This window comes from Arthrobacter sp. S41, from assembly GCF_004320535.1.
GTDB lineage: Bacteria > Actinomycetota > Actinomycetes > Actinomycetales > Micrococcaceae > Glutamicibacter.
The window spans coordinates 2,011,363-2,242,048 of the sequence record NZ_SIHY01000001.1 but is presented as its reverse complement, the minus strand read 5'-3'; the positions used below and the strand labels follow the sequence as shown (position 1 = coordinate 2,242,048).

Genomic DNA, 230,686 nt, shown 5'->3' with positions numbered 1-230,686 from the left:
CAAGGAGAGCAATTCCTGGATCTGCTCTGGAGCCGGAATATGTTCAAAGCTGAGCAGAGTAGTGGAAGGCTTTTTCCCGGCGCGCTCAAGGTCATCATTCAAGCTCGAAAGTTCAAGGTGCCTACGGATCTGACTGGAGACAACCTGTGTTCCCACACCGCGCTTGCGGACCAAGAGTCCGGACTGGACGAGGTCATCCATGGCCTTGCGAATGGTGGGGCGAGATAATCGCAGTCGCTGGGCCAGCTCAATTTCGTTTTCTAGTCGAGTGCCCGAGGCGAGAGAACCATCGCGGATGGCACCTTCGATGCCCTGCGCTACCTGGTGGTAGAGGGGGATTGGTGAAGATCGATCGATCTTGATGCTCAGTGGTGTGCTCACAATTGCTCCTTGTCGGCGACCTTGTGGTTATATGTCGCCTTGACAGGACAAACTATATAGGAAAGTTGAGCCTTTGGGCATCCCTTGAGTGAAAATCCGCGTGATCTAAAGCTTGGGGCCTCTTTCCGCGCCATGCCTGCTTCCTGATCAACTGTAGATCCTGAGATTAAAAGTGGTCTATGACTAGGGAATTTGGACAGAATCGTTTGCTTGTCCAATTGTCCTGACAAGAAATCTTCCAAAAATCGTTGCCTGTGAATCGAAAGGGAGCATATGGTTTTTGGAACGGTCCAAAAAAGGATGCCCGTCGAGGCACCACGAACATTTCGGCGCACGTCGCCAGGATAAGAGGAGAAGTTCATGAACAAACAGCGCACCATTGGAGTTGGGCTGATCTCGGTGGGATGGATGGGGAAGCTGCATGCTCGCGCGTACAGTTCAGTTCCCTATGTATATCCGGAATTGGGTATCAAACCACGGCTGATTGTTGCTGCGGATACCGAACAATCGCGGGTGGACTACGCGGTGGACACCCTTGGCTTTGAACGTGGAACTTTGGATTACCACGAGGTACTGGCCGATCCCGAGGTAGACGTTGTATCCATCTGTGCACCCAACTTCCTGCACGCGCAGATGGCCATTGCCGCGGCTGAGGCGGGCAAGCATTTCTGGATCGAAAAACCAGCGGGCAGGAGCCTGGCTGAGACGCAGTCCATTCAAGAAGCGGTAGCCCGCAACGGCGTTGAAACCTCCGTTGGGTTCAATTACCGTCATGCCCCTGCTATCGAACGGGCCCGAGAATTGGTGCGTGATGGTCGGCTGGGTGAAATCACCAACGTTCGCGCCAGCTTCCTTGCTGGCTATGCGGCTGATCCGCGGGCGGCATTATCTTGGCGCTTCAACCGAGAGCTTGCCGGTAGCGGCGTACTTGCTGACCTATTTAGTCATGCGGCTGACCTGTGCAGCCATGTTGTAGGTTCCATCCAGAGCATTTCAGCCTCAACCAATGTCATGATTCCCTCCAGGCCAAAACTGTCGATGGGTCAAGGCACGCACTTTGATCTGATTGAAGGCGGTGAGATGGGTGAGGTGGAAAACGAAGATTATGCTGCAGCACTTGTTCGGTTCAACCCAGCAGGCCTCGCGCAGCGCGCCATTGGAACCATTGAAGCTTCCCGTGTGGCTGTTGGCCCACAGTGCGGTTATCGTTTGGAAATCTATGGCACTGAAGGCTCGGTTAAGTGGGACTTTGAGCGCATGAATGAACTTGAAGTGGTCCTTGGGCGAAGCAATGAAGAGCAGGGATTCACCACGGTGATTGGTTCGCCAAAGCATGGAGAGTATTCACGGTTCCAGCCTGGTCCGGGCAATGCCATGGGCTTTGATGACCTGAAAATTATCGAAGCCAAGAAGTTCCTTGTCGCAGTGTGTGGAGGGGAGAAAACGAACTCCACCATTGCTGATGCCGTAGCCGCGGCTGCCCTCGTTGACGCTGCTGAAATTTCCGCGTCCACCGGCCAGTGGCAACAAATGAGCTAATCAGCGCAGGACTGGAAGGAGCACGACTAACTGCCATGTCGCAGACGCCAAGTTCTCGCCCAACCATCCGTGATGTCGCCAAGCATGCGGGGGTTTCTAAGTCCCTCGTATCCTTGGTGCTCTCGGATCCGAGCAAGGTCAGTTCGCTACGGCGCTCAAGAGTTGAAGATTCAATTCGTGAGCTCGGCTATCAACCCAATTTGGCTGCCCGCTCTCTAGTCTCCGAAAACCGTCATGCCATTGGCGTGGTCTTGGGCGAACTGCATAATCCGTGGGTACTGGAAGTTGCTGAGGTGGTGCGTGAGCAGTTGCAGGCCGCAGGGTTTGACGTGTTGTTCAGTGCCGCCGCCATTCATGATGGGCAAGGCATTGGACCGGCGGAACTCCAAGCGCTACGCGATTTGAGAGTCAGTGGAATCCTCGTTGTGGGTTCCGCTGACGATGCGGTGAGCTTCGAATCTGTACTGGGTGAAACACCTGCGGTATTTGTTGGTAGTGGGCGCGAGTCGCAAGCGAATACCGCGGTGGTCTCCGTTGATGATGCGCAGGGATTTGGCTTGGTGATAGATCACTTGGTGGGTCGTGGTCATGTGCAAATTACCCATATTTCCGGTGGCGCTGGTCCAGTGGCTGCACTGCGCGAGTCTGCCTATCATCGGGCCATGCAACGGCATTCGCTGAGTCAGCATGTGCAAGTAGTTGAAGCTGGCCCGAGCCTTCAAGCCGGATACGAATCCGTGCGGCAGATATTGGCTTCTGGTGCGCGGCCTGATGCGCTGGCTTGCTTCAATGATTTGTGTGCCTTTGGTGTGATTCAGGCCCTGGATGAGGCCGGCGTAGATACTGCGGTGACCGGCTATGACAATATTTCTTTGTCATCATTGAAAAGAATTTCACTGACTAGCGTCGACTCGGATTTTCAAGATATGGGTCGCAGCAGTGCCCGGCTCTTGCTTCAGTTAATGCGCAATCCACACGGAAAATTCTCACGTCAGTTGATGATTTCTCCGCGACTTATCGTGCGATCTTCCTCCCAGTAGCAGCACCTAAATCGCGTTCTTTCCGGTGTCAAGTCAGGGTGTCTGATGGTGCCCAATCTCGTAATCACATCCTTATGTCTTTACAAAGTCTTGACGGATTCGATTCCGTCGCGCAGACTTTAGACATCTTGTGACTCGGATCACGAAATTCTTGAACAAACGGCTCGCCCACGGGGATGTATGGGGTGCGCCGGTGGATTCCTGAAGGGGAAAAATGAATATGGGAAAGCCTATGTGGCGCAAACTCGCAGTGTCGCTAGTTATCGTTCCGGTTCTTGGACTTGCAGCCTGCTCTTCCTCGGGTGGACGAGCTCCAGAGCCTGAAAGCAATTCAGCCGCTGGGACCGTCGCAGCAACCGATCGCATCAAAATCGCAGTGATCACCCACGCACCTCCAGGAGATACCTTCTGGGACATCATCCGCAAGGGCGCCGAAGAGGCTGCCGCCAAAGACAATGTTGAATTGCAGTACCTGGGTGATCCTGACGGTGGACGTCAATCCCAGCTGATTGAGCAGGCAATCGATCAGGGCGTGGACGGCATCGCCGTCACCCTAGCCAAACCAGATGCCATGGCCGGTGCGCTGAAGAGGGCCTCCGATGCAGGAATCTCCATCGTCAGCCTCAACGCTGGTGAAGACCGATTTAAGGAGTTGGGAGCATTTGCCCACTTCGGTTCGGATGAGAAGCTTGCCGGCGAAGCTGCCGGAGAAAAGCTCAAAGCGGAGGGCATCAAAAAGCCAATTTGTGTCATTCAGGACCAAGGGCACGTTGGTCTTGAAGCACGTTGTGCCGGTGTGAAAAAAGTCGTTCCAGGCACCGAAGTGCTCTACGTACAGGGCACCGATATGACTCAGGTTGAGTCCACAACCACAGCCAAGCTGCAGGCTGACAAGCAAGCTGATGCAATCATCGGATTGGGCGCCCCAATCACGATGACTCTGCTCAAGGCCAAGGCGACGGCAAATTCTGAGGTCGCGGTAGCTTCCTTCGACATGAATTCGCAGTTGGTAGGTGAAATCACCAAGGGCAACGTGCTGTTCACGGTAGACCAGCAGCCATGGTTGCAGGGCTACATGGCAGTTGACTCCCTCTGGCAAAACAAGCGTGGCGGTTTCACCATCGGAGGTGGCAAAGCAACTTTGACCGGTCCGGCCATCATCGATAAGGCCGTGGCAGAAAACATCACCAGTTTCGCCGAAGAAGGCGTCCGCTAGCCACGTCCCGCCGTTACGCGTCGCGCTGCAACTTTTAGCAGCGCGACGCGTAGCTAGGACACGGAGGAAAAACTCATGTCATCAATAACAGCTTCACCTTCGCATAAGAAAAAATCTGCCACGACAGATGAGCGAGTCGGCAAGAAGAGCACCCTGTCGATTCTTCTGGGCCGACCAGAAATCGGTGCCCTCGTGGGAGCCGTCGCACTGTTTATCTTCTTCGCTATCGTCGCGCCGGTGTTCCTATCGCCGGCATCCCTAGCTACGGTCCTTTACGGTGCATCAACCATCGGCATTATGGCCGTTGGTGTGTCACTGCTGATGATCGGTGGCGAATTTGACCTGTCTACCGGTGTCGCCGTGATTTCATCGGCACTGAGTGCCTCGTTGGTCTCCTGGTATTTCGGGCTCAACGTCTGGGTTGGCATCGTGGTTGCGCTGCTGGTTTCAATGCTCATCGGATTCATCAACGGAATTATCTTGATCAAGACAAAGTTGCCTTCGTTCATTGTGACGCTGGCGAGTTTCTTGATGCTCACAGGACTGAACCTCGGGCTTACCCGCGCCATCGGAGGATCCGTTTCCTCACCTTCCATTGCGAATATGGAAGGCTTCCAAAGCGCTAAAGCGGTGTTTGCTTCATCCGTGAATATCGGGGGCATCGAGGTCAAGGTCACCGTATTCATCTGGTTGGCCATGGTTCTTATCGCTTCCTGGATCTTGCTGCGCACCAAAGTTGGAAACTGGATCTTCGCCATTGGTGGCGACGAAAAAGCGGCCCGTGCTGTCGGTGTTCCGGTAGTTCGCACCAAGATTGGCCTGTTCATGGCCGTCGGATTCTGCGGTTGGGTGCTGGGCATGCACAATCTGTTTGCCTTTGACTCGGTGCAGTCCGGTGAAGGCATTGGTAACGAATTCCTTTACATCATTGCCGCAGTAATCGGCGGCTGCCTGCTGACCGGTGGTTACGGTTCTGCCATCGGCGGCGCCATTGGTGCCTTCATCTTTGGCATGGCCAACAAGGGCATTGTCTACGCCGAATGGAACCCAGACTGGTTCAAGTTCTTCCTGGGTCTAATGCTGCTACTGGCCACGGTTGTAAACATCGTGGTGAAAAAACGCGCGGAATCCAGCAAGTAGGAAGCCAAGGACAAAATGATGAAGACTCGAAAGAACAAAAAGACCGAAGAGCTCCTCGAAAAGCTCGAACCCAAAACAAGTGACAACCTGCTGACCTTCAAAGGCGTTGGTAAGCACTATGGCAGCATCATCGCCCTGCGTGATGTGGACATGGTGGTGGATCCAGGCAAGGTCACCTGCGTGCTCGGCGACAACGGAGCCGGCAAGTCCACGTTGATCAAGATCATCGCCGGGCTTCACCAACACGACGAAGGTGAATTTATGCTGCACGGTTCGGCCATCAAGCTCAAGAGTCCACGCGTTGCGTTGGATGCCGGTATCGCCGCCGTGTACCAAGATTTGGCCGTGGTTCCACTCATGCCGATCTGGCGTAACTTCTTCCTCGGATCGGAACTGACCACCGGTGTCGGCCCTTTCAAGAAGCTTGATGTGCAGAAGATGAAGGACATCACCAAGCAAGAACTCTCCGACATGGGGATCGATCTGCGAGATGTGGAGCAGCCTATCGGCCAGCTCTCCGGTGGTGAACGACAGTGTGTAGCCATCGCCCGTGCAGTGTACTTCGGTGCCAAGGTCTTGATCCTTGATGAGCCAACCGCAGCCCTTGGAGTTAAGCAGTCCGGCGTGGTGCTGCGTTACATCCTGCAGGCCCGCGATCGTGGATTGGGCGTCATCTTCATTACGCACAACCCGCACCACGCTTATCCGGTGGGCGACTCGTTCTTGCTGCTCAAGCGTGGTCGCTCTATTGGTTACTACTCCAAGTCGGAAATCACCGTCGGAGAGCTGACCGCTCAGATGGCCGGTGGTGCCGAACTAGCCGAGCTGGCTCATGAGCTTGAACAGCTGGGTGGGCACGATGAAGAGCTATCTGAGGCAGAGGCGGGCGCCACATCTCAGACAACAGCTTAAGAGAATCAACAGGTAAGGCCTGGGCTTCACTCTCGTGAAGCCCAGGCCTTACCTGTTGTCGAGATTAGAGCGAGTAGTCAATCACTTCGCTACGCCCACTGGCCACAGAACGTACTGCAGCCTGAGCGATGGCTTGAGATTTGAGCCCCTCACGCAACGTGATCGGAACTTCTAGGTCTTCTTCTAGTGCCTGAACGAAGGCACCCAAGCTCGCTGCATAGGTTGGCTGAACCCTATCGAACCAGTTGTTGTGCAAGCCATGGCTTTGCCTTTTCTCGCCGTGAAACAGCGTGACATTGCCGGAAGGATGCCGTTCAGATTCGACCATTCCCTCTGAACCTAGTGCTTCGATTCGTTCGTCGTAACCGTAGTTGGTATGTCGCACACAATCGATTTGCGCCAGTGCCCCGTCACCGAAGAGCAATGAACTAATGGAAGTATCAACATCACCGAATTCGGCAATTTCAGGGGCCGTTAGCGCGGAGCCAAAAGCGTGCATCTGGACGGGGTCCTGTCCGGTGATCCACCGAGCCAAATCGTAAAAATGCACCGCTTGATCACGGAACTGACCACCGGAGGTTCTCAGGTAGTCCACCGGTGGCAATGCCGGTCCACGGGAGGTCAGCTGAAGAAGCGAGATATCGCCAATCTTTCCCGTGCGCACACAGTCTTTGAGTTCTGCGTGGGCTCGGTCAAAGCGTCGATTGAAATTCACCATGGCTTTAATGCCGGAACGTTCAACGTAAGCAACCGTGGATTTGGCAGTCTCCAAGTCCAGATCGATGGGCTTTTCTACTAGCGCCGCCAAACCGGCATCGGCGGCAAGCTTAAGATTCTGCGCATGAGAATCCGTTGACGACGCAATGAATACTGCATCAAGCTCGCTATCGCTAAAAATCTGATCAAGACTCTGGGCGACCCCGGCCCCATGCTGATTGGCCAACATTGCAGCACGTTGGGTATCAAGGTCGTAGACCCATCTGAAGTCAACATTTGGGTTTGAAGCCAGATTTTGCGCGTGGACCGAACCGATAAAGCCAGCGCCGATAAGGGCAAATCGTTGCATTGCAGGTTCCTTACTGAGGTATTCGTGCTTAGGAAATCATGATGTCGAGCAGGTTGCGCATGGTGCTGGCGACCTTGTGGAAGTCGTGTTCATTGGCGCGATCCGAGAACATTTCCGAGACCCACCAGCCGTCGTAGCCGGTGGACTTCACCGCATCCACCCACTGTTGCAATGGGATGGCGCCGCCGCCGATCACCACATTGCGGTGCACATCTTGGGTGGGGACATCGCGTTCACGATCTAGGTCTAACCCGTCGGAGATATGGACGGCTTTGATGATTTCCTTGGGGAGGGCGGCGACCTCTTGCAAGGTGTCACCAACGCTCCAGAAGTGCCACGTATCTAGGGCGATACCGACGTTATCCTGACCGGACCGTTCAATAATTTCTAGGGCTTGGCGGCATCGGTTGATGTTGGACCATGCCAATGGTTCTAGGTAGATCTCTAGTCCGTGCTCGGCGGCGATTAGTGCTGCCGCCGAGACGTTGTCGGCTGCGATACTAAGTGCTTGCGATTCTGATAATCCAAGGGTTCCGCGGTAGCGCCCATCGGAGGCCGCAAGACTTCCGGACTTGAAATCCTTAACCACGTTCCAGTCCACTGGTCCGGTACACATTTGAAGGATTGGTGCTTCGACCACGGTTGCGATTTCGGCCATGCGCCTAACTTCCAGAAGCATTTCTTCCCGTGCCTTGCCCTGACGTTCGAGGTCCAGGACTGCACCAATTCCGGTAACTTCAAGGCCGGTAAGCATGTCTGGGAGCGTGTGTACCGAGTAGCCAGCATCGAGGTAGCGGTAGAGCTTTGGGCTCTGTAGTTCGATACCGCCGAATCCTGCTGACTTAGCTGTGGCGATATCGGTGGCCACGTTTCCATAAAAACTTGTGGTGACGTTCATGGACAGTTTTGCCATGGGTCCTCCTTGACTTTGGCAGCGATTACTTGAGGATCATATGTACAGTTGTCAGTACAAAGATTATTATGAATCTTATGCCCAGATGCCACCGGAAAGATAGACACTGATGAGCAATCTTTTGCTGGAACTGAGTGAATACACGCGGTGACAGATAATTCATGCGATCGGGTATCTGAAGGACGAGTTTGCACCCGAGGAGCGCAGCAGTTAGATCTTTGTTCCGGTTTCGCCGAAGTGAAATCTAGTCATCTCGATCTCCGCGTGATCAAGGCAGGGCAGTGAGTTTGGACGGGCCTGCGTTCGATGAAACTATTAGGGTTGGGCGAGACTGGGAAAACCAATCGTCGGTGAAGATCAGGGTCATGCTGAATGTTGCATAACAGGGTATTCAGACGAAAAGGTCAATCCTTCCCGCCCTTGTTGCACCGAGAGAAAACGACTGGATCGCAGAGGATCCAGTGAACGACACAGGCCGACCACGCTTTTCTCCGGGCCGTCCGAAGGAGTTTTATGTCCAGTGCGCAGAATCTTGCTGCCGAATCGAGTCTGCCGCGGCTGACTAAGGGCCCGCATTCCAAGCGTTTGGGACTCATCTCGATTGTTGCTTGCTTTGGTGGACTGCTCTTTGGCTATGACACGGGTGTTGCCAACGGTGCTGAAGGTCCCATGGCCGCGGAGCTTGGCCTAAACCTCTTGCAAGTTGGCGTTGTGATTAGCTCTTTGGTCTTCGCCGCCGCACTCGGAGCGCTCATCTCGGGTCAGATCGCTGATTCGTGGGGCCGGCGCAAAACCATCGTCGCACTGGCCATCTTGTTCTTCATTGGAACTCTTTTTGTGGTCTTCTCTCCGGCGGGCCCAGAATCAGGAACCTTCTCTCTAGCGGGGTTCAGCGTTCTGGTCGCCGGACGCATCATGCTTGGCCTGGCCGTGGGTGGCGCATCCACCGTGGTGCCTGTTTACCTGGCAGAACTGGCTCCCTACGAGATTCGTGGTTCCATTACCGGTCGTAACGAGCTAGCTATCGTTGCTGGTCAGCTTGCTGCCTTCGTGATGAACGCTATTTTGGGCACCTGGCTTGGCGGAAGTATGGACGGTGTCTGGCGCATCATGTTCTCTATCTGTGCGTTGCCAGCCCTGGTTCTGTTCTTCGGAATGTTGCGCATGCCAGAATCTCCTCGATGGCTAGTCGAGAAGGGGCACTACGACAAGGCACTCGGTGTGCTTAATACTGTCCGTTCACCTGATCGAGCGCTCGCCGAGGTGCAAGAAATTCAGATCGTAGCCGAAAGGGAACATCTGAAAAATAAGCCCGTAGGTATCAAGGCGGTGTTGACCAACAAATGGCTGATGCGCATTGTTTGTGTTGGTATCGGCGTTGCAACGATGCAGCAGCTCACCGGCATTAACTCGATCATGTACTACGGAACACGAGTGCTGGAAGAAGCGGGCATGACCGCGCAACAGGCGGTCTTGGCCAATATCGCTTTTGGCGTCGTTGCTGTGATTGGTGGCGTGATTGCCCTGCGCAATATGGACCGTCTTGATCGCCGCAAGACCTTCATTATTGGTCTGTCCTTGACCACCACGTGCCACTTGTTAGTAGCCTTCGCCAGCATGGTGCTGCCCGTGGGAAACGCGCTACGCCCAATTGTCATTTTGATTCTGGTCGTAGCTTTTGTGGCCTCAATGCAAACTTTTCTGAGCGTTGCCGTGTGGGTTTGGCTAGCTGAAATCTTCCCGCTGCACATGCGTGGTTTAGGCATCGGTATCTCGGTGTTCTTTGGGTGGGGCACCAATGGTGTGTTGACGCTCTTTTTCCCATCGTTGGTATCCGGTGTTGGGATCACTGGCTCCTTCTTTATCTTTGCAGGTGTTGGCGCACTGGCGCTGTGGTTCGTGGCTACCCAGGTTCCAGAGACACGTGGACGCACCCTCGAAGCACTCGAAGAAGATGTCTCCAACGGAGCGATTTACCAGGTTCGGTAAGTTCTCAACACGGCCGAATGTGCAGATCCGGACTTATTAATGCGTCCCGAGAATCAAGACTTCTATCCAGACGCAGAGTTCAGGCAAATCAGGGAAAATAACCGCGATCTAGAGGATATTGGCATGTAAATATACATATGCCTGACGAGGTATATAGTTCTATGCCGGGTTATAGAGGTCAGGGTTGCCCTGCTCGACAGTAGTCAAAGCGCTGGTCTTTGCAATAATGACCGTTGTGAACATTGCTCAGCCCGGTGAAGGCCACCCAAGTAACAGGCCCCCGTCAATGGCGGATGTGGCGGCCCTGGCAGGGGTGTCGCACCAGACTGTCTCACGCGTGCTCAACGACCACCCAAACGTCAGAGCCGGAACGCGTGATCAGGTGATGGAAGCAATCCGTCAACTTGGATATCGTCGCAATCGAGCTGCCCGCGCACTTGCCACATCGCACTCCAGCACCATTGGTATTTTGACCATCGGTAGTGAGTTTTTCGGACCGCAATCCACCGTCCTAGCCATCGAAGCTGCTGCCCGCGCGCAAGGCTACTTCGTGACCGTGACCGCCCTGGATCGCTACGACGCCCACAGCTCAACCGAAGCTTTGAATCACTTGGTTGACCAAGGTGTGGATGGCGTGGTGATGGTTGCGCCGTTCGAAAAGGTGATTGACGCCTTGGACGATGCGGCGCTCAAAATTCCGGTGGTGGTTGTCGCAGCTCGCACCACGGTGCCCGAATCAGATCCGGCCCATTACGTCTATGTTGACCAGCGTGAAGGCGCGCGCATAGCTACTGGCCATCTCTTGGCTTTAGGTCACCGCAAAATCGCCCATGTTTCTGGACCAACCGGCTGGTTTGACGCCACTGAACGCCAAATCGGCTGGCAAGAAAAAATGCTGGAAGCTCAAGCTCCGGTCATCGAAGTGCCTGCCGAATCTTGGTTGGCACCGAGCGGTTATGAGGCGGGCAAGAGGCTGGTCGATTCGGTGCGCGCTGGGGAAGTGACCGCCGTGTTTGCCGCCAATGATTATCTGGCCACTGGCATCTTGCGCGCCTTCTGGGAAGCCGGAGTGGAGGTGCCAACGGACGTTTCGGTGATTGGTTTTGACGATCTGCAGATTTCTAATTTCCTTATCCCATCGCTGACCACTGTTCGTCAGCCTTTTAGGGATGTCGGCCATGCAGCACTCACGGAATTGCTCGAAGGTGTCACCGCCGATAAAACCCCAAAGGTGATCGCTCCAACGCTGGTCATTCGCGCAAGCACGGCACCTCCAAAGTCTCAGTAATCGTCTTCTAGTTGCCAGTATTTTGAAATCGGTGTTGCGCATCACAAATTGTTAGCGCTAACATTGCATCGAGGTTCTGTTCTGCTCGACGCTGTTTTTTCACGCATCGAGCAGCGGACGATGGCAATGGCGCTGCTCAACGAGCTGTGCGAACGGAGAATTCATGGCAACACAGCTCAACGGGTCAACGGCCCGAGAGATCATCACCAACGGTCAGGCCGTGCTGGGCATCGAGTTCGGTTCAACGAATATCAAAGCCAGCCTGATTGGTCCTGATCACCAGCAGCTAGCCAGCGGCAGCCACGCGTGGGAAAACCAGTACCAAAACAAAAACTGGACCTACTCCCGCGAAGCGATCATTGCCGGACTTCAAGATTGCATGGCACGGGTGCTTACCGATGCCCAAGCGCGTCACGGGGTACGCCCAACGCAGCTTGGATCCATCGGAATATCTGCCATGATGCATGGCTACCTAGCCTTTGATTCCGAAGGTGAATTGCTTGTCGACTTCCGCACCTGGCGCAACACCTCGACCGCCGAGGCTGCCGCCAAGCTCAGCGAAGAACTGAACTTCAACATCCCGCAGCGCTGGTCCGTAGCCCACTACTTCCAAGCACTGCTTGACCACGAAGAACATGTCCCACAGGTAGCTCACCTGAACACTCTGGCCGGGTTCGTTCACGAGCAATTGACCGGAAAATTTGTGCTTGGCGTGGGCGATGCAGCAGGAATGTTCCCCATCGACTCAGCTACCGGTAGCTACGACGCCAGCATGCTGGCCAGCTTCGACGCCCTAGCGCAACAGCAAGGTGCTACCGGTTCACTTCTTGGTCTATTGCCTCAGGTCTTGCCTGCTGGCGGCGATGCTGGATCACTCACCGAGGCCGGGGCATTACTGCTTGATCCCACCGGACAGCTCAAGCCAGGAACCGCATTGTGCCCTCCGGAAGGGGATGCCGGAACAGGCATGGTCGCCACCAATTCCGTGGCAGTGCGCACCGGCAACATCTCGGCCGGCACCTCCATTTTTGCCATGGTGGTTCTTGATGCTCCATTGACCGAAGTGCACCACGAAATCGATGTAGTCGCCACCCCGGACGGAAGCTCAGTGGCCATGGTCCACTGCAACAACGGGGCCAGCGAATTTGCTGCCTGGGCCCAAGTTTTCGGACAGTTCGCCCAAGCCTTAGGACACAAGGCCGATGAGAACACGGTCTTCGAAACCCTCTTGGGTTCAGCCCTCGACGGAGCCGCAGATGGCGGCGGACTTTTGGCCTACAACAACCTATCCGGCGAACCGGTGGCGAACTTGGCAGAAGGTCGCCCAGCGATTCTGCGAACACCGGATTCAACGCTGAATCTGGCCAACCTCATGCGCGTTCAGGTCTACTCCATGTTTGCCACCCTCAGCCTTGGCATGCGTGTCTTGGCCGCCGAAGGGGTTGAGGTCAAACAGATGTTTGCCCACGGCGGCATCTTCCGCACCCAAGGTGTGGCCCAACGACTATTGGCAGCCGCGATCAACACCCCGGTACTGGTCGGCGAGAGTGCAGGCCACGGGGGAGCGTGGGGCATTGCGGTGCTCGCGGCTTACCGCCGCCGAGTGCTGGACGGCGTGGATTCAACTCTGCCGGAATTCTTAGATTCCGAGGTCTTTGCTGATGCGCGTTTGTCCCTGGCCGAACCGCAAGAAGCGGATCAAGCTGGCTTCGCTAGCTATCTGAATACCTATGAAGCCGGCCTAGAAATTCAACGAACCGCCATCACCGTCATCTAACTTTTGCCTCAGTTTTTGAACGAAATGAGTAATCAATGAATCAACAACTTTCCCTGGAACGCTACCCGCAATCCATGCGCGATGAAGTGCAACGGGTACGTCAGGTTGTTGCAGATCTGCACGCCGAACTCCCGCGTTATGAGCTGGTGGTGTGGACCGCGGGCAACGTCTCCCAACGAGTACGCCATCCAGAAGTGAGCGACGGCAGCCAGGACCTATTTGTCATCAAGCCGTCCGGTGTTGCCTACGATGACCTGACCGCTGAATCTATGGTGGTCTGCACCCTGGACGGTCAGCTTCTTGAGGGTAAACACGCGCCGTCCTCGGACACCGCAGCGCACGCCTACACCTACGAACACATGCCTGAAGTCGGCGGTGTGGTGCACACCCACTCCACCTATGCCACCGCGTGGGCGGCCCGTGGAGAAGAGATTCCCTGCGTGCTAACCATGATGGCTGACGAGTTTGGTGGGCCCATTCCCGTCGGACCGTTTGCGATCATCGGGGATGACTCCATCGGCCGAGGCATTGTCTCCACGCTGCGCGAATCACGGAGCCCCGCGGTACTGATGGCCAGCCATGGACCCTTCACCATCGGCAAAGATGCCCGAGCTGCCGTCAAGGCGGCAGTGATGTGTGAAGAAGTGGCTCGCACCGTGCATATCGCGCAACAACTTGGGGATCCGCAGCCCATCGATCCCGCACAAATTGACTCGCTCTATGAGCGCTACCAGAACGTTTACGGACAGTAAGGACATCATGACTAAGGCATATAACAACAAAGAAATCTGGTTCTTCACTGGAAGTCAGGACCTCTACGGCGAGGAAACCCTACGCCAGGTGGCCGAGCAGTCCACCGAGGTGGCCCGCGTGTTGGATGCTTCCAGCGAGGTTCCAGCAAAGATCATCTGGAAGCCGGTTCTTAAAGATTCCGAATCGATCCGTCGTGCCATGTTGGAGGCCAATTCGGATGACCAGGTGCTTGGTGTCATCACCTGGATGCACACCTTCAGCCCGGCCAAGATGTGGATCAATGGGCTTAAGGCTTTGCAGAAGCCATTGTTGCACCTGCACACCCAGGCCAATGTTGAACTGCCTTGGGATTCCATTGATTTTGACTTCATGAACCTGAACCAGGCAGCGCACGGCGACCGTGAATACGCCTACTTGGCTACCCGGTTGGGTGCAGCACGAACCACTGTGGTGGGTCACGTATCCAACCCTGCAGTTGCCCGCCGCGTGGGCACCTGGGTTCGCGGTGCAGCAGGCTTTAATGCCATGCAGAACCTGAATCTGGTCCGCTTTGGCGATAACATGCGCAACGTTGCGGTCACCGAGGGGGATAAGACTGAGGCTGAAATTCGCTTTGGTGTTTCGGTGAACACCTGGGCTGTCAACGACCTGGTTCAGGCCGTTGAGGCTGTGGCTGATTCCGAGATTGATGCACTGGTGGCCGAGTACGAACGCGAGTATGACGTCGTTGAAGAACTTCGTGCCGGCGGGGATCGTCACGAGTCGCTGCGCTACGCAGCGCGTCAGGAAATCGCATTGGAAAAATTCCTCGGCGAAGCCAATGCCATGGCGTTCACTACCAACTTTGAGGATCTCGGTGGACTGAAGCAGCTACCCGGTCTGGCAGTACAGCGACTGATGGGCAAGGGTTACGGCTTTGGCGCCGAGGGCGACTGGAAGACCGCGGTTCTGGTCCGTGCCGCCAAGGTGATGGGCGAAGGCCTGCCCGGTGGTGCCTCGCTCATGGAGGACTACACCTACGATCTAACCGAGGGTAAGGAATTGATCCTCGGTGCTCACATGCTCGAGGTTTGCCCCTCGCTGACTACCAGCAAGCCACGTGTGGAAATCCACCCGCTGGGCATTGGTGGCCGCGAAGATCCGGTCCGCATGGTGTTCAATGCAGATGCCACTCAGGGGGCCGTGGTGGTGTCGATGGCAGATATGCGAGAGCGTTTCCGCCTCACCGCCAACGTGGTGGATGTAGTGACCCCACCGGCTGATCTACCGCACCTGCCGGTAGCCCGTGCGGTATGGAGCCCACGACCAAACTTCAACGTGTCGGCAGAGTCGTGGTTGGCTGCCGGTGGAGCGCACCATACGGTGATGTCCACCGCTGCCGGCATCGAAGCTTTTGAAATTTTTGCGGAAATCGCAGGAACTGAACTGCTGGTCATTGACGAAGAAACGACACGACGAAACTTCGCTGCGCAGATTCGAGTGAACCAGAGCTACTACCGTCTGGCCCAGGGTTTCTAGTTCTTAGCTGATTTTTCAGGGTTTTTTGTGCCTTTCAGGCGCATTCTGTGGGCCTGAAAAACGCAATGAGTAAGGATTCTTAATTTATCTTCAATTAGGGCTGGCCTAACCCGCTATGTTAGCGCTAACATGGTGTGAGCCCCGTCTCACTCGCAGAGTGTGGCACATTTTCAAGGAGGAAAAGATGGCATGGAATAACTGGACCCGCAAAGCTGCGGCGACCATTGGTTCCCTCGCACTGATCGGTTCGCTGGCAGCTTGCGGCGGTAGCGGTGCAGGTGGAGGCGCAGGAGCAGGTGGCGGCGAAGAAACCAAAGCACCTGAGGACATGAAGGTCGGCGTAGCAATGCCAACCGAAACTTCCGAGCGCTGGATCGCTGACGGCAAGGCCGTCAAGTCACAGCTGGAAGCAGCGGGCTACGAAGTAGACCTGCAGTTCGCAAACGATGACATCCCTACCCAGCAGCAGCAGATCGACCAGATGATCACCAAGGGTGATGACATTCTGGTGGTGGCCTCGATTGATGGCACCGCACTTTCCACCCAGCTGCAGGCAGCAGCGGATGCGAATATCCCGATCATCTCCTACGACCGTTTGATCAACGGCACCGAAAACGTTGACTTCTACGTCACCTTCGATAACTACAAGGTGGGTGTACAGCAGGCAACCTCGCTGCTCACCGGCCTAGGCCTGTTGGACAAGGACGGCAAGAAGACCGACAAGAAGGGCCCGATGAACATCGAGCTCTTCGCCGGTTCCATTGATGACAACAACGCACACTTCTTCTGGAAGGGTGCAATGGATACGCTCAAGCCATACCTGGATGACAAGACCCTAGTGGTTAAGTCCGGTCAGACCGACATCCAGCAGGCAGCCACCTTGCGTTGGAGCCAGGAAGAGGCTCAGTCGCGCATGGAGGACTTGATCACCGCTCACTACGCCGGTGGCAAGACCAAGATCGACGGTGTGCTCTCACCATTTGATGGCATCTCGCGCGGTATCATCACCGCACTGTCCAACGCTGGTTACGGCAAGTCCATCAAGGGCGGCCTGCCAATCATCAGTGGCCAGGACGCAGAAATCGCTTCGGTAAAGCTCATTGAAGACGGCGTTCAGTACGCCACCATCTTCAAGGACACCCGCAAGCTGGCTACCCAGGCAGTAGAGGCCGTCAAGGCTTACGGTTCGGGCAACGAACCACAGGCCAACGACACCAAGAGCTACGACAACGGCAAGAAGGTCGTTCCATCCTTCCTGCTGGATTCGGACATCGTGGTTAAGGACAACATCAAGTCCTTGCTCGTTGACTCCAAGTACTACACGGCAGAAGAAGTTAAGGCCGGCCGCAGCAAGTAGTCTCCCACGCCCCGCGCTGGCCGCAACACCCTAGGTGTTGCGGCCAGCAACGGGCAGGGTGCTCACAGCACACACCAAGGACGTCTGCACTATGGACACCACCATCCTGCAAATGCAGGAGATCACCAAGACTTTCCCCGGGGTCAAGGCGCTAGACGGCGTCAACCTCTCGGTCCGCACCGGCGAGATTCACGCCATCTGCGGCGAAAACGGCGCCGGCAAATCCACCCTCATGAAGGTACTGTCCGGGGTTTACCCGCACGGTAGCTACGAGGGCCAGATCATTTTTGAAGGCGAAGAGCTCAAAGCCGCGAGCATCAAGGATTCCGAAGCCAAGGGCATCGTGATTATCCACCAGGAACTGGCGCTCGTGCCTTACCTGTCGGTGGCAGAGAATATTTTCCTCGGCAATGAAACCTCCCGCGGTGGCTTCATCGACTGGAACGAAACCAATCACCGAGCCGCCGATCTACTCAAGCGGGTTGGCCTGAATGAACTGCCCATCACCCAGGTAGGTCAGCTGGGCGTTGGCAAGCAGCAGCTGGTAGAAATCGCCAAGGCGCTAAGCAAAAACGTGAAGCTGCTGATCTTGGATGAGCCAACGGCGGCACTGAACGACGATGATTCCGAGCACCTGTTGAACCTTTTGCGCGGACTGCGCGATCAGGGCATCACCTCGATCATCATTTCGCACAAGCTGGGCGAAATCGAAGACATTGCCAATACCACCACGATCATCCGTGATGGCCAGTCCATTGAAGCCTTGGACATGGCCGACCCGGCATCTAACCAGAACCGCATTATCCGCGGCATGGTGGGACGCGAACTGTCCTCACGCTACCCAGAGCGCGAACCGAATATCGGCGAAGTGGTCTTTGAAGTCCGTGACTGGTCGGTACAGCACCCAGTGCAGCAAGAGCGCACCGTGGTAGACCACGCCTCACTGAACGTGCGTGCCGGCGAAATCGTGGGCATCGCAGGACTGATGGGTGCCGGACGAACCGAGCTGGCGATGAGCGTTTTTGGCCACAGCTACGGCCGCAATATCAGCGGCAGTGTGCTGATGGACGGCAAGCCGGTCGACACCTCTACGGTAGGCAAGGCCATCAAGGCGGGCATCGCCTACGTCTCTGAGGACCGCAAGAAGTTCGGGCTGAACCTGATCGAAGATATCCGCGTTAACACCACCGCCGCCGGTCTAGGAAAGATCTCCTCCAACGGCTTTGTGAACGGCAACAAGGAAATTCAGATCGCTGAGCATTACCGCCAGTCCATGCGGATCAAAACCCCCAACGTAATGGCCAAGGTCGGAAACCTTTCGGGCGGTAACCAGCAGAAAGTGGTGCTGGGCAAGTGGTTGCACACCGCACCAGAGCTACTGATCCTCGACGAACCCACCCGCGGTATCGACGTTGGCGCCAAATACGAGATTTACACCATCATCAACGAGCTGGCTGCCGCCGGTAAGGCAGTTCTGGTGATCTCCTCCGAATTGCCCGAACTGCTGGGCATCTGCGACCGTATCTACACTCTGGCCTACGGACGAATGACCGGGCAGCTACCGGCAGCCGAAGCCACTCAGGAACGCCTCATGGAACTCATGACCATCGAGAAGGAAAGCACCCGATGACACTCACAACCGAGTTGAAGGATATCTTCACCAAGAACCTGCGCACCTCGGGCATTTACATTGCCTTCGTGCTCATCGTGGTGCTCTTCAGCATTCTGACCAACGGGCTGCTACTGAGCCCAACCAACATCACCAACATTGTCCTGCAGTACTCCTACGTGCTGATCCTGGCCTTGGGCATGATCATCGTGATTGTCGCCGGGCACATCGACCTCTCGGTGGGCTCACTGGTGGCACTGACCGGCGCGGTCTCTGCGGTACTGATCATCAAGCACGACATGCCTTGGTGGGTTGGCATGCTTGCCGGCATCGCCGTGGGCGCCATCTGTGGTCTGTGGCAAGGATTCTGGGTGGCCTATGTGGGCATCCCGGCCTTCATCGTGACACTGGCAGGCATGTTGCTCTTCCGCGGCTTGACCTACGAAGTGCTCAACAACGTTTCGCTCTCGCCATTCCCAGGCGAGTACGGACAGATCGCCGGTGGCTTCCTGAACGGACTGCTCGGCGGCTACGGTTTTGATACCTTCACCTTGGTGATCGGCGTAATTGCCGTGGCCGGTCTGGTCTACTCGCAGTGGCGCAACCGTCAGGGCCGGATGAAGTACGGCCAGAGTGTTGAGTCCATGGCCATGTTCTTGGGCAAAAACGCGATCACCGCCATCATCATCCTCTGGTTCTTCTGGCAGATCGCTACCAGCCGTGGCATGCCGATTGTGCTGATCATCTTGGCCATTCTGATCCTGGGCTACAACGTACTGACCACACGAACCGTCTTTGGTCGTCACGTTTACGCCATTGGTGGCAACCTTTCGGCAGCTAAGCTTTCGGGTGTGAACGTCAAGAAGATCAACCTATGGATCTTCATCAACATGGGTCTGCTCGCCGGTGTGGCTGGCGTGGTCTTCTCCTCGCGTTCCAACGGTGCACAGCCTGGTGCTGGCAACATGTTTGAGCTGGACGCCATCGCCGCCTGCTTCATCGGTGGAGCATCAACCACCGGTGGTGTAGGCCGAGTTACCGGCGCCATCGTCGGTGGCCTGGTCATGGCGGTACTGTCCAACGGTATGCAGCTGATGGGTGTTGGTGCTTCCAGCCAGCAGATCGTCAAGGGTATCGTGCTGCTGCTGGCAGTAGCCTTCGATATCTACAACAAGCGTCGCGCTGGCGCAGGTAGCTAAGCCACGCAGACCAAGTAAGTGCTCGTTGGGCCCTTCCGCATCGGTGTGGAGGGGCCCAGCGTGTGTCACGACGTTGTCCCGGACTAGTAGAGAAACCTGACCAGCAGAGAAAGAGGAATCATGCACCGCACGAACGAACCTCAAGTGACCGACTTTAATGGTCAGGTGGTGAACCTGGTGGCTCACGGCTTTAGTGCCCAACTGGCCGCCGTTGGCGCCACCTTGGTTAGCCTCGAATATCAAGGCCAGCCGCTGGTCCGGGCCTTTGACCCACAGTTACCTCGCCCTGCATTTTCCGGCGCCATCCTCGCCCCGTGGCCCAACCGGGTGACCGACGGAAGCTACCGCTGGGACGGGACCGAATACCAGCTACCGATCACCGAACCCGAGCGCGGGCATGCCCTGCACGGGCTGGTGGCCGACACCAACTTCAGCCTCACCGACCACAGTGAGCAGAGCGCACAGCTGCGCACAATCATCACCCCGAGCGAAGGCTACCCCTTCCACATAGAGCTGGTCATCAGCTACCAACTGGAAGCCGAAGGCCTGCGCACCACGGCTACCGCCACCAACCTCGGCGACGCCGCAGCCCCCTTCGGTTGGGGTTCGCACGCTTACCTGGTGGCCCCCGGCGAACGGGTGAACCAGTGGACGCTGAGCCTGCCGGCCCAACAGGTGCAGCTGACCCAAGGCCAGCGCCTGCTGCCCACAGAGGTCGTCAACGTGGCCGACACCGAACTAGATTTCCGTGCACCTAAGACACTGGGCACCACCTTCATCGACCATGCCTATACGTCGCTGGAATTTGATGGCCAGAAGCAGACCCGGGCAATTCTCACCGACGCCCATGGTGTGGGTTCGCAAATTATCTGGGATGAAACCTGCCCCTGGGTTCAGGTGCACACCGCGGATCGTGATGATCCCCAGCTGGATCGCACCGGGCTTGCCATTGAACCCATGACTTGCCCACCGGGTGCCTTTAATTCCGGTGAAAACGTCGTCCGGCTTCAACCAGCGGCCACACACCAAGCTAGTTGGCTGATCGGTCCAGTACAGGCCGGCTAAGCGCCGCCCGATAACCAACAGCACCACATTCAAGAATTATCTGGAGAAATTTCCATGCCGCAGGGCAACGCAGCACATGTAGCAACCCACCGAGTTCATCACCTAGCTGACGGACGTCAAGCGATCTTCTTTGCCGACGCCTCGGGCATCGTGCCCGAATGGGTGCATGACGCCCGCGCCTTAGATCCGCGTGGTGAACCCGGGGAACTGCGCTATGACCGGTTGACCGGCGACTGGGTCGCGGTGGCGGCTCACCGCCAGACACGCACCTACCTGCCACCCAAAGACCAGTGCCCATTGTGCCCGAGCGTTGATGGACGCCAGAGCGAAATCCCGGCCGAAGATTTTGACGTAGTGGTCTTTGAAAACCGCTTCCCCTCCTTGGGCCCTGCGCTTGGCCAAATTCCAGAAGTGCCGACCGAACAAGTGCCGCAACCGGCCTACGGACGCTGTGAAGTTGTGGTTTTCACTCCTGATCACGCAGGATCTTTCGCATCGTTAAATGACGAGCGTGCACGCACGGTGGTTCAAGCTTGGGCGCAACGCACCAAAGAGCTTTCGGCGATGGAAGGCATTGCCCAGGTGTTCCCCTTTGAGAACCGCGGGCAAGATATCGGCGTGACCCTGCACCACCCGCACGGTCAGATCTATGCCTACCCGTACCTAACTCCCACGGCCCGCAAGATGGCAGATCAAGCCGTCAAGCACCTAGAAACCACCGGCCGAACGCTAATGGGTAACATCCTGGAATTTGAGCAGGCCGAAGGCACGCGCATGGTGGTGCAAGGTAAACATTTCTCTGTGTTTGTTCCTTATGCTGCACGCTGGCCGGTGGAAGCGCACTTAGTTCCACACCGTCACGTACCGGATTTTGCGGCACTAAACGAGGAAGAAAAAGACGAATTAGCGATCATGTATCGCGATCTTTTACGTCGTTTTGATGCCCTGTATGACACCCCAACTCCGTATATCGCCGCTTGGCATCAGGCTCCGCTAGCTCCCAAGGAACGCGCAGCCTCCCGGTTGCACTTGCAGCTGACCAGCCCACGCAGGGACGTGGACAAATTGAAGTTCCTGGCCGGTTCAGAAGCGGCCATGGGCGCATTTATCAATGACATTCCAGCCGAAACGACGGCCGCAAGATTGCGTGAGGTCACCCTGTGAGCATTAGCGGAAGCAAAGATCACGCTGCACGCGTAGCCGCCCTGCGTGAGAAGTTCACCAAGACTTTTGGGCATCACCCCGAAGGTATCTGGCGTGCACCAGGACGGGTGAACCTGATCGGTGAGCACACCGACTACAACATGGGTTATGTTCTGCCCTTCGCCATCGACAAAAACGCTCTGGTGGCGATCCGCCGAAAGTCCCAACTGGAACCGGAAAGTCAGAGTTTGGACTTCGCATCCACGTACGGGGGCGGTGAAACACTTCCCGTCACCTCAATCACCGTCGACGAGCTGGTGCCTCGGGCTGTGCCCGGCTGGGCGGCCTATCCGGCGGCCGTGGTGTGGGCGCTGAACCAGATCCAGGGCGTTGAGCTGTCCGGGTTTGAACTGTTGGTGGACTCGGATGTGCCTGTGGGTTCTGGCCTGTCCTCTTCTCATGCGATGGAAGTCGGAACTATCGTTGCCCTCAACGATCTCTATGCCTTGGGGCTTTCACATACCCAGATGGCCCTGCTGACCCAGCGGGCAGAAAATGAGTTTGTTGGTGCACCGACAGGCATCATGGATCAAAGTGCCTCGTTGATGTCACAGGCGCAGCACGCGTTGTTCTTGGATTGCCGTTCCATGGATGCCCAAAATGTACCGTTGCCATTGGCGCAGGAAGACGCGGTCATCTTGGTCATGGATACGCGCGTGGAGCATTCGCATGTTGACGGTGGTTATGCGGCACGTCGGCGCGGCTGCGAACAGGCCTGTGAAGTTTTGGGCGTTGACGCGCTTCGCGATGTGGCTAGGGTGGATGACCTTGTTGCCATTGACGATCCAGTCATCAGGCGCCGGGCAAAGCATATTGTCACCGAAAACCAGCGGGTGCTCGATACGGTGAAGGTCTTAAACGAGGCAGATCTGGCTGCTGTAGGGCAGCTGCTGTATCAGTCCCACATATCCATGCGAGATGACTATGAAATCTCCAGCGAAGAGCTTGATACTGCAGTAGAAGCAGCCATGGGTGCCGGCGCCATTGGTGCACGGATGACCGGTGGAGGTTTTGGTGGCAGCGCTATTGCCTTGGTCAAGCGGGACCAGGTTCAGTCGGTCAGCCAAGCGGTGTTGACCGCCTTTGAGCAGGCTGGTTATGTGCAACCGAATATCTTCACCGTGGTTGCTGACGAGGGCGCGGGACGAGCCTAAGCTGGCCGCGCCCTCGGGCGCAGCTTAGAGTTCCAGTTTTAGACCCACATGGCTCTTTTCGTAGCCCAAGCGTGCATAAAACTGGTGCGCCTTGAGCCTTGAGGAATCGGTGGTCAGCTGAGCAAGTCGGGCGCCTCGGGCCCGGCCGTGCGCGTGCGCCCATTCGAGCATTGACCGGCCCACACCTTGGGACCTTTCACTGGCGGCCACACGCACACCTTCGATCTGTAAACGTGTGGTGCCCTTGCGAGAGAGGCCGGGAATGATCGATAGCTGCATCGTGCCGATCACAGCGTCCTGCTCGTCACGCACCACCGCAAGATAGTGGGTGGAGTCGCGGCTGATCTTGTCAAAAGCCCGCTCGTAAGTTATTAGGTCATTGCCTTCGCGCGAAGCACCCAACTCATCATCCGAAAGCAATGCAACAATGGCTGGTACATCGGAGCGTTCGGCACGTTGCACACGGTAACGGCGCTCGCCGAGGCGAAGCAAGCCACCCACTGAAGCGCGCGCCTGCGCACGAAGCTTAAGGATCAGCGCATCCAGCCAGCCACCTACGTGCTCACGGCCCTCAGGGGTATCTGGGTAACGGCACCGTAAGTGCAGTCCGGCATCATCCAAAATGAACCACAGCATGACCCCGTCGGTGCGGATGGTCGCACCAATGTACTGGGCTTCAAGGCCGATGGAGTCCACTCGTACCGGCAGTCGGCGCAGATCCAACCAGGAGATGGCGAACATGCCCGGTTCTTCGGGCATCCCGCCCCAGGGTTCGAGGATGTCTTCCAATGGCCACGAGCCGAGCCGGACCGCCTCTTTAACCGCGGCAGCGCACGCCAGCGGTGCTGGATCTGCGGATTCAATGACCGAGTTGGTGATAAACCAGCCAACAGAATCATCCCATTGGTGATCGTAGCGACTGTGCACGGGGAAGACCGCGCGCAGCGGAGCATCGGCGAAGTCCAACGTCACCGAGGTCATCGCAGAGATCACCGCGGTCAAAGTGGAAACAGAATCTTCCTTGGCTTGGGCTGCAAAGGCAGCACTGTCATCCACATTGAGCACATCACGGACCTCTACCCGCTCCGCATGCGGTACTGGTTCACCCAACGGCAGCGGGAAGCGAGGCATGACCGATCCGCTAGCTTCCAGCACCTGCGCCCAGCGTTGGTGAACCTCTTGTGGGGCTCGTGGCCTTTCGACCATGGCACGGGTGTGCTCGGTGAAGCTGGCTGCGGGTAGTAGCTGAGGATCAACTTCGTCATCGGACAGGCCTAGCGCCCGTAGCAAGTCACGCACGATGACCAGCATTGACCACATGTCTACGTGTGAGTGATCCGAAGCAATGACGATTGTTGACTCTAAGGCGGTCTCTAGTAGGCACAGGCGATGTGATGGTGCGTTAAAAGGGGAACAGGCTTGATCAAACACATCGCGCAGCGCGTCGTTCATCGACTGACCGCTGGCTACCGGGTGCTGCACCCAGGCTCCGGGTGTCACATTGATTTCCTGCAACAGCAGCTCACCGTTCGCATCACGGCTGAATGCAGAGCGCAGTGTTCCGTGGCGGTTAATGACCTCTAACCAAGCTGTAGCTAGCTCATCAAGTTCAACTTTGGTGGGCAGCCTGAAACTGATGGCCATCCACGATCCCGGACGTTCTCCGGCCGACACGTGCCGGCGCTGGTCAAAAGAAATTGGGAGTGCGGCTCCGGTGCGCTGGATCGAAACGTCGTATCCATGCAACTTTCCAAAGGGCAGCCGTAACTGTGCAACGTTCGTCAGTCTCATGGCGTTATCCTATTACCCAAGACTGACTATGACGGAAGCGAACTCGGAATATGGCGAAATTTAGTGTTACCGGGGCTGACCTTGACGTAGAACTGAGCGATGAGGGTGGTCATCCGGTAGTTCAGCTGCATGGATTGACCTCCAGTCGGGCACGCGACCGGGTGCTAAATATGGATCTGGGTCGTGGCCTGAGTGGGACGAGACTGCTTCGTTACGATGCCCGCGGGCACGGTCAGTCCAGTGGCCGCAAGGTGGTTGAGGACTACGAGTGGAAGAACCTCGCCGATGACTTGCTGGCCTTGTTGCACGGGTATTTTCCGAATGAAAAAGTGTACGGTGTTGGGCCATCAATGGGTTGCGCCACCTTGCTGTACGCCGCAATTAAGGAACCTGAACGCTTTTGCGGGCTGACTCTATTGCTTCCGCCTACTGCCTGGGAATCGCGCAAAGCAAAGTCCCTTGCCTATATACACAACGCTGAGCTGCTAGAAGCTGAAGGTTGGGATGCTTTTATCCAGGCCGACATTGATATGCCAGTCCCACCGGCCACTATCGGTAATCCGGTGACTGTGCCGGATAATTCACTGGAATTGTTGCCCACGATTTTTAGAGGTGCTGCTGCCAGCGATCTGCCTCAGCTCGCAGATCTGGCGCGCGTCACCGTTCCCACACATATTCTTGCGTGGACTGAGGATCCGTCCCATCCGGTGGCTACCGCGCAGGCATTGTTGTATGCATTGCCCCAAGCTACGTTGCAAGTGGCGAGCACCCGCGACGAAGTCAACGCCTGGCCACAGATCCTCATGGACAACGTGGCTAAGCATGGTGCCCCGCACTCGGCGGAGCCAGTTCACTAATCCTTCGGAGCTTTCTTATACAGGTGATTAATCAGCGGAGCTAGAAGCAAGTACCCCAACACCGCAGTCAAAGCTGCAATGACGGCAGCCTCATACGTGGTCATGACCAAGCGGTAGCAGGCGAGCATCACGATAAAGGTCATGAGTGCCTGCAGGATGTGCACGGGGAGTTTGTGCGCTGTGTTGAAGACTCTCAGCACGATTCGATCGCTGATTTCACCGAGGGCCAGCACGAGCAAAACAAAAATAATGGTCAACAGTGGTGACCACGGAAGGACTCCGGGTCTAGGGGTGCCGTAGTGCGCGATCCAGAGCGGAGTGAAAAAACCTAGGAGTATTGGCAAGCCTGATGCTAAGGTCACGAGGGCCAGATAGAGCCCCAGTAAGGACCTCTGGTGAGTACTCAGTCTTTTCATTGGTGCCCAACTTAGCAGTTACGGATCCGCGTTGACTGCATCTTCCGGTGTATTAGTTCCTCTTGCGAAGTTCTCCAGCGATTTGGTCCATGGTCTGTGCAATGGCCAAGGACTCATCGAGTGGCATCACGGGAGATTCAAGTAGGCCTTCGCCGATGCACCGGGCAACGTGGGCAGCTTCCCAACCCAGACCTGTCGCAGCAGAATGCTCACTAAATTTTTGGCTGTCCGCAATGCTGCCATCGTGATGGCGCAGCACGAGTCGCGATCCAGCAAAAATAGGGCGCTCTACCTCTAAGGTCGCTTCTGTACCTGCAATCCAGGCAGCCTGCGGTGAATCCGTTTCAATGCTGCTGAACACGCTTGTGGTGGATCCATCCTGATTGGCAAGTACCGCAGTAAATGTCGCATCCACCCCGGTCTCGGCCATTCGACCGGAAGCATGCAGTAATTCTTTGGCAGAGGAAACCATGGCACTGAATGCGATGGGGTAGATGCCGACGTCTAGCAGGGCGCCGCCACCCAGCGCAGGATCATAGATCCGTGACCTGGGATCTACGGCAAACTTTGCGCCGAAGTCCGCGTTCACCGCCAGAACGTCGCCGAGAAGACGGGACTGAAGTACCTGCGCAATCACGTTGCCAATGGGCAAAAGACGCGACCACATAGCTTCCATAACAAACACCCCGGTCGATCTGGCAGCGGTGATTACTTGCCGGGTTTGCTCAGCGTTCAGAGTCATCGGCTTTTCCACGAGAACATGTTTTCCGGCGGCAATTGCTTTCAGCGCGAGTTCTGCGTGGCCACTATGGGGGACCGCTATGTAGAGCACATCCACGGTTGGGTCGCTAAGTACCTGATCATAGGAATCGTAGGCGCGAGTATCATCGTCCCCGTGGGTCCGGGCGAATTTAGCGGAGCGTTCTAGACTGCGTGAACCAACAGCGGCGATCCGGCTCTTGGTCAAAGTATTCAGCGAGATGGCGAATTGTTCAGCAATCCACCCGGGGCCCAAAATTCCCCAATTCAACGCTGGCGCCGTTGAGGGATTCAGTAGAGTTGACTTGGGCAGTACTAGGGACACGAAAGCTCCATCGGCAAGTGGTTGGGTGGCTGATAATCACCCTAGTGGCCTGTAGCTGTTAGCGGAAGAGCGGAGTGGTGTTGATAGCTGTTTAGGAAAACTAACTCACAACTATCCGGGCAAAACGCGTCACTTGCCGGCTCTCGTTGATGTACGAGAAATCTTGGGACGTGGCAAACGCGTAATGCTCACCAGCACTGCGCAGGACGGTTTCTTCTGTGGTTTTGATCAGCAGTTCTCCTTCGAGAACTAAAATCATTTCCGACCAACCTGCGGGGTCCGGCTCACCGACATAACGCTCTGTAGGTTCCAGGCACCAGCTCAGAAGCTGTGCTTCCTTATTGGCTGGAACGGAGGCCATCAGTGTCGCCACGCTTCCAGGATGCTGTCCTCTCCACACAACTTCGTTGATTGAGGAGCGCGGAGCCGAGGGCTCCGCGACCAAGTCGACAAATGTCACGCCCAAGGATTCTGCCAGGCGGTCGAGTCCGGTGAGGCTAATGTTCGCTTCGCCCGCTTCAAGCTTGATCACGGTGCGTCGGCTTACTCCCGACGCATCTGCGAGTGCTGCCTGACTGAGTCCGGCATCCAGTCGAAGGCGGCGGACATTTCTACTCACGTGTGCGAGTACCTCGGAACTCTCATCAGTTTGCATGTGCACTATTATTCACCATATAGTTGTGCATTATGTTGCACACTAGGTCGCGGCGGCGTTTACTCTCCCGTCAAGAAGCGGTACTCATGCTCGCTACGTGCGTATGGGGCGCTACTTTTCTGATCATCCACGTAGCGGTTCAATACACCGGTCCGTGGTTCTTCGTTGGAATGCGATTTATTACTGCGGGTCTTTTCAGTGCCTTGCTATTTGCCCGCGTCCTTAAGGGGCTAACGCTAAAGGAAATCGGGGCAGGCGTAGCTATCGGAGTGATGATCTTCTTCGGCTACGGTCTGCAAACTGCCGGTCTACAGACGCTTAATAGCAGCACGTCAGCTTTTATCTCCGCGCTCTACGTTCCGTTGGTGCCGTTGCTACAGTGGGTCGTTTTCCGCAAGAGGCCAGGGTTGCTCACCTGGATTGGTGTGGCGCTCGCCTTCTTCGGACTGATTCTTCTGGCAGATCCCGGAAGTGTCGGCTTCACCTTCGGCTCAGGGGAAATCGTAACCATTATCAGTACCTTGCCAATAGCAGGCGAGATCATCCTCATCGGCTGGTTCGCCGGGAAGGTGCATCTGGGACGGGTTACCGTGGTGCAACTGCTGGTGGCAGGTCTGCTTGGATTCCTCACCGTGCCTATCGTTGGCGAGCAGATCCCTGAATTCTCGTGGGTGTGGGTCATAGCTTCCGTTGCCTTGGGCTTGGCTAGCTGCATGATTCAACTCGCAATGAATTGGGCTCAGAAATCCGTTTCTCCAACAAGAGCCACCATCATCTACGCTGGTGAACCCGTATGGGCTGCGATTATTGGACGCATTGCCGGAGACAGGCTGCCTCCCATTGCCATTCTTGGCGCGCTATTCATTGTCATTGGCTCACTGATCAGCGAACTGCGGCCCCCAAAATCGAGCGACGCTTCAGCTCAAGAGAAAGCCACGAGTTAACAAGATAAGGTAATGCTGCTAAGTCGACGAGCAGCTACAGCGCTACGGTGTTGGCCAACACCGGCAATTGTTCACGCGCCTGTCTAACCAACGACAGCTCTAGATCCACCACGAGCAATTCGGGCTGGGCCCCGGCCTGCGCGATGACACGGCCAAGCGGATCGACAACCACTGAATGCCCCACGCCAAGCGGTGCGGTACCCGAGAGTCTCTCGCCGACGCTTACCGGATCAGCCTGGTCAACGGCCACAACAAAGGTGGTCGAGTCCAAAGCGCGGGCCTTGGCTAGAGTGGTCCACTGCTCAACCTTGCCTTCACCTTGTCCCCATGAAGCACAGACGATGTTCACTATGGCCCCTGCATTGGCATGATGGATGAACAACTGGGGGAACCGAAGGTCGTAGCAGGTAGCAATACCGATGCTCTGACCCTCATGGGTGAACTGCACGGGGGTAGTTCCTGGGGTGACCGAGTCAGACTCGGCATAGCCAAAAGCGTCGTAGAGGTGGATCTTGTCGTAGTGCGTATCTACCTCGTCGCCGGCAACCAAGAGGGTATTGCGAACCCTGCCGGATTCTCCGGGTGTGAACATTCCGGCGATGATGGTGATCCCGATTTCGCGTGCTTGCTGGCGAACCAAAGCAGGCCATGGGCCATCGATGGCTTCAGCAGTCGCGGCCAGATCATTACCAAAAGCCACTTGCATGGCTTCGGGGAAAATCACCAATGAAGCCCCGGCAGCTTTGGCCTTTTTTGCCTGGTCTCGAATGATCACCAGATTGCGTTGTGGATTTGCGGTGCTCAGTACTTGAGCGAGGGCAATCTTCATTAGTCGTTGCCTCCATTGATCAGCTGTGCCTCTTCGCGACCCTTGGATACCGACATGATGTCCGACTGGCGCTCGCCGTCGACCCGAGCTGCCAAGGTATCCAGTGCTGCCATCGATTCCGCTGAAAGTTTCACATTCATCGATTCCAGATTGTCGTCAAAGTGGTGTGCGTAGCGAGTGCCTGGGATAGGGGAGAGGGCAACGTTTTGGCTGCGCGCCTGTTCGTACACCCAAGCCAGGCTGACTTGTGCGGTGGTGACCCCTTCACGCTGGGCAACCTGTTCAATAATGGTGCGCAAAGGAAGATTGTGTTCCATCCGCGCATCTTCAAAGCGTGGGAAATTCCGGCGCACGTCATTGGCCTCCAGCCCAGCTAATGAGTCCACCTCCCCGGTGAAGTAACCTCGGCCCAAGGAGGCGTAGCTGACCAACCCAACACCGAGTTCGCTGGCCGCGGGCAGGAGCCAACGCTCAATATCGCGACTGAAAATCGAGTACTCCATCTGGATTGCGGTAATCGGATGCACCGCGTGAGCACGACGTAGTTCGTTAGCCGTTACTTCAGAGAGGCCAATGTGGCTGATTTTTCCTGCCTCAACTAATTCTTTGTAGGCGCCCATCGTTTCCTCGATGGGGATCAGCGGGTCAACCCGGTGGTAGTAATACAGGTCGATATGATCCACGCCCAAACGTTGCAGGCTCTCATCAAAGCACTTCGTGATGAATGCTGGATCGCCACTAACCCGTGGGTCACCCGGGTTCTTCGGGCGTACGATTCCAGCCTTGCTTGCCAGGGTGACCTCGTCGCGACGGGCCTTGAGAACCTGAGACAGCAGGGTCTCATTGTGTCCTGCGCCGTAGATGTTCGCGGTGTCCAAGAAGGTCACGCCAGAGTCGATGACGTGGTTGAGCGTGCGCAGTGATTCGGTGTCATCTGCCGAGCCGTAAGCGCTGCTCAGGGACATGCAACCAAAGCCCTGCCCAGTGACTTCTAGTCCCTGGCCCAGTTCGATGGTGCCAATGTTGTTGGTTTGTCCCATGCCAGTCCTTCGTCGAGAATTGATGTCTGTTCTTGAGCCTATCGAAGCTTCGTGCCCGAGGCATCAACATTAGGGATTTGTTGAGTATCATGAACTCTCGATCACGCGACACACCTGTCATAATCGCTATCTGATCAGTAAAAAGAGACAGAGTCTCAAGCGCGAGTGGTTAGCTCAGAGTAAAATTATTGTTATGGGTAGCGTGGTGCGTGATCGGGTGCGCGAGAAGATGAAAACCGAGCTTGCGCAGCAGGTGTATACCGTCTTTGCCGAACGCGGATTAGAAAACGTCACAGCGCAGCAGGCCGCCCAGGCTGTCGGAATTTCGCGGGCAACGTTCTTTAGATATTTCTCTTCTAAAGAGGACGCTGTGGTGACCGCATTGCTGTCCATGAATATGCATTTTTCGCAGATGCTTGAATCCATGTCCTCGAATCCAAGCGAGAGTTTGCTGGAACTGTTGCGTCGAAGCTTCGAGCCAACGGTGGTTGCAGCGGAGCAGGACCCGACGGTTATGCGTTCTCACATTGAGCTCGTTTGGAGTACCCCAGCACTTCGCGCTAGTTGGCAAGAATCTCGCAGGGAACAGCAGGTTGCTCTGGCCCAAGCGCTTTCAGTTTTCTGCGCTAACCCGCGGCTAGCCGAAACCTCTGCCTTACTCGCGCTGACCCTTTATGATCACGCGTTGGTTAGGTGGATCGAGTCGCCTAAGCAGTCGTTGCGCGAAATTCTGGATGAAGCTTTTGACTTCGCGTCCATGATTGACAACAAGTGGACTTCTGAGGCCCGAAACTCGCGCTAAACGCCTCAGGCACGTTAAAGGCCGAGCGGCCAGAACACACTGGATAACTCCACTTTGTTCTGGCCGAACACCGGGTTGATCTGAATTATTGTTGCGCTTTGGTTATTGTCTTAGTGCTGTGGGATTGAATGGTGGGATCCAAGGAGTGCTCCCACCGCATGTGTGCTTTCCGCTCCGCACTGTGAGCATTTGGGAGTATTGGTGACAGGCTCGTTCTCACCCACTGGCAGTTCAGCTTCATTTTTTTCAGTGACTTCTCCAGCAAAAGCCCGTTTCATGGCTTCGCGATCAAACTGTCCGTCCCATTTGGCAACCACGGAGGTTGCCACGCAGTTGCCCAGTAGGTTGACTACTACGCGCATGGAATCCATGATGCGATCTGCACCTAACAGCAATGCCACTCCGGCAACCGGGAAGATTCCCAGCGCGGCTGCGGTCGCGGATAATGCCAAGAACTATGAACCTGGAACGCCTGCCATGCCCTTGGAGGTAAGGAGCAGGACCCCCCAACGCCGCTAGCTGTTGGCCGAAGCTCAACGCATGTCCAAATGCTTGGGCGAGGAAGAGCAAGGCGATCGACAAGTAGATGGCTGCCCCGTCGAGGTTGAACGAGTAACCGGTGGGAACTACTAGGCCGGTGGTAGCCCTTGAGCAACCTGCATTGGTCAGCTTGGTCATGATTCGTGGCATGACCGATTCGGTTGAGGCAGTACCCAAGGCCAGTAAGAACTCTTCTCGGGTGTATTTGATGAACTGCCCCGAATGGAACGCGAGCAAACGCCCAGGCGACGATGAATAGAACGCCAATGAACAGCAAGGCCGCGGCATAACAGGCCAAGATCAGCTTTGCGTAGGTGCCGAGTGTTTCAATTCCGTACTGGCCAATGATGAAGCCCATTGCGCCAAACGCGCCTAATGGAGCGACGCGCATAACCCAGCCCATGATCTTAAAAATCAGTTCGAGAACATTATCGAAAATGCCTAGTAGTGGAGCACAGCGTTCCTTGCCCACTACGACAATGGCTGCTCCAAAGAAGACTGAGAAGAACAGAACCTGAAGCAGGTTGTTATCCGAGAAAGCGCCAAAGACGCTGACCGGGATGATTCCTAAAATGAATTCTGAGGCGCTTTTTGCTTCGCCGGTCTTCGCTTCGACAGCACCCGCGTCCAACGTGGATGGGTCGATGTTCATCCCGGCACCGGACTGGATGAGGTTTCCGACCAGTAGCCCAAAGACTAGAGCGAATAGTGTTGCGCAGGTGAAGTAGAGCAATGCTTTGACGCCTAGACGCCCGACTGCTTCGACGTCTCCTACTGTCGAAATTCCTGTCACGATGACGAGGAATATCAGTGGAGCGATGATCATCTTGATCAATGAGATGAACCCGTCGCCCAACGGGCGTAGCTGAGATCCGATGCTTGGCAGGGAATGCCCGATCAATACTCCGGCGACAATGGCGACTCCAAGCTGGAAGAACAAGGAGGTGTAGAAGGGTCTTTTGCGCGGTAATTCGGCGCCCTTAAAAGCGTCTGCGGACTTGATTTTCATGGCTGCTCCCGAGGAATTTTCGCTCCGAGATATGTGCCTGTGGCTTGGGTGTTGTCAACTGTAAGCCAGCCCACTTACTTCCGCAATAAAAAAACAGAACTTTCGCAATGCGGAATAAATTGATTCTGGATCGTGGAAAATATCGCGGTCTCACAAGTGCTTTTATGTCTTTAGTAGTGGAAGCGCGACCTTGCGTTTTTCGTATCCGGTCCTGCTGTCTGAAAGGGAGAAAAATAGCAGTGATAAGAGAAAATACGAGAACCAGCATGTGTAAGTGGGGTGATTAATCCAAAGGTGCGTCATTCAAAGTTTCAATTTCCGGCGGTCAGTGGCCGGTTTGTCATCTCTTCCGTTGGTGCCGTCATTTTTTAATCGCCTCACTGAGCCGGTTGGCTAGATAAGCTGAGCCTAGCTAGAAGTTGCAGGTGCCTTGCTGGGAAACTAAGTAAGGCGGAAATCGCTGACACCTTGAGCAGAATTGCGAGCAAATATTCATGAGCATGGAAACTGCCGCTTGGCATTCGCTGTGGAAACTTTCCGGCGACAAAGGCAAGGCCTACGCCTCCACAACGCCAAAGCGAGTGCTGAAATTTGCTGCCTCGTACAAGACCCGTCTGCTGATTTTTGTGTTCTTCTCCGTCATCGCCGCAGTTCTGGCAGTGGTGACGCCAGTATTGGCTGGCCGAGTAGTCGATGCGATTGTCGCGCAGTCGCCAGTGCGAAACATTGCCAATCTGGCCATCATCATGGCGGTAATCGCGGTTCTAGACGCGATTACCTCAGTCATTGTTCGTTGGTTCTCCTCACGCCTAGGCGAAGGCATCATCTACGACTTGCGGACCGCGGTCTTTGATCACGTACAAAAAATGCCAGTGGCGTTTTTTGCTCGCACCCGTACCGGCGCATTGGTTAGCCGTTTGAACAACGACGTGATTGGTGCACAATCCGCTTTTGCCGGAACGCTCTCAGGCTTGGTCTCAAACACCGTTGCACTGATCCTGACCGCAGCCGTCATGTTTACCACCTCGTGGCAGGTCACGCTCATTGCGCTGATTCTCTTGCCAGTGTTCCTGCTGCCTGCTCGTCGCTTTGGTAAGTCAGTGGCATTGCTGCGCCGCGAATCCGCAGAGCTCAACGCGAGCATGGGCAACCAGATGACCGAACGCTTCTCCGCTCCGGGCGCCACACTGATCAAGCTTTTTGGCAGTCCCAAAGATGAGTCGAAGGTGTTCGCGCAGCATGCCGGGCGCGTCCGCGACATTGGCGTAAAGATGACCATGCGTCAGTTCTACTTTGTCACCGCGCTGACCCTGGTTGCCGCACTTGCATTGGCCCTGGTGTACGGCTTGGGCGGTATGTATGCGGTTCGCGGTGACTTGGCCGCAGGTGATGTGGTGACCCTCGGTATGTTGCTGACCAGGCTGTACACCCCGCTTACAGCCTTGGCTAACGCACGGGTGGAAATTACCAGTGCACTGGTGAGCTTTGACCGCGTCTTTGAGGTGTTAGACCTTGAACCACTGATTACCGATACTCCAGATGCTCATCGTCTAGAAATAGGCGCCCCGGTTCCAGTGAAGTTTGATCACGTGAGATTCTCTTACCCGAGCGCGGACAAAGTCTCGTTGGCCTCGCTTGAAGAGGTTGCAGTGCTTGATACGCGCGGCGGCGAGGAAGTTTTGCACGACATCAACTTTGAGATCCCTGCCGGTCAGACCTTTGCGCTGGTCGGCTCATCCGGTGCCGGTAAATCCACCGTCGCCTCGCTGTTAGCCCGCCTCTACGACGTGGATTCGGGCAGCGTTCAACTTGCTGGGCAGGATATTCGCCAACTTAAGCTGGACTCACTACGCAAGTCAGTATCGATGGTGACTCAGGACGGGCACCTGTTCCACGAAACAATTCGTGCCAACCTGACGCTGGCGCGCCCGGAAACCACCGACGCAGAAATCTGGGAAGCCTTGGAGCGCGCCCGACTTCTGCCGGTGATCCAGTCCCTGCCTGATGGATTAGAAACTGTGGTGGGTGAGCGCGGTTACCGACTTTCTGGTGGCGAACGACAGCGCATGACCATTGCCCGATTGCTTCTGGCTGCCCCGCAGGTAGTAATTCTGGACGAGGCAACTGCCGCACTGGATTCCTCCAATGAAGCTGCGGTGCAAGCTGCTTTGGCTGAAGCCTTGGAAAACCGTACCGCCCTGATCATTGCCCACCGTCTGTCAACGATTCGCTCAGCTGATCAGATTCTCGTGGTGGAAGGTGGCCAAATTATCGAACGTGGAACCCACGCTGAATTGCTGGCCTTGGGTGGGCGTTACACGCAGCTTTACGAAACTCAGTTCGCGCAATAGCTAGGTATGCGAGACAAAGACTATGAATGAGCTGACGCGTAGCAAGGTCCAGCAAAGAACGCTGTGGGTCCTTGCTGTCTCTCAAGTCTTTGGAACCATTGGTGTGGGTGTGGCCCCGTCCATCGGTATTTTGCTGGCCGAGGAAGTTACTTCCAGTCAGGCCTGGGCAGGTCTTGCCCGCACCGCAAGCACCTTGGGCGCCGCCTTGCTCGGTCTTCCGCTAGGCAATCTAGCCGCGCGCTACGGACGTCGAATCGCCTTGAGCTCGGGTTGGTGGCTGGCAGCTGTCGGTGCCCTACTTTTGGTGCCCGCAGCTCAATTTCACTTGGTGATCCCGCTTTTTGTCGGACTGCTGTTGATCGGCGCTGGCTCTGCCATTAGCCTGCAGGCACGATTTGCTGCCACCGACTTAGCCACCGATGAGCGAAAGGGTCGCAGTCTCTCACTGATCGTTTGGGTGGGAACTATCGGGACCGTACTTGGCCCAAACCTTGGCATTCCGGCCCAACAAATCGGTGCCGCGACGGGCTTACATGTGTACGCTGGAGCATTCCTTATCGCCGGGATCGCGATGGTATTAGCCGGGGTGCTGGTGTTCAGCTTGATGCGCCCCGACCCATTACTTCTGGCCCAGCAACTCGAACGTGACGTCGAGGCGGCGGTACCTGTACGGCAGCGCGGTGGCATTCAACGATTTGTTGCGGAGCTGCGCACCAATAAGCGAGCCCGTTATGCGGTGGTGGCGATCCTCAGCGCGCAGGTGGTGATGGTGGCCATCATGACGATGACACCTATTCACCTGACTCATCACGGCGGATCGGTGTCTCTGGTCGGGGTGACCATCTCGCTGCATATTTTGGGCATGTATGTGCTGGCACCCGTGGTGGGGTACGTGGCTGACCGGTGGGGATATCGCTTCTCTATCGCAATCGGCTTGGTGATCTTTGCGGGCTCGTTCTTAGCTGGCGGAGCTCATCCACAGAACATGGGGTGGATTATGATCAGCCTGATTTTGCTTGGCGTGGGCTGGTCTTTCATCAACGTTTCCGGCTCAGCGTTATTTGCCAGGGTCATCACTAAACAAGATCGCGCATCGGTCCAGGGCGGCGTTGATGCGCTGTCGAACCTCTCTGGTGCCACAGCTGCTTTTGCCGCTGGGCCCTTGATGGCGGTCAGTTCCTTCTCGGTCCTGACCATCATCGCTGGCATCGTGCTGATCCCTCTGGCGTGGATGACCGTTCTGCCGCCAAAGGCTGAAGAGCTGAAAGGCTAGTCGGCGGCAGCAACCAGCTGCACACCAAGTTCCTTGGCAGCGGCCTGCAGTACGGGTATTGCGGTCTGCATAAAGGCTTCGTCGACGCGAGTAACCGGTCCGGAGACCGAAATGGCCATGGGAGTTGGGGCTCCAGGCACCGGAACGGCAATACAACGCACACCGAGCTCTTGCTCTTCTTCGTCAATCGCGTAGCCGCGTTCGCGCGTAGCCTCCACATCGGTGAACAGCTTGCCCAAAGTGGTGATGGTATTGGCGGTCTTCGGTGGCATACCCGCCTGAGAAACGAGGCGCTGCACCCGTTCGTCATCGAGTACCGAGAGCACTGCCTTTCCCACACCGGAGTTGTGCAGCATTGCGCGGCGTCCAACTTCGGTGATCATGCGCATCGAGTGAGCCGATTGCACCTGGGCGATGTAGGTGACCATGTCGCCGTCCAGGACTGCAATATTTGCCGATTCGCCGAGCTTGGCGACCAATTCCTTAAGCATCGGGGATGCTAGCGCCCCAAGCTGTCGGTTGGCGACTTCGCCAAGACGGATCAGGCGTGGGCCTAATGAGTAGCGTCGGTTAGGTAGCTGGCGAACGTATCCAACACCGACCAAAGTGCGCAATAACCGGTGAATGGTAGGCAACGGTAGGGGAGTGTCAGCGGCGAGTTCACTTAGTGCCGCTTCTCCACCAGCGCGGGCGATGACCTCAAGAAGTTCAAATGCGCGTTCAACGGACTGCACTCCGCCGGTGGTGGACTTGCTGGAAGCCTGCGTCATTTTTACTCCTTTGGTTAAGGCACTGATTTTGGAAGATTGTGGTCCGTAAGTTCTACGATGCGAAATCCTCGTCCCAACAATAGCCTAGAAACTCGCTTTTCTTCCACGATCCGATATTTCGCCGTCAAAAATCCGTGCCGAAGACCACAAAACCCTCTTGCCTTTTCATTTTGAGGATAATAGTATCCACTATACGGAAATCTTTTGAAGAGCTGTGATCGTTGATGGAGCGCCGAACACCCACCGGCGCAACAGGTTGCAGTGGAAAATCAAGGTGCACGTCAAAGCACCCGCGCATGGAACAGAGCAGTACTACAGAGCACAAGAGGTTAAGGAACAACTCATGAGTATTTCAATCACCAGCATCCCCGACGTAGCAGATGCCGGGCAGATCCTCTCCGATGATGCCCTAGCGTTCATCCAGAAATTGCATGAGAAGTTCGCCGGAACCCGCAACGAACTACTGGCCGCCCGTTCGGTACGCCGCCAGGAATTCTCCGACGCACGAGCCATCGACTTCGATCCACAGACCGAGTCGGTGCGCACCGGCGACTGGAAGGTCGCTGAAGCCCCTGAAGCATTGCGTGACCGCCGCGTAGAAATCACCGGCCCAGCGTCCCCAGCCAAGATGGCCATCAACGCTTTGAACTCCGGCGCCAAGGTCTGGCTTGCCGACCTTGAAGACGCCTCGACCCCGAGCTGGTTCAACGTGGTTGACGCCATCTCCAACCTTTCGGCGGCCGCCCGCGGCACCCTAGCCTTCACCGATGCCAAGTCCGGTAAGTCCTATGCACTGCGCACCGACGCACCACGCGCCGTTGTAGTAGTTCGCCCACGCGGCTGGCACCTGCCAGAAAACAATGTGCTGATCAACGGCGAACCAGCCGTCGGTGCGCTGGTGGACTTCGGGCTGCATTTCTTCCACAACGCCAAGGTCCTGGCTGAATCCGGGCAGGGACCGTTCTACTACCTGCCAAAGATGGAGCACTACCTCGAGGCGCGCCTGTGGAATGAGATCTTCACCTTCGCTCAGGCGGAACTGGGTATCGCCCACGGCACCGTGCGCGCCACGATGCTCATCGAAACCATTCCAGCCGCTTTCCAGATGGAGGAATTCCTCTACGAACTGCGTGAGCACGCTTCGGGTCTGAACGCTGGTCGTTGGGATTACCTATTTTCCATCATCAAGACCTTCCGCGAGGCCGGCGAAGCGTTCATCATGCCGGACCGTTCGGCCGTTTCGATGACCGCACCCATGATGCGCGCCTACACCGAACTATTGGTCAAGACCTGCCATAAGCGTGGTGCCTTCGCCATGGGTGGCATGGCAGCATTCATCCCGAACCGTCGCGAACCAGAAGTCACCGCCGCAGCTTTCGAGAAGGTCCGCGATGACAAGTCCCGCGAAGTGAACGACGGCTTTGACGGCTCCTGGGTTGCCCACCCTGACCTGGTGGATATCTGCAAGGAAATCTTCGACGCCAAGCTAGGGGATAAGCCAAACCAGATCGACCGCCAGCGCCCAGAGGTAGAAGTTACCGCCGCTCAGCTGCTGGACATCGCTAGTGCCCCAGGTGGCGTCACTGAAGCCGGCGTGCGCGCCAACCTCTACGTGGCCGTGAACTACGTGGCCGTCTGGCTTTCGGGTAACGGTGCGGTGGCCATCCATAACCTGATGGAAGATGCCGCTACCGCTGAAATCTCGCGTTCACAGATCTGGCAGCAGATCCGCAACGAAGTGGTAGCCACTGACACCGGCAACACCATCACCGCGCAATTGGTATCAACCATTCTGAGCGAAGAAGTAGAACGCCTGCGCGGTGAAGTTAATAATGAAGAGCACTTCAAGACCTACTACGAGCCGGCCGCCGGGTTGATCGCAACGTTGACCAGCGGCAAGGATGAGGACTTCGCAGACTTCCTCACCACCGGTGCCTATGAACTGTTGGAAAAGGAGTACGTGAGCAAGTCATGATCAACCCCTTCGATGAGTCCACGCTGGCCAGCGTAGAAACGCAATTGGCCGCCACCGATCAGCTACTGGAACATGCCTACCCGGGTGATTCCGGGGCCCGCCAACCGGTCCACACTGTATATGTCCCCGGAGATATATACACTGCTGAACTGCCGGTTGCTTGGGGAGCTAACGCTCTGAAAGCTGCTGGCAGTGAAGCCGGATTGGCTGACCTAGCGGCGAAGCTGAACCTGGCTGAACCACAGCGGCTGGCTCAATTGGTGGCACAAAAGCTGGCCAGCGAACCCATCGAAGATTTGCGCATTGACTTTGAAGACGGCTACGGCAATCGCAGTGATGCTCAGGAGGACGCGGACGTACTGGCCGCAGCCGACCGACTCGCTGCGGCCGTGGCCGCCGGCAAGGCTCCATCCTTCATTGGCATCCGCTTTAAATGTTTCGAAGCGTCCACCCGAGCACGCGGCATTCGCACCCTGGGTCTATTCATTACGCAGCTGCTTTCCCACGCGGAGCTACCTGCCGGACTACGTCTGACTCTTCCCAAGGTCACTACCGTAGACCAGGTCAACGCCATGGTGTTGCTGGCACAAAAGCTAGAGCAGACCCACGGCCTTGAAACGGGCCGGATCCGCTTTGAAGTCCAGGTGGAAACCCCACAGGTGATCATCGCCGCTGACGGAACCCACCCGGTGGCTCAGCTGATCCACGCCGGTCAAGGTCGAGTCTCCTCACTGCACTACGGAACTTACGACTACTCGGCTTCCATGGGTGTGGCCGCCGGTTACCAGTCCATGGAACACCCGGTGGCTGACTTCGCCAAGGACGTGATGCAGGTGGCCGTAGCTGGCACCGGGGTAGAGCTTTCCGACGGCTCAACCAACATCATCCCGGCCGGGGACCCAGAAAATATGGCCGAAGCCTGGGCGCTACACGCGCGATTGGTTTCCCGTCACCTGGCCCGCGGTATTTATCAGGGTTGGGACCTGCACGAAAACCAATTACCTACCCGCTATCTTGCCACCTTTGCGTTCTTCCGCGAAGGGTTGCAAGCGGCCGGCACCCGGCTGCGCAACTATGTTCACCAGATCAGCTCCACCATCATGGATGAACCTGCCACCGCTCGCGCCTTGGCCCGCTACATCCACCGCGGGGTTACCTGCGGCGCGGTGAGCGCCGAGGAAGTTTCTGAGCTGGCCCAGATTTCCCTGCCCGAACTCGAAGCGATCGCGCTGAATCGCACTCACGCCTAAGGATCACATCATGACTGTTCCAGCTGTTCAGAACTCATCGTCCTATTTCGCGAACTTCGGCGGTCACCCGCCACAAAGCGATCTGCTCACCGACCGCGCCATTGTTACCGAGGCCTACACTGTTATCCCCAAGGGCGTGCTGCGCGACATCGTCACTAGCGTTTTCCCCGAGTGGACCAATACTCGCGCTTGGGTATTAAACCGTCCGGTGGCTGGCGGAGCGACGACGTTCGCTCAGTCCATTGTGGAGGTCTCTCCCGGCGGTGGTGCCAGCAAGCCAGAACCTCAGGCCGAGGTCCAGGGGTTCATCTTTGTGCTCACCGGTGCGCTGACCTTGGTTATTGAGGGCACGGAACACGTGTTGGTAGACGGCGGTTACGCCTACCTGCCAGCTGGTAGCACCTGGTCCGCACGGAACGATGGCGCAGAACTCACCAGCTTCCACTGGCTGCGCAAGCGTTATGAACCATTGGCCGGCGTGGATGCCCCAGCTGCGGTAGTTGGCAACGAACGCGACGTTGAACCCGGCGAAATGCCGGGTACCGACGGCAAATGGCGCACCACTCGCATGCTGGATCCTAACGATGTGGCCTTCGACTTTGGCGTGAACATCGTGACCTTTGAACCCGGTGCCTCTATCCCGTTCGCGGAAACTCATGTGATGGAGCACGGCCTGTACGTACTGGAGGGTAAGGGCGTTTATCGCCTGAACGGTGACTGGGTTGAGGTTGAAGCCGGAGACTATATGTCTCTACGTGCCTTCTGCCCACAGGCTTGTTATGCGGGCGGACCAGATAACTTCCGTTACCTGCTCTACAAAGATCAGAACCGTCAGATCGCGTTGTAAGCGGATCTACCGACCGAATTCACTGGCCGGCACCTATCCATATTGGGCAGGTGCCGGCCTGGATTTTAACTACCAACAATTACACGAGCCTCAACCAACAATTACAACCAACCCGCTTGGATCCCAATAAACACGCGGATTCTGAAATTGTCCGGATGGGCATTACTTACAAATCGCTTCTCAGCTACTTACAGAATCGTCATCGTCGGACTGTTCGTTATCAGTGTCTGCAATCCGTGAACTCAGTATCAAGCGACGTGCTAGGCGCGTGAGATCTTGCGGGGTTGGTTCGGACATGGCCGCCTGCAACGCAGCACGTAAAACTTCACCCACCTCTTGTTCGTCCAAGTCCACACCGACTGCCACGAGCGCATCATCGGCAGGGTCAGAGCCTGGCGTGGCCAACTGTAGATGTGGCTGCCAGCCGACCATATTGATCAGGTAGCGCTGGGTTCCAGTGTCGGTTCGGATCTTCACATGACCCTTGAGGCGATAAGCTGCCTCCGGCGGATGCTCCAATAGGTCTAGCACCGCGCCCGGATCTGTGGCTTCACCGCAAGGCACGGTGACTGCGTGGGCATGCGGAGCATGGGCGTGGTGATGTTCAGCTCGCGAGGCGGCAGCTAAGGGAAGTTCGTCCACCGGATCCTCGGAACGTGCAATGTCAAAGACTAGTTCGGGATCAATCGCCGCATGACTGGCCGGAACGATGGTTACCTGCGGGTTGGCATCCCGGACCCTATTGCTGATCCGCTTTAAGGTCTCCTCGCGAGCATCTTCAGCGATCATGTCCAGCTTGTTGACGACCACGAGGCTGGCAGCAGTGAAGCGGGCAGGAGCCATAGCTGCGGTGTCCACCGTATGTTCGTGCTGCACCGCATCAATGACATCAATAATGCCTCCGGGGCGTACCCCGGGAACATTGCCGTAACGCAATAAGCGGTCCACGTTTATAGGGTCTGCGGCGCCGCTGGCCTCTACGATGATCGCATCCAACCGAAGCTTTGGCGCAGCCAACTTTTCTAGTAACTCATCAAGGCCGCCGCTGTCGGGCAAGCAACAGACGCAGCCACCGGCGATTGATTCGGTGGCATCAATCTGTCCAGTAATGAGCCCGGTATCAACGTTGATCTTGCCGATATCGTTGATGATCACGCCAACGCGGGTACCGGGCCGGGTGAGTAATCCGTTGAGCAGACTGGTCTTTCCCGCGCCGAGGTATCCGGTGAGCACAATAACGGGGATCACTGCTGGTTCTTTCTTCCTAGATTGATGACCGAAATTTCTACCAAGTAGGCAGTTGTGGGATCGGTCCGTCGGCCTCAATATCCCGGGCGTTACCACGGGCCAACCATTGAACTAAGGCTGCACGGTCGGCACGCACGGTCAACGAGCCATCACCGATCACCCATTGATCACCTTCTTCGCTAAGCAGTGTCATACCCGGAGCATTCTTAACGCGCATGGTGCGCACGGCGGCTTCCACCGCGTTTTCTTGGGAGTCCGGATCGGCTTCCTCGATGGTCCAAGCGGTATCAAGATCATGGTGGTGGATGACGATTTCAGAAATCCGCAGGGCAACCAGCGAGGTTGCAGGGATGATCTTGCCGTGCAGGTCCACTTCTTGGGCAGCTAGCTCGCCGCTAAGGCGTTCGGACTGCTGGGCAAAATAGGTAGCGGACTCATCAAAGGCAGCCAACAGTTCTTCGCGTGGCAACGCGGACAACTGGTCAATCTCCGAATTGCGGGCTTCCTGAGAAGCGTAAAGCTGCTGCGGTTCTCCGCTGGTGACCCAATCTATGAGCTTAACCAACGTGCGACCATTGGAGGTGAGGTGCGCAATGACCTGTGCTCGACTCCACCCTTCGCAAAGGGATGCGGCGGCTAGCTCATCAGCGGACAAGGTCTGCACCGTGGCGGACATCATCGCGGTTTCGCGACCCAGGCGGGACAGATCTGAATGCAACAGTGCGGTATCAATCATGATTTCACCCTACCAACGGCCCGGCTGAGCGTGGCGGTTAAATGTCATAGATATCAAAGTCGTCTGGACTCAGACCTTTATCGTTCCTTTCTAATTTTGTGGCTTGGATATGGCACGCCTGAAGTCCCGGGCAGCTCAAATGTTGGCTATCTGCTAGGAATGGAACGTAGCCTTGAAACTAAGCAAAGCAACGATGGGATAACAGCTCAGTGGCCAAGAAAAAGAAGAAGCAGAAGCCCAAGCAAGGGCACCCGGCGCGACTGCAAGGAGATGTCGTCTCCATTGAGCGCGCAAAGGTTAAGCGCGGATTAGATGCGCTGGCCGTTCAGTTCACCCGGTGGCTTGAAGCGCGACATGGGGATAACGAACTGGCGCCTATGGTTCTGGCCGTCGTGACCGAAACTTTGAGCTCCTACGCTGAGGCGATTGAACTTCGCAGCGTCACCGACTTTGATCCGCCACAGCTATTCACCGTGTTGACTGCGACCATCGAATTTGAAGAGGCCGAAGACCCGGATGATGACTCCGGAGAATTGCGCGATCTAGTCTTCACCGCGTGGACCGTCTACTTGGACTTCTTGCTCGACAGTGACCTGTGGGCTGGAGATCCAGCCAGCCTCGAGTGGTTGCTGGCAGCCATCGATGCCGATGACCCCTTCGACGATGAAGATGCAAAAAAGCCGTTGGATGTTCCGGAAACTGCAGAGGCTGCAGTGGCTGAAATTGCCCAAATGTCGGTCTCCAAAATGGGTCGGGAGCTTCTTACTTGGGCCACCACCAGCGGTCACGAATATTGGGCTGCGGGTCCGGGCCCTGAATACGTTTCTCAAGCCGCTCATGCGGTACGCGGGCTGTTCCCGAAGGACCTAGACTCAACAAGTCGTCACTACGTTGTTGCGGTGGTGCTTTCTGCCCTCGAAATCGCCGAGGCACTGGACACCAAAACGGCTGCGCTGCCGGAACTGGGCTCAACCTCGCGCGACCTCATAGCTCCGGACGAGGCGACCGCCTTCGAAAGCAATTACACCTACCTCAAGGCCATCCTTGATTTGCTTCTGGAACAGCCGAAACAAGAAGACGAGGAATCTCTTGAATCCTGGGGCCTAGCAAACCTTTGGCTGCTCGAAGCCATTGACTCAGAAGCGCATTCGGTCGCAGTCGCCCGTGATGAGATGTTCTCGGAAGCTGCTTGGGCCGGTGCGCATCAGCGCATGGAACTGCTTCGGGCTCTTGGCTTGGTGAGCGAAGGAAGCACCTACGACATTCCGGGAATTGTTCGCCTCGCACTGACCGATCTGGATAACGAAGAGCCGGAAGAAGAACCTGCAAGCCAAGCGGTGGTTGATCCCTTTGGATTCTCGCTTGATGATGAGCAAGAGCCTAAGCGAGAAAAGCGGACTGAACCGTACACCGGGAAAGTGCTGCAGCTTAAGCTCTCTCTGCGCGATGTAAAACCACCGATCTGGCGTCGCGTGCTGGTTCCAGCTGACTTGAACCTCGGGGACCTACACGACATCATCCAGATCAGCTTCGACTGGTCCGACTCTCACCTGCACCAGTTCTACGGGCAGAACCATAAGATCAGCTATGGACCGCAGAACTCCTATATGGAAAGTGACCACGACGAGTCGACGGTACTACTCTCCAAGCTCTTCAAAAAGCCTAAAGACCGCCTAAGCTACACCTATGACTTTGGTGATGATTGGCGGATCGGCATTGAAGTGGAGGACGTGCTTAAGTCCGATGATGGTCAGTTGCCTCGGTGTATCGGCGGGCGCCGAATGGGTCCGTTGGAAGACAGCGGTGGACCAGGGAACTGGTCCGAAATGGTTCAAGGGCCAAAAAATGATGCGCCTTTGACCATGATGCAAGACGTGATTCCCGAAGATGCGGCACTGCAGCCGGGTGAAGATTTTGACCCTGCCGTATTTAGCATCGAGGAAATCAACGAGAATCTGGATCTGGAGTTCTAAGCAGAAACCATTAACCGCAAAGGCTCTGGCTAGCCTTGCGATTAGTGGTTTTCACCGGTGACTTTTCCGGTTGAGTCAAGCTTTGATAGTTCTGGCCGAGGTTTAACTGAACCCCATTAACGTCAGCAGTAGTTGGCTTGATGCTTAGGTTTAGTGCCTTGGCCAGGGCTTTTGCTGTCTGTTGGGCCTCTTCGGTATCGGCAGTCAACAGTGTGGATTTGTCGGCCACTGCACTCGCGTTGGTCACCGAAGTCACGTTAAACCCCTGCTTTGCAGCCTTGGCGGAGTACTCGGCGGCAAGACCAGGAACCTGGGCGGCGTTGAAGATCTGCACCGGTGCATCGTGTGTGGTGTCTTGAGCTTGTGTGACTACCGGGGAATCCTCATTCAAACTCGCAAAGAGGCTCTGTGCGCCGGCGGAGGGAATCACCCGATTTTTGTTCTGTGGTGCTGGCTGCCAAGGCATGGTCATGAAGGTGATTTGATCCGTTGGCACCGCTTGGGCCCGCACTGCCAATGAGGTCAGGTCAGCCAGGGAACTCAGTCCAGGGTCGACCGTCAACGAGGATGTTGCCGCATCCAAGAACGAGTACAACCGGTCCGGGTGGGCCAGTGTTTCCTTGCTGGTGGCCTGCTGAACGATTGCCGACATCACCATCTGTTGATGGCCAAGACGTGCGATATCGCTACCGTCGCCCACTGCGTGACGGGTGCGTGCCAAGGCCAGTGCATCGCTGCCATTGACCGTTTGTTCTCCGGCTGGCAGATCCAAGTTCGCTTTGGAATCTTTCATCGCTACCGGCAGGCAGACGTTGATTCCACCGAGGGCATCAACGATGGACATAAATCCCTCAAAGTTGATCTCAATAAAGTGATCCAAATGCACTGAGGTTAGAGATTCAACAGCGCTCACCGAGCAGGCGGGCCCATAGTTCAACGCAGAGTTCATCATCGCAAGTCCGCCAGCAAATTCTCCGGCACCCGTGTCTGCGCAGGCAGGCATGTCAACCAGGGTATCGCGTGGGATCTGCACTGCGTCGATGCGCTTATTGCCGGCGGCAATATGCACCAGAACCATCGAATCACTGCGTGCTCCTGAGGCCTGACCAAAACCTGAACTTTCCATCTGACGGGTATCGGATCCCAGTAGGAGAATGTTCAGATCCATACGCGAGTCTGTAGGTGCGGACTCGGAACCACGCATGGCTGCGGTGGAAATGTTGCCTTGGAGTTTGAACCAGAGTCCACCGGCTGCGACCACTAATGAAAGCACCAAGGCTGCGATGACCAGTAGCGTGATGCGCCGGTGGCGAAGTTGTATGCGAAACTTGGTCATCGGTTTCTCCTGGGCATCTTCAGCTGGATTAGATCAAATTCCAGCGGACCATAGAACTACCGGTGCGTTCCAATACCTTGTCCGAGCTCACCTATGCATTCAGGCTATAAAAGGCTGAGAATCCCTTACTTCATCGGGTGAACAGCTCGCGGAATGGAGGCTTACAGGAAACGAAGGAATTCGGTGAGCGCGGGGTTCTGGAAGGAGCCTCGACGATAGATCGCCCCGATGATGCGCCCGGCACCCTGTGGCAGAGCAAGTTGACGCCCACCGTAAACTTCGGCTGACTTAGCCATGATGCTTGGAACCATGGTGATGGCGCCGGTGGCAATGCTTAGCTGCACTAAAGCATCGCGCTGAGTGGTGGTGATGACCCTGGGCGGGGTGCATCCAAACCCGCGGTAGACCTCGTCGGTGATCTTTCGAATGGAGGTGCCCTGCGGCAGGCTGACAAGGGTGAGACTGTTCAGCAGCTGCGCATCAACCGCTACATTCTCCGGAAGGTCAGCTGAAACTATTGCGGTGAATTCTTGGTGGTGGAGCAACTGCGAGTGCATATCCGCAGGAACGCTGTGGCTGACTCCCAGAGCGAGGTCCGCGCTACCCAGTCGGACCACCTCGATGAGTTGCTCATGGTCTTCGGCGCTGAGGATCTCGATGTGGATTCCCGGATGCTGTTGATGAAATGGGCCGAGGAACTCAGGCAGGACACTGCCAATCAAGGAAGGCAGTCCGGCCACCTTGAGCGAACCGGTAGTCAACTCCCGAGTGGAAGCACCAAGTGCGTTGATGGAAGAGAGCTCATCGAGGATGCGCCGGCCGGCCGGGAGGATGCTTCGTCCAGTATCTGTCAGGTGCATGGTGCGCCCGGCTGCACGGAAAATTGGTACGCCCAAACTGTGTTCAAGCGCCTGGATTCGGCGCGAAAGTGAGGGTTGTGAAATTCCAAGAATGTCAGCCGCTGCGGTGAAGGATCCGTAGTCGACAACTGCGATAACAGCTGATATCTGAGCGAGCGAGATACTGCTGATATCCAGATTCTTGGTCATGGATTCAACGCTAACATGGGCGCTAAAGCGTGACTGGGCAGTGATTAGCCAGTGAACAAACGGCGGGATGCACTCGTTGAGTGCATCCCGCCGTTGAGAAAAGTTTCTTAGTTTTGCTTAGCTCTCGGTACCGTCGATCGCCGCACCGGACGGCGTTGCGCCACCCTCGTCGGTCCAGTCTTGACCGACCTCGTCGTTCAGCGCAGGGTCGGAAACGGTATCTGGCAGTTCGGCTTCATTCTTGTTCAAGAAGGCGTCCGGATTATTTGCAGTCATAATTCCATCCCTTTCGTAGGCTGTAGTGCCAACCTAACAAGATTTGGGTGGTGAATGCATCCCGAGACCTAGTGTTTTCAGGGATTCATAAGCAAGTGATCAGCTTGCGTTATCTGCTCCCACAGTCGACTCACGAATCACCAGTTTGGGTGTGAAAACGAACTGTTCGCGAACTGCGTCCTCGCCCGCTTCGGCTTCACGCAATAGGACATCAACTGCGGTGCGACCAATTTCTTCGGCCGGCTGCCTCACTGTGGTGATCGGGACTACCGCTGATTCAGCAAAGGCAATGTTGTCATAGCCCACCAGCGCGATATCTTCCGGGACCGAGAGTGAACCGGACATCACCAGGGCCTGCAAAATCCCTAAGGCCAACAAGTCATTGGCGGCGAAGATACCGTCCGGACGCTGTTCTGGTTCCATGGCGAGAATGCGTTCGCCTACGGCTCGGCCTTCAAGGACAGTTAGCTGCGCAGTTGGCAGGTACTGCAGTACGGCGTCGGCGGTGCCGGCAATGATTGACTGCGCGCCTTCGAGGCGATGTTGGACCTGTTCGATGCTTTGTGGTCCGCCGACAAAAGCGATGCGCTTACGGCCCAGATCCACCAGGTGCTGTGCCGCGATGCGGCCACCTTCAACGTCATTAACTGAAACCGAGGAGAAGCTGCGGTCCCCACTTCCACGGTCTACCAAAACTACTGGGGTGCCGGAGTCGCGAATTTTCCATAGGCGACTCAGATCGCTATGCATGGGGGAGATGAGTACGCCGGCCACTCGTTGCTCTTCGAAGAGATCTAGTAGCTGGCCTTCGGTGGTTAGAGAGCTGTCGCTGGATCCCATCAATACGGTGTAGCCATTGTCTAGAGCTCGGCGTTGTGCGCCCTGGGTGACGTCCATGAAAAACGGGTTGCGCGCGTCAAGGACGACAAGTCCGAAATTTCGGCTGTGTCCGGCCCGCAGCTGTCGTGCCGCGTCGTTGCGGACGAAGCCAAGCTTCTCAATTGCTGCGGCAACCTTGTCGACGGTGCGTTCGGAAACGACCTGAGGGCGGTTGAGCACATTGGATACTGTGCCCACGGAAACTCCTGCTTCGGCGGCGACTTCCTTAACGCTGACGGCCACAGAGGATTCCTGTTCTTTTTGATGATGGTCTTCTTGCGAGTATATCCCGAGTAGCCCGTTTACAGGCTTACACAACCTTATTTTGAAAGGTTTCAAAAATATTTCATTGAGTGATCGATTCCGGCTTGATCTAACTCAGTGAAGTAGCTTACACTCAATAAATCGGGTGATTGAAACGATTCATTTTCATAAAAATGAGACTCACCCGAATCCACTTACAACGACGTTGGTAACCGAAGGGAAAACGAGTGCGAGTCTGCTTCCAGCTTCAAGTCGTCCCGAAGCTCATGGACCAGTACATCGAACGCCATCAACAGGTGTGGCCAGAGATGCTGACAGCCATCAAGGACGCGGGACGTCGCAACTACTCGCTCTTCCTTCGAGAAGACGGGCTGTTGATTGGTTATTACGAAACAGACGATGACCAGGCAGCCCAAGCAGCCTTAGACGCCGATCCGCGCACCGCGAAGTGGGAAGCGCAAATGTCAGAATTTTTTGTCAGTCTCGACGGCCGCGCAGACCAAGGGGCCCAACGGCTCACCGAAGTATTCAATTTGGAAGATCAACTGGCGCAATTTCCAGCAACCACGCACTAGTACAAAGCTTTAGAAATGGAGAGGTCAATGGGCACAACGTTGAGTCCCGAAAACCTGCAAACCCTGAACCGTCTAGCCATCGAAGTCCCTTCATGGGCCTATGGAAATTCCGGCACTCGCTTTAAGGTGTACTCCACCGCTGGCACTCCACGCGATCCTTTTGAGAAGATCGCCGACGCTGCCGAAGTTCATCGGCTGACCGGCCTAGCTCCATCGGTGGCATTGCACATTCCATGGGACAAAGTTGAGGACTTCGGTGAATTGCGTACCCATGCCGAAAACCTCGGCGTCCGCCTAGGAACCATCAACTCCAATACCTTCCAAGATGATGACTACAAGTTCGGTGCACTGACCCACGAGGATCCAAAGATCCGACGCAAGGCCATTGACCATCACCTTGAATGCATCGATGTCATGGACTCCACCGGTAGCCAAGACCTAAAGATCTGGCTTGCCGAAGGCTCCAACTATCCAGGACAAGCTGACATGCGCGGGCGCCAGGATCGGTTGTCCGACTCGCTGGCTGAAATTTACGCACGGCTACACGGCGAGCAACGACTGGTCTTGGAATACAAATTCTTCGAACCAGCTTTTTACCACACCGATGTCCCTGACTGGGGTACCTCCTATGCTCAGGTGGCTGCCCTAGGCGAGCGCGCCATGGTGTGCCTAGACACCGGACACCATGCCCCGGGCACCAACATCGAGTTCATCGTGATGCAGCTACTGCGTCTGGGCAAACTCGGCTCCTTCGACTTCAACTCGCGCTTCTACGCCGATGATGACTTGATCGTTGGCGCCGCAGATCCTTATCAGCTCTTCCGCATCATGGCTGAGGTGATTCGCGGCGGCGGGTTGGAAGAAACAAGCACCATTTCCTTCATGCTGGACCAGTGCCACAATGTGGAGAACAAAATCCAAGGCCAAATTCGCAGCGTACTCAACGTTCAGGAAATGACGGCTCGTGCCCTACTGATCGACCGCGTTGCGTTGACCGAAGCCCAGATCTCCGGAGATGTGCTGGTCGCCAACGAGATCTTCATGAACGCTTTTTACACCGACGTCCGCGCGCAGCTTGAAGCCTGGCGGGCCGAGCGTGGACTACCAACCGACCCGATGCAGGCCTTCCGCGAATCGGACTACCAAACACGTATAGAAGCCGAACGCACCGGCGGAGTACAAGCAGGATGGGGAGCCTAAATGGGTACCGTAGCAACGAAGCGCGGCATCTCCGGATGGAAAGCCACCATCGCGGTGGCGATGAGCAACTACATCGAAGCCGGCGCCATCATCGCGCTCGCCACCAGCCTGAGCTTGTGGCAGAACGCCTTCGGATTTGAAGACTCACTCGTTGGCGTGATCGCGGCAGTCTCGGCCAATGCCTTCGGCGCGGCCCTTGGCGCGATGATTGGTGGACCGCTCTGTGACCGCTTGGGTCGTAAGTTCATCTACACCTATGACCTGATGGTCTTTATGCTCGGCGCATTGCTGATCACTTTCACCTTCAACACCGCCCTGCTCGTCATCGGCGTAGTCCTCATGGGCATCGCGGTGGGCGCCGGTGTTCCGGCCTCCTGGACCTATATCGCCGAGGAAGCTCCGCAAGAATCTCGCGCCGCCCACGTGGGTACCGCGCAGTTGGCTTGGTCCTTTGGTCCGGCCGTTGGCTTCGCATTGGCGATCATGGTTGAACCGCTGGGAGTGGCCGGTTCGCGCCTGATCTTCTTCCATCTGTTTATTGTGGCCGCCGTGACCTGGTGGGTGCGCCGCGGACTGCCCGAATCTACTCGGTGGAAAGAGCAACGGGCGCAGGAGCTGGCCAACGGTACCAAGGTATCCTTCTTCTCCGGCATCCGAGGCCTGCTGGCCGAACGCAAAAACTGGTCCGCCCTGTTCTTCCTGATCGGTGTGTATGGACTATGGAATACCGTGGCCGGTCAGGCCGGAATTTTCCAGCCGCGAGTCTACGCAGCTGCCGGCGTGGTATCAGCCACGCAGCAGAACCTGCTGCAGGTATTGGTTTGGGTGCTCACCGCTGCCGCCACGTACTTCGGCTTCATGAAATACGGGGATCTAGTATCTCGGCGGTGGTTGTACTTCACCGGCGCCTTGCTAGGCATTGCCGCCTGGGCAGTGCTGATCTTTGTACCGCCTGGCACCTTCTCACTGCTGTTTTACGCAGTGGCATGGGGCATCTCCGCTGGTATCGGAGCGCAGGCGTTCTACGGTTTGTGGACCGCTGAGCTCTTCGCCACCAAATACCGTGCCAGCGCCCAGGGTGTCCTTTTTATGCTGGCTCGTGTTCTGGTCGGTCTGCTGTCGCTGGTCTTCCCGGTGCTGCTGACCAACATGGGACTGGAGAAACTCGGCCTGCTGATCCTTGGACTGCTCGCTGCAGCCTTGCTAATTGGAACCATCTGGGCTCCCGAAACCCGCGGCAAGTCCCTCGAAGAAATTGAAGTATCTCGTTACGGCAAGCTAGTGGCACCCGACAAGATCGACGCCTAAGCACCAGACCGCCTGATCACCATAACGCAGATCCCTGAGACGAACTACTGAGAGAATCATGACTCAAAGCATCACATCAACGAGCACCAGCGTAGCTGGGCAGCTCATCGAACGCTCCAACCGCCTAGGGCAAGACAAGAAAAACACCAACTACGCCGGTGGCAACACCTCAGCCAAGGGCAGCGCCATCGACCCGGTCACCGGCGAGAATCTTGAACTGCTCTGGGTCAAAGGCTCCGGCGGCGACTTGGGAACGCTCACCGAACAGGGACTATCCACCCTGCGCTTGGACCGTATGCGTTCACTGGTACAGGTCTACCCCGGGGTGGAACGTGAAGATGAAATGGTGGCCGCCTTCGACTACTGCCTGCACGGCAAGGGTGGCGCAGCGCCATCCATCGACACGGCCATGCATGGTCTGGTCAACGCCAATCACGTTGACCATCTGCACCCTGACTCTGGCATCGCCATCGCCACCGCCAAAGACGGCCGCGAACTGACCGCCAAGATCTTTGGCGACAAAGTGGCCTGGGTGGATTGGCGTCGTCCGGGCTTCCAGCTCGGACTAGACATTGCCCGAATCAAGGATGAAAACCCACAAGCGGTGGGCTGCATCCTTGGCGGTCACGGAATCACTGCTTGGGGAGACACCAGTGAAGAATCGGAGGCGAACTCACTGTGGATCATCGATACTGCCGCCGCGTACATTCAGCAGCACGGAGCACCCGAACCTTTTGGTGCGATAGTTGCAGGTTTTGAAGCCTTGCCCGAATCTGAGCGTCGTACTCGTGCCGCCGCATTGGCGCCAACCATTCGCGGTTTGGTCAGCACCGACAAGCCAATGGTCGGCCACTTCAGCGATGACGAGCGGGTATTGGCGTTCCTTTCACGCCAAAAGCTGGCACAGCTAGCTGCACTCGGCACCAGCTGCCCAGATCATTTCCTGCGCACCAAGATCAAGCCGATGGTTCTAGACCTGCCGGCATCGGCAAGCATTGAGGAGCAGCTGGAGCGGCTCAAAGAATTGCACGGGCAATACCGCGAGGACTACCAGCGCTACTACGAGAGCCACAAGGATGGAAACTCCCCGGCCATGCGCGGAGCGGACCCCTTGATTGTCCTGGTTCCCGGCGTGGGCATGTTCTCCTATGGAGCCAACAAGCAGACTGCACGAGTGGCCGGTGAGTTCTACCTGAACGCCATCAACGTGATGCGTGGCGCCGAAGCACTCTCTACCTACACCCCAATTTCTGACGCGGAGAAGTTCCGCATCGAATACTGGGCGTTGGAAGAAGCCAAACTGCAGCGTATGCCCAAGCCCAAGTCCCACGCTGGCCGTATTGCCTTGGTGACAGGTGCAGCTTCGGGCATTGGTAAAGCTGTGGCCAAGCGGCTGGCTGCTGAAGGTGCATGCGTGGTGATTGCCGATCTGGATCTGGCCAAGGCGCAGGACGCAGCCGCCGAACTGGGCAACAGCGATGTTGCCGTGGGTGTAGCCGCCAACGTTGCGGATGCCGACGCCGTACAGGCCGCCATCAACGACGCAGTGCTGGCCTTTGGTGGGCTGGACTTGGTGGTCAACAACGCTGGGCTCTCGCTATCGAAGCCCCTGCTTGAAACCACGGAAGCAGACTGGGATCTTCAGCACGATGTGATGGCTAAAGGTTCGTTCTTGGTGTCCAAGGCTGCGGCTAAGGTGCTGATTGAGCAAAAGCTTGGCGGTGACATCATCTACATTTCCTCCAAGAATTCCGTATTTGCTGGCCCCAACAATATTGCTTATTCAGCCACCAAAGCTGACCAAGCTCACCAGGTTCGTTTGCTTGCTGTTGAGCTGGGCGAGCATGGAGTCAGGGTTAACGGCATCAACCCTGATGGTGTGGTGCGAGGTTCAGGAATCTTCTCCTCGGGTTGGGGCGCTCAGCGTGCTGCGACCTATGGTGTGGCCGAAGAAGACTTGGGCCAGTACTATGCAAACCGCACAATTTTGAAGCGAGAAGTTATCCCTGAAAACATTGCTGACGCAGTATATGTACTGACCGGACCAGAATTAACCCGAACTACTGGGTTGCACATTCCAGTGGATTCTGGGGTTGCAGCAGCCTTCCTGCGATGAGTGAAGAGATTAAGCTCAGGCCGGTTGCGGCCATTGATTTAGGTGCAACTAGCGGTCGGGTCATGATTGGTGAACTGGTGGACGGGAAAGTTCAGCTGACCCTTTGCCACCGTTTTGCCAACGGGCCGGCGCCGTTAGACCAGCTTGAAGACGGCGCATCAGCCCAGGCTTTGGCCTGGGACATTGACGGGGTGTGGGCGCAGATTCGTATTGGCCTGAAAAAGGCCTTTGCGCTGCGTCCGGACATCGCCAGTATTGGCGTGGACTCTTGGGCCGTGGACTATGCACTGCTCAAAGAAGGTCAGCGTCTAGGCCAGGTGCGCCACTATCGGGACCCACGCAATGAGCAGGCGGTTCCTGATCTTGAATCTAAGTTCAGTCGCGCGGAACTATTTGAGCGCAACGGACTGCAGTACCTTCCGTTTAATACTGTGTATCAACTGCAGGCGGAACACAGCGATTCCCGGTTGGCTCAGGCGGATCAACTGCTGTTGGTACCCGACTACGTCAACTGGCTACTGACCGGCCATGCACGCTGCGAATGGACCAATGCCTCCACCACCGGGCTGCTTAACCAGCGAACGGAAAGCTGGGATGAGGATTTGGTGCAGCACCTCGGGGTTGGCGACTTGCTGGCTCCAATTATTCATCCGGGTCAGGAAGTGGGTTCCTTGCTGCCCGAGTTGGCCCGCGAATTTGGGGTCTCAAACCCGGTATCGGTGGTGGCGGTTGCGTCGCATGACACCGCAAGTGCGGTGGCAGCGACCCCGCTGACCAGCGAAAAATCAGCCTACATCTCGTGTGGCACATGGGGTCTGGTCGGTGTAGAACTGGGCGAACCGGTGCTGAGCCAAGAGGCTCAAGAGGCGGGGTTCACCAATGAACTCGGTTTGGACGGGTCGGTACGGTTCCTCAAAAACGTTACCGGCACATTCTTGCTTAGTGAGTCGGTGAGCTATTGGAATCAGCAAGACAAGTTGGCCGCAGGGCCTGAAGTTCAGTTGAGTGGCCTCCTTACAGAGGCCGAAATCCTGCCCGCTGCTGGGGTGCTGATTGATCCGCAACATAAGATGTTTCTCGCTCCCGGGCAGATGCCGGTACGCATCAACGAGGCGATTGTGGCTGCCGGTGGTAGGGCGCCGGAATCTCGTGCGGAGTTGATCCGCGTGGTCATCGAGTCCCTCGCTGCCAGTTTTGCCCGCCAAGCGCGAGAAGCCGCACGCTTAGGTGGATTCGAGTTAGCAGACATCCACATTGTTGGCGGCGGATCTCAAGGCGAATTGTTGTGCCAGCGCACCGCTGATCACGCTCAGGTACCGGTGATCGCCGGGCCGGTTGAATGCACTGCCCTGGGCAATGTGATGGTGCAGCTGAACGTGATAACGCAAGGTACCAACAAGGCCGAAGACCTGCGTACGGTCGTTCGCCGTTCCGTAGATTTGCGTCACTATCAACCAGATAGTGCGCTCAAGCTGGTTTAGATCCGTGTGGGAATCTAAACCATCACTGATCCTCCAGCCCCGCGGGCTGGAGGATCACTTCATGCTTATTTGTTTCGCTGAACAAACACCACGGAATCTTCCATAACCGCCGGTTCCCCGTTGGGTGCGGTGATGGTGCGTTCGCGAAGCTCAGCGGTGTGAATGCTCCACTGCACCGGGTCCAGGTCCAACGCCTCAAGTTCCTGCTCGGGGCTGGGGAAGATGGGCAGCTCATGCTCCGGAATCTGCGCGAAGGATGGCAAGGACGCATGCGATAAGGCCAGCAGGTGACCGCCGGGTGCAACAAAGCTTGCAGCCTTGCGCAAGAATTCAGCGCGAGGGAACTGGAATGGCGCCTGGAAGAAACTCAGGGTCACCAGATCAAAGCTCTGCTTTGTATCCCACGCATCCAGATCCGAAGCCACAAACTGTGCTGCGCTGGGATCAATTCCATGCTTTTTCGCTTCCTCAACAGCGCGAGAGATCGCGGTCGGGGAGATGTCCAGCCCGGTGGCCTGCCAGCCATTGGACGCCAGCCACAAAACATCGCCGCCTTCTCCGCAGCCAATATCCAAGGAGGTCCCTGGGGTTAATGGAGCCACCAGATCTTCAATGACCTTATTAACCTTGCCCGACCATACTCGTTCCGATTGCCCGTAGTGCTTTTCCCAGAAGGCAACGCCTTCAAGTTCTTCGGTATTGTGCTGGTGGCTCATTAGTGCCGTCCTGTTCTGATTCGTCAGTCTCTATTAACCGACCGTACCGGCAGGGGAGTGAAGCACGCGAGGTAATTTGCGTCAGCGGCAAGAATTGGCAAAGTTAGCGAGAACTGACCTTTCCGAAGAACCGTGCGATGGAGGCAAGGACCATCGGCCTGCAGGCAATCCATGCGCCGATGATGGCCAGCAAAGACAGTGCAAAGTAGAGCAATCCTGCCCAGTTGTCCGCGTACGCAGTGGGATCGGTCGAACCTTGCGCAGCGTACATATGGTTCAGATTGCGCAAAGCGCCGGTGGAGAACACCAAGATCACATGGACAAGTATGAACAAGACAAAATAGAGCATGGTGGGGAAGTGCAGTGCACGTGCCCACTCGATAGGGTACCGCTTGCTCAGTGCTGGGTTTTTAGGCCAGAACGCACTCAACCGGAATCCGGTGATTGCAGCCAACGGTGCAGCGATGAATACGGTGATGAAGTAGGCCAGCTGCTGCAACGAGTTGTAATTGACCCAACCATTTTCAGTTGGCCAATCCAAGCTCAGATACTGCAGAGCCGCCGAGAGTGCGTTCGGGAAAACTTCCCAAGACGTAGGGATGATTCTCATCCAATGTCCTGTTGCGAACAGCACGATGACAAAGACCAAACCGTTGATAATCCAGAGCAAATCCAGGCTTTGATGCAACCACAAGTTGATGCTGACCTTAGGGCTGCGCTTAGATGACCAATAGGCTGGCGGCTTTTTCTGGTGTCGGACCAGCATTCCTGAACGGATGATCAGCACCATCAGGAAGAAGTTGAAGAAGTGGTTCCATGCAAGCCATGCGGGAACGCCAACAGGAGCCGACTCAGGCAGGTGGTATTCGCCCGGGTAGCGATCGATGAACGCGGCAACTGCATCGATGCTGGCAATGCCGCGAGCCACCAGGACCACCGCGGTGGCCATGCCCAAGGCACAGAACGCACCGAGCACCGAAGCCAAAACCCATTGTTTGGTGGTCCATGGACCATGGCGTTTTGGCTCTGTTTTCGTTGGCGCTGGCGTTGCAGTTGGCTTTGAAGGCGCGGCAGCCGGTGCTTGTGCAGCTGGCTTTGCCGGCGCCTTGACTGGTTGTTCTGTTGGGCTTGGTGCTGGTGCGGTAGTTGCCGCAATAACTTCCGGCTGCGCTTGGGGTTCCAGAACCGGGGCCGCGGAGGTATCCACAACCTGTGCCGGTGGCGTAGCAATAGTCTTCGTCTCTTCAACCGGAGGCTGGATTGGAGCGGGCGACGCAGGAGACGACGGAGCAGAAGCGATGAAACTACTTGGTGGCCAAGCTTCACCGTCGGCTACCCGAGGCAGCCCTCGTCTGATTGTTGCGCTTTCCCCACCTGTTGCAATTGGGCTGGCAAGGGCAGTGGTACTCGCGGGTGCAACTTCTGCAGCAGCGGCGTCAGGCTCGACTTCAGCTTCAGCAGGTGCAGCAGAATCGGCTACCGGTGCCGCAACAACTGGCTCCGACCGAGCAGGCGCCGCGGCAGAGGTAGTAACCAGTGTTTGTGCCGGAGGCCAGGGTTGCCCATCAACGATCCGGGGTAATCCTTGGCGTAGCGACTTGGCAGGTGTTGCCGACGCAGGAGCAACATCAGAAATAACCGCAGGAGCAAGGTCAGCAACAACCTCGGAAGTGACTTCTGGGGCCTGTGGCGCGACATCGCTTTCAACCGCTACCGGCGGCGCAACGGGTTCGACTTGAGGCACTACCTCGGTAACCGGCGGCCACGGATCTCCACCGGCTACACGGGGCAAACCCTGGCGAAAGGTACTAGATGTTGGGCTCATGATTACTGCGCCTTGCGTGCTTCCAGCGCGGAGATCAACTGCGGAACAACTTTGAACACATCGCCAACAATGCCAAAGTCAGCAATTTCAAAGATTGGTGCATCGCTGTCTTTGTTGATCGCCACAATGGTTTTTGCCGTCTGCATCCCAGCCTTATGCTGGATGGCTCCGGAGATGCCGAGGGCAACGTAGAGCTGCGGCGCCACGGCCACACCGGTCTGACCCACCTGGGCTGCGTGCTCAATGTAGCCAGCATCAACGGCTGCGCGTGAGGCACCTACACCGGCGCCCAGCGCATCGGCCAGCTGGTAAACCAATTCAAACTGCTCGGCACTACCCAGACCTCGACCGCCGGAGACAACACGGGTGGCGGTACGCAGCTCGGGACGAGCGGAGTCGCTCGTAGCTTGTTGGATCTCGTGCACTTCGATTTCTGGGCTATCACCAGCGGTCAGTTCAAGGGCGGTAATGTTCGCTTCTTGGCTTGATGCACGAAGCTCGCTACTGCCCACCCGGAGGGTGATCACCGGGGCACCAAAGGTGGGCGCACTGAAAGTTGAATAGGCGCCACCATAAATTGAGTGGCTGGCCATGATGCCTTGCTCATCGCGTTGTACACCCAGCGCGTCCACGCTTACCGCTAGCTTGTTGCGTACCGCAAAACGGGCTGCGACCTCACGCGAGGTGAGTGTGTGGCCCAACAATACCGCTTGGGGCTGGACTAGGTCATAACCATTCTGCAAGGCGTCGGTCAATGGAGCGCTGAGGATGGTGGAGCCGGTACTGGCGGTCAGTACCGATGCGGCACCACCTTGAGCTGCCTGAGTGGCGAAGGACTGAAGTTTTTCCTCAGTTCCGGCCACCAGCGCAACCGGTGTGCCAATGCTGCTGGCAGCACCAAGTAGTTCGGCGTAGTTGCTGGCCAGCTCACCGTTGGACGTGGTTTCGAGGAACACCAGAATGGAATCCGGGGCAAAAGTTGTCATGATTTTTTCTCCGCTCACACCAGGTTGTTCTTGGCCAGGTACTCAACCAGCGCAGCCGCTGCCGCTCCGTCGTCATTCATGATCGTGCCAGCCTCACGCGGTGGTCGTTGCTCAACGGCAAGCATGATGGACCGAGCCGTATCCGTAGGCAGTGCTTCAACGCCAAGATCCGCAAGCGTTAGCACCTCGATCGGCTTTTTCTTGGCGGCCATAATGCCTTTAAAGTTGGGGAATCTTGCATCGGGCAAGGCCTCGGTGATCGAAGCGATGGCCGGAAGCTTGGCGCTAATCTGCGCGGTAGCCCCCTGAAGCTCGCGGGTTCCGGTGATCTGGCCCTCGGCGATTGATATCGCGGACAGTGAGGTAGCCGCAGGCAGGTTGAGCAGTTCAGCGAGCATCACCGGCAGCATCCCGGCCGAACCATCGGTGGACATGTTCCCGGTGAGGATCAGATCGTAGTCTTCCCGGCGTAGCGCGGCAGCCAAGACCTGCGCGGTCAGAACCAGGTCCGCGCCAAGAAGTTGTTCGTCGCTGATCTGCACGGCGGCGGCCGCACCCATGGCCAGAGATTTGCGCACCGTGGCTTGAATGGACTCTGGACCCATGCTCAGCACGGTGATCTGAGTTGCCGGATCTGCATCCAACACCTTGAGCGCCACTTCCAAGGTGCGCTCGCCGATTTCATCAAGCACCGACTCGGAGGCGGAACGTTGCGCCAGCCCGGTGTACATGTTCAGTTCCCGGTCCGCTCCGGTGTCCGGAACTTCCTTGATTAGAACGGCGATCTTCATTCGGATTCTCCCTCGTACCGCAAATGCTAGGACTTCCAAGTTTCTCTGTTGATCATCATGTCCGATTACCGCAGGCAGGTCAATGGTGGCGCGTGGGTTACCGCAAATCGTGGGTGCACCGTAGTCTTGAGACCGAGACCAGTATCGCTAACTCGAAGGATCACTCATGGGCAGCAAAAAGCGTCAAGGTAAGAAGAACTCCGGCGCAGGAAACCCTGCAAAATCCGCACCACGAGGACGTAGCGTTTACCGCATTCAGGTAGAGCAGTATCTGGAATCCTTGCGTGCGCCATACACCGCTTGGGTCACCACCGCGGTCCCGGCCTTCTCCCCAGAAGATGCCGCCACCGCCGCGTCCATCCAGCTCAACGTTGTTGGAGCAGTAGGCGGCGAATACGCGCAGCGCGCCAACAGTTCCAACCTGCACAACATCGACGTTGACCTCTTTGGCGAGACCCTGGCCGAGTACCTGGTATCCCTGGACGACGCAGTGGCGCCGGAGCCGATCTTCAGCGCCTGGCTGGATTACCTCAGCTTTGTTGAAGAGAACAAGCTCTGGGAGGGCGAATCCGAGGACTTCCAGGCTCTGCGCGAAATGCTCGAGGACACCCTTGATGGCTTTGCCGAAAGCGACGCGGAAATCTGCGAACTGCTGCGTGCCACCGAACTGTTTAAGCAGGTTAAAGCCTTCGCGCTGGCCCTGGGTGACGGGGTGGACATGAGTGATAGCAGCGAAGAGTCCACCGCGGCACGCACCCGCGTACTGCGCGCAGTTGGCGTGGACCCGGAATCCTTTGACAATGATGAGCCAGCACCGCTGGCCTTCACCTACGTTTGGGGCGCAGCTCGTCTGTCCGTCGTCACCTACGACGGCCCGGTCATGACCTTGGATGAAGAGTCCTACGACCTGGTGGTGGACGGTGCTGAAGCCGGCAGCGCTCAGCTGCTCTTCGAGATGGCCGTCGGCGCAGTCCAGGCCCACCTGAACCCCGCCTTCGACGTCACCCTGCGCGATGAGGCCCACTACCTGGTGCTGCGCAACCTGCTGGTTACCGCCTCTACCGGACGCGATGGCGACCTTGAAGGCCTGCGCCGCAATGTGGGACCGAAGATTTACGACGCGGTTCTGCCCGAAGCCCAGGCTGCCATGGAATCACTGGCTAACTATGGACTACTGACCAAGGATGGTGATAACTACAGCATCGACGAACGCCTGGTGCCAGTAATCTCCGCCGGTATTACCGAGGTGGAAACCTTCTTCGAAGAAGCCGAATAACACCGGTCGCCGTCCCCGCTTTAGCCCGCAGTTTGATCCGGGCGTGAAGCGGCGATGGCGATCAGTTTTTTAAGCACCTCAAGGTCGATATCCTCTAGTTTGCGCACGTACACACACCCCATACCTTCGGTGTATTTACCCAGTTGTTCCAGGAGCGCGGCCCCTTCGGGCATATCTTTTAGCCCATAAATGGACAGCTGTGCCTTGCGTGGAGAGAACCCGGTTTTAGGCCAGAGGCCAGTATTTTTTGGGTTGGACGGCGAAACGTAGGTATAGGTTCCGTAACCAACAATGCTCGGCCCCCACATCACCGGAGTCTCGCCGGTGACCTCACTGAAAATTCGCTCCAGCTCTTCACCATCTACCCGACGCTTTGCTGGGGTGGCTGCCGCGATGAAATCGTGGACATCAACGTCGGTGGGAAGGGTCTTCTGGGTTGTTGCCAAGTTCTTGCTCCTGAAGTGTTGTGGGCTCCTCTGCTTGGAAAATTGTGGAGAGCTTGCGGTACTGCTTGGTGCCCATAGCTAAGAATGCCACCAAGATCATGATCAGCCCTCCGACAAGGAAGATCAAGGCAATGCCACGGGCCTGACCGTCGCCGAGCAACCACCCCAGTTGCGTAGTTCCCTCGTCGCTACGCATGTACGGGATGATCCAATACTGCGCCAGCGGTGCAATGAGGAATGCGGTAATCGGCGCGGCCGCGGCCTCCATCATCTGGGCAAAGCCGAAGACTCGACCCTGCCTGCGGAAAGTCACCACTTTTTGTATCACTGTTTGTTCCGAGGCTTCAACGGCTGGAATGAGCATCATGTACAGCCAGATTCCCACGATGTAGAGCCACGTCCATTCGCGAATCGTGAATGTTGCGCCCAGTAGACCCATCGCTGCTACCAGCCAGAGCATGGTGCGAATCGGGTTTTTGCCCAATCCGAATTTGGCAATCAACAAACCGCCAACAATGAACCCGGTGGAAGCTAATCCAAAGGTCAATCCCCACGACTGGACGGACATGATGGTCAACCCGTAGGGATCCATCAACGCCATGTATGTGCCACCGATGAAGTTGTTAAACATCGAGAAGATGATCAGCGCGAACAGTCCTGGGATGGCCATTACCGTGGTGAATCCGAGACGCAGATCGCTGGTTTTGGTGCGGCCTTCTTCCTTTTCAGGTTCCTCTTCCGGAATCGAAATCCCCACCAAGTGCAGCATGGTCAGCACCACCATCGCGATGGAAATGACCAACGTCCACCCCATCCCCAACCAGCCGATGGCAAGACCACTAAAAACGCTGGTGATGATAAACGCGATGCCCTGCACCGTGCCAACCAGACCATTGGCGTTGGCATGACGTTCTTGGGGTATTAGCAGCGTGACCGTTGTGGACAGAGCGATTCCACGCATCTGTTCAACGATGGCCCCAAAGAGGATCACCAGGCAAAAGAGCCAGAACTGCCATCCGCCGACATTCAGGATGTCCTTTGTAGGTAACCAAAGATAGATCAGTCCGGCCAAGCTGAACGTGACTGCGGTGATCATTGCCGAGAATACAAACACGGACTTCTTGCGGTGGTTGTCCACGATGGTGCCAAAAACCATGGAGAACACGGCAATCAGCAACATGAACGCACCGCCAATAATGCCGGTAGCCATCACGTTTTGAGTTTCGAGATAAACCCAGAAGGTCAGTGCAAACCACAGGAAGCTTGTGCTGAAGTTGGCGATCGCGGTGTTGATCAGAATATGCATAAAACTACGCTGACCATCGGCCGGCACCACGCGCGTCGCGTTGTCGGGCGGTGTCGAATTGTCAGTTTGCTCGTCACTCATGAGGTGACCTGCTCTAGTTGGTGCCAGTGGTTGTAGCAACAGGATACTCTGGCCGGTCAGGACAGCGATAGCTGTTTAATGTGGATCCTCTAGCTCTCGTTCACTGACGGAAAATTTCCGTCATGCCGGGCAACGAGAAAAGTCCGCAGTAAAGGGTGGGATGAAGTGGGGACGATACTGACGGAAAATTTACGTCATCCGTGCTCGGCGCACTCAATGGACTCAACGAGTGAAGGCGTTGGGCACAGCACAATTTGCAGCAAGCACCGTTTTCTTTCCTGATGCTGCTGCATTCTCGGGTCGTATGGGAGATCTGGGTCAATCGTGATGACGGAAAACTTCCGTCACTGCACACCCCTCGATGGGGCTTGACGCCTAGGCCGCGTCCGGATGCTGTCCGGGCGGATCATTGTTGGGGTCGTCAATCGTGATTCTTACGTCGCCACCGCTAACCGTGGTGGGGTGGCCCAGCACGCGTAGCGTTGCCGGGGTCAAATGGACCTTGCGTTCGGGGCAGCGATCATTGGCGTGCTCAAAGTGCTGAACATTGTCTACGCTGCCGGGAACGACGAGGGAATTTAGGCCGTGCGGTGTGCGCCAGCACTTAGAACCGTCGGGGCGGTTGATGACCTTCCAGCCCAAAGCGTGCTTGAACATCTGGTGCTGCTTGCACAGTAATTCGGTGTTGGCACGGTTGGTGTGTCCGCCGGTTTCCCAGGCGTCGACGTGATCAACTTCGGAGTTATCTGCGGTGCGTCGGCATCCGGGGTAGCAGCAGTGCTGGTCGCGAGCGCGGAGGAATTCCTTGAGCACCCGAGTGGGCTTGTAGCGTTTGCGGCCAACATCCATCACGGCTCCGCTGAATGGATCGGTGAGCATCGGAATGATGGATGGAGCATCCTTGGCAATTTGTAATGCCGCACCCATGGGGATCGGCCCGTACCCTTCCAAGTCCGCCAGGGCACGGTCTGGATTGGCAATCATCTGCAGGGCAGGGATCGTGACGACTACCCGAGGCTTGAGCGGTGTGCCATTGGTGGTGGGCCATCCATTGATCAGCGCATCACAGAAGATGTCTGCTTCTAGCTGTGCTTGAGTGCGGGTGTCTTCGGGATCGTTATGCAAGGTGGCCTCGTACTTGAGCGTGTTCACTATGGACTTCACATTGACGCTTGGTGCCACGAGCTTCAACGCGGACATCCCATCCTGCAAATCCCAGCTACTTACCTTTCTAGCATCCGCGGCTTTCTTGTGGCGAGCGTCCGCGGACTCCGGGCGGACCTGATCATGGAAGCGACGGATGCGCTGCGTGATGGTCTCATCACTAGCGGTAGCCGCAATGGGCAACAGATTCTCCTGCATCAGGTTGATCTGTTCCTGCGTCAGGTCCTGCGAATACTTCACCATGGCCCGCGCTGCGGCCGCAGTGATCTGTCCAGCGGCCAAGGCCTGAAGGGTTTCTGGGCAAACGTGGCGCAGCCCTTTGGCCGTGAACATGCGTCCGCGAGCCTTTTCGGTTGTTTCTCGAAGCGCGATCGCAGCTTCAGCGACAAAGTTGGAGGTGATGACCTGGTCACTAGTTGGATCAACGCGGTAGTAGTTCGCGCAGAGCCGTTCGCGTCGTTCCTGCTCGGTTTCAAAGTGGGGTTTGGTGACGGTGTCCTCGGCGAAAGCTTGAGCAACCTGTTCCACACTGTCGGCCATGATCGCGGCGCTGACCGCGGAGAGCATGCTGTCCAGCTTCTGAACTTTCTCTAGTCGAGCCAGACCATCACCAGGGCCGTTGAGCGGACCGGCGTTGAAGAGCTCATCAACTAGTTCCTTCATTGGTCCGTAGAACATCTGGTGCTCTAGGTGGTCGGTGAAGAAGGAGTCTGACTGTGACTCGCTGCGTGTGGCAGGCGGGTCCAGCGGTAGGCGATGTTCATCATCGTCATCGGGTTCAAAATATGGATGTGTCATGCTTAAATTTTCCTGCTGCCCACCGACGGTTTGGACTGAATTTGCGCGGTTTTATGGCCTTGGGGCCGATGGTTATGGGATTGTTAGGTAGTGGCCAGAAAGTCACGGTTTGGCCACACGATGACGGCGCAAAATCTGCGCTTTTCGGTAAGACTTTAGAGGAGATACGACGATGATTTTTGGCAAAAAGGGCGATGAGGCAGTTCGCAACAAACTCGGTTCGGCGCCAGCACCTTATGGCCAGATTGCGCTGCGCTTGCACGAGCTGATTAGCCAGAGCGCTCCTTCGCTTGAACCAATCGTTCGCTGGGGCCTGCCGTTCTACGTTAAAGACGGAAAGGATGTCTGCTACATCAAGCCAGGCAAGGAATATGTGGTCTTTGGTTTTGGTGAAGTAGTGAACCCGGCGTTTGAAGAAGGTGCGCACATGCACCCTGTGGCTTGGACGATCACCTCACTTGACGATGCCACCGAAGAGAAGATTCGCGCGTTGCTCCAGAAGGCTGCCGGCTGATAGTTGGCAGGTTGATGGCCCCGGACTATTGTCTAAAATGTGACGCAGTGCACAATTTAGAACAGGTTGAAAGGTGTCCAGATGAAGTCCTATGCCAAGGGCGAGAGCGAACCGAAGCTACTAGATGAGACGATTGGCGCTAATTTTGAGCGCACGGTGGCCCGTCTGGGAACTGCCGAGGCGTTGGTGGAATCTAGTAGCGGGCGACGCTTCAGTTGGCAGCAGCTGGATGATCAAATCAACTCTCTAGCCAAGGGCATGATCGCCGCGGGACTCAATCCGGGGGATCGCGTAGGAATCTGGTCACCAAACTGCGCCGAATGGGTTTTTACCCAATACGCCACGGCAAAGATTGGCGTCATTTTGGTGAACGTGAACCCGGCCTACGGCACCCATGAATTCGCCTACGCGGTCAACCACAGTGGGCTGCGGATGCTGATGGCCGCGACCGAGTTTAAGACCAGCAACTACCGAGCAATGGTGGAGCAAACGCGCACCGATACTCCGGGACTAGAACGCGTGGTGTACCTGGATACCGATGACTGGCAGCAGCTACTTGATGAGGGTTCATCCGTCCAGGACGCGCAACTAGCGGCTCGACTGGCCGCCACCAAACCCGAAGACCCTATCAATATCCAGTACACCTCGGGCACCACGGGATACCCCAAAGGTGCCACGCTCAGCCACCGTAATATCCTGAATAATGGCCATCAGGTCACCGGCATGATCGATCTGGATGAGCACGACCGGCTGTGCATTCCGGTGCCGTTTTATCACTGCTTCGGCATGGTGATGGGCAATCTGGGCTGTACCTCGCGCGGTGTCACGATGATCATTCCGGCCCCGGGCTTTGACGCGGAAACCACCCTGCGTGTGGTGGCAGAGGAAAAGTGCACCGGCCTGTACGGGGTGCCCACAATGTTCATCGCCATGCAAAACCACCCCAAGTTTGCCAACTACGATCTCTCTGCGCTGCGCACCGGAATTATGGCCGGCTCCATCTGTCCGGTAGAAGTGATGCGCCGCTGCGTTGAGGATATGGGGATGGGCGCGGTATCTATCGCCTACGGCATGACCGAAACCAGTCCGGTTTCTTGTCAGACCCGCAGCGACGATGACTTTGAGCGTCGCACGGCCACCATCGGCCGGGTGCACCCCCACGTGGAAATCAAGGTGGTCGATCCGCTGAGCAGTGAAACGCTTGAGCGCGGGGAAACCGGCGAATACTGCACCCGAGGTTATTCGGTGATGCTCGGCTACTGGCGGGATGAGGAAAAGACCAAAGCGGCCATCGACGATGAGGGTTGGATGCATACCGGCGATCTGGCGGTGATGCGCGAGGATGGCTACTGCACCATCGTGGGCCGAATTAAGGACATGATCATCCGTGGCGGCGAGAATATCTACCCGGCAGAAATTGAGGAGTTCCTCTACCAGCACCCGGATATCGAGGACGTTCAGGTTATCGGTGTACCCGATGAAAAGTATGGCGAGGCAGTGTGCGCCTGTCTGCGCATGAAAGCCGGACGAGCACCACTGGATATTGATGCGCTGCGGGAATACTGCGCGGGGCAATTGGCGCACTTTAAGGTTCCGGCCTATGTGCAGATCGTTGAAGATTTCCCCACCACGGTCACCGGCAAGATTCGCAAAAATCAGTTGCGTGAGGTGGCCGCGAAATCGCTGCAGCTCTAGGGCGTGCCCCGTTCATCGGGTGCTGGGGGAACGCGGTGCTTTTGCCGGAGGTGAGTTGCGTCTCCGCCAGGTGCCGAGCCACGCAAAAAGATGCTAGCTTTGCTAAGTAACTTTCTTGGGCAAAATCGTCGGAGACGCCTGCGACAGGCCCGTGCGTGCGGTGCCGCACGGTGATCCCGTAACGTGAACGGAGCGCGTACGTGCAAAAGCATTTCAGCCGATGGGTGGGCATCGCTGTCGTCCTGATTGTCGTGGCCGCGGCCGCGCTGCTGTTGTGGTCCATCAGCCTCAGCGGCAAGCCGGTGTCGATGTGGAACCCAGTGGAGCTGCGGATCGGCGCGCTCTGGACCACGTTCTACAGCACAGAGCTGCCCGATCTGTCCATCCTGGTATTCGCGGTGTCGGCCGCGGCGATGCTGGTGCTGCTGGTGGTGCTTGGCGAGCGCTTCGTGACCTGGCGCTATCGCCGTACGCCAATCCAGAAATCGAGCCGACCGCTGGCGCCGAAAGCCGTGATGGCTCGCACCCGCGGTGTCCACGCAGGCGAAGTCACCGTGACGGTGCTGATTCCTGCGCACAACGAGGAAGCTTCCCTGCCCTTTACGCTCAAGGCCCTCGAGGAGCAGAGCTTCAAGCCATCGCGGATCATCGTGGTGGCCGACAATTGCACCGATGCCACCGTTGCGGTGGCCCGCGAGCACGGTGTCGAGGTCTTCGAATCGGTGGAGAACAAGCACAAGAAGGGCGGGGCGCTGAACCAGGCGCTGCAGGCCATTTTGCCGGCGATGGGCGATAACGACTGCGTCATGGTGATGGATGCGGATTCGCAGATCGGCGCCGGATTCCTGGAAACCGCGAAGGACCGGTTCACCTGGGACCGCGCGCTGATGGCGGTGGGCGGTCTCTTCCACGGCGAAGAGGGACATGGGCTGCTCGGCCAGTTCCAGCGCAACGAATACACCCGCTACCAGCGCGAGATCGAGCGCCGCAATGGCAGGGTCTTCGTGCTCACCGGCACTGCCTCGGTCTTCCGCACCGCGGCCCTGCGCACAGTGGCCGCGGCCCGCGGCACCACGCTGCCGGGCAACCCGGGCGAAGTCTACGACACCGCCGCGCTGACCGAGGACAATGAGCTGACCATTGCGCTGAAGACCCTCGGCGCGCTGACCACCTCGCCGACCAGCTGCACGGTGGTCACCGAGCTGATGCCCAGCTGGAAGATGCTCTGGGCCCAGCGCCTGCGCTGGCAGCGCGGTGCGCTGGAAAACCTGGGCGCCTACGGGGTGAGCGCGCAGACCTCGCGCTACTGGGCGCAGCAGATCGGCATCGGCTACGGGGTGATTGCCCTGTTCAGCTACTTCGCGCTGATGCTCATCATGATGGTTTCGATGGACACCTGGGTGTGGTTCCCGTTCTGGATGCTGCTCGGGGCGCTCTTCGCGGTGGAACGCATCGTCACCGTCTGGCATGGCGGATGGCGCGCGCGGATCGTCGCGGCCCTGGTAATCCCGGAGCTCGTCTACGACGCGTTCCTGGATCTGGCCTTCCTCAAGGGCGTGGCGGATATCGCCTTCGCCCGCAGCGCGGATTGGAAGCATGTCGAGCACGCAGGTGCCGCACGGAAGGAATTGGGCTGATGGTGGAACTTCTGGTGCACGTGCCGCGCGGGATCATCCTGCCCGAGAGCGTGCTGCTCAGCGACTGGTTCGCGGTGCTGGCCTCATTCGTCGCGATCAACACCGTGCTATACCTGGTGCTCGGGCTGGTGAAGCTGCTGCCGGTGATCCGCCTGAAGAGCACGCGGGGCCGCGAACGGCGTTCAGAAACCCGGAGTATCGATCCCGAGGCGTTGCCGTAGCCCGGCCATCGCTTCAGGAAGCTGCTGTGCGTCGAGGCCGGGGCTGAAGTAGAAGCCCTGGGCGTAGTCGAAGCCCAGATCCTGGGCCAGGGCCAGATGCTGCGCGGTTTCCACGCCTTCGACCAGCGTCTGCGCATTAATTTCGCGGGCTGCGGCCAGCAGCAGATCCACATGCTCGTGCGCTGCGGCCGATGACTGGTAGCGGATGAACAGCGACCGGTCCAGCTTCACGATATGGGGCTTGAGCATGGTGATGCGTTCGCGGGTTGCATAGCCGATTCCGGCATCGTCAACCAGCAAGAGGCAGCCGAGCTCATCGGCGCTGATCCGGGCCCTGCCGCACAGTTCCGGTGCGGAGAGCTCATGCAGTTCCAGGCCCCAGGCCAGCCGGGGATCCAGCTGTGGGTGCTGCTGGGCGAAAGCATCGATGGCCGGCCCTGAAGCGTTCATGGTGAGCAGCAGGCCATCGGGGATGGCCTGGCTGGCGTCAAGGATCTGGTCCAGGGCGCGCAGTTCGAGGCCAACTAGGCTGCCTGCAAGGCGCGCTTCATCGAAATGCGCCTGGGCAGTGCGGCCATCGCGGAACCTGGCCAGCGCTTCGAAGCCTGTCAGGGCATGGCGCTGCAAGTCGATGAGTGGCTGGAATACGAATTTCATGATGCGCCGATCAGGCCGAAATTGAAGGACTTTGCCGTTGCAGTGTTGCGCGGTTGGCTAGTGGAAATCTTACAATGGACTGGATATGGATACGCGGTTTCAGGGGAAAAAGGACCGGCGGGCCCGGGCGGCCGTCGGCTGGTGGTACCGGCTGCTGCCGCCCAGGGTTCGGGCCATCAAGCGCCCGGAAGTAGCGGTAACCGGGTTTATCGCCTGCTTCTTCATACTCTTCTACCTGATCAACTTGACCTACGACTTCGAGTCGGTGGTCAGGGAGTACCTGGGCTATGTCCGCTTTGCCGGGGCGATCCTGGTGCTCTTGCTGATCTACATCAAGATGGACCGCTTCCCGCTGTGGATCGGCTACCTCGGGGCGCTGACCGAACTTGTCGCCTTCGGCTACTTCGTGGGACTCTCCTCGGATTTCGAGCAAATCGCGTTCCGGCTCCAGGAGTTCCCGTTGATCACCCTGTATCTGGCCTGGCTCTTCGACCCCAGGCTGGTGCGGGGGACCATCTACCCGGTGCTGGCTGGGACCCTGTACCTGGCCTACTTCTACGGGCCGCAGTCAGGCATGGCGCTGCACAGCGGATGGCTCAATGTGCTCAGCCTGCTGCTGCTGACCATCGGCGCCTCCGTGATCGGCAGCTATGTGAAAGCCCGCTTCCACTACCAATCCGAAGTGGACGAACTCACCGGGGCGGTCAATCGACGGGGGCTGCAGCTGCGCGGGGAGCTCCTGCTCGCTTCCTTCCAGCGCTCCCGCCGGCCGCTGGCGGCGGCCCTGCTGGACATGGACAAGTTCAAGGCGATCAATGATGAAGGCGGCCATGAGGCGGGCGACCGGGCCCTGAAAGCCCTGGTGGCGCATCTTGAGGCGACCACGCGCCGAAACGACCTGGTGGCTCGCCTGGGCGGCGATGAGTTCGTGATCCTGTTCCCCAGCACCACACGCACCCAGGCGCAGCTCCTGATGGCTCGCGTGCAGGGCTCGTCGTCGCAGGCATGGAGCTTTGGGGTTGCGCAGGCGCGCAAGGACGACAACCTGAGCACGATGATCCTGCGTGCGGATCGGGACATGTATGCCTCGAAACGCGATCGGGCCGCGCGCGAAGGCTGAAACCCGGGCGACATCGGCGTGAAATAAAACCGTGGCACGCTGGAGCCATGGATATCAGGATGATCGAGGCCGATCCGCTCGCCGAATCGATGCAGCTCATGGTGCGGGAGCATTTGGCCGAAATGGCGCCCACCGCGCCACAGGAGAGCCGGCACGCCATGGACGCCAGTGCGCTGGCCGGGGAAGGCGTCACGCTGTTCCAGGTCTGCTCCGGCGACACGGTAATCGGCATGGGCGCATTCAAGGACCTGGGCGGGCAGGTGGCGGAGCTGAAAAGCATGCGTGTTTCCCCGGAATTCCGCGGACGCGGCATCGGACGACGGTTGCTTGATGAGCTGATCATTACCCCCGGGCAACGAGGTTTCTCGCTCTTATGTCTGGAAACCGGGACGCATGAGTACTTCACAGCCGCCCGGGCCATGTACGAGGCCGCTGGCTTCACCCAGTGCCCGCCGTTTGGCGACTACCAGCTCGATGAGAACAGCGTGTACTACCGGCTGGAACTAGCCTAGTTTCCCGCCGAGGCGGTCCTGCATCTTTTGGCTGGCCTCATTAAGCCCACGAATTTCCACGGTTTTGCCATAGTTCTGGTACTTGGTGCGGATCGAGTCCATCGCCGCGATGGTCGAAGCATCCCAGAGGTGCGACGAGCTGAGGTCAATGACGATCTGCGCAGGATCTTCGGCGTAATGGAACTGGGTGTACAGGTCGTTGGAGGAAGCGAAGAACAGTTCACCGTTGACCTCGTACAACACCTGATCGTCGGTGACGGTCCTGGTCACCGCGACCATATGGGCCACCCGGTTGGCAAAGAGCACCATCGCGGACAAGATGCCCACACCAACGCCGATAGCCAGATTGTGGGTGGCCACGGTGAGCACCACGGTGATGGTCATGACAAAGGTTTCGCTCTTGGGCATCAGCTTCAGCGTGCTGGGTTTGATGCTGTGCCAGTCAAAGGTGGTCGCCGAGACCACGATCATCACCGCAACCAGCGCGGCCATCGGAATCTGCGCGACGATGTCGCCGAGCAGCACCGCTAGCAGCAGCATGAAAATGCCGGCAAAGGCGGTGGAGATGCGGGTGCGTCCGCCGGAGACCTTAACGCCCACCATGGTCTGGCCGATCATCGCGCAACCGCAGATCCCGCCGAAGAATCCGGTGATGATGTTCGCCGTGCCCTGCGCCCAAGACTCGCGGGTTTTGCTTGACGGGGTGTCGGTGATGTCATCTACCAGCTTGGCGGTGAGTAAGGATTCGAGCAGGCCCACAAAGGCCACGGCAATCGCGTAGGGGGCGATGATCTTCAAGGTTTCGGCGTTCAGCGGCACCCCAGGAAGATGTAAGAGTGGCAGCGAATCGGGTAGCTCTCCCTTATCTCCCACGGTAGGCACAACAATTTTCGCGAAGATGGTGATCGCGGTGAGCACCACAATAGCGATCAGGGGAGCTGGCACCGCCTTGGTGATTTTAGGGAAGAAGCAGACGATGGCTACCCCGAGAATCACTAGCGGATACACTTGCCAGGGCACGTTACGTAGCTCGGGCATCTGTGCCCAGAAAATGGAGATGGCCAGTCCATTAACAAAGCCGATCATCACCTGCCGGGGGATAAAACGTAGCAGTTTGGCCACGCCCAACAAGGCGAGTATCACCTGGATGACTCCGGCCAAAACCACCGTGGCAAAGAGATATTCCACCCCATAGGTGCGAACCAGCGGGGCAACCACCAGTGCCACCGCTCCGGCGGCGGCAGAAATCATCGCCGGACGTCCGCCGGTGAAGGCGATGACTATGGACATGGTGAAGGAAGCAAAGATGCCCACGCGCGGATCGACCCCGGCGATCACGGTGAATGCGATGACCTCGGGGATCAGGGCTAAGGACACCACCAGACCGGCGAGCAGTTCGGTTTTGAGTAACCGAGGGGATTTTAGGGTGCGCCATACCGACTGGCGTTGCAGCGGGGTCAGTTGTGCGATCGCGGTGCTCACCGGGACTCCATTCACTTAGGCGTCCCACGGCATAAATCGTGTGGGGACCTATCTAAGTTACCGCACCGGGCGAGGCTACTACTTAAATTTGAAGCCCCAGCCACCGGAATACTCCGGAGAGCTGGGGCTTCTCGATCATCACTCGCACCTTCAATGAGGTACTTACTACTCTAGGGGTGCTCTCTGTGCGTCGAATAAGCATGGACTGCACATTGTCTTCGGGTGTTGTCGGCTGCCGCTTTGTTGTCGGCAGAGGGCAAAGAATTGGCCCTGTCGCAAGACCGACAGGGCCAGTTCTTCGTCATCACTCGCACCTTCAATGAGGTACTTGTAACTCTAGGGGTGCACTCTGTGGATGCAATAAGCATGCACTGCGCAGTGCCCATGTATCGGGGGAAAGAGCTTAAAGAAAAGTTCCCGTTGGGCAATATCCAACGGGAACTTTTACGATCATCACTCGCACCTTCAATGAGGTAATCTCTACAATAACGACGCTTTCTGTGCCGATCCTTTGGCTCAGCTTCGCATTGGCGATGATTGGGCACCGTGCACATAGCCGATGCGTTTGATGGGCTAGAAATACGGTCACCAGCCCATAGTCTCGCGCGTGCAAGCTACCTAAGCTGGGAAGCATGAACCCTCAGCAGAATTCAGCACCCGTGGCCGACGACGTCCTGCGGGTAGCAATTGTTCCCGATTCCTTTAAAGGCAGTGCACGGGCCGGCGATGTGGCCGCTGCATTGGCGCAGGGATTTTCCAAGGGAGCGCAGAGCCTGAAGCGCAAGGTTGATATCACCGCTGTTCCTTTTGCTGATGGTGGCGAAGGAACCCTAGAAGCACTAATCGATACCTGGGGCACCGAAGCACTCACACTAGAGACCACCGACGCACTTGGTCGGCCGGTCACCTCGCGACTTGGGCTTTCCAAAGATCAGAAGATCGCTGTGGTGGAAGCTGCCGAAGCCGCCGGCTTGCCACAGGTGAGCGACGTGGAACGAAAGCCGCTTGAAACAAGCACCTATGGGCTAGGTGTGCTGGTGTCTCACGCACTTGAACTTGGGGTACAACAAATCATCTTGTGCCTCGGCGGTTCGGCCACTACCGACGGCGGAACTGGGCTGCTCAGTGCGCTGGGTGCCAAATTCCTGGATGAACAGGGTCAGCAATTACCCGCAGGTGGCGGTGCGCTGGGCAAGCTGGCGAAGATTGATACCTCCGGGGTTGATCCACGAGCCGCCCAAGTGCGCTGGCAGATTGCTTGCGACGTGACCAATCCATTGCTTGGTGCACAGGGCGCGGCTGCGATTTTTGGCCCGCAAAAGGGAGCTGACAAAAACGACGTGCAGGTGCTGGATCAAGGCCTCGAGCGTTTGGCCGATGTCCTTGAAGCGGACACCGGGCGAAATTTGCGTCAGGATCCAGGCATGGGTGCGGCCGGCGGGCTGGCGGTCTGCTTGGCTTCCTACTTCACGGTGGAGCTAACTCCTGGCTGGGAGCTCGTCGCACAGGTACTGAATGCCCATGAAATTTTAGGCTCGGCCGACCTGGTGCTCACCGGTGAAGGCAGGCTGGATAGCCAGTCCCTGAACGGCAAGGTAGTTTCCGGCGTGCTTCAAGCAGCCGGCGAACATGCCGATGTGATCGTGGTGGCCGGGTCCGTTCAGCTCAGCGATGATGAACTGGAAAGCTCCGGCATCCTGGCCGCATACTCCATCGCGCCGGGGCCAGCGAGTCTGGCAGAACTTTCGGCCGATACACTCGGGTTGGTTCAGCGTACGGCGTTTAGTCTCGCACGGACCTACTTGCGCAGATAGTCCTCGAAAGACATGGGTGCTGTGCCGGTGATGATTTCGATATGGTCGCTGACCTTGGCCATGGTGGTGCTGGAGATCGCCGTATAGGTGCTAACCCAGGCGTCCAGCTGCCAAGATGGTGCTCCATACTCGGCACGCGAAGCGTAAGCCTCTTTGATGGATTCGTCGTAGAAGGTGATGTTTTGGCCACGCACTTCGCTCAGAATCCGGGCGACATCGCTCATGCTCAAGGACTGCGGGCCGGTCATCTCATAGGTGGCGCTGGCATGTTCGGAGGCCGAAGCGAGAATTTTTGCCGCGGTGCGTGCAACATCTGCTCGGGCTACCGGGGCGAAGTGTCCGGTCCCGGCCGGCCCACGGATCACCCCATCTTCGCCTACCAACGCGGGCAAAAAATCTAGGTAGAAGCTATCGCGCAAGAAGGTGAAGCGCAGTCCCGAAGCCCGCAGATACTCTTCGGTGGCGTAGTGTTCGCGGGCCAAGGTGAATTCCGCGTCGGGTGCCGCAGCGGTAAACGAGGTATAAACGATGTGCTTCACCCCGGCGGCTACGGCCGCATCAATAAAAGTGCTGTGCAGATCCATCCGGTGATCACTCTCCGGAGCGGAGACCATGAAGAGCACTTCGATGCCGGCTAGTGCATCTTTGCTTAAATCACGGTTGGCATAGTCGAAAGTGCTGGCTGTTGCTTCCGGAAGTTGCGGTGCGCGGGAAAGGTCGCGGACCAAGAGTCGTTGTGCAACGCCTAGGTCGGCAAGATTTTGCACAACGAGTGAGCCGAGCGCACCGGTCGAACCGGTGACGGCAATGTGCTGGGTGGAAGCCATGACAGGGTTATATCTGATTAGCTCTGGTGCGCCTGGGGTGTCGCCCGAGTGGCAACGTAGAGGCAGCTCAGGAAGCCAACCAAGCTCAGCGTCACGGCGATCGGGCCACTAATGCCGTGCAGGTATTGAGTCCAAGTCATATTCAGTGTCACCAGTAGCGCCACCAAAAATCCTCCGGTTAAGTAACTGATCGCCGAACTCATGGTGAACCTTTCGTCGCGATACTTGACTATGGCGAGACTAGCACTGTGAACGAGCAAGGTGAAGTAATTCATAGCAGTAAGCGTGCCTATGTTTTGGGGCTGACTCCTGATTGGTCCCACGGGCCTTGAGCGAGCGCGGACGGTTAGGATGATTCCATGAGCGAAAAGGAGCAACCTCGACTGGCCAGTGCATTAGCGCAAAAGGTTGTCGACACCATTGCCCCAACTATCAATCGCCATGTGAACATCATGAATGCGCACGGGATTATCATTGCTTCCAGTGATGCGTCCCGGGTTGGGACGCTGCACGAGGGCAGCGTTCAGGTGATCCGTCGCAATGAAATCATTCGGGTCACTCAGGCTGATGAATCTGCTGGAACCCAACCGGGAGTGAACCTTCCGCTGCGATTGAACGATCAGTTGTGCGGAGTGGTTGGCGTGACCGGCGCACCACATGAGGTTGAACCGCTGGCTGATCTGATTGCCTTAACCGTGCAGTTGCTCTTCGCTCAGGAACGCGAGCATTCGCACAGTGCTCGGAAGGCTGCCGAAGCCAGGGACATTATTTCGGCTCTACTCGCCGGACACGTGGCCGCTGAAGTAATCGAGCGAACCCTAGAAACACACGGGCTGCGCGCACCATGGCAACTTGAACTGTGGATACCGCGCAGCGAACAGGATCCTGAGTTGGAGCAGCCTGCGCTCGACGGGATACGCACCGCATGGGTGGGGCTATTTGGCGCTCACTGGCGACTTCGGAAAGCCGGTGGTGAGGCAGTCGACGCCCCGAAAGCTAATGATCGCTATCTTGTCGGGCCGGAGGCTTCGGACGCAGGGGAACTATTGGCGCAGGCCGAAGTGTTGCGTACTTTGGTGGCTCGTCCGGCGCTACTGCCGCAACACGGACATCAGGCAATCTGGAATCAGGATATCGCCGTAGCTGTGGCGCGCGCGCCCGCACGGAGCCTGAAGTATCTGGCCCTCAAAGCGCAGGTGCTGAACCAAGAGCAGGCCAAAACCCTGCTGGTGGTCGTCGCAGCATCTTCTATGTCAGAGGCAGCAGAATCCTTGCATATTCACCGCAATACGCTGGTGCAAAGGTTGGAACGGATCGGCCAGGTGACGGGTGTTGAGATTCGGCAGGCCGCCGAGTCGCTGCGTTTGCAGCATGCTGTGTATGCGCGGATCGCGCTGGATGAACTGCGAATCTTCTAGCCGGAGTTCTTGCAGGCAAGCGCCTTAGTAGTGGTAGCGGGCCTGACTCGTATGAGGCGCGTTAGTCCTCAAGGTCAGAACGGTCCAGTTCATGCTCGGTCCGTACTCCGTTGCGAACTCGCTCATAGGAATCGAGTAGTCGGCGAGCGTTTGCCGGGGAGTGAAAAAGATACGCGGATTCTTGCCATACCGCGTATTCGTCAGCGGGCATGAGCACCGCGTTGCCCTTACGGGAGACGATCTCGATAGCTTCTTGATCAGCATTAACCCGCTCGATTAAGGAGAATAGGGTCTTACGAGCTTCACTTGCGCTGATCGCCATGACGTCTCCTGAAACTAAAAGCGTTTATTAGAACCAAGTTTGCGGGACAACTCGATAAATGACTAGATGCACGAGTTGGCGCCCAGCGAGAAGCTGATCTTTGGATCTCGCGCACACATTTCACCCCTTGATCCCTATGAATTCTGGGCACATGCCCATAGGTTATTTTTTGTCTGGTTCCTAGTATTGGCACAATGGTTGCTCTTTAAGCACGGTCGCACCGAATGTTTTCGACTGCGTGTGATCGCGTAACCAAAGCTTGAGCCGCGTTGGTGAGCAACGAACTATCAATTTTGGCAAAGGAGCCAACCTGCCGTGTACGAACTTATTGTTCTGTTGATTCTTGTGGTCGCCATTGTGCTGGTGACCGCACGATGGAAAGTCAGCCCTTTCCTTGCCCTGATTGGCGCCGCGATTCTTGCCGCCTTTGCCTACACGATCCCCTTGGCTGAAGTAGCCAGTACGGTCACCACCGCTTTTGGTAGCACCATGGGCAACATCGGCCTGGTGATTCTTTTTGGCACGATGATCGGCATCATCCTGGAACGATCCGGCGCAGCCATCTCCATGGCGGATGCACTAATCAAGGTGTTGGGAACAAAATTCCCTAATCTGACGCTGACGATCATCGGCTATATCGTCTCGATTCCGGTCTTCTGCGACTCGGGCTACGTGGTGCTCAACTCGCTGCGCAAGGCCATCACCTTGCGCACCGGCGTCTCCGCGCTGGCTACGTCGGTGGCGCTGATGACCGGTCTTTACGCGACGCACACCATGGTTCCGCCAACTCCGGGACCACTGGCTGCGGCCGAAAGTATCGGCATCGCCGATAACCTCGGATTGATCATCGCGGTAGGTCTGCCAGTGGCAGCAATTTCTGCTCTAGCCGGGCTGGCCTATGCCAGCCGGTTTAACAAGTCCACCTGGACTCCTCTGCCTTCCGAAGACGAAAACGACCTGGCTGATCTGGACTACGAACAGTTGCGCGCTAGCTTCGGCAAGCTGCCGCACCCGGCTTTGGCCTTCTTGCCGATCCTGGTGCCGTTGATCCTGATCTGTGCGGCGTCGATCGCCAAATTACCTTCGCAACCCTTGGGTGCGGGAACGCTTGTTGAGCTTCTGTCATTTATTGGAACCCCGGTGATCGCGTTGATCTTCGGTCTGCTTTCGGCCACCTTGTTGTTGCGTGGGGACAATAAGCTCGCAGACTTCAATGAGCAGATGCATGAGTCGGTGCGCACCGCTGCGCCCATCTTGTTGATTACAGGTGCTGGTGCAGCATTGGGTGCTGTGCTGGCCGCGTCAAAACTGACCACGATTCTTTCGGATTCTCTCAGTGGTCTTGGTCTGGGCTTGGCGGTGCCGTTCCTGATTGCGGCGGCGCTGAAGTCGGCGCAGGGATCGTCCACGGTTTCCATGGTGACCACTTCCGCGCTGGTCGCGCCGATGCTCGGATCTTTGGGTCTGGATTCCCAGCTGGGCATGGTGCTTAGCGTTCTGGCCGTAGGCGCTGGTGCGATGGTAGTTTCGCATGCCAACGACTCGTACTTCTGGGTGGTTTCGCAGCTCAGCCGGATTCCGGTGATTACCGCGTACAAGACCCTCAGTATTGCTACGGCGATTCAGGGTACCGCCGCCTTTGTGACGGTATGGATCCTTGGGGCTGTGCTGCTTTAAGACGTGCTGCTCTAAGGTCCTGTCGAGTGCTTCGTACGCACCGCGCCTTCATTGCCCTTTGGTGTTGAAGGCGCGGTGCGGTTTTTAACTTCTAGGCGGTTGGGTACTGCTTGGCGACGTTGTTGGCCCGGAAGCCCGCGACGAGCAGAAGTGCCAGGCATGCAATAAAGCCGGCAGTAGCGACGACAAAAGCGGCGGGGAAAATCTTCAGCAGGCTAAAAACAGCCGCAATGACCAAGAGGATCCATCCGGTCCAGGCCGTTACGCGAAGCATCGGTGCCGCGTGATGGTGAGCAGCTAACCACGCTTCATCGCTGGAGAGGGTATGGCGGGTTCTGATGCCCACCATGGTATTTCGCTTGAGTCGCCCATCGGCGGATCGTGGTGCCAAGATGCTCGCAGTGAGCGCGAGGATAGCTAGACCGAACATCAAACTCAGCGTGCTGAATGAATCCATGGAATTTCTCTGCCTCTCGGTGTGCTTGTATTCAGTCTATACGGTTGTCATATTTCTCAAAACCCAAGACATCACCAAACTTTCACCACGGATATTCAAATACTCGCCGATTCACACGAGGTCATAGGCCGAAATACGGCGACGGTTTTTGGGTCTGATGGGGGCCCGGGCCATGACGTTTCATGACGATATTCCGGCAGGTGACGCGGGCTCTATCGTCGTCGGTTCGTCGATGTTTCACTGGAGGGACAAACCATCCAGAGCGGCTGACAGACCTGGTTCCGTGACGCCGCAGCAAGTAGGGAGAACGAAGATGACTGTACTAAGTACGCAACTACCACGCGTCCCTTACATCGGAACCGCCGATGACGCCGAGCTTGATCGCTGGCGCGAAGTCGCCCAGAACGTGGCGGACCAGCTGGCTGTTGATGCACTGGAACGTGACCGCAAAAACGAGCAACCATTCGCTGAGGTGAAGTTGCTGCGTGAAGCCGGTCTATTGGATCTGCTGGTTCCTGCCGAGTTTGGCGGAGCAGGAGGACACTGGGAAACAGGCTTCGAAGCGGTACGCATTATTGCTGCTGCCGATGGTTCGGTCGGGCAGTTGCTGGCCTACCACTACATCAACCAGTCGGGCATTGCGTTCTACGCGGCCCCAGAAACTCAAGGCCAGTGGTGGCAGCGCACGGTTGAGGGCGGCTGGCTCTGGGGCGACTCGGTCAACCCGATTGATCCCACCTTGACGCTGGTTCCCCAAGGTGATGGCTTCACCCTGAACGGTGGCAAGCGTTTCTCCACTGGTTCCGGTGTTGGTGAAGTCATCGTTGTGAATGCTGAAATCACCGAAGGTGAACGCGCCGGTGAGGTGCTGGCCTTTGTGATTCCGCGCGACCGCGAAGGTCTGGAAATTGTTGATGACTGGGATTACCTAGGTCAACGACTGAGCGCCTCAAACTCGCTGAAGTTCCACAATGTACAGGTGCAGGCCTCAGATATCCTCGGTCCGGTCACCGCAGAGCCGGTGTCCACGCTACTGACTCCGGGAATCCAGCTAGCCTTTGTGAACTTCTACTTAGGCATTGCCGAGGGCGCACTGGCTCGTGGCAAGCGGATCATCTTGGGACGCAAAAACGCTTGGCTGTTCTCCCAGGCAGAAACCTACTCTCAAGATCCGATTTTCCAGCGCACCATCGGAGAGCTTAAGGCGCGCACCGCAGCGGTGGCGGCGTTGACCGAAAAATTAGGGCGCAAATTTGATGCCCTAGTTTCCAAGGCAGGCGAGGTGACCCAGACCGAACGCGCGGCGCTCGCCGTAGAGATTGCAGAGGCCAAGGTGGTGTCCACCGAAACCGCTATTGAGGTTGCCAACCGCATCTTTGAGGTCACCGGATCCTCGTCGGCCGCGAGCTCGGTGGGCTTGGATTTGTTCTGGCGCAATGTGCGCACCCACTCGTTGCATGACCCGGTGGACTACAAAAAGATCGAGGTTGGTGCCTACTTCCTGCGCGGAGAATCCCAGCCACTTTCGCTTTACACCTAAACCACAATCACGGATAGGATCCAACGATGACTGCACTTGCTACAGGCAATTCTCGCGCGACACTCAAAGCCCGTTTCGCCCCGATTTTTGAGCAGATTGCGGCCGGCGCCGCCGAACGCGACCGAACCGGTGAGCTGCCCTATCAGCAGGTGGCCGACCTTGCCGCCGCCGGTTTTGGTGCGGTTCGTATTCCAGAATCGCATGGCGGAGCAGGTGCCACCCTACCCGAGCTCTTCGAACTCTTTGTGGATTTGGCTGCCGCTGATTCCAACATCGCCCAAGCGTTGCGGGCGCACTTCGCGTTTGTGGAGGATCGGCTGATCTCTGCTCCTGGTGCGGGCCGGGATAAGTGGCTGGCTCGTTTTGTTGATGGTGAGCTGGTGGGCAACTCCTGGACCGAGGTCGGAACGGTGAAGGTCGGCGACGTGATCACCAAGGTCACCCCGGATGGCGAGGGCGGGTTCCGGATCAACGGCACCAAGTACTACTCCACCGGTTCCATCTTTGCCGACTGGCTGGATACCTACGCAGAGCGCACCGATACCGGCAAGCGCGTGATCGCCGCGGTCAACCGCCACCAGCCTGGCGTGGAACTGGCCGATGACTGGGATGGTTTTGGTCAGCGCACCACCGGTACCGGAACGTCGACGTTTACCGATGCGATTGTCGCCGAAGAAGATCTGATCGACTTTGATACCCGCTTTAAGTACCAGACTGCTTTTTATCAGCAGGTGTTGCTGGCGGTGCTGGCTGGTTCGGCAAAGGCAGCGGAACGCGATTTTGCAGCAGAGTTAAAGGCGCGCAAGCGCACCTTCAGCCATGCGGCAGCCAATGTGGCAGCCGAGGATCCGCAATTGTTGCAGGTCATCGGCGAGGTTTCGGCAGTGGCATTTGCCGCGGCGGGAACGGTGGAACGTGTTTCGCAGGCTCTTGAGTCTGCCTATGAAACTGCGTTGGCTTTGCAGTCGGGGCAGATTTCGGTGGAAGAAGATGAAGCAGCCAATGATGCTGCCGAAGTCGCCAGCGCCCAGGCTCAGGTGGTGCTCACCCCGCTGGTGCTCAACGCCATCACCCATGCCTTTGATGCGTTGGCCGCTTCGGCCACCAGCGTTTCGAAGAACCTGGATCGGCACTGGCGCAATGCGCGCACCGCAGGTAACCACAACCCGTGGGTGTTCAAGGCGCGTCTGATCGGTGACCTTGCGGTCAACGGCACTGAATTGCCACGTGTGTGGGCCATCGGCGCCTCGAAGTAACCGTCAAAAATCTTGCAGGCCCAGCATTCTTTGCCGATGCCGGGCCTGCAGTATTTTGTGCGTCACGGCCGGGCTCTATTTAGGAGTGGTTGCCCGAGCTGTGGGTGGTTTGCGCTGCTGTTGTCTGGAGCCGTTGCGTGCTCTGTGAGAACTTTTCGATGCGTCGTTCTGGCCCAAGAACTGGTTCTTGAGTGCTGTAGGCGACCTTTTTCCATCCGCACGAGGTGCAGGTCCAAGCCACTTCACGCATTGTCATCTGGGAATCATGACGCTGGCCAGCGTCGTGGCCACCTTCGTTGTCCCAGCTTTTTAATTGACGTTGCTCATCGATGTATCGACGGGTTTCGGTTTCTACCAACGTGTTTCGATAACACCGTGGGCAGCTGATTGGCTTATCCATGACGGATTCTCCGTTACTGCGTAGCCCTTATTGCTGCGAGTATCGCAGGCTTTGTGAATTGATGTGGATGCCACGTCACGGTGGCTAAAGAGTGATATCCGGTTCAACACTGCTGCGTTAATCTGAACGCCGTCCCAGAAATTGAAGGACAGCACAAGAGCTTGATGCCGGAAGGAGGAAACCTCTAACGAGGAAAAAAGTGGAAGTAAACTCCAATTTCAGTTTACGCCGGTTTGACCAAGATGTACTGGGAGTTGTCACTGAGAGCAGGGCTTGGGCGCATCGGGTGCTCGCTCAGAAAGATAGCTTCCCTAACTGTCGTGGATCTCACGCACCAATGAGAGCCAAGGCACGGGGGTGCGAAATTAGACTTGTTGAGGACTTTCAACGATTTTGAGGAACACCATGACTGCTCAGGGACAACCAAATAGCCCTTTTAACTTCATTCAGGTCGTCATCGCCGCACTGGGCGCAGGCTACCTCAATGTCATCATCTTCTTCATCGGTATCGCTTCGGGCGCTTCGATGAAGGTTGGCTCTAACCCTGAGAAGGTTATCGGTTTTGATAACATCCTGCAGGCAACCTGGATCCCACTGCTGGCCTTTGGATTCATCGTGTTCTTGATCGGTCGTGCTAAGAAGGGCATCATCAAGGTTGCCCAGTGGGTCGGCTTGGTCATTGCAGTTGTATCGAGCATTTCCGCGATCATGACCGCTGCGGATGTAGCAACCGCCGTGACCTTGACCGTTATTCACATCGTGACCGGTGCTGCCTGGTTCTTCGCTGTTCACTACGGCAACAAGAAGCTGCACATTCCTGCTAAGGACGTTGTTGTAGCCTAAGGGTTCTCATACAAACAGTTCGGCACCGCAGAGACATTTCTGCGGTGCCGAACTGCTTTTTTAACGGGTACTATTTGGCACGTAACCAAGCTGTTGTTGCTGCCGGCAACCGGCCAGCTTCATCTAATGGTGCACTGGAAAGCAGAAGGGTGCCTTCGGGAAGCGTCTGCGGCTGAGCGCTGAAGTTCGTGACGCTGATCCAGCCATTTGGTCGGACAAAACTGAGCACACCTTCGCTTGCATCTAGCCACTGGAGGGACTCATCGCTTTGTAGTTCCCTACGTAGGCGCAGCGCCTCGCGGTAGAGCTCCAGAGTCGATCCCTGATTGCCATTCTGTGCCGCGACGCTTAGTGAGCCGAAGGACTCCGGCTGCGGCAGATGGGGCTGAACTTCGCCAAACCCGAAGGATGGGCCCTCGGCTTCCCAAGGGATTGGCACGCGGCAACCGTCTCGTCCTACCTCTACGCCCTTGTTCTTAAAGAAGGCAGGGTCCTGACGCTGTTCGTCAGAGATCTCGGTGACCTCTGGCAAACCCAGTTCTTCACCCTGATACAAGTACGCGCAACCGGGAAGAGCCAACTCCAGCAGTGTTGCAGCACGCGCGCGGCGAAGTCCTAGCTCCGCATCCATTACCGAAGGATCGGCCCCGTGTAGCAACCACTTCTTCGCCGAGTCTGGATCACCGGCAAGAGGTAGTCCATAGCGGGTGGCATGGCGCACGACGTCATGATTGGAGTACACCCACGTGGTCGAAGAGCCAGCGATATTCGCTTGGTCGAGATTGAAAGAAATGATCTTCTTGAAGGCCGCTGCGTCAAAGTCTGCCTGCAACAGATCGAAATTGAAAGCTTGGCCAAGCCCGGTTGAACGTGCGTAGGCAGGACGACGATCGGAGTTGGTCCAGGCCTCTGCCACGGCAATCCGGGGAGGGTCGTACTCGTTGAATACCTGGCGCCATTGAGCATAGATTTCGTGGACTTCATCGCGATCCCAGATGGGGTGGGTGCCGTCCCACGGGTGGGCATCAAGCTCCGCTTTACTGGGCAGATCTGACAACGCTACGTCTTTGGTCAGTGCGTGGGCCACATCAACGCGGAAACCGTCCACGCCACGATCGGACCAGAAACGCAGGGTCTTGAGGAAGTCCTCTCGAACCTCGTTGTTGGCCCAGTTGAAGTCGGGTTGTTCCTTGGCAAAGAGGTGTAGATACCACTGGCCATCTCCAACTGGCTCCCAAGCTGGGCCACCGAAGATGGATTCCCAATCGGCTGGAGGCAATTCGCCATTCGGTCCTGCTCCATCACGGAAGATATAACGATCGCGCTCGGCTGAGCCCTTGGGTGAAGCAAGAGCTGCTTGGAACCATTCGTGGAGATTCGATGAATGGTTGGGCACGATATCAACGATGACCTTAATGCCTGCATGATGAAGCTGTTGCGTCATCTGGTCAAAGTCTTCCAAGGTGCCTAGTCGTGGGTCCACGTTGCGGTAGTCGTCCACGTCGTACCCGCCATCGGCGAGAGCCGATGGGTAGAACGGCGAAAGCCATACGGCATCGATGCCCAGGGTCTTGAGATAGTTGACCCGCGAAGTGATTCCTTTCAGGTCACCTAGTCCGTCGGCGTTGGAATCCGCGAAACTGCGCGGATAGATCTGATACACGGCAGCTTGGCGCCACCAAGTAGCGTCCTTGGAAATGCTGGTGTTGGGGGTGGTGTCTTGCAGTGTCATGATGCTTCCTTTCAATGGTGTTTGCAGCCTAGGAATGGCTGGGTGTAGCGGTTAGTGCTGTTTAGGATTTGACGGCGCCTTGGGTCAATCCCGACATCACCCAACGTTGGGTGAAGAGATAGGCCACCACGCTGGGGGCCATGGCCATCAGGTACGAGGCAAAGGACACGTGGTAGTTGTTCGAGAACTGCGTTTGGAAAAGTTGTTGAACCACGGGAAGGGTCTGATCTGCCTGTTGGGAGATGATCAGCGAAGGCATCATGAAGTCGTTCCACGAACTGAGAAACGCAAAGATAGCCACCGTGGCGCTCATTGGCGCCAGGAGAGGGAAGATGATCCTCCAGTAAGTAGTCCAGTTGCTGGCTCCATCGATGCGTGCACTTTCTTCCAGCTCGCCCGGAAGTCCACGCAAGAAAGACGTAAATAGCAAGACGTTGAAGGACAGCCCGAACATGACATGCAGAATCGCAACACCTGCCGGGTTATCTAGACCGAAGATGCCGGTGAGCTTGACCTGCGATAGGGCCAAGACCGGGAACGGCAGAAACATTGCTCCCAATAGGTAGTAGAAGCTGAAGCGATAGAAGCGCCTATTCCAGTTCCGGTGGATTGCATACGAGGCCATGGACGCCACAAGTACTGCACCAAGCACTGCTACGAGGGTAATCACCAGCGAGATAGTGAAGGCCCGCGGGAAGTTTACTAAGTCCCACGCTGCGGTGAACCCTTCAACTGAGAAAGGCTTTGGCAGCGAGAATGCTTTCCCGTCAACGGCTTGCTTGGCGGATTTGAACGCCATTGAGATGGTGACGAACAGTGGAACCACGACGGCCAGTGCACAGATGCCCAAGATGCTGGTGGCCCACCAATTGATGCGTTCTCGTCCGATACGTGTGCGCGAGCGTTTGTTGAGTCGTTGCTGCAAGGTGAGGCTCATTTTGCTTGTCCCTTGTTGGTCAGGCGCAGTTGGAACAGCGCGATAATCAGCGAAATGATGAAGAAGACGGTCGCATTGGCCATCTGGTAGGCGTAGTCTCCACGTTCAAAACCGGTGAAAATTGTCATGGCAATCGACCTAGTTTTCACTCCGGGACCACCGTTGGTCAGGCCGACAATAATGTCGTAGGCTCCCAAGAAATTCTTGAATCCGATAATGATGTTGATACCGATGTATCCGGTCATCAGTGGAAGGGTGACATTCTTGAGCTGTCCGAAAGAACTGGCACCATCCAAAGACGAGGCTTCGTACAAGTCATAGGGGATAGCCATTAGACCTGCTATGTAGATGAGCATCGCCGATGGCACGGCCTGCCAGGCAGTAACGATGACGATGGATAGCCAGGCGAGGTCCGGGTTAGACAGCAACGACTCCTTAAGGAAGCCAATGCCAAGGTATTCACCTACGGCGGGCAAGGTATTGGAAAACAAGAAGTTGAAAACATAGGCAATGACGATGCCGGAAATGACCATGGGCATGACAAAGATTGTCCGCAGAGCGACTCGGGCACGAATTTGTGCGGTGAGCCCGACTGCCAGGAAGAAGGCCAACGCATTGGTGAGTATGACGGTGACGAGAGCGAACCCGATTGTGAAGCTGTAGGAGCCGATAATGGCTGGATCAGTGAACAAGGCGGCGTAATTTGCCAGTCCGACGAGGTTGTAGTCGCCAAATCCCACCGAGTCGGTGAAGCTGAAGTAAATGCCCATCGCTGCTGGCAGGGTGATGGCGATGGTGAAGCAGATCAATGCTGGAACGAGGAAGCCTAAGTAGGTGGCTTCGAATTGACGCCGTTTCACCGGTCGGGTGGGAGCCACAACCTTAGCGTCGTTGCTGGGTTTAGTGGGGGTAGTTAGTGCCATGGTGTTCTCCTGAGCTGGCTAACTGCGTTGGGCCAGTCGGGCCCAGTCCGCGTCGAGGGTTGCAAGGGTCTGCTCTACGCTGCCGCCGGTCACCAGGCCCTGCATGTAGTTTTCGAAGGGAATAGTTCGCGGAATCGCCGTTGATACTCCTTGATAGAGACGGCCGGAATCGATGTACGGCTGCATCTGCTTCAGGCGAGGGTCTTTGGTCGGCGGTGAATCGGTACGTACGCCAAAACCGAGAGCTGATTCGTTATAGGCATCTTGGATTTTGGGTTGGCAGAGGAACGCGAGGAGTTCACGTGCTTCGGCTTTGTGGTCGGACTGTTCCGGGATCCACAGCGCTAGGTCGAGATTGACCCTGACTTTTAGGTCGTTGGGGTCTTCTGTCATCGGTAGAGGGAAGGCGCCGATATTGGCATCAGGATTGGTTTTGGCGATTTCAGGCAGAGCCCAAGGCCCCTGCAGGTACATGGCTGCTTTGCCATTGGCAAATGCAAGGTTGCCATCTCCGTAGCCACGATTGGCTGCGTCTTTGTTGGAGAACTTGGCCAGTTCTTGCATCTTCAGTAGCGGCTCGGTGAATGACTTCGAAAAGGTGACGGCAGCATTAGGGGTGAAATCCGAACCGATTTCTCGTAGTGCAGCAAAGTGCTGGTTAATGTCGACAGCCCCGCCCAAGGAATAGTCGGCTAATCCCTGAGAAGCGGTCCAAGCGTCTTTGAACGTGGAGTAGATGGGCGTAACGCCTAGGTCGGTCAGCTCACCGCAGAGTTCTAATAGTTCTGAATAGCGAGTTGGGATGGCGAGATCATGTTTCTCAAAAATGTCTTTGTTGTATAGAACGGCGGCGCCCATCATTGAGTAGGGCAAGACCGATGTCCGTCCGGGATAGTCGGGATAGAGCGCCAGGAGCTCTTTGATGAATGGCGCATTCGTCTTTTGCTGGGGCAAATCAGAGAGATCTGAGAGGGCTCCACTTTCTTGGAATCTTGCCATCTCAAAGTTGTAGTTGAGGCAACCCAAATCCGGTGGATCGTTGCGAGCGAATGCTGCAGAGAGTCCTGCAGTTACCTCGTGGGTTGCGGTAGTAGTTTTCTGGGAAGCATTGAACTGCCCCAACAGATCACGAAAGTAGGGGATCACTTCCGGCTTGGACTGGTTGAACCGAATTGTGGCTCGGGGGTCGCTGGGGCTGCAACCGGCCAGGGCCATGGCTCCGGTTGCCATTACCGATGCAATGAACGACCGTCGTCGCAACGGCCGTGACAAGGCACTTGATCCAAGATTCATAGGTTTCTCCAGTGGGAAGTGAAGTGGGTCACTTTATTTTCTCAGTAAATTTAGCATCTAAATAAAGTCACGTCTATACTTTGAATGTGAGTTCACCGAGAAATATTGATGCACCGAGCGCCGAGTCCCTAGAAGGCGTTACTGCGATGCGTCGTCGCAACACCCAACGCGTTCTGGATGCTGCTTGGGACTGTGAAGCAGTGACCGCCAGTGAGCTCATCTCGCTCACCGGTTTAACTCGTGCGACAGTGCTCAACCAAGCAAAAGACCTGGTTGAATCTGGTTGGCTTATCGAGGCCCAAGACACTCGGGCTGTTGGAGCTTATTCCAAAGGCCGACCGGCGCTACGTTATGAATTGAACCGAACTCATCGCCTGATTGCTGGAATCGATGCAGGCCAACACCGCATCAGCCTCACTCTCAGTGATGTGCGAGGAAATCTGCAAACTCGCGCTGAGGCAAAAGTGGATCCACTGTCTTCGGGACAGCATCGAGCTGACGTTACCGAGAAGCTACTCGCAGGCGTGTTAGCTGAATTCAACGTAGACAAGCTTGCCGCGATGGTGATCGGGGTCCCCGCGCCAGTTGATGCCTTCGGCACGTCGCCGGATGACGACAATGGTTTTTGGGCAAATATGAACCCTGATTGGAAATCCGCGCTCGGCAAATATACGCACCTCTTGAGGGTTGAGAACGACGCGAACCTAGCGGCGATTGCCGAACTGGCACATGGCACTGAAGGTTCTTTTGCCTCATTGATGATTGGTGAGCGCATCGGTGCTGGGGTTGTGGTCGACAACCACCTGCTCCGTGGAGTTAAGGGGTTGGCCGGTGAAATGCGGTTCCTTTCGCAAGTTGCCGGGGTCGGTGATGCTCACGGTTTGGGATATTTGGCTAGGGAGCAAGCAAAATCAGCGTTGGCCGCCGGCGTCAGTAGTAGCTTGGCGTCTTTGGACGCAGAGTCCTTGCGTGCAGAAGACGTATTTCAGGCAGCCGCGAACGAAGACCAGCTGGCACAGGAAATCCTGGAATCCCTCGGTGCCCGATTGGCTCGGATCAGCGCTGTTATTTCCGGCTTTGTCGGGTTGGAGCGTGTGGTGCTTTCCGGTGCGATGGCAGAAATCGTGGGGCCAGTAGTTTCCATTGCCCAGCGCGAGCTAGCTCAGGAACCGGCGCTGACTTGTGTCCAACTGACTGCTTCTACTCTGGGAAATGAAGTCGTGATGAGGGGAGCCGTTGACCTCGGAGTGCAGCTCGTGCGTACGGCTGCACCTTTCTAAAACACCGAGGAATGCAGCCCTGCGCGAGTGCGGGTGTTTCTATCGCTCCCGATGCACCGGGTAGATGAGCATTTACAGCCAGGGCACGTCTATGACGGGACGGGTTCAATCACTGGCGACTCGACCGCCTGACGCATGCGGGGCATCAACAGCAAGCTGGCAGCAGCTGCAAAACACAACACTGCAGCGGTAATCCACGCGGCCAGATAACTTCCGGTGGTCTCTCGGGATAGGCCTGCAGTCAGGGATCCGGCACCTGCGCCGACCATATTGAAAGCGAACACCCAACCAAAAACGACAGTTGCTTTAACCGGGCCAAAGTACTGCCGGCACAAGGCCACCGTAGGCGGAACCGTGGCTACCCAGTCCAGGCCATACAAGACGATGAAGATCCACATCATCGGCTGAACTGTGGGGCCCATCAGGGTGTGCAAGAACAGTAGCGACATTCCGCGCAGCAGGTAGTACACAGCTAACAGCAGCCATGGGCGTATGCGGTCGGTGAGCCAGCCCGAAAATGCTGTTCCGAGAATGTCGAAGGCACCGATGAGTGCCAACAATCCTGATGCCGTGGTGGCAGGCATTCCGTGATCGTGCGCAGCAGGAATGAAGTGCGTCTGAACCAGGCCGTTAGTCGACCAGCCACAGATCCAGAAGGTCATCGCCAGCACCCAGAATGCCGGGTATCGAGCAGAGCTGAAGAGCACCCGTAAGGTCGCCGCAGCCATGGATCCTTCGGGCTTCGCAGCGGGAACTGCAGGTGCGGTCGCGCCGTAGGGCAGTACCCCGACCTCGGCTGGGGAGTTGGCAAAAGGCCAACGTAAAAGCGGAATGATCAGTAGGGCAAAGGCGGTGACCACGAGGGCCGCAATCCGCCAGGAGCCGTTTTCAATGATGGCAACGATGGAAAGTAAAAAGATCAGCTGGCCAGCAGCGTTGGCGCCAGAGAACAGCCCCATCACCAGACCTCGTCGCTTGCTGAACTAGCGGTTGGCGACTACTGAACCGAAGACCAAGGCCATGGCGCCGGTTCCCAATCCGACAAGCACGCCCCAAAGCAACCACAACTGCCAGTAGTGGTTGATAAAAACGGACAGTCCGGCGCCGGTAGCCACCAAGGCCAAAGCTGCCATCGCCACCTTGCGCATCGAATAGCGTTCCAGCAAGGTGGCAGCAAAAGGTGCGGCCAAGCTGTAAACCACCAGGTTGATGGTTACTGCCGTGGACAGTTGGGAACGCTGCCAGCCGAACTCTGCTTCAAGAGGTTCAAAAAATGCGCCGGCGGTGGACCGAAAAGCCGCTGCCACAACCAACGCCAAAGTGGTGACGATGGCTACCAGCCAAGCCCGGTGTACTCGGGGACGCCGGGCGGAAGGCGGAGTTATTGCGGAGTCGGGCTGATCGTTCATAAACAAAGCATCACACTGGCACGCACCTGTGGCCTTGTTCGTGACTAATCTTGCCTTGCGCAACAACAGCCCACGCGCCGCGTTTCCTGTTGGGTAGTCACTTGCTGGGGCACTGTGCAGTCAACCGAGGGGCGCGGATGACAGTGCGAACTGTCGCATTCCCTTGTCGTCAACGTTCTGAAATTGACATTAAGTTCTACATCAGAAAAATACTTACGTCTGTTTCATTATGTGAGGTCAATCTATCTTTTGACCCATCTAGTGATAATAAACTAAATATCATTTAAGAGGTACAACGATCGTCAGTCGCCCATTTTGCAGGAGTCTACTTTTGTTGAGCCACAAGCTACGGGCAAGCGCCCTAGCCGGAGTAAGGACTGCCCTGCCTGATGAAGAGCATTAAGATCTGTGCAGCTAGTTACGCATACTCGTCCAAGGCGAAAATTTTTCAAGATCTGAATCTTGAGTTCCACTCTGGAAAAACAGCACTCTTGGGCCCCAATGGCGCCGGGAAGTCTACAATGATGTCCCTTATGGCAAGCGTAGTGACGCCCTCCGCCGGAAGTATCGAGATTATCGAGGCCAGCGGGGAACGAATCAGCGCTCGCCACTTGGGAAAATTCCGACGGCTTGTGGCATGGTTACCGCAAGACTTTTCGCCCGTCGCCGGACTCACTGTTTTGGAACACGTCAGGTACTCTGGCTGGCTGAAAGGGATGTCTAGGAAGGCTGTCAAAGAAGCGGCGCCGCAAGCGCTTTTAGCCGTCGGGCTAGAGACTCTTTCTGAAAAGAAAGCTACTGAACTATCAGGCGGACAGCAACGACGACTAGGTCTAGCTGGCGCACTAGTTCACCAGGCGGGCGTAGTTCTCTTGGACGAGCCTACCGCAGGACTCGACCCTAGCCAGCGGGATCGGTTCCGTCAGATCTTGGCCTCCTTGAATGATGAGAACATAACCGTGGTTTCCACGCATCAGACCGAGGACATCGACGGATCTTTTGATCATGTAGTTGTGCTTGTTGGTGGGCGCGTACGGTTCAACGGATCGGTCAACGAGTTCATGGCAGTGGCTCCAGCGAGTGTTACGGATTCTCGTGATCGAGTACGGCTGGCCTATGCGGCATTAGTTGAAGGCGAGATCTGAGGATGCTTCCTATAACTCGTCGACCAGCGTGGTGGCTGTTGGCCCCCGGCATGATCTTGGCGGCATTGTATGTGCATCAGTATGTGTCAGCGGAGCGGGTCTTGGCCGATGCTCAATCAGCCGTGGCGGCCTATGCGCTACTGCTCATATTTGCTGCGTCATTGGTCAGCGTCTCAGCCGCTCTCGAAGTAGGGCGTGATAGTTCCAGTCGGGGAGTCACCGAGATCGCGGTACGGGGCAAAATAATAGTGGCCTTTGCGCGGCTCTGGCCCAGTCTTGTAGCCGGCGCTCTCATCCAACTTGTCGGAATTCTCCTATTGCTGGGCAAAGCTGGTTCTTCACCCAACAGATTCCCAGTTCTCATCGCCGTCGGTCTGTTCAGTGCTTTGTTCTTCCATGCGGGAATAGGGATGTTCCTCGGCACATGGCTACGAGCGCGCTTTGCAGTTCCTCTGGCGTTGGTGGTCTCCTATATTTGGCTTGGATTCGCCTGGAGCTTTGACTTTGTACCAGTGAGATATTTGGCGGGGCTCGCTTTGGAAGGTTGCTGCTCCCCGGTCGAAACCTTGGATGTCGCTGCTGTCTATTCTTTGATGGTGTTCTCGGTCCTAGGCTTCTTCGGATTTGTGCTCCTGGCCATGGGCGTCAGCGGTAGGAAGATCCTGCCCCGTGGAAAGGCCGCCTGGTTGCGTGTCACCGCAGGTCTGCTGGTGCTCGTCCTGGCGGCTTCGCTGGGCTTGTTCATTGCGCGTCAGGTGGCGGCGACCCCGGTGAAAGCTCGCCCACTATCAGAAGCTGAATGCTCCGCAACCGTTCCAGAAGTCTGCCTGTTCCCAACACAGCTGGCACGTGGAGATACTCGTCCGGTGTATGCCGATACTTTCGAGGCCTTAGAACACCATGGGATGCGAAAAATAACCAAGGTCTATTCAACTAGCACAGCACAAGTGCCGGTCCTCTCAGACGAGGGCGTTGCAAATGTCATGGCCGCACCAGGCCAATCGCGCACCCGTGCAGTTGAATCGGCAGCCAGCACTTACGCGGATGCTCTTACCTACATTGAGTGTCCTCAAGAAACCTCCGCTGATGTTTACGGATGGGCCGAAGTACTGAAGGCTTGGTCAGTTCAAACTGCGGCTCAGGAAGTACTTGCACCGGACGAACGGGCAGGCTTGCCGGATACGAGCATGCTGGAATCGGTCTCGATCCCGGACGAGACGGATTTTTTTGGGCAGTGGAGCAAACTGCGCAAGTTAGACGAAAAGTCACAGACTCAGTGGGTAACGGTAGCCTATGACCGACTAAGTACATGCCGACTTCCGGATGCGGTCAGCGCGGGTGTCCGGTGAAGTGGGCAATGAAGGCTCGACACTATCGGGTGGCAATGATTGGCGCCGCTATCGCGAGCATTCTGGGAACAATGGCAGGAAATATCAACCTACCAATTCCATTCTTGAGTTCGCTTATTGGCCCTTCGACGATGCCAGCGCCCGTTGTCCCCAGCGTGATTCTGGTGGTATTGACGGGAGCAATGCTTCAATCCGCTGAACTGTATTGGACAGAAGCCTCAGTGCGAAACGTGGTGGCTCATTCAATGCTGATGGCCGCGGGATTGGTTGCGCTGGTCTGCGCCGTTTCTCATCTCACTGGCATCGTGGTGCATGACAATGCTGCTGCTTGGCTGATGGTCAGGGACGTGCTTGGGCTCTTGGTACTTTGGTCGAGTGCAAGAGCCCTCGGTATCAACCGATTTGCTGGGCTTGTTCCAGTCGTCTATTTGCTGATTGCTTCAGCCTTTGCGCGAAATTCGATAGGCGAGGTCCGCGGATGGGCTTGGATCTTGGGTAGAAACCTCAGTGATCCGTGGGGACTGGCAACTATTGGTTCGGGCTGTTTGCTGACATTGTTATATGTTCTTCGACGAAGGCCGTTAGCTGGCACAACTGCCCGGTCAAGCAGTTAGCCCAGCTTCGCGGCGCTGGCGAGGGTAGCCCGAGCCTGACGCAGCAAGGGTTCATCCACCATTTTCCCGTCCAAAGAGAAAACGCCCGGATGGGTTTTGGCCTCGGCGAGGATGCGTTCGGCCAAGGCCACTTCGGCTGCCGTTGGCGCGTAGGCCTGACGGATAATCTGCATCTGGTTGGGATGGATGGAGGCTTTGGCCGCGAAGCCAGAGGCCTTGGCATCCTGAGATTCGAGGAACAATCCTTCGGCGTCTGGGATGTTCAGATACACCGAGTCGATGGCAGCCTTTCCGTTGGCTACCGCATGGATAAGCACCTGGGAACGGGCAAAGCTGGCGACCTGGCGGTAGCTGCCATCGTTATGGCGCGATGAGGTCCCGCCCAGCGAGGCAATCAGATCTTCGGCACCCCACATCAAGGCCACCACATTCGAGGCTGCCGCAATCTGCGCCACGTTGGCGATGCCGGCCGCGGTTTCACACAGCGCCACCACGTCGTAGCCAGCTAGCTGGGCAGGTTCCGCGGCCGACTGCGCCTTGGGCAACATGAGCGTGGTGTAGTTGGTACGCCGTACCGCTTCAAGGTCGCGGGCGAAGTGTTCGGTGTCTACGGGGTTCACTCGCACAATGGTGCGCGCCGGATCTAGGCTGCTTTCCACCAGTGCAGTGCGGGCTGCGTCCTTATTTTCATGGGCCACAGCATCTTCTAAATCAATGATTACCGCATCGGCCCGATCCGCGGCCTTGGTAAAACGCTCCGGCCGGTCCGCAGGGTAGAAGAGAATAGCCGGACCCATCTGGAAACTAGTCATCGGACTCTGCCTTCAACGATTCTTGGTGCGCCTGTTGGGTCCACATCAAACAGGTGCGGGTGGCGGTGGCGACAATCTCGCCGTGCTGGTTGCGTCCGGTATGCGTCATCGAGGCTAAGCCTTGGCCGGGTCGAGATTTGGAGGGGCGCAATTCGGTGATCTCGGTTTCGGTGTACAGGGTATCGCCGTGGAACATCGGGTGAGGGAAGCGCACGTCGTTGATGCCCAGCTGGCCAATGATGGTGCCTTCGGTCAGCTGCGCCACCGATTGACCAATCATGGTGCTCAGCGTCAACAGTGAATTAATCAGCGGCCTGCCGAATGGTTGGGTGGCGGCCCACGCGGCATCCAGATGTAAGCCCTGATTGTTCATGGTCATGGTGGTGAAGGCGATGTTATCCGCCTCGCTCAGGGTGCGACCGGGCTTGTGAACGTAGCTGGCTCCCAGCACCAGTTCATCAAAATACAGGCCGCGCTGTTCAAATCGTTGCTGGCTCATGCTCGGTGCTCCTGTTCAGTTTCTAGGATTGGTTCCACGGTGGCGATCACCTGTTTGGCCTTGACCAGATCTCCTGCCTGTAGCGCCGAGATGTGAACAATTCCGTCAACCGGAGCCAGCAGCTGGTGCTCCATCTTCATCGCTTCCACAATGGCCAGCACCTGGCCAGCGCTTACCTGTTGACCGTCGCTGACTTGCACAGAGATGACGGTGCCCGGCATTGGAGTCTGTACATCGGGGGAGTAGGTGCCCGATTCTTTGGCCAGGCTGGCCAACTGGCGTTCGAGTACTTCTTCACGTGACAGTTTGCGAAAGGCAGAGCTCCATCCCTGATCGCTGAGCCACAGGGTGCCATCGGGGGCAAAAGCATGTTCGATGCTTGTGGGCTCGGCTCCAACCGGCAGTGACGTTTGGACGTGAGTATCACCAACTTCGAAGTGCATGATGATCGGGCGGTGCACCCCGGCCCGCCAGCCATCGCGGACGCCCCACGGGGTGCGCAGTGTAGGTACTTGCTGATATTCCAGCTGAGCAGCCAGCGCCAATTCGCTGGGACCGATAGTGCGGAAGGTGAACTGATCCATCTTGCGCGCAATGAGATTAGTATCCAACTGTCCGGCGGCCACCTGTTCATCGGCCAACAGCAGGCGCAAATATTCGTTGTTGGTCAGTACGCCCAGTACAACGGTGTCCGCCAGAGCGCGGTCCAGCTTGGTCAACGCCTCGGTTCGATCCTGACCCCAAGCGATCAACTTGGCCAGCATCGGATCATAGTGGGCACTGATTTCTAGCCCTTCGCGCAGGGAACTATCTACACGCACGTTGACCGGTTCTCGAACCTTCAGCACGGTTCCGACCGAGGGCAGGAAACCGGCCGATGGGTCTTCTGCGTACAGGCGTGCCTCGATTGCGTGGCCAACGAGCAATACCTGTTCCTGAGTGAAGTTCAGTGTTTGACCGGCTGCGATGCGCACCTGCCAATCCACCAGATCCAGTTTTTCTCCGTTAACCCGCACCACTTCTTCGGTGACCGGATGCTCCACCTGCAAACGGGTATTCATTTCCATGAAGAAGAACTCGTCCGGATTTTCGTCGCTGACCAAGAACTCCACGGTTCCAGCGCCCACGTATCCGACCGACTGCGCGGCAGCTACGGCGGATGCTCCGATGCGTTCACGGATTTGTGCGCCGTGCTCCAGATTTTCGAACAGCGGGGCAGGCGCTTCCTCGATGACCTTCTGATGTCTGCGCTGTAGCGAGCATTCGCGCTCGCCGAGGTGCACGGTGTTGCCGTGCGAATCAGCCAGAATCTGTACCTCGATATGCCGGGGATTGCGCACCAAGCGTTCCAAGAACAAGGTGTCATCGCCAAAGGCGTTCAGCGCGGTGCGCCGAGCGCTGGATAGAGCTTCGGGGAGCTGATCTACGGATTCCACAGCGAACATACCCTTGCCACCGCCGCCGGCCGAAGGCTTGATCAAGAGCGGGAAACCTACATCGGAGGCCGCCGCCAGGAGCTGTTCATCGCTCAAGCCCGGTTCTGCAATGCCCGGAACCACCGGAACCTGATGGGACTGCACGTGGTTTTTGGAACGGATCTTGTCACCCATGAGATTGATGGAGTCCACCGGTGGACCAATGAAGGTGATCCCGGCAGCTTCTAAGGCGCGGGCGAATTCCACATTCTCGGAAAGGAAACCATAACCTGGGTGCACCGCTTGGGCCCCGCTGGTCTTGCAGGCATCAATGACCGCGTTGATGTTTAGGTAGCTCTCATTGGCGGGAGCACCGCCAAGACGGACCGCGGTATCGGCTTGGGTAACGTGTAATGCTTGAGCATCAGCGTCGGAGTAGACCGCAACGGAACGGATGCCCAGCGCTCGCAGGGTGCGAATAATGCGCACCGCGATTTCTCCGCGGTTGGCGACCAGGACCGTATCAAAAAGTTTGCTGTTCATGGTGATCTCCTGGGCCTACATCCTGAAGAGACCGAAGCTGGTCTCTGGTAATTCGGTTCGGGCGCAAACATCTAAGGCAAGGCCAAGCACCCGGCGGGTATCGGCTGGGTCAATGACTCCGTCATCCCATAAACGCGCGGTGGAATAGTACGGGTTTCCTTGAGTTTCGTATTGCTCGCGGATGGGGGCTTTGAAGTCCTCTTCTTCGTCGCTGCTCCAGGAGCCACCACCGGCTTCGATCCCGTCACGCTTAACCGTGGCCAGTACCGAGGAGGCTTGGTTGCCGCCCATCACCGAGATGCGCGCATTGGGCCACATCCACAAGAAGCGTGGGGAGTAGGCCCGTCCACACATTGAATAGTTGCCTGCGCCAAAGGATCCGCCGATGATAACGGTCAACTTGGGGACCCGGGCGGTTGCTACCGCGGTGACCATCTTGGCTCCATGCTTGGCGATGCCGTCCGCCTCATAGTCGCTGCCCACCATAAACCCGGCGAGATTCTGCAGGAAGATCAGCGGGATACCACGCTGGTCGCAGAGCTCGATGAAGTGGGCACCCTTCATGGCCGACTCGGAGAAGAGTACCCCGTTGTTCGCAATGATCCCGACTTGGTGGCCGTGGATATGCGCAAATCCGGTGACCAGGGTGGTGCCGTAGTCGGCTTTGAACTCATGGAATTTACTGCCGTCCACAATTCGGGCGATGACTTCGTGCACGTCATAGGGTGCGTTGACGTCTACCGGAACAACGCCGGATAGTTCGGTGCCTGGATAGAGCGGTTCCGTTACCTGCTCGGCAATGTTCCATGCCGGGGTGGGGTTGAGCGGCAGGGTGGAAACGATGTCGCGGATGATCATCAGCGCATGCTCATCGTTTTCGGCCAGATGATCCACCACCCCGGAGGTTTTGGCGTGCAGGTCTCCGCCACCTAATTCCTCTGCGGTGACAATCTCACCGATGGCAGCCTTCACCAGTGGTGGACCGCCAAGGAAGATGGTGCCTTGGTTGCGTACGATGACCGTCTCGTCGCTCATCGCCGGAACGTAGGCGCCGCCGGCGGTGCAGGATCCGAGGACCGCGGCCAGCTGTGGGACCTTCTTTGCTGAAAGCTGCGCTTGGTTGTAAAAAATCCGGCCGAAGTGATCGCGGTCCGGGAAGACCTCATCTTGCATCGGCAAAAATGCGCCGCCGGAATCCACCAAGTAGATGCAAGGCAGTCGGTTTTCTAATGCGATCTCTTGTGCGCGCAGGTGCTTTTTCACCGTCATCGGGAAGTAGGTGCCACCCTTGACGGTGGCGTCATTGGCAATGATCAGCACGTGTCGGCCGTGGACCAAACCGATACCTGCGATCATTCCGGCGCCGGGGCAGGCGCCGCCATACATGCCTTCGGCGGCCAGTGGAGCAATTTCCAAAAACGGTGAACCGTCATCGAGTAGTTGGTCCACACGCTCGCGGGGCAGTAGCTTACCGCGTGCTACATGGCGTTCCCGAGACTTTTGCGAGCCACCGCGCCCAGCGCGTTCGAGGCGTTGATGCAGGTCCGCCAGCAGGGTGGCGTTGGTTTGAGTATGGCTCGCAAATGCTGCGGGATCCGGTTGGGAACGAAGCGTCTTCACTTTTCAGTCCTTGGGCTCGGGTTCGCTGGCAATAACCAGCGGGGCAGGGAGTTCTTTGATGGCCAACGGGAATTCGTCGGTGACGGCGAGCATTCGCATGGCGAGGGAGACAAAATTTAGTTGCACTTCGGGCAATGACAGCCGTCCATCGCGGCGATACCAGTGGGATGCTCCGGTGCCCATTTCCATCATGGCTAGTCGGGCGATGCCCAGGTCCACGGTGTTGAACAGGCCTTGAGTTGTGCCGGTGGCCAGGATGGATGCAAAGAGCTGCTCGTAGTCATCGCGGAGCGCCTGCATGTCTTCGGCGTGCTCGGCGGACAGGGCGCGCATTTCGTGTTCTGCGACGCGGGAGGTTTTTGGATTAGTGGCGGTGAAGCCTACGTGGAAGGCAACAAGCAGGGCCAACTGACGTACTGGATCGGTGCTGTCGGCGATGGCCTGCCCGGCTCCTTTGATCATGGAGGTCAGACAATTGTTGATGATGCCAACGAGGAGTTCTTCTTTGCCCCCGACATAGTGATAGAGGGTGGCAGAGTTCAGATTCAAGGCAGTTCCGAGTTCTCGGATACCGGTCGCGGCGAATCCGCGCTGCGCAAAACAGGAGACTGCAGCCTGCTGGATTTGACCCAATTCCATGGACACCACCTTGTGTTCCCAATCAATCGATTGACAGTGTCTATCCAATCCGAGAACCGGTGTGGTGTCAATCACTTTTAGCTCAAGAGGCCGATTCTGGCGAGGTTCTGACAAGCGCGAAATATTTGGAAAATCGTTTATGAATCAAATGCATAACGGTAGGCTTCATGATGGTATTTACATTGAAATCTGAGTTAATGACATTCAGGTGCCCACGAAATACGACCGGAAAGCACTATGCCACAACCCACTGACACCGTCGTCACTGCCCATGTAACTAGCCGGCGAAAGCTCTTATCTGGCGCCACCGGACTGATCGCACTGGCCTCTCTGAACGCCTGCTCGACACCAGAGGCTACCGAAACCGCTCCTGTCGCTCATGCTGAAACACCCAAGACACCGGACGAGGTACTCAAAGCGCTGAAGGAAGGCAATCAGCGCTATCTTTCGAACGAGCTTCAGCACCCCAACCAAGATGAAGAACGGCGCGACGAGCAGGCCGAGCATCAAAGCCCTTTCGCCCTGATCCACGGGTGCGTCGACTCGCGCGTTACCCCGGAGCTGCTTTTTGATCAAGGAATCGGTGACCTCTTTGTCACCAGAACCGCAGGCGCAGTCCTTGATGACACCTTGGTGGGCAGCATGGAGTTTGCCGTCTCCGAACCTTACTCGGTTCCCCTGTTGGTGATTCTCGGACATACGGCCTGTGGCGCGGTGACCGGAACTCTTCAAGCCATGGAAAAGAATGCCGATAACCCTGAACTGCCCGGAGAGATGGATGACTTCGCGGAGCAAATTGCGCCAGTGGCCCGCAAGGAAAAAGTTTCAGGATCAGATGCTGATGCAGTGAACAAGGTGGTCAAAGCTAATGCGATAGCCGTTGCGCAGCAGCTGGTGGGACGCTCGGTCATTATTCGCAAGGCAGTGCAAGAGAAGCGGACCCGCGTGGTTAGCGCCGTTTATGATCTGCAGACCGGCGAAGTGAGTTGGCTGGAAAGCTGAGTTAGATGTCGGCTTAGATCTCAGGACAAGAAGTTAAAGTGAAATCCCCGTCGGCTAAGCCGACGGGGATTTCAACGATCATCACTCGCACCTTCAATGAGGTAGTTACTACGTTACCCAAGCTTTCTATGCTCGGGCTGAGCACAAGCTTCGCGGTTGCAGTGCGTTGAGACGGGGTGAGGAATAGTTACTTCACCAAGTTGGTGCGCAGATCATCAAGGACCTGGGATGCGCCAGTTGGGCCTAGGCCTAGGAACCAAACGTCGTCATTCACGCGCACCGCTTGATCGTTTTGAACAGCCTTGAGCTTCTTCCACAGTGGACCTTCAATCGCGGCCTTTTCACCGGTGGCTTCAGGGGTTCCGTAGGAAGTGTAGAAGATCCAGTCCGAGTCTGCCTCGGTGAGATTTTCAGCGGAAATTTCAGCCGCTAGGTCTTCGATGCTTTGGTTCCCTGGACGCTTCAGGCCAGCATCCTTGAGGATCACACCAATCAGTGACTTGTTGGCGTAGAGACGAATCTTTTCTGGCATGAAGCGCAGCAAGGAAATCTCTGGGTCGCCCTTGACGTCGTTGCCTAGGGCGGAAGCCTTGTCCTGATACTTGTTCAGTACGTCCACAGCCTGGGTCTCTTCGCCCAGTGCCTCACCGGCTAGCAGGAAGTTTTCCTTCCAAGGAAAACCTGGACGAATGGAGAAGACGGTTGGTGCGATCTCGTTGAGCTGAGCGTAGAGCTTATCCGCGCGCAGCTGCGAACCTAGAATCAGGTCTGGCTTTAATGCTGCGATGGACTCGAGGTTGAGTTCCTGGATGGTGCCAACGGTCTTGGCGTCCTTAACCTTGTCGGCAAGGTAGCTCGGGATTGGGCTGGAACCTTCGGTGGACGGAATGCCTACCGGGGTGATGCCCAGGGAGATCACCTCATCGAGTTCACCAGTATCAAGAACCACAACGCGCTTTGGCTTTGAGTCCAAGGTGGTGGTGCCGTTGGCGTGGGTGATGGTGCGAGGGAACTGGCCAGCTTCGGCGTCGGAGCCGAACTTTGCAGTCTCCTCATCCGCGGTGGTGAAATGTGCGCCGCCAATCGCAACATCTTTATTGCCCGAGTTGGTGTCGGTAGTGGTGGACGCGCCACAGCCGGCGGTCAGGCCAACCAGCGCTACGGCGGTGGCTGAGATTAGGGTGCGGCGCCATGCGGTGCCCATCTTCGATAAATTCACATCACAAATATACCTTATTTTACTAAGCCTACCCAAAGGTTATGACGCTAAACTTTGCTTGCGCACGGTAAAGTAATCTCGTTCCCTGCAGTACATCTGACGAAGGGCGCCGGTCATTAGCGCTAATCTCACCAGGCCCACCAAACCTGTGCCCAGCACCAACAGCATGAGTCGACAAGTGGCCCTACTCTGTGCGCTCGCGGCGATATTGCTGCTCTTGGTTGTGGCGTCGTTGGCCATTGGATCTCGTTCGTTGCCTTTGGGAAGCGTCATTCACGCTCTGCTTGATTCCGAACCCACAGTGGAACGAAGCATTGTGGTTGAGTCGCGATTACCGCGCGCGGTTCTGGCCTTGTTGGCCGGATTGGGCCTCGGGGTCTCTGGCGTCCTGGCGCAAAGTCTGACACGAAATCCTTTGGCCGAACCCGGAATTCTGGGCGTGAACGCAGGGGCATCGCTGGCCATCGTGATTTCCGTCGGATTCTTGGGAATCCAAAGCTTCAGCGGATATGTATTTTTTGCCTTTATTGGAGCACTGCTGACCACGGCCGTAGTTTATGTGGTGGGAATGCCTCGGCCTGGGTCCAGCGATCCGGTCCGGCTGGTACTCTCCGGCGTAGCTATCGGGGCGGTGCTCACCGGTGTCGGAACGGCCCTATCCTTGGTCAAGCCTCAAGCTTTTGATCAGCTGCGAGCGTGGACTATCGGCTCGCTGCAGGGCAGGGACCCTTCGATTATTCTCACCTTGGCTGGTTGCCTTGTCGTGGGACTAGTGCTGGCGGGCAGCAGTGCTCGCTCCCTTGATTCCTTGGCTCTGGGTGAAGACAGCGCGCGGTCTTTAGGGACCAATGTTGGACGCACTCGCGTGTTGGTTTTGCTGGCAATTACCGTTCTGGCCGGTGCCTCAACCGCAGCGGTTGGCGCCATCGGATTTATTGGCTTGATGGCTCCGCACGCTGCCCGTCGCTTGGCCGGGGCAAATACCGGGTGGATTATCGCTTTCACTGCGTTGTTAGCGCCGATGCTTTTGCTGTGCGCTGACATGCTGGGACGTGTTGTGCTGCCCGGTGAGTTGCAAGCCGGTGTGGTCGCAGCCTTCCTTGGTGCACCATTGCTGATCATGATCGCCCGCGGACGAAAGGCGGTGGCACTATGAGTCTGCGTTCCAAATTACGCGCACCTAGTGCGCTGCCGATCGTGGTGGTGCTCTGCCTGCTGGTCACCGTCCTTGCCATCTCCGGAGGTGAGTATCAGATGAGCCCCTGGAAAGTTCTTCGGGTGCTCTTCGGCGGCGGAGAAGGCATTGAAAACATGGTGATCTGGCAATGGCGGATGCCACGAGCCATGGCAGCTTTACTCTTTGGCGCGGCGCTGGCACTTTCTGGTGCGGTCTTCCAGTCGCTGACCAGAAACCCCTTGGGATCCCCGGACATTATCGGCTTTTCCACCGGTGCCTACACCGGTGCGCTGGTGGCATTAACCGTGCTTGGTGGTGGCTTTGTGGCCACCAGCATTGGAGCGTTGCTGGGCGGTTTGCTCACTGCGGTGCTGGTCTATGCGCTGGCTTGGCGCAATGGAACCGCTGGCTTTCGTCTCATCCTCGTGGGCATCGGTATTTCCTCGGTGCTGGCCTCGTTTAATCACTTCATGGTGCTGCGGGCCGAACTTGATGTGGCCATGGCCGCCGCGGTCTGGGGTGCAGGAAGCCTGAACGGGCTGACGTGGCAATCGGTGATTCCCACAAGCATCCTACTGGTGCTCGTTTCAATAGCTTTGCTGGCCAGTTCATCGCGGTTACAGATGCTGCAATTGGGTGATGACCTGTGTCGGGCGCTTGGCATGCGGGTGGAGCGCACCAAATTATTCTTGGTGGTGCTGGCAGTCCTTCTGGTCGCCGCAGTCACCTCGTTGGCAGGACCCATTGCCTTTGTGGCATTGGTGGCCCCGCAGATTGCTCGGCGTTTAGCCGGAGCTAACGGAATGCAATTACTACCCACCGCCCTTGTCGGCGCGTTACTGCTAGCCAGCAGTGATCTTCTGGCACAGCGTCTTTTTGCTCCGGTACAGCTGCCCGTTGGTGTGGTGACCGTCGTGTTTGGTGGCGTGTATTTGATCTACCTGCTGAACCGCCAAACCACCCGTCTTTAGAGTGAGGTCATTGTTAATGACCCCACCCGAAAACCGAACAACACAACTGCTAGTACGCGGACTAGTTTTCTCCGCGCAGTGTGATGGATTCGATGGCGTGACCGTGAAGGTCCTCGATCACCAGATCAACGACTAATTCATTCCAAGAAATCAGCGGACTGATCGCTTGAGAAACGTAGTCCAGTACCTGCTGTTCGATCACCTGAACCGAGCTGTCCTCGGCCATGCTCACATGGCATTGCGCCTTCCACGCGAGGTGCGGGATCGCGGTATCGGTGGCCTTAAATTCCGTGTAATTTAACTGCGCCGTGGACGAGCTGGAAAACACCGACCTGATGGCTTTGACCAGATCCAATGAAGACATTCGTTGGGGCTGGCCTGTCGCAGAATCCTGCACATCCCACACGCGTTGACGTGGCACAAAGCCTGCAATCTTGCCCAAGATGCCTTGAGAAAAGGCCTCGGACTGGTGCTCGGGCATTGAGCTTTGTAGTAGCTGGGTGATAAGCCCATTTTGATCTTTGAGTCGCTGGCGCTCGGCATGGCACCAGCGGCACTGCAACTCGTGCAGATCGGCTGGCTCATCGAGGTTCAGTAGGACGTCTTGGGTGGATCGTCCGCAGGGAAGGGTAGTCATGACACCGCCTCGCTGATTGCATTGCGTGCCCGTGCAAGTCGCCCTCGCACAGTTGATTCTGAAACGTTGGTTACTAGCGCGGCTTCTTTGTAACTCATTTCTTGGAGCGCCACCAAGACGAAGGTCTGGCGTAGTGCTGAGGGCAACGAATTAATAATCTCCCACGCATCGGCGATTTCCCCACGTTGTACGGCAATATTTTCAGGTAATTCGCGTTCGGGAACCGGGGTTCGCTCTAGTGCTTCGCCATCTACAGGTTGTTGATCGTTCGCCCGTTGGCGGATTCGATCCAGGCAGATATTTCGAGGCAAACGATAGAGCCACGTTTTGAATGCAGCGCGTTCGCGAAGTGAGTCCAAAGACTGCCAGGCGCGGATCCATGCATCCTGTGCTGCGTCTTCGGCGTCATGCCAACTGCTAAAAAAAGTCTTGCAGTACTGACGTAGCCCGGGAGTCACGCCTGTGACCAGCTCGCCGAAAGCCTCAGGATCGCCTTCCATGGAGCGACCAACAAGAAGAGCCAGTCGGGTCGGGTCCAAATACTCCTCCTAATGTGATCTAAGTCACGTGCAAAACGTGTGAGGATTTCTGTATAGCTCTCGTCTGTACGAGTGTAAGGCACAAAATATCCGTTCAATGAATGAGGAGACCATCATGGTGCAACGCGATTCACAAAGCCCGATCATCAAGCCAACCGGCGAAGAGCTGGAGCGTCAAGCAAAGGCCAACGCCGCAAATGAAGCGCAGAACAATGAAGAACTGCGCGGTCCACTACACACTGAACTGGGCAAGACGACCATTGAAGATCGTGTTGTTCAGAAGATCGCCAGCATCGCCACCCGCGAGGTTTCCGGCGTTTACGCCATGGGCAATGCAGCACGTCGAACCTTCAACTCACTGGCCGAACGCATCCCTGGTGCACAGGCCAACTCCGCTGGTGGAGTGAGCGTTGAAAAGGGTGAGCAGCAGACCGCCATCGACGTATCGATCGTGGTTTCCTACGGCTTCTCAATCGTTGAGGTCTCCAACGAGATCCGCTCAAACATCATCGCTCAGGTTGAGCGCGCCACCGGCCTGGAAGTTATCGAGGTGAACGTCGAGGTCACCGACGTACATCTTCCAGAAGACGATGACGACGACACCGAGCCCCGCGACGGCCTGAAATAACAGTCCGCACTTAAGGAGCAGAACATGTTACACGTCAAGTGGGGTTTGATCATTGGAGCCCTCGCCGGGCTGCTGATTGCCTTCGGTTCGTTTACCCAGTTTGTAGTGGTGGCATTCTTCGCCATCATCGGTGCCGCGGTCGGATGGCTCTTGCAGGACAGGGTTGATCTTAGCCAAGTGTTCAACAAACGTCGGCGGTGAATCAAATGACAGAGCTGTCCTCAAACCGTGGCAACACCACGGTGAATACGGCCGTCTATTCAAAAATCGCCGCTCAGGCCGCCTACAAGGTGCCTGTGGTTGGTTCGGCCGCCGGAGGGATCTTGGGGCTGGGCAAGTACAAAGATTTTGACAGCCGTCCCAAGGCCAAAGCTGAGGTGCTCGGAAGTGCGGTCATCATCGAGTTGGACCTAGGGCTGAGCTATCCGAGCAATGTCCAACAAGCCTGCGAAGACGTGCGGGACATGATCGCCGAGGATCTTTATAAGTATCTGGGCGTCGAAAACGTCCAGACCGACATTCGGGTGAGTTGGATGTCTTCACCGGATCAAAACACAGGGAACAGGAGACTGCGATGAGAAGATTCTGGCACGTGCGCAGTGCTCGCACGCTGGCCTTGATGATCACGTTCATCACCTTGTTGGCCGTGAGCATTCTCCTCGCGCTTTCCTGCATCCTGCGATTGGTTAGTGGCCAATGGACCGGCCCTGCTGAACAGGTTCTGAATACGCTCAGCGGTATGCGCCTCAATGACAGCCTGGCAGTTAGCGTCATGGCAGTTCTTGCGGTGCTCGGCCTTGTGCTGCTGCTTTGCGCGCTGATCCCGGGACGCCGCCAAAGCATCCTGTTGGACACCGATGATCCTGGAGCGGAATCGGAACAAGCAATGTCGTGCCGGGGCATCTCCACCTTGGTGGGCTCCGCGGTTGAACGAACCGACTCGGTGACTCGGGCCAGCGTAAAGACCACGCCGGCCTGGGTGCACGTCAGTGTTCAGACTCCGGCGCACTCGGTGGAACGCGTTCGGCAGAACGTGCAAACTCGGGCGCAAAGTGTGATTGATGGCCTGCCGTTGCAACAGGCGCCCAAGGTTAAAGTCTCGGTCCAGCAGCGAGGAGGGAACTAAGAATGTGGACAACACATGTAGTGCGCCAGCGAATCATCCTGGCGATCCTCGGACTGGCCTTGCTGGTCCTTGGTGGCTTGGGCCTGGCTGCAGCATTGCTTGGTTTTCCCGAGATCAAGGATCTTGGTCAAGCGCAGATTGGTGACAGTTTGCCGATAGACCAGCAGTACTTACTGCCACTGGGATTGGCTGTAGGGATCGTGGGCATTGTGCTTTCACTGGCCGTGATTATCACCGCCATTCCACGCCGTCCGGCGGCACACGAATTCAGATATGAATCGCGCAACGAGGGAGTCAGCGAGATCGAAACGTCGGTAATAGCTAGGGCTGCGGAATCCGCCGCTCAAACGCAACCAGAAATTGTGGATGCGAATGTTCAAATCGGTGGCAGCGCCACGCAGCCCGTACTCTATGCGCGATTCACCTTGCGCGCCGATGCACCGGCGAATCGAGGAATAGAGCTGGTTAACGGCCGGGTCATCCCTGACCTTGAAATGGTGCTGGGTGTGCCCTTTGCACACAAGCACGTTTCCTTCAGTTTCCAGAAACCAGAAAAACAGGATTCGGATAAAGCCGTGCTCATCTGAGCCGGCCTCCGGGTAATAAGTAGTAAATCACTAGCGGCACGTTTGTCGTGCCAAAAACACATGGGGAGTAACAAAAAATGGGCATTATTGGTTGGATCATCCTTGGACTCATTGCCGGCGCCATCGCAAAGGCCATCAAGCCAGGAAACCAGGGTGGCGGCTGGATCGCTACGTTGGTCCTTGGTGTAGTCGGTGCACTGCTCGGCGGTTGGATCGGCTCGGCAATTTTCGGCGTCGGAGTAGACAAGTTCTGGTCACTTTCGACTTGGCTGCTAGCTATCGGTGGTTCCCTGATCGTATTGATCGTTTGGGGCTTCATCACTGGCAAGCGCCGCTAAGCTAAAAAGTAATGGCAGTGGGCGCCGATCCTTTTTGGATCGGCGCCCACTGCCATTTAATGCTTGAAGCGTAGTTCTACATGATGCCGGTTGGTACCAGCAGGCCCCAAGCCAATGCCGGAGCGATAAGGACAACAGCACCTGCGTACATCATCAACTGCTTGTAGGTGCGCTGACGGTCTTGTTCCTTCACGTTGGCCACTACCAGTGCGCCAGCGGTGGAGAACGGGGAAATATCAACCACGGTGGCCGAGATGGCGATGGCAGCCACGGTGCCCGAAACACTCAACGAGCTCACCGACAACAGTGGTCCAGCCAGCGGGATGAAAGCGGCCAGCAGTGCGGTGGATGAGGCAAAGGCTGAACCAATACCGATGACGTAGCACAGCACCAAGGCGATGAGGATTGGTGCACCCAAAGCCAAAGCCATATGGGCCAAGGTATCAATCACACCGATGTGCGTCAGCAGCGAAACGTAGGTGATCATGCCGGCCACCAAAAGAACGGTGGACCAGGAAATCCCGGCGACAAACTTGTGCTGATCCTTGATGTTCAGCAAGGCCAAGAGCAGACCTGCACTCAGTGCGACAAAGCCGATCGGTAGACGCAAAACCAAAGCGCAGAAGAGCATCACAGCAATGAGTACCAGCGTGTAGATCTGCTGTCCGTGCGGACGGGTGCTGCGTGACTCTTCAACATCCGTATGTGCCACACCTTCACCGGAACGCAACTTACCCAGCGCAGCGAAGACGATCACGGTGAGAATCGAAAGAATCAGGTTGATGGCAAAGCTGGCGACAAATAGTGCGTTGGCAGAGACCGGGAAACCATTTTCCATGGCGATGTCGTGGACCAGAACACCGGAAACCGACAGTGGCGAGAATCCGCCTGCGTGCGCACCGTTGATAATGAAGGCGCCCATGAGCAGCGGGTGGATGCGCGATTCGTAGGCGAAGCCAATCGCAGCTGGGGCCAGCAGCGCCACGGCTGCCGGGGAGAAGGTTCCCAACGAAGTTAGCGCGGCGGCAACCAAGAAGAATACCCATGGAAGCAGCATGGTTTTGCCACGGACCAGGCGCACACAATTTTGCACGATGACATCAATGGTCCCGTTGTGCTGAGCCATGGAGAAGAAGTAGGTGACGCCGATAATGGTCAGCACAATGCTGGCTGGGAAATCCGCCAAGATTTCTTTGTCATCCATGCCGAGCATGAAGTAGCCGATGCCAAAGGAAGCAACCAGACCCATCACACCGATATTCACCGGCCACTTGGTGGCGATGATGAACATCAGCACCAGGACGACCAGTGGGACGATCTGTTCTAAAGTTAGGCTGCTCTGTGGGTCGGCCGGTGCCGCGGAGTTAGCCATTGAAGGGCCAACCAGGAGTGCAATGAGTACAACCACGGCGGCTACGGCGGCAACAATCAGGATATTACGACGGGTGCGACGCTTTTGGCGGCGCGGGTCAACGGTGTGGAAATCAACGTGATTGCGATCAGTCACTGGCGCAACGTCGAGCTCAGTTTTAGTCATGGTCTCTCTCCTTAGCGACTGGCGCTTGCTAGGTCGGTCCCGGCAACGCTGCCGAGGGACTCGGGGAGGTGGATAGTGCTACTGGCGATAGAGCGGGCGGTACGATCTGCTCCGACGAGCAATGAGCCTTCTCGCTCTTCACTCCAGGTTTCGATGATTCCCGCGGGAGTTCGCAGCCTCAGTGTGGCGCCGGTTGGATCCCCGGTAATACTGTGCAAAACCGTGCCGGGTGTGCGGGCACCGATGGTCAGTGCAATACTTCCGGTGATAGCTAAGGCGGGATGCGGCTTTCCCATGGAGAGCATCATGACGTTGATATCACTGCCGGATTCTACCTGTGGGGCTGCGGCGATGGCTAGCTTTGGAATGGCACGAGCGGCCTGCTCGGGTGTTGTGGCCAGCCCCATGCGTACCGCAGCTTCGCGACGTACCTTATCAAGGATGGGAAGCTGTAGTTCAACGGCGCTCATCCACGATTCGTAGTCATTGATATCTAGGCTCAAATCTTCGGCACGGACAACCACTACTGGTGCTCCGGCGTCCACCATGGAAACCCTCCAGCTCTGGCCTTCAATATCTAAGGTGTCGGTCGGATTGCCGGTAGGTAGCAGGGTGCCGGTGGTCTTGCCTGCTGGATCACGGAATCCTAGGCCGACTTTGTAGCCGGGAGTAGCGACACCCGGCATCTGAGCTTGGGGCACGATTGGCAGGGCGCCGTTGGGGGTGTCTACCCGCTGAATGATGATCTGTCCGGTGTTGGTATTGCGGGTGATAACCCGGGTGACGTCGCCTTCGGGGGTGACCCATCCCTGCTCAATGGCATAAAGTCCAACAACTGCAGAGCAGTTCCCGCAGTTGCTGCCCCAGTCCACGGTGGCCTCTTCGATACCGACCTGAGCGAAGGTGTATTCAACATCAACGTCTGCATCGGTAGAAGGGCTAAGGATGATGGCTTTGCTGGTGGTGGAGGTGGCTCCGCCGACACCGTCGATCTGTCGTGAATCTGGGCTTCCGAAGATCTTTGGGAGCAAAAGATCAAGGCTGATCCCTGTCTGCTCCGCATGATCGGATTCGAAGACCCAGCACTTGCTGGTCCCTCCGCGCATCCATTCGGCTTGTATGTTCATCGTCATTCCTACGTCTCGTTGTGCCCGCTTTGCTCCCGGTCACTCGGTCCGGAATAAGCGTCATCCGGCTACTGAACGAACATAATCTGGATCACATTTGAAGTCCACGTACATAAGGTTCAAGGGGATGTAGCAATGCTTAATTTGCTTGAATTGTGCTTATGTGGGGTAGGGATTCCGAGGATTCCGAGTCGATGGTTGAGGTGAATAACCTTGTTGAGTCCGAAGATTTAAGCGATTGAACCAAAAATGAAAATGATTGAAGTGTTGCTTACGGGTTGGTCGTGAAATCTGTGAAAAGAATTTAACACGGCGTTGAGGCGAAGCCCTCTGGGCTCAGTACCCGCAGCGATCGCTTGATATTGAAGTGCGCAAAGCGCTATTAAAGACGTCGCTGGCGCCACGAATTTCGTGGCGCCAGCGACGGTGGGTCTAGTGCAGGTGTCTCTGACTTAGTAGTAGACAGCCAGCGGTCCGTTGGGGCCGGGGATCACGTTCACCGGGGTTTCAAAAACTTCGGTGAGGATTTCATCTTGCATGATCTGCTCCGGGGTGCCGAACTCTACGACCTCGCCGTGTTTCATGGCGCAAATGTAGTCGGCGTAGTGCCCGGCGAAGTTGATGTCGTGCAGCACGATAACAATGGTGCGGTTCAGTTCTGCCGCAGCACGTTTGAGGTGCTGCATCATGACTACCGAATGCTTCATGTCCAAGTTATTCAGTGGTTCATCAAGCAAAACAGTATCGGTGTCCTGTGCCAGAACCATGGCAACGTAGGCGCGCTGACGCTGGCCGCCGGAGAGCTCATCAAGGTAGCGCCCTTCCAACTCACCAAGGTCCAGGAAGTCGATGGACCGCGAAATGATTTCTTCGTCCACCTGATTCAGCCGGCCCTTGGAATGTGGGAATCGTCCGAAGCCCACCAACTGTCGAACAGTCAGTCGAGTGACAAAGTGATTTTCTTGGCGCAGGATCGACACGATCTTGGCCAGATCCTTTGAATTGGTTTTAGTGACGTCGTAGCCCGAAACCTCGATAGTTCCTTCATCGATACCCAGCAGGCGTCCGACCATGGTGAGCATGGTGGACTTGCCTGCACCGTTGGGACCCACCAGTGCAGTCAGGCCTCCGGTGGGAATCTTGAGCGTCACGGGGCCGATGGCTACGGTGGAGCTGTACTTTTTGCTGACGTCTTTGAGGGTAATCACAGCCGTCCCTTTCGCAGGATGAAGATCAAGAAGGTAATGCCGCCAACGGCTTCGATGATGATGCCCACCACGCCTTGGGCGTAGAACAGGTTTTTCATGATGAAGTAGGCGCCGGCCAAAACCACAAAGGCGATGAGGAATGACAGGGGGTAGATGTAGCGGTGGTCGTAGGTGTCAGCTAATTGATAAGCCAGCGTTGCCACGAGGAAGCCAAGGAAGGTCAAAGGTCCCACCAACGCGGTGGTCACAGCCATCAAGATGGAAACAAAGAACAATGTTTTCATCACCTCGTGGCGATGATTGATCCCTAGATTGATCGTGGTTTCTTTGCCTAGGGCCAGGATGTTCATCTTCTTGGAAGCCAGCACCAAGTAACCGCCGGCGATAATGACCAGCGGGATGGCCACCGGCATATAGCTCATATCCGCGTTGGCCATGGAGCCAAAGAGGCGGGCGGTGAGTACATCAAATTCGCTCGGTGTCAGCAGGCGCTGCATGAAGGTAGAAATGGAACCTAAGCCGGTGCCGATGATGATGCCTACGAGCAGCATGATCTGAATATTGCCGAGTTTGCCCGAGAGTAGCCAGCCGTACAACGCTACGGAGAGCCCAACCATGATGGCGACCTGCACCACGAACTGGCTGACCCCGGTCAAGACGGTAACCCCAGCGGCACCCAAGACAAAGACCGCCCCGGTTTGCACCACACGGTATAAGGCTTCAAAACCCATGATGGACGGGGTGATGATGCGGTTGTTGGTCACCGTTTGAAAAGCGACGGTGGCAATGGACTGGCACAGCGCCACGATCACCATGGTCAAGATGTTGCTGGCACGAAGCTTCGCGATCACCCAGAACCCGATGGATCCCAGTGGCATCGGGTTATCCCAAGCCAAGAGTCCAACGGCAAAAAATACTGCCAGCGTTGCAAGGATCCACAGGGTCAGCCAGTAGCGTTTGCGCACCTTGACGGTCGGTAGTGGGCCCGATGAGCGGCCAGTATGATGAGCAGCACGTGCAGGGGAAGAAATGAGATTAGCCAACTTTGCGCTGCCTCAACAGAAGGAAGATGAATACGATCGCACCGAGTACCCCGAGGATCAGGGACACCGGAACTTCGAAGGGCATGATGATGGTGCGGCCGATGAGGTCACACACGGTGGTGATCGCGATGCCCAGCAGGCAGACCCATGGCAAATTGCTGCGCAGGTCATCGCCGCGCACCATGGAGATAATGTTTGGCACGATCAGTCCCAAGAACGGCAGGTTGCCAATCACTACGGTGACCACGCCAGTTGCAACTGCGATCAGTGCGGTACCGAGGAGCATCACGTGGCGGTAGTTCAAGCCCACGTTGGTTGCGATCTCTTCGCCTAGGCCTGCAACGGTGAAGCGGTCGGCCACGATGTAGATCGCGACGGCCACCAGGGCGACGATCCACAGCACTTCGTATTGGCCGCGGATCACCGAGGTGAACGAACCGGCCAGCCAGATGCCCAAAGACTGCAATTTGTCGGTGCTCAGCGCCAAGAATGTCGAGAACGCGCCGACCACCGAGCCGAGCATGATGCCCACAATTGGCACTGTCAACGAAGCCTTGAGTGAGACGCGTTGGAGGAAGAGGAAAAAGATCATCGTTCCGGCGAAAGCGAAGGCGATAGCCACACCCATTTTTGCCAGCAGGCTTGCGGTCGGAAACAGCACCAGCATGGTGAGTAATCCAAGGCCGGCCCATTCGGTGGTGCCCGTGGTGGTGGGTTCAACAAACCGGTTTTGGGTCAGTAGCTGCATGACCAAGCCGCTCATGGCCATCGCGGCTCCAGCCAAAACTAAGGCGATGGTGCGCGGGATGCGTGTGATGGCGAACATCTGTGCGCCGTCGTCTTGGCCAAAAATGTCGTACACGCCGGTAAAGAGCGAGAAGGCTAGGAGCAGTAAAACACCGAGGATGCCCAGTGTTAGTTTGCCGGTGAAGACCCTTGGTGGGGTTCGCCCCGAGGTGATTGTGCTTGTCATGTGGCCGCCGTGAAGAAGTGTGGTGGAAAAACAGCTTTAGTGGCGAAGCCGAATTCTGGCTTCGCCACTAAGGTGCTGAGACGTGTCTGGATGTTACTTGGCGGCTTCGAGAGCATCAGCGAATTCGTTGAGGAATTCGGTATAGGTCTGGATGCCCTCGTTGGTGTAGGTGTCAGCTGGCATCACCAGAACCTGGCCTTCCTTGGCTGCAGTCACGTTCTGCAGTGCCTCGGATTCTTCCAGCAGCTTCTTGGCTGGCTGGTAGTCAGGGCCGTCGGATGCAACGGCGGCGTCGCGGTCCATGACGATGATCCAGTCTGGGTTGGACTTGGCGATGGCCTCAACCGAGACGTCGTCACCTTCGTGGTCGGTGGAGGAGTCTTCAAGTTCCAGCGCTGGGGTCAGGCCGAGGAAATCAAACATTGGGCCAACGGTGCGTCCGGTCTTCGGCGCTGAGTAGCCAAGCTCGCCCCCCGAAGCGACCAGGCCCATGACGGTGTCATCGGTGTTGTAGGCAGCCTCGACGCGCTTTTGGGCTGCTTCGAACTGGTCAACAAGCTTTTTGGCCTCGTCCTGCTTGGCGAAAATCTCGCCCAGTGTGGTGACCTGGCGTTCTAGTTCAGCATCCAGTGGCTCGCCATCGCGAGGGTCTAGCGAAACGATCGTGGCCTCGGGGGCCAACTCCTTGAACTTATCTGCATACTGGGCGTAGCGCTGACCGTTGATGATCAGGTCCGGGTCTACGGTGACGACTGATTCAAGATTTGGTTCCTTGTGGCTACCCAGATCAAGAATGTCCTTGTCCTTGGTGTAGGAAATGCTGTCAGGCATCAGGGTGACGGCTGCTGCGGAGAGTTTGATGCCCCAGCTATCCAGGGTTTCGAAGGTTCGGTTGTCGGTTGCGACGATGGACGTGGCTGGTACGGAGACGTTCTTTTCGCCGTCGTTGTCGGTGAAGGAAACTTTCTTGGCATCATCCGCGTTAGCTTCTGCGGCGCTATCAGTGGAAGAGCCGCAAGCGGTGAGGGACAGGGTAGCGATGCTGAGAAGAGCAGCGGCGCGGAGCTTGATGGAGGCCATAGCGTCCTTTCTTATGACAACCTTCATTGGTTGCGCGAGTGGATGATCTGATAATTAGCTTAGCCTTATCTGACTATATTAAGCCAAGTCGGATTCAGGCCATCGGTACCCTTCCACTTCGAATGTTGCACGTGAAACACAGTAAACAACGTTAAGTACTTGCTTAGTTCGGGTATTCATTGCGAAAGACGAGATAAATACATGCTGTAGCAGTTCGCTATTTCACGAAACATGAATTGGCTTCACTGGATAAGATAGCTTCATGACTCCTAGCCTTGAGCAGATCCAGTGGCCCGTGCGCACCGAGAGACTACGCTTACGACGACTGACCGAACAAGATCTGGAAGCTACTTGGAGCTACCGCAAGTTGCCAGAAGTAACCCAGTGGATCACTGCCGGACCTCACGACTTTGAGACTTACCGAGAGCAATTTCTGGAATCGGGGAAGATCGATCTCGATGTCGCAGTAGAGCTGCAGACACCGGATGGCCAACTGCGCCTCATTGGAACCGTGATGGTTTACATCAAGGATGCTTGGGGCCAACGAGAAATTGTGGAACAGACTAAATCCGTGGAAGCCGAACTCGGCTGGAGCTTTGATCCCCAGTTCGCTGGCCAAGGTTATGCCAGCGAGGCGGTGCTCAAGGTCATGGAAATCTGCTTCGAAGATTTGGGGCTACGCAGAGTTGTTGCGGAATGCTTCGCAGCCAACAAACCCTCGGTGAAACTCATGGAACGGGTAGGCATGCGCCGTGAAGCTTCTGAAAAAGCTAACAGCCTGCATCGCAGCGGGGCTTGGATGGACAGTTATGCCTACGCGCTGCTTGCTGACGAATGGTCGGCTCACCGAGGCTAATGATCTTGTCGTGCGCTGTGCATAACAAGCCCTAGGATTTCTTGAACTTGTTCTGCACGAGATTTCCAGTAGCCGGTATCTAGGCTCATTCCGAGCATGGCTTCATCGGCACGCTTTTTGAAGTAATCCCGGTGGTCTTCTAAAGCGTTGGTGAGATCGGCGAATTGATCATTGGTCAGTTCCAGGTTTAGGGTTTTCTGCTTCATGAGCGTTCGTCCAAGGTTGAGGTTTTGTTTTCTGCATCGAGGCTACGCTCGGTGAGCATTGAATAAAACAGGCATTGAGCGGACTATCAGATTGGGTCTGTTTAGTGGTCTCTTGGGAATAGTTCACAACTCATCGTCGTTGTGCAGAATAAGACGATGAGATCAACGATCAGAAGGAGTAGTACATGTCTGAAGAACGTCGAGTAGTCCTTATTGGTGGCCATGGCAAGGTAGCTTTGCTCGCCGCACCAAAACTGGTCGAGCGCGGTTTCGCCGTAGACTCACTGATCCGTAACCCTGCGCATTCTGAAGAGATCTCCGCGACCGGTGCCAACCCAGTGGTGCTTGATATCGAAAACGCTGATGTTGAACAGCTGACCGAAGCCTTCACCGGCGCACACGCAATTGTCTTCTCGGCCGGCGCCGGCGGCGGTAGCCCAGAACGCACCGTCGCCGTGGACTTTGATGCTGCGGTTCGTTCGATGGAAGCTGCAAAACAAGCAGGTGTCAGCCGCTTCGTGATGGTTTCCTACTCCCGCGCATTAGTAGATGTGGACAACCTCGATCCAGAGAACTCCTTCTACACCTACGCCAAGGCAAAGCACGATGCGGATGCCGTACTTCGAGACACTGACTTGGAATACACCATTCTTGGTCCAGGCGCGCTGACCCTTGAACCAGCCACTAAGAAGCTGGTCATCGCTGATGAGTCCGGAAACATTGACGGTGCTCCGGCCAGCTCAGAGACCGGTAAGGCATCACGCGACAACGTCGCAGAGGTCATCACGCACGTAGTTGATACCAACGCAGCAGTTCGCCAGACCGTGAACTTCTACGACGGATCAACCCCGATTGCCGAGGTCATTAGCTAATCAGCTGATGCACTAAGCGATCCCTAGAGGGCAAAACACCTACGGTCGTCGTAACTCCTGAATTCTCAGGAGCTACGGCGACCGTTGGTGTTTAAGTTGGGTATTCACAGCGCAAACCACGAAGAGAGGAACGAAGATAGCAACGATATGACGCATGTTTGCGGGCAGAATTCGCAGCGTTACCCAGCTGCGCGATTTGTTACGTTAGCTGGTCTTTAGTACCCCGTCATCGAAATAGTCTCGCGTGCAGCCCGACGATTAGCATGCAAACAGGAGTTTCGAGTTTGCATGCGGTGGTGACTGAGCTGCACTTTTGCGAAGGCAGCCAAGGACGGCGCGAACCTCGCCTCCCCAAACCTGTCCGGAAGTAGCGAAAGAAAATTAGAATGACTCACCTGTTCAAGACTCACGGCCCTGACCGAATCAATCTCTGGTTGATGCTCGCACTGACCTTTACTACGGGAATCATTGACGCCGTTGGTTACCTCGGACTGGACAGGGTCTTCACCGGCAACATGACCGGCAACGTAGTAATCCTGGGCATGGCGCTTTTGGGCGCAGATGATCTTCCCGTGGTTGGCCCGGTTGTGGCACTGGCCGGATTTGTTGTGGGTGCCATGATCGGTGGTCGCGTTTTGAAGCGGGAACTAGCTGGCTGGAACCGACGAACTACACTGTTGATCGCTGTGGTGGGTGTGTGCCTCGCGCTGACTTCGCTCGCTTTGTTCCTAGACCTTCACCAAACATCAGACGTTGTGGCACTGTTGATCACTGGCTTTATTGCTGCCGCGATGGGACTCCAAGCAGCAACCGCGCGACACCTAGGCGTTAAGGACGTCACCACGGTCGTGGTGACTTCAACCCTGACCGGCCTTGCCGCTGATTCGCCACTAGGTGGTGGCAGTGGAAAGTTCTGGCAGCGACGATTACTGGCGGTTGTATTGATCCTCGCCGGTGCCGCAACCGGTGCCGCCTTCTTGCAGGTCCACATTGGGTTGGGAATTCTTGTGACCGGTGTGCTCGCCATCGCTGTGGCGTTGGTTGGAGAGGCATCACGCAAATACGCTGCAGATCAGGAAGCTGAGCAGCTGCTTGAGGATAGCGTGAACTCTAAGTAATCCGCTGACGCAAAAAGGAAACCCCGATGCCGAAGCATCGGGGTTTTCTTATGTCATCACTCGCACCTTCATGAGGTACTTACAACTCTAAACGCGCTGTCTGTGCACCAACTGGGATGCTCCTGCGCATTCACTTGGTAAGGGAATTGGCAGTGATTGGCCACCCGGTCAGGACCTTGGGACGTGGGGGAGCGTAGGTGCGAACCTTCGAGGTGTTCAGCCCCATTCGCACCAAGGAATCCGCGATAGTCACCGCAGCGCGGACCCCGTCAACAATCGGCACACCGGTAGCCTGCCGCACTTGTTCCTCCAGCTCGGCCATGCCACCACAACCAAGACAGATTACTTCAGCCTTGTCCTTTTCCACTGCGATTCGAGACTGCTCAACGATCGCAGCTACCGCGCGCTGTGGGTCAGATTCCAGTTCAAGAACACCCAGTCCGCTGGCGCGCACCGAGGCGAGGCGATCCGTGAGACCAGCGAGCTTCAGCCGGTCTTCAATCAGCGGCACCGCACGATCCAAGGTGGTAACCACCGAATACTTGTGGCCCAGGAATTGAGCTGTCGAGGCCGCTGCCTCGGTGATGTCTACAACGGGGACATCAAGGAGTTCTTGCAGCCCTTCGCGTCCATGTTCGCCATAGCCGGCCTGAATCACCGCATCAAAAGGTTCTGGATATCGAACCACTTTGTCCATGACGGCAATGGCAGCAAGGTAGCTTTCAAAGTTGCCTTCGCAGGAGTCCGCGCCGAAGTCCGGAGTCAGCTCAACAATTTCTGTGCCCGGTGAAGCTACCTGCCGAGCCGAGTCGCCGATGGCCTTGGTCATGGACGCAGTGGTGTTCACATTCAAAATGAGGATTCGCATGATGCTCCTAGTGAGTTGGAGCCACGGCGATAGGCTCACCGTCAATGTCGACAAGATCGTTGTGTCGCTTGGCTAGGGCAAGATACGCCAGGGCACCTGCGCCAGAACCGAGGAACCACGCGAAGGATCCAACGACGTGAAGTGCAGGAACAAAGGCCAAGACCAGAGCGATGGCTGAGCTGATCACTAGGGCGGTCACCGCGCGGTAGTTCACCCCGCGGGTGAAGTAGTAGGTTCCTTCCGGATTTGTCCGATACAGATCCATGACGTTGATGCGCGCACGGCGGATCAGCCAGTAGTCGGCCATGATGATGCCAAATAGTGGGCCAAGCAATGCACCGAGTCCACCAAGGAAGTAATTGATGATTTCCGGAGAGTTGTACATATTCCACGGCAGGATCACCAGGCCGATAACTCCTGAGATCATGGCGGCACTGCGGAAGTTCAGTTTTTTCGGGAACAGATTGGTTAGCGCGTAGGTGGGTGCCACAAAGTTGGCCATGAGGTTTACCGCAATGGTGAGCACCAGCAAGGCGGCGGAAGCTAGCAACAATAAGAAGGTGTTGGGAATGGCCCCGACAACATCAGAGGGTGAGGTGATGACCTTGCCATTGATGGAGAACTGGGTGCCGGTCAAAACCACAACGATAGCTCCGAAGAACAACATGTTCAGTGGGATGCCAAAGAAGTTGCCCTTGATGATGGCCTTCTTGGAGGAGGCTCCGCGAGTGAAGTCGCAGAAGTTCAGAACGAAGGTTCCGTAGATGGCGACCCATAGGGCGGCGGCACCAAACATCGCGGCCCACATCTGCCCGCCAGTTTTGGTTTCGCCGGTGCTCAGCGAGATGTTAAATCCGGATTCGAAGAGCATCCAGATGGCCAGTGCCAAGAAGGTTACCAAGATGACGGGACCGGCGAAGGCCTCGTACTTGCGGATCATTTCCATGCCATAGCTGACAATGACCAACTGGACGGCCCACAGTGCCACAAAGCAGATCCACCCGAGCACGTTGAGCCCAAGGAAGCTGGAGGGTTCAAGACTTGCAACACCCGGGGCGACGGCTACAACCATCACCGAAAGTACCTGCGAGGCCAGGTAGGTTTGAATGCCAAACCAGGCGATAGCCACTGCTCCACGAATCAGCGCAGGAATTTGGGCGCCATTGATGCCAAAGGCGATTCGACTCATGACGGGGAAGGGAACGCCGGTCTTTTCACCCATGTAGCCGGAGAGGCTAAGGAGGACAAAGAGTAGGGCCGCCCCGATGGCCAGTGCGCCAAGAATTTGGCCGGCACTCATGCCTAAGGCGAAGAGTCCGATGGCAAAGGCGTAGTTGCCTAGAGAGTGAACGTCGTTGGCCCAGAGGGTGAAGATGCTGTAGGCATTCCACGATCGTCCATTGCGGGTGGTTGGTGCCAAATCTTGGTTGTACAAGGTGGGGCTGAGCTCGTGCGGGTTGGCAGGATCAATTCCCTGGCTGGGTGTAAGTGCAACTGCTGGCGCGGCCAAGCCTGGCTCCGAAATGTTTTGCCTCATGGTGAGGTCCTCTTCTCAGAAGAATGCTGGAGGGCAGGGGTATGCAAAGAAAGAAATCTTTGGGGGATTGCCTGCACCTACAGCGCGCATGCACGAGGCATGCTGATCTATTTGTAGCGTGAGATTGCATCGGTCCGAATACTGGACCAGAGCCTTGGCTACGGGTAGATCGGTTGTCCGAAGTTCCGATAGAACTCGGACGGGGTGCCTACTACTGGCAAAGTCGCGGAGGGCAATTGCCCCCACGTCCTGCCAGCTGGACTCCCTATGAGACGTACGCTCATGGCTGCTCCTGAGTTAGAAAAAGTCACTCCGAGATGTGTGCCACATCAACTGGTTACCAACTGTAGGCTTGCGTTTTGGTTACCGCAATAGAAAATCCTGATTTCACTCAGTGGAAATATTTGAGAAACGCTTTCGCCATTCCGCGCAGGGGAATGGGCTGGCTAGACCCGGTTTCTGTCGATCATGTTTCGTGTATGAAGCAATCATTACTTGCCTTCCCGGGGACAAAAGCGTTCCGCAGCGGGCTATCGAGGAGTATGTAAAAGTTACTCCTCAAGGGGTTGACAGTGCTCCGAGTCGAGACTTACTGTTTTCATAAAGCAAAACCTAGATTCCACAAAGCGGAAATTTAGGAAGATGGTCTTGGAGGGAAATCCGGTGTCTTACACTCTGAATTGCTCGATTCTTCTTACTGAACTGCCACTGCTGCAGCGTGCTGCAGCAGCGCGTCAGGCGGGCTTCGAAAGTGTCGAATTCTGGTGGCCATTTACCCAGGCCGTGCCCACGGATCAGCAGGTTGATGAATTTGTCGCCTCACTGATGGACGCCGGAGTCCAACTCGACGGACTGAACTTCTTCGCCGGCGACATGCCAGATGGAGACCGAGGCCTAGTTTCCTGGGTGGGACGAGAAGCCGAATTCAAGGACAACCTCGACGTTGTTGTTGGTATCGCTGAAGCCACCGGATGCACTTCCTTTAATGCCCTATATGGAAACCGACTGCCAGATGTTGCCCCAGAAGCTCAAGATGCGCTGGCCTTGAACAACCTCCTGGCTGCAACCGCCGCGGTGGCCAAGGTTGATGGAACCGTGCTCATTGAACCGGTCTCCGGCATGGAAACCTACCCGCTAAAAACTGCAGCTCAGGCTCTCAACGTAGTCAAGGCGGTTCAAGCTCAGGGACAGTCAAATATTGCCCTCTTGGCTGACTTCTACCACCTAGCCGTTAACGGCGATGATGTCGCAGCGGTCATTGAAGAACATGCCAAGGACTTCGGGCACATTCAGATCGCTGATGCACCAGGCCGAGGCGCCCCGGGCACCGGAGAGCTACCACTGCTTGAATGGATCGCTCGCTCTCGCGAACTGGGATACACCGGAAAAGTTGCACTGGAATACAAGCAGGATGCAAGCACCGCTTTTGACTGGTTGGCCACCGCCCAAGCTTCGACCTATTCCGAGTCCACACCACTTTAGGAGCACCGCATGACACAGAATATTGCCTTTATTGGACTGGGAATCATGGGCCTGCCAATGGCCAAGAATCTTGTTCACGCTGGCTTCAACGTCACCGGCTATAACCGCAGCGACGCGGCAGTCGACGCACTGGCAGCCGTTGGCGGAACCAAAGCAACGTCCATCGCCCATGCAGTCGCGGACGCTGATGCAATTATCACCATGGTTCCAGATTCTCCCGACGTCCAAGACGTTGTCCTTGGCCAAGACGGAGTTTTTGCCAATGCCGAGGCCGGCGCCCTATGGATTGATAACTCAACAATCCGTCCAGATGTGGCAGTCTCGCTTGCAACCTCTGCCCGCGAAGCAGGGCTTCGTCCACTAGATGCTCCGGTCTCTGGTGGAGAAGCAGGAGCTATTAACGCAGCATTGTCCATCATGGTCGGCGGGGAATCAGCGGACTTTGAAGCCGCCCGCCCAGTGCTGGATGCAATAGGAAAGACCGTTGTGCTGGTGGGACCAGCTGGCTCCGGGCAGACCGTGAAAGCGGCCAACCAACTGATTGTCGCCGCCAATATTCAAGCGCTCAGTGAAGCAGTGGTGTTCCTTGAAGCCTACGGAGTGGACACCAACGCAGCGATCACGGTGCTCGGCGGGGGACTGGCCGGCTCCAAGGTACTTGACCAAAAAGCGCAAAAAATCCTGGACCGCGAATTCGAACCCGGATTCCGTCTTGCCCTCCACAACAAAGATATGGGCATCGTGACCTCGGCCGCCAGAGAAGCTGGAGTGGTGCTCCCACTCGGTGCTTTGGTGGCCCAACTGGTGACCTCCACCGTGGCCTGCGGCGATGGAGCGCTGGACCACAGCGCACTCTACAACGGCGTACAGCGCCTGGCCGGAAAGATCGACGCACCCCAACCGGCCTAGGCCTTCCTTATTTCCTACGGCGAGCAGCGCAGCCAGCGCCAGCTCCTCAGAACTTGGTACGAGCCACCGAATGATTCGGACAGCCGCGACTTTGGTACACGGTAAGTCGCAGCCAGTTCCGCCGGTGGCCCGTGAGGGCTACGTTCCAGCCCGCCACCAAAATCTGGTGCTCAAGGAGCAGATGCTGTGGTGACTCAAACGCCGCGCAGCTCGCCGTAGGTTCAATCTTTCTTCTCAAAGGACGTGTTACCCATGCCAAAGATGCGTGCAGTAGATGCCATCGTTCAGATCCTGGAAAAGGAAGGCGCCACCGAAGCCTTCGGCCTTCCCGGGGCAGCCATCAACCCGTTGTACTCAGCCATGAAAGACCATGGCGGAATTCGCCACACCCTGCACCGCCACGTGGAAGGTGCCTCCCATGCCGCCGACGGTTACTCACGGGCCACCGGCAAGATCGGCTTGTGCCTAGGAACTTCGGGTCCGGCTGGCACCGACATGATCACCGGCCTCTACGCAGCTATTGCGGACTCAATTCCAATGCTGTGCATTACCGGGCAAGCTCCGACCAACGTATTGCACAAAGAAGATTTCCAATCGGTAGATATCGTATCCATCGCCAAGCCGGTAACTAAGTACGCCTCCATCGTTTTGGAGCCAGGTTTGGTTCCCGGAACCTTTGCCAAGGCCTTCCAGATCATGCGCTCAGGACGTCCCGGCCCAGCACTTATTGACCTGCCGATTAACGTTCAACTGGCAGAGATAGACTTTGACATTGATGCCTATGAACCATTGCCCTTTGAGCGGCCCAAGGCCACCCGCGGACAGGCAGAAAAGATTGTTGATCTGCTGCTCAGCGGCAAAAAGCCAATCATCATTGCCGGTGGTGGAATCATCAACGCCAACGCCAGCGAGCAATTAATTGCGCTGGCTGAAGAGTTGAACATCCCGGTCTCACCAACGTTGATGGGCTGGGGTATCATCCCGGATGATCATCGTTTGCAGTCAGGCATGGTGGGCATCCAAACCCATACCAAATACGGCAACGCCAGCTTCCTGGAATCAGACATGGTGCTGGGCTTGGGCAACCGTTGGGCCAATCGCCATACCGGTGCACTGGATACCTACCGGGCGGGCCGAAAGTTCATCCACGTAGATATCGAAGCGACGCAGATTGGCCGAGTGTTTTCTCCGGATCTAGGCGTTGTCTCTGATGCCAAAGCAGCAATCGAAGCCATTCTCGAAGTGGTGCGTGAGCGCAAGGCCGCAGGCACCCTGCCGGACTACTCCAGCTGGGCCGATGAGTGCACCGCACGTAAGTCCACCGGGCACCGGAAGACCAACTTTGAGAACATCCCGATCAAGCCGCAGCGTGTATATCAAGAGATGAATGCAGCCTTCGGCCAAGACACCACCTACGTCTCAACCATTGGGCTTTCGCAAATTGCTGGCGCACAGATGCTGCACGTTTATGGTCCACGCAAGTGGATCAACGCCGGGCAAGCAGGCCCGCTGGGCTGGACCGGACCTGCCGCGCTGGGCGTTGTACGTGGCAAGCCTGGACAACGAGTTGTAGCCCTTTCCGGTGACTATGATTTCCAGTTCATGATCGAAGAGTTGGCCGTGGGAGCGCAGTTCAAGCTGCCTTATATTCACGTGGTCGTCAATAACTCGTACCTTGGCCTGATTCGCCAGTCTCAGCGACCTTTTGACATGGATTATCACGTCTCGTTGGGCTTCGATAACATCAACTCTCCCGAGACCAACGGGTACGGGGTTGACCATGTGAAGGTAGCTGAAGGCTTAGGTTGCAAGGCGGTTCGTATTGAGGATCCGAGCCAGCTGGCCGACGGTTTTGCTCAAGCTAACGCGCTGGCCAAAGAACATCAGGTTCCAGTGGTGGTCGAGGTGATACTGGAGAAGGTCACCAACATCTCCATGGGCGCTGCGCTGGATTCCGTCAATGAATTTGAAGACCTGGCTCTGTTGCCTGATGACGCACCAACCGCATTGGTGCCATTGGGTGCAGTAGCCACCGTGGGTGCGTGAAAGGCAGTCGTCGCTGACTTGCGAACCCGCAAAAAATATTGGCGCGGGGCACCGGTTCACCAATCTGGGTGTGCCCCGCGCCACTACCACCTAAACTGGCATTGAGCTGCCAAGCACAACACCACCAAAAACGAGTAGGAACAACGTATGAGCATCAATGAGACCGTTGACCGCAATTCCGCCGAACCCTCCACAACAACCGGTGCTTATGATCTGGTTCTTCGCGGTTCGCAGGTACTAACTGCGCAGGGAATTGGCCCGCGCGAAGTTGGTGTTCGTGACGGCAAGATCGTCGCCATTGAAGAACTCGGAGCTCAGCTTGTTGGTGAGCGAGTCATCGAGGTAGCTGAGGACGAAGTGCTTCTACCCGGGCTCGTGGATACTCACGTTCATGTTAATGAGCCGGGTCGCACCGAATGGGAAGGCTTTGAATCAGCCACCAAGGCAGCTGCCGCTGGCGGGGTAACCACCATCGTGGACATGCCGCTGAACTCCATTCCTCCCACCGTGAATCTTGAAGCGCTGAACATCAAGCGTGAAGCCGCCAGCAAGAATGCGTTTGTGAACGTGGGTTTCTGGGGCGGAGCGGTGCCGGGCAACAAACAGGATTTGCGCGAGCTACACGAGGCTGGTGTCTTCGGTTTTAAATGCTTCCTGTTGCATTCGGGAGTTGATGAATTCCCCTCATTGAGTGTTGATGAGATGGAAGAGGACATGGCTGAACTGGCCTCCTTTGACTCTTTGATGGTGGTACACGCCGAGGATTCAGAAATCATTGATAGTTCTCCTCAGGCTTCAGGCTCCACCTATTCGCGTTTCCTTGATTCGCGCCCGCGCTCAGCAGAAAACACGGCTATTGAGCAGGTCATTGACCGTGCTCGCAAGACCGGGGTGCGCGCACACGTGCTGCACCTTTCCAGCTCGGATGCGTTGGACATGATCCGCCAGGCTAAAGCAGAGGGCGTGAAGCTCACGGTGGAAACGTGCCCGCACTACCTGACGCTGTTATCTGAAGACATCCCAGACGGCGCAACCGCCTTCAAATGCTGCCCGCCAATTCGCGAAGACGCTAACCGCGACCTGTTGTGGCGCGGGCTTCAGGAAGGAATTATCGACTGCATCGTTTCTGATCATTCACCGTCAACGGTTGATCTGAAGGACGTGGAAAACGGTGACTTCGGAGTGGCCTGGGGTGGCGTCGCATCGTTGCAGTTGGGCCTGCCGTTGATCTGGTCCGAAGCTAAGAAGCGCGGGATCAGCTTGGAGCAGGTGATTTCTTGGATGAGCGTGAATCCCTCCAAGCTCGCCGGACTAAATAACAAGGCAGTGATCGAAGAAGGCCGCGACGCTGACTTCGCCGTCTTCGCCCCAGAGGAAAGCTTCGAGGTGGATGTGCAGAACCTTCACCACAAGAACCCGATTTCTCCGTACCAGGGCAAGGAACTGCAAGGGCTAGTCAGGCGTTCAATCGTCGCTGGCACCGACGTGGACTTCCAGACTCCACACGGTCAACTGATCCGTAGAGAAAACTAAGTAATTACCGTTCAAGGCCACTGCCCCGTTCTACGAAAATCGTTGACGGGCAGTGGCCTTTCGACATTTAACCGTGATCACATGAACGTATCGTAACGAACCCATATCAATTGCCTGAGAATGGCCAAGTTCACTGCGTGCGCACCATAGGGTGGAGTTCTATGGTGACGATGACGCGGTTGCTTACGATTTCAGGAACGAGTACGGATGCGAACTCTGCTCCGTCGTTGTTGACCAAAGAAATCAGTGATTTCACTCCCAACGACGTGCTGCTAGTTTCGGTAGTTTTTGGTGCAATACTCCTGAGCATTCTTATCGGCTTTGGAATCAAGACCTACCTTCACTTACGTCACTGCCTGAAGTTATCAACGGATGAAGATACTCCTGCGGTCCGTGCAGATCTGCCGGTAAAGATTGAACGGCCAGCGGCGACTCGCGAAGCCCCGCCAATGCCCGTTGGACTACGAAATTCGGAACCTGCCATGAGCAAGTTTGAAAACGGTAGCTGACCAATTTCCTGTCGCCCACCGTCGCCTCACTTCATTCCAGAACGCACTAGAAAATCCATCACGCCGTAGGATCAAGCTATGAATGAGAATCCTGTGCCAGAACTTCCACCGGTAAACACAACGGCTGCCGAAGCCATGTGGGCTGAACATCTGGCACATCGGGGCATCAATCCTGAAGCGGCACCGCACCATGTCGCAGAATCTTTCGGAGATCACCCAGCGCTGGCCGATGAACTGTTGAACGCCATTATGCATGGCACCAAGCGCGCTACGTCGTCATTGGCCAGTGAATACGCGTACTACGACGAACGCATTCCGCAAGTAGATGATCACTGCATCATCTGTGATGGTCAGGGTGAACCCAAAGCCATTCTTCGAGTGATCAGTGTGGAGCGTTCCAGCTTCGACGAGGTCGATGAGCAGTTCGCAGCGGCCGAGGGCGAAGGTGATCTGAGCCTTGGCTATTGGCAAAAAGAACACGAGAAATTCTGGCGACGAACTCAGAAGTCAATCGGTCGCGAGTGGTCACCGGCGGATACCCTGAAGCCCGGCGGTGAACTGATTTTGGAACGTTTTGAGATCTGCTGGCCAGAAGAATTCGCTGATTAGAAAGTCAATACGCGTCAAGGGCGTTGCACTGCGCCACGAACTGCCACCGGGGAAACTTCCGGCGTAGGGTGGCTTTGAGAAGCTTCTGTTTCGGTGAAGCACCGCTAAGAAAGGTTGAACATGTCGATTGTTGTCATCAATGCCCTGTCGGTTCCCGAAGGTTCCGGTGAAGAACTGGAAAAGCGCTTTGCGGCACGCAAACAGTCCGTGGATTACTCACTTGGCTTTGAAGGTTTTAAGCTGTTGCGCCCAGTAGCCGGCGAAGACCGCTACTTTGTGTACACCCAGTGGGCCACACGTGAGGATTTTGAAAACTGGCGAGATGAGCGTTCGGGCGCAGCCCATGCTGGCAGCGAAGGCAAGAAGTCGGTAGCTCACGGTGCTGACCTGATGGAGTTTGAGGTCGTCGAGCTCTAGCCTGAGCGCAGGAACAATAAGTGACGCCGAAGGATCTACGGATCTTCCGGCGTCACTTCTTGTTTGCTCCCGAGGAATTGATGCGGGTCGGTACCGATGCGGTTGCTGGTGAGGAACGGAGCGCCGAATTGATCAACAGCGCTATACCGAGGGTTATGCACAGCACTGCACCGATCAAGAAGGTCATATTGATACTGGTCGAGCTGGCCTCGCCATGCAACCCGGGATGGGTGGCGATGATGGCCGCAGAAATCGCGGTGCCAAATGAGGAGCCGACAGTTCGCAAGACCTGGTTAAAGCTGACCGAGCTACCCAGTTCCTGGACCGCCACGCTTCTGGCAATCAGCGCTGGCATCGCGGCATAACTGGCTCCCATGCCAAGACCGAAGACCAGCATGCTCAACAAGATTTCCCAGAGCTGGGAATGCAGTAGCCACAACAGGGTGCCGGCTAAGGACATGATGATGGCACCGACGGGCAGCATCACTTGAATGCCAATTTTCTTAGCCAAAACTCGGACAATTCTGTTGGCAGTGAAGCTACCAACCGAGAGTGGGAAGATGACAAATCCGGCCCAGAACACTGGCAAGCTCAGCCCGTATCCAGTGGAGGTTTCGGCCTGAGCAACCAGCGAAGAGACCGACATACCGATATACAGTGCTGCTCCGAGAGCGATGGCGGAGATATTGGCCAGGAGTACTTCTCCCTGCTTGAGCGTGCGCAGGTTGATCAGCGGGAAGGCGAGTTTGTTCTCGACGAGAACCCAAACGGTCAAGATGACCACGGCAAAAATAATCAATGTCAGGGTAGGCAACGACGACCACCCCCATTTAGGTCCTTCTGAGATGGCCAAGAGCAGCGAGCCTAAACCGAAGGTCAGCAAGGCAGTGCCGAGGTAGTCGAAGGGTCGAGACTCGGCGTGCGTATCAGGACCGGAAGGAACTACTTTCCACACCACGATGATGGTGGCCAAAACAAAGATGGCGCCAAACCAAAAGGCGAAACTGTAATCAAAGAGCCCTGCGATGATACCGGTCAATGGGTAGCCAACGCCAATACCCGAGGAGACCGTCACCGACAGGGTGGAGATGGTTGGCTGAACTTTCTTTTTCTCAACATAGCGACGGGCAATGGAGATCGTGATGGGCACGATGCCATAAGACAGGCCCTGCAAGGCCCGGCCGGCCAAGAACAATCCGAAGTTTGGTGCCGCGGCGGCCAAGACTGATCCGAGGAACATGATGCTCAAAGAAACTAGGAGCAGACGCTTTTTATGCGGACCGTCGCTAAGCCGACCAAGAATGGGAGTTGCTACAGCACCTGCCAAGAGATTGACGGTGAGCATCCATTGGGCTGTCGCCACATCCACGTCGAATTGGCTGGCGATGGAAGGTACTAACAACATGCCGAGTGAAGAAACAATGGCCGTAGCTAGGGCTGCGAAGACGAGTGTGGGCAGCAGGGTCGTACGTTCAGTTGCTAATTTTGTATCGCTCATCGGGCTGCCGCCGTCTTGATTTTTGTCAGTGCAGGAATAGCGTCGTGGATAAGTTTGAGCTCCTTGTGGTTTAGTTCGTTTCCAATAGCTTTCTTGAGTGCTTCGCGACCTTGTTGAATTTCAGAATCTAGTTTTTGCTGGCCCGCTTTGGTCAGGCGGAACCAGAGCTTGCGGCGGTCTACGTCAGCTTTGTGTCGTTCGATCAGCCCTAAGGATTCCAACTCTTTAGTGGACAGTGAGATGGCTTGTTGGCTGACTCCGATCACCTGACTTAGCCGAGTCGCGCTGACATGTTCGTCTGCCGCGAGGGTTCTGAGGATGCCAATTTTCCCCGGAGAGAGGGTGCGGGCTGCATGGACCAATCCGAGCAGCGGGAACAGCGCGTCGAAGAGCGCTTGAGGTAAGTCAGATTCCTCCGAAGAAATTTCCATAGCCTCAGAATACAATTAATTTGTACAAGTTTGTTGAAGAAGTCTTATCTCATCGATCACCCAGAAGCTGAAGACCAAAAAGGTTCCGCGTCTTGTTGATCAAATCAAAAGGACGCGGAACCTTGAATGGGACCGTAATTATTTTGCTAGACGCCTAGCCTAATCCTGAGCCTTCACTGCCAGCACCGGGCAGTCAGCCTCGATGAGGATGCGCTGAGCGACGCTTCCCATCAACAACTTTCCCACCCTGGAGCGTTTACGTAAGCCCAGAACAATGAGCGAGACTTGATGATCTTGTTCAGACTGAAGCACAAAGTCGGCGGGATCATGGACGGTGTCGGACTGCGGCAGGACCTGCAAAGGCACCCCGAAGTCCAACAACGCATTCATATCAATGCCAAGGTTCGCCTCAGAGATCGGTTCCCTATCGAGATTCGCGATCAACAATGAGTCCTGAGCCTTATGGGCTTCGGCCAGTGCCCGGCGTATTGCAGCTTTTTCTGCGGGCGTATTGCTAAAGCAAGCGAGAATTGCCATGGAGTTCTCCTAGGTAAAAGCGGAACAGAGCCACGAGGCCAGCAGGCCCTGTGGAAGATCGATGGGCAACAGAGAAGGTAGAGCCAGCATCAGCACAAAGAAGACAATTGTGTAGATGATGGTGGTTTTGAGCTTGGCGCGAGCCACGATCAACAAGAAGGTCGGAAGGAAGATGGAGATGGCAGCGAGGTAACCCAACAGTGCTGTCAGGATCAGGAAACCAGCCATCCATGCGAAGGTCCTTAGTGCGAAGGATGCATCGGCGGTCCACTTCGGACCCCACGAACCTCCGCCGCCGGGCATGGCAACACCGGGCAGGCTTGGAACCAAAGCATCCGTAGTTCGAGCTGAACCCACTACTGCTTCGTTAGTCAGTGCAGCATGCTTACCTGAAGCAGCTGATCCGCCGCGGACAGTGGTGGCACCGTCAGGGGTGACGGCCGCCTGTTCGTTCAAGAACGCGGTGGCATCAATGGGTACCTGCTGCGAAGTGTTTGCCGCCGCCTTGCGGGTGCGCAGCTCGGTCATCAACACAACCAGGGACATGATGACTCCGACCCAACCGACCAACTGCGGAACCAGCTTGGCATCCGGCGAGTAACTGGAGGAGAGCACCAGTGAACCGGCAAATACAACCAGTAGAACTGCGGCAGCGCACAGCGACCAGATGGAATTCTTCAGCGGAGCCTCAGCATCAGGAGCGCTGTCAGACTTCAGCTCATCATCAGCGCTGAGCTTGCGACGGGCACGGAACCACTTGAAGATATTCCAGAGGATCGGCAGAACCAGAATCGCGATGAACACCATGGCGCCGGGGCGCAGCATCCAGTCGAAGCCCTCGTACAGGCTGTCGGTAAGGAAGTAGTAGCGTTCCATCGGGATGGCCAGCACAAAGCCGATTAAAAATGGTGCGCGTGGGAAACCGGTGGACTTCAAAACCCAGCCAGCAACGCCGAGCAGCAACATGACCCACAGGTCTCCGAGCTGTCCACCGTCCTGGAATGAGCCCAACAGCATGATCACGACAAGACCGGCCGCCAAGATAGAGAAGGGAACCTTGGTCAGTGAGGACAACGGACGTACCGTCATAAAGCAGAAGAGCGCACCAAGTACCGAGGCAATGGCAAAAGCCCAAATGATCATGTACAGCAGGTCAAGGTGTTCGTTGATAATACTTGGACCAGGCTGGATGCCGTAGGTCAACAGCATGCCCAAGAGCATGGCCGAGGGAACACCGCCAGGAATGCCGAAGAGGAAGGTGGGGATCAAGTCGCCGGCCTCCAGCGAGTTGTTGGCGCTTTCCGGACCCACGATGCCTCGCGGGTCACCTTTACCGAACTGGCGCTTGTCCTTGGCGGTTGCCACAGCTTGACCGTAAGCCAACCAAATTCCAGCGGTTGCGCCCACACCAGGTAGAACTCCGGCCCAAATGCCGATCAGCCCACCACGAAGCACCTGAGACCAGTGGGTGAGCCATTCTCGGATGCCCGAGCCCCACCCACCGGTAACCTCTACCGACTGCTTGTCACCACGGCGCTGGCTGGCCCGCGAAGCAATTTCTGCCAGGCCAAAAATACCCAGCGCCACTGCTACTAGGGACAGTCCGTCGCCGAGGAAGAGTGAACCAAAAGTGAAGCGTTCTTCAGCGGTGCTCGGCGCGGTGCCAATCATGCCCACCAACATGCCAGCTAGCCCAGCGGTTAATCCTTTGATCACGTTGCCTCGAGAGAGCACCGCGGCCAGCGCCACGCCGAGAACGGTCAGCATAAACAGCTCAGGGCTCGTTTGGCTTGGCCTTTGCGCGCCATCGCGTACCCGTCAAGCATGGTGACCGAGGCAGAAGCTGAGCCCGGGGCACCAAGTAATACTGCCGATACCGTGTCCGAGGTATGTACTACGGCTAAGGCACCGATGAGCAGGGCCAGCGCGGACGCAGGTTCCATGCCAAAGGTGACCGGTAGCAGGATGGCTACGGCGGCGGTGCCGCCCAAGCCTGGGATCAGGCCCATAACCAACCCTGAGATAACGCCGATGAGCAGCATCAATAGCATGCTCGGATCGGCCCGCGAGGCCAAAGCGGCCAATGCGGAATCCAACATTGTCGTGCCTTCTTAATCTAATTCGATGCCGTAGGAGTCCTTGAGCAAGGTAGTGACATAGCTCTTGGTCTCATCGGTCACGGTGTAAACGTTTTTAACGCGTTCGGATAGGTCTTGATCAGCGACGATCGGGTAACCACCGAGTACCTCGGCGGCCTTTTTGTTGAATTCTTTATCGTCTGAAAGCTCATGGGCGGAGTCGCGCAGCAACGTCACTGCTTCTGCGGGTGCATCCTTGGGTGCCCAGAGTCCCTTTTGGTAGGTGTAGGTCAAGCCGAGCAGAGTTTTGTAGGCCTCAAATTTAGGCCCTTCAGGTGCTTTTCCATGCAGTTGCTGATACACCTCGGTCACTGTGGGCGTGTCCGTGAAGTTGGGATCACGGATAACTTTCCCATTCTCATCGAGCTGGCCAAAGGACATCAGTACGGTAGCTGACCCGTCCTTTTCGCTCGGCTCAACGGCGGACTGATACGAGGAGGTGGTGGTGTAGTCGATATCTACTTCTCCACGTTGTAGGGCTAAGTTGACTGGTCCGCGTCCTTCGAAGCCGAAGGTTGCCGAGATGTCTGCTTGCAAGAGATCGAAGGCAACCAGCGTAGTGAGATCAAGGCCGGTAGCTGAAATGCCGCCAAAGACCAATGGCTTCTGCCGGTCGGTCAGGTCCTTGGGGGACGTCACACCAGCGGCCGTGCGAGCGTAGATCACCCCGCCGGTGCCGTTGACCAGAACCGGTGTAAGATCCTCGAACGAGTACTTCACCACGTTTCGGTCCAAGACCCAAGGGACCACCGTAGTGGCGGTGCTGACCAGTAGCTCGGTCCCGTCATCCGAGGCGGAGGAGGCGAAGCGGTTACTCCCGGTAATGCCTTCACCGCCGGCCTCGTTGACTGGCGCGAATCCGGGCTGCCCGGGAATGTCTTGAGCTAGTTCTTGGCCGACAAATCGGGCCCAGGTATCGGTGCCTCCACCTTCGGCCAGTGGAATGACCATCTCAATGGTTTCCCTGAATAGTCACCGTCGGCCGTGGTGGCTGGTGGGTTCAGTAATCCTCCACCCACGAGGGTAGCTCCCAGACCGAGCACCGCGAAGGCTGTCACCGATGCGAAGACGGTGCGGCGACGATGAGGTTCTGGGTCGGGCAGAAGCTGATCTTCTGAGGCGTCGGGAAGTTCAAGATGAGTCACGGTTGGTTCACCATGTTCTGTGCTGATGGGGTCAAAACTGAGCGTAGATTCGGCTAATACTCGAGCGGTGCGGGTGGTGCCCACAACCAATGTGCCGTCGATCTGGCGCTGCCAGGTAGTGATCTGACCGGCAGGTGTTTGTAGTTTGAGGAACTCGCCGGGCGTCTGCTTCAGCAGCTTTGCCAGCACGGTTCCTTGATGTTGGGCTGCCAGGGTCAGCCCAATGCTTCCGGTGATGGCCAAGGCTGGATGCGGAGCACCCATGGAGAGCATCATGACCAGTAGGTCGTTGTGGTTCTGTGTGTCGGCGGCTTGGACGATGGCCAGCTTGGGGATGGCCCGTTCGGCTTGGGCTGGAGAGTCGGCTAGCCCCATGGCCACCGCGCCTGCACGGCGGATGCGGTCAAGGCGTGGCATTTCATCCAGTGACTCGGTGAGCCAGTGTGAAAACTCAATGCCTTCAAGTCGTGCGGACTGCGCATCAATGATGACGATGGGTGCGCCGGCATCGATGAGCGTTGCCTGAACTTGCTCCGACGTGTCGCCGTGAATGCTCAGCGTTGACGTTTCGTTTCTATCAGGAAACAGCTTCCCGGTGGTGGCACCGGCCGGATCGAGGAAACCTATCTCAACGCCTTGGGCGGTGAAAGGGACGCCGGGGATGAGGGCCGAAAATTCTGAACCGTCGAGGTTCATTTGTTCGACGAGCAGCTGTCCCGTATTGGTGTTGCGAATGTGCACGGTGACAAACTGGTCCTTGGCCTGAACCCAGCCCCGTTTCAGGGCGTAAGGAGCGATGACGGCGGAGCAATTTCCGCAGTTGCTTCCCCAATCTACGACAGCTTGGTCGATTCCGACTTCGGCAAAGGTGTACTCAACATCGATTCCTGGTTCCTGGCTTGGTTCCAGGATGACGGCTTTGCTCGTCGTTGAGCTGCCTCCACCAACGCCATCGATTTGGCGGGAGTCGGGAGAACCAAAGAGGCGAAGCAACACCTCATCGGTAGTGTACCCGGGGACTTGCAGTGCGCTTTTTTCGAAGACCCAGCATTTGCTGGTACCTCCGCGCATCCAAGTCGCTGTGACTGCTTGTTTCAATGGATTGAGCCAATCTCTTCAGAACTGCGCGCCAGCCTTGACCGTGACGGCCAGCACAATAATCTGCTATTGATGATCCGTGAGCAGTCAGTTAATGAGTAGCTACAAAAACTGCATATAGTTGTAGTAATGCTTAAAACTGCGAAATTACAAACTGTTTAGACGTGGAGAATTGCTGCTGGGGCTTGAAGCGGGCTGAAGCGATCGTTGTCTATTCGAGTGATTCCATGGCGTGTAAGCTTTCTGAAATATAGTTAAGTTTTACTGAAAGGTGCTGGCGTGCTCGACATCAAAAGACTGCAAATACTGCTCGCCGTCGTAGAAGGCGGATCGGTCACGGCGGCTGCTGATGAACTTTTTTACACTCCATCTGGCGTCTCCCAGCAGTTGCGAAAGCTGGAAGAAGAAGTGGGGCAACCGCTGCTGCAGCGACATGCGCGCGGCATGGTTCCCACGGATGCAGGACATATCCTTGCCGGTCACGCACGCTCGATCTTGCGTCGAATGGATGCGGCCATAGCGGACTTAGACCAGCTGGCAGGACTGAAAAGTGGCAGCTTGAGTTTGGGTACCTTCCCAACGCTGGGTAGTTCGTTCTTGCCTCAGGTCATCAGCAAGTTCCGCAAGATGTACCCGTCGATTAATCTCGACGTGCGTAGTACGAGATTGCAGGAGCTTATGGGGTTGCTCTCCCGTGGCGAAATCTCCCTTGGTCTGCTGTGGGAATATGACTGGATGCCGCTGAACCGGACGGACTTTGAACTCACCACGTTGTTTACCGAACCTACTGTTTTGGTTGTTGGTGCCGACCACCCTTTAGCTGAGTTTGATGAAGTGGATATGGCTGCCACGTCAGGCGATCACTGGATCGTCAGAGCAAACATGCATCCGGTTGCTGAGCTCCTAGAGCGCTCTTGCAACGCCGCAGGTTTCTCGCCAAAGATCTCCTTCCAGGCTAACGATTATCAAGAAGCTCAAGCGATGGTTTCTGTTGGACTGGGCATTGCCTTGGCGCCGCAGTCCGCGGTGATGAACCCACATCCAGGCGTCAAAATCCTTTCTCTTGGTTCGGGTGCCGCAGCGCGAAGTGTGGTCTTGGCTCAGCGCAGGGATCGTGTTCGCGCACCAGCAGAAAACGCGTTCCAGACGTTACTGGTTGACATGGGTAAGACTTGGATTGAATAGCACGAAACAACCAGGCGCGAGTTGAGTATTTAGGCTGCGCCTCATTGTCTGTTTGGGACTGGAAGTTAACGTTCGTGGAGGCTAGCGGAAAAGCTCTTGACCAGCGCGCGGTGGTGTTCTAGACTTCAATAAAGTGTGATATACCAACTGGATATTAAGCCCTATGTGTCGTATTCAGCATTCCTGTGGCCCATTATGGTGCGGGCTGAAGCAGCCAACACGGCCAGATCCGGTTGGTCTAGGACTGTCATGCCATGCACACTGAGCGATGGGATATTCCATGATCACCACTGAAACTGTCACCAGTTATCTTCAGCGGCTCGCTTCTAGAGCGCCCGCTCCAGGCGGAGGGGCGGCGGCAGCACTGCATGCGGCCCAGGGCGCCGCACTGGTGTCAATGGTGGCAGAATTTACCTCCGGCCCACGGTATGTCGAGGTTCAAGAGCAAGCTGAGCTCATCGCACAAAGAGCAAAGCAGCATATGCGAGAAGCAATACACGCCGCTGAAGAAGATGAGCGGCTGTTCGGACTGCTCAGTGATGCGTATTTTTTGCCAAAAGATGATGAAGAGCAGAAGCTCATTCGAAGTACAACGATTCGCAAGGCCACCATTGAAGCAGCCGCTCCTTTGATATCCACGGTTGACATCGCTTCTAAAATCATCAACCTTGCCCAAGACTTATTGCCTATAGCAAATCGCGCCGTTTCTAGTGATATTGCTGCCGCAGGGGAGTCTGCGCGCGCTGCTTTAGGAACCGCGCTGGTCACCTTAGAAATGAATATCGCTGCCATCAAGGATGAAGTAGAGCGGGAGCGCCTGGGTCTGGTCACGAACCTAGCCAGTGAGATGATCGGTCAAGCTCAAAAGCTCAGCTGCGAGGTGCGCTCGGCGGTGACGGTATGACGGCACAACGTTTGAGTGGGAAACCGGTAGCTGATGAGATTCGGGCGCGGACCGCTCAGTTGGTAGTCGGTCTGAACCGTGATAGCTTCAGTGCACGGTTAGCGGTCGTCCTCGCGACCCGGAACGAAGCGACCACATGGTATGTGCGCTCCATCGAGCGAGCCGCCGCTGCACAAGGCGTTGAATGTCAAGTGCTGGAACTGCCGGACGGTACCCAGGCGCAACTTACTGCCACCATTGAGGCCTTGAACGGGGACGAAGCAGTCCACGGCATCATCCTGCAGACCCCGGTACCCAGTGGCGTGGATGCTGCGGCGTTGGTGCAGTTGATCGACCCGACCAAACATATTGACGGGGCCAATCCATTGAGTCTTGGCCGACTAACTGTGGGCCAGCCTGCTTTTGCTCCAGCGACCGCGCGTTCGGTGATTGAGATTCTTGAGCATTATCGGATCCCGCTCGCGGGCCACCATGTGGCAGTAGTCGGACGCTCAGCGGTCGTGGGTAAACCCTTGGCTCAGCTGTTGTTACAGCGTGATGCCACGGTGAGCATCTGTCATTCGCAAACCGCAGAACTGCCCGAATTCACCAAGACGGCTGCGGTGACGGTCATGGCTGTTGGACGCGCCAACCTGCTCACCGCCCATGAAGTGGCTGACTCGTCGGTGGTTATCGATGTAGGAACGAACGTGGATGACGATGGGCAACTAGTTGGCGACGTCCACACCGCTTCGGTGCAACCCAAGGTTCGCGCGCTGAGCCCAGTACCTGGCGGTGTGGGAACGGTGACCACCGCCTTACTTTTGCTGCACACCGTGCAGGCAGCAACAAAAGTTTGCCAGACGATCATGTGGAGAGGAGAGTCCATGAGCACACGCCGGTAACTGTACGCCAGCGTTTGGGGTTGGCCATGGCGGGCAATCCAGTCCGTCGGGCCGCGTAGGAAGCTGGGAGGGCCGATGCCAGGCGAAGCGATGAATGAATAGGGGCTTTTCCGGCGACGTGGTGAAGTGGGATCTGTCGATCGGATAATGCCCGCCAAACCGCCGCATAGTTGATGTGGAGGTCAAACATGCGGCGGTTTTCGCCGTGGGCTCGCGGTGCCGCGTGAATTATTGGCAGGCCGGGTGCCGCAGCTGTTAGCGCCGGGGTTGACAGCACGCGTTGAGACCGGCCTGAACACGTGTTTGACTTATGGCAGCGCTGATCTGGAGCCAGGGTCCTGCTTGCTTGATTATCGACGCTGTGAATTTACTGATGCTCGACCGTCGATGATCCTCGTGCGCCTCGCCATGACAGTGAGCAACGAGGGTCGGCGCGCTCAGCCACCGACTCTCCGCCCACTGGTCAGCGTCCAAACAGCCGTGAACTACTACAATGCCGGGCACAAAGTGCTCACTCGAATGTTCGCGGTGGAAGATTCGCACTGGTGTGCTTCCATGATTCCGGGCATCGAGGCCAGCGGAATTCCATTGCCGCTGGGTGGCACGTCGAATCACTTGCGCTCTGCGCAACTGAGTGAGCTCGATGGTTGGGATCCGTGGAACGTTACCGGGGCGTTGACTTGGGGCTACGCGACAGTATGCGTGGATTCCGACTGGGGTTCATCGACTCGACCACGTGGGTGCAAGCCTGTTCCAAGGTCTCAGCGTGGGTCAAAGGTTATATGGTTACGGCCGCCGTGAATATGCGTCGTCTCCTGGGGTTTGTGCGGCGCACCTGTCTAGGGGAGCGGTGGGTATAGGTTGGCCTCATTGCCAGTGCTCCGCTCACGAACCTGTCCTACCCGCTGGTTCGCGGATTCACGATCATCACCTCTGTGGGTGTCTGCTTGATCGGGTTGCGATGTCGCGCAGGCCTCTTAGCCTTAGGCTGGGCGACCATGCTCTTGGGTAATGCAGAATGATTCTGTTTTCGGCACTGGTTTCGAGGCGCCGCTGTGGGACCAGGGTGGCAGTGTTCGCGGTGCTCAACCCCGCCTACTGGGTCCTACCCTCCATCGCTGCGTGTCTGGGCGAAGACCCCGCATGGGCTTGACTAGGACGAGGGAATTGCTAAGACAGCCACACGGGTTCGGTGAGCCAGTTATTTCCCTCTGGACGTGCCGATGGTGCTTTGGGCCACGGAGGTAAACAGCCCTGTTGGAATGTCCTGAGCGCAGATGAAACGGCACCGTTCACTGCTGGTACTCAGGTTCTCGGGCTGCCCGCGGAGAGTGATTTACGCTGGCTGCATGAACCCCAGCCATAGCCTCACCTCCGCCCAGGGATGTCAGCTAGTACTTTTCCGCGATGATTTGCGCACCGCAGACCATCCTGCACTGCTGGCGGCCAGTGCGATGGGGCCGGTGGTGGGGCTGTATATCCTTGATGAGAGTTCTCCCGGCATCAGGCCGTTGGGAGGCGCGGCCCGTTGGTGGCTGCACCACGCACTGCTCAGTTTGCGTGCATCGCTCAAAGAGCTCGGCATTCCGCTGTTGTTGCGTCGAGGCAGAACAGTGCAGGTCCTCGACGACGTGATCGCCCACGGTGCTGTGGCTGGGGTGCACTTCAACCGGCGCTATGGCCATGCTGAACGCGCCGTCGATGCCGAGCTTGAGAGTTCGATGCGCAAGGCTAGGATTCCCGCGCACAGCTACGCCGGGAGTTTGCTTCACGAACCGTGGGAACTGCTGACGCAGTCAGGGACCGGATACAAGGTTTTCACCCCCTTCCATAAGGCATTATGCGACACCGAGATTCGCCCTGCCCAGCCCGCGCCTGCCCCACAATCCGTGCCGCAGGGCAAGCTGCCACTCAACGAAGAGCTGCAGAGCTGGGAGTTACTGCCGACCTCTCCGGATTGGTCTACGGGCTTGGCTGAAACGTGGACGCCAGGCGAACCAGCAGCCCACGAGCGCCTGGCCATGGTGCGTGATCAGATCGCGCAAGACTATCAGGATCAGCATGATCGACCGGACCTCGACGGGACCTCCGCGCTGTCTGCGGCCCTGCGTTGGGGACACCTCAGCGCGCACCAGGTATGGAACGAGCTCAGTGTGTTGGCGAGCAGCACCCCGGGGTTCGCTCAGGGTGCGTTGGCTATGCGCCGCCAAATTGCGTGGCGGGATTTCTGCTGGCATCTCTACTACCACCATCCAGAAATGCCCACCGAAAATTTGCGCGTAGAGTTTGACGATTTTGATTGGGCCTGGCCCGAGGATTCGGCTCGGGCGGCGCACTTGGCGCAAGCGTGGCAACGTGGTCGCACCGGAATCGCACTGGTTGACGCGGGGATGGCGCAGTTATGGCAGACCGGTTGGATGCATAATCGCGTGCGTATGGTGACGGCCAGCTTACTGGTCAAGAATTTTGGGTTGCACTGGCGGGTCGGCGAGCAATGGTTTTGGGACACCTTGGTGGATGCGGATCTGGCGAGCAACACGGCCAATTGGCAGTGGGTTGCCGGCAGTGGGGCGGATGCTGCCCCCTATTTCAGGGTGTTCAATCCGGAACTTCAAGCCAAGAAGTTTGATCCTTCAGGTAGCTACGTCGCTGCCTATGCGCCGTTGGCCGTTGAGCCGGTGGTGGACCTGAAGGAATCACGGCAAATGGCGCTCGATGCTTATCAGCAGATGAAATCCGCCAAAGGTCAGTGATCGGGGCCCGCTCAGCCTTGAAAGGGACCGTCTTTCCAAAGCATGGTGCTGCGGATGCATCCACGGCAGAAACCACCCTGTGGGCAGCTGCTGGGGTTGGTGTTCAGTAGCTGCCCACAGGGTGGACTCTAAGGAGAAGAGCCTGCTGGCTATTTCGCGTCGGTGGTTGCCAAAGTGAGCCGCTGGGTCGGTAGCTGGTATCTCATGCCAGCGGTGTTTGGCGTCTGCATGGCAGGGCAGGAAGGAATCACGTGGGCTACGGCGGTGTGCTGCCAGAACCTCACACGAAATTCGACAATTGTCATCGAAGCGACACGGTCTAAGAACTCCCCAATGGTCATCGAGGAGGGTGCTGGGGTAACCACGCGTAGCGCAGGTTGCGGGGTGGTGATGTGTAGCATGCGCAGCTCCTCGCTCCGGGGATCGAGTGTGGCCACCAGCACCGCTCGACCGTGTACAGAGACCATCGCCATCACATCATGGAGAGGTTCGCTGGGGCGAGTAATCACAATGGGCATGCCCGGAGCCCAGCCAAAATACGTCAAATGGGACTTGCCCTCACGGGTAGCGAGAAAATCAGCGACCCGATCAGCGGTCTGGGTTCTAGCAAATCGACCTGGCATTGTAGATACTTCCCTTTCATACGTTACTCAGTGAATACGGTGCTGCAAAGGGTGCGCTATCGATGCACTGGAATGTCATCGATCGCGCTGGCCTTGGGATTCCTTAGGCCATGCTCAAATCCGCGTGCGCCCCTCTCGTCTCTAGCCGCAGGCCTTGGGCGGGGGTCAATGTCGGTGCAATGAAGGGGTTCTCTAGCCAATCAGTGGCGCGCTGCCCGCCGTGGAGGTGTTCGGGCTGAGCCAAGAGATTTTCCCGGCCAGCCACGGCGAACTGTAGATTCCGTACTTCAAACTGGATACCCAGGAGCTGCTCCATCTGCGGCAACAAGGTGTCATTGACGAAGTTCATGTGCTCGGTGACATGTTCTTCGCTCTTTGCGGTGCAGGCAAGATTGACGATCAGCTTTTCCGGCGTGCCTTGGATGGTGCAGATCGCCGAATGCACTGTGCTTCTCAGTCGGCATTGCTCTGTCCCGAACGATGCGATCTTTTGCATCCTGTCAGTCCATGCCTTTTTGACCGTAGTCCTGTTATCTGTGAGAACTGCTAAATGCTCTTTCATCTTGCACTCCGGCACTCGTCGATGTTTCGTAGTAGAATATGTTTAGACAAGCTAACTATTAGAAAGGCTACATTATTTTTTTCAAAAGATGCAAGGCGGAGTTTAACCGTGAGGTGTGAGCGGTCCTCAAAATTCTCAACTGTTGTGCTCGAATCCGATGAAAGGAGTTCTCATGAGCGGCCATGGGGCAAATGGATATTGGTATGGTGACGGCCATTGGGATCCGGACGCTGTTGACCTGTTGAACCTGATGCGCCGCTATCGTGATGCGGAGCGGAAAATGCGCGAGCAGACTCGCGGATCCATGGGGATGAACGAGACCGATATGACTGCCCTACGTTTTTTGTTGAGGGTACACCGAAAGGGGGAAGTGCCCCGTCAACGAGATTTCGCTGAGAAACTAGGTATTTCTAATGCCTCGGTGTCAGCCATGATCGACCGGCTGTGTCGTGACGGATACGCTGAACGGATCGTGCATCCGGCTGACCGCAGATCGGTGGGTATTGTCCCCACCCAGTACAGCGACACCGAGGTGCGAGAGACCTTGCAACAGATGCACGAGCGGATGATGGAAGCCGTTGACGTGCTCAGCGCGCAGGAGCGCAGGGCGGCGGGGAAATTCCTGCAGGGCCTGATTGACAGCGTGGAATATAGCGACCGCGAGCTGCACCATCCTGCGCAGGGCGATCACTCATCTGGCACTGATTCCCGGGGAAATCTTACTTCGTCTTAGCTCAATGGCAGGGGGATGTGAATGCCACTGAGGCGTATTGATCTGAGTGTCAGCCCAGACGAATTCGAAGACCACCGCAATGGATTGACGGATATGACGAAGGAAGTGTCCAACGGCTTTCGCCTCGAACCCGAATACTGGGTGGGCCGGGCCGCGGGAGTCCAAACCTTGCTCAAAAGATTCACCGAGCATAACTACGAAGAATAGGCAGAGTGCGAAGAGTCGAGTCAAGCTCGGGGAACTGGACAGTGCCTGGAGTGCAAGTAGCATAAAGAACCGCAAAACTAGGGCAGGCCCTTGCCTGGGCACGTGGAATTGCCGTTGCCCGTGAACGCACCCCTGAGCGGGGTGCGTTCACGGGCTATGGCATGAGGCCTAGGCGCGTCGGCGGGTCAGCAAGCCCCAAATGACCAGGACCACGAGTGAACCACCAATAGCCAGTAGCCAGGTTGAGAGTGACCAGAACTGGTTGATTCCCACATTGAAGATTGCGGAGCCGATCCATCCGCCGACGAGGGCACCGACGATACCCAGTAGCAGTGTCGCGATCCATCCGCCGCCCTGTTGCCCGGGCTTAATGGCCTTGGCAATAGCCCCAGCGATCAGTCCCAAAACGATCCATCCTAGAATGCCCATGGAGATTTCTCCTTTGTTCAGTGTCACGGTGCTTCGGTGGTGCCTGCTGGCACCGCCTTCCAGATCAGTAAGGTACTAGAGGCAGTGGAATCCTCGATGCCAAGCTGGGTGCTTCCTGGGAATCGACCCTTGGGGTACCCCGGGAATTAGCCATGGTCATTAGCACATCCAACAGGAGAGCTGCAACGTATCTTGCTGGAGCGGGCGGGTTCAGTAATGCACTGCGCAAAAATGCCCATTCGGTGAGAACACAGCGAAGGAACCTGATCGCTTCGGCACCGGCAAATCTCGACCCGGCAAGCAGGCAGCCGGGCCTCTTCTACTTCTTACGCCTAGCTGGCCGAAGTGGCCAGCGACAGGCCACGCAAGCGTTCCATCTGCGGATCGTACAGTGGATCATCGACCACGGTGGCAGTGATTGGCTTACCGAAGTATTCGATGTCTACCGAGTCTCCGGTTTCAACAGTGATAGGCAGCCAGGCGTAGGCGATCGGCTTACGCACCGTGTAGCCGTAGGCGGCACTGGTGACGTAGCCAGCAGGTTTGCCGTCCACGAATACTGGCTCCTTGCCCATCACCACGGAAACTCCGTCATCCACGGTCAAACAACGCAGACGCTTGGTGGCGGCAGCGGCACGTTCGGCCAGGGCCGACTTGCCGACGAAGTCCACGGTCTTGGCAGCCTTGACCGCAAAGCCCAGGCCTGCCTGTTCTGGTTCATGCTCGCTGGTCATATCGGTGCCGAAGGAACGGAAGCCCTTCTCCAGACGCATCGAGTTGAACGCCTCGCGTCCACCGGCGATGATGCCCTGTTCTTGGCCAGCCTCGAACAGTGCGTCCCAGAGTCGTGCGCTGACATCGGCTGAAGCGTAGAGCTCCCAACCGAATTCACCCACGTAGGACAGGCGCATGGCGGTGACCGGGATGCCAGCGATGGTGATCTGCTTGGTGCGGAAGTACTTCAATCCGTCGTTGCTCATGTCATCGTCGGAGACCTTGGCCATCACTTCGGGAGCCAATGGACCCCACAAACCAATGCACGAGGTGCCGGCGGTGATATCGCGGACCGCAGCCCACTGGCCCGGGTTGGCCGCGTTGTGCTTTTTTGCCTCACGACTCAGGTAGGCAACATCCACATTCGAGTTGATGCCGGCCTGGTAGAGCTCGTCGGAAATGCGGGCCACGGTGATATCACTGGTTATACCGCCGGCGGCGTCGAGCAGTAGGGTGTAGCTGACCATGCCCGGGGCACGCAGCATGTTGGCGGTGGTTAGACCCTGAAGCAGGGCGCCGGCGCCGGGGCCGGTGATTTCCACACGCTTGAGCGGAGTCATATCAAACATGGCCACCGCGGTACGGGTCTTCCACGCTTCTACTGCCGCGATCGGCGAGTGGAACTTGTTGGACCAATCATCACGTTCTGGGGCAGCCCATTCGGCGGGCAATTGATCAAGTAGTGCAGCGTTGGCCTCGTACCAGTGTGGACGCTCCCAGCCGGTACCTTCTAGGAAGAAGGCGCCGAGTTTTTGCTGGCGGGAGTAGAACGGGGAGGTGCGCACCGCGCGAGGCTTGGTGCGTGGTTCCAGCGGGTGGCGGACGTCGTAGATTTCCACAAAGTTCTGCTGTGAGGTTTCGCTGACGTATTCCTTGGTGGTCTGCACGTCTTCAAAACGGTTCAGATCGCAGTCGCTCAGATCGGTCTTGGAGGTACCGGTGATGATCAGCTCGGCCACGGCCTTGGCGATGCCCGGTGCGTGGGTGACCCAGACGGCCTCGGCCGCGTAGAAGCCATCAACTTCCTTGGACTGACCGACCAGTGAGCCGCCATCCGGGGTGAAAGAGAAGATGCCGTTAAAGCCGCGCTGGATCTGGGTGTTGCGCAGATCTGGCAGCAACTCTTGGGTGGCTTCCCACTCGGCGGCAAAGTCGTCTGGGGTGAACTCCAGCGAGGAAGGCATACGTTCGTGGGTGATCTCCTCTGGGCGGTAGGACTGAAGGGTATCCAGATCAACCGGCATCGGGCGGTGCGCGTAGGAGCCGATGCCAATGCGATCTCCCCATTCGCGGTAGTAGAGGTCGCGGTCCTGGTAGCGCAGGATCGGACGGCTGGCACCATTAGGCAACTCGTTGATGCCGGCCAGCGAAGGGGCCGGGGTGGTCCAGACAAACTGGTGGCCCAGGGGCAGCAGTGGGATGGTGGTGCCAACCATCTTGCCGATGTTTGGACCCCAGAAACCGGCGCAGGAGACCACCACGTCGGCCTCGAAGCGTTCGTCGCCACAGATCACCGCAGTGACCTTGCCGCCGGACTGTTCAATGTCGGTAACGATGGTGCGGTCACGGAATTCAACGCCGGCCGCCTTGGCACGTTCCATCACCAGCGCGGTGCCCTTGGCAGCCAGGGCCAGGCCGTCGCCCGGGGTATATAGCCCGCCAAGCACCTTGCCTTCGGCGAGCATCGGGAACTTCTTCAGGCACTCGTCCGCGTCAATCACCTCGGCTTCAACACCATAGGAGCGGTTCCAGCCGGCACGGCGGTGCAAGTCGTTCAGGCGCTCTGCGGTGGTGGCGATTTCTAGGCCGCCCACCGGCAGGAAGGATCCGGTGCCATCGGCGCCCACCAGAGAAGTGAGCTTCTTGATGGTGTACTGGGCAAACTCGGTCATCGACTTTGAGGAATTGGAGGAGTACACCAGTCCCGGAGCGTGCGAGGTGGAACCTCCGGGAATGTTCAGTGGCCCCTGCTCAATGACCAAGGTATTGGTGTGGCCCAGGGCGGCCAGTTCGTCGGCGAGGTTGGCTCCGACAATGCCGGCGCCGATGATGATGACCCGAGGGGAAACGGGGGACATGGTGACTCCTTAAGCTCTTGATGACTAAGTTTGTGGTGGATCTGGAAACTAGGCGTCGATGACCAGATCCGAAGAGGCGGTGGAACAACAAGGCAAAAACTTGCCGGCCGCAATTTCGCGGGCGCGGATGCCGCCTTGATGATTCATGGTGACCTCGCCGGAAAGTTTGATGACCTTGCATGAGCCACACATGCCTTCTTGGCAGTTGGCGGCGATACGTACCCCGGCATTTTTGGCCACACCGAGAATCTTCTGCTCCGGGTTGATCAGCACGTTGAGTTTGGAGCGCACAAAGCTCATGGTGATGTTGCCTTCACCGACGCACTCGTAGTCCGAGGTATCTGGCGGCAACAGTGGGTCAACCGGTTCTGGTGGGGGAATCGGTGCGGCAGAATCCACCGCGATCAGCTCTTGGCCAACCGACTGGAGGGTCCCGGTCTCATCGTATTCCGGTTCGTACATGCCAAGTTCTGGTGGTTGGCTCTCGTAGAACTCTTCCACCGACTCGGCCACTTCCTCGGCGATGGACTCGGCGAGCACAATTTCCTTCTGGTATTCCAGTAAGGTTTTGCGGTCGCCAGAGAAAAACTCCATAAAGACCGAGGTGTCATCCACGCCGACATCATGCAAAAGCTGGGTTGCGGAGTTTAAGTAGCCTTCGGGTCCACAGGCAAAAACCTTGCGTCCATTGGCATCGGGGGCCACCGCATCAATCATGGAAGCCGACAGTCGGCCGGTGTAACCCTTCCAATTTTTGGGTTTGTCGCGGTCTCCTAGGGAGTAGTACACCTTGATGCGGGTATCAACCTTGGAGATATATTCCAGCTCCTGCCAGAAGGGAAAGTCTCCTGGGACGGTGCCGTGGCAGAGCACAATCACATCGGCCTGGCCTGGCAGGGTGTGAATGGTGCGCACCATGGACATGATCGGGGTGACGCCTGCTCCTGCTGCCAAAAAGAGGTAGCGGGCTCGACGGTCCGAGTCACCGAGGTGGAAGGCACCCACCGGTCCGAGCATATCCAGCACCATGCCCGGGCGCAGGTTTTCGTGAGCCCAGTTGGACACCAATCCCTTAGCGTCGCGCTTAATGCTGATATTAAAGGTCCAGGGCACGGTCGGAGCGCTAGAAATTGAGTAGCTGCGATCAACCGTCTCTTCGTTTTCTCCGTAGACCGGGAAAGCGATGTTCAGGTACTGACCGGCGCGGAAGGCCAACGGGGCGCCGTCCACGCGGCGGAAGACAAAGGTCATCAGCCCGCCGGCTTCCTCGATGTTCTGCACACACTCGGCTAAAAATTCCTGCGGGTGCCACGGACCGAGCGCCTTGGCCGCGGTGGCTGGCTGCTCGGGGCTGCGCAGTACCCGGTTCCACGGCATTTCCAATCCGCGGATGCGCTGCGCGGTGGACGGGCCTACCACGGTCGTGCCTTTGTTCATGCCAGGTGCTCCAGCACGCGCTGGGTGTACCAGCTGATGAAGGCTTCGACCTGGTATTCGCTCTTCATGTAGGGGCCTTGCTGGTAGGCAGGGCTGCCGGCTCCGGTTTGGCACAGTTCCACAAAGGCCTTGTCCTGCAGGTTGGTCTGCTTCCAGGTGTAGGTCAGCTTTTCCAGGTCGTAGTCGACGCCCTCTACCGCGTCGTCGGCCACCAGCCAGGTGGTGCGCACTAGGGTCTGGTGTTCATTGATCGGGTAGGCGGCGAAGGTGATCACGTGGTCGGACTGGAAGTGGAACCACGAGTTTGGCTGTAGGTGCATGGAGCAGCGGCCCAGGCGGAAGTCGCGCAGGTCGCCCAGTAGCTTCTTGGACAGTCGGCGGCCATCGGCGGAGAAGGATTCTCCGTCTCCGTCCAAGGATTCGCGCGAGATGCGGATGCCGGCGATGCGGGTATCAAGTTCTTCTACCACTTCAAAGGGCAATCCATAACGGCGGCAGCGTTCTTCCAATGCGGCTTGGGCACTCTTGTTGCGTTCCCAGACTTCTTCTAAATGTGATGGGACCAGTTCGTCGGTGAGACCCCAGGTGGGGAACAGGGAACAGGCTAGCTCTGGGTGGCCATCGCAGTGGTAGCACTCGCGATTGTTCTCCATCACCAGCTTCCAATTACCTTCTTCAATGATGTCCTGCTGGTAGGCGACCTTTGAGCTGCCCAGATCATGAGGAGCGAGGTATGGTTCAAAGATTTTGGCGACATCATCAAAGTCAGCCGGTGGCGTGTCAGCGATGGAGACAAAGATTAGGCCAGCATGGATGCGGCCGTGGGCACGCTTGAGCGCAAAGCAGTTTTTGTCGAAGTCGATTTCACCCGGGGAGGAGGCGTGGATTAGGTTGCCTTCTGGCGAGTAGGTCCACGAGTGGTAGCCACAGACCAGATTGCCGGTGCTGCCCGAACTAGAGGTAAGTACGCGGGCTCCGCGGTGGCGGCAGACGTTGTGTAGGACGTTGACTCCGCCGTCATCGGTGCGCAGCACGATCAGTGAGTGGGGTCCGTAATCCAAGGTGACGTAGTCGCCGGGCTCCGGGAGTTCGGCAACGCTGGCGGCAAAAAGCCAGTGGGTGCCGAAGACGGCTTCCATTTCTACTTTGAAGATTGCGGGGTCGGTGTAGAAGGGGGCTTCGAGTGAAAAGCCCTTGCGCCGATTTGAGAAGAGTTCGGTAATCTCGGCGAGCTGTTGCGTGTCCAGTGTCGAAACGAGTTTGCCTCGCGAGCTTCGCGTGGCACCTACCGAAGCGGTCATCTGTACTCCTAGAAACACGGGGCGATGCGCGCCCTTTTGCTGTGGATATAGCGGTGAAGGGAACACCATTGTGATCTACCGCATGAATCGAGACTAGGGAGAATTAGTATCCATGAAAAGCGCAATATTTTGGATGAAATCGTGCACAATTAGTGCATGATTGATCCACGCCTGAGCACCCTGCGAGTCTTCTCTTCCACCGGAACTATCGCCCAAACCGCGGAATTGACCGGATACTCGCCCTCGGCGGTATCCGCGCAGCTACGCGAACTACAGCGCAGCCTTGGCCTAGAGCTGTTGGTCAAGGATGGTCGAGGGGTGCGATTGACCGCCACCGGTAGGCATTTTGTTGCAGGCGTTGACTCGATTGTGACGCAGTGGGAGCTGTTGATGGCTTCTTCGCGCACGGCTTCCGGGCAGCTGCAGTCCAGCTTTGGCCTTGGTGGATTCTCCACGGCAGCGGCCGAACTTTTGGCCCCGCTGGCGGCAAAACTACGCACCACCCGTCCCGAGATGGAAGTGCGACTTGTTGAGGCGCAACCCCAGCGCTGTCTAGATCTGCTGCTTTCTGAACGCATTGACCTAGCGGTGATTGTAGCCAGTCAGGCGCAGACTGGTTCCATGGTTCAGGCTCGCTTTGAGCAGACGGTGCTGCTTGATGATCCCTTGGATGTGGTGTTGCCTGCTGACCATCGCTTGGCCGGCAATAAGTCGGTGTCTTTGGAACAGTTGGCCGATGATCCGTGGATTACCGAAGCCGAGCACTCGGTGTACCGGGCACTGTTTGTTGCCGCGTTTACCTCCCTGGGCGTGACTCCGCATATTGCTCATGAAGCGGTGGAGTGGGAAACCATGATCGCGTTTATTGGCGCCGGATTGGGTGTGGGACTTTTGCCTCGCTTGGCCACCCTGGGCAATGTTGAAAACGTGGTGCGTCGACGGGTCAGCGGCGCGGCAAAGCCCTCACGTCGAATTCTCGCCGTCACCCGAAAAGGCAGCGTGGGCTCTCCGATGATTGACGAGTCTTTGAAAATTTTGCAGGACACAGCCCGCGGAATTATCTCCCAACGCTCGGCCGACGAACTGGACTGAGCTGGTAGGCCTAGGGCTCACCTAAGGGCACTTCTTAGTTCCAGCAACCTATTGACATGACTGACTCAGATGTGGAGACTTTCGTACATCCGATTAGTATCCAACTAATATTTCATTCGAAAGGTCTGGCATGGGCAATCTAGCAGTGAGCTATGCAGGAGCCGGAAAAGTCGAACTCATCGACACTCCGTACCCCGAATTTGAACTCAAAGACGGTCCGGGAGTGCATCCGGCCAACATCGGCAGAAAAGTACACCACGGCGTCATTCTCAAGACCATCGCCACCAACATTTGCGGCTCTGACCAGCACATGGTTCGAGGACGCACCACCGCACCGGAAGGCTTGGTCCTAGGCCACGAAATCACCGGCGAGGTGGTGGAAGTTGGTCGCGACGTTGAGTTCCTCAAGGTCGGTGATGTGGTCTCGGTACCCTTCAACATTTCCTGCGGACGCTGCCGCAACTGCAAGGTTGGCCAGACCGGCATCTGTTTAAACGTGAACCCTGATCGTCCGGGCTCAGCCTACGGTTACGTGGACATGGGCGGCTGGGTCGGCGGACAGGCCGAGTATGTGCTGGTTCCCTATGCAGACTGGAACGCACTGAAGTTCCCTGACCGTGACCAGGCCCTGGAGAAGATCTTGGATCTGACCATGCTCTCGGACATCTTCCCCACCGGCTATCACGGTGCCATTGGCGCTGGCGTCACCGTTGGCTCCACCGTTTACGTGGCAGGTGCCGGCCCAGTGGGTCTGGCAGCAGCAACCTCAGCCCAGTTGCTCGGTGCAGCAACGGTCATCGTGGGAGATCTGAACGAAGATCGTTTGGCCCAGGCACGCAGCTTCGGTTGCGAAACTGTGGACGTCTCCAAGGGAGATCCGGGAGAGCAAATTGCGCAGATCCTCGGTACTCCAGAAGTAGATTGCGGTATTGACGCGGTGGGCTTTGAAGCTCGCGGACACGGACACAATGCCGGCAAGGAACAGCCTGCCACCGTGCTGAACTCGCTGATGGAAATCACCCGAGCAGGCGGAAGCTTGGGCATCCCGGGCTTGTACGTCACCGGAGATCCAGGAGCCACCGACGAGGCTGCTAAGCAGGGTTCGCTGTCCATGCGGTTTGGTCTTGGTTTTGCTAAGTCTCACACCTTTGTCACCGGTCAGTGCCCGGTAATGAAGTACCACCGTGGCCTGATGCACGCGATCCTTTCCGACAAGGTTTCGATTGCTAAAAACGTCAATGCCACCGCCATTGCGCTGACGGATGCACCGAAGGGTTATGCAGCCTTTGATGAGGGTGCGGCACAGAAGTTTGTGCTTGATCCACACGGCATGATTGGCGCCTAAACGCCACGAAGAACTTCAGCAGGTGCGGGGTTGAGGCAGCGAAGCCTCAGCCCCGCAATACCTGTGGCAAGCACGTCATCGGAGCCGGTTGCCTGCCATTTCTAGCTTGGGCTGGGGCAATGATGCGCCCTCCCGACTCCCTCATCACGGCTCACCCCCGTGATCTGGCACTAGGCTAACCGCCACGGACCACACCCAGCCGGCGGGGCGCCAACTCACCGCAAAGGAAATGCTATGAAGAGCACAGAGCAACCTGAAGTAGACCTTGTGAGCGAGCTGCATACAGCGCGCAAACGCAAGCCACGAAGATATCTGAACAGCGGAACTGACTATTGGGTGTTCGGAATTGCAGGCATTCTCACTCTGGCGTTTATCGCCTGGGGATTCATCTCGCCCGAGGGGTTGGGTAGTGTCGCATCCACTGCCCTTGATTGGGTGATCACCAATACCGGCTGGGTCTTTGTTATCGCAGCCACCGTCTTCACCATCTTTGTTCTCGTGGTGGCCGCCAGGAACTTTGGCCGCATCCCGCTGGGTAAGGATGATGAAAAGCCACAGTTCAGCACCGTCTCATGGATCTCCATGATGTTTGCTACCGGTATGGGCATCGGGTTGGTGTTCTACGGTGTGGGCGAACCGCTGTACTTCTACATGGTTCCACCACCTGAAACGGTCGGCGGACAGACCTCGGCCGCAGTGGGAACCGCTATGGGAACCACGCTGTTCCACTGGACGCTTTTCCCTTGGGCCATGTACGCAATTGTTGGTTTGGGTATGGCGTACGGAAGTTTCCGATTGGGTCGCCCGCAGTTATTCTCTTCAATGTTTTCTTCGATTTTTGGCGAACGTGCCGTCAACGGTTGGGGCGGCAAAACCATCAACATCCTGGCCATTTTGGCCACCTTGTTTGGTTCGGCTTGTTCGCTGGGTCTAGGCGCATTGCAGATTGGTGGCGGTATTCAGTCCGCCGGGATCATGTCCTCAGTAGGCTCCGGCGTGCTGGTCTTGATCATCGCCATCCTCACCGCTCTGTTTGTTGCCTCGGCAGTCTCCGGTATTGAGCGCGGAATTCAGTGGCTTTCCAATATCAACATGGTGCTGGCCGTCGCTCTGGCCTTGGTGGTCTTCATTGGCGGCCCGACGCTGTTCATCTTGAACGTTATCCCGAACGCGGTTGGATCCTTCATTGCTGATCTGCCGCAGATGGCATCACGCACCGCATCATCCGGTGATGGTGACATGGCCAGCTGGTTGTCCTCGTGGACCATCTTCTACTGGGCTTGGTGGGTTTCATGGACCCCATTTGTTGGTCTGTTTATTGCCCGCATTTCCCGTGGCCGCACCATCCGTCAGTTTGTCACCGGCGTACTGCTGGTTCCATCGGCAGTGACCCTGCTGTGGTTCGCGATTTTTGGTGGCGGTGCCATCGGCATTCAGGAACGTGCTGAACGCTCGGGCGATATGGGCCAAGCGATCACCCAGATGGTGGACGGGGCTCCGGACATCAACTTCGACTCGGTACTCTTTGAGCTATTGGGCAGCCTGAACCTACCTGGCTGGTTCGCCTCGGCACTGATGGTTTTGACCGTCATACTGATTGCCATCTTCTTTGTCACCGGCGCTGACTCGGCCTCGATTGTGATGGGTGCGCTCAGCGAACGCGGAGCCGAAGAACCGACCAAGAAATCAGTGATCTTCTGGGGCGTCTCCGTAGGGGCGGTGGCCGCAGTGATGCTGCTGGCCGGTGGAGAGCATCCGGCAGAAGCGCTGAATGGTCTAAAGAACATCACCATTGTCGCGGCGCTACCGTTTGTGCTGGTCATGCTCTTGCTCTGCGTGGCTATCTGGAAGGACCTGAGTAAGGATCCTTTGGTGCTTCGTGGCAAGGTAGCGCTGGAAGTTCTGGAGCAGGCCGTGGATGAGGGTATTGACCGCCATGACGGTGAGCACTTTAGCCTGATGACCACCGAGCAGCCTATTGTTCAGGTTTCCAGCGATGAACCGGTGATCCTGCCAGCTGCTGATCCAGATCTAGAGGCAGAAGGTGTCGGGAAGTAAAAGTATCTGCTCACAGCGCCTCTTGGACCGTGAAAGATTGCGGACTAAGGGGCGCTGCGCAGCGCCTGCTCAAAGTGGGTCACATGCTCGGAGACCAACTTGGCGGCAAGCTCTCCGTCATTGTCTAAGATGGCTCGCAAGAGTGCCGAATGCTCTTTGAGGTGTTCGGCGATTGGTGGCATCTGATCGATAACGAGGCACCAGATTCGCGTTACGAGGTTATCCAGGCGCACCAGGGTTTCTTCCAGATGCTTATTGGCTGCGGCCTTGTAGATGAGTCGGTGAATCTGTACATCCAGTAGCAACAGTGAGCGCTGATCCAACGTCGGATCAAGTGCATCAATGCGTTCCAAATAACCGGCGAGCTGGGACTGGATCTCGGGATCCTTGTTCGCTGCCGCATTACGTGCTGCGAGCGGTTCAAGGGCTTGGCGCATCTCAGAAATGTAGTTCAGTTCATGGAAATCTACCGCGGTGGCGAAGGTTCCACGACGCGGATAAGAGACCACCAGGTGATCAATTTCTAAGCGCTTAAGAGCTTCGCGCATCGGGGTGCGTCCCACGCCCAATTCTTCAGCCAGCTGTGGTTCATGAATCGGGTGAGTTGGAGCGATCTCTAACAGCATCAGCCGATCACGTAGCGCCGCGTAGGCGCGATCCGCCATCGAACCTTGTTCGGTGATGGTGCTGGAGAATTCGGGGGCCATCGATATTTCGCTTTCTTCACTGTTCAAAACGCACTTGCCACTACACAAAGGGTATCGCCTGCAACCGCGAGGGGTGATTTTTGCCCCGCGGAAGCGGTGCGAGTGCTGCGGATGAAGAAGTTAAAAATCTGTTGAGAAATGTTGTTGACGCTGTCCTAGTACACACATAGTATTGTGATCAGCTATTGATATATCAGTCTCATGGTCAGACTTTCAGACACTTGCTAAGTCAGGAATCGACGGAGTTCTCAAAGATCTCTGACCATCACACGCCACCAATCTTGAACTCAGATACCACCACGAGCCATGGCGAAGCTAGCGCTAACTCGGCGAACGCAAGGAGCGGCACGATGACCGAACCGAACAACAAATACGTCTTGACCTTCACCTGTGCTGAGCGCGCAGGAATCGTGCATGCGGTCACCGGTCTGCTACTTGATCATCATGGAGATATTCGCGAACTCAAGCAGCACGATGATCAGCGCTCACGCACTTACTTCCTGCGCATCGAATTTGAGGTTGCGGACAGCGACAATAATGAAATCGCTATCGCAGACCTAGAATCCAACCTGAAAAACCTGGCTGAAGAACACGACGCCAAGTGGGGCCTACGCCCAGCGGGCCAGAAAAAGCGCGTGCTGATCATGGTCTCCAAGTTCGGCCACTGCCTGCATGACCTACTCTTCCGTGCCCGCATGGGGGAGCTTCCGGTAGAAATTGCTGCGGTTGTTTCCAATCACCCAGATCACCGTCAGCAGGTTGAATGGAACGGTATTCCGTTCTTCCATGTTCCAGTCACCGCAGCGACGAAGCCAGAGGCCGAAGACAAGCTGATGGAACTGGTGGATCGCTTTGACGTGGATCTTGTGGTGCTCGCTCGCTACATGCAGGTGCTCTCCGATGACTTGACCCGCAAGCTCAATGGCCGTGCGATCAATATTCACCACTCCTTCCTGCCTTCGTTCAAGGGCGCTAAGCCGTACCACCAGGCATTTGAACGTGGCGTAAAAACCGTGGGCGCTACCGCTCACTACGTCAACAGCGAGCTGGATGAAGGGCCAATCATCACCCAGCGTGTTCAGGAAGTTGACCACAGCTACGAACCCGAACACCTAGTTGCCGCCGGCCGCGATACCGAGTGCAAGGCGCTCTCGGACGCAGTGCGCTGGCACTGTGAAGATCGAGTCTTCCTCGACGGTTCGCGCACCGTAGTTCTTCGCTAGAAAGACGAAAAACAGCACAAGGCCAGCCGTGGCACACAGATACTGCGGCTGGCCTTGTGCTGTTCAGCAATCTTCTCTTTTCCCTTGCGGGGCAGGATTTATTCGACAAGGATGGGTGCCAGCGCCTAGTGCGACTGGCGTCACATCACTGCATTGATGGACCTGGACCAGGGGCGTCAACATTTTCATCACCCGTCACTATTGAGGAAGAACGAAGGAAGAACCATGCAAAGAAGTTCATCACTGTTCCCAACCCAAGCGATGAAGAAAGGAGCCTGCATCGTTGCCGGATCAGCGTTGATGCTCGGACTAGGTCTGGCTCCGGCGCAAGCCGTAGGTGAAGGGCCAAACAACAACCAGAATGGAACGACCAACACCTCGATCTTGCACACCTATGATTCGATGGTGGCCGAACTGAAGACTCAGGATGCCAAACAAGCGGCACTGGACCTCGAAGTTATCGGTCAGTCGGTTAAGGGTCGTGACCTGTACTTAGCAAAGTACATCTCGGACCCGAGTAACCCGACGATCCTTTTCCTAACTCAGCAGCATGGCAACGAACAACTGACTACCGAGGGAACTCTTGAAGTTATCAAACATCTCGGATCAGGTCGGATGAAAGACGTACTAAAGAACGTTAATATCCTCGTGGTGCCAATGCTCAACCCGGATGGGGCCATGGGAGACGTGGATTTCTCGCTGGATGACTACATAGCATCCGGCGACCGTCACCTCACCCGATACAACGCCAACAACGTTGACATAAACCGCGATCACGTGGCCAAGAGCCAGCCGGAAATTCAGGCTCTGCACAATAACGTGCTGTCCGCTTTCAACATTGATTACATGATCGACTTGCACCATCAGGGAACTCGCTCAGCCATCAATGGGGAATTGGTCTCGGGGTCGATACTGTATCCAACTACTGCCGACGTTTCGGAAGAAGTGCGCGAGGGGTCTAAGCGCCTTGGTTCCATCGTTTACCAAAACGTGGATTCCACGGGATGGGGCCACTTAGGAAAGTATGTTGGCGGTACGGCTAACACCATTGCTCGCAACGGCATCGCGGCCGAATACGGCATCTCGACTTTGCTCTTCGAAATGCGCGGAATGAGCGATCACTACAACGCTGACTATGTGCTGGGTCAGAAGTCCAACGGATATCTGCGCCAGCAGACCATCCTGACCTTGGAATCCACCATCAAAGCGGTGGCCGACGGCTCGGTTGAAACGGCAGACACTTCCGTCTGGGATACGTTGCCGGAGCAGTCGACGTTGCCAGGTGAAGAAGAAGCAGACGAATAGAAATTCAAAAATGCATGCGGGCCGGTTACGTTAGCCGGCTCGCAGTTCGTCCCGCTACTCTCTGACGGCATGCCACATTAAACTCGTGCACGTCCTGCGAACGATTCGGACCGATACTAAACACTGATGCAAGGACTTACCTCCCGACTGAAGCGAATATTCCGCTCCTCAAACATCTGCGCGACAGCAATACAAGTGAACCGTCGAGCACGTTGGGACCGCTGAGCCGCACGGTACGTTTTACCAACCAGGCACAGGGCAGTAAGACCGACGGAAAAGCACAGTGCACCAAGCACCTGTTCCTGCGGGATTCGACAGGCGAATCCTGCACACACCGCGCCGATTCCTAATCCAATGAGCAGCAAAGCCACAATCATGGACTGGATGCGGATGCGGCGTTCAAACTTTTGGATGTGTTCTAGGGCTGTCTGAAACCCTGAATGCAGTTCAAGAACTCTGGCGCGATTCTTGATGCGCCGGTTGCGACGCAAGATGAGCAGTGTCCTGTGCGGGGTGCGTTGCACGCAAGTTCAATTATCTGAGGAATCGTCAGGGACTACATCGGACCAATGAAGTACGGGCTAGTACTGCATTTGAAGTAGTTAAGAGGCCAGATCCGCAGTAAAGTTGAACAGGCTGAAGAAGTATCAGTTGGGGTGCCATGCAGCACCAAGGTAACTAGTGACCTTGGCTGTCGGCATTCTTTACAGGGCATCAGTAGTCGCCTGCGCACGAACCTGAAAGCAGGACCGGCAATGAAAAAGCATTCGGAGCTAAAGCTTCAGCGAAAGTCCAAGAAGCAACGGCTTGGCGCCTCATTGCTTGGAGCTAAGACCCATAGCGATCAACATGAGCGGCTGAACGTGGCGTTGGTGCTGCGCTTATTGGTTCAGGCCCTGCGGCTGAGCCACGCGCATGTGCCTCGCTATTTGGGTGCCATCATTCTGGCTCAGGCGTTTAACGGTTTTGTTGTGCTCCCTGCGGTCAAGGCGATCTTCTCGTACGCACTAAACGTCAGCGACCTGGCCAACCTGACGAACCGCGACCTGCCAACGATGCTGAGCCATCCGGGGGCCGCGCTCCTACTCTTGCTGATTGCATTTATTGTTCTGTTGGCTCTCGGGCTTCAGTTCTCCGTGCTCATCGTGATGGTCAATCGCCAGCAATCAGGTTTATCGCTGAGTACCAAAGAGGTAGTGCGGGAAACCGTGGGCACGCTGTGGCGTATGGTGCGCAGACCTCCGCTGCCACTGATGCTTTACCTCATTGTGGTGCTGCCGTTGGGTGGGTTGGGTCTTTCCTCGGTGTTGATTCAAGGAATTGAAATCCCACCATTTGTCAGCAGAGAGTATCTGAAGACTCCACTCAGTGGCGTGGGATATTCATTGCTGATCGCGGTGATCTTCTACCTGAATCTGCGTCTTATACTCAGCCTGCCGATGTTTGTTGTGGGCGGGAAAAAAGCTACGCACGCTATTTTTGAGAGTTTCCGTGCCACAAGCGGCAACTTCTGGGGCTCGGTGTTTATGTTCGGTATTCCGGCGCTGGGTTGTGCACTGCTCTCATCATTGATGGTGGAAATTCTGATCTGGATTTCCCGTACGGCCAACACTCTCCTGGACCTTCAGCGATCCGCGTTTGTGGCTTTGGTGTGCATCCAAGCCGGTTATGTTCTGGGCTTCTTACTTGTAGGCGTCACCACGGTGGTCATCATTCAAGTCCTCGTGGTCGCAGCCCGATCCCAGTTGGATCTTCCGCATGGACTAGCACGCGTATCGACACCCAACCACACTGCACGCTCAATGCTGTTCATGATTGTGGCGGTCGTGGTTTCCTCGTTACTGCTGGCCTTTAGCGTCCGTGCCGTGCCACTGATGGCTGGCACCACGTCCAAAGCAGAAGATACTGCGATCTTGGCCCACCGAGGATTCTCGGGTGGAGGAGTGGAGAACACTATTGGCGGTTTGGAAGCGGCCGCAAAATTGCATCCGGACTATGTTGAAGCTGACTTTCAAGAAACCAAAGATAAGCACTTCGTGGCCAGCCACGACACCAACCTCTTGGTAGTGGCTGGGCGCAATCAGAACATCTATGAAATGAACGTCGATGAAGTGACCTCGGTGAAGCAGAACGTCAGCGGGTTTACCGGGACAATCCCCACCATGAATGAGTATCTGAATCGGGCGAAAGAGTTGAAGACTCCGTTGCTTGTGGAACTCAAGGTCTCAGGACATGAGGCGCCTGGCTTTATGGACCGTTTCCTCAAAGAGATTGACGCGGCCGGCACCGCCGAGCAGAACATCTATCACTCGCTGGATCCCGCGGCGGTCAGTGAACTGAAAGAACGGCGTCCCGAACTTCGTGTGGGGCTCACCATGGCCATGAGCCTTGGGGCGATCCCGGAAGTTGAGTGCGACTTCATTGTCGTGGAGCAAGCGTCCTTTGACCCTGAACTGTTGGCGATGGCCAGGGAAGCGGACAAGCCGGTCTACGTCTGGACGGTTAATGAGGAACAGAAAATCCTAGAGCTCCTAAGTCTAGGAGCGGATGGAATTGTCACCGACAGCGTGGACGTCGCGCTGCGAGACCGGGACTTTGTGGCTGAGAACCCGAGGTCTGATTACCGTGTTGGTGTAGCTCTAGCGCACCTAGACCTCTTCAGATAAGAGCACCAACATTTGCGAGCTGTTCTGATTCTGTCTCCACCCTTGGGTTGATCCGGGCGCTCTAAAGTCGTCCTTGTATGCGAGGTATTGGAAGTGCCTACGGATCTAGGCTTGAGACTGTAGCAATTGCACACCTTGATCTCGTGAAGGAATTTCATGCGTGGATTTTCATCGTCCGACCTTTCTCGCAACATTGCCCGAATGTCGGCGAGCACAGCATTTTTAGCATTAGGCGTAGGTCTGGCAGGGTGCGGCGCAGTGGACTCCTACGACAAAGCAATTTCCGATGCGTGGTCTGTGACCTATGAAGTCAGCGTGGATGGTGCCTCCGACGACACTTTGAGCGAAGTCTCCTATCTTGAGGCGCAAAAGCGTGGCGAGGAGTCGGCTGAAGTCACCGAAGATACGGTGACAGCTAATGCCGACGAGAAGAAGAAATCTCGCAAGGTCTGGTCCTTGGAAAGTATGGTCACCGCAGAACAAGATGCGGCCATTGCTGCCACGCCGGGGAAAGACGCAACGGCAACCTGCAAGATTCTCCTAGACGGTGTTAAAGAAATAGCTTCTGAAACGGGCGCACCAGGCCAACGCGTGGACTGCGAAGCTACGACCCCAGCGTTTGGCGCAAAATAAATTGTTGCCATCCTTAACGCTTTTGAATCCAGAATCGTCCAGAGAACTCTAAGAATTCGGGGTTGTTTCTGAGACCCCCTCCACAGCGCAGAAAAAGAGACCGGGATAAGATAGTCGTTAGCCTTCTTTAGCTTTCGAAACGATTGGAACGGGATAAAACGCTGTGAACGACAGAATGAAATTCGGATCTACTTGCCCGGATCATTCTGCTCAGTTGCACCCGGCGACCCGCGAGGTGGCACCAACCTTTTCGCAGATTCCCGGATTCCTTCGTCGAATTTGGCGTCTTAGCCATGCGCGAGTTTTCCGCTACCTAGCTGTCATTAGCGTGATTCAGCTGATCAACGGACTAGGCGTCTTGCCGGCTATCAAGTACCTGTTTGGGCTGGCCCTTGAAGCTAGTCATTTGGAAAACGTCACCGACCGTACCTATACGGAATTGCTGACCCATCCGATCTCCCTTCTGTTGATACTGGCCATCGCGATCCTTGCTTTTGCGGCCATTAGTTTGCAGTTCGTGGCGTTGATCGTGATGGTCAATCGGCAACAATCAGGCCGCCCACCAAACCTGGCTGACATGGTCAGGGATACTCTTACGGTGATGCGCAAGTTGCTGCGCTATCCATCTCCACTGTTGATGGTTTACTTCTTCCTGGCGTTGCCAATGGGCGGCTTGGGCCTCTCATCGGTATTGATTCAAGGTGTGGGTATTCCGCCGTTTATCACCCGTGAGTACCTGAAGGTCCCGCTAAGCACGGGCCTTTATGCATTGATGATCGCCGCGATCTTGTGGCTGAACCTACGTCTGATTCTGACCCTGCCACTGTTGGTTATTGGCGAGAAAAAGTCATACGCAGCATTGGGCGGAAGCCTCAAAGCAACGCATAAGAACTTCTTCCGATATCTTCTGCTTGTGGGTCTGCCACTAGGGATAGCCGCGTTGAGCGCCTCGCTGTTGGTAGAAGTTCTGGCGTGGATCTCCGAGATGGCCACCAACATCATGACTGCGCAAAGCTCTGCGGTGGTTGCGAGCTTGTGCATCGGGGTAGGCCATACCCTAGGGTTCATGATCATCGGTGCTGCCACAGTGGTGGCCCTGCAAATTCTGGTCGCTTTGGGACGTGACCACCTCGGACTCACCTCCGTCTTTGAGGAGTACACGCTACGCAAGCGCACTGTGCAGGCCAAAGCTACCCGTGCCTCGGTAGAGGCGCTGGCTTTTGGTCTTGCGGTCTCCGCCAGTTTGTATGCCGCTCCGGCCTTGGGCCAAACAACCTCCAGTGCCGAAGACAGTTTGGTGATAGCCCACCGCGGTTATGCCGCCGGTGGGGTGGAAAATACGCTTGGTGCTCTGGATGCCGCTGCCGAAAACAAGGCCGACTATGTTGAAGCGGATTTCCAGCAGACCAAGGACGGAAAGTTCGTCGCAAGCCACGACACCAATCTGCTGATGGTTTCCGGCGTCAACAAGAATATCTACGACATGACCGTGGACGAGGTACAAAAGGTGACCGTCCGAGAGGGTGGCTTCACCGACCACATTCCCACCATGGCGGAGTACTTGAAGCATGCCAAAGAACTTGGAATACCGGTTCTAGTAGAGCTCAAGGTCAACGGGCATGAGCATAAGGGATACCTCAAGGAATTCCTCAAAGAAATCGATGCGGCCGGGACTGCAACCGATAATATCTACCACTCGCTCAACGCTCCTGCAGTCAAGGAAATTAAGCGCCAACGCCCTGAACTTCGTGTTGGTCTCACTGTGGCCATGAGTGTTGGCAGGCTGCCACAGGTGAACTGCGATTTCTACACGTTGGAACAGGCATCGTTCCGTCCAGACTTGCTGGATCAGGCTCACGAGCAGGGTCAGGAAGTCTACGTTTGGACCGTTAATGACGAGTCCAAAATTCGGGAGCTGTTGAGCCTGCCGGTAGATGGCATCGTGACGGACCAAGTTGAAATGGCGATAACTGACCGCCAGATGGTTGCTAGCGAACCAGCCAGCGAGTATCGAGTCGGCTATTCGTTGGCGTACCTGGACCTGTTTCGGTAATACCGAGACGGCTCTGTGCCCTCTTGTTTAATTGGTACCAATAGTGGAACTATGGTGTCATGCCATTGGTAGACGCCGTTGTGGCGCAGATGAGCCAAGGTCCCAATAAGGTTCGTTTCTCAAAGCTGACCAAAGCTTGCAGCGCATGATTTGGGTATTCCGCGTCAAAGTTTTTTGGCGTAACCCGTGGACGTTCAAAACACCAACGGGACAACTGGGTCTTATTAGGTGAAACTAGGGCCTCCGGTTATCAAGGAAATGGGGAACGGAAGATGGCAACTGAAGAATCAGTGCAAGTAACTCGCTATAAGTACAGTGTTGCGTGGTCCGCTGAAGATGATGAGTATCTCGCCACCGTGGCCGAGTTCCCGTCACTGTCCTGGCTGGCCGAGTCCCAAGCAACCGCACTGTCGGGGATGCTTGGTCTGGTGAGAAGCGCGGTTGCTGACTTATCCAGAGCAGGCGAAGAAGTGCCAAGCCCATTTGCCACACGTGTGTACAGCGGAAATATTCGACTGCGAGTGTCACCCCAAAAACATCGGGACCTAACAATCAAAGCTTCGGAGCAAGGCGTTTCGCTTAACCGCTATCTGAACGAACTGCTCTAAGTGCGCCAGTTCCGGTTGATCAGGACGGTTGGATTCCACTAGAGCGCGACGGTGTGCAGTTCATATGGCGTAGCATATATGTTACGCTAGAATCCACGCCGAGGAGGGTTCAATGGAAGCGTCAACAACATTTTGGGACGATCTAGCTAAGGATCTTGAGGATCCGGAATTCCTCAGGGAGTACGTTGTCGAATCGATCCGGATTGCCACTATCGACAGCATCGTGAATGGTCTGGATGAGGCTCGCGTTGCCGCGGGATTGTCGAAAGCTAGCCTGGCCCGCGCTATAAGTGCTGAGCCGGCAACAATGCGACGGCTCTTTTCTGGCAGTGCATCTAATCCGACACTTGGGACGCTCGCCGAAGTGGCTGCAGCTTTGGGCATGAGGGTAAAGCTTGAACCTCTACCTAAATCAGAACGCTCGGCGCTCACCCGGCCGCTACTCGAAGGAAGATCTGCCAACACGGAAGAATTGGCTGAATACTTAGAAAAACTCCGTCAAACTACGAAGGCTTCAAGAGCTGCGTAATAATGGACTCAAGCAAGAGGCCGTGGGTTTCGACTGAAATATTCGTCGCCTAGCTTGCGCACTGCAGCGTAGTCTTCATCTGAAAGCGTCGTTCGAATTGGTTTGCTTCGACCGTCAATAATTACAAGCAAAGGCTTGTCGAGTCCTTCTGCTTCGTAATCGAGTCTGCAGAAAAGACGGAAATGTTCTTTCTTCTTTGGGCCGTCGACGCGAATCTCAAACCATCCAGACATATCGCAGTGCATTGCTTCCCAGTATCCGCCGCCAGAGAAGCTTTTTGGAGGGGCCTCGGCCACTGCGATAAGTACTGCCCTCATGGTTGCCCGAACTTTCGGTGGGCAGGATTTTAGAAAATCTCGACCTGGAGAAGGTTGGTTCGGATCATCATCCTTATGGCGCTTGAAGTAAACCAATGAATGTACATCATCGCTGGAGGGCGCTCACTTTGCCTGCGAGGTTGCTTTTAGTGGCAAGCGTGACTGCTTAGAGGACTTACGTTGTCTCTTATCCGGACTCATGAAGCGAGATTCTACGCATCGCACTCAATGAATGGGCCAAATAGTATCTTTGGCGGGGATAAATCTGCCCTCTGTCCGGCGCATTGGCTCTACTAGTCTCGTGCACAAGGTGCTTGCGGTGAGGTTACTGGGTAGCGACTAGATGCCCCCCTGTAGGACCTTCGAGTCCTGCTTCTTGCTATGAAAAACAAGCCCTAAATCGCGTGCTGAGCAAGGATTGGTTTCTCGCTCCAAGTATTTACTTGGAAGCCCTAGTATTTAGTAGGATGTCCAACTATATTTGTGGCTAACCGCATCTTTGGAAGGCCCGAGCATGTTTGAAATTACCGAGGACCAGCGCGCACTAGTAGATATGGTGCGTGATTTTGCAACCACCGCATTGGAACCAAACGCGGCGAGCTGGGACGAAAATAAATACTTTCCCGTAGAGGTTTTGGCCCAAGCCGGTGAATTGGGAATGGGTGGCATCTACGCCACCGAAGAGTTCGGCGGCTCCGGACTGACCCGCAGTGATGCGGTGCTGATTTTTGAAGAGCTTGCCAAGGCTGATCCGACCATCGCAGCCTACATTTCCATCCACAACATGGTTGTCTGGATGATCGATACCTTCGGATCCAGAGAACTGCGTGAGCAGTGGATCCCGCAGCTGGCCTCCATGCAGTCCTTGGGTAGCTACTGCCTAACCGAACCCGGCGTGGGTTCAGACGCCGCAGCTCTTCGCACCCGAGCAGTGCGCGAAGGCGACGAATACGTGCTCAATGGCGTTAAGCAATTCATCTCCGGCGCCGGATCTTCGGCCGCTTACGTTGTTATGGCTCGCACCGCGGACACCGGATCGCGTGGCATCTCCGCGATCCTCGTCCCTGCCGATGCTCAAGGTTTGTCCTTCGGCCCTAACGAAAAGAAGATGGGCTGGAACGCACAACCTACCCGACAGGTCATCCTCGACAACGTCCGAGTACCCGCAGGCAACCTATTGGGAGCTGAAGGTGACGGTTTTGGCTTTGCCATGAAGGGTTTGAACGGTGGACGTCTGAACATTGGTGCATGCTCGCTAGGTGGCGGACAGAAAGCCTTAGAAAAGTCAGTTGCCTATCTCAAAGAGCGTGAAGCTTTTGGCGGCCCACTAACTAATCAACAGTCTTTGGTTTTCAAACTTGCCGATATGGAAACCGAATTAGAAGCCGCCCGCACTCTACTGTGGCGGGCGGCAGCAGCGTTGGATGCAGGCGCACCCAACGCAGTGAGGCTGTGTGCCATGGCCAAACGACTAGCCACCGACGCAGGATTTAATGCTGCCAATTCCGCCATACAGCTCCACGGCGGCTACGGATACTTGGCTGAATACGGGTTGGAGAAAATTGCCCGTGACCTTCGAGTGCATCAGATCCTTGAAGGCAGCAACGAGATCATGCGCCTGATCGTAGGCAGAACCTTGCTGGACTCATAGACTTCCGGGTTGCAGACTGAAACCCCAACGAATAAACCTTCAATGAAGAAGAGAGAATTTCAATGGTAAAGAACATCGCATTCATCGGTCTGGGCCATATGGGTGGTTATATGGCCGCCAACCTGGTCAAGGCAGGACATCAGGTAACAGGCTTTGATCTCTCGGCCCCAGCCCTAGAAGCTGCGATCAAGGCCGGCGTGAATATTGCCGAATCCGGGGCCCAAGCAGTGACGGATGCCGACGTTGTCATCACCATGCTTCCCGCCGGTCGCCACGTAATCGGCGCGTTCGAGGGACCGGACGGACTACTCGCAGCAGCCGCCAAAGGAACGCTGTTCTTGGAATGCTCAACCATTGCCGTGGACGATGCCCACACAGTGCATCAGATGCTCAGCGCCGCCGGGCATCGCGGTGTGGACGCCCCAGTATCCGGCGGAACCACCGGTGCAGAAAACGGGACACTGACCTTCATGGTTGGCGGCAGCGACGCAGATTTTGCCGACGCAGAAGTCATCTTCAAAGATATGGGCAAGCGAATTGTGCACTGTGGCGGCCCTGGCGCCGGACAAGCGGCGAAGGTCTGCAACAACATGATCCTCGGCGTGAGCATGATTGCCGTTTCTGAAGCTTTTGTACTGGGTGAAAGCCTCGGACTGTCCAATGAAGCGCTCTTTGAAGTGGCCTCCGCAGCCACCGGCCAATGTTGGGCGCTGACCAGCAACTGCCCAGTCCCCGGACCGGTACCAACAAGCCCGGCCAACAAAAACTTCGAGCCAGGCTTCGCCGGTGCATTGATGGCCAAGGACCTCGGCTTAGCGGTCCAGGCGGTGGACGCCGCAGGCGTTCAAGCCCGACTGGGAGTGGCCGCCGAAAAGATCTACCGAGACTTTGCTGCCGGTGAAGGCGCACGCAAAGACTTCTCCGGAATTATCAACGAGATCCGAGCTGCTTCCGCCGCAGCCAAGCCCGCCAACTGATCTGGTCAACCCTAGCTTTATTGAATACGAGGAACAATGAGCACTTCTAACACTGATCCACGCACCGAAAACCTGCTCAACGGTTTTGACCAGCCCATGTGGATAGATGGCGAAAAAACCGAATCGAGTACCGGTGAATGGCGCGAGGTCCGCAACCCGGCGATCCGTGAAAGTGTCATCGCCCGAGTGCCTGCCGCCGGTATCAAAGATGTGGATCGAGCGGTTGACTCAGCTCGCAAGGCGTTTGGTGCATGGCGCGGGGTGCACTTCACCGAGCGTGCCAGGGCACTGGCCAAAATCGCCGACGACATTGAAGCACGAGCCGAAGACTTCGCTAAGCTCACCTCCCTTGATACCGGCAACGCGCTGCGCACCCAGGCCCGCCCGGAAGTCACCACGCTGGTGGCCCTGTTCCGCTACTTCTCCGGCATCGCGGGCGAAGTCAAAGGCACCACACTGCCCGCTGGCGAGAACCAACTGCAGTACACCCGACTTGAACCGTTGGGAGTGGTCGCGTGTATCTTGCCGTGGAACTCACCGCTGATGATTGCCGGCTTTAAGATTCCAGCGGCGCTAGCAGCCGGAAATACTGTCATCCTCAAAGCGGCCGACGATGCGCCGCTGACCATCTTGCTACTTGCCGAAATCTGCAACCGACACCTGCCCGCAGGAGTGCTCAACGCGTTGACCGGTCGCGGATCCGTGATAGGTCAGGCCCTATCCGAGCACCCTGGCGTGGACAAAGTCTCCTTCACCGGATCAACCGACGTAGGTCGAGGAGTCGCCCGCACCGCAAGCGAACGCCTTGCACATGTCTCTCTGGAACTAGGCGGAAAGAATCCTTCGATTGTCTTCCCCGATGCCGTAGACGATGAACTGATTGATGGGCTGCTTGCCGCCTCGCGCTTCACCCGTCAGGGGCAAAGCTGCACCGCCGGATCGAGGCTTTTCCTACATGAAGACGTCTATGACGAAGTCTTGGAAAAGCTGACCCTTAAGCTCGGAGCGCTGAAGGTGGGTGACCCGCTGGATGAGGCCACTGACATGGGCGCGATCATCAATGCCAGCCAGCACCGCCAAATCAGTGACTACCTGCAAGAAGGTCGGAACAACTCGGCGCTGACCGTAGCTTTGGGTGGAGACGAGCCAACTTCAGGGCCACTGACCGAAGGATACTTCCACCAGCCCACCGTTTTTGGCGGAGCAAGCAATGACTTCCGTCTTGCACAAGAAGAGATTTTTGGGCCAGTGCTGGTGGCTATTCGTTGGAAAGAAGTCGACGAGGTCGTGAAGATGGCCAACGATTCGCACTATGGTTTGGCCGCCTACGTATGGAGTCACAACCTAGATAATGCGCTGAACACTGCCCACCGTGTGGAAGCAGGTTGGGTTCAAGTCAACCAGGGAGGTGGCCAAGTGGTGGGCCAATCCTATGGTGGCTACAAGCAGTCAGGCATCGGGCGCGAAGTATCTCTAGAGGGCATGCTGGCCGGCTTCACCCAGACCAAACAAATCAACGTAAAGTTGCGCGGCTAGAAGCAACAAAATGGGCCGAGTAAAAGCTAGTTCGCTTGGTGAAGAACGAATGATGCTTTGATAGAGGCAGGACTGATCAACTGGCCCAGAGCTGGGTCAGCACTAAGGGGCGGACTATGAGTGTCGAACAGCAACCGGATCTAACCGGTAGCCTGCGCGTAGAACGCAGTGGCGCGGTGGCAACGCTGTATATCGATAATCCGCGTCGACGTAATGCGGTGTCCAAAGATATGTGGGGACAGTTTGCGACCCTGCTTTATACCCTGGCTGAAGACGACTCGGTACGCGTGCTGGTAGTTCGCGGGGCCGGAGAGAACTTCAGCGCCGGTGCTGATATCAGCGACTTGCGCGCAATCTTGCATGATGCAGAGTCAGGCCGTCATGACGGTGGACATGTCAGCGCCGGAGAAAACGCGTTGGCAGCATTCCCTAAACCAACTATCGCGGCGATTGATGGTTATTGTGTCGGCGGTGGTTGGCAGATAGCCGGAGCCTGCGATATCCGCATCGCTAGCGAGCGTGCCCACTTCGGGATTACTCCGTCCAAGATTGGCATCGTTTATCCCACCAGTGGCATTGAACGTCTAGTTCATCTTGTCGGCCCTGGCGTAGCCAAGCAATTGCTGTTCAGCGCTGACTTCATCGACGCAGATGAGGCAAAAAACGTTGGCCTGGTTAGAAGCGTTTTGCCAGTTCAGGGATTTTGGGAAGAAATCGAAAAGTACGCACAACACCTGGCAGGGCGTTCAGCCCTGTCGATTCAGGCCATGAAAGCCATCGTAGACGCGATAGCTGTTGGTGGCATTGACCTAGAAGAGGTCAATGCCTATTGGCAACAGCAGATGGATGTCTCGGATGATCCAACCACGGGCATTACGGCGTTCCTAGAAAAGCGGGCACCGGAATTCACTTGGAACCGTACGGTTGCCTTGGATTAGCGTGTTGGGAATGAACGCTCGCCGAAAATCCGCACCAAATAGCGCCAGAACCCTTGGGAAGGATTGGACGTGGGGAAGACCAATAGCGCTGATATTCAGATTGCTCAGATGACCCAAGATCACTGGGAGTCGGTATCCACTATTTATGGGCAAGGGATCACAACCGGGCTGGCAACTTTTGAATCAGAGGTTCCGTCCAAGGAAAAATTCTTTGGTGCGAAGATCCCGGAGCTGACCTTGGTGGCGCTCGATCCCGAGGGAAATGTTGCCGGTTGGGCTGCTGCCGCGCCTATTTCAGAACGCTCCGCCTACCGTGGGGTCGTTGAGCATTCGGTCTACATTGATCCGCAATGCTCGGGGCGTGGGATCGGAACCATACTGCTTCAAGAGCTCATCAAACGGGCCAATGAGCAGGGTTATTGGACGATTCAATCAGCGATTATTTCCGGCAATGAAGGTAGTAGATCACTGCACAAAAAAGTTGGTTTCCGGGAAGTCGGCCGCCGAGAACGTATTGCGAAGGGCGCATGTGGTGAGGTTGCCGGACAGTGGATGGACACGTACCTGTACGAGCTGAGGCTTTGAGTGGACGGCAGTGAGCTGACCGGCTCGCTAGGGCGGGGTCATCTGAACTAATGAAGCTACTTTTTTGCCACCAAGGCTGCGCTTAGGGATTCCAGTGCGCCGGGAACCACGGAGAAGTAGGCCCAGACGCCACGCTTTTCGCGGTGTAAAAGCCCTGCCTCAACCAAGATTTTCAGGTGATGGGAGACGGTGGGTTGCTTCAGTCCCAGGGGTTCGGGCAAGTCGCAGACGCACGTCTCGGAATCCTTGTTCGCCGAGACAATCGAGAGAATGCGAAGCCGGTTGGGATCGCTGAGCGCCTTAAAATGAGAGGCGAGTAGCTCGGCTTCTTCTGCCTGAAGGATGTCTTTGCCCTCAGCTGGAACACAACATGGAGATTCGAAAGGCTGAAGGTTCAGGCCCGACTCGGTGCTTGTGTCCGTACTCATTGTTTGGGCCGCTTTCGTAGTTCCGTCAGAGATTGACAAACGTCGATATACGCAAGGATACTCGAAATATCGATAGTCGTCGATGTCTAATCTTGGAGTGATAATTCAGTGACACCCGCGCCAATGCCCGACACCGCCCCCGTGGCGGCGAAGCTCTCTTTCCTAGACCGATATTTGGCACTATGGATCCTGCTAGCCATGGCCATCGGGCTGGGGTTGGGACGCATCTTTCCTGCGCTGGGTGAACTGTTGGACCGCTTCACTGTCGGTGGGGTTTCGGTTCCCATTGCCATGGGGCTCTTAGTGATGATGTACCCGGTCCTAGCCAAGGTGCGTTACAACGAAACCTCTCGAGTTCTCACTGATAAAAAGCTCATGATCACTTCGCTGGTGATCAACTGGGTGCTGGCACCGGCCTTCATGTTTGTCCTGGCCTGGATCTTCCTCGCAGACCTCCCCGAGTACCGCACGGGGCTGATCATTGTTGGTTTGGCTCGCTGCATCGCGATGGTGTTCATCTGGAACGATTTGGCCTGCGGTGACCGAGAAGCGGCAGCCGTGCTGGTAGCCATCAACTCGATCTTCCAAGTCGTTGCCTTTGGTGCGCTGGGTTGGTTTTACCTCCAGTTGCTGCCTTCCTGGTTAGGGCTGGAAACCACCAGTGCAGAATTCTCCATAGGTGCCATCACCGCCTCGGTACTCGTCTTCTTGGGCATCCCACTGCTGGCTGGTTTCTTGACCCGAACCCTGGGTGAAAAAGCCAAGGGCAGGGATTGGTACGAGGGTAAATTCCTGCCAAAGATTGGCCCGTGGGCGCTCTACGGTCTGTTGTTCACCATTGTTCTGCTCTTTGCCTTGCAGGGAGATAACATCATCTCCAAACCGTGGGATGTACTGCGGATGGCGCTGCCGCTACTGACCTATTTTGTGGTGGTTTTTGGTGCTGGAATGCTCATTGGTCGAGCCCTGAATCTTGGCTACCCACGCACCACTACGCTGGCTTTCACTGCAGCTGGCAACAACTTTGAGCTGGCTATCGCGGTGGCCATTGCCACCTTCGGTGCAACCAGTGGACAAGCGCTCGCTGGCGTGGTTGGTCCACTGATCGAAGTACCAGTTTTGGTGGCACTTGTGTATGTGGCCCTCTGGACTCGCAAATTCTTCCCATCCACTGAACTCGCAACTACTTCGGCCTAAGGAATCAACTAACCATGACTGAGCTCCACAAACCTTCGGTACTCTTTGTCTGCGTTCACAATGCAGGACGTTCACAAATGGCTGCTGCGTACCTCTCCCATCTTTCCGAGGGCAAGATTGAGGTCCGTTCAGCCGGTTCCGCACCAGCTGATTCGGTGAACCCTTCAGCCGTGGCAGCCATGGCCGAAGAAGGCATTGACATGTCGGCTGAAACTCCAAAGATTTTGACCACCGAAGCGGTGAAAGAATCCGATGTAGTGATCACCATGGGCTGCGGAGATACCTGCCCGATCTTCCCGGGTAAGCGCTACGAAGACTGGAAGCTGGAAGACCCAGCCGGTCAAGGAGTGGACGCCGTACGTCCAATCCGCGACGAGATCCGCAGCCGGATCGAAACCCTGATTTCCGAGTTGCTACCAGCTAACTAGCCACCTAACGCAGTCCTTACGCTAAGGAGAATGCCATGAGCTCAACCTATCCGGTGATCGTAATTGGTGCAGGACCCATTGGCCTGGCCACCGCAGCACACCTGCGTGAACGCGGTCAGGAAGTATTGGTTCTGGAAGCAGGAGAGCAGGCTGGTTCGGCCATCAAGCAGTGGGCACACATCAAGCTCTTCTCTCCTTGGCGGTTTAACATCGACGCTGCCGCTCAGCGTCTGTTGGAAACCGCAAGCGAAGGCTATGCAGGGGAGTGGGAAGCACCGCGAATCACCAAACTTCCTACCGGCGGCGAACTGGTCAGCGAGTACCTTCAGCCGCTGGCCGCGCATCCCGAACTGGCGCCACGCATTCGTTACGGTCACCGGGTTATCAAGGTCAGCCGCATCGCCGCCGACGGGCGCGGTGTAGACAAGACTCGCGGTGCCAATCGGGACGAAACACTATTTTTGGTGCGCGCCCAAACTAACGAGGATCAAGTAGATCTCATTGGTCGCGCCGTGGTTGATGCCAGCGGAACCTGGAACCAACCCAGCCCAGTAGGCCGAGCAGGTATCGAAGCCATCGGAGAAGCGAAAGCCCGCGAACGCGGATATATCCTCGGTGGTCTTGTTGATCCGCTAGGTGCTGATGAGCAGGAATTGGCTGGAAAGTCCTTGCTGGTTCTCGGCGCCGGGCACTCGGCAGCCAACACCATCATTGCGCTGGGTCGATTGCAAAAGCAGTATCCCGAGACCAGGGTCGTGTGGGGCTTGCGTGGGGACGCGAATCCGATTCGCCTCTATGGCGGTGGCGCGGCTGATCAGCTGCCTGCGCGAGGACAGCTGGGCACTTCACTGCGCCGACTGGTAGAAAACGGCAACGTGCAGCTACTTGAAAATGTGGCTGTGGCTTCGCTGAAGTCCGAAGATCAATTGACTGTGTCCCTGTCCGATGGCCGGGAGCTTGTAGTGGACCGAATTATCGCGGCGACCGGTTTCCGCCCAGACCTGCAGATGCTTTCCGAGCTTCGTTTGGATTTGGATGAAAGTGTTGAAGCACCACGACAGTTGGGGCCACTAATTGATCCCGCGTTCCATAGTTGTGGCACGGTCACCGCGCACGGAGAAAAGTTGCTGGCTCATCCGGAAAAGAACTTCTACATCGTCGGAATGAAGAGCTACGGACGCGCCCCAACCTTCTTGATGGCAACCGGGTATGAGCAGGTGCGCTCCATTGCCGCCGCGTTATCCGGCGATAGCCAAGCCGCTGACCGGGTGGAGCTGGACCTACCGGAAACCGGAGTCTGCTCTACGGATCTGGGTGGCTCATGTGATGCCCCGGCACAGGAAGAATCTTCGTGCTGCAGTAGTGGACCGCAGCCGGTGGTCTTCGGGCTATCAACCGGAACGTTGCATGGGAATGCACAGTTGGTCGAGGGAACTTCAAGCGACTAGGTGCTTCTTCGGCGCTCCCCTTCGGTCCGTCAGCGGGGTGTCTGCAAAGAAGATCAGGACGCGCGCGAGAGGTACTCGTCCAAGGCGCGACGGATGACCTCGCTGGGCTTTATCTGGTCATGCTCTGCTCTTTCGATTAACTTCTCATCCATGTCTGCAGGTAGTCGTACAGATCTGGCGGGAGATATGCCGCGTCCACTGAGGGACGGTTTCCCAACGGCGCGATGCACCGCTATTTTCGAACCTAAGGCAGTTGCGAGTAGATCCATTCCGGCACCCGCAGCTTCGGATTTACTAATCAACGCATTTTCAGAGATCTGCGCAGTTTCTGCCCAAACCTCTAGCTCTTTGATCTCAGTTTCGCTCAACATGTCAAAGGTGCCTGAGCTCTTGATGGGTGGATTCTTCTTATGCATGTCTACTGAGTGCTTTCTCGCACAATATTCAAAATCTTCTTTCGAGCCTCCATGGCGTGAAAGTTGAAGACCTTGTTTGGCGGGGTAACTACCGCCATAACTTCTAGCAACTTTGAGCGGTCTCGTAATGGACCGATGAACAGGTCGGGGGACCGTGCGATCCGACACTGGGCTTGGCAAATTTCTCTTCGCGATACTGATAATTCAAAATAGCGTTCAATGCATCTCTGCGGTCTATGCCGTGTTTGTCCGCACTGTTAGAGAATTCCAATGACACAGGAATATTGTCACACAATATTGATTGGAATCAAGAAGATTTTTTCCGATGGGGAAAACTCAAGCGACGCTGAGGGGTGCCAGCAAAATCCCCAGCGAGACATAGCCTTACAGCGCAAGGTGAGCAACCCTAATTGCTCAGTGTTGTAACGATCTCTAACCAGAGGCAGGCCACCGGAAAACATCTAGCAAGCCATGGTCTGCTTGAAAGCCTTTGGTGGGCGTCCTTTGGTTTAGGGTGAAGCAAGGAACCGGCCCTCTAAGCATTAGCTCTGACAGTCGGTCTGACCCTAGGTGTAATGCTGCGGCAGCCTGGGGTTGCTTCTTCTAAAGTCTTGGATGTGGATCTATAGGACAAATGGGGGAGCGGGCTCAAACCTGGAAGGGTTGATCCCTTGAATCTTTCATCTCTTGAGGAAGCGCACCGACTGCCGTGCCCTTGATGACGAACAACCATGAAGCTATGGATAAAACAGGAGCCACGAGTTGCTAGTACATGAGCGCAATGTGAACTCGCTGAGGTGTCAGGCAATTAAAAATAGGTAACTGACTTGTTAAAAGGTGATTTCGTTCGGGTCTTTGATGCGCATGATCCACGTTGCTTCTTTATCGAGAACGCTTCGTGAATCCATCTTCCTCCGGGCATACCCGGAAGACTTTTTGGACTGGGTTTGGACGTACGTCGCGTTGATATCCCGCTGGATTCCGCGGGGATTCACAGTTGCATTCGGGATTGCGGCGGGATTCAAGTGAAGACGTCCAGGAGCCGCACTTGCTCGGTTCATTGGGCGGTCCAGATTCCCACCGCCACTCTGCATGCGTAGACACGCAATTTCTTCGCTGACAGCGAACCGTTTATGCTGAACCGTACGAAAAATCATTGCAGCAACGCGTGCAGATTGAACCTTTCTCTAGTGAGGCACCATGGCAGGAACACAAGATCCCTCCAGCACCCCAACCGGAACGACAGTTAAGCCCAAGCAGCTTCGCTCGCGCCACGTCATGATGATTACCCTCGGCGGAATCATCGGCGCAAGCTTGTTCGTCGGTTCGGGCAACGTCATCCGTTCGGTGGGTCCAGCGGCAATTATCTCTTACCTCATCGGCGGCTTGCTGGTATTTCTTGCCATGCGGATGCTCGGTGAGATGGCAGCTACCCGCCCTGCGGTCGGTTCCTTCATGGAGTATGCCCGAGTAGGGCTGGGCAATTGGGCCGCGTACCTGGTGGGTTGGCTGTACTGGTATTTCTGGGTCGGAGTGCTCGCCTACGAAGCGGTGCTTGGCGGTGAAACCCTGAACTCCTGGTTTGCTTTCCTCCCTGCCTGGACCTGGTCGCTGATCCTGATCCTAATCTTCATCGGCACTAACGCCATCTCTGTGCGTACCTTCGGCGAAGTCGAATTCTGGCTGGCAAGCATCAAGGTCTTGGCCATCGTGGTCTTCCTCGGCGCTGGTCTGCTCTTCGCGTTGGGCCTGTGGCCTGATACCGAAATTTCGGTGAGCAACTTGTGGAATCATGGCGGGTTTGCCCCGAATGGCTATGGGGTGGCGCTCACCGGTGTGGCACTGGTGATTTTCTCCTACTTCGGCACCGAGATCGCCGTGATGGCAGCGGCCGAGTCTGAGGACCCAGCCAAGGGAATTAAACAGGCGACCAGTACCGTGATCTGGCGTATCCTGCTCTTCTTTGTCGGAGCCGTATTTATCATCACCATGGTGATTCCATGGGATGAGCTGCCTGAACCAGTGAACGTAGCCGCAGCCCCGTTTACCAAGGTCTTTGAACTGCTCGGTTTGCCGGGAGCTGCGATCATCATGCAGCTGGTCATCTTCACCGCGGTGATTTCCGTGCTCAACTCTGGACTGTATTCGGCCTCGCGCATGTTTGCCGCGCTGGCTGATCAAGGGTTCGCTCCTAAGTTTATGGCCCGCCGTTCCAAGAACGGCGTCCCATTGTGGGCTTTGGTGGCTTCCACTTCCGGTGCGGTGATTGCGACTATTGTGAACTTCGCTGCTCCCGATTCGGGAGTCTTCGACTTCATCATGAACTCTGCCGGTCTGGTGGCGTTGTTCGTCTACGTCTTCATTTCGTTGACGCAGATGCGCTTACGCCAGAAGATGACCTCCGAAGAGGTTGCGAATCTTAAGCTGAAGGTGTGGCTGCACCCATGGCTGAACATTGTGCTGTTTGTTGCTATCGCGGGCGTGCTGGGAGTCATGCTCAGCTCCGAGAGCGGTCGAACCCAGGTGTGGACCAGCTTGCTGGCCACCGCGGTGCTCGTCGCCTTCTGGCCGCTGGTGCGCAAGAACCTGAAGAAACGCGGAACGTCTCAAGACGCCCTGGCGCTGAACAACGGCGTCGAAGGTGAGCGCGTCAGCGAACACTAGGAATCATTGAACAAATGAGAATCGCCCTCAACCATTGATCATGGTTGAGGTCGATTGCCGTTCTGGCCCGGAGTGAGTGACCCGAAGTGAGAACCAAAGGGCATCTGGTCGGTGCCTAGGAGTACGGTAAAGGCATGACCTCATCAAAGATTTCCTTGGGCGCAATCAACATGACCGCCGACAACCCACAAACACAGGCCACCTTTTGGGCAGCAGTAACCGGCAACCAAATTTCTGGTGGAGGCGACAGCTTCTACCTGGCACCTGCCAGTGCTGACGGCTTTGGAATGTTCTTCCAGCCTGCCACCGGGCCACGTTTGCAGTCGCAGGACGCTCATATGGATCTCACGGTCCCTTGGGGAACACGGGAAGAAGAAGTTCAGCGGGTGATCGAACTGGGCGCTACACACAAATGGGATGTCCTCGAAGAATTTGAGCACGTTCAGTGGACTACTCTGGCAGATCCAGAAGGCAACCTCTTCTGCATTGCGGAGCATCCTCCGGTTCACTAATTCTTGGCCTTTCTGGGCAGATAATAGAGGGGTATTTCTTTACCGAGTTCCTTGCCGGTGAACCCCAAAATCGACGCACCGTATCCCCAGCCTCTTGCTTTATCAGCGAGGTGGGCGTGATGGAAAGATGGGGCGCCTGCCGCAGCGTGAGTTTGCTCCGATTCTTGGTGTGACGCCTTTTGCCGTTTCAGCCCTCGCCATCCGCGCACGTGACGGTCAGCGTTAGGCGTATCTTGCGGCACATCTGAAGGATCCGTGCGTGCTGTCGCAGCGGGGCGTTGATGCGCGCAAGCATCTTCTCCCTTTGATCTTTGGCTCTAATAAAAGCAAAGAAGAGAAGGCATTAAAGCAGCACAGTAAAGTTTGCAAAGAATGCAGTACGGTTTTTGCTGAGCTCAATGAAGTGGGCTCGGGCCTGCGCGCCGTCATTCTTCCATTGGTTGTTGATGGCACTACAGCCCTGGGTTTTCCGGCGGCCGGCCAATAATTCGGCGGTGCTGGACGTATTACCGCGATGGCTTCGGCGAGTGTTGCCGGCAGTGCTATCCGTGACTATGTTGCAAACGAACAGAAAACGTTCGATCAGCTCTGACCTCCCGGAGAGTCCCCAGTCGTTCTCCGAGTTCAGGATCCGCTAGTTGGACTAAAGATATCGCCCAAGATCAAGAAGATCTTGGGCGATATCTTTATGCGAAATTGAGCAGTAGCCAACAAACTATTTTTGAGTTTCCAGCGGCAGATCTGACAGAGGTAAGTCATCGCTCGTGCGGCGCCCTCCGCGCTGTGCTCCGGCTCCGGCAGCGATCACGATAATGATGCCAAAGACTTGGAACCAGGTTGGGGTCTGGGCCAAAACGAGCAAGCCGATAAGAATGCCAAAGGCCGGTTCGATGGAAAGCAATGTGCCAAAAGCGGTGTGCGTCATCCGCTTGAGGGCCAACATCTCCAAACCAAAGGCGATGACCGGGGTGATGAGGGCAATGCCCGCTGCAGCGGGCAGAGTCCACCACGCAAAATCGTGGCTGATAACTTGTGGCAGGCCCACCGGCATCGTTGCGATGGCAGCCACGGGGATGGTCAATGACAAGCCGCTGATTCCCGAGAAGCGATCACCAACGTGTTGAGTCAGTATGTTGTATAAGCCCCAACAGGTTCCGGCGCCCAGTGCGAACATCACACCTACTGCGTCAATTTTCCCGTGCCACGGTTCGGTGAGCAGTACAACGCCTAGGACAGCCAATATTGGCCACATCAACGCCTTGCGGTTTTTGCTCATGATTCCCGCAACGGTGAGCGGACCGAGGAACTCGATGGATACGGCAGTGCCCAGGGGTATGCGGTCAACGGCTTCGAGGAACAACGCGGTCATGAAACCGGTGACCACACCTAGTGCGATCAACGCTGGAATGTCTTGCTTGCGAATAGAGCGGAAATTTGGGCGCGCTATGATCCAGAGGAAAACAACGCCAAAGCACATGCGAAGCCATGCCGTACCGCCAGCGCCAACCTGCCCGATGACAAAGACGGACGTGGCGTTGGATAGCTGGACTGCCAGCATCGCGGTAACCGCCAAGGTCCACGGAGGCAGGCCATTGAGTGTGGAGCGAGGGTTCACTGGGCACCTACCATCCGCGTGGACACTTGTACTGCGGTGCCCAAAGATTCCAAGGCTTGGCTCAAGGCTTCGCCGGTTGCCTCTAGCTCTTCATCGGTCATGGGTGCCAAAGCATCCAAGATGAAAAAAGCGGTAGTGGTGTCCTGGGACAGCGCGGTGCGCTTACCTTGGCGCCAGTTCCAGCGGCGGCAAGTCACCCCGGTATTATCCCGCCAAATCACTTCGCCTGCTTCAGGGTTCTCTAGCACCACTTCGCCACCGGCGGTCGTATCAAAGGATTCATCACCGGTGGCACGGGTGAGCATGGCCGGTCCGTCATAGAGATCAAAGTCTTCGCCACCGAGCGGAATTTGATGCAGTACGGAAATGGCGTTGTAAATATCAGTCAATGCATTCACACGCGGTAAGCCTGTGCCCGCGCGACGAGTGAGTGCTTCGAGGCTGTTGCGGGTGCGTTGAGGTTTGGCGCCAAACCCGCGGTAAGCTTCGCGCCAAGCGCTGATCTGCGGTAGCTGATCCACTGGGGTGGAGGCCAATAACTCATTGGCGTGAGCTTCTGCCTTGTTGATCAATTCATCAGCGATCTCAGAATTCGCCTGTGGGTCGATACCTTCAACCACCAACAGTAGTGCGCGGTAGTCGGTGCGTAGTTCTATGACCGAGGGGTCAATGGAGCAGCCGTAGAGGAATTCGGTGGGGGTCAGTCTATTCGTCATGGGTGTTCTCCGTCTTATGTGTGTGGCCCACGCCTGGTTCGAATACGCACAGGCTGAATATGGCGGTGGTCTTGTGAATGTTTGAGTAAGAGTGGGCGGTGTCCCCGTCAAAGGACATGGCATCACCGGCTTTGAGCTCATGGGCTTCACCATCAACGTCTACGGTGATAGAGCCTTTGAGCAGATGCAGAAGTTCGCGGGTTCCTGCAACATGGGCTTCGCTCTCGTGGCGCTCGCCGGGGGCTAAATTCCAGTCCCATAGCTCAACGACTTCAGGGGCTTGGGTGCCGGCCACCAGAATTCCTCGGCCGCCATTCTCACCGTTCCACAAGACAGCACCTTCGCCTGCGCGCGTCACATTAGAGTGGCGTGCTTCCGGCGGTTCAACCAGGGCGGGCAGTCCTAGTCCCAACGCATCAGAAAGTTTGAGTAAAATGCTGACGCTGGGGTTGGCTGTCCCTTGCTCAACGTTGATGAGCATGCGGCGGCTGACCCCGGCATGCTCAGCGAGCTGATCCAGCGTCCATTCGTGTTTTTTGCGTTCGTTTTTTACTCGCGTGCCGATGGTTTGAGCGAGCCGCTCCGCGCTGGTCTCCATTAGTGCATCATATTGCACTGAAAGTGCATAGTCTATATTTAACGTCCGAAATGTCTGTAACTTCGTGGTCATAGGGTGCTTGTCATAAGAGCGGAATTCATTGACCGGTGCCAACTGATCACCTAGGGTAAACAAAAAATGCATATAGGTAATCCATCTCACGCCATATGCCCACCTCGAAGCGTCCGAATCCGGACCTCATCCTTGGGAGAACCGTTGAGCACAGTTGCACCTACCGAACAAGACGTTCTGGCCGCCGCCGCCAAAATCGTGAAAGCATTTGGCACGACTAACACTGAAGAATACTTCTCACTCTTCGCGCCCGAAGCATCATTCATTTTTCACCCCGAAGCATCCCGCTTAGATGACCGCGCTAGTTACGAAAAACTCTGGGACAGCTGGCTCAGTGATGGATGGCAGGTCACCGGATGCCAGTCCACTGAGCAACTGGTTCATGTTTTCGTTGGCGGTGCAGTCTTCAGCCACACCGTGGCAACACAAACCCGCACTGGAAATGATCCAGAGAACTACACCACTGATTCCTATGTAGAACGTGAAACTATCGTTTTCCGCCACGAAACAGACGGCTCACTGATAGCCATCCACGAGCACCTTTCAACGGTGCCGGAGACAGCACCAGCTGAAGCCACCGGTGAGAACGCATGAATCTCTACCGCAAATTTGAACAGAAGCTAGAAGCCGGCGCCGAAAGCTCCGGCCCGATTCGCGGACAGCTGGGCACCGGCCGCATCGGCATGATCTGGCTAGCAGCAAACCTCGTGGTAACCACACTTCTGACCGGAACCTTCTTTGTACCCGGACTGAACTTCTCACTGGCGCTGGTGATGATCGTTGCCGGAACGTTGATCGGTGCCGTCATCTTGGTGTTGATCGGAAACATTGGCACCCGCACCGGGCTGCCGACCATGGCCATCACCCGCGGAGCTTTTGGCACGCGAGGCAGCTTGTTACCCGTGGCGGCCAATGTCATCGTGCTGATGGGATGGAGCTGGGTGCAAGCCATGCTGGCGGGCGTCACCGTCAACTATCTAATTGCCTCCACGACCGGGTTCAGCAATCCTGTCCTATTCTCAGTGCTTTGCCAAGTCTTCGTAGTGATACTGGCACTGTTTGGGCACGAAGGAATCTCGAGAGTTGAACCCTGGCTTGCCGTATTGATCTTGGCCATCATGGCCTACGTCTTTGCCATGGCCTTCGGCAAATACAATCCTGCAGAGTTTGCTGCGATCCCAGTTGATACCTCGCTAGGGTACACACCGTTTATCGTTCTGGATATCGTGATTGCCACGGCGATTTCATGGACTGTGCTATCGGCCGATATCAACCGCATGGCGCGCAATACTCGCGCCAGCATTGTCGGTTCAGGCATTGGCTATACGCTTTCCACCGTGTTGGCAATGATCCTTGGCGCCACCGCTATTGGGTACGTCATCCTTTCCGGTGACCAAGCAACAGAGTTTGATCCAACAATCCTTGTTGAAGCCTTTGGCGCCCCACTGGCTATTGCCATTTTCTTATCGGTGATGGCCACCAATACGATGGCGGTCTACGGAATGATCACCTCGGTGGTCAACTCTCGTCCCGAACGTAAACTGCCGTTCTTGGCTACAGCTTTGGTGGTCGGTACAGTTTCCATCCTCGGAGCCACCTGGCTAGCGTTACTGGATCAGTTCACTGATTTCTTGACGCTCATCGGTGCATTTTTCGTTCCAGTCTTCGCCATCATGATTGTGGACTACTACCTGCTCAAGCGTTCGCGCTACACGCGTGACATCCTGCGCCACACCGGTGGAGCCTACTGGTACCGCAACGGGGTGAACCCGATTGCCGTTGCCGTATGGGTGGCAGGTGCGGTTGTCGCCTACCTGCTGACCTACCTCTTCCCAAGCCCAATTGGCGCCACCCTTCCGTGCTTCTTCGTCAGCTTCCTGCTCTATCTGGGTCTGTCCTGGAAACAACGAGACCGAGGCCAAGTTGTAGCTCATGAGCACCTAGTAAGTGAGGAATCTCAGAACGCCAGCTGACCGGCAAGAGAGCAAGGTCTGGAGCTTATATCTGAATCTCTGGCACCGGTAGCCACCACTTCACTTCTACACATAGACTTGCTAAAAACGGGACGAGTCAAGCTCATAGCTACTGACATCGAAATGACCGCCAGCAGTGTTCTCCGCCGTAAGAATGTGAGTAGTGACTATGGAAGTTACCGGTGCTTTAACACCCTTCAATTCACCCATTGTGAAACTTGAGCGTCTCTTCGATGCCAACGAAATTGAAATATTCGCCAAACTGGACTCATTACAACTTTCTGGCAGCACCAAGGAACGCACCGCGGAATCCCTGATCACATCATTCCTAGAGACAGGTGAACTGAAGCCTGGCGGAATGGTGGTGGAATCAACTTCAGGTAACTTGGGGATTTCCCTGGCCCGGCAATGCATCGTGCGAGACATCAGATTTGTTGCCGTTGTTGATGAAAACGCCAACAAATCAGCCCTAGACATCATGCGTGCCTATGGAGCAACCGTGGACCTAGTGGTGGATCCACCCGATGGCAACAGACTTGCCGCACGCCGGAAACGGGTCGCTACCCTGTTGGCAGAAAACCCTGGTGCGGTGACCACCAACCAGTACGGGTCTGCGCGCAACCCCGAGGCTCATTACTCCACGACCATGCCAGAAATCATGGAGGCGATGGGTGGGGATCTAGATATGCTCTTTGTCGCCACCAGCACCACTGGCACGATTCTCGGATGCCAAAAGTACGTGCGAGAACATCAGCTCAAAACAAAACTGATTGCGGTGGATGCGCTGGGCTCGGTGCTCTTTGGCGGCCAATCGGCCGAACGGCGCCTGCCTGGTCTGGGTGCAGGAATCGTCCCTGAGCTGTCCCTAGAAGTACAGCCCGACGAAGTTTTACGTATACCTGAGATCGAAATGGTTCGTGGCTGCCGACTACTGGCCAAGCGGGAAGGCATCCTTGCTGGAGCATCTACCGGAGCAATCGTCGCTGCCATGGGGAAAATGCTCCCAGAAATTCCCCAAGGATCACGGGTTGCTTTCCTCGTGCACGATTCGGGGGTTCCCTATCTCCACACGGTCTACAACGACGAATGGGTGCAAAAAACTCTCGGTGAGTCGCCTCAGTCTGCAAATTTAGCTGAGTTAGAAGTTGATGCTGAACGATGATCCGCATAGCGATGATCGGAGGCGGACCAAAATGTTTGTTTGCTTTGCTGGAACTGAACGATGTGCTCAGCGACAACGAAGCCCAAACAGTTCAGGTTGATGTTTATGACCCATACCCGCCGGGAGCCGGACGGGTATGGAATACCACGCAGCCCAACGAACTGAGATTGAACGTCAACTCGCGCATTATCGACGCGTCATCCAGTCTGTGCGATCAGACGTTCAACGAATTCAGAAATAACGCATTGCAGGGAACTACCGATGAGGTCTTTCCGCCGAGGGCTCTTGTCGGGGAGTACCTCAGCGAGCAATTTCAACGATTGGTACAGCACGGGAAACTGCCGGTCACACATCGGGCGTCAGCAGTGCACAAAGTGGAACGCCAAGCAGGACAGTGGTTGGTGACCAGCGACTCCTGGTACGACCTCTATGACGAGGTAGTCATCGCCACTGGGCATGGACTCGCTGGCTACCAACACGAGCAGAAGTCGGCAACGACCATAACTGCGGCTGAACTAACGGTAGAGCGCTCGGCCGATGCTCAGCATAAGGTGCCCGACCGAAGCACGGTGCGGATCCGCGGTGCAGCACTGACCGCTTATGACGTGGTCATGACGTTGACCGAGGGACGTGGCGGGCAATGGGCACCTTCGGAGGACGGGACACCGGGCCGCTTGAGATATGTGCCCAGCGGAAAAGAACCACGGCTCATGACCATGCTCTCGCGTCACTGTATCCCGATGACACCCAAACCCATGGGCCTTCCGACCCAAGCGCAGGACATTCTTCATAACTACCGGTTACAACTGCGCCAGTGGAGCAACACTAGCGAACACCACACCGAGCAGATGTGGCGGATCCTTTTAGCTTGCGCCATGGACATCGCCGGTAGCGCCGGAGTTCCGGCGAACGAAGAATCCCTAAAACAAACGGTGGATAACGGGAGATCAGAGCAGTTCTCCACTCTGGCCAGTCCCTTTGAACAAATGAGATATACCCTTGATGCGCACCGTGGGCTGAAGCCGCAAACCCATGAATGGGTGTGGGCCATCGTTTGGTCTGGCCTGTATTCAGAACTAGTGACCGCACTGGCTAGATACCAGTGGGCCCCGGCGGACCGGAAGAAGTTCAACGCGGCAGCCACTAATCTTGAACGCATGGCTTTCGGACCGCCAGAACCGACGGCGCAGAAACTGCTGGCCCTGTACGACGCCGGAATGCTCCAGCACCAAACATCCGGCACGGAACATACCGGCGGCGTCCTAACCATCGATGCCGTGACCGCACCTCCCGGTGTGCTCGCAGCTGCCTTCCCTGACGGAGAACCCGCCAACGAATTGATCAGCTCGTTACTCTCTGCCGGCGAGGTCAAGATCAGGACCGGCGAGCGCGGGCTGCTCACAGATGCCGACGGGACCTGTATCAATGCCGAAGGTTCACGCAACGAAACCTTGAGTGCTCTAGGACGCCCCACCGAAGACCCCACCTTGGGCCATGACACCTTGAATCGAACCTTGCACCTGGAGTACCGGGGCTGGGCCCGGCGCATCATGGCGCAAGTGAACGCTCGAAGCCAGAAAGTAGCCAACTGATGCCACCGCTGATGCACGGAACCTTGCCCATGACTGCCCGACTAGAACCATGGATGAAGAGCCTGGTTCAGGATCCGGAGCTATGCAAAGAATTGCTGTCCGATTACGGGTCACCACTGAACGTTCATGATTACTCATCCATGGCCCGGAACGTCGCTGAATTACGGGATGCCGCGGCAGTGCATGACATTGATTTCCAAATCTATTTGGCACGCAAGGCCAACAAGACCCTGGGTGCCATCGACAAAGCCGTGGCCGAGGGATGCGGTGTAGATGTGGCGAGCTTCAATGAGCTGGATCAATGCTTGCGGCGAGGTGTCAGCCCAGAGTCGCTGATTGTCACCGCCGCGGTGAAATCTAGAGCGTTGCTGAAATTGGCGGTAGAAAATAACGTCGTGCTGAGCCTGGACAACACCGATGAAGTCATGGATCTCTTGGAATTGACCACGAGTGACGGAACGCCGGTGCCGGTGGCTTTGCGCCTGGCCTCAAGCAACCCGGCGATTGCGCCCACCAGGTTTGGGCTGAGCGCGCAGCAATGGCTGGACTTCTTTGCCCAGATACATAGTCCCGAAGTTTTCAGCATTGTTGGCGTGCACTTCCACCTTAACGGCTACAGCGGCGAACAGCGGGCACTAGTCTTGCAAGAGTCCTTGGAATTTGCAGACGCCCTGGCACAGCTGGGTCATAAGGTGAAATTTGTAGATATGGGTGGCGGTATTCCCATGTCTTATCTTGATGATTCGCAGCAGTGGTCTGGGTTCTGGGTAGCGCTCGCCGAAGTACCTGAGGGTGATGAAACATTAACTTGGAAATCTGACCGGCTGGGCGCCACTGGGCCACAGGCCAGCACCGCTTTGTATCCGTATCACCAAGACCTGATTCGCGGCCCATGGCTGGAGAAGATTCTCATCGCTCGGGGTGCTGATGGGTCCCAGACTGTAGGCCAGATGCTCAATGCCCGGGGGATCCAGCTGCGTTGCGAACCGGGACGTTCGCTACTTGATGGGTGTGGACTGACCCTGTCCGAGGTGGCGTTTACCAAGGAACGCAACGACGGGGTGAGCCTGGTGGGACTTCATATGAATCGCACGCAGTGCCGTTCTACTGCCGCGGACTTCTTGGTCGACCCGATTCTCATCAAAGCTTCGGGAAGGCATGCGCACGATCGTTCCCCATACAGTGGCTTCCTCGTAGGTGCGTACTGCATCGAGGAAGAACTAATCCTGCGCCGTCGCTTCGAATTCCCGCAAGGGGTAGCGAAAGGCGATGTGGTGGCTTTCCCCAATACCGGGGGATACTTGATGCACATTATCGAAAGTGCTTCGCATCAATTGCCGCTGGCCAAGAATGTTGTATTGGATGGTGCCAACGCGTGCCTTGACGATATTGACCAGGTCGGCGCCGGCCATTGATGGCTGGTACCGACCTGGTGCATGACGCGCAGAAGCGGATGATTTGGACTAGCCCACGTGCACCCAGGGCCGGCGCTGCAGATTAGGCTCTGCTTCGCGCAAGACTTCGCGGGTCAAGGGGGCAATCTCACCTTGTCCAAGGAAGATGAACTTGGCCAGGTTGAGCAGTGGATTGCCTTCGGTCCAGCGGAAGTAGATGTGTGGCATTACTTTGTACTGATCTCGAATAGCCATGGAGATGGCCGCAATCGAGGTAGAAACCGATGGGGCTGTCGCTTCAAGAATCCATTGACCATGACGGGTGATACCGCGAACTTCAATATCTTGGGCGAAGTCCGAGTAGTCACTGACCTTGATTTCCAGGAACACCACCTGTGCACGCTGCGGGATATGGCTGGCAAGGATAGCGTGCTGATGCTTGTGCAGGTAGCGCCGCTTGGAAATCTTCACCGGCTCGTGGGCGATCAGTCGGAGCAACCCAGCGCTGCTGGCTTTCTGGATGATGTCCACTGCGCAGTCATCAAACATGACCGAGGTGGCGCGAAGTTCAGTGGAGCGGCGGAACCTAGAAAGTATCGAGACCACGAGCACTCCTGCAATGAAGAAGGCAGCAATCTTCAAGCCATCCGGGCGCTCAACACAGTTGGCAATCGTGGTGTAGACGAAGACCAGGCTGGCAGTTCCAAAGAGAATTGTTTTGCCTCTTTCACCGTGCCGTCGTGCCGAGATGGTTACCGCAATGGCCGCGGAACTCATGAGCACCAGAACACCGGTGGCATAGGCGGCTCCCTGCGCATCAACACTTGCATCAAAATGAACGGTGATGCCAATGGCTACCAGGATGACAACAAGAACCAGGGGGCGCACTGCGCTGGCCCAAGCCGGAGCCATGCCAAAACGAGGCAGGTAACGCGGAATAAGGTTCAGCATGCCAGCCAACGCTGAAGCGCCAGCAAACCACAAAATGAGAATCGTGGAAATGTCATAGACCGTTCCAAATGCGTCACCCATCAGGTGGTGAGCTAGCCACGATAGTGCACGGCCATTGGCCTCACCGCCGGCTTGGAATTCTCGAGCTGGGATCAAGATGGTGGTCACGATAGATGACAGGACCAAGAAGCCGCTCATGATCAGCGCTGCTTTGGTCAAGAGCTTTTTTGCGCCCTTGATGCGTCCAGCAGGGTTCGCTTCGGTATCACCTGGAGCCTTGGAGATTTGGGGCATGACAGCAACGCCGGTTTCAAAGCCGGACAGGCCCAAAGCTAGCTTGGGGAACACCAGCAGGCAGACCAGCAACATCATGATCGGATCCCCGTGCGCGGTGAACAGTGAGTCCACCCAGTTGCTGACCGTGACCGGGTGTCCAATGATGTTGGCGGCCGAAACGATGATGATGACCAAGTTCAGTGCCAAGAATGAGAACACGAGAGTTACGGCAATCCAGATGACCTCGGAGAAGCCACGCAAGAACAGCGCACCGAGCAAGATCAGTAGAACTAGGGTGATCGGCACTTCCTTGCCGGTGAACCAGTCTGGGGTGAACGGGTTCTCAATGAGGTGTGCTGAAGCGTCCGCGGCCGACAGGGTCGCGGTGATCATAAAGTCGGTGGCTGCGAATCCTAAGAGGATGAGGACAAATACTTTGCCCTTCCAATGTGGCATGAGCCTTTCGAGCATGGCAATGGAACCTTGGCCGTGGGGGGACTCTTGGGCAACGCGGCGGTATACCGGCAGAGCGGCGCCCAAGGTGACGGCAACAAGTATCAATGTTGCAAAGGGTGCGAGTGCGCCGGCAGCAAGCGCGGCAATAGCTGGCTGGTAGCCGAGCGTAGAGAAGTAATCCAGACCTGAAAGGCACATTACCTGCCACCATTTGGCACCATGCTTGTCCTCGTTGCTGGTGTCTTCCTGGCCGACTGAACTGTCGGTCAGCCACAGGCGCAATCGAGATGGCACCTTGGCTGCTGGTGCCTGATTCGACCCTTGGATCTGCGCATTTGTTTTGTTCACGAAAATGTACAGTACGCCTCAATTGGCAAGTAAGCGCCCCATTGGGAGGAATATTTTTAAAAGCCCAGTCAACGTAGGAAATAGTGATTGTGCGCAAGTTAGGGTGAACGTTTACGAGGCGTCAGAAATACTCTATTGGTGCCCAAGCCGACCCGGAACTGTCCAGAGGAAAATCCCTTTGATCTATACGTTTAAAATCCATACGATTGGTTGATGGCGAGATTTGAGATCTCGGCATTGAGGGTCTTTTTTCTTTGGCAGTGGGAGCATTCAAACGAAAGAAATTGTGTCGTTGAGCACAGGGAACGCCGTGATGTGAAGCCATTATCAAGATTCCTCCAAGGCGCATTAAGACGGCGTTAAGAGCCGGTCTTGGCGGGGGCTTGGGGAGGTGCAATGGGAATGTATCAGCGTCATGCATTGGTATGACCAAAACTTCGCAGAGTGCACAAAGGTGGACAGCATCGTGTTCATGAGGGTTCAGGGTTCCCACGACGCAGCGCAGGTCATCAGTGCTCTGACCGGACCAGTTCGCAAAGCATTGCTGAATAATCCTGTCCGCCTGGTTCCTCTAGGATTTTTAGCCGCAATTGCGTTTGGAACGCTCATGCTGCTTTTGCCCATCTCGCGAGTTGACCCAGAGGTTGGCGGCTTCATGCCAGCCTTGTTCACTGCAGTATCCGCTGTCTGCGTCACCGGCTTGGTTACGGTAGATACTGCTACCTACTGGACTGAGATAGGTCAAGGTTTTATCCTGCTGCTGATCCAGGTGGGCGGTTTCGGGATCATGACCTTGAGTTCACTTCTGGCGTTGTTAGTGCGCAAACAACTGGGATTGCGCACACAACTGGTGGCCGCTTCCGAGACCCAAGCAATAAACCTAGGCGATGTGCGCCGGATACTCGTTTTTGTCGCCAAAACTACCTTCGCCATCGAATCAGCGATAGCCCTGGTGCTGACGGTGCGGTTCTGGGTGGTCAATCCCTCAGATCCGGCTGGCGCCATCTGGGGCGGTGTCTTCCACTCGATTTCTGCTTTTAATAATGCTGGATTCGCCCTCTACAGCGATAGCCTGATCAGCCACGCAGGTGACCCGTGGATTATGGTCCCGCTGTGCGTCGCGGTGGTTCTGGGCGGATTGGGATTTCCGGTGATCTACGAATTGCTTCGTGGCAATGGCTCAAAGAAGAGCTGGTCCGTACACACCACGCTGACCCTCTGGGGAAGTGTCGGCCTGCTGGTGATCGGTGCACTGCTTCTGGGTCTGTTCGAATGGAACCGGCCCGAGACCTTGGGGAACCTTTCCCCAGGAGGTAAAGCACTGGGCATGATGGGATTGAGCGTCTTTCCACGTACCGCAGGATTTAACAATATTGACTATGGGCAGGCTTCGTCTGAGTCCTTGCTGGTTACAGAGGTCCTAATGTTCATTGGTGGAGGAAGCGCAAGCACCGCCGGTGGCATTAAGATCGGCACCTTTCTGGTGCTCGCCTTCGCAGTGTGGAGCGAAGCGCGCGGCCATGAGCAGATCACCGTGGGACGTCGTGCTATTGGAACAGTGATTCAGCGCCAAGCACTATCCGTAGCCCTATTGGGCGTTGGCGCGGTGGTGGCCGGTTCGCTGTTACTACTGGTGCTCACCGAGCATTCGTTGGAAGAAGTCTTGTTTGAATGCATCTCGGCGTTCGCTACTGTCGGAGTAAGTATGGGAATTACTGCCGATCTGTCCACCGGCGCCCAACTGGTGATTATCAGTCTGATGTTCATCGGCCGTGTGGGGATCGTTTCGGCTGCCGCCGCGCTGGCCCTGAGCCACCGACGGTTGCTGTTTAAGTTGCCAGAAGAGCAACCGGTCATAGGCTGAGTGGGGCACCGTGTCTGAGCTACCGTATTCCGGTACGATCACTGGGTACTGGCTAGGATCCGGAACGCCAAGGAGCATCATGGACGTGTCGAACACCGGGCCACAGGTCCACCCGCTTCTGATCGTCGCGCTGTCGGGCCGTGCCGGGTCCGAGTCCCTGCTGCGCCGAGCACTGCACGAGGCCGTGCAGATGCAAGGGGCTGAGGTAATGGCGGTCCATGTTCTACAACGCGGCATAGGTGCAAATCAAGCAGGCCAAGAAGCCGAGCTTGCCAGATTGCGCACGGCCGCGGAAAGCGCCGGGGCCACCTGGCATATGGTGCTGGGCCAAGACATCAGCGAAGCGCTACTGGGATTCGCCCGAAGCACACAAGCCACACACCTGGTCATCGGAGCCCAGCTCCCAGGCTCTGGACGCCGGCGGATGCGCGATCAGCTGTCCCTGAAGCTTGCGCAGCAGGCCACCGCACCGGCTGATCCCAGCATCATGATCATTCCCAGTCCCGCACTTCCAGGTAGCGAAGGAAGGGCCATGCGTGATGTTTTCCAGAAACGCCAACGGCTTAACGGCACCCGGCGACTGCTGGGCTGGCTCTTAGCCGCTTGCGGACCACCCTTGCTAGCCAGCGGTTTTCTACTGGGCGGCAGTGAAAGCGAACTGCTGACCTTGATCTTCCTTAGCCAGCTCACACTGGTGGTCTTCGTAGCCCTGTTGGGAGGCTGGTGGCCAGCGCTGGCAACGGCCTTACTGGGCACCGCCATCCTGAACTGGTTCTTCACCCCACCGACGGGGCAATTGCATATCCATGAGCCATTCAATGTCGTGGCGCTGAGCCTTTTCTTGCTGGTCGCGGCCGGCGTGGCACGGGTGGTGGACATCGAAGCACGGCGCACCGCCGAGGCCGGCCAAGCCCGGCACCAGGCAGACACGCTCTTTGAATTATCCGGCGGGGTGATCCGCGAAGGGCTGCGCGTTCCGGCACTGCTCGAGTGGCTCTGCCGTTCCTACCAGCTGCGCGGGGCCGCACTGGTATGGCGGGGTAGTGAGTCCTCGCCGACTCCGGTCACCGTGGCATCGGCTGGAGTAGCGCCCGCGAAGGCAGAGACCAGCGACTACGCCATCACGGTAGATGCAGAACATCTGCTGCTGATCGATGGCATTCCGCGCGAAGCCTCGGATCAGGGAATCTTTGAGGCCTTTGCAGGGCGCATCGCCGCAGTGCTGCAACATCGAGCGCTCGCCGAGGCGCGTTTGCAGTCCCGGGAACTGGCCGCCGGTAATGCCATGCGCACAGCATTGCTCGCCGCGGTGTCCCATGACCTGCGCACACCGCTGTCGGGGATCAAGGCTTCAGCCTCCAGTCTGCGGATGCAGGATGTCGTGTTGAGTGAAGAAGACACCGCGGACCTGTTGGCCACCATTGAGGAGTCGGCCGACCAGCTCAGCGAACGAATCGAGGACCTGTTGAGCATGAGCCGGATCCAAGCCGGCGAGCTGGTGGTGCACCGAAGCCGGATCCAAGTTGAGGATCTGGTGGCTTCGGCCGTGCGCGATCTGGCCGGGCAGATTCGTCCGGCGCACCTGCAGGTGGAGATTCCCCCAGACTGCCCACCGGTGACCGCAGACTACGGACTGGCCGTGCGAGTGTTGGCCAACCTGTTGGAAAATGCGGTGCGCTATGGCGGGGAGAGCCCGTTGCAGCTGCGCGCGGTCCCCACCTCCACCGACGTGCGTATTCAGGTCATCGACCATGGGGCAGGGGTGCCGCAGGAAGAAAAAGACCGGATCTTCCGCCCCTTCCAGCGGCATGGCGATAGGGATAACACCACCGGGTTGGGGCTGGGATTGGCCGTAGCCCGAGGTCTGGCCGCGGGCATGGACGGGGACGTCCAAGCACAAGATACTCAGGGCGGGGGAGCCACGATGGTCTTCATCCTGCCGATATTCGAGGACAGAACATGACCACCACTGTATTGATCGTGGAGGATGATCCGCAGATCGCTCGTGCCCTGCTGGTGAATCTCAAGGCCCGAGGCTACCGTGCGCTGCATGCGTCCACCGGACTTCAGTGCCTGCAGTTGGCTGCGGACGCGCACCCGGACGTGATCCTGCTGGATCTGGGGTTACCCGATCTTGAAGGAGGGGATGTTATTGACGGAATCCGTGGCTGGTCAAGTGTGCCAATTATTGTCGTTTCCGCCCGGCACGAGTCCCACAGCAAGGTAGATGCCCTGGACCGTGGGGCGGATGACTTTATTACCAAGCCCTTTGCCATGGATGAGCTGTTGGCGCGATTGCGTGCAGCCCTGCGCCGTGCACTCCCGGACCCGGGCCAGGCCGTGGTGGAAACCTCGGACGGGCGGCTGCGCATTGATCTATCCAGCCATTCGGTGAGCGTTAATGGCGAAGCGGTGCGGCTGACCCGTTTGGAATGGCGAGTGCTGGAAGTGCTAGCCAGCAACCCGCATCGGCTGATCGGTGGTAGCGAGCTGCTCACCACGGTCTGGGGTCCCGAATACGGTGAAGAAGCGAACTATCTGCGGGTATACATGTCGCAGCTGCGCACCAAACTGGAACCTGAGCCTTCCAACCCCCGCTACTTTTTGACTGAGCTAGGGATGGGGTACCGTTTTACGCCGTGAGCGACGAGCACGATTAGAAGGTCTTGCCCGAATATCCCAGCTTGCGCGAAATTTGCGCTGCGGTAGTTCCCATGACCGTCTTCAGTGCCTTCATGCGTTCATCCGGCATATATGGATTGGTGGCCGACATGCTGATGGCGGCAATGATTTTTCCACTGCCATCACGAATTGGCGCAGCCACGCAACGGATTCCAGGTTCATTGTCTTCCAGATCCAAGGCGATACCTTCTTTGGCGTAGGACTTCATGCGCTTGAGGAAGGCTGCCTTAGTTTGGTGCGGTGCTTGCTCGATGGGGGACTCCGAATCGAAGGTTGATTCCCACCTGTCCGGGGTGTCTAACAGCAACGCCTTGCCAATGCCGGTGCGGCTTAGTGGCATTCGTTGACCTACCCGAGAGCGCATCTGTGCGCCACGAGTTCCGGGAACTTTGTCTACATAGAGCACCTGCGCTTCGTCTTCTACGGCCAGGTGCACGGTGTCCTGATACTTGCGGGCCAACTCTTCAAGGATTGGTTTGGCAATAACCGGAACCGGGCTTTGGTACAGCGCGTGGAAACCCAGCTCAATGAGCGCTGGACCCAAACTGAAATCAGTGCCATGAGTGCTGCGCAGGAATCCACGCTGCACCAAGAGCTTCACCATGCGCTGGGCGGCGCTTTTGCCAATGTTCGCTTCAGCTGAAACTTCATTGAGGTTAGTTGCACCGCGCCCAACAGCACGCAAAATGTCTAGTCCGCGTGCAAGTGTGAGGGTGCCGGCGGGCGGGGCATCAACTGAATTTTCGTCTTTGAGTTCAGCTTCGAGTGCCATTGACGTCCCCTTGGTTTGATAATCAACAAGATCCTGTATCCCACTATATGCAACGCTCTTTGAAGTATTGGGATGACTCAGAGAATATTCACATGTGAATGGGACCACATTCAAGTGAGCTCGTGCAGTGCACGAGATGAAACAGGAGTTATGACAAACATCGCCGAAGCCCAGCTGATTGCCCTTGACTGGGGAACCACCTCCGCACGTGCCTACCTCATGGGCAACGACGCGAGCATTGTGGCCGAACGAAGTGCAGCTCTAGGAATCATGCAGGTCGCGGCACGAGCTAAAGAACAGTCCCTGACACTGAATAAAGCATTCGAGCAGGCCCTGGCCGAACTATGCGATAACTGGCTGGAAGACTATCCGCAGATCCCCGTCATTGCCTGCGGAATGATTGGCAGCCAGCAGGGCTGGGTTGAAGCAACCTACCGTCAGGTGCCCGCCACCGTGGCAGACCCCACCTTTGAACTAGCCTCGGTCCAGATTGCCGAGAACCGACGAATGCACATCATTCCCGGCGTCCTAGACCTCAGAGAACTTCCCGATGTCATGCGTGGAGAAGAGACTCAGATTCTCGGCGCAATCGAGCTTGGTGATGCAGCTGTAGATAATGCGGCGGAGCAGCTCTTCTTGCTACCCGGCACCCACTCAAAGTGGGCCACAGTTCAAGGGCGGACAATCACCGGATTCTCGACCTCCATGACGGGGGAGACCTTCGGGTTACTCAGCACCCAGTCCATCTTGTCCAAACTAATCAAGCCAACAGACTCAGTGAGCTGGGATGCCTTTGAACGTGGGGTGAACATCTCCAAATCTTCTAATGGGGATGCGGACCTCATGCTGACGTCGTTCTCGGCGCGCACCTTGGTACTCACCGGACGTTTAGAGCAAACCGAAGTCAGTGACTATCTGTCCGGATTGATGATTGGTGCCGAAATTAGGTCGGTACTTGGCGCCTGGCAAGACTCAGCACTTCCAGCGCTGACCATCTGCGGCAACGAAGAACTTAGCGCCAGATACACACGGGCACTGAAGATCTTTGGTGTCACCGAAGTCCGCGCACTTCAGGGCACCGCGCCTCGTGGAGTCTGGGCCGTGGCCAGTGCGCTCGGCATGTTTCAGACCACCTCGATCTAAGTCATTTATCTCGCCAACAACTCTTATAGAAAGGCTCACGCCGTGAATGAAGATCCATCCTCGTTGCGTCCCTCAGGGCTTGTCGCCATCTTGCGTGGCCTTGACCCGGCTGAAGCGCAGGCCGTCGGTGAATGCCTCTATGCCAGTGGTTTTCGCTCTTTAGAAGTACCGCTCAATTCACCACAGCCACTGAAGAGTATCGAAATCTTGCGCCGCACACTTCCTGCGGACGCCGTTGTTGGTGCCGGGACCGTACTCACCGTGGATCAGGTTCGCGCTTGCCACGATGCGGGCGCACAGATCATCGTTTCGCCAAACACCAACGTCGCGGTCATCGCCGAAACCGTGGCACTACGGATGGAATCATTCCCCGGAGCCGCGACTCCGAGCAATGCCTTTGACGCCATCGAAGCTGGCGCCACAAACGTAAAGATTTTCCCGGCCGAGCAAGTTGGCTTGGCGGGCTTCAAAGCCTGGACCGCAGTGCTCCCCAAAGAGATTCGCCTGATACCAGTAGGCGGTATTACCGAGGAGAACATGCAGCAATGGGTTGAAGCCGGTGCCACCGGATTTGGTATTGGCTCCTCGCTCTACAAAGCGGGACGAAGCCTAGAAGATTTGAAAACCAGAGCGGACAAGATTGTCCACGCTTACCAAACGATCCATGAGATGAGGATGTCTGCATGAAAATCACCAAACTGACCACTTACATGGTGCCACCACGTTGGCTCTTCCTGAAGATCGAAACCGACGAGGGAATTTCCGGCTGGGGAGAACCAGTTCTTGAAGGTCGTGCATCAACCGTAGCTGCGGCTGTGGAAGAACTTTCTGATTACCTCATTGGCCAGGATCCACGAAACATCGAGGACCTGTGGACCGTGATGTACCGTGGCGGTTTCTACCGCGGTGGCGGAATCATGATGAGTGCGCTGGCCGGTATCGACCAGGCGCTGTGGGACATCAAGGGCAAGGCACTTGGTGTTCCTGCCTACGAGCTGCTGGGTGGCAAAGTCCGCGACAAGATCCGTGTGTATTCATGGATTGGTGGCGACCGCCCCTCGGACACCGCTGCCGCAGCGAAGGCCGCTGTTGATCGTGGCTTCACCGCGGTGAAAATGAACGGTACCGAAGAACTTCAGTACATCGATACCTGGGACAAGGTCCAGGGCTGCTTGGAAAACGTTCAGGCAGTTCGTGATGCCGTAGGTGAGAACGTAGGTATCGGCGTCGACTTCCACGGCCGAGTCCACAAGCCTATGGCCAAGGTCCTGCTCAAAGAACTAGAACCCTACAAGCTGATGTTCATTGAAGAGCCAGTGCTCAGCGAAAACGTGAACTCAATGCTGGAACCGCTGCGTAACTCCAGCACTCCTATTGCCTTGGGTGAACGCCTCTTCTCACGCTGGGACTTCAAGGATGTTCTGGCCAGTGGGGCAGTAGATATTATTCAGCCGGATCCTTCGCACTGCGGTGGCATCACCGAAGCGCGCAAGATCGCGGCCATGGCTGAAGCCTATGACGTGGCCGTAGCGTTGCACTGCCCACTAGGCCCAATCGCTCTGGCAGCAAACCTGCAGATTGACGCCGGCGCGTACAACGCCTTTATCCAGGAACAATCCCTGGGAATCCATTACAACAAATCCAACGATCTCCTTGATTACGTCAATGATCCGTCGGTCTTCGCCTACGAGGATGGCATGGTCGCTATCCCTGACGGCCCGGGTCTGGGTGTTGATGTAAATGAAGAGTACGTCATTGAACGCGCAGCTGAAGGTCACCGCTGGCGCAACCCAATTTGGCGTCACAAGGACGGATCCTTCGCAGAATGGTAAATCGAATGTCTCAGTCGACAGTGTCGTCAGCTGCCACACTTAAGAGCACTGACAAAGCAACAAAGATGCGCTACGCCGTAGCGTTGATGTTGTTCCTAACCGTAGTCATCAACTACATGGACCGTTCAAACCTTTCGGTTGCAGCTCCATTGATCTCCGAGGAATTCGGTCTCGATACTGCACAGCAAGGTCTGCTGCTCTCCGCCTTTGGCTGGACCTACGCCGCCATGCAGCTGCCTGGCGGATGGTTGGTAGACCGGGTACAGCCCCGCCTGCTGTACCCAATCTGCCTCGTGCTCTGGTCCGTAGCGACCATCTTTATGGGCATGGCTGGAAGCTTCGTTGCCTTGATCGTTTTGCGTTTGGCCGTTGGTGGTTTTGAAGCACCTGCGTACCCAATCAATAACAAGGTAGTCACTGCTTGGTTCCCAGAGCGTGAACGCGCCACAGCTATTGGCTTCTACACCTCGGGCCAGTTCATTGGTCTTGCGTTGCTGACCCCAGTTCTGCTGTGGTTGCAGCATGCACTGACCTGGCACTGGGTCTTTGTTGTCACCGGCGCTGTTGGCATCGTGTGGGGCTTGATCTGGTTCTTCATGTACCGCAATCCGGTGGACTCAAAGCGGACCAACGCTGCTGAACTGCAGTACATCCGAGAGGGTGGCGGACTGGTAGATTTGGGCAGCTCGCAGGCCAAGGCGCCTGCTGCGAAACTGAGCAAAGCAGACTTCGCTCTGGTGCTGGGCCGACGCAAGCTCTGGGGCATCTACATTGGTCAGTTCTGCTTGACCTCTACCTTGTGGTTCTTCTTGACCTGGTTCCCAACCTACTTGGTGACCTACCGCCACATGGACTACATCAAGACTGGTTTCTTAACGTCGCTTCCGTTTGTTGCAGCGTTGGTGGGTGTATTGATTAGTGGTGTTCTCTCTGACTTCATGCTCAAGCGTGGAGTAAGTCTGGGGACTTCTCGAAAGCTACCAATCATTACCGGGCTGTTGCTCTCCATGAGCATGATCGGTGCCATCTTCACCGACAGCACTGCTCTGGTTATCACGTTCATGTCCATTGCTTTCTTCGGTAATGGTCTGGCATCGATTACCTGGTCGCTGGTTTCTGCGCTGGCACCGTCGCGCCTGATTGGATTGACCGGTGGCATGTTCAACTTCATCGGCAACCTGTCCTCGATTGCCACCCCAATCGTGATTGGCCTGCTGGTCTCGGCAACTGACTTCGGTCCGGCCTTCATCTACATGACGGTCATTGCGGCGGTTGGCATTCTTTCCTACGTGTTCTTGGTAGGTAAGGTGCAGCGCGTCGAGGGGTAATCGCTCCTATCAGGTAGAGGCCACGCTTCGTTATTCATTCGGGAAAACAAGCGTGGCCTTTTCATTTTGCGAAGGTGTAAATGACGACCAGGGCTGGTGGCGGTATCGACGGACGACACCAATTCACGCGCAGTCCGCAATCTGTCCTTCTCGCCCGATATGATCGCAAGTAGCGGAAGGTTCTGATCAAAAGAGACGTCAATGGGGGATTGGGTTGAAGAAACAGATCAATGTTGTCGGGGCAGTAATTGTTCGGAACGACGAAATTCTCTGCGCGCAGCGTGGCCTTGGCGGCAGCCTCGGCGGAATGTGGGAGTTCCCGGGCGGCAAGATCGAATCCGGTGAAACTCCTCGACAAGCCCTTGAACGCGAAATTCAAGAAGAACTACTTTGCACCGTTACGGTAGCTGACGAGGTCACCAGCACAACTTACGAATATGACTTTGGGATCGTCACCCTTACGACTTTCTACTGCGAGCTAGTCGACGGTGAACCGCAGCTCACCGAACACGAAGACGCAAAGTGGCTCAAGCGAGATGAGCTCTCCACACTTGAGTGGGCCCCAGCTGATATCCCAGCTGTAGAGATTATTCAGGCTGCATGATGTCATCCAACCCCGATATCTCGTTCGCGGTCGGTCTTTCTGGCGATGTCACCTATGGATTTCTGGATGGAGCGAGGCAATCTCGCCGCCATCATCACCCACGGGTGGTTCTAAACGCTGACGGCAATACTGTTCTGCGTATTCTCCGAGAAGAACTAGCTCGATGCGACGAGTTCATTTTCTCTGTAGCTTTCGTAACTCCCAACGCAATCGCCATGCTCAAACAAGAATTGGTGGAGTTTTCTGGCCACGGCACAATAATCACCTCGGACTACTTGGGGTTCAATTCGCCCGCAGCATTTAGCGAGCTGTTGAACCTGGAAGCACTCGGCATTGACGTCCGAATTCATAGCGCTGATGCCTTCCATCCGAAAGGCTACATTTTTAAGTCGACTGACGTAGTCACGGCGATGATTGGAAGCTCGAACCTCACGGGCAACGCCATCGTCAAGAACCATGAGTGGAATTTGAAGGTTACTGCGGCGACCGATAGTGACTTAGCAGGTCAGCTAGCTGAACTGGCTGGTAACCAACTTGCCGATTCAGTGTCGCTGAGCCAGGACTGGATTGATCTTTATGCTGAGCAGTACACGCCGCCTCCACCGCGCAAAAAGATAGAGATTGCCAGAAAACTGAAACAAGCAGACGAGCAACTCATCGACGAAGTTGCCGCAGGACTTTCCGAATCCACTGGACTGGGTGGCGACGTCAATTGGGCCGACCAGCTCATGCCGATTTTTCCCAACCAGATGCAGTCTGAAGCGCTCAAAGCCCTGGAAGCGGTTCGACTAAGCGGCGAATCCAAGGCAATCGTAATTTCGGCGACGGGCACGGGAAAGACAATTCTGTCTGCTCTTGAAGTGCGAGCCGCCCATCCTGAACGATTCCTGTTTGTTGTTCACCGCGAACAAATTCTAGACAAGACGATCAAGGAGTATCGACGCGTCATTGGCGGAGATGCCCAACAGTTCGGCAAGCTCGCCGGCGCAGCCAAGCAAAGCGACCGAAAATATGTTTTTGCGACGGTTCAGACGTTATCTCAAGATTCAGTACTCCAAACTATCGAGTCTGATGCCTTTGACTATGTGATTGTCGATGAAGCTCATCGTGTCGGTTCGCCGACCTACAAGAAAGTCTTGGCTCACCTGGAACCGTCGTTCCTGCTCGGATTGACTGCAACCCCAGAACGCAGCGATGGCTTCAACGTATTCGAGTTTTTTGACTACAACGTTCCCTATGAGATTCGCCTGAGCCATGCTCTGGAAGAGAACATGCTGAGCCCGTTCCACTATTACGGAATTGCAGATGTGACTCTAGACGATGAATCGGTGCGTGACAGTTCCGAAGATCTTTCACATTTGGTGACTCCGGAACGTGTACACCACGTAGTCGATGCATTGACCAAGTACGGGCAAGCGGGCGTTGCACCAAAGGGACTGATTTTCTGTTCTCGAAAAGATGAATCCAACGCTTTGTCAGCCGCACTGAACCAGCAACAACTACGCGGAAAGACGCTGAGGACTTTGAATCTGAGCGGCGACGATTCGATTGAACGCCGGGAACAGGTCGTTGCGCAGCTGGAAGCTGGCGAACTCGATTACATACTCACCGTGGATATCTTCAACGAAGGCGTGGACATCCCGACCGTGAATCAAGTGGTCATGCTCCGACAAACGCAGTCAGCGATTGTCTTCGTTCAGCAGCTTGGTCGAGGCCTTCGCAAGGCGCCAATGAAGGACTATCTGGTTGTTATTGACTTCATTGGTAATTACGCGAATAACTACATGATTCCCATCGCCTTGTTTGGCGATGAATCGTTGAACAAGGAGTCTCTGAAGGAAAAGCTGATCGCAACAGAGCAAGCCGGAGTGATGGCAGGTCTGTCGAGTGTCCGTTTCGATAAGATCGCTCAGCAAAGAGTCCTAGACTCTATCCGCACGACTGTCTTGGACAGCATTCAAAAGCTACGTAGTTCAATGCAAGCAATGCAGAATCGTGTTGGGCAATCGCCTCGGCTGTTCGACTTCTATCGCTTTGAGTCCGTAGACCCAGTATTGCTCGCGACGAAAAAGGAAAACTATCCGACTCTCGTGAAAAGTCTCCTTCGGATCGATCATGATCTTGATCGGGATGAGCTGAGAGCCTTGTCGCTGCTTTCACACGAAGTGCTAACCGCGAAACGAGTCCACGAGTTCGTCCTGGTGCGAGAACTGCTTACACACGAATCAATTACGCTGAACCAATTCAAGATGGCTCTGCGTGAGTATGGCGTGGAAACCACCGAGCGTGAAATGCGCAGCGCGGTTGAGACTCTGAACCTGGCTAATCACGCTCAGGTGGACCAGACCCGGTACGGAACTCAACTAGCCTCAATTGAGAATGAAACCGTTTCGGCTAACCCGGGTTTCATCCATGCGTACCGCACCCATGGATCCTTCACCGAGGAGGTCGACGACCTTATCCAAACAGGTTTGGCTTTGGTCAGCGACCGGTATGTCGGCGGCAGTCCGTTCATCGTCGGCGGTCAATACTCGCGTAAAGAGGTCACGAGACTGTTGGGTGTCCCGCGAAAGTGGACTTCAACTTTGTACGGGTACAAGGTCGACATGGATTCAAAGACCTGTCCGATTTTCGTGACTCTCCACAAGTCTGACGACATCTCGGCTAGTACGGCCTACCAAGACGAATTAGTGGACCCGTCTCACCTGAGGTGGTTCACGAGATCACGTCGTACGTTGCGCAGTGATGAGGTTCGCCGCATCGTCAATAATGAAGTGGACCTTCATATCTTCGTTAAGAAAGACGATGCTGAAGGTACTGAGTTCTTCTATCTCGGCAAGGCGGACTCAAGAAATGCACAGCAAGCGCAGATGCCCGACAAGGACGGCGTGCCGCTGGACGTAGTCATCATGGACTTGCATTTTGAAGAGGCCATCGACCGCGCGTTGTACGACTATCTAAGTCCGAACAATGACCTCACGTAATACAGAAGCAGGTAGAAACGACAAGTTTCAAACGCGATTGGGTGATGAGAACGAAGGGACCTTGGCTCTGACCAACTACGCGGGTGCGCCGGGAACGAAAGACGATTTGATCCGTCTTCTTATCGACTGCGACACCGGCATCGACGATGCCTTAGCCTTGGCATATCTTTGCTCGCTCGACCACGTGCATATCCGAGCCATCACCAGTACTCCGGGCAACGTCGATGTTGAGCAGGTCGCGGCCAACAACCGCGCACTCCTCAAGCTCTGCAGCAAGCCTGATGTTCCGGTGCTCATTGGTGCGCGAAAGCCACTTGACATTCCGTTGGTGACAACTCCGGAAACGCATGGCCCTCAGGGCGTCGGTTACGCGACTCTTCCAGCTCCTGGTCCTGATTCGCTGGCGAACAACGATGCCGTTGATTACTGGATTCAAGCGGCCCGCGCGAACCCCGGTGAGCTAACCGTTATGCTGACTGCGCCTCTGACCAACTTCGCGTTGGCTCTCCGACGTGAACCAAGACTTCCTTGGCTTCTTCGCAAAGTAGTGATCATGGGTGGCGCCTTCTACTACCAAGGCAACACCACACCCACCGCAGAGTGGAACACCCACGTGGATCCGCACGCTGCCAAAGAAGTTTTTGCCGCCTACACCGCTGCTGCTGAGCAAGGCCTTGAATCTGAAAAACTTCCCATTCTCTGTTCCTTGGACACCACCGAACGCTTTGAGATGCAGCCTGAATTTCTGACCAAGCTTGCCGAAGAAGCCGGATGCGCAGAGCCCGAACTGGTTCAGCCAAGCGATGTTGAAGGAACGCTAAGCAAAGCATCAAATCCACTGGTACGCTACCTCTCGGATGCATTGCGCTTTTACTTTGAATTCCACCGTCACTATGACCAGGGCTATATCGCTCACGTACACGACTACTTCGCCGCCGGTGTTGCTGCAGGAACCTTGGATTACGAAACGCGTCCAGCAACCATTGATGTTGAGACAGAATCACAATTACTGTTTGGAACCACCGTTGCTGACTTCAGAGGTCTTTGGGGCAAACCAGCAAATGCGCACGTGGTCTCAAGAAATGATCCAGAAGCTGGCTTTGCGGAACTGGTGAAACGGCTTGGTACCTTGGCCCGGAAACTGAACTAAGACTCCTGAACGCTGAGTGTGGTGGGCTAGAATTGTCTACTGGGTCGAGGTGACATAGACCCGCAGCTCGCGCGCGCCAGTACGACCTTTGGTGCGCAGTCATACCCGTACCTCAGGACTGCCCCATCATGTCATCAAATCTTCTGTTGCCCGAAGAAACTTCGTCGCAAACTCTTCGCCGCCGGCTCATGGCTGTCGCAGGAACCGTAATCCTCGTTGCCACCTATCTGACCTTGATCATTACCCAGCCAATGGGAATCGTCGAGGGACTGGGACAGGGCGTTGCCCTTGGTACTTTCGCTGCTTACCTCATCTCTGCTGTTCTTCTTTTGCTTGCTGTATTGCCTGATCTTCCAGTCTCAACCCTGACCTTGATCCCAGTCGCCTTGGCACTGAATATCATTCTTGGTCAGTTTGTTGGCTCGGTCATGATTCCCCTCTACATTGACTCCATCGGTACTGTCATCGTTGGCTTCTTGGCTGGCCGCCGCGCCGGTGCGGCCACCGGTGTATTGAGCACTTTGGTTTGGTCCCTGTTCGCGCCAACTGTCTTGCCTTTCGCAGCAGGAGCGGCCCTTGTAGGATTCCTTGCCGGAACCGCAGCGCGATACGGTGCGCTGCGTCGTGTCTACCTGGCTCCGATTGCTGGCCTTGTTGCCGGTGTACTAGTTGGTGTGGTCTCTTCGCCGGTAGCTACCTTTGTTTACGGTGGAACCTCCGGCGTTGGCACCGGTGCCTTGGTTGCTGCCTTCAGCTCTATGGGTGATTCACTGCTCTCCGCAGTCACCAAGCAGGCCTTGATTTCTGACCCAGGGGATAAAGCAGTGGTCTTCTTGGTTGCAGCTCTCTTGGTTTACGCATTGCCAAAGCGTCTGAGCGGTAGCTTCGCCTTTGTTCGTCGCTACCGGGTCTTGGGAAAGCGCGTCAGCAAGTAAGCGAAAACTCCATGCCCCGCTCAAATAAGCTTCATCCGTTTACCATTCTGGCTATTGCCGTGGCAGTCGTAACTATGACTACCGCAGCAAGCCAATGGTGGTTGAGTTGCGCCGTCATTGGACTGTGCTTTCTCATCACGGGATGGGCGGGGCACACCAAAAAACTGGCATTGCTCAGCGGTGCCATGTTGCTACCAACGTTCCTTTCTCTGTTGTTGATTCATGGATTAATCCCCCGAGTCCCGTCGCCTGCTGTTGCACAGTGGGGACCACTGCGGGTTACTGTTCATGGACTTGAAGTGGCGTTGTCTTTAGGGCTGCGTACCGCAGTACTCGTGGTGGTGGGTCTGCTGTGCGGGCTACTCATTGATAAGCATCAGCTGGTGGCAGCGATTGATCTATCACCCGTGCCACCTCAGGTGGGCTATCTGCTGGCGGCGACATTGTTCTTGCTGCCGCAGATGACTGAGAAACAACGGCAGATTGGTGAAGCCCAGACTCTTCGCAATGCGGGCATTGGTACGGGCCTGACAGGATGGTTTCAGCGGGTGCGGTTACGGGCTGTGCCGTTGGTGCTGACTTCTATGCAAGACGCTCAAGACCGAGCCGTCCACTTATCCGCCCGGGGATTCCCAGCCACTGGAGTTCGCACCCGCTTGCGCGAAGTTCCAGATACTTCGGTCCAACGCGGAATCCGCTGGGCTGCTGTGATCTGCGCGGTGCTTGGTCCAGTCATGATCTTGGCTCCCACCTGGTTTGGGATTAACTAATGATGGACCGTAATCTCTCCGCACAGTCGACCACCGTCCTCGGTCTGGACCTGCACAGCTACACATATTTGCACGCACAGAGCTCCGTCCTGAGCGATATTCGTCTAGAAATTCAGCCAGGTTCTTTGACTGTTATTTCCGGTCATTCAGGTTCCGGGAAATCAACGTTGGGCGCCGTCTTGGCTGGCCTGCTTCCGCGTTATGACATGGATCAGCTTGTCGGCAGTGTCAGTGTGAACGGCACGAAGGTTGAGTTTTCTGATTCGTTGCAGCCTCGCGTTGATATCGCGCAATGGTCAAAGCATGTAGGTCTACTGCCTCAGGAAGCAGGGCACTACCTATCCGGGATTCGCGGGACAGTTTCTGAGGAACTGGTCTTCTGCCTAGAAAATCAAGGGATGCCCCGTGAGCAGATGCATCAACTGGTCACTGCACTTGCCCAGCGGCTTGGTTTGGAGCATCTACTAGACCGTCACCCGCAACAGCTCTCTGGCGGACAAGAACGACTTGTTGCGATGGCCGCATTGGCCATCAGTGAACCAGAAGTCCTAGTTCTTGATGAGCCTCTGGCTGGCTTAGATAAGCAGGCTACTGCGTTGGTTTCGCAGATGATCAATCTTTTGCGCGCTCAAGGAACTGCCTTGGTGGTCCTTGCCGATTCAGTACACTTCTGGTCTCATGAAGCAGACGCTCTTTGGTCCTTAGAACAGGGGACTCTCCAACGACTTTCAACTGTGGATCAACAACACCAGGCGAAAACCTCGAAGGTTGAGCGTCAGCCGGCGTCGGACGATTCTCGCGTGCTGCTGAACATGGCTTCAGTGCAATTGGCATACCCTGGAGCTGCTCGCCCTGCAGTCCAAGATCTTGATCTCCAGGTGCGTGCGGGGCAATGCCTGGGTCTGGCCGGAGCCAATGGTTCAGGCAAAACAACCGTGCTCAAAGCTATGGCCGGATTGCTGAAACCCACAACAGGAACGCTGGACACCGTTGGACAAACTGGGCTATTGCTGCAGAATTCTTCTGATCAACTCTTTGAACGCACAGTTCTTCGAGAGGTGTCCTTTGGAATTCCAAAGAAGAGTCCTCTGCGCAAACGCGTCCCGGAGGTTCTTGCCCAACTGGGTCTAGAACACTTTGGTGATACACATCCGTACGAGCTGCCAGCTTCTGCCCGCAGGCTTGTTGCTCTGGCCACCGTGTTGGTCCGCGAACCGCAGATCCTGCTTCTAGATGAACCAACGGAAGCCTTGGATGAAGCTGGCGAGACAATCCTTCAGGAAGTCATTAACTCGGTGCTGGAACGTGGGGGAGCCGTGGTCCTGTCTTCTCATGATGAGCAGTTCATGCAAAGAACTGCCGACCGCGTCCACGTGATGAACTAGCGGAACTCTAGCGTTGTTGTGCCTTCCCATGAGGTTGGCACTCTTAGGGGCTTCGCTGTCAACCAAACGTGAGTCAACTCAATTTTTAACCACAAGTGGAATACCTCAGCGGTTGCCTTGGTTGCACCAAGCAACTGCAATTTTCCAATTCCACTTAAGGAGTTCCACGCATGGATCTGTTTTCCCCGCTAACCCTTGGCGACCTCAAGCTCTCTAACCGTTTGGTCATGGCACCACTGACCCGCTCGCGTTCCGGTGTAGACGGCGTGCCAAACGATGACGTTGTTGAGTACTACCGTCAGCGCGCAACCCTCGGCCTGATTGTCAGCGAAGGCACCTACCCAAGCTTTGTTGGCCAGGGGTTTGTGCGCCAGCCAGGTCTGGTTACCGAAGAACAGATTGCCGGCTGGAAGAAGGTCACCGATGCAGTGCACGCCGAAGGCGGACTCATTGTCGCTCAGGTCATGCACGCAGGACGTGTAACCCACCCAGAGACCACCGGCGTTGACCACGTTGTTGGCCCAAGCGCCATCGCAATTGAGGGACAGACCCGCACCTACACCGGCAAATATGACTACCCAGTGCCAGTGGCACCAACTACCGATGAGCTACCAGCCATCATCGAGGAATTTGTCACCGGCTCACGCAACGCAATCGCTGCCGGCTTTGATGGCGTAGAACTTCACGGAGCCAACGGTTACCTACTGCACGAGTTCTTGGCCCCATCGGCTAACACTCGTACGGACAACTACGGCGGATCACCTGAAAACCGTGCCCGCTTTGTCATCGAGGTAGTTACCGCTGTTGCTGAAGCAATTGGCGCTGGCAAGACCGCCCTGCGTATTTCGCCAGAGCACAACGTGCAGGGCGCCGTGGAAAATGACCGCGAGGACGTGTTGGCGACTTACACCGCACTGTTGGAAGGTATTGCTCCGCTGAACCTAGCGAACTTGAGCATCCTGCACCACGATCCAGCCGGCGAGCTAGTTCAATCGCTGCGTAAGTCCTTCGGTGGTCCAGTCCTGCTGAACACCGGCTTCGCAGAGATCACCACCTATGAAGAAGCGGCACGCGTTGCTGGTGAAGGTTGGGGAGACGCTGTAGTTGTTGGACGTCCAGCAATTGCCAACCCGGACTTGGTCCGTCGTTGGAAGGAACAGCTACCTTTGAACGAACCAGACTTTGCGACCTTCTACACCGAAGGTCCAAAGGGTTACATCGACTACCCATTCTGGGAGAACTAACCTGCAAAACGTCTAACAGTGATTAGACAAAGCCACCCTTGAACTACTCCTCAAAAGGTGGACTGCCACATGAACAGTCAGTCCAACTTTTGGGGAGTTTTTCATTTGCTTAAAAAGCAATTGATCGCCGTCGATGATTTCAGCATTGGAGCAGATGTGTGGATTTGAAGGCCTCCAGAAATGCTTTTGGTACTTCAGCAGAGGGAACCTGAAAGCCGGTTAGGCGTCATGAGAGCCAGTCATGGGTCCCTCCAAAGTGATAGTAAGGATCGGTGTTGCTATCACTTTCAGTTTGGTGGTTCATGGCCTAGAAGGATCCTGGCAGGAAAGGGGCCCGCCTCGGTCAGGATAGAGTGACGCAGGATTTCATCCGGGCATTATGCACAGTTGATCCAAGGCGCTTTAGAGGCTCTTCGCAATCTAAGGTGTAAGAACCTCAACAGATCCCGGGCATCAGGTAGCGTGTCACGGCATGGACAAGGCCGGGAGCTTCACGAGAATGAAAGTTCCTACACAACCACCGTCGAAAGCTCCCGGCCATGCTCAATGCTACCTACTGCACCCCGGAGTTGACGGCATTCTGCGGCCTTCAAGACCTCGGACTGACCGCCACCGGCCAGCACATCACCGAAACCCGCGCAGTGATCGAGTGCCGAGTCGTTGATGATGGCAAGTTCTGCCACCGGTGCGGGGCCCAAGGGTACTACCGCTAACACATGCATCTGCATTGATATTTCTTTACGTCCGGACTCAAAATCGATGTCCAGAACGTAGAGGCTAATCTGGCTTGATGAAGAATCATTCGATGCATCACAGACTTACTTCGTGCCGCTTAGGCGGCACATGCTCAAACCATCGTTTACTCGCTGGTTAAGATTTAGGAATACACATGGCTACTGGCACTGTAAAATGGTTCAACTCCGAAAAGGGCTTCGGCTTCATCGCTCCTTCAGACGGATCCGCAGACGTTTTCGCACACTACAGTGCGATCCAGAGTTTCGGCTTCAAGAACCTTGAAGAAGGCCAAACCGTTGAATACAAGCTTGAAGCTGGCCCTAAGGGTCCTCAGGCTACCGAGATTCAGGTGCGCTAAGCACGCCTAGTAATTCTATGAAGAGTGGCGGGATGGGCTGTGAGCCCATTCCGCCATCTTTATTTGGTTGATTCTTTCAGGCTCTTCCTTCCATGAAGCTACGTGCCACGCCATCAAGATTTAGGGCGTGTAGTGTCTTCAAATCTCACAAATCTCGAATTCGCAGGTACCCTTCGGGTTGCTAAGATCTGTGGCTTGCCGGTAAGGAATCCCAGCTAGGTGTTGTCGGCTTCTGATCCCTTCCCATGCAGCAAGTCGTAGAACAGGAACCACTCCCTGGGCTCAACGGACCTTCGGGAGTGACCGACGGAGAATCGACCGTTTCCCCGCGATATTGAGCCGCCCGCTCCAAGGTAGCATCGACAAGCCCCGACACAAATATCGGGTCAACCCCAACAGTCGCGGCCCGCACATAATCAAGTCCAAGATCTTTGGCAGTCTGTGCTGCCTCGGTATCAAGATCGTATTTTACTTCCATATGATCGGATACGAATCCCAACGGAACAACGACCACACCTTCCACCCCTGAGCTAGCGAGCTCCTCAAGTCGATCATTGATATCAGGCTCCAACCACGGAGTTCGCGGCGAACCAGAACGAGAACAAAAAACAAGCTCAGCATTCAACGGTTGCTTTTCTCCCAGTTCTTGATTGATCCATTCGATCAGCTGCAGATGCTGCTCCCGATACCCAACAGTCTGACGCTCCGAGGCTTCTTGCATTGCTAGAGGGATCGAATGGGTGACATAGAGCAAGCTGTGCTTCTGCGGATCCAAGACCCCGACTTTCTGGATCAAGTCTGTGAGCCCGCGATGCACGCAATCCAATTCCGCATAAGCAAAGCCCGGATGGTTATAGTATTGGCGGATCTTCTCGAAAGATACCTCGATACCTTCTTGAGCTAGCACATTTTGGGTGTGGGCGAAATCTTCGCGATACTGGCGGCACGAGGAGTAGCAAGAATATGCGGAAGTGTCGATAGCAAGGAATCGCGACCCTCGCGTCCTTTTGGCGAAGTCGCGCACGGTGTCTGTGAGATAAGGATCCCAGTTGCGGTTGCCCCACAATACTGGCGTCGTGATTCCACGTTGTTCGAACTCTTGACGTAGGGCTTCTAGTAGCTGGCGGTTCTGGTCGTTGATGGGGGACTTTCCGCCGAACCCGTAATAGTGTTCACCTACTTCGACTAGTCGCTCATCGGGGATGCCTCGTCCCGCAGTGACATTCTGGAGAAACGGAAGAACATCTTTATCTTTCTCCGGTCCGCCGAAGGACATGAGGATGACTGCGTCGAAGGGTGCTAGGTTGTTGATTTCCATGCCTGAATTTTACGTACTGTAGAAAAGACTGTGCCATTCGTTCAGGATATCTCCAGCTTTGCTCAGCTCGTCGCTTCATTCTTGAAGATGGTCTGAGAGAATAACTAAAGTCGTACCATATCTAGTACCACTAGGAGGCGGTATGGCAATTACCACTGGTTGGGTCCCTTTGAGCAGCCCAGCAACTATGCGATAGCTAACTGATTCTCTCTGACCCATTCATCCCAAAAACGGGACGGCGTCGACCCATCCAAGGAGCCATGGGGACGTTCCTGATTGTAAATGTCCTTCCATTCATCAGCCAAATATCTCGCCTCCGCCATGGTGTCCATGATTTCTCCGGAGAGTTGTTCACGTCGGAACTGCGCATTAAACGACTCAATAAAACCGTTCTGCCAAGGCGAACCCGGATCAATGAACGCAGTAGAAACTCCAACAGTGTTGCACCAGTTCACCAACGCACCGGCAGTGAATTCAGGCCCGTCATCACACCGCACGAATGTTGGTTGGGTCCCTGTCTCGGCGATGATCCCTTCCAAAACTGCCACCACGTCCTCAGCCTTGAAAGACCGCCGCGGAATAATCGCCAATGCTGTTCTCGTGTACTCATCAATGACATTGAAAAAGCGGAAGTGACGTCCGCAGGAGGTGACATCCGACTGAAAGTCGAAACTGAGCACATGCATTGGATACGTTGCGATCAGTCGCTTCTGCTCCCCGGCATCTGGGCCGGTATGGCGCTTCTTTCGACGCTTGGGCTTACAGACCAAGCCTTCCTCGCGCCACAACCGTCGGACACGCTTGCTGTTCAAGGCTGTGCCTGCCCGTCGTTCAGTGCTCAATAGATGCCAGCGGGCCTTGCGCCAGCCCCAGACCGGATAGTCGGACGCGACGGCGCGCAAATCGGCCCTCAGCTGCGCTTCGTCAAAGCTCATCGGTGATTTCTTCTTACGCAGCGCAGAACGGTTCTGGCCCAGAACTTGGCATGCGAAGCGTTCGGATGCCCCGAATTTTTCCATCGCCGTCCGTACGGCACGGCGGCGTGGTTCAGGGTTTAGAATTTTCCCTTAGCTACCTCGGTCAAGATGTCGTTGGCGAGCATCTGATCGGCGAGCAGCTTCTTCAGGCGGGCGTTTTCCTTTTCCAGCTCTTTGGTACGTTTGCTGGCTTCAGCGTTTTTCTCGGACCCGTACTGGTTGATCCAGCGGTACCAGGTCGCTTCGGTGATCTGAAGTTCCTTGATGACCTCGATCATCGGGTGGCCTTCATTGAGCATCTTTTGTCCTTGGCGGACTTTAGCGATGACCTGGTCTGGTGTGTGTCTGCGTGCCATTGTTTCTGTGATTCCTCCTGTGTCCATTGTCGGACACGAGTACTCACATAGTCACTGGACTACTTTCCCGGGACCCAACCAGTGCATTGGGTGGAAGCTGAAGAGCTTCGCAGGGAGCTCGAAGACATGATTGGTGACGAATACCGGATAATTCTCACTCGCTCATACCGATGAATCCTCCAATTGCCGGACCGTGAAGCACTGGCACATGGAATCAGCTTTGAGGATAGCCAATCTGTGGCATTCCAACTCGTGTTTCCATTGCCACTCTCTTTGTGAAGGCTGCTTCACGCCCGCATTGCCGCGGTGATATTTAGCGCGGCCACTAGGTCCTTGCTGTGCGGATGTTCCGCATTGGTCAAGAATTCGTTGAGTGGGCGCTGCTCCACTAGCTCACCCTCATAGAACACGGCCACATCATCACTGACATAACGGATCACGTCCATGTCATGGGAAATGACTACAAGGCTCAGACCCATGCGCTCGCGTAGATCCAGCAACAGATCAAGGATGTGGCGCTGCGCCACCGAGTCCAACGCCGAGGTTGATTCATCACAGATCAATACCTGTGGATCGGTCAGAAGCGCCCGGGCAATAGCTAACCTTTGTAGCTGTCCACCTGAGCATTGGCCCGGATACCGGTCCAATAATTCATCGGGTAATCCAACCTGAACCATCGCTTGTGCCATGCGCTCCCGGGCCTGATCTGCAGGTAGCCGGTGCACTGCGGCGCTCATGCTGGTACGGATAGAAAGCCGCGGATCAAATGAAGAGAACGGCTCCTGCGCAATAATCTGTACTCGCGTTGCCGTAGCACCCTCGTGCTTATCGATGATCTGTCCGGTAGTTGGCTGCTCCAGTCCAGCAAGGAGTCTGGCAAAGGTGCTCTTGCCAGAGCCGGAACGTCCCACAACGCCCAATACCTGCCCGCCATGGAGGCAAAGGGTAGTGGGCTTCAACGCTGCTTCACCCTTGGCTCGGCGCCAATAATTCTTGCTCGCATCCACTGCTTCGAGCAGGCAGCCGGAATCCTCGGACCGTGGTTCACGAACTGCAGGCAGGCTGGCCTCAACTAATTCACGGGTTTTTGCGTGACGGTCTTTGGAGAAGATCTGTGCGGTGGGGCACTGGTCAACAATCTGACCGTCACTGACCACCACTACGCGGTCAGCAATATGCTGGACGCTGGCGATGTCGTGGGTAATAAAAAGAACACCAACGCCACGTTCTTGCTGCTTGCGGCGCAGTAGCTGCAAGACTTCAGCCTTGAGAATTGAATCCAGAGAAGACGTCGGCTCATCAGCCAGAATGAATTCTGGATCCGCGGCCAAAGCAAGGGCCAACATGGCACGTTGAGCCATCCCGCCAGAAAGTTGATCCGGGCGCTGGCCAGCAATCTGCGCGGCAGGGGACAGTCCAACTTCTTCTAACAGAGCTAGGACCTCAGCCGCATGCTTTCGGGCCTTGCCCCAACCATGGGCACCCATGGCCTCAAGCAAGTGCGCGCGGATGGTCATCCGAGGATTCATGACGCGCTTAGGCTGTTGGAACAGCATGCTGATACGGTGCCCACGCACCTGGTTCATGGCTTTATCGCTGAGCTGATCTAGCCGCTGGCCATCGAGCAGGATCTGACCCTCGGCCTGCAACTGTTCTGGGAGAAGTCCCATGATCGCTTTGGTGAGCAGCGTCTTGCCTGAACCGGAGCGCCCCACCACGGCCACCAGTTCTCCGGAGCGCAGTGCGCCACGAGCCTTGGACAGCAACATTTTCTGTCCCGAGCTGACCGATAGATCAATGAATTCAAGTTCTTCAGCCATGGGCTTCCGCCTTGGTTTTGATGTACAGAACGTCGTTTCCGCCCAGCACGTGGGTGATGCGGTTGCCCAGCAAGGTGACGCAGAAGCTGACTAAGAAAATGGCAGCTCCAGGGACAAGTAAGCCCCAGGGGGAGCGGATGGCATGTGGTTGGGCTTCGGCCAGCATGGATCCCCAGTCGGACTGCGGTGGTTGTACGCCAATGCCCAGGTAGGACAGCGAACCGAGCAAAACAAGGAGCAAACCAAAACGTAATGCGGCCTGGGCTAGCACCGGTCCAGCAACGAAGGGCAAGACGTGGTGGCGCAGGATGAACCAGCGTGAAGCGCCCACATGTTTGGAGGCTTCCACATGGTGCGTGGACAAGGCTTGGGCAGCAATGGAACGCACCAACCTTGCGGTGGGGGTCCACGCCACCACGCCAACGGAGAGCACCATGGTGAAGAAGCCAGGACCCATGACCGCAATAATCAACAGGGCAATGACGATTTCGGGCAGCGCGAGCAGCAGGTCATTGATGCGCAGGAAGATCTCGTCCAGCCATCCGCCACGCAGTGCGCTGAGCAATCCCAGCACCGTGCCGACCAACAGTGAAAACAGCGTGGTGATCAGTGCTACGGACAGGGAGAACTGTCCGCCATGCAGCACCCGGCTCAAGGTATCGCGTCCCAGGGCGTCGGTGCCCAAGAGGTGCGCTGCACTTGGGCCCTGCAACCTATCTGCCAGCGACTGAACGTCAGGGTCATAGGGAGAAATCAAGGGAGCTGTGATGGTCAAAAGAACTATCACTAACAAGATGAACGCTGGAACGGAAAGAAGAATCTTTGAAGCAGTGCTCTTAGCCATGTCGAACTCCAATCCTCACGGTGGGATCACTGAGCTTGTGAATCAAATCAATAATTCCGGTGACCAGAACGGCGCAGGTCACCACGACCACTACGCCACCTTGGGCCACGGGAATATCGGAATCAACAATTGAATCAAAGATCAATCGCCCCATTCCGGGGATGGCAAAGATGACTTCAACAATGACTGAGCCACCAAGCAGTCCAGCAAACCAGACACCCACCATGGTCCACATTGGCAATAATCCGTGGGGAACTACGTGGCGGGTCAATGCCTGAGTGCGGCTTAGACCGCGGGCGCGAGCTGCGAGTACATGTTCAGAATCCAAGGCTTGGAGCACGCCTGAGCGCACCGCAACAGTGAAGAAGCTGATGGGCCGCAACGCCAAAATGAATACTGGAAGCACCAGCGATGCAGGGGAGTCGTAGCCTGCTGAAGGAAGCAGTGACCAGCGCACCGCGAAGAGTAAGACCAGTAGTGGTGCCAGCGCGTATTCGGGAATGGCGATTAGTGCGTGGGTCACTGAAGTGATGAGTTTATCGGTCCACTTCCCGGCATGAGTAGCTGAAATGACACCCAAGAAAATAGAAACAAGTATCGCCACCAGCAGTGCGCTGCCGGCCAGCGATAGGGTGACGCCAATGGCCGGGAGGACTTGGTCAGCTACTGGGGTTCCACTGATATGAGAGAGCCCCATATCTCCGGTGAAGAACCGTCCAAGCCATCGCCCGAACTGCACCAGCATCGGGTCGTGAAGTCCAAACTGCTCTGCATAGGCCTGCACTGTAGCCTCATCTGCTTCGCCGAAGTCCATTCGCGCGCGCAACAAGGCACGCACCGGATCCCCTGGGGAAACGAAGGGGACAAGAAACACCGCAAAGGATGAAAGCAGAACGGCTGCGCCGAGTCCTACAACTCGGCGCAGCACGGCAGTTAGTGGGGACACGTTACTTGGTTTTCGCCAGATCCTTGGTCAGTACGTAGCGGGTCAGTGGATCCTGGACGTAGCCCTGAACCTTGGAGCCCACACCGTCGATGGCCTGCTCATTGACCAGCCACACGTTGGCGGCATCCTTAGCCAAGATATCTCCGGCCTTGCGGTAGATGTCGTGGCGCTTAGTTTCGTCCTTCTCACCCATTGCCTGGCTGATCAGTTTGTCGTAGTCCTTGTTGCAGTAGTGGCTCAGGTTGTAGCCACCTTCGCAGGTGTAGTCCGCCTGCAGGAAACCGATCGGGTCAGCAATATCAATCATGCGGTTGCGCTGGCTGAGGATCATGTCGTACTTGCCGGCCAAAACATCTGGCTCTACAGCACCGTAGGACTTGGTCACCACATTGGCCTTCAAACCAATCTGCTTGAACTGCTCCTGGATGATGGCACCTACACCAGCAAATTCAGCACGTTCGGTGATCGCAATGATCTCCAGAGGCTTCTCTTGCTTGTAGCCGGAGGCTTCTACCAATTTCTTGGCTTCGTCGATGTTCACTGCAGGTACTGCCAGATCTGGGTTGGCCCATGGCTCACTCGGAGCAAAGGGTCCGGTGGCAGGCTGTGCTGCACCTTCATAGATGCTGGCGGCCATAGCTGGCAGATCCAGAGCCATGGTGGCTGCCTTGCGCAGCTCCACTTTGTTGAATGGTGCGCGCGAGTTGTTTAGGTACAGGGTCGAGGTGCGAGGAGAGTCGGCCTTGAGCACGCTGATCTTCTCGTCTGCTTCCAAGGTAGCCAAGCTGGTGGCCGGGATGGACATGGAGATGTCCGCTTCACCGGTCTGTACCTGGGTGGAGCGGGTGGCGCCGTCGGTGATGTAGCGGATTTCGCCGCCGGCCAGTTTCACCTCACCATCCCAGTAATTCTTGTTGCGGTCCAAGGTCAAGGACTGTCCGGCCTTCTCTGAAACCGGAGCGAAAGGCCCGGTGCAGTGATTCATCGGATCAATGCCCTTGTCGGTGTACGCAGCACCCGAGAGCACGCCGGCATTCACGCTGGCCATGCGATACGGCAAGAGCGGATCAGCTGCCGGGGTAGTGACGCGTACGGTATCAGCGTCGAGGGCTTCTACCTTCTTGATGGTCTTAGGGTTCACTGCACGTGCTGGTGCGGTGGCATCAAGAACATGGTTCAGTGAATTAGCAACAGCCTTGGCGTTGAAGTCGGTGCCGTCCTGGAACTTTACGTTCTTGCGCAGGTCGAATTCCCATGCGATATCCGAGGTCTGCTTCCAAGAAGTGGCGAGCATTGGCTCTACCTTCTTCTCGGTCTGGTCATACTTGGTCAGGGTTTCCAAGCAACCGGCGATTGAGAGCACATAAGCGTCATCGCTTTCCAAAGCCCAGTTGGAAATTGGGGCACGGAAGTTCGCTACAACTACGCGGGCTTCGGCATCCGCTGCTGCATCCGGAGCGGGGGTGGCGGTGGAACTGCAGGCAGTTAGTGCGAGGGCTACCGCTGCAAAACTTGCAGCTACGCTCAATCGTCCAAGGTTCATGGAAATCCTTCGGCAATACGTGATGAATTGGCATCCAATGTCTTAGAGCCTTGGTAAGCGTACCCTAATTCCTTGATTTCTCATGAAGCAATAAAAGGCCATGAAAACCCCTTTAGAACTTCGGGATTCTGGACTGCGATAGAACGCTAGCTGAGTAGTAGAAAGTTGGTGTCAACCGTGGAAGTTCTGAGGACATTTTGCGTTATGTGTCGCAGTTCACGCACTGCGTGTGCGTAGCATGCGGTCACGAACCAACCGAGAACCAAGCCACGAAGCCAGCAACAGCGGAATGATCATGACTAGCCAAGGGATAAAGGACAACTCGGCTGCTCCTGCGGTGTGTGAGAGTAACCAGCCAAAGAGCATGTTGCCTAGAAGTACTGCTAGGCCGCCGCAGGTGGAGAGTAATCCGAAGTAGGAGCCGGTAGCGTTGAGCCCGGCAAATTTTGGAACAAGACTGAGCGCGGTGGGATGAACACTCATATGACCCAGGGTCATCAGGGTGACTGCGCAAAGAATTCGCACCAAGCTGGTTTCCTCACCAAAGGCTGATGAAGGGATGAAGGCCAAAACACTAAACCCCAAGGCGCTGAGAATATAGCCCATGCGCAACGTTGCAGCTGGGCCGATTCTTGCAGCAAGCCACGATAAGGGAATCTGCAGGCTCAGGGTCAAAATGGAGATCCACGCAAAGATCAGCCCCAACCACTGGGTAGGCATGTCTTGGCGTTCAAGTTCCAAAGGAATAGCTAGATACAGCTGGTTGTAGGCCAATAGGTCCGCGGCATGCAGCGAACAGAAGGCCAAGAACTGGCGGTCGCGCAGACATTCTCGGAAGCTACTGTGAGGCTTCGATGCTTTAGTTCCTGCACCGGTAGCAGCCGACAGTGCGCTCGCCGTGTCAGTCTTGCCAAGAGTGAGCGCCAAGAAGATTCCGATGGCCACAAAGAATACTGCGCCAAAACCTGCCACGGTGGAAAATCCCCAGCCCCACAGGGCCGAACCCATCAAAGGTCCGGTGACGGCGCCAATTTCACCCGTGATGCTCAGCCACGCAAAGAGCGTAGCCCGCCGCACGTGCTGGACTTGTCCTTGATCCCGCGCGCTTTGGGCAGCCGCCACCAAGATGTTTAGTCCCGGGGAGAATAGTGCCCCACCAAATCCGGTGAGCAGTGTGCCAAAAATGAACATTCCCAAGTGTGGAGTACTAGGCCATAGGGATGCGGCCAAAGTGAGGAAACCTGCGGCACGTACCGCGCAGCCGATCAGAATCATGGTGCGGGCGCCGAAGCGATCCGCCAGAGTGCCACCAGCTAAGAACAGTCCTTGCTGGGCAAAAGTTCTGATTCCTAAGATCAGACCCACCGCGGTAGATGCCAACAGGAAATCACTGCTGAGGACTACCGCAAGGAAGGGGACTACAGCGTAGAAGCCGATATTAAACAGCGTCTGGGTTCCCAGGAGCACGGGAATTTCTAAGCGTTGCGAGCGAGTTTTCATGGTCCTCTGGGACGCGGTGATGATGACCAGTCTGATCTTAGCTAAAGGATGGTCAATCACTTGTGTTCAAACTGTCGGTGCATTGTCCTATGGTTGAAAACAGGTTCAAGAGTTACGACGTAAAGTACCTGGCTAGTCGTACGGCAACCCCTCTCCGGCTCACGGGGTGCCTCAGGGGAAGAACCGTTCCGAGGCAAAAACCATCGGTTCAGTTAGCGGTTTGCCTCGTCCAGTATTCGGTACGGGGCGGCACCGCTCTCACGCTAGGAGAATTTCCATGACTGAGAATTCCTCAGAAAACCTGTCCCACGACGACTTCAAAAAATGGTCGGCCGAGCTCAACAGCGAATCGACCACAATACAAAACCTTTGCCGAGACCTAGGGAATCTTGCGATCTTTGGCAGTGGCGGCCCTGGACTGCATCCGAACACGGACTTTGACGCGCCGGAAGATGAGTTTGGCCTTCCACAGTTGCCCCACCATGCATCGCGCACGGAGCAAGAACTAGTCGATCTGCGCTGGGACTCGGTCCTTCTGGACTATCCGTACACGCCACCGAGACTGCGTGGAATGAAGTTGCCATGGACCTTCATCTTGCCCCATCGTGCTCAGAAGCTTAGACAAGGTCAAAGCTATCGAGACTCGGAAATCAACCAATACGTCAAAGAGTGGGAGGCCTTCGGCTTCAGCCCCGAAGCTTATGCGCTGCTTTGCTCTTCGGTTCGCGGTGCAGTCGAATATCTGCGTATTGCCTACAAATCAGAGGCACAACAAGCAGCCATTTCGCGTCGGCTGGACGAGCTAAACATCGATCTTGAGAGCCGAAATCTAGCGCGTTGGAACCTGAACCCAGAACAGTGGTCACGGCTGCCAAACCTACTGACGCGAGTGCGTCCATCGGTGGCTGTGAAGTGGATTATCTACATGGATGATCGCGACAACCAGGGATAGTCGAAGCACAAGACTCACGGCTGCGTCTTAGCTAGTTGTGGCCTAGCTAGAAGTCTCATGTCTAGAGGCATCGTTACCACCCGGTGTCTCTAGACACGGATACCATTTGCGCCTGTTTGCCCGTGTACTCGAATTTCCTAGCCTGCTCGGTTGGGCCCTGCTGAAACAGGCTCTGTCAGTACCTGCTTCAATAGACCCTGCCAGAAAATAGTCGATAGGTATTTACTTGGATGTATTCCCACCACTAAGGAGTGCATCGTGAAAGCAACGCTCATCTATTGCGCCGGTGACGTACGTGTAGAAACCGTCCCAGACCCTGTTATTAATCTGCCTACCGACGCAATTGTGCGCATTACCGCAGGTTGCATTTGCGGCAGTGACCTGTGGCCATTTGGTTCTAAAGAAGCCTCCTTAGAGGGCTCGCGCATGGGACACGAATTTGTTGGTGTGATCCAAGCTCTCGGCTCCGAAGTCACTGACTTGGCCGTTGGTGACTTTGTTATCGCTCCGTTTGTCGCATCGTGCGGAACCTGCGACTTCTGCCTCGAAGGATTGCAGACCTCTTGCCGCCACGGTGCTCACTGGGGCGGAACCGCAGATGGTGGACAGGGCGAACTGGCTCGTGTCCCGCAAGCTTCAGGAACCCTGGTGCGTGTACCTGCCGGATTTGATGAATCCCTGATCCCATCATTGCTCGCCCTCTCTGACGTGATGTCCACCGGATACCACGCGGCATCAAAAGCCAATATCAAGCCGGGCCAAAGTGTCACCGTCATTGGTGATGGTTCGGTCGGACTGTGCGCGGTCATCTCCGCCAAACTTCTAGGTGCCGGACGCATCATCCTGATGGGACGCCACGAGGCACGCACTGCCCTCGGACAAGAATTCGGGGCCACCGACGTGGTGGCCGAACGTGGCAGCGAAGGCATCAAGAAGGTCAGAGAACTCACCGGTGGCGACGGTACCCATGTAGTCCTCGAAGCTGTGGGCCTAGCTCCAGCCTTGGACATGGCCATCGGGGTAGTGCGAGATGGCGGAGTCATCAGCCGCGTTGGAGCACCTCAGTTCCCCACGGTCCCATTGGGCTTCACCGAATTCATGCGCAACGTCACCCTCACCGGCGGTGTGGCCCCAGCCCGTGCCTACATTGACCGGCTGTTGCCGCTGGTCCTGAACGGAATCATCAACCCCGGCAAGGTATTTGACCAGAGCATCAGCTTGGATCAGGTCCCTGCCGGATACCAAGCCATGGCAGATCGCACCGCACTCAAAGTACTAGTTCGCCCTTAAATCAAGGAGAAAACTACCATGAATCTCACCCTTAATAACTCAGTTACCATGCCAGCGATTGGCCTCGGCGTCTTCCAGACGGCACCGGAAGAAACTACCGCCGCTGTAGTTGAAGCACTCAAGGCTGGTTACCGTCACATCGATACCGCTGCCGCCTACGGCAACGAACGTGAAGTTGGCGAGGGAATTCGTCAATCAGGAATTCCGCGCTCAGAAATCTTTGTTGAGACGAAAGTCTGGATCAGCGACTACGGGTACGAACAGACCGTGCACGCCTTTAAAAAAAGTGCTGGCAAGCTGGGGCTAGATACCATTGACTTGTTCATTTTGCATCAGGCATTGCCAAGCGACTTCGACAAGACCATCGCAGCCTACCGTGCCATGGAAACGCTTCTTGCCGACGGCAAGGTCCGTGCCATTGGCGTCAGCAACTTCATGCCAGAACACCTACAGGCATTGCGTGAACAGACCAGCATTGTCCCGGCGGTCAACCAAATTGAAGTGCACCCCTACTACTCGCAGGCCGCAGTGCGCGAGGCCAACGCGGAACAAGGAATCTTGACCCAGGCCTGGTCACCTATGGGTGGAATTACCTCCTACCGTGGCACTGGTGAACAGAGCACTTTTACCGACCCAGCCATCACCAGCATTGCCAAGGAGCTAGGTAAAACCACAGCACAGGTCATGCTGCGCTGGCAGCTACAGCTGGGCCACTCGGTCATCCCGAAATCAATTCGCCCAGAACGCATCAAAGAGAACTTTGACGTCTTCGATTTTGAACTGACTAACGAGCAGATGAATATCCTGGCCGGATTGGAAACTGGCGTGCGCGGTGGACCAGAGCCAGAAGAGATCACCCTTGAAACTTTTGGCCGCGAGATCCCAGAAGCTTAAGCATCCATCTTCCGAGACCAAGAACTTCTCAAGACAGACAAAGGATCACTGATGGGACAACTTTCTTCAAAGCCAACAACGGTACTCGTGGTTGGCGCCACCGGTAGCGTGGGACAGTACGCGGTGGCCGAGTCTATCGCTCAGGGCTACACCACCCGTGCACTGGTTCGTTCTGGATCATCAACCTCCCGCATCGCAAAGGGTGCCCAGATCGTGGTTGGTGACCTCACCAAAGCAGAAACGCTCACCGATGCGCTCGCCGACGTGGACGCCGTAGTTTTCACTCACGGCGCATCCTATGGTGACGCCGGCGCGTCCGAAGCGGTGGACTACGGAGCGGTGAAAAACGTCCTGCAGGCGCTGGATGGCCGAAAGGTCCGGATTGCCCTGATGAGCTCCATCGGGGTGACCGTCACCGGCGGTACCCACGACTGGAAACGACGCGGAGAACGATTGGTCCGCGCCAGCGGCAACTCCTACACCATCGTGCGTCCTGGCTGGTTTGACTACAACGCAGATGACCAGCTGGCCATCACCTTGCTGCAGGGAGATACCCGACGTGCGGGCAGTCCGGCAGATGGGGTCATTGCCCGTCACCAGATTGCCCGGGTGCTTATCGACAGCCTTTCGGCACCACAGTCTCAGCGGCTAACCGTTGAACTGGTGGCCGAGTACGGACCTGCACCGGAAGATCTCGGCCCAATTTTTGCTGCACTGGATCAAGACCTAGCTTCCAGTGTGGACGGAATTCGCGACCCGGAAAATATGCCCTTATCCAAGGAGTCAGCCTCCGTGCGCCAGGACTTAGAGAGAATTCAAGGCCATGTTGCTTAGCCCCAGGACTCGGTTCAATAAGAGGAAGGCGTAGCCTTGGACACTATGGATCCCCGTGAAGAAATTCGTGAGTTCTTAGTTTCACGTCGCGCAAAAATCACCCCACAGCAGGCGAAGCTTCCGGCCTACGGTGGTAACCGCAGGGTTGCCGGGTTGCGCCGAGAAGAAGTGGCAATGCTTGCCGGGGTGAGCGTGGACTATTACACCAAACTTGAACGCGGTAACTTTGGCAGCATCTCCGAAGGAGTGCTGCACGGTTTGGCTCAGGCCTTGCAACTGGACGAGGCCGAAAGTGAGCACCTATTCCATCTGGCGGCCAACAATGCCACGATCAAGCCGGGCCGTCACCGGGTGGCACCACAAAACGTCCGTCCCGCGGTACTGCGCGTGGTGGACAGCATGGTTGACGCTCCAGCATTCGTAAGGAATAACAGCCGAGATCTGTTGGCAGCCAATGCGATGGGCAAGGCACTGTATTCGGTGCTCTACAGCAGCAACGTGGCAGGTCCAACGTTTAATACCGTCAAGTACCTTTTCCTTGACCCCAGTGCACGTGAGTTTTTTGATCATTGGGAGCAAGCTGCCGCAGACATTGTGGCCAACTTGCGCACCGAGGTAGGCCGGGATCCACACGATAAAAAGCTTCAGGACCTCATCGGTGCGTTGAACGCGCAAAGTACTACATTTGCCAGCCTGTGGGCAGCGCACAACGTAAGATTCCACGACAGCGGAACCAAGACGCTCAACCACCCAGAGGTGGGAAAGATGGAACTTTCCTATGAGGTCTTAGAGCTTCCGGCTGACCCCGGTCAGGCGCTGATCGTGTACGGAGCCGAGCCAGGTTCAGCAACCGGCGAAAGGCTAAAGCTGCTGTCCATGCTCTCGGCCACTAGGTCACAGCAACAAGTTCATGGGCAAGCCGATAGTCGTTCCTGACGTGGTGGATTAGGAGATCCTGCTGAGGGGTACCGGCATTACCCTGTTAGGCAGGATCTTCCTGAATATCCGGATGCGCGGTGGACTTAAAGACATGCAAACCTCTACTCAGCTAAAAACTAGTCCAGATAAATCTCGGCCCACCCGCAATGCCATGGTGTTGGCAATCGTGCTCGTAAGTTACTTCATGATCGTCTTAGACAATTCGATTATCTTCACCGGTCTTCCGCAAATCCAAGCGAGCATGAACCTCTCGGCTAGTGGCCTAGCGTGGGTGCAAAACGCTTACACGCTGGTCTTTGGCGGTCTGCTGCTCTTGGGAGCGCGGGCCGGAGATCTACTTGGCCGTAAACATGTTTTTGTGGTCGGCCTTGCGCTCTTTGGCGTCGCGTCATTCTTGGTGGGAATGGCCCAGAATGAAACGTGGATGATTGCAGCCCGCGCGTTCCAGGGCATTGGTGCGGCTATTGTTGCTCCGGCGTCACTGTCACTGATCACCGCAGTGTTCCCAGCTGGCCCGGAACGTACACGGGCCATCGCAGCCTATGGAACCACCGCTGGTCTAGGTGCAAGCCTTGGATTGGTGGCCGGGGGAGCCCTAGCAAGTTGGGTTTCGTGGAGGGCAGGATTTTTCATCAATGTTCCTCTAGCGATTCTGATGATTATTGCGGCTATTAAATATCTTCCGCAGTTCTCAACTCAGCGGGGACGCTTTGACCTCACCGGCGCGGTGACCTCAACCCTTGGCATGGGTGCACTGGTCTTTGGCATCATCAACTCCTCGGAACGCGGTTTTGGCGACCTGTTGACACTCGGCCCGGTGATTGCTGGCCTGCTGATCCTGGCGCTCTTTGTCTTCAATGAGCACCGAGCCAAACAACCAATCATGCCGTTGCGGCTCTTTGCTCACCGACAGCGAGCAGGAGCAGCCATTGCCCGGTTGCTGTTCGCCGGCACCATGATTGGTTTTTTCTTCTTCACCACGCAGTTCTTCCAGGACGTCTTTGGTTGGACTCCGTTGCAGGCGGGCCTTGGTTTTCTTCCGATGACATTAGTTCAGTTTGTGTCATCACTGTTTGTTTCAAAACTGACCCGAAAGTTTAACAACGGGATCCTACTTGTCACCGGACTGGCGCTAGTGCTCACCGGCATGGTGTGGATGACTCAAGTTAATTCGGCAACATCACCCATCGCAGGGATTGTTGGTCCGCTCCTCGTGATCGGGCTGGGCCAAGGGTTCTCCTTCGGACCACTAACGTCAGCCGGATTAGTCGGCGTGCAGCCAGCAGATTCGGGTGCAGCCTCGGGGTTAGTCAACACCGCACATCAGTTGGGCAGCACCTTGGGCGTCGCAGTTCTGACCTCCTTCGCCGCCGGGGCAACAACCCAACAGGCGCGGGTGACTGACGCCTATCTAGGTGGAAGCATCATGGTCGCACTGGCCCTAGTTGCAGTGATTGTCCTAGTTCTTCCATCCGAGCTTAAGAAACAACAACGCGTAGAAACCGGATTAGCTTCAGACGTTTTGACAGGAGAAAAGTAGTGAGTGCAATGAGCCGTCGAACGGCCTTACGTACCACCGCGCTTATTTCCGGTGCCGCCGTTGCTTCACTAACCGGGTGCGCCCCGGAAGAGCAGAGCACGCGGTCCACACCGGTGGAACAACCAACTGCCAGCGCTTCGGTCAAAAGCTCCAAGACGTTGCTGGTTTACTTTTCCAGGGCTGGCGAGAATTACTTTAATGGTGGACGGCGAGTGCTGCAGGCGGGTAACACCAAGGTAGTCGCTGGCATGATCAGCGAACTGGTTGACTGCGACGTCTATGAAATCCAAGCTGCCGAACCCTACTCGGATTCTTATGATGAGACGGTGCAGCGTAATAGGCTGGAACAAAGTGACGACGCAAGGCCGGCCATAGCTGGCGCGTTGCCGGATATCAGCAAATACGACACGGTGATCCTAGGGTCTCCGGTCTGGAATGTTGCAGCCCCAATGATCATCTCTACATTCTTAGAGAAAGTAGATCTTGCAGGGAAAACAGTGCTTCCCTTTGTCACCTATGCGGTCAGTGGCCTTGCCGGCATTGACGAGGACTATCGTGCAAAGCTGCCCTCCAGCACAGTCTTGAACGGACTGGCGGTGCGTGGAGAAGAGGTTGAGCAGGCGTCAGCTGAGCTGACGAGCTGGCTACGTCAACATCAACTGATCAAGTAGTCGAAAGCCGCTGCCATCAAATCATGGTAGCGGCTTTAGTGCATCAAGCTGTTGAATCTTAGATCCCTAGCTTCGCGTTTAGGCGGGAAGTATTTTCCTCAGTTACTTCGCGAGGGCTTTTTTAGCTGTCAGTCCAAGACCCACGCAGGGGATGGCAACAGCGATGGTCAAGACCAGGCCAAGTGCAGGGACTCCTTGTTCTGCCAGCGTTGAAGCGATAGCAACTCCACCCAAGCCCGAACCGAGGGCGATGCCAATGTTGAAGAACGAGTTGCTCAGGGCAATAGGTAGTACTCCATCTGGTCCAGCTACGCGCATGGCCTCAGAAACCAAGATGGGGTTTGCTGCGAAGCCAAAGAGACCCATGAGGGTAAAGAAGACGATGGCCACGGTCAGGTTGTCGCCCCAAAGGAACAATACGGTCATGGTGATGATCAGACCTGCCACGGACAGACCGATGACGGTGTACGGATTGCGGTCACCGAAGCGTCCGCCAAAGGTGGTGCCGGTCAGTGCTCCAATACCGTAGGCAATCATGATCAGTGGCACGATCCCTTCAGCTGCCCCGGCACGTTCGGTGAGCTGCGGAGCGATATAGCTGTACACACCAAGGAAGGCTGCCTGAATCAGTGCCGTGGCAACGTAGACCGTCCACAACCGGCCCTTGCGCAGGCGAGCTAGTTCAGCACGAACGTTGGCGCTGGTTTTCTCCATAGGTGAGGAAGGAAGCACCTTCCAAAGCAGTGCTGCGCAACCGGCCGAAAGCACTGCCAGTGCCCAGAACGGGCCCTGCCAGCCAAGGAGCTGACCGGTGGCGGTGCCAAGTGGTACACCGATGACGGTGGCCAGGGTAACCCCGCCAACCATGATGCCCATGGCTTTGGCTCCAGCCTCTTCGCCGGCGGCATTTGCTGCTACTACGGCGCCAATGGCCCAGAACGTTCCGGTGGCGATGGCAGCTATGAAGCGCGAGACCAATAGGACGGTGAAGCTATCGGTGGATGCAGCGACTACGTGCGCGATAGCAAAAACCAGCAAGGCAATGATCAGGGTTGCTTTGCGTGGAAGACGCAGGGTGAGCACCGCCATGATGGGTGTTCCAATTACCATCCCCAAGGCGTAAATGGTGATCATCAGGCCGGCTTGGGCAATGCTCACATCTAGTGCGCCAGCAACTTCAGGTAATAGGCCAGCGACAATCATTTCGGTGGTGCCCATGACGAAGGTGACAACACCAAGCATCCACACAATCAGTGGCAGTCGTTGCCGGCCAGTGGCAGGGGTAGAAGCTAAACCTGTCGATTCTTTCGACTCGGTTTGATTGGTTGGCATGAAGATCCTTTCACAGATAATTTCTTCGGAACCGGCCAGAATGATTACTCATGGCTGTCCCTGAAGTGCCGTACTTTTGGTGGCCCATCATCTAGTAAAACGAGAATTTTGTTTTGGTAGCAGTGCTGTGTTTTCCCAGGGTCTGCCAGTACCTGCCAGCGTGATTTACCCGTGTGTATTCTTGAGGCCATGGACCAGCAAGCAGAGCTCAGAAGCTTTCTCACCACGCGTCGTGCACGCACCACACCCGAGGAAGCTGGAATGCAGCCGTTCCCGGGAACTCGACGCGTTGCCGGAATGAGGCGTGAAGAAGTGGCGTATCTTGCCGGGATCAGTGTGGATTACTACACCCGGCTGGAACGCGGACGAGTGACCGGGATTTCTGAAGAAATTCTCGAGGCCGTCTCGCGGGCGTTGAAACTCAACGAGGTGGAGCATGAGCACTTGTTTAGTCTGGTGCGGGCACTGCGTCCACGCTCAAGTTGGCCGCCACGCACCAAGCCAGCTGCGACTACGCAGCATGAGGATATTTTGCAACGAATCGTGGATGCCATTGATGTGCCGGCCTTTATCCAAAACCCGCGACTCGACGTTGTAGCCTCAAATCCAATTGGTTGGAAACTGTTCCCCTACGCGCAGCAGTATCTGGACCGAGGGGAGAAGCGCAGATTTAATCACATGCGCTTCCAACTCTTGGACCCCCGGGCGCAAGACTTCTACGTTGATTGGGAGGGGTCCATTCGTGGCGGGGTGGCCTTGCTTCGCCAAGCCGCTGGGCGAGATCGCGAGGATCAAGAATTATTCACCTTGATCGGAGAGCTTTCGGCAAAAAGCGAACTATTCCGCACCCTATGGGCCTCACACGACGTCCAAAAATATCATCGAGCAACTAAACGTCTCCGCCATCCGCTGGTAGGTCAACTGGTTTCTGACTCTCAGTCGCTGACGGTGGACGGCGGTTCTGGGTATAACTTGGTGATCTATACGGTTGAACCCGGATCGCCCACTCACGACGCACTGCAAATCTTGAACAACTGGAGTACGCAGGAGGAGACCTCACTGGCTCTAGATGAGCAGCAAGCAGAGTAGAAGTTGGGACAGCTGTGCTGAGCGCTGATGCGAGTCGCTGGTTTTTACAGAAGCGGGTCAGCGGCGGTTCTATCGGCTGGTCCTTGGCACGCTGTTCGCTGGCCATGAACATTTGCCGATAGTTGCACTGCGGGACTGTCGAAGACGTGCCGGACGTGAAAGTGTGGAATGCAAGTGGCATAGCTGAACCAAGCCAGTAGCTCTGCCGCCACCAACACACCTGCTACATGATCAGGAGCAACTAATGAGCACCTACGCAGTGACCAACCCAGCCACCGGAGAGGTGGAAGCAGAATTCCCCACCGCAACCGACGAACAGATCCAGCAGGCGATGACCACTGCTCATCAGGCTTACCGCGGCTGGTCGACTTCTTCCTTGGATGAGCGTGTAACGCTACTCAATCGTGTTGCAGACATCTATGAATCGCGTGCTGATGAACTGGCAGCGATCATCACCCGCGAAATGGGTAAACCGATCAAGCAGTCACTCGGTGAAATTAGCATTGTGGTGGCCATCTACCGCTACTATGCCAAGAACGGTCCCAAGTTCCTAGAAGACGAAGAGCTGGAAATCGCTTCGGGCGGTCGAGCCCTGGTGCGCAAGGAATCCGTGGGTGTGCTGCTGGGTATCATGCCGTGGAACTTCCCTTACTACCAGGTGGCCCGCTTTGCGGCTCCAAACCTGATGAACGGCAACACGGTTCTGCTCAAGCACGCACCGCAGTGCCCTGAATCGGCTGCCGCCATGGAAGAGATCTTCCGCGAGGCTGGTGCCCCAGAAGGTGCCTACGTGAATATCTATGCCACCAATGATCAGGTTGCTGACATCATTGCTGACCGCCGGGTCCAGGGTGTTTCGCTGACCGGTTCCGAGCGTGCAGGTTCGGCCGTGGCCGAGATTGCCGGACGCAACCTGAAGAAAGTTGTACTGGAGCTGGGCGGCTCTGATCCATTCTTAGTCTTTGACGATGCTGATATCGCTCGCACCGCCAAGCTAGGACTGCGCGCACGTTATGGCAATACCGGTCAGGCCTGCAACGCGGCCAAGCGATTCATCGTGGATTCCTCAGTGTATGAAGACTTCTCTTCTGCACTGGTTGAGCAGGTTGCCGGCATCAAGGTCGGAGACCCAACGGTGGAAGAAAACTTCGTGGGCCCACTTTCCTCGGTGGCAGCTCGCGACGGATTAGCTGAGCAGGTACAGGATGCCATCGATAAGGGAGCAACGGTACTGACCGGCGGCAAGCCAATTGATGGTCCGGGCGCTTTCTATGAACCAACGGTATTAGCTGGTGTCACCGAGAAAATGCGTGCCTTCTCCGAAGAGCTCTTTGGCCCAGTCGCCGTCCTGTACAAGGTTGACGGCGAGGAACAAGCCGTAGAACTGGCAAATAATTCGGACTACGGATTGGGAGCCTCCATACATACGCAGGACGCCGAGCGCGCACAACGTATTGCCACCCAGCTGAGCAGTGGCATGGTCGCCATCAATGAACCATCCTCCACCTCACCTGAACTGCCATTTGGTGGCGTGAAGCGTTCTGGCATCGGCCGTGAACTGGGCAAGTTTGGCATGGATGAATTTATCAACCGCAAGCTGGTGAAGATCGCCGGCCGCTAAACTCGGCGTCAATAAGCAATGGCCCGGTCTACAGGAAAATCTTCCTGCAGACCGGGCCATCGTTGCACTTATTTGCGGTTAGTCGTTAGATGCCCAAGGCTTCGCGCAGTCGGGCTACGTGGCCCTTGGCGTCCACACCGTATTCAATCTGCGAAATCTTGCCTTCCGGATCAACCACCGCGGTGGAGCGCAAGGTGCCAACCGATGTCTTTTCACCAAACGTCTTGGTGCCATAAGAACCGTAGGCCTTGGCCACTTCATTTCCTGGGTCTGAGAGCAACGGGAAATTCAATGATTCATCGCTGGAGAAACTAGCCAAGGCTTCTGGCTCGTCTGGTGAAATGCCCAGTACTGCATAGCCGGAGCTACGTAGAGAATTCAGGTTGTCACGGAAGTCGCAGGCTTCGGTGGTGCAGCCAGGGGTGGCTGCTTTCGGGTAGAAGTACACGATGACGTTCTGCCCCGCGTAGTCCGAAAGCGATACGGTCTCACCTTCGGCGTTACGCAGCGAAAAGGCTGGTGCTTGCTGTCCAACGGACAGTGCGGTGGATTGCTCTGACATGATCCCAACTTTCGGATTGTGATATTTGGTTCTCATCCTATGGCTTGTTGCTGTCCGAGGCTAGAGGGGAGTGCTTGAATAGTTTTTATGTTCAAGAGCAAGGCGATACCTTGGCATTGCACTGCGTAAACCTCCGCGCTACCTGCCAATCACGAGCAGTTGGCGACATTCTGTTGATAGAAGTGTTCCACTGAATCGGCAGGAATGGGCGATCAATTGATCACTCTAGGACGGATGGGAGCTCGATGACTGAGAACATGACATCGATACGCACAGTAGGGCTAATCGCGGACCCAGGCATTGCCCGGGCCCTATCAAACCGTGTCTCCAAGCGCTTAGAAATTAAGCTCAACAACGGTTATGACAGTGACTACCACTGGCAAGTTAATACTGATACCTATACCTTGCCGCTGGGTGAGAGCGGGCGAGTGGCTTTGAATGAAAAAGTCCCTGAACTACGTGAAAAGCACGGCTGGAATTTCATTATCTACCTCACCGACGTACCGCACTATGTGCAAGAACGCCCGGTGCGTTCAGTGATCAGTCCCAATGACTCCTCTGCGGTGCTCAGTGTGCCCACCATGGGTTTTGCACGGATCAGTGTCTTGGCAAATCAACTAGCAGAGCTAGTCCATGAACTCGCCACTGGTCAAGAACCCAACCGTCGTGGGTCACAGCTGGCCAAGGCGATGAGCATTCAAGGCAGTCTTGCTGACGGGGATGAGTCCCAGGATCGAGTCTCCAGTATCGAAGGACTACGTGGCAGGATCTTGCTCATTGGTGGCATGGTACGTAGCAACCGTCCTTGGCGGTTAGTGCCAAGGTTGTCTTCGGCAATGGCCGGTGCCGTAGCTACCGGTGCCTTTGGTGTGTTCTACACGAGCATCTGGTCCATGGCTGACTACTCGTCCTCGCCTCGACTAGCACTGATTACAGTCTTCAGCATTCTGGTGCTGACCATCTGGCTGGTACTGCATAACCGATTATGGGAGAGCCCTCAGGGTAGCCGCCGACGAGAAAAGCTCGTGGTCTACAACCTGGCTACGTTGCTCACTGTATCCATTGCTGCCTTCACCATGTACATACTGCTTTTCTTGGCGCTATTCCTTGGTTCGCTGATTGTCATTGATCAGGAATACCTCGCCTCGGAACTGACCCATCAAGTGGGGCTGGCCGAATACTTCAACCTAGCCTGGCTAGCTTCCTCATTGGGTTTGATGGGTGGTGCGGTCGGCTCCAGCTTTGATGACGTGGCACGAGTGCAGAGGGCTACCTTCAGTCAGCGCGAATATGAGCGCCGCAATATGGACTTCAGTGTAGATGGCACAAACAAGGACTCCGCCTAAGTGCGACGGAGTCCTCGAAAGGCACTATCTATGGCTGGTTCTTGCCACCGTTAACATGCACGGTGGAACCCACCATGTAGGAGGCCTCATCACTGGCAAGGAATACATATGCCGGTGAAACTTCCACCGGCTGTCCAGCCCTGCCCAACCAGGTATCGTGCCCAAATTCGGGCAGGGCTTCGATGGGCTGACCATCACTTGGCTGCAGCGGAGTCCAAATTGGACCCGGTGCCACAGCGTTCACCCGCACCCCCTGTTTGGCAGCTTGTGAAGCCAAGGACTTGGTGAAATTACTGATGGCACCCTTGGTGGCCGCGTAATCCATCAAATGATCCGAAGGGTCAAAAGCCTGGATGGAGGTGGTGTTGATAATGGAGCCTCCTTCGCCGATGACCTTCAGCGCGGCACGCGACAGTGCAAACATCGCAAAGATATTCACGTCAAAAGTCGCCTCGACCTGTTCATCACTGAGATCCTGCAGGGACTCAACGCTGATCTGCTTACCGGCGTTATTTACCAAGATATCTAAGCCACCCAAAGCGGTGGCGGCTTCATCTACCAATGAATCCCGGTAGCTTCTGTTCCGTAAGTCTCCGGGCAGATGCTTAACTTCCACCCCAGCGTCTTCTAGTACTTGTGCCACGGTGAGGGCATCAGAGGTTTCAACCGGAAGATAAGCCAGCGCAACGTCGGCACCTTCTCGGGCAAAAGCGATGGCTACCGCTGCCCCAATTCCTGAGTCACCACCGGTGATCAAAGCACGCTTACCTTTTAACCGGTCATGGCCCTTGTAGCTGTGCTCGCCGTGATCTGCCTTGGGCTGCATCTTGCTATCAAGTCCTGGTTCAGGCTGGCGCTGTTCAGGTGGGCTGATGCGTTCTTTACCTGCCCGCTGAGTATCTGCTGCTGGATCTGTCATGAGAAGTCCTCCTTCAGCTGGTGGATGATGCCCGGAGTTTGACCCAAGGCATCTTCGAACAATGCCCAGTCTTGGCTTAATAGGTGCATAGTGACAGCTCCACTGCTGTTTTTGTAGGCAACGGCCAGTATGCGTCCGGTTCAAATTCAGCGTCAGGCACCAAGAAATTCAATGTGTTAGTGCTCAATTCTGAGTCCTGACACAAAACCACGCTTTACCCCTTTCATCTGATCGCTCACTTAGCTAGCGTGGGTCGCGCAGGGAACTTGTTGGTATCGGCAGC

Annotated in this window: 204 protein-coding genes, 4 pseudogenes and 1 riboswitch (1 of these 209 cut by a window edge); of the genes and pseudogenes, 124 read left to right on the top strand and 84 right to left on the bottom strand. The window is 56.2% G+C overall.

Annotated features, from left to right (window positions below; translation table 11 throughout):
• A protein-coding gene (locus tag EYR88_RS10290; RefSeq protein WP_131089553.1) for a GntR family transcriptional regulator crosses the window boundary here: on the bottom strand, positions 1–381 show its 5' portion. 360 nt of this gene lie to the left of the window's left edge; only the first 381 of its 741 coding nucleotides appear in the window; the start codon lies at positions 379–381; its stop codon lies beyond the left edge, outside the window.
• A gap of 360 nt (positions 382–741) precedes the next feature.
• Here EYR88_RS10290 and EYR88_RS10285 point away from each other — a divergent pair, with 360 nt between their 5' ends.
• From EYR88_RS10285 to EYR88_RS10265, 5 genes are all read left to right on the top strand, one after another.
• Positions 742–1,920 (top strand): Gfo/Idh/MocA family oxidoreductase, encoded by a 1,179-nt coding sequence (locus EYR88_RS10285; protein ID WP_131089552.1) that lies wholly within the window; start codon positions 742–744, stop codon positions 1,918–1,920.
• Positions 1,921–1,955: 35 nt separating this feature from the next.
• On the top strand, positions 1,956–2,960 hold the full coding sequence (locus EYR88_RS10280) for a LacI family DNA-binding transcriptional regulator (protein WP_131089551.1): 1,005 nt from the start codon (positions 1,956–1,958) through the stop codon (positions 2,958–2,960).
• Positions 2,961–3,180: 220 nt separating this feature from the next.
• Complete coding sequence (locus EYR88_RS10275; protein WP_131089550.1) at positions 3,181–4,176, top strand: sugar ABC transporter substrate-binding protein; 996 nt, start codon at positions 3,181–3,183, stop codon at positions 4,174–4,176.
• Positions 4,177–4,251: 75 nt separating this feature from the next.
• Positions 4,252–5,316, top strand: a complete 1,065-nt coding sequence (locus tag EYR88_RS10270) for an ABC transporter permease (protein WP_131089549.1) — start codon at positions 4,252–4,254, stop codon at positions 5,314–5,316.
• Positions 5,317–5,334: 18 nt separating this feature from the next.
• Positions 5,335–6,228 carry an ATP-binding cassette domain-containing protein gene (locus tag EYR88_RS10265; RefSeq protein ID WP_131089548.1) on the top strand — a complete coding sequence of 298 codons (894 nt, stop codon included), beginning with the start codon at positions 5,335–5,337 and terminating at the stop codon, positions 6,226–6,228.
• 64 nt (positions 6,229–6,292) lie between these two features.
• Here the strand turns inward: EYR88_RS10265 and EYR88_RS10260 are convergent, their stop codons facing one another.
• Positions 6,293–7,294, bottom strand: coding sequence for a Gfo/Idh/MocA family oxidoreductase (locus tag EYR88_RS10260; RefSeq protein WP_131089547.1), 1,002 nt, complete (start codon positions 7,292–7,294; stop codon positions 6,293–6,295).
• Positions 7,295–7,322: 28 nt separating this feature from the next.
• The gene (locus EYR88_RS10255) at positions 7,323–8,207 is read right to left on the bottom strand and encodes a sugar phosphate isomerase/epimerase family protein (RefSeq protein ID WP_131089546.1); all 885 of its coding nucleotides are present in this window, start codon (positions 8,205–8,207) and stop codon (positions 7,323–7,325) included.
• A 513-nt stretch (positions 8,208–8,720) separates the two neighbouring features.
• On the opposite strand from EYR88_RS10255, the gene EYR88_RS10250 reads away from it, so the two are divergent.
• The 11 genes from EYR88_RS10250 (at position 8,721) to galK (ending at position 23,119) form a co-directional block, all read left to right on the top strand.
• Positions 8,721–10,196, top strand: a complete 1,476-nt coding sequence (locus EYR88_RS10250) for a sugar porter family MFS transporter (protein ID WP_131089545.1) — start codon at positions 8,721–8,723, stop codon at positions 10,194–10,196.
• A 226-nt stretch (positions 10,197–10,422) separates the two neighbouring features.
• Entirely contained in the window at positions 10,423–11,484 is a 1,062-nt protein-coding gene (locus EYR88_RS10245) for a substrate-binding domain-containing protein (RefSeq protein WP_131089864.1), read from the top strand.
• A 163-nt stretch (positions 11,485–11,647) separates the two neighbouring features.
• A complete protein-coding gene (locus tag EYR88_RS10240; RefSeq protein ID WP_131089544.1) occupies positions 11,648–13,261 on the top strand; it encodes an FGGY-family carbohydrate kinase in 1,614 nt (537 codons plus the stop codon).
• A gap of 35 nt (positions 13,262–13,296) precedes the next feature.
• On the top strand, positions 13,297–14,013 hold the full coding sequence (locus tag EYR88_RS10235) for an L-ribulose-5-phosphate 4-epimerase (protein ID WP_131089543.1): 717 nt from the start codon (positions 13,297–13,299) through the stop codon (positions 14,011–14,013).
• 7 nt (positions 14,014–14,020) lie between these two features.
• Positions 14,021–15,532: an L-arabinose isomerase gene (araA, locus tag EYR88_RS10230; RefSeq protein WP_131089542.1), complete on the top strand. Its 1,512-nt coding sequence runs from the start codon at positions 14,021–14,023 to the stop codon at positions 15,530–15,532.
• 184 nt (positions 15,533–15,716) lie between these two features.
• Positions 15,717–16,889: a multiple monosaccharide ABC transporter substrate-binding protein gene (chvE, locus tag EYR88_RS10225; RefSeq protein WP_131089541.1), complete on the top strand. Its 1,173-nt coding sequence runs from the start codon at positions 15,717–15,719 to the stop codon at positions 16,887–16,889.
• A gap of 91 nt (positions 16,890–16,980) precedes the next feature.
• Positions 16,981–18,519, top strand: coding sequence for a multiple monosaccharide ABC transporter ATP-binding protein (gene mmsA, locus EYR88_RS10220; protein ID WP_131089540.1), 1,539 nt, complete (start codon positions 16,981–16,983; stop codon positions 18,517–18,519).
• Positions 18,516–19,697, top strand: a complete 1,182-nt coding sequence (gene mmsB / locus EYR88_RS10215; RefSeq protein WP_131089539.1) for a multiple monosaccharide ABC transporter permease — start codon at positions 18,516–18,518, stop codon at positions 19,695–19,697. Before mmsA ends, mmsB (EYR88_RS10215) begins: the two co-directional genes overlap by 4 nt.
• Positions 19,698–19,817: 120 nt before the next feature.
• Complete coding sequence (locus EYR88_RS10210) at positions 19,818–20,762, top strand: aldose 1-epimerase family protein (protein ID WP_131089538.1); 945 nt, start codon at positions 19,818–19,820, stop codon at positions 20,760–20,762.
• A gap of 54 nt (positions 20,763–20,816) precedes the next feature.
• Complete coding sequence (galT, locus tag EYR88_RS10205) at positions 20,817–21,926, top strand: galactose-1-phosphate uridylyltransferase (RefSeq protein ID WP_131089537.1); 1,110 nt, start codon at positions 20,817–20,819, stop codon at positions 21,924–21,926.
• Positions 21,923–23,119, top strand: a complete 1,197-nt coding sequence (gene galK / locus EYR88_RS10200) for a galactokinase (RefSeq protein WP_131089536.1) — start codon at positions 21,923–21,925, stop codon at positions 23,117–23,119. The genes galT and galK overlap by 4 nt, the downstream gene beginning before the upstream one ends.
• A gap of 24 nt (positions 23,120–23,143) precedes the next feature.
• Here galK and EYR88_RS10195 read toward each other — a convergent pair whose 3' ends face one another.
• Positions 23,144–24,910, bottom strand: a complete 1,767-nt coding sequence (locus tag EYR88_RS10195; protein ID WP_131089535.1) for a GNAT family N-acetyltransferase — start codon at positions 24,908–24,910, stop codon at positions 23,144–23,146.
• Between the two features lie 50 nt (positions 24,911–24,960).
• Here EYR88_RS10195 and EYR88_RS10190 point away from each other — a divergent pair, with 50 nt between their 5' ends.
• Entirely contained in the window at positions 24,961–25,767 is an 807-nt protein-coding gene (locus tag EYR88_RS10190; protein ID WP_131089534.1) for an alpha/beta hydrolase, read from the top strand.
• On the opposite strand, the gene EYR88_RS10185 is transcribed toward EYR88_RS10190, so the two are convergent.
• The 3 genes from EYR88_RS10185 to EYR88_RS10175 all read right to left on the bottom strand — a co-directional run bounded on the left by EYR88_RS10185 (position 25,764) and on the right by EYR88_RS10175 (position 27,886).
• Positions 25,764–26,111, bottom strand: coding sequence for a hypothetical protein (locus EYR88_RS10185; protein WP_131089533.1), 348 nt, complete (start codon positions 26,109–26,111; stop codon positions 25,764–25,766). The genes EYR88_RS10190 and EYR88_RS10185 overlap by 4 nt on opposite strands.
• 124 nt (positions 26,112–26,235) lie before the next feature.
• On the bottom strand, positions 26,236–27,267 hold the full coding sequence (locus tag EYR88_RS10180; protein WP_131089532.1) for a Gfo/Idh/MocA family oxidoreductase: 1,032 nt from the start codon (positions 27,265–27,267) through the stop codon (positions 26,236–26,238).
• 100 nt (positions 27,268–27,367) lie between these two features.
• The gene (locus tag EYR88_RS10175; RefSeq protein WP_242632516.1) at positions 27,368–27,886 is read right to left on the bottom strand and encodes a helix-turn-helix transcriptional regulator; all 519 of its coding nucleotides are present in this window, start codon (positions 27,884–27,886) and stop codon (positions 27,368–27,370) included.
• A 122-nt stretch (positions 27,887–28,008) separates the two neighbouring features.
• Here EYR88_RS10175 and EYR88_RS10170 point away from each other — a divergent pair, with 122 nt between their 5' ends.
• Positions 28,009–28,866, top strand: a complete 858-nt coding sequence (locus EYR88_RS10170) for a DMT family transporter (RefSeq protein ID WP_242632515.1) — start codon at positions 28,009–28,011, stop codon at positions 28,864–28,866.
• Between the two features lie 34 nt (positions 28,867–28,900).
• On the opposite strand, the gene EYR88_RS10165 is transcribed toward EYR88_RS10170, so the two are convergent.
• Both EYR88_RS10165 and EYR88_RS10160 read right to left on the bottom strand, forming a co-directional pair.
• A complete protein-coding gene (locus EYR88_RS10165) occupies positions 28,901–29,695 on the bottom strand; it encodes a carbon-nitrogen hydrolase family protein (protein WP_131089529.1) in 795 nt (264 codons plus the stop codon).
• Entirely contained in the window at positions 29,695–30,735 is a 1,041-nt protein-coding gene (locus tag EYR88_RS10160) for an aldo/keto reductase (protein ID WP_131089528.1), read from the bottom strand. The genes EYR88_RS10165 and EYR88_RS10160 overlap by 1 nt, the downstream gene beginning before the upstream one ends.
• Positions 30,736–30,928: 193 nt before the next feature.
• Between EYR88_RS10160 and EYR88_RS10155 the strand changes: the two genes are divergently transcribed.
• Positions 30,929–31,537 (top strand): TetR family transcriptional regulator, encoded by a 609-nt coding sequence (locus tag EYR88_RS10155; protein ID WP_131089527.1) that lies wholly within the window; start codon positions 30,929–30,931, stop codon positions 31,535–31,537.
• A gap of 110 nt (positions 31,538–31,647) precedes the next feature.
• Here EYR88_RS10155 and EYR88_RS10150 read toward each other — a convergent pair.
• Positions 31,648–33,086, bottom strand: a pseudogene (locus tag EYR88_RS10150) (cation:dicarboxylase symporter family transporter).
• Between the two features lie 494 nt (positions 33,087–33,580).
• Between EYR88_RS10150 and EYR88_RS10145 the strand changes: the two are divergent.
• Complete coding sequence (locus EYR88_RS10145) at positions 33,581–35,437, top strand: ABC transporter ATP-binding protein (protein WP_131089526.1); 1,857 nt, start codon at positions 33,581–33,583, stop codon at positions 35,435–35,437.
• Positions 35,438–35,459: 22 nt separating this feature from the next.
• Positions 35,460–36,710, top strand: a complete 1,251-nt coding sequence (locus EYR88_RS10140) for an MFS transporter (protein WP_131089525.1) — start codon at positions 35,460–35,462, stop codon at positions 36,708–36,710.
• On the opposite strand, the gene EYR88_RS10135 is transcribed toward EYR88_RS10140, so the two are convergent.
• A complete protein-coding gene (locus EYR88_RS10135) occupies positions 36,707–37,480 on the bottom strand; it encodes an IclR family transcriptional regulator (protein ID WP_131089524.1) in 774 nt (257 codons plus the stop codon). The two genes, EYR88_RS10140 and EYR88_RS10135, sit on opposite strands and share 4 nt — an antisense overlap.
• Positions 37,481–37,823: 343 nt before the next feature.
• On the opposite strand from EYR88_RS10135, the gene aceB reads away from it, so the two are divergent.
• The 3 genes from aceB to EYR88_RS10120 are packed head-to-tail and all read left to right on the top strand — an operon-like array spanning position 37,824 to position 41,552.
• Positions 37,824–39,455, top strand: a complete 1,632-nt coding sequence (gene aceB, locus EYR88_RS10130) for a malate synthase A (RefSeq protein WP_131089523.1) — start codon at positions 37,824–37,826, stop codon at positions 39,453–39,455.
• Complete coding sequence (locus EYR88_RS10125) at positions 39,452–40,705, top strand: aldolase (RefSeq protein WP_131089522.1); 1,254 nt, start codon at positions 39,452–39,454, stop codon at positions 40,703–40,705. Before aceB ends, EYR88_RS10125 begins: the two co-directional genes overlap by 4 nt.
• A 10-nt stretch (positions 40,706–40,715) precedes the next feature.
• The gene (locus EYR88_RS10120; protein ID WP_131089521.1) at positions 40,716–41,552 is read left to right on the top strand and encodes a bifunctional allantoicase/(S)-ureidoglycine aminohydrolase; all 837 of its coding nucleotides are present in this window, start codon (positions 40,716–40,718) and stop codon (positions 41,550–41,552) included.
• A gap of 180 nt (positions 41,553–41,732) precedes the next feature.
• Here EYR88_RS10120 and EYR88_RS10115 read toward each other — a convergent pair whose 3' ends face one another.
• Both EYR88_RS10115 and EYR88_RS10110 read right to left on the bottom strand, forming a co-directional pair.
• The gene (locus tag EYR88_RS10115; RefSeq protein WP_131089520.1) at positions 41,733–42,800 is read right to left on the bottom strand and encodes a GTP-binding protein; all 1,068 of its coding nucleotides are present in this window, start codon (positions 42,798–42,800) and stop codon (positions 41,733–41,735) included.
• Between the two features lie 37 nt (positions 42,801–42,837).
• Positions 42,838–43,536 (bottom strand): maleylpyruvate isomerase family mycothiol-dependent enzyme, encoded by a 699-nt coding sequence (locus EYR88_RS10110; protein ID WP_131089519.1) that lies wholly within the window; start codon positions 43,534–43,536, stop codon positions 42,838–42,840.
• 209 nt (positions 43,537–43,745) lie between these two features.
• On the opposite strand from EYR88_RS10110, the gene EYR88_RS10105 reads away from it, so the two are divergent.
• Complete coding sequence (locus tag EYR88_RS10105) at positions 43,746–45,509, top strand: plasmid pRiA4b ORF-3 family protein (RefSeq protein WP_131089518.1); 1,764 nt, start codon at positions 43,746–43,748, stop codon at positions 45,507–45,509.
• Between the two features lie 10 nt (positions 45,510–45,519).
• Here EYR88_RS10105 and EYR88_RS10100 read toward each other — a convergent pair whose 3' ends face one another.
• The 4 genes from EYR88_RS10100 to EYR88_RS10090 form a co-directional block, all read right to left on the bottom strand.
• Positions 45,520–46,845 carry an LCP family protein gene (locus EYR88_RS10100; RefSeq protein WP_165477321.1) on the bottom strand — a complete coding sequence of 442 codons (1,326 nt, stop codon included), beginning with the start codon at positions 46,843–46,845 and terminating at the stop codon, positions 45,520–45,522.
• Positions 46,846–47,006: 161 nt separating this feature from the next.
• The gene (locus EYR88_RS10095) at positions 47,007–47,894 is read right to left on the bottom strand and encodes a LysR family transcriptional regulator (RefSeq protein ID WP_131089517.1); all 888 of its coding nucleotides are present in this window, start codon (positions 47,892–47,894) and stop codon (positions 47,007–47,009) included.
• 117 nt (positions 47,895–48,011) lie between these two features.
• A complete protein-coding gene (locus tag EYR88_RS16040) occupies positions 48,012–48,170 on the bottom strand; it encodes a hypothetical protein (protein WP_165477320.1) in 159 nt (52 codons plus the stop codon).
• A gap of 99 nt (positions 48,171–48,269) precedes the next feature.
• The gene (locus tag EYR88_RS10090; RefSeq protein ID WP_131089516.1) at positions 48,270–49,292 is read right to left on the bottom strand and encodes a LacI family DNA-binding transcriptional regulator; all 1,023 of its coding nucleotides are present in this window, start codon (positions 49,290–49,292) and stop codon (positions 48,270–48,272) included.
• Positions 49,293–49,540: 248 nt separating this feature from the next.
• Here EYR88_RS10090 and EYR88_RS10085 point away from each other — a divergent pair, with 248 nt between their 5' ends.
• Genes EYR88_RS10085 through EYR88_RS10065 form a run of 5 tightly spaced genes read left to right on the top strand, consistent with a single transcriptional unit; the run spans position 49,541 to position 55,993 of the window.
• Entirely contained in the window at positions 49,541–49,888 is a 348-nt protein-coding gene (locus tag EYR88_RS10085; protein WP_131089515.1) for an L-rhamnose mutarotase, read from the top strand.
• Between the two features lie 27 nt (positions 49,889–49,915).
• The gene (rhaI, locus tag EYR88_RS10080; protein WP_131089514.1) at positions 49,916–51,088 is read left to right on the top strand and encodes an L-rhamnose isomerase; all 1,173 of its coding nucleotides are present in this window, start codon (positions 49,916–49,918) and stop codon (positions 51,086–51,088) included.
• On the top strand, positions 51,089–52,396 hold the full coding sequence (locus EYR88_RS10075; RefSeq protein ID WP_207306486.1) for an MFS transporter: 1,308 nt from the start codon (positions 51,089–51,091) through the stop codon (positions 52,394–52,396).
• A 58-nt stretch (positions 52,397–52,454) separates the two neighbouring features.
• Entirely contained in the window at positions 52,455–54,512 is a 2,058-nt protein-coding gene (locus tag EYR88_RS10070) for a bifunctional aldolase/short-chain dehydrogenase (RefSeq protein WP_131089513.1), read from the top strand.
• On the top strand, positions 54,509–55,993 hold the full coding sequence (locus tag EYR88_RS10065; protein ID WP_131089512.1) for a rhamnulokinase family protein: 1,485 nt from the start codon (positions 54,509–54,511) through the stop codon (positions 55,991–55,993). Before EYR88_RS10070 ends, EYR88_RS10065 begins: the two co-directional genes overlap by 4 nt.
• A gap of 65 nt (positions 55,994–56,058) precedes the next feature.
• Here the strand turns inward: EYR88_RS10065 and EYR88_RS10060 are convergent, their stop codons facing one another.
• The 4 genes from EYR88_RS10060 to EYR88_RS10045 form a co-directional block, all read right to left on the bottom strand.
• On the bottom strand, positions 56,059–56,709 hold the full coding sequence (locus EYR88_RS10060; RefSeq protein ID WP_131089511.1) for a class I SAM-dependent methyltransferase: 651 nt from the start codon (positions 56,707–56,709) through the stop codon (positions 56,059–56,061).
• Between the two features lie 103 nt (positions 56,710–56,812).
• Positions 56,813–58,534, bottom strand: coding sequence for a cytochrome b/b6 domain-containing protein (locus EYR88_RS10055; RefSeq protein WP_131089510.1), 1,722 nt, complete (start codon positions 58,532–58,534; stop codon positions 56,813–56,815).
• A 2-nt stretch (positions 58,535–58,536) separates the two neighbouring features.
• The gene (locus EYR88_RS10050; protein ID WP_131089509.1) at positions 58,537–59,520 is read right to left on the bottom strand and encodes an electron transfer flavoprotein subunit alpha/FixB family protein; all 984 of its coding nucleotides are present in this window, start codon (positions 59,518–59,520) and stop codon (positions 58,537–58,539) included.
• Between the two features lie 14 nt (positions 59,521–59,534).
• Positions 59,535–60,311, bottom strand: a complete 777-nt coding sequence (locus EYR88_RS10045; RefSeq protein ID WP_131089508.1) for an electron transfer flavoprotein subunit beta/FixA family protein — start codon at positions 60,309–60,311, stop codon at positions 59,535–59,537.
• 166 nt (positions 60,312–60,477) lie between these two features.
• Between EYR88_RS10045 and EYR88_RS10040 the strand changes: the two genes are divergently transcribed.
• Positions 60,478–61,587 (top strand): hypothetical protein, encoded by a 1,110-nt coding sequence (locus tag EYR88_RS10040; protein WP_131089507.1) that lies wholly within the window; start codon positions 60,478–60,480, stop codon positions 61,585–61,587.
• A 20-nt stretch (positions 61,588–61,607) separates the two neighbouring features.
• Here EYR88_RS10040 and EYR88_RS10035 read toward each other — a convergent pair whose 3' ends face one another.
• The 3 genes from EYR88_RS10035 to EYR88_RS10025 form a co-directional block, all read right to left on the bottom strand.
• Positions 61,608–62,033, bottom strand: a complete 426-nt coding sequence (locus tag EYR88_RS10035) for a DUF1801 domain-containing protein (RefSeq protein WP_131089506.1) — start codon at positions 62,031–62,033, stop codon at positions 61,608–61,610.
• Positions 61,996–63,339 carry an MFS transporter gene (locus EYR88_RS10030; RefSeq protein ID WP_242632559.1) on the bottom strand — a complete coding sequence of 448 codons (1,344 nt, stop codon included), beginning with the start codon at positions 63,337–63,339 and terminating at the stop codon, positions 61,996–61,998. The genes EYR88_RS10035 and EYR88_RS10030 overlap by 38 nt, the downstream gene beginning before the upstream one ends.
• A 456-nt stretch (positions 63,340–63,795) precedes the next feature.
• Positions 63,796–65,382 (bottom strand): HNH endonuclease signature motif containing protein, encoded by a 1,587-nt coding sequence (locus EYR88_RS10025; protein WP_131089504.1) that lies wholly within the window; start codon positions 65,380–65,382, stop codon positions 63,796–63,798.
• A gap of 172 nt (positions 65,383–65,554) precedes the next feature.
• Between EYR88_RS10025 and EYR88_RS10020 the strand changes: the two genes are divergently transcribed.
• The 4 genes from EYR88_RS10020 to EYR88_RS10005 all read left to right on the top strand — a co-directional run bounded on the left by EYR88_RS10020 (position 65,555) and on the right by EYR88_RS10005 (position 69,449).
• Positions 65,555–65,896 (top strand): DUF1801 domain-containing protein, encoded by a 342-nt coding sequence (locus EYR88_RS10020; protein WP_242632513.1) that lies wholly within the window; start codon positions 65,555–65,557, stop codon positions 65,894–65,896.
• A gap of 81 nt (positions 65,897–65,977) precedes the next feature.
• Positions 65,978–67,591 (top strand): AMP-binding protein, encoded by a 1,614-nt coding sequence (locus tag EYR88_RS10015; RefSeq protein ID WP_131089503.1) that lies wholly within the window; start codon positions 65,978–65,980, stop codon positions 67,589–67,591.
• 200 nt (positions 67,592–67,791) lie between these two features.
• Positions 67,792–69,228, top strand: coding sequence for a glycosyltransferase (locus EYR88_RS10010; protein ID WP_242632512.1), 1,437 nt, complete (start codon positions 67,792–67,794; stop codon positions 69,226–69,228).
• Positions 69,228–69,449, top strand: a complete 222-nt coding sequence (locus EYR88_RS10005; protein ID WP_242632511.1) for a hypothetical protein — start codon at positions 69,228–69,230, stop codon at positions 69,447–69,449. Before EYR88_RS10010 ends, EYR88_RS10005 begins: the two co-directional genes overlap by 1 nt.
• On the opposite strand, the gene EYR88_RS10000 is transcribed toward EYR88_RS10005, so the two are convergent.
• A complete protein-coding gene (locus tag EYR88_RS10000; RefSeq protein WP_131089502.1) occupies positions 69,411–70,106 on the bottom strand; it encodes an EAL domain-containing protein in 696 nt (231 codons plus the stop codon). The two genes, EYR88_RS10005 and EYR88_RS10000, sit on opposite strands and share 39 nt — an antisense overlap.
• A gap of 85 nt (positions 70,107–70,191) precedes the next feature.
• Here EYR88_RS10000 and EYR88_RS09995 point away from each other — a divergent pair, with 85 nt between their 5' ends.
• Together EYR88_RS09995 and EYR88_RS09990 are read left to right on the top strand one after the other, a co-directional pair.
• Positions 70,192–71,226 carry a GGDEF domain-containing protein gene (locus tag EYR88_RS09995; RefSeq protein WP_131089501.1) on the top strand — a complete coding sequence of 345 codons (1,035 nt, stop codon included), beginning with the start codon at positions 70,192–70,194 and terminating at the stop codon, positions 71,224–71,226.
• 47 nt (positions 71,227–71,273) lie between these two features.
• A complete protein-coding gene (locus EYR88_RS09990) occupies positions 71,274–71,738 on the top strand; it encodes a GNAT family N-acetyltransferase (RefSeq protein WP_165477319.1) in 465 nt (154 codons plus the stop codon).
• Here EYR88_RS09990 and EYR88_RS09985 read toward each other — a convergent pair.
• Positions 71,730–73,220, bottom strand: a complete 1,491-nt coding sequence (locus EYR88_RS09985; RefSeq protein WP_131089499.1) for a SulP family inorganic anion transporter — start codon at positions 73,218–73,220, stop codon at positions 71,730–71,732. The two genes, EYR88_RS09990 and EYR88_RS09985, sit on opposite strands and share 9 nt — an antisense overlap.
• Before the next feature lie 632 nt (positions 73,221–73,852).
• Between EYR88_RS09985 and EYR88_RS09980 the strand changes: the two genes are divergently transcribed.
• Positions 73,853–75,034 (top strand): glycerate kinase, encoded by a 1,182-nt coding sequence (locus tag EYR88_RS09980; protein ID WP_131089498.1) that lies wholly within the window; start codon positions 73,853–73,855, stop codon positions 75,032–75,034.
• Here the strand turns inward: EYR88_RS09980 and EYR88_RS09975 are convergent.
• Together EYR88_RS09975 and EYR88_RS09970 are read right to left on the bottom strand one after the other, a co-directional pair.
• On the bottom strand, positions 75,019–75,861 hold the full coding sequence (locus tag EYR88_RS09975) for an SDR family oxidoreductase (protein WP_131089497.1): 843 nt from the start codon (positions 75,859–75,861) through the stop codon (positions 75,019–75,021). The two genes, EYR88_RS09980 and EYR88_RS09975, sit on opposite strands and share 16 nt — an antisense overlap.
• 17 nt (positions 75,862–75,878) lie before the next feature.
• Complete coding sequence (locus EYR88_RS09970) at positions 75,879–76,064, bottom strand: hypothetical protein (RefSeq protein ID WP_131089496.1); 186 nt, start codon at positions 76,062–76,064, stop codon at positions 75,879–75,881.
• A 156-nt stretch (positions 76,065–76,220) separates the two neighbouring features.
• Here EYR88_RS09970 and EYR88_RS09965 point away from each other — a divergent pair, with 156 nt between their 5' ends.
• Positions 76,221–77,279, top strand: coding sequence for a sugar diacid recognition domain-containing protein (locus EYR88_RS09965; RefSeq protein ID WP_131089494.1), 1,059 nt, complete (start codon positions 76,221–76,223; stop codon positions 77,277–77,279).
• Between the two features lie 61 nt (positions 77,280–77,340).
• On the opposite strand, the gene EYR88_RS09960 is transcribed toward EYR88_RS09965, so the two are convergent.
• On the bottom strand, positions 77,341–77,601 hold the full coding sequence (locus EYR88_RS09960; protein WP_131089493.1) for a type II toxin-antitoxin system prevent-host-death family antitoxin: 261 nt from the start codon (positions 77,599–77,601) through the stop codon (positions 77,341–77,343).
• Positions 77,602–77,916: 315 nt separating this feature from the next.
• On the opposite strand from EYR88_RS09960, the gene EYR88_RS09955 reads away from it, so the two are divergent.
• A complete protein-coding gene (locus EYR88_RS09955) occupies positions 77,917–79,278 on the top strand; it encodes a GntP family permease (protein ID WP_131089492.1) in 1,362 nt (453 codons plus the stop codon).
• Between the two features lie 91 nt (positions 79,279–79,369).
• Here the strand turns inward: EYR88_RS09955 and EYR88_RS09950 are convergent, their stop codons facing one another.
• Entirely contained in the window at positions 79,370–79,735 is a 366-nt protein-coding gene (locus EYR88_RS09950; protein ID WP_131089489.1) for an SdpI family protein, read from the bottom strand.
• A gap of 313 nt (positions 79,736–80,048) precedes the next feature.
• On the opposite strand from EYR88_RS09950, the gene EYR88_RS09945 reads away from it, so the two are divergent.
• Positions 80,049–81,275 carry an acyl-CoA dehydrogenase family protein gene (locus EYR88_RS09945; RefSeq protein WP_131089487.1) on the top strand — a complete coding sequence of 409 codons (1,227 nt, stop codon included), beginning with the start codon at positions 80,049–80,051 and terminating at the stop codon, positions 81,273–81,275.
• A 26-nt stretch (positions 81,276–81,301) separates the two neighbouring features.
• Complete coding sequence (locus tag EYR88_RS09940; RefSeq protein WP_131089485.1) at positions 81,302–82,531, top strand: acyl-CoA dehydrogenase family protein; 1,230 nt, start codon at positions 81,302–81,304, stop codon at positions 82,529–82,531.
• 79 nt (positions 82,532–82,610) lie between these two features.
• Here the strand turns inward: EYR88_RS09940 and EYR88_RS09935 are convergent, their stop codons facing one another.
• Positions 82,611–82,931, bottom strand: coding sequence for a hypothetical protein (locus EYR88_RS09935; RefSeq protein ID WP_131089484.1), 321 nt, complete (start codon positions 82,929–82,931; stop codon positions 82,611–82,613).
• 405 nt (positions 82,932–83,336) lie between these two features.
• On the opposite strand from EYR88_RS09935, the gene EYR88_RS09930 reads away from it, so the two are divergent.
• Positions 83,337–83,774, top strand: coding sequence for a DUF6069 family protein (locus tag EYR88_RS09930; protein ID WP_131089482.1), 438 nt, complete (start codon positions 83,337–83,339; stop codon positions 83,772–83,774).
• A gap of 70 nt (positions 83,775–83,844) precedes the next feature.
• Here the strand turns inward: EYR88_RS09930 and EYR88_RS09925 are convergent, their stop codons facing one another.
• From EYR88_RS09925 to EYR88_RS09910, 4 genes are all read right to left on the bottom strand, one after another.
• A complete protein-coding gene (locus tag EYR88_RS09925) occupies positions 83,845–85,506 on the bottom strand; it encodes an alpha-amylase family glycosyl hydrolase (protein WP_131089481.1) in 1,662 nt (553 codons plus the stop codon).
• 61 nt (positions 85,507–85,567) lie between these two features.
• Positions 85,568–86,443, bottom strand: coding sequence for a carbohydrate ABC transporter permease (locus EYR88_RS09920; RefSeq protein WP_131089479.1), 876 nt, complete (start codon positions 86,441–86,443; stop codon positions 85,568–85,570).
• The gene (locus EYR88_RS09915) at positions 86,440–87,366 is read right to left on the bottom strand and encodes a sugar ABC transporter permease (protein WP_131089477.1); all 927 of its coding nucleotides are present in this window, start codon (positions 87,364–87,366) and stop codon (positions 86,440–86,442) included. The genes EYR88_RS09920 and EYR88_RS09915 overlap by 4 nt, the downstream gene beginning before the upstream one ends.
• A gap of 18 nt (positions 87,367–87,384) precedes the next feature.
• Positions 87,385–88,596 carry an extracellular solute-binding protein gene (locus EYR88_RS09910; protein WP_242632510.1) on the bottom strand — a complete coding sequence of 404 codons (1,212 nt, stop codon included), beginning with the start codon at positions 88,594–88,596 and terminating at the stop codon, positions 87,385–87,387.
• Positions 88,597–88,745: 149 nt separating this feature from the next.
• Here EYR88_RS09910 and EYR88_RS09905 point away from each other — a divergent pair, with 149 nt between their 5' ends.
• Positions 88,746–89,939, top strand: a complete 1,194-nt coding sequence (locus EYR88_RS09905) for an ROK family protein (RefSeq protein ID WP_242632509.1) — start codon at positions 88,746–88,748, stop codon at positions 89,937–89,939.
• A gap of 89 nt (positions 89,940–90,028) precedes the next feature.
• Here EYR88_RS09905 and EYR88_RS09900 read toward each other — a convergent pair.
• A pseudogene (locus EYR88_RS09900) lies at positions 90,029–91,348 on the bottom strand (MFS transporter).
• A 389-nt stretch (positions 91,349–91,737) separates the two neighbouring features.
• Here EYR88_RS09900 and EYR88_RS09895 point away from each other — a divergent pair.
• Genes EYR88_RS09895 through EYR88_RS09885 form a run of 3 tightly spaced genes read left to right on the top strand, consistent with a single transcriptional unit; the run spans position 91,738 to position 94,456 of the window.
• Positions 91,738–92,493, top strand: a complete 756-nt coding sequence (locus tag EYR88_RS09895; RefSeq protein ID WP_131089474.1) for an ATP-binding cassette domain-containing protein — start codon at positions 91,738–91,740, stop codon at positions 92,491–92,493.
• Positions 92,494–92,495: 2 nt separating this feature from the next.
• Entirely contained in the window at positions 92,496–93,842 is a 1,347-nt protein-coding gene (locus EYR88_RS09890) for a hypothetical protein (protein WP_131089472.1), read from the top strand.
• An 8-nt stretch (positions 93,843–93,850) separates the two neighbouring features.
• Entirely contained in the window at positions 93,851–94,456 is a 606-nt protein-coding gene (locus tag EYR88_RS09885) for a hypothetical protein (RefSeq protein ID WP_165477318.1), read from the top strand.
• On the opposite strand, the gene EYR88_RS09880 is transcribed toward EYR88_RS09885, so the two are convergent.
• From EYR88_RS09880 to EYR88_RS09860, 5 genes are read right to left on the bottom strand one after another with little or no spacing between them, the layout of a single operon-like run.
• A complete protein-coding gene (locus EYR88_RS09880; RefSeq protein WP_165477317.1) occupies positions 94,453–95,268 on the bottom strand; it encodes a CoA ester lyase in 816 nt (271 codons plus the stop codon). The genes EYR88_RS09885 and EYR88_RS09880 overlap by 4 nt on opposite strands.
• Positions 95,261–95,767, bottom strand: coding sequence for a MaoC family dehydratase (locus EYR88_RS09875; protein WP_131089469.1), 507 nt, complete (start codon positions 95,765–95,767; stop codon positions 95,261–95,263). Before EYR88_RS09875 ends, EYR88_RS09880 begins: the two co-directional genes overlap by 8 nt.
• Positions 95,764–97,725, bottom strand: a complete 1,962-nt coding sequence (locus tag EYR88_RS09870) for a biotin carboxylase N-terminal domain-containing protein (RefSeq protein WP_131089468.1) — start codon at positions 97,723–97,725, stop codon at positions 95,764–95,766. Before EYR88_RS09870 ends, EYR88_RS09875 begins: the two co-directional genes overlap by 4 nt.
• 15 nt (positions 97,726–97,740) lie before the next feature.
• On the bottom strand, positions 97,741–99,345 hold the full coding sequence (locus EYR88_RS09865) for a carboxyl transferase domain-containing protein (RefSeq protein ID WP_131089467.1): 1,605 nt from the start codon (positions 99,343–99,345) through the stop codon (positions 97,741–97,743).
• 3 nt (positions 99,346–99,348) lie between these two features.
• Complete coding sequence (locus tag EYR88_RS09860) at positions 99,349–99,984, bottom strand: TetR/AcrR family transcriptional regulator (RefSeq protein WP_131089466.1); 636 nt, start codon at positions 99,982–99,984, stop codon at positions 99,349–99,351.
• Positions 99,985–100,221: 237 nt separating this feature from the next.
• Here EYR88_RS09860 and EYR88_RS09855 point away from each other — a divergent pair, with 237 nt between their 5' ends.
• On the top strand, positions 100,222–100,986 hold the full coding sequence (locus EYR88_RS09855) for a carbonic anhydrase (RefSeq protein WP_131089465.1): 765 nt from the start codon (positions 100,222–100,224) through the stop codon (positions 100,984–100,986).
• 187 nt (positions 100,987–101,173) lie between these two features.
• On the opposite strand, the gene EYR88_RS09850 is transcribed toward EYR88_RS09855, so the two are convergent.
• Positions 101,174–102,190 (bottom strand): iron-siderophore ABC transporter substrate-binding protein, encoded by a 1,017-nt coding sequence (locus EYR88_RS09850; protein ID WP_131089857.1) that lies wholly within the window; start codon positions 102,188–102,190, stop codon positions 101,174–101,176.
• A gap of 181 nt (positions 102,191–102,371) precedes the next feature.
• Between EYR88_RS09850 and EYR88_RS09845 the strand changes: the two genes are divergently transcribed.
• Together EYR88_RS09845 and EYR88_RS09840 are read left to right on the top strand one after the other, a co-directional pair.
• Positions 102,372–103,361 carry an iron chelate uptake ABC transporter family permease subunit gene (locus EYR88_RS09845; protein WP_131089463.1) on the top strand — a complete coding sequence of 330 codons (990 nt, stop codon included), beginning with the start codon at positions 102,372–102,374 and terminating at the stop codon, positions 103,359–103,361.
• The gene (locus EYR88_RS09840) at positions 103,358–104,353 is read left to right on the top strand and encodes an iron chelate uptake ABC transporter family permease subunit (RefSeq protein ID WP_131089461.1); all 996 of its coding nucleotides are present in this window, start codon (positions 103,358–103,360) and stop codon (positions 104,351–104,353) included. Before EYR88_RS09845 ends, EYR88_RS09840 begins: the two co-directional genes overlap by 4 nt.
• Positions 104,354–104,414: 61 nt before the next feature.
• Here the strand turns inward: EYR88_RS09840 and EYR88_RS09835 are convergent, their stop codons facing one another.
• Positions 104,415–104,990, bottom strand: coding sequence for a hypothetical protein (locus tag EYR88_RS09835; RefSeq protein WP_131089459.1), 576 nt, complete (start codon positions 104,988–104,990; stop codon positions 104,415–104,417).
• Entirely contained in the window at positions 104,987–105,529 is a 543-nt protein-coding gene (locus tag EYR88_RS09830) for an RNA polymerase sigma factor (RefSeq protein ID WP_131089458.1), read from the bottom strand. Before EYR88_RS09830 ends, EYR88_RS09835 begins: the two co-directional genes overlap by 4 nt.
• A gap of 97 nt (positions 105,530–105,626) precedes the next feature.
• Here EYR88_RS09830 and EYR88_RS09825 point away from each other — a divergent pair, with 97 nt between their 5' ends.
• From EYR88_RS09825 to EYR88_RS09805, 6 genes are all read left to right on the top strand, one after another.
• Complete coding sequence (locus EYR88_RS09825; protein ID WP_242632508.1) at positions 105,627–106,157, top strand: Asp23/Gls24 family envelope stress response protein; 531 nt, start codon at positions 105,627–105,629, stop codon at positions 106,155–106,157.
• Between the two features lie 24 nt (positions 106,158–106,181).
• Positions 106,182–106,358, top strand: coding sequence for a hypothetical protein (locus EYR88_RS16035; RefSeq protein WP_165477316.1), 177 nt, complete (start codon positions 106,182–106,184; stop codon positions 106,356–106,358).
• A gap of 5 nt (positions 106,359–106,363) precedes the next feature.
• Positions 106,364–106,735, top strand: coding sequence for an Asp23/Gls24 family envelope stress response protein (locus EYR88_RS09820; RefSeq protein WP_131089456.1), 372 nt, complete (start codon positions 106,364–106,366; stop codon positions 106,733–106,735).
• On the top strand, positions 106,732–107,283 hold the full coding sequence (locus EYR88_RS09815; protein ID WP_131089455.1) for a DUF6286 domain-containing protein: 552 nt from the start codon (positions 106,732–106,734) through the stop codon (positions 107,281–107,283). Before EYR88_RS09820 ends, EYR88_RS09815 begins: the two co-directional genes overlap by 4 nt.
• Before the next feature lie 2 nt (positions 107,284–107,285).
• Positions 107,286–107,870: a hypothetical protein gene (locus EYR88_RS09810; protein WP_131089453.1), complete on the top strand. Its 585-nt coding sequence runs from the start codon at positions 107,286–107,288 to the stop codon at positions 107,868–107,870.
• Between the two features lie 77 nt (positions 107,871–107,947).
• Positions 107,948–108,208, top strand: a complete 261-nt coding sequence (locus EYR88_RS09805) for a GlsB/YeaQ/YmgE family stress response membrane protein (protein ID WP_131089452.1) — start codon at positions 107,948–107,950, stop codon at positions 108,206–108,208.
• A 76-nt stretch (positions 108,209–108,284) separates the two neighbouring features.
• Here EYR88_RS09805 and EYR88_RS09800 read toward each other — a convergent pair whose 3' ends face one another.
• The 6 genes from EYR88_RS09800 to EYR88_RS09775 form a co-directional block, all read right to left on the bottom strand.
• Complete coding sequence (locus EYR88_RS09800) at positions 108,285–109,745, bottom strand: SLC13 family permease (RefSeq protein ID WP_131089451.1); 1,461 nt, start codon at positions 109,743–109,745, stop codon at positions 108,285–108,287.
• Between the two features lie 11 nt (positions 109,746–109,756).
• Positions 109,757–110,872, bottom strand: coding sequence for a PrpF domain-containing protein (locus tag EYR88_RS09795; RefSeq protein WP_131089450.1), 1,116 nt, complete (start codon positions 110,870–110,872; stop codon positions 109,757–109,759).
• Between the two features lie 452 nt (positions 110,873–111,324).
• Positions 111,325–112,080, bottom strand: a complete 756-nt coding sequence (locus EYR88_RS09790) for an ATP-binding cassette domain-containing protein (protein ID WP_131089448.1) — start codon at positions 112,078–112,080, stop codon at positions 111,325–111,327.
• Complete coding sequence (locus EYR88_RS09785) at positions 112,077–113,123, bottom strand: iron chelate uptake ABC transporter family permease subunit (protein WP_242632507.1); 1,047 nt, start codon at positions 113,121–113,123, stop codon at positions 112,077–112,079. The genes EYR88_RS09790 and EYR88_RS09785 overlap by 4 nt, the downstream gene beginning before the upstream one ends.
• Entirely contained in the window at positions 113,116–114,096 is a 981-nt protein-coding gene (locus tag EYR88_RS09780) for an iron chelate uptake ABC transporter family permease subunit (protein WP_131089447.1), read from the bottom strand. The genes EYR88_RS09785 and EYR88_RS09780 overlap by 8 nt, the downstream gene beginning before the upstream one ends.
• Before the next feature lie 93 nt (positions 114,097–114,189).
• Positions 114,190–115,176 (bottom strand): ABC transporter substrate-binding protein, encoded by a 987-nt coding sequence (locus EYR88_RS09775; RefSeq protein ID WP_131089446.1) that lies wholly within the window; start codon positions 115,174–115,176, stop codon positions 114,190–114,192.
• 262 nt (positions 115,177–115,438) lie between these two features.
• Here EYR88_RS09775 and EYR88_RS09770 point away from each other — a divergent pair, with 262 nt between their 5' ends.
• Positions 115,439–116,032, top strand: coding sequence for a GNAT family protein (locus EYR88_RS09770; RefSeq protein WP_131089445.1), 594 nt, complete (start codon positions 115,439–115,441; stop codon positions 116,030–116,032).
• Here the strand turns inward: EYR88_RS09770 and EYR88_RS09765 are convergent.
• Positions 116,029–116,238: a hypothetical protein gene (locus tag EYR88_RS09765; protein WP_131089443.1), complete on the bottom strand. Its 210-nt coding sequence runs from the start codon at positions 116,236–116,238 to the stop codon at positions 116,029–116,031. The genes EYR88_RS09770 and EYR88_RS09765 overlap by 4 nt on opposite strands.
• A gap of 185 nt (positions 116,239–116,423) precedes the next feature.
• On the opposite strand from EYR88_RS09765, the gene EYR88_RS09760 reads away from it, so the two are divergent.
• Together EYR88_RS09760 and EYR88_RS09755 are read left to right on the top strand one after the other, a co-directional pair.
• The gene (locus tag EYR88_RS09760; protein ID WP_131089441.1) at positions 116,424–117,110 is read left to right on the top strand and encodes an SDR family oxidoreductase; all 687 of its coding nucleotides are present in this window, start codon (positions 116,424–116,426) and stop codon (positions 117,108–117,110) included.
• Positions 117,111–117,496: 386 nt separating this feature from the next.
• The gene (locus EYR88_RS09755) at positions 117,497–118,228 is read left to right on the top strand and encodes a YoaK family protein (RefSeq protein ID WP_131089440.1); all 732 of its coding nucleotides are present in this window, start codon (positions 117,497–117,499) and stop codon (positions 118,226–118,228) included.
• Between the two features lie 130 nt (positions 118,229–118,358).
• Here EYR88_RS09755 and EYR88_RS09750 read toward each other — a convergent pair whose 3' ends face one another.
• Together EYR88_RS09750 and EYR88_RS09745 are read right to left on the bottom strand one after the other, a co-directional pair.
• Positions 118,359–119,096 carry an aspartate/glutamate racemase family protein gene (locus EYR88_RS09750; protein WP_131089439.1) on the bottom strand — a complete coding sequence of 246 codons (738 nt, stop codon included), beginning with the start codon at positions 119,094–119,096 and terminating at the stop codon, positions 118,359–118,361.
• Positions 119,097–119,103: 7 nt separating this feature from the next.
• Entirely contained in the window at positions 119,104–120,633 is a 1,530-nt protein-coding gene (locus EYR88_RS09745) for an NCS1 family nucleobase:cation symporter-1 (protein ID WP_131089437.1), read from the bottom strand.
• 663 nt (positions 120,634–121,296) lie between these two features.
• Between EYR88_RS09745 and EYR88_RS09740 the strand changes: the two genes are divergently transcribed.
• The 8 genes from EYR88_RS09740 to EYR88_RS09710 all read left to right on the top strand — a co-directional run bounded on the left by EYR88_RS09740 (position 121,297) and on the right by EYR88_RS09710 (position 128,138).
• Complete coding sequence (locus tag EYR88_RS09740) at positions 121,297–122,115, top strand: TIM barrel protein (protein WP_131089435.1); 819 nt, start codon at positions 121,297–121,299, stop codon at positions 122,113–122,115.
• Positions 122,116–122,124: 9 nt separating this feature from the next.
• The gene (locus tag EYR88_RS09735; RefSeq protein ID WP_131089434.1) at positions 122,125–123,024 is read left to right on the top strand and encodes a 2-hydroxy-3-oxopropionate reductase; all 900 of its coding nucleotides are present in this window, start codon (positions 122,125–122,127) and stop codon (positions 123,022–123,024) included.
• Positions 123,025–123,094: 70 nt separating this feature from the next.
• Complete coding sequence (locus tag EYR88_RS16360) at positions 123,095–123,217, top strand: hypothetical protein (RefSeq protein WP_262199085.1); 123 nt, start codon at positions 123,095–123,097, stop codon at positions 123,215–123,217.
• 59 nt (positions 123,218–123,276) lie between these two features.
• Positions 123,277–125,070, top strand: a complete 1,794-nt coding sequence (gene gcl, locus EYR88_RS09730) for a glyoxylate carboligase (protein WP_131089433.1) — start codon at positions 123,277–123,279, stop codon at positions 125,068–125,070.
• A gap of 147 nt (positions 125,071–125,217) precedes the next feature.
• Positions 125,218–126,603, top strand: coding sequence for an allantoinase AllB (gene allB, locus EYR88_RS09725; protein WP_131089432.1), 1,386 nt, complete (start codon positions 125,218–125,220; stop codon positions 126,601–126,603).
• Positions 126,604–126,773: 170 nt separating this feature from the next.
• Positions 126,774–127,112 carry a hypothetical protein gene (locus EYR88_RS09720; protein WP_131089431.1) on the top strand — a complete coding sequence of 113 codons (339 nt, stop codon included), beginning with the start codon at positions 126,774–126,776 and terminating at the stop codon, positions 127,110–127,112.
• 78 nt (positions 127,113–127,190) lie between these two features.
• The gene (locus tag EYR88_RS09715; RefSeq protein WP_131089430.1) at positions 127,191–127,721 is read left to right on the top strand and encodes an ASCH domain-containing protein; all 531 of its coding nucleotides are present in this window, start codon (positions 127,191–127,193) and stop codon (positions 127,719–127,721) included.
• 120 nt (positions 127,722–127,841) lie between these two features.
• Entirely contained in the window at positions 127,842–128,138 is a 297-nt protein-coding gene (locus EYR88_RS09710) for an antibiotic biosynthesis monooxygenase (protein WP_131089429.1), read from the top strand.
• 52 nt (positions 128,139–128,190) lie between these two features.
• Here the strand turns inward: EYR88_RS09710 and EYR88_RS09705 are convergent, their stop codons facing one another.
• The 6 genes and pseudogenes from EYR88_RS09705 to EYR88_RS16025 form a co-directional block, all read right to left on the bottom strand.
• Complete coding sequence (locus tag EYR88_RS09705) at positions 128,191–129,636, bottom strand: MFS transporter (protein WP_131089428.1); 1,446 nt, start codon at positions 129,634–129,636, stop codon at positions 128,191–128,193.
• The gene (locus EYR88_RS09700) at positions 129,633–130,067 is read right to left on the bottom strand and encodes a helix-turn-helix domain-containing protein (protein ID WP_131089427.1); all 435 of its coding nucleotides are present in this window, start codon (positions 130,065–130,067) and stop codon (positions 129,633–129,635) included. Before EYR88_RS09700 ends, EYR88_RS09705 begins: the two co-directional genes overlap by 4 nt.
• 159 nt (positions 130,068–130,226) lie before the next feature.
• Entirely contained in the window at positions 130,227–130,604 is a 378-nt protein-coding gene (locus tag EYR88_RS09695) for a universal stress protein (RefSeq protein WP_131089426.1), read from the bottom strand.
• A gap of 9 nt (positions 130,605–130,613) precedes the next feature.
• Positions 130,614–132,613, bottom strand: a pseudogene (locus EYR88_RS09690) (tripartite tricarboxylate transporter permease).
• A gap of 102 nt (positions 132,614–132,715) precedes the next feature.
• The gene (locus EYR88_RS16030; protein WP_165477315.1) at positions 132,716–133,693 is read right to left on the bottom strand and encodes a hypothetical protein; all 978 of its coding nucleotides are present in this window, start codon (positions 133,691–133,693) and stop codon (positions 132,716–132,718) included.
• Positions 133,627–134,985 carry a PrpF domain-containing protein gene (locus EYR88_RS16025; protein WP_242632506.1) on the bottom strand — a complete coding sequence of 453 codons (1,359 nt, stop codon included), beginning with the start codon at positions 134,983–134,985 and terminating at the stop codon, positions 133,627–133,629. Before EYR88_RS16025 ends, EYR88_RS16030 begins: the two co-directional genes overlap by 67 nt.
• A 279-nt stretch (positions 134,986–135,264) precedes the next feature.
• Between EYR88_RS16025 and EYR88_RS09680 the strand changes: the two genes are divergently transcribed.
• The 4 genes from EYR88_RS09680 to EYR88_RS09665 all read left to right on the top strand — a co-directional run bounded on the left by EYR88_RS09680 (position 135,265) and on the right by EYR88_RS09665 (position 140,711).
• Positions 135,265–136,170, top strand: coding sequence for a LysR family transcriptional regulator (locus EYR88_RS09680; RefSeq protein WP_131089425.1), 906 nt, complete (start codon positions 135,265–135,267; stop codon positions 136,168–136,170).
• Positions 136,171–136,450: 280 nt separating this feature from the next.
• Positions 136,451–137,074: a cyclodeaminase/cyclohydrolase family protein gene (locus EYR88_RS09675; protein WP_165477314.1), complete on the top strand. Its 624-nt coding sequence runs from the start codon at positions 136,451–136,453 to the stop codon at positions 137,072–137,074.
• Complete coding sequence (locus EYR88_RS09670) at positions 137,071–137,958, top strand: bifunctional 5,10-methylenetetrahydrofolate dehydrogenase/5,10-methenyltetrahydrofolate cyclohydrolase (RefSeq protein WP_131089423.1); 888 nt, start codon at positions 137,071–137,073, stop codon at positions 137,956–137,958. The genes EYR88_RS09675 and EYR88_RS09670 overlap by 4 nt, the downstream gene beginning before the upstream one ends.
• Positions 137,959–139,307: 1,349 nt before the next feature.
• Complete coding sequence (locus EYR88_RS09665) at positions 139,308–140,711, top strand: deoxyribodipyrimidine photo-lyase (protein WP_131089422.1); 1,404 nt, start codon at positions 139,308–139,310, stop codon at positions 140,709–140,711.
• 149 nt (positions 140,712–140,860) lie between these two features.
• On the opposite strand, the gene EYR88_RS09660 is transcribed toward EYR88_RS09665, so the two are convergent.
• Both EYR88_RS09660 and EYR88_RS09655 read right to left on the bottom strand, forming a co-directional pair.
• Positions 140,861–141,334: a hypothetical protein gene (locus EYR88_RS09660; protein WP_131089421.1), complete on the bottom strand. Its 474-nt coding sequence runs from the start codon at positions 141,332–141,334 to the stop codon at positions 140,861–140,863.
• A 103-nt stretch (positions 141,335–141,437) separates the two neighbouring features.
• Positions 141,438–141,896 carry a hypothetical protein gene (locus EYR88_RS09655; RefSeq protein WP_165477313.1) on the bottom strand — a complete coding sequence of 153 codons (459 nt, stop codon included), beginning with the start codon at positions 141,894–141,896 and terminating at the stop codon, positions 141,438–141,440.
• Between the two features lie 172 nt (positions 141,897–142,068).
• On the opposite strand from EYR88_RS09655, the gene EYR88_RS09650 reads away from it, so the two are divergent.
• On the top strand, positions 142,069–142,629 hold the full coding sequence (locus EYR88_RS09650) for a MarR family transcriptional regulator (protein WP_131089419.1): 561 nt from the start codon (positions 142,069–142,071) through the stop codon (positions 142,627–142,629).
• 375 nt (positions 142,630–143,004) lie between these two features.
• Here the strand turns inward: EYR88_RS09650 and EYR88_RS09645 are convergent, their stop codons facing one another.
• The 4 genes from EYR88_RS09645 to EYR88_RS09630 form a co-directional block, all read right to left on the bottom strand.
• A complete protein-coding gene (locus EYR88_RS09645; protein ID WP_131089418.1) occupies positions 143,005–143,265 on the bottom strand; it encodes a GlsB/YeaQ/YmgE family stress response membrane protein in 261 nt (86 codons plus the stop codon).
• Between the two features lie 332 nt (positions 143,266–143,597).
• Positions 143,598–146,117, bottom strand: coding sequence for an FAD-dependent oxidoreductase (locus EYR88_RS09640; protein WP_131089417.1), 2,520 nt, complete (start codon positions 146,115–146,117; stop codon positions 143,598–143,600).
• 48 nt (positions 146,118–146,165) lie between these two features.
• Positions 146,166–147,554: an iron-sulfur cluster-binding domain-containing protein gene (locus EYR88_RS09635; RefSeq protein WP_131089416.1), complete on the bottom strand. Its 1,389-nt coding sequence runs from the start codon at positions 147,552–147,554 to the stop codon at positions 146,166–146,168.
• The gene (locus EYR88_RS09630; protein WP_131089415.1) at positions 147,551–148,855 is read right to left on the bottom strand and encodes an aromatic ring-hydroxylating dioxygenase subunit alpha; all 1,305 of its coding nucleotides are present in this window, start codon (positions 148,853–148,855) and stop codon (positions 147,551–147,553) included. Before EYR88_RS09630 ends, EYR88_RS09635 begins: the two co-directional genes overlap by 4 nt.
• A gap of 156 nt (positions 148,856–149,011) precedes the next feature.
• On the opposite strand from EYR88_RS09630, the gene EYR88_RS09625 reads away from it, so the two are divergent.
• The 3 genes from EYR88_RS09625 (at position 149,012) to EYR88_RS09615 (ending at position 153,350) form a co-directional block, all read left to right on the top strand.
• Positions 149,012–149,947 (top strand): LysR family transcriptional regulator, encoded by a 936-nt coding sequence (locus tag EYR88_RS09625; RefSeq protein ID WP_131089414.1) that lies wholly within the window; start codon positions 149,012–149,014, stop codon positions 149,945–149,947.
• Between the two features lie 130 nt (positions 149,948–150,077).
• Positions 150,078–151,292 carry a formaldehyde dehydrogenase, glutathione-independent gene (gene fdhA / locus EYR88_RS09620; RefSeq protein WP_131089413.1) on the top strand — a complete coding sequence of 405 codons (1,215 nt, stop codon included), beginning with the start codon at positions 150,078–150,080 and terminating at the stop codon, positions 151,290–151,292.
• A gap of 234 nt (positions 151,293–151,526) precedes the next feature.
• Positions 151,527–153,350, top strand: coding sequence for a BCCT family transporter (locus EYR88_RS09615; RefSeq protein WP_131089412.1), 1,824 nt, complete (start codon positions 151,527–151,529; stop codon positions 153,348–153,350).
• Positions 153,351–153,394: 44 nt separating this feature from the next.
• Here the strand turns inward: EYR88_RS09615 and EYR88_RS09610 are convergent, their stop codons facing one another.
• Complete coding sequence (locus tag EYR88_RS09610; protein WP_131089411.1) at positions 153,395–154,057, bottom strand: GntR family transcriptional regulator; 663 nt, start codon at positions 154,055–154,057, stop codon at positions 153,395–153,397.
• Positions 154,058–154,407: 350 nt separating this feature from the next.
• Between EYR88_RS09610 and purU the strand changes: the two genes are divergently transcribed.
• The 7 genes from purU (at position 154,408) to EYR88_RS09575 (ending at position 163,074) form a co-directional block, all read left to right on the top strand.
• Positions 154,408–155,280 carry a formyltetrahydrofolate deformylase gene (gene purU, locus EYR88_RS09605; RefSeq protein WP_131089410.1) on the top strand — a complete coding sequence of 291 codons (873 nt, stop codon included), beginning with the start codon at positions 154,408–154,410 and terminating at the stop codon, positions 155,278–155,280.
• 225 nt (positions 155,281–155,505) lie between these two features.
• Complete coding sequence (locus EYR88_RS09600) at positions 155,506–156,585, top strand: M14 family zinc carboxypeptidase (RefSeq protein ID WP_207306485.1); 1,080 nt, start codon at positions 155,506–155,508, stop codon at positions 156,583–156,585.
• Between the two features lie 755 nt (positions 156,586–157,340).
• The gene (locus EYR88_RS09595) at positions 157,341–159,251 is read left to right on the top strand and encodes a glycerophosphoryl diester phosphodiesterase membrane domain-containing protein (RefSeq protein WP_131089409.1); all 1,911 of its coding nucleotides are present in this window, start codon (positions 157,341–157,343) and stop codon (positions 159,249–159,251) included.
• 156 nt (positions 159,252–159,407) lie between these two features.
• Positions 159,408–159,884: a hypothetical protein gene (locus EYR88_RS09590; protein ID WP_131089408.1), complete on the top strand. Its 477-nt coding sequence runs from the start codon at positions 159,408–159,410 to the stop codon at positions 159,882–159,884.
• Between the two features lie 175 nt (positions 159,885–160,059).
• On the top strand, positions 160,060–161,937 hold the full coding sequence (locus EYR88_RS09585) for a glycerophosphodiester phosphodiesterase (RefSeq protein WP_131089407.1): 1,878 nt from the start codon (positions 160,060–160,062) through the stop codon (positions 161,935–161,937).
• 272 nt (positions 161,938–162,209) lie between these two features.
• Complete coding sequence (locus EYR88_RS09580) at positions 162,210–162,545, top strand: toxin-antitoxin system HicB family antitoxin (protein ID WP_131089406.1); 336 nt, start codon at positions 162,210–162,212, stop codon at positions 162,543–162,545.
• Between the two features lie 112 nt (positions 162,546–162,657).
• The gene (locus EYR88_RS09575) at positions 162,658–163,074 is read left to right on the top strand and encodes a helix-turn-helix transcriptional regulator (RefSeq protein ID WP_131089405.1); all 417 of its coding nucleotides are present in this window, start codon (positions 162,658–162,660) and stop codon (positions 163,072–163,074) included.
• Positions 163,075–163,082: 8 nt separating this feature from the next.
• Here EYR88_RS09575 and EYR88_RS09570 read toward each other — a convergent pair whose 3' ends face one another.
• Positions 163,083–163,370, bottom strand: a complete 288-nt coding sequence (locus EYR88_RS09570; protein WP_207306484.1) for a hypothetical protein — start codon at positions 163,368–163,370, stop codon at positions 163,083–163,085.
• Positions 163,371–163,905: 535 nt separating this feature from the next.
• Between EYR88_RS09570 and EYR88_RS09565 the strand changes: the two genes are divergently transcribed.
• From EYR88_RS09565 to EYR88_RS09545, 5 genes are all read left to right on the top strand, one after another.
• Positions 163,906–165,042, top strand: coding sequence for an acyl-CoA dehydrogenase family protein (locus EYR88_RS09565; RefSeq protein WP_131089403.1), 1,137 nt, complete (start codon positions 163,906–163,908; stop codon positions 165,040–165,042).
• A gap of 62 nt (positions 165,043–165,104) precedes the next feature.
• A complete protein-coding gene (gene mmsB / locus EYR88_RS09560) occupies positions 165,105–166,019 on the top strand; it encodes a 3-hydroxyisobutyrate dehydrogenase (RefSeq protein WP_131089402.1) in 915 nt (304 codons plus the stop codon).
• 36 nt (positions 166,020–166,055) lie between these two features.
• Positions 166,056–167,555, top strand: a complete 1,500-nt coding sequence (locus tag EYR88_RS09555; protein ID WP_131089401.1) for an aldehyde dehydrogenase family protein — start codon at positions 166,056–166,058, stop codon at positions 167,553–167,555.
• Between the two features lie 116 nt (positions 167,556–167,671).
• On the top strand, positions 167,672–168,493 hold the full coding sequence (locus EYR88_RS09550) for an enoyl-CoA hydratase-related protein (protein ID WP_131089400.1): 822 nt from the start codon (positions 167,672–167,674) through the stop codon (positions 168,491–168,493).
• 69 nt (positions 168,494–168,562) lie between these two features.
• The gene (locus tag EYR88_RS09545; protein WP_242632505.1) at positions 168,563–169,078 is read left to right on the top strand and encodes a GNAT family N-acetyltransferase; all 516 of its coding nucleotides are present in this window, start codon (positions 168,563–168,565) and stop codon (positions 169,076–169,078) included.
• A 56-nt stretch (positions 169,079–169,134) separates the two neighbouring features.
• Here the strand turns inward: EYR88_RS09545 and EYR88_RS09540 are convergent, their stop codons facing one another.
• On the bottom strand, positions 169,135–169,506 hold the full coding sequence (locus EYR88_RS09540; protein ID WP_131089399.1) for a metalloregulator ArsR/SmtB family transcription factor: 372 nt from the start codon (positions 169,504–169,506) through the stop codon (positions 169,135–169,137).
• Positions 169,507–169,629: 123 nt separating this feature from the next.
• Here EYR88_RS09540 and arsB point away from each other — a divergent pair, with 123 nt between their 5' ends.
• Genes arsB through EYR88_RS09525 form a run of 3 tightly spaced genes read left to right on the top strand, consistent with a single transcriptional unit; the run spans position 169,630 to position 172,579 of the window.
• Positions 169,630–170,703 (top strand): ACR3 family arsenite efflux transporter, encoded by a 1,074-nt coding sequence (gene arsB / locus EYR88_RS09535; protein WP_131089852.1) that lies wholly within the window; start codon positions 169,630–169,632, stop codon positions 170,701–170,703.
• Positions 170,704–170,717: 14 nt separating this feature from the next.
• On the top strand, positions 170,718–171,131 hold the full coding sequence (locus tag EYR88_RS09530; protein WP_131089398.1) for an arsenate reductase ArsC: 414 nt from the start codon (positions 170,718–170,720) through the stop codon (positions 171,129–171,131).
• A 35-nt stretch (positions 171,132–171,166) separates the two neighbouring features.
• Positions 171,167–172,579: an FAD-dependent oxidoreductase gene (locus EYR88_RS09525; RefSeq protein ID WP_131089397.1), complete on the top strand. Its 1,413-nt coding sequence runs from the start codon at positions 171,167–171,169 to the stop codon at positions 172,577–172,579.
• Positions 172,580–172,632: 53 nt separating this feature from the next.
• Here EYR88_RS09525 and EYR88_RS09520 read toward each other — a convergent pair whose 3' ends face one another.
• The gene (locus tag EYR88_RS09520; RefSeq protein ID WP_131089396.1) at positions 172,633–172,995 is read right to left on the bottom strand and encodes a hypothetical protein; all 363 of its coding nucleotides are present in this window, start codon (positions 172,993–172,995) and stop codon (positions 172,633–172,635) included.
• Between the two features lie 1,200 nt (positions 172,996–174,195).
• On the opposite strand from EYR88_RS09520, the gene EYR88_RS09510 reads away from it, so the two are divergent.
• The 3 genes from EYR88_RS09510 (at position 174,196) to EYR88_RS09500 (ending at position 176,658) form a co-directional block, all read left to right on the top strand.
• Positions 174,196–175,659 carry an amino acid permease gene (locus EYR88_RS09510; RefSeq protein WP_131089395.1) on the top strand — a complete coding sequence of 488 codons (1,464 nt, stop codon included), beginning with the start codon at positions 174,196–174,198 and terminating at the stop codon, positions 175,657–175,659.
• 134 nt (positions 175,660–175,793) lie between these two features.
• A complete protein-coding gene (locus tag EYR88_RS09505; protein ID WP_131089394.1) occupies positions 175,794–176,171 on the top strand; it encodes a VOC family protein in 378 nt (125 codons plus the stop codon).
• 259 nt (positions 176,172–176,430) lie between these two features.
• Positions 176,431–176,658, top strand: coding sequence for a hypothetical protein (locus EYR88_RS09500; RefSeq protein WP_131089393.1), 228 nt, complete (start codon positions 176,431–176,433; stop codon positions 176,656–176,658).
• 228 nt (positions 176,659–176,886) lie between these two features.
• Here EYR88_RS09500 and EYR88_RS09495 read toward each other — a convergent pair whose 3' ends face one another.
• The 3 genes from EYR88_RS09495 to EYR88_RS09485 are packed head-to-tail and all read right to left on the bottom strand — an operon-like array spanning position 176,887 to position 179,100.
• Positions 176,887–177,786, bottom strand: coding sequence for an EamA family transporter (locus EYR88_RS09495; protein WP_315973767.1), 900 nt, complete (start codon positions 177,784–177,786; stop codon positions 176,887–176,889).
• A complete protein-coding gene (locus tag EYR88_RS09490; RefSeq protein WP_131089392.1) occupies positions 177,783–178,502 on the bottom strand; it encodes a phenylalanine--tRNA ligase beta subunit-related protein in 720 nt (239 codons plus the stop codon). Before EYR88_RS09490 ends, EYR88_RS09495 begins: the two co-directional genes overlap by 4 nt.
• Complete coding sequence (locus EYR88_RS09485; RefSeq protein ID WP_131089391.1) at positions 178,492–179,100, bottom strand: XRE family transcriptional regulator; 609 nt, start codon at positions 179,098–179,100, stop codon at positions 178,492–178,494. Before EYR88_RS09485 ends, EYR88_RS09490 begins: the two co-directional genes overlap by 11 nt.
• Before the next feature lie 216 nt (positions 179,101–179,316).
• Here EYR88_RS09485 and EYR88_RS09480 point away from each other — a divergent pair, with 216 nt between their 5' ends.
• The 5 genes from EYR88_RS09480 to EYR88_RS09460 all read left to right on the top strand — a co-directional run bounded on the left by EYR88_RS09480 (position 179,317) and on the right by EYR88_RS09460 (position 185,314).
• A complete protein-coding gene (locus EYR88_RS09480; RefSeq protein WP_242632504.1) occupies positions 179,317–179,766 on the top strand; it encodes a nuclear transport factor 2 family protein in 450 nt (149 codons plus the stop codon).
• Positions 179,763–181,145 carry a cytosine permease gene (locus EYR88_RS09475; protein ID WP_131089389.1) on the top strand — a complete coding sequence of 461 codons (1,383 nt, stop codon included), beginning with the start codon at positions 179,763–179,765 and terminating at the stop codon, positions 181,143–181,145. The genes EYR88_RS09480 and EYR88_RS09475 overlap by 4 nt, the downstream gene beginning before the upstream one ends.
• Positions 181,146–181,314: 169 nt before the next feature.
• Complete coding sequence (locus tag EYR88_RS09470) at positions 181,315–182,307, top strand: pyridoxal-phosphate dependent enzyme (RefSeq protein WP_242632558.1); 993 nt, start codon at positions 181,315–181,317, stop codon at positions 182,305–182,307.
• Positions 182,304–183,899 carry an FAD/NAD(P)-binding domain-containing protein gene (locus EYR88_RS09465; RefSeq protein WP_131089387.1) on the top strand — a complete coding sequence of 532 codons (1,596 nt, stop codon included), beginning with the start codon at positions 182,304–182,306 and terminating at the stop codon, positions 183,897–183,899. Before EYR88_RS09470 ends, EYR88_RS09465 begins: the two co-directional genes overlap by 4 nt.
• 29 nt (positions 183,900–183,928) lie before the next feature.
• Positions 183,929–185,314, top strand: a complete 1,386-nt coding sequence (locus EYR88_RS09460; RefSeq protein ID WP_165477311.1) for an alanine racemase — start codon at positions 183,929–183,931, stop codon at positions 185,312–185,314.
• 48 nt (positions 185,315–185,362) lie between these two features.
• Here EYR88_RS09460 and EYR88_RS09455 read toward each other — a convergent pair whose 3' ends face one another.
• Entirely contained in the window at positions 185,363–187,174 is a 1,812-nt protein-coding gene (locus tag EYR88_RS09455) for an APC family permease (protein ID WP_131089850.1), read from the bottom strand.
• A gap of 622 nt (positions 187,175–187,796) precedes the next feature.
• Here EYR88_RS09455 and EYR88_RS09450 point away from each other — a divergent pair.
• From EYR88_RS09450 to EYR88_RS09440, 3 genes are all read left to right on the top strand, one after another.
• Positions 187,797–189,188 (top strand): potassium transporter TrkG, encoded by a 1,392-nt coding sequence (locus EYR88_RS09450; RefSeq protein ID WP_131089385.1) that lies wholly within the window; start codon positions 187,797–187,799, stop codon positions 189,186–189,188.
• Between the two features lie 79 nt (positions 189,189–189,267).
• Complete coding sequence (locus EYR88_RS09445) at positions 189,268–191,151, top strand: ATP-binding protein (RefSeq protein ID WP_131089384.1); 1,884 nt, start codon at positions 189,268–189,270, stop codon at positions 191,149–191,151.
• On the top strand, positions 191,148–191,831 hold the full coding sequence (locus EYR88_RS09440) for a response regulator (protein ID WP_131089383.1): 684 nt from the start codon (positions 191,148–191,150) through the stop codon (positions 191,829–191,831). Before EYR88_RS09445 ends, EYR88_RS09440 begins: the two co-directional genes overlap by 4 nt.
• Positions 191,832–191,844: 13 nt before the next feature.
• Here EYR88_RS09440 and EYR88_RS09435 read toward each other — a convergent pair whose 3' ends face one another.
• On the bottom strand, positions 191,845–192,642 hold the full coding sequence (locus tag EYR88_RS09435; RefSeq protein WP_131089382.1) for an IclR family transcriptional regulator: 798 nt from the start codon (positions 192,640–192,642) through the stop codon (positions 191,845–191,847).
• Between the two features lie 150 nt (positions 192,643–192,792).
• Here EYR88_RS09435 and EYR88_RS09430 point away from each other — a divergent pair, with 150 nt between their 5' ends.
• From EYR88_RS09430 to EYR88_RS09375, 13 genes and pseudogenes are all read left to right on the top strand, one after another.
• Positions 192,793–193,785: a 2-dehydro-3-deoxygalactonokinase gene (locus EYR88_RS09430; protein WP_165477310.1), complete on the top strand. Its 993-nt coding sequence runs from the start codon at positions 192,793–192,795 to the stop codon at positions 193,783–193,785.
• Between the two features lie 42 nt (positions 193,786–193,827).
• A complete protein-coding gene (locus tag EYR88_RS09425) occupies positions 193,828–194,472 on the top strand; it encodes a 2-dehydro-3-deoxy-6-phosphogalactonate aldolase (RefSeq protein WP_131089380.1) in 645 nt (214 codons plus the stop codon).
• On the top strand, positions 194,469–195,617 hold the full coding sequence (gene dgoD, locus EYR88_RS09420) for a galactonate dehydratase (RefSeq protein ID WP_131089379.1): 1,149 nt from the start codon (positions 194,469–194,471) through the stop codon (positions 195,615–195,617). The genes EYR88_RS09425 and dgoD overlap by 4 nt, the downstream gene beginning before the upstream one ends.
• Before the next feature lie 5 nt (positions 195,618–195,622).
• A complete protein-coding gene (locus tag EYR88_RS09415; protein WP_131089378.1) occupies positions 195,623–196,945 on the top strand; it encodes an MFS transporter in 1,323 nt (440 codons plus the stop codon).
• Between the two features lie 214 nt (positions 196,946–197,159).
• The gene (locus tag EYR88_RS09410) at positions 197,160–197,549 is read left to right on the top strand and encodes a (deoxy)nucleoside triphosphate pyrophosphohydrolase (protein ID WP_131089377.1); all 390 of its coding nucleotides are present in this window, start codon (positions 197,160–197,162) and stop codon (positions 197,547–197,549) included.
• On the top strand, positions 197,546–200,533 hold the full coding sequence (locus tag EYR88_RS09405) for a DEAD/DEAH box helicase (RefSeq protein ID WP_131089376.1): 2,988 nt from the start codon (positions 197,546–197,548) through the stop codon (positions 200,531–200,533). The genes EYR88_RS09410 and EYR88_RS09405 overlap by 4 nt, the downstream gene beginning before the upstream one ends.
• A 106-nt stretch (positions 200,534–200,639) precedes the next feature.
• The gene (locus tag EYR88_RS09400) at positions 200,640–201,683 is read left to right on the top strand and encodes a nucleoside hydrolase (protein WP_165477346.1); all 1,044 of its coding nucleotides are present in this window, start codon (positions 200,640–200,642) and stop codon (positions 201,681–201,683) included.
• Between the two features lie 128 nt (positions 201,684–201,811).
• The gene (locus EYR88_RS09395) at positions 201,812–202,618 is read left to right on the top strand and encodes an ECF transporter S component (protein WP_165477309.1); all 807 of its coding nucleotides are present in this window, start codon (positions 201,812–201,814) and stop codon (positions 202,616–202,618) included.
• Positions 202,619–202,629: 11 nt separating this feature from the next.
• Positions 202,630–203,388, top strand: a complete 759-nt coding sequence (locus EYR88_RS09390) for an energy-coupling factor transporter transmembrane component T (RefSeq protein WP_131089374.1) — start codon at positions 202,630–202,632, stop codon at positions 203,386–203,388.
• Positions 203,388–204,773 (top strand): ATP-binding cassette domain-containing protein, encoded by a 1,386-nt coding sequence (locus tag EYR88_RS09385; RefSeq protein ID WP_131089373.1) that lies wholly within the window; start codon positions 203,388–203,390, stop codon positions 204,771–204,773. The genes EYR88_RS09390 and EYR88_RS09385 overlap by 1 nt, the downstream gene beginning before the upstream one ends.
• A gap of 170 nt (positions 204,774–204,943) precedes the next feature.
• Complete coding sequence (locus EYR88_RS09380) at positions 204,944–206,017, top strand: alkene reductase (protein WP_131089372.1); 1,074 nt, start codon at positions 204,944–204,946, stop codon at positions 206,015–206,017.
• Between the two features lie 539 nt (positions 206,018–206,556).
• Positions 206,557–206,722: pseudogene (locus tag EYR88_RS16020) on the top strand (ISL3 family transposase); the annotation flags it as partial.
• Between the two features lie 184 nt (positions 206,723–206,906).
• On the top strand, positions 206,907–207,110 hold the full coding sequence (locus EYR88_RS09375) for a cold-shock protein (RefSeq protein WP_131089371.1): 204 nt from the start codon (positions 206,907–206,909) through the stop codon (positions 207,108–207,110).
• Between the two features lie 181 nt (positions 207,111–207,291).
• Here EYR88_RS09375 and EYR88_RS09370 read toward each other — a convergent pair whose 3' ends face one another.
• From EYR88_RS09370 to EYR88_RS09340, 7 genes are all read right to left on the bottom strand, one after another.
• Complete coding sequence (locus EYR88_RS09370) at positions 207,292–208,428, bottom strand: ferrochelatase (RefSeq protein WP_131089370.1); 1,137 nt, start codon at positions 208,426–208,428, stop codon at positions 207,292–207,294.
• 185 nt (positions 208,429–208,613) lie between these two features.
• Positions 208,614–209,761 (bottom strand): IS3 family transposase gene (locus tag EYR88_RS09365; RefSeq protein ID WP_131089369.1). Its coding sequence is split into 2 segments (ribosomal slippage): positions 208,614–209,488 and positions 209,488–209,761, totalling 1,149 coding nucleotides; the frame shifts between segments, so codons are not numbered across the junction.
• 287 nt (positions 209,762–210,048) lie between these two features.
• Positions 210,049–211,581 (bottom strand): ABC transporter ATP-binding protein, encoded by a 1,533-nt coding sequence (locus tag EYR88_RS09360; RefSeq protein ID WP_131089368.1) that lies wholly within the window; start codon positions 211,579–211,581, stop codon positions 210,049–210,051.
• The gene (locus EYR88_RS09355) at positions 211,574–212,425 is read right to left on the bottom strand and encodes an ABC transporter permease (protein WP_242632503.1); all 852 of its coding nucleotides are present in this window, start codon (positions 212,423–212,425) and stop codon (positions 211,574–211,576) included. Before EYR88_RS09355 ends, EYR88_RS09360 begins: the two co-directional genes overlap by 8 nt.
• Positions 212,418–213,371 carry an ABC transporter permease gene (locus EYR88_RS09350; protein ID WP_131089366.1) on the bottom strand — a complete coding sequence of 318 codons (954 nt, stop codon included), beginning with the start codon at positions 213,369–213,371 and terminating at the stop codon, positions 212,418–212,420. The genes EYR88_RS09355 and EYR88_RS09350 overlap by 8 nt, the downstream gene beginning before the upstream one ends.
• A 1-nt stretch (position 213,372) precedes the next feature.
• On the bottom strand, positions 213,373–214,914 hold the full coding sequence (locus EYR88_RS09345) for an ABC transporter substrate-binding protein (RefSeq protein ID WP_131089365.1): 1,542 nt from the start codon (positions 214,912–214,914) through the stop codon (positions 213,373–213,375).
• A 216-nt stretch (positions 214,915–215,130) separates the two neighbouring features.
• A complete protein-coding gene (locus EYR88_RS09340; RefSeq protein ID WP_131089364.1) occupies positions 215,131–216,414 on the bottom strand; it encodes an MFS transporter in 1,284 nt (427 codons plus the stop codon).
• 103 nt (positions 216,415–216,517) lie between these two features.
• Positions 216,518–216,634: riboswitch (SAM riboswitch) on the top strand.
• 57 nt (positions 216,635–216,691) lie between these two features.
• Between EYR88_RS09340 and EYR88_RS09335 the strand changes: the two genes are divergently transcribed.
• The 7 genes from EYR88_RS09335 to EYR88_RS09305 all read left to right on the top strand — a co-directional run bounded on the left by EYR88_RS09335 (position 216,692) and on the right by EYR88_RS09305 (position 223,534).
• Positions 216,692–217,366, top strand: coding sequence for a hypothetical protein (locus EYR88_RS09335; RefSeq protein ID WP_131089363.1), 675 nt, complete (start codon positions 216,692–216,694; stop codon positions 217,364–217,366).
• Between the two features lie 258 nt (positions 217,367–217,624).
• Positions 217,625–218,656 carry an alcohol dehydrogenase catalytic domain-containing protein gene (locus EYR88_RS09330; RefSeq protein WP_131089362.1) on the top strand — a complete coding sequence of 344 codons (1,032 nt, stop codon included), beginning with the start codon at positions 217,625–217,627 and terminating at the stop codon, positions 218,654–218,656.
• Between the two features lie 18 nt (positions 218,657–218,674).
• Complete coding sequence (locus EYR88_RS09325; protein ID WP_131089361.1) at positions 218,675–219,550, top strand: aldo/keto reductase; 876 nt, start codon at positions 218,675–218,677, stop codon at positions 219,548–219,550.
• Positions 219,551–219,601: 51 nt separating this feature from the next.
• Positions 219,602–220,384, top strand: coding sequence for an SDR family oxidoreductase (locus EYR88_RS09320; RefSeq protein ID WP_131089360.1), 783 nt, complete (start codon positions 219,602–219,604; stop codon positions 220,382–220,384).
• 45 nt (positions 220,385–220,429) lie between these two features.
• A complete protein-coding gene (locus tag EYR88_RS09315) occupies positions 220,430–221,320 on the top strand; it encodes a helix-turn-helix transcriptional regulator (RefSeq protein WP_131089359.1) in 891 nt (296 codons plus the stop codon).
• 94 nt (positions 221,321–221,414) lie between these two features.
• Positions 221,415–222,863 carry an MFS transporter gene (locus EYR88_RS09310; protein WP_207306483.1) on the top strand — a complete coding sequence of 483 codons (1,449 nt, stop codon included), beginning with the start codon at positions 221,415–221,417 and terminating at the stop codon, positions 222,861–222,863.
• Positions 222,864–222,871: 8 nt separating this feature from the next.
• Complete coding sequence (locus EYR88_RS09305) at positions 222,872–223,534, top strand: flavodoxin (protein WP_131089847.1); 663 nt, start codon at positions 222,872–222,874, stop codon at positions 223,532–223,534.
• Between the two features lie 102 nt (positions 223,535–223,636).
• Here EYR88_RS09305 and EYR88_RS09300 read toward each other — a convergent pair whose 3' ends face one another.
• Positions 223,637–224,866 (bottom strand): MFS transporter, encoded by a 1,230-nt coding sequence (locus EYR88_RS09300; RefSeq protein WP_131089358.1) that lies wholly within the window; start codon positions 224,864–224,866, stop codon positions 223,637–223,639.
• A gap of 189 nt (positions 224,867–225,055) precedes the next feature.
• Between EYR88_RS09300 and EYR88_RS09295 the strand changes: the two genes are divergently transcribed.
• Together EYR88_RS09295 and EYR88_RS09290 are read left to right on the top strand one after the other, a co-directional pair.
• Positions 225,056–225,955: a helix-turn-helix transcriptional regulator gene (locus EYR88_RS09295; protein WP_131089357.1), complete on the top strand. Its 900-nt coding sequence runs from the start codon at positions 225,056–225,058 to the stop codon at positions 225,953–225,955.
• A 244-nt stretch (positions 225,956–226,199) separates the two neighbouring features.
• Positions 226,200–227,576: an NAD-dependent succinate-semialdehyde dehydrogenase gene (locus tag EYR88_RS09290; protein WP_131089356.1), complete on the top strand. Its 1,377-nt coding sequence runs from the start codon at positions 226,200–226,202 to the stop codon at positions 227,574–227,576.
• Between the two features lie 85 nt (positions 227,577–227,661).
• Here EYR88_RS09290 and bcp read toward each other — a convergent pair whose 3' ends face one another.
• Positions 227,662–228,138, bottom strand: coding sequence for a thioredoxin-dependent thiol peroxidase (gene bcp / locus EYR88_RS09285; protein ID WP_131089355.1), 477 nt, complete (start codon positions 228,136–228,138; stop codon positions 227,662–227,664).
• Positions 228,139–228,383: 245 nt separating this feature from the next.
• On the opposite strand from bcp, the gene EYR88_RS09280 reads away from it, so the two are divergent.
• Positions 228,384–229,484, top strand: coding sequence for a hypothetical protein (locus tag EYR88_RS09280; RefSeq protein ID WP_131089354.1), 1,101 nt, complete (start codon positions 228,384–228,386; stop codon positions 229,482–229,484).
• Positions 229,485–229,512: 28 nt separating this feature from the next.
• Here EYR88_RS09280 and EYR88_RS09275 read toward each other — a convergent pair whose 3' ends face one another.
• The gene (locus EYR88_RS09275) at positions 229,513–230,403 is read right to left on the bottom strand and encodes an SDR family oxidoreductase (protein ID WP_131089353.1); all 891 of its coding nucleotides are present in this window, start codon (positions 230,401–230,403) and stop codon (positions 229,513–229,515) included.
• Positions 230,404–230,686 lie beyond the last annotated feature (283 nt).

Bases quoted from the DNA above. Each gene is read 5' to 3' on its own strand.
- EYR88_RS09630 (WP_131089415.1), bottom strand. From the start codon at position 148,855: ATGACCGCTTCGGTAGGTGCCACGCGAAGCTCGCGAGGCAAACTCGTT.
- EYR88_RS09445 (WP_131089384.1), top strand. From the start codon at position 189,268: ATGGACGTGTCGAACACCGGGCCACAGGTCCACCCGCTTCTGATCGTC.
- EYR88_RS09415 (WP_131089378.1), top strand. From the start codon at position 195,623: ATGTCTCAGTCGACAGTGTCGTCAGCTGCCACACTTAAGAGCACTGAC.
- EYR88_RS10160 (WP_131089528.1), bottom strand. From the start codon at position 30,735: ATGGGACAAACCAACAACATTGGCACCATCGAACTGGGCCAGGGACTA.
- EYR88_RS09510 (WP_131089395.1), top strand. From the start codon at position 174,196: ATGGCAGGAACACAAGATCCCTCCAGCACCCCAACCGGAACGACAGTT.
- mmsB (WP_131089402.1), top strand. From the start codon at position 165,105: ATGGTAAAGAACATCGCATTCATCGGTCTGGGCCATATGGGTGGTTAT.
- EYR88_RS09375 (WP_131089371.1), top strand. From the start codon at position 206,907: ATGGCTACTGGCACTGTAAAATGGTTCAACTCCGAAAAGGGCTTCGGC.
- rhaI (WP_131089514.1), top strand. From the start codon at position 49,916: ATGGGCACAACGTTGAGTCCCGAAAACCTGCAAACCCTGAACCGTCTA.
- EYR88_RS09290 (WP_131089356.1), top strand. From the start codon at position 226,200: ATGAGCACCTACGCAGTGACCAACCCAGCCACCGGAGAGGTGGAAGCA.
- EYR88_RS09770 (WP_131089445.1), top strand. From the start codon at position 115,439: ATGACTCCTAGCCTTGAGCAGATCCAGTGGCCCGTGCGCACCGAGAGA.
- EYR88_RS09590 (WP_131089408.1), top strand. From the start codon at position 159,408: ATGCGTGGATTTTCATCGTCCGACCTTTCTCGCAACATTGCCCGAATG.
- EYR88_RS09875 (WP_131089469.1), bottom strand. From the start codon at position 95,767: ATGAGCCAGCAACGATTTGAACAGCGCGGCCTGTATTTTGATGAACTG.
- EYR88_RS09715 (WP_131089430.1), top strand. From the start codon at position 127,191: ATGAATGAGAATCCTGTGCCAGAACTTCCACCGGTAAACACAACGGCT.
- EYR88_RS10245 (WP_131089864.1), top strand. From the start codon at position 10,423: ATGACCGTTGTGAACATTGCTCAGCCCGGTGAAGGCCACCCAAGTAAC.
- mmsB (WP_131089539.1), top strand. From the start codon at position 18,516: ATGACACTCACAACCGAGTTGAAGGATATCTTCACCAAGAACCTGCGC.
- EYR88_RS09845 (WP_131089463.1), top strand. From the start codon at position 102,372: ATGAGTCGACAAGTGGCCCTACTCTGTGCGCTCGCGGCGATATTGCTG.
- EYR88_RS09885 (WP_165477318.1), top strand. From the start codon at position 93,851: ATGAAGGCTCGACACTATCGGGTGGCAATGATTGGCGCCGCTATCGCG.
- EYR88_RS09805 (WP_131089452.1), top strand. From the start codon at position 107,948: ATGGGCATTATTGGTTGGATCATCCTTGGACTCATTGCCGGCGCCATC.
- EYR88_RS09700 (WP_131089427.1), bottom strand. From the start codon at position 130,067: ATGGAAATTTCTTCGGAGGAATCTGACTTACCTCAAGCGCTCTTCGAC.
- arsB (WP_131089852.1), top strand. From the start codon at position 169,630: ATGCCCGACACCGCCCCCGTGGCGGCGAAGCTCTCTTTCCTAGACCGA.
- EYR88_RS09595 (WP_131089409.1), top strand. From the start codon at position 157,341: ATGAAAAAGCATTCGGAGCTAAAGCTTCAGCGAAAGTCCAAGAAGCAA.
- EYR88_RS09520 (WP_131089396.1), bottom strand. From the start codon at position 172,995: ATGCATAAGAAGAATCCACCCATCAAGAGCTCAGGCACCTTTGACATG.
- EYR88_RS09320 (WP_131089360.1), top strand. From the start codon at position 219,602: ATGGGACAACTTTCTTCAAAGCCAACAACGGTACTCGTGGTTGGCGCC.
- EYR88_RS09775 (WP_131089446.1), bottom strand. From the start codon at position 115,176: ATGGCCTCCATCAAGCTCCGCGCCGCTGCTCTTCTCAGCATCGCTACC.
- EYR88_RS09990 (WP_165477319.1), top strand. From the start codon at position 71,274: ATGGATATCAGGATGATCGAGGCCGATCCGCTCGCCGAATCGATGCAG.
- EYR88_RS09850 (WP_131089857.1), bottom strand. From the start codon at position 102,190: ATGGGCACCGCATGGCGCCGCACCCTAATCTCAGCCACCGCCGTAGCG.
- EYR88_RS09880 (WP_165477317.1), bottom strand. From the start codon at position 95,268: ATGACTAGTTTCCAGATGGGTCCGGCTATTCTCTTCTACCCTGCGGAC.
- EYR88_RS10210 (WP_131089538.1), top strand. From the start codon at position 19,818: ATGCACCGCACGAACGAACCTCAAGTGACCGACTTTAATGGTCAGGTG.
- EYR88_RS09920 (WP_131089479.1), bottom strand. From the start codon at position 86,443: ATGAGCCTCACCTTGCAGCAACGACTCAACAAACGCTCGCGCACACGT.
- EYR88_RS09820 (WP_131089456.1), top strand. From the start codon at position 106,364: ATGACAGAGCTGTCCTCAAACCGTGGCAACACCACGGTGAATACGGCC.
- EYR88_RS10120 (WP_131089521.1), top strand. From the start codon at position 40,716: ATGACTGTTCCAGCTGTTCAGAACTCATCGTCCTATTTCGCGAACTTC.
- EYR88_RS09475 (WP_131089389.1), top strand. From the start codon at position 179,763: ATGAATCTCTACCGCAAATTTGAACAGAAGCTAGAAGCCGGCGCCGAA.
- EYR88_RS09890 (WP_131089472.1), top strand. From the start codon at position 92,496: ATGCTTCCTATAACTCGTCGACCAGCGTGGTGGCTGTTGGCCCCCGGC.
- EYR88_RS09940 (WP_131089485.1), top strand. From the start codon at position 81,302: ATGACTGCACTTGCTACAGGCAATTCTCGCGCGACACTCAAAGCCCGT.
- EYR88_RS09840 (WP_131089461.1), top strand. From the start codon at position 103,358: ATGAGTCTGCGTTCCAAATTACGCGCACCTAGTGCGCTGCCGATCGTG.
- EYR88_RS09855 (WP_131089465.1), top strand. From the start codon at position 100,222: ATGCCACAACCCACTGACACCGTCGTCACTGCCCATGTAACTAGCCGG.
- EYR88_RS10250 (WP_131089545.1), top strand. From the start codon at position 8,721: ATGTCCAGTGCGCAGAATCTTGCTGCCGAATCGAGTCTGCCGCGGCTG.
- EYR88_RS09650 (WP_131089419.1), top strand. From the start codon at position 142,069: ATGAGCGGCCATGGGGCAAATGGATATTGGTATGGTGACGGCCATTGG.
- EYR88_RS09695 (WP_131089426.1), bottom strand. From the start codon at position 130,604: ATGGCAATTCTCGCTTGCTTTAGCAATACGCCCGCAGAAAAAGCTGCA.
- aceB (WP_131089523.1), top strand. From the start codon at position 37,824: ATGAGTATTTCAATCACCAGCATCCCCGACGTAGCAGATGCCGGGCAG.
- EYR88_RS09665 (WP_131089422.1), top strand. From the start codon at position 139,308: ATGAACCCCAGCCATAGCCTCACCTCCGCCCAGGGATGTCAGCTAGTA.
- EYR88_RS09440 (WP_131089383.1), top strand. From the start codon at position 191,148: ATGACCACCACTGTATTGATCGTGGAGGATGATCCGCAGATCGCTCGT.
- EYR88_RS10045 (WP_131089508.1), bottom strand. From the start codon at position 60,311: ATGAAGATCGCCGTTCTAATCAAGGAAGTTCCGGACACCGGAGCGGAC.
- EYR88_RS09925 (WP_131089481.1), bottom strand. From the start codon at position 85,506: ATGACACTGCAAGACACCACCCCCAACACCAGCATTTCCAAGGACGCT.
- EYR88_RS10100 (WP_165477321.1), bottom strand. From the start codon at position 46,845: ATGACCAAGTTTCGCATACAACTTCGCCACCGGCGCATCACGCTACTG.
- EYR88_RS10060 (WP_131089511.1), bottom strand. From the start codon at position 56,709: ATGAGCCACCAGCACAATACCGAAGAACTTGAAGGCGTTGCCTTCTGG.
- EYR88_RS09755 (WP_131089440.1), top strand. From the start codon at position 117,497: ATGACTCACCTGTTCAAGACTCACGGCCCTGACCGAATCAATCTCTGG.
- EYR88_RS09345 (WP_131089365.1), bottom strand. From the start codon at position 214,914: ATGAACCTTGGACGATTGAGCGTAGCTGCAAGTTTTGCAGCGGTAGCC.
- EYR88_RS09565 (WP_131089403.1), top strand. From the start codon at position 163,906: ATGTTTGAAATTACCGAGGACCAGCGCGCACTAGTAGATATGGTGCGT.
- EYR88_RS10030 (WP_242632559.1), bottom strand. From the start codon at position 63,339: ATGCATATTCTGATCAACACCGCGATCGCCAACTTCAGCACAAGCTTC.
- EYR88_RS16035 (WP_165477316.1), top strand. From the start codon at position 106,182: ATGTTACACGTCAAGTGGGGTTTGATCATTGGAGCCCTCGCCGGGCTG.
- araA (WP_131089542.1), top strand. From the start codon at position 14,021: ATGACTAAGGCATATAACAACAAAGAAATCTGGTTCTTCACTGGAAGT.
- EYR88_RS09530 (WP_131089398.1), top strand. From the start codon at position 170,718: ATGACTGAGCTCCACAAACCTTCGGTACTCTTTGTCTGCGTTCACAAT.
- EYR88_RS09670 (WP_131089423.1), top strand. From the start codon at position 137,071: ATGACGGCACAACGTTTGAGTGGGAAACCGGTAGCTGATGAGATTCGG.
- EYR88_RS09980 (WP_131089498.1), top strand. From the start codon at position 73,853: ATGAACCCTCAGCAGAATTCAGCACCCGTGGCCGACGACGTCCTGCGG.
- EYR88_RS09465 (WP_131089387.1), top strand. From the start codon at position 182,304: ATGATCCGCATAGCGATGATCGGAGGCGGACCAAAATGTTTGTTTGCT.
- EYR88_RS10015 (WP_131089503.1), top strand. From the start codon at position 65,978: ATGAAGTCCTATGCCAAGGGCGAGAGCGAACCGAAGCTACTAGATGAG.
- EYR88_RS10235 (WP_131089543.1), top strand. From the start codon at position 13,297: ATGAATCAACAACTTTCCCTGGAACGCTACCCGCAATCCATGCGCGAT.
- EYR88_RS09745 (WP_131089437.1), bottom strand. From the start codon at position 120,633: ATGAGGCAAAACATTTCGGAGCCAGGCTTGGCCGCGCCAGCAGTTGCA.
- EYR88_RS10255 (WP_131089546.1), bottom strand. From the start codon at position 8,207: ATGGCAAAACTGTCCATGAACGTCACCACAAGTTTTTATGGAAACGTG.
- EYR88_RS09825 (WP_242632508.1), top strand. From the start codon at position 105,627: ATGAATGAGGAGACCATCATGGTGCAACGCGATTCACAAAGCCCGATC.
- EYR88_RS10005 (WP_242632511.1), top strand. From the start codon at position 69,228: ATGGTGGAACTTCTGGTGCACGTGCCGCGCGGGATCATCCTGCCCGAG.
- EYR88_RS09575 (WP_131089405.1), top strand. From the start codon at position 162,658: ATGGAAGCGTCAACAACATTTTGGGACGATCTAGCTAAGGATCTTGAG.
- EYR88_RS09585 (WP_131089407.1), top strand. From the start codon at position 160,060: ATGAAATTCGGATCTACTTGCCCGGATCATTCTGCTCAGTTGCACCCG.
- EYR88_RS09675 (WP_165477314.1), top strand. From the start codon at position 136,451: ATGATCACCACTGAAACTGTCACCAGTTATCTTCAGCGGCTCGCTTCT.
- EYR88_RS10110 (WP_131089519.1), bottom strand. From the start codon at position 43,536: ATGATTGATACCGCACTGTTGCATTCAGATCTGTCCCGCCTGGGTCGC.
- EYR88_RS09490 (WP_131089392.1), bottom strand. From the start codon at position 178,502: ATGACGAATAGACTGACCCCCACCGAATTCCTCTACGGCTGCTCCATT.
- EYR88_RS10135 (WP_131089524.1), bottom strand. From the start codon at position 37,480: ATGACGCAGGCTTCCAGCAAGTCCACCACCGGCGGAGTGCAGTCCGTT.
- EYR88_RS10050 (WP_131089509.1), bottom strand. From the start codon at position 59,520: ATGACAACTTTTGCCCCGGATTCCATTCTGGTGTTCCTCGAAACCACG.
- EYR88_RS16040 (WP_165477320.1), bottom strand. From the start codon at position 48,170: ATGACTGCAAATAATCCGGACGCCTTCTTGAACAAGAATGAAGCCGAA.
- EYR88_RS09810 (WP_131089453.1), top strand. From the start codon at position 107,286: ATGTGGACAACACATGTAGTGCGCCAGCGAATCATCCTGGCGATCCTC.
- EYR88_RS10195 (WP_131089535.1), bottom strand. From the start codon at position 24,910: ATGAGACTGACGAACGTTGCACAGTTACGGCTGCCCTTTGGAAAGTTG.
- EYR88_RS09910 (WP_242632510.1), bottom strand. From the start codon at position 88,596: ATGGCAACCGGAGCCATGGCCCTGGCCGGTTGCAGCCCCAGCGACCCC.
- EYR88_RS09450 (WP_131089385.1), top strand. From the start codon at position 187,797: ATGAGGGTTCAGGGTTCCCACGACGCAGCGCAGGTCATCAGTGCTCTG.
- EYR88_RS09455 (WP_131089850.1), bottom strand. From the start codon at position 187,174: ATGTGCCTTTCAGGTCTGGATTACTTCTCTACGCTCGGCTACCAGCCA.
- EYR88_RS09795 (WP_131089450.1), bottom strand. From the start codon at position 110,872: ATGAACATACAAGCCGAATGGATGCGCGGAGGGACCAGCAAGTGCTGG.
- EYR88_RS09550 (WP_131089400.1), top strand. From the start codon at position 167,672: ATGAGTGTCGAACAGCAACCGGATCTAACCGGTAGCCTGCGCGTAGAA.
- EYR88_RS09950 (WP_131089489.1), bottom strand. From the start codon at position 79,735: ATGGATTCATTCAGCACGCTGAGTTTGATGTTCGGTCTAGCTATCCTC.
- EYR88_RS09540 (WP_131089399.1), bottom strand. From the start codon at position 169,506: ATGAGTACGGACACAAGCACCGAGTCGGGCCTGAACCTTCAGCCTTTC.
- EYR88_RS09835 (WP_131089459.1), bottom strand. From the start codon at position 104,990: ATGACTACCCTTCCCTGCGGACGATCCACCCAAGACGTCCTACTGAAC.
- EYR88_RS10065 (WP_131089512.1), top strand. From the start codon at position 54,509: ATGAGTGAAGAGATTAAGCTCAGGCCGGTTGCGGCCATTGATTTAGGT.
- chvE (WP_131089541.1), top strand. From the start codon at position 15,717: ATGGCATGGAATAACTGGACCCGCAAAGCTGCGGCGACCATTGGTTCC.
- EYR88_RS09640 (WP_131089417.1), bottom strand. From the start codon at position 146,117: ATGTCCCCCGTTTCCCCTCGGGTCATCATCATCGGCGCCGGCATTGTC.
- EYR88_RS10190 (WP_131089534.1), top strand. From the start codon at position 24,961: ATGGCGAAATTTAGTGTTACCGGGGCTGACCTTGACGTAGAACTGAGC.
- EYR88_RS09380 (WP_131089372.1), top strand. From the start codon at position 204,944: ATGGATCTGTTTTCCCCGCTAACCCTTGGCGACCTCAAGCTCTCTAAC.
- EYR88_RS10155 (WP_131089527.1), top strand. From the start codon at position 30,929: ATGGGTAGCGTGGTGCGTGATCGGGTGCGCGAGAAGATGAAAACCGAG.
- EYR88_RS10075 (WP_207306486.1), top strand. From the start codon at position 51,089: ATGGGTACCGTAGCAACGAAGCGCGGCATCTCCGGATGGAAAGCCACC.
- EYR88_RS09310 (WP_207306483.1), top strand. From the start codon at position 221,415: ATGCAAACCTCTACTCAGCTAAAAACTAGTCCAGATAAATCTCGGCCC.
- EYR88_RS10285 (WP_131089552.1), top strand. From the start codon at position 742: ATGAACAAACAGCGCACCATTGGAGTTGGGCTGATCTCGGTGGGATGG.
- EYR88_RS09360 (WP_131089368.1), bottom strand. From the start codon at position 211,581: ATGGCTGAAGAACTTGAATTCATTGATCTATCGGTCAGCTCGGGACAG.
- EYR88_RS09600 (WP_207306485.1), top strand. From the start codon at position 155,506: ATGCAAAGAAGTTCATCACTGTTCCCAACCCAAGCGATGAAGAAAGGA.
- EYR88_RS09645 (WP_131089418.1), bottom strand. From the start codon at position 143,265: ATGGGCATTCTAGGATGGATCGTTTTGGGACTGATCGCTGGGGCTATT.
- EYR88_RS10070 (WP_131089513.1), top strand. From the start codon at position 52,455: ATGACTCAAAGCATCACATCAACGAGCACCAGCGTAGCTGGGCAGCTC.
- EYR88_RS09295 (WP_131089357.1), top strand. From the start codon at position 225,056: ATGGACCAGCAAGCAGAGCTCAGAAGCTTTCTCACCACGCGTCGTGCA.
- EYR88_RS09975 (WP_131089497.1), bottom strand. From the start codon at position 75,861: ATGGCTTCCACCCAGCACATTGCCGTCACCGGTTCGACCGGTGCGCTC.
- EYR88_RS10170 (WP_242632515.1), top strand. From the start codon at position 28,009: ATGCTCGCTACGTGCGTATGGGGCGCTACTTTTCTGATCATCCACGTA.
- EYR88_RS09750 (WP_131089439.1), bottom strand. From the start codon at position 119,096: ATGCGAATCCTCATTTTGAATGTGAACACCACTGCGTCCATGACCAAG.
- EYR88_RS09615 (WP_131089412.1), top strand. From the start codon at position 151,527: ATGAAGAGCACAGAGCAACCTGAAGTAGACCTTGTGAGCGAGCTGCAT.
- EYR88_RS10260 (WP_131089547.1), bottom strand. From the start codon at position 7,294: ATGCAACGATTTGCCCTTATCGGCGCTGGCTTTATCGGTTCGGTCCAC.
- EYR88_RS09355 (WP_242632503.1), bottom strand. From the start codon at position 212,425: ATGGCTAAGAGCACTGCTTCAAAGATTCTTCTTTCCGTTCCAGCGTTC.
- EYR88_RS09760 (WP_131089441.1), top strand. From the start codon at position 116,424: ATGTCTGAAGAACGTCGAGTAGTCCTTATTGGTGGCCATGGCAAGGTA.
- EYR88_RS10040 (WP_131089507.1), top strand. From the start codon at position 60,478: ATGGGCAGCAAAAAGCGTCAAGGTAAGAAGAACTCCGGCGCAGGAAAC.
- EYR88_RS09965 (WP_131089494.1), top strand. From the start codon at position 76,221: ATGAGCGAAAAGGAGCAACCTCGACTGGCCAGTGCATTAGCGCAAAAG.
- EYR88_RS09860 (WP_131089466.1), bottom strand. From the start codon at position 99,984: ATGGAATTGGGTCAAATCCAGCAGGCTGCAGTCTCCTGTTTTGCGCAG.
- allB (WP_131089432.1), top strand. From the start codon at position 125,218: ATGAGCATCAATGAGACCGTTGACCGCAATTCCGCCGAACCCTCCACA.
- EYR88_RS10140 (WP_131089525.1), top strand. From the start codon at position 35,460: ATGAATGAGCTGACGCGTAGCAAGGTCCAGCAAAGAACGCTGTGGGTC.
- EYR88_RS09705 (WP_131089428.1), bottom strand. From the start codon at position 129,636: ATGAGCGATACAAAATTAGCAACTGAACGTACGACCCTGCTGCCCACA.
- EYR88_RS09555 (WP_131089401.1), top strand. From the start codon at position 166,056: ATGAGCACTTCTAACACTGATCCACGCACCGAAAACCTGCTCAACGGT.
- EYR88_RS10125 (WP_131089522.1), top strand. From the start codon at position 39,452: ATGATCAACCCCTTCGATGAGTCCACGCTGGCCAGCGTAGAAACGCAA.
- EYR88_RS10020 (WP_242632513.1), top strand. From the start codon at position 65,555: ATGATTTTTGGCAAAAAGGGCGATGAGGCAGTTCGCAACAAACTCGGT.
- dgoD (WP_131089379.1), top strand. From the start codon at position 194,469: ATGAAAATCACCAAACTGACCACTTACATGGTGCCACCACGTTGGCTC.
- EYR88_RS09485 (WP_131089391.1), bottom strand. From the start codon at position 179,100: ATGGAGACCAGCGCGGAGCGGCTCGCTCAAACCATCGGCACGCGAGTA.
- EYR88_RS10270 (WP_131089549.1), top strand. From the start codon at position 4,252: ATGTCATCAATAACAGCTTCACCTTCGCATAAGAAAAAATCTGCCACG.
- EYR88_RS09610 (WP_131089411.1), bottom strand. From the start codon at position 154,057: ATGGCCCCCGAATTCTCCAGCACCATCACCGAACAAGGTTCGATGGCG.
- EYR88_RS09525 (WP_131089397.1), top strand. From the start codon at position 171,167: ATGAGCTCAACCTATCCGGTGATCGTAATTGGTGCAGGACCCATTGGC.
- EYR88_RS10280 (WP_131089551.1), top strand. From the start codon at position 1,956: ATGTCGCAGACGCCAAGTTCTCGCCCAACCATCCGTGATGTCGCCAAG.
- EYR88_RS09780 (WP_131089447.1), bottom strand. From the start codon at position 114,096: ATGACAAGCACAATCACCTCGGGGCGAACCCCACCAAGGGTCTTCACC.
- EYR88_RS09915 (WP_131089477.1), bottom strand. From the start codon at position 87,366: ATGGCACTAACTACCCCCACTAAACCCAGCAACGACGCTAAGGTTGTG.
- fdhA (WP_131089413.1), top strand. From the start codon at position 150,078: ATGGGCAATCTAGCAGTGAGCTATGCAGGAGCCGGAAAAGTCGAACTC.
- EYR88_RS09300 (WP_131089358.1), bottom strand. From the start codon at position 224,866: ATGCCAACCAATCAAACCGAGTCGAAAGAATCGACAGGTTTAGCTTCT.
- EYR88_RS09895 (WP_131089474.1), top strand. From the start codon at position 91,738: ATGAAGAGCATTAAGATCTGTGCAGCTAGTTACGCATACTCGTCCAAG.
- bcp (WP_131089355.1), bottom strand. From the start codon at position 228,138: ATGTCAGAGCAATCCACCGCACTGTCCGTTGGACAGCAAGCACCAGCC.
- EYR88_RS09435 (WP_131089382.1), bottom strand. From the start codon at position 192,642: ATGGCACTCGAAGCTGAACTCAAAGACGAAAATTCAGTTGATGCCCCG.
- EYR88_RS09430 (WP_165477310.1), top strand. From the start codon at position 192,793: ATGACAAACATCGCCGAAGCCCAGCTGATTGCCCTTGACTGGGGAACC.
- EYR88_RS09635 (WP_131089416.1), bottom strand. From the start codon at position 147,554: ATGAACAAAGGCACGACCGTGGTAGGCCCGTCCACCGCGCAGCGCATC.
- EYR88_RS10165 (WP_131089529.1), bottom strand. From the start codon at position 29,695: ATGAAGATTGCCCTCGCTCAAGTACTGAGCACCGCAAATCCACAACGC.
- EYR88_RS09390 (WP_131089374.1), top strand. From the start codon at position 202,630: ATGCCCCGCTCAAATAAGCTTCATCCGTTTACCATTCTGGCTATTGCC.
- EYR88_RS10275 (WP_131089550.1), top strand. From the start codon at position 3,181: ATGGGAAAGCCTATGTGGCGCAAACTCGCAGTGTCGCTAGTTATCGTT.
- EYR88_RS16030 (WP_165477315.1), bottom strand. From the start codon at position 133,693: ATGGTCATTCCACTGGCCGAAGGTGGAGGCACCGATACCTGGGCCCGA.
- EYR88_RS09405 (WP_131089376.1), top strand. From the start codon at position 197,546: ATGATGTCATCCAACCCCGATATCTCGTTCGCGGTCGGTCTTTCTGGC.
- EYR88_RS09995 (WP_131089501.1), top strand. From the start codon at position 70,192: ATGGATACGCGGTTTCAGGGGAAAAAGGACCGGCGGGCCCGGGCGGCC.
- EYR88_RS10265 (WP_131089548.1), top strand. From the start codon at position 5,335: ATGAAGACTCGAAAGAACAAAAAGACCGAAGAGCTCCTCGAAAAGCTC.
- EYR88_RS09315 (WP_131089359.1), top strand. From the start codon at position 220,430: ATGGATCCCCGTGAAGAAATTCGTGAGTTCTTAGTTTCACGTCGCGCA.
- EYR88_RS09385 (WP_131089373.1), top strand. From the start codon at position 203,388: ATGATGGACCGTAATCTCTCCGCACAGTCGACCACCGTCCTCGGTCTG.
- EYR88_RS09470 (WP_242632558.1), top strand. From the start codon at position 181,315: ATGGAAGTTACCGGTGCTTTAACACCCTTCAATTCACCCATTGTGAAA.
- EYR88_RS09935 (WP_131089484.1), bottom strand. From the start codon at position 82,931: ATGGATAAGCCAATCAGCTGCCCACGGTGTTATCGAAACACGTTGGTA.
- EYR88_RS09625 (WP_131089414.1), top strand. From the start codon at position 149,012: ATGATTGATCCACGCCTGAGCACCCTGCGAGTCTTCTCTTCCACCGGA.
- EYR88_RS09710 (WP_131089429.1), top strand. From the start codon at position 127,842: ATGTCGATTGTTGTCATCAATGCCCTGTCGGTTCCCGAAGGTTCCGGT.
- mmsA (WP_131089540.1), top strand. From the start codon at position 16,981: ATGGACACCACCATCCTGCAAATGCAGGAGATCACCAAGACTTTCCCC.
- EYR88_RS10055 (WP_131089510.1), bottom strand. From the start codon at position 58,534: ATGAGCCCAACATCTAGTACCTTTCGCCAGGGTTTGCCCCGTGTAGCC.
- EYR88_RS10025 (WP_131089504.1), bottom strand. From the start codon at position 65,382: ATGACACATCCATATTTTGAACCCGATGACGATGATGAACATCGCCTA.
- EYR88_RS09800 (WP_131089451.1), bottom strand. From the start codon at position 109,745: ATGACTAAAACTGAGCTCGACGTTGCGCCAGTGACTGATCGCAATCAC.
- EYR88_RS09340 (WP_131089364.1), bottom strand. From the start codon at position 216,414: ATGAAAACTCGCTCGCAACGCTTAGAAATTCCCGTGCTCCTGGGAACC.
- EYR88_RS09765 (WP_131089443.1), bottom strand. From the start codon at position 116,238: ATGAAGCAGAAAACCCTAAACCTGGAACTGACCAATGATCAATTCGCC.
- EYR88_RS09460 (WP_165477311.1), top strand. From the start codon at position 183,929: ATGACTGCCCGACTAGAACCATGGATGAAGAGCCTGGTTCAGGATCCG.
- EYR88_RS09305 (WP_131089847.1), top strand. From the start codon at position 222,872: ATGAGCCGTCGAACGGCCTTACGTACCACCGCGCTTATTTCCGGTGCC.
- EYR88_RS09720 (WP_131089431.1), top strand. From the start codon at position 126,774: ATGACGCGGTTGCTTACGATTTCAGGAACGAGTACGGATGCGAACTCT.
- EYR88_RS09580 (WP_131089406.1), top strand. From the start codon at position 162,210: ATGGCAACTGAAGAATCAGTGCAAGTAACTCGCTATAAGTACAGTGTT.
- EYR88_RS09930 (WP_131089482.1), top strand. From the start codon at position 83,337: ATGACTGCTCAGGGACAACCAAATAGCCCTTTTAACTTCATTCAGGTC.
- EYR88_RS09280 (WP_131089354.1), top strand. From the start codon at position 228,384: ATGACTGAGAACATGACATCGATACGCACAGTAGGGCTAATCGCGGAC.
- EYR88_RS09325 (WP_131089361.1), top strand. From the start codon at position 218,675: ATGAATCTCACCCTTAATAACTCAGTTACCATGCCAGCGATTGGCCTC.
- EYR88_RS16360 (WP_262199085.1), top strand. From the start codon at position 123,095: ATGATTCGGACAGCCGCGACTTTGGTACACGGTAAGTCGCAGCCAGTT.
- EYR88_RS10095 (WP_131089517.1), bottom strand. From the start codon at position 47,894: ATGACCAAGAATCTGGATATCAGCAGTATCTCGCTCGCTCAGATATCA.
- EYR88_RS09335 (WP_131089363.1), top strand. From the start codon at position 216,692: ATGACTGAGAATTCCTCAGAAAACCTGTCCCACGACGACTTCAAAAAA.
- EYR88_RS10240 (WP_131089544.1), top strand. From the start codon at position 11,648: ATGGCAACACAGCTCAACGGGTCAACGGCCCGAGAGATCATCACCAAC.
- gcl (WP_131089433.1), top strand. From the start codon at position 123,277: ATGCCAAAGATGCGTGCAGTAGATGCCATCGTTCAGATCCTGGAAAAG.
- EYR88_RS09660 (WP_131089421.1), bottom strand. From the start codon at position 141,334: ATGCCAGGTCGATTTGCTAGAACCCAGACCGCTGATCGGGTCGCTGAT.
- EYR88_RS09655 (WP_165477313.1), bottom strand. From the start codon at position 141,896: ATGAAAGAGCATTTAGCAGTTCTCACAGATAACAGGACTACGGTCAAA.
- EYR88_RS09815 (WP_131089455.1), top strand. From the start codon at position 106,732: ATGAGAAGATTCTGGCACGTGCGCAGTGCTCGCACGCTGGCCTTGATG.
- EYR88_RS09960 (WP_131089493.1), bottom strand. From the start codon at position 77,601: ATGGCGATCAGCGCAAGTGAAGCTCGTAAGACCCTATTCTCCTTAATC.
- EYR88_RS09970 (WP_131089496.1), bottom strand. From the start codon at position 76,064: ATGAGTTCGGCGATCAGTTACTTAACCGGAGGATTTTTGGTGGCGCTA.
- galT (WP_131089537.1), top strand. From the start codon at position 20,817: ATGCCGCAGGGCAACGCAGCACATGTAGCAACCCACCGAGTTCATCAC.
- EYR88_RS09370 (WP_131089370.1), bottom strand. From the start codon at position 208,428: ATGGAAATCAACAACCTAGCACCCTTCGACGCAGTCATCCTCATGTCC.
- EYR88_RS09870 (WP_131089468.1), bottom strand. From the start codon at position 97,725: ATGAACAGCAAACTTTTTGATACGGTCCTGGTCGCCAACCGCGGAGAA.
- EYR88_RS10000 (WP_131089502.1), bottom strand. From the start codon at position 70,106: ATGAAATTCGTATTCCAGCCACTCATCGACTTGCAGCGCCATGCCCTG.
- EYR88_RS09735 (WP_131089434.1), top strand. From the start codon at position 122,125: ATGACACAGAATATTGCCTTTATTGGACTGGGAATCATGGGCCTGCCA.
- EYR88_RS10145 (WP_131089526.1), top strand. From the start codon at position 33,581: ATGAGCATGGAAACTGCCGCTTGGCATTCGCTGTGGAAACTTTCCGGC.
- EYR88_RS09505 (WP_131089394.1), top strand. From the start codon at position 175,794: ATGACCTCATCAAAGATTTCCTTGGGCGCAATCAACATGACCGCCGAC.
- EYR88_RS09275 (WP_131089353.1), bottom strand. From the start codon at position 230,403: ATGACAGATCCAGCAGCAGATACTCAGCGGGCAGGTAAAGAACGCATC.
- EYR88_RS09945 (WP_131089487.1), top strand. From the start codon at position 80,049: ATGACTGTACTAAGTACGCAACTACCACGCGTCCCTTACATCGGAACC.
- purU (WP_131089410.1), top strand. From the start codon at position 154,408: ATGACCGAACCGAACAACAAATACGTCTTGACCTTCACCTGTGCTGAG.
- EYR88_RS09395 (WP_165477309.1), top strand. From the start codon at position 201,812: ATGTCATCAAATCTTCTGTTGCCCGAAGAAACTTCGTCGCAAACTCTT.